This window comes from Sphingobacterium sp. MYb382, from assembly GCF_037572665.1.
In the GTDB taxonomy this organism is placed as follows: Bacteria; Bacteroidota; Bacteroidia; order Sphingobacteriales; family Sphingobacteriaceae; genus Sphingobacterium.
Map to the genome: position 1 here is coordinate 115,343 of NZ_JBBGZT010000029.1, position 230,686 is coordinate 346,028.

General features: G+C 40.7%; 186 protein-coding genes, 1 tRNA gene and 3 pseudogenes (2 of these 190 cut by a window edge). 97 read left to right on the forward strand and 93 right to left on the reverse strand.

What is annotated here, in order from left to right; translation table 11 throughout:
• A protein-coding gene (gene smc, locus WH223_RS18270) for a chromosome segregation protein SMC (RefSeq protein WP_340049301.1) crosses the window boundary here: on the forward strand, positions 1–1,014 show its 3' end. The gene continues 2,532 nt to the left of window position 1, outside the view; only the last 1,014 of its 3,546 coding nucleotides appear in the window; its start codon lies beyond the left edge, outside the window; its stop codon occupies positions 1,012–1,014.
• Between the two features lie 75 nt (positions 1,015–1,089).
• Here smc and WH223_RS18275 read toward each other — a convergent pair whose 3' ends face one another.
• The 3 genes from WH223_RS18275 to folB form a co-directional block, all read right to left on the reverse strand.
• Positions 1,090–1,671 (reverse strand): hypothetical protein, encoded by a 582-nt coding sequence (locus tag WH223_RS18275; protein ID WP_340049302.1) that lies wholly within the window; start codon positions 1,669–1,671, stop codon positions 1,090–1,092.
• Positions 1,672–1,781: 110 nt separating this feature from the next.
• Positions 1,782–2,225, reverse strand: a complete 444-nt coding sequence (locus WH223_RS18280) for an Hsp20/alpha crystallin family protein (protein WP_340049303.1) — start codon at positions 2,223–2,225, stop codon at positions 1,782–1,784.
• 141 nt (positions 2,226–2,366) lie between these two features.
• Positions 2,367–2,732 (reverse strand): dihydroneopterin aldolase, encoded by a 366-nt coding sequence (gene folB / locus WH223_RS18285; protein ID WP_340049304.1) that lies wholly within the window; start codon positions 2,730–2,732, stop codon positions 2,367–2,369.
• Between the two features lie 139 nt (positions 2,733–2,871).
• On the opposite strand from folB, the gene WH223_RS18290 reads away from it, so the two are divergent.
• Entirely contained in the window at positions 2,872–5,052 is a 2,181-nt protein-coding gene (locus WH223_RS18290; RefSeq protein WP_340049305.1) for a S9 family peptidase, read from the forward strand.
• A 76-nt stretch (positions 5,053–5,128) separates the two neighbouring features.
• Here the strand turns inward: WH223_RS18290 and asnB are convergent, their stop codons facing one another.
• Both asnB and WH223_RS18300 read right to left on the reverse strand, forming a co-directional pair.
• On the reverse strand, positions 5,129–6,811 hold the full coding sequence (gene asnB, locus WH223_RS18295; RefSeq protein WP_340049306.1) for an asparagine synthase B: 1,683 nt from the start codon (positions 6,809–6,811) through the stop codon (positions 5,129–5,131).
• A gap of 225 nt (positions 6,812–7,036) precedes the next feature.
• Positions 7,037–8,875 (reverse strand): UbiD family decarboxylase, encoded by a 1,839-nt coding sequence (locus WH223_RS18300; RefSeq protein ID WP_340049307.1) that lies wholly within the window; start codon positions 8,873–8,875, stop codon positions 7,037–7,039.
• A 269-nt stretch (positions 8,876–9,144) separates the two neighbouring features.
• Here WH223_RS18300 and WH223_RS18305 point away from each other — a divergent pair, with 269 nt between their 5' ends.
• The 3 genes from WH223_RS18305 (at position 9,145) to odhB (ending at position 14,565) form a co-directional block, all read left to right on the forward strand.
• Positions 9,145–10,395 carry a deoxyribodipyrimidine photo-lyase gene (locus WH223_RS18305; RefSeq protein WP_340049308.1) on the forward strand — a complete coding sequence of 417 codons (1,251 nt, stop codon included), beginning with the start codon at positions 9,145–9,147 and terminating at the stop codon, positions 10,393–10,395.
• 162 nt (positions 10,396–10,557) lie between these two features.
• A complete protein-coding gene (locus WH223_RS18310) occupies positions 10,558–13,284 on the forward strand; it encodes a 2-oxoglutarate dehydrogenase E1 component (RefSeq protein ID WP_340049309.1) in 2,727 nt (908 codons plus the stop codon).
• Positions 13,285–13,332: 48 nt separating this feature from the next.
• Positions 13,333–14,565 (forward strand): 2-oxoglutarate dehydrogenase complex dihydrolipoyllysine-residue succinyltransferase, encoded by a 1,233-nt coding sequence (gene odhB / locus WH223_RS18315; RefSeq protein WP_340049310.1) that lies wholly within the window; start codon positions 13,333–13,335, stop codon positions 14,563–14,565.
• 185 nt (positions 14,566–14,750) lie between these two features.
• Here odhB and WH223_RS18320 read toward each other — a convergent pair whose 3' ends face one another.
• The 6 genes from WH223_RS18320 to WH223_RS18345 form a co-directional block, all read right to left on the reverse strand.
• Positions 14,751–14,957: a hypothetical protein gene (locus tag WH223_RS18320; RefSeq protein ID WP_340049311.1), complete on the reverse strand. Its 207-nt coding sequence runs from the start codon at positions 14,955–14,957 to the stop codon at positions 14,751–14,753.
• Between the two features lie 349 nt (positions 14,958–15,306).
• Positions 15,307–16,539: an IS256 family transposase gene (locus WH223_RS18325; protein WP_340049312.1), complete on the reverse strand. Its 1,233-nt coding sequence runs from the start codon at positions 16,537–16,539 to the stop codon at positions 15,307–15,309.
• A gap of 74 nt (positions 16,540–16,613) precedes the next feature.
• On the reverse strand, positions 16,614–17,153 hold the full coding sequence (locus WH223_RS18330; RefSeq protein ID WP_340049313.1) for a hypothetical protein: 540 nt from the start codon (positions 17,151–17,153) through the stop codon (positions 16,614–16,616).
• Positions 17,144–21,871 carry an RHS repeat-associated core domain-containing protein gene (locus WH223_RS18335; protein WP_340049314.1) on the reverse strand — a complete coding sequence of 1,576 codons (4,728 nt, stop codon included), beginning with the start codon at positions 21,869–21,871 and terminating at the stop codon, positions 17,144–17,146. Before WH223_RS18335 ends, WH223_RS18330 begins: the two co-directional genes overlap by 10 nt.
• 19 nt (positions 21,872–21,890) lie before the next feature.
• Positions 21,891–23,159 carry a hypothetical protein gene (locus WH223_RS18340; protein WP_340049315.1) on the reverse strand — a complete coding sequence of 423 codons (1,269 nt, stop codon included), beginning with the start codon at positions 23,157–23,159 and terminating at the stop codon, positions 21,891–21,893.
• Positions 23,160–23,161: 2 nt separating this feature from the next.
• Positions 23,162–24,547 carry a phage baseplate assembly protein V gene (locus WH223_RS18345; RefSeq protein WP_340049316.1) on the reverse strand — a complete coding sequence of 462 codons (1,386 nt, stop codon included), beginning with the start codon at positions 24,545–24,547 and terminating at the stop codon, positions 23,162–23,164.
• Between the two features lie 339 nt (positions 24,548–24,886).
• Here WH223_RS18345 and WH223_RS18350 point away from each other — a divergent pair, with 339 nt between their 5' ends.
• Positions 24,887–25,126, forward strand: a complete 240-nt coding sequence (locus tag WH223_RS18350) for a hypothetical protein (RefSeq protein ID WP_340049318.1) — start codon at positions 24,887–24,889, stop codon at positions 25,124–25,126.
• Positions 25,127–25,252: 126 nt separating this feature from the next.
• Here the strand turns inward: WH223_RS18350 and tssD are convergent.
• A pseudogene (gene tssD / locus WH223_RS18355) lies at positions 25,253–25,576 on the reverse strand (type VI secretion system tube protein TssD); the annotation flags it as partial.
• A 624-nt stretch (positions 25,577–26,200) separates the two neighbouring features.
• Positions 26,201–26,779, reverse strand: a complete 579-nt coding sequence (locus WH223_RS18360) for an HdeD family acid-resistance protein (protein WP_340049319.1) — start codon at positions 26,777–26,779, stop codon at positions 26,201–26,203.
• 193 nt (positions 26,780–26,972) lie between these two features.
• Between WH223_RS18360 and WH223_RS18365 the strand changes: the two genes are divergently transcribed.
• Together WH223_RS18365 and WH223_RS18370 are read left to right on the forward strand one after the other, a co-directional pair.
• Positions 26,973–27,998, forward strand: a complete 1,026-nt coding sequence (locus tag WH223_RS18365; protein WP_340049320.1) for a hypothetical protein — start codon at positions 26,973–26,975, stop codon at positions 27,996–27,998.
• Between the two features lie 63 nt (positions 27,999–28,061).
• Positions 28,062–28,550, forward strand: a complete 489-nt coding sequence (locus WH223_RS18370) for a YdcF family protein (protein ID WP_340049321.1) — start codon at positions 28,062–28,064, stop codon at positions 28,548–28,550.
• An 89-nt stretch (positions 28,551–28,639) separates the two neighbouring features.
• Here WH223_RS18370 and WH223_RS18375 read toward each other — a convergent pair whose 3' ends face one another.
• Both WH223_RS18375 and WH223_RS18380 read right to left on the reverse strand, forming a co-directional pair.
• Positions 28,640–30,574: an LTA synthase family protein gene (locus tag WH223_RS18375; RefSeq protein ID WP_340049322.1), complete on the reverse strand. Its 1,935-nt coding sequence runs from the start codon at positions 30,572–30,574 to the stop codon at positions 28,640–28,642.
• A gap of 3 nt (positions 30,575–30,577) precedes the next feature.
• Positions 30,578–32,452, reverse strand: coding sequence for an LTA synthase family protein (locus WH223_RS18380; protein WP_340049323.1), 1,875 nt, complete (start codon positions 32,450–32,452; stop codon positions 30,578–30,580).
• A 168-nt stretch (positions 32,453–32,620) separates the two neighbouring features.
• Here WH223_RS18380 and WH223_RS18385 point away from each other — a divergent pair, with 168 nt between their 5' ends.
• Complete coding sequence (locus WH223_RS18385; RefSeq protein ID WP_340049324.1) at positions 32,621–35,236, forward strand: valine--tRNA ligase; 2,616 nt, start codon at positions 32,621–32,623, stop codon at positions 35,234–35,236.
• A 121-nt stretch (positions 35,237–35,357) separates the two neighbouring features.
• Here WH223_RS18385 and WH223_RS18390 read toward each other — a convergent pair whose 3' ends face one another.
• Positions 35,358–36,185 carry a mechanosensitive ion channel family protein gene (locus WH223_RS18390; protein WP_340049325.1) on the reverse strand — a complete coding sequence of 276 codons (828 nt, stop codon included), beginning with the start codon at positions 36,183–36,185 and terminating at the stop codon, positions 35,358–35,360.
• 79 nt (positions 36,186–36,264) lie between these two features.
• Here WH223_RS18390 and WH223_RS18395 point away from each other — a divergent pair, with 79 nt between their 5' ends.
• Complete coding sequence (locus WH223_RS18395) at positions 36,265–37,434, forward strand: cysteine desulfurase family protein (protein WP_340049326.1); 1,170 nt, start codon at positions 36,265–36,267, stop codon at positions 37,432–37,434.
• Between the two features lie 7 nt (positions 37,435–37,441).
• Here WH223_RS18395 and trxA read toward each other — a convergent pair whose 3' ends face one another.
• The 3 genes from trxA to WH223_RS18410 all read right to left on the reverse strand — a co-directional run bounded on the left by trxA (position 37,442) and on the right by WH223_RS18410 (position 40,102).
• Positions 37,442–37,741: a thioredoxin gene (gene trxA / locus WH223_RS18400; RefSeq protein ID WP_340049327.1), complete on the reverse strand. Its 300-nt coding sequence runs from the start codon at positions 37,739–37,741 to the stop codon at positions 37,442–37,444.
• 176 nt (positions 37,742–37,917) lie between these two features.
• Positions 37,918–38,769 carry a glycoside hydrolase family 25 protein gene (locus tag WH223_RS18405; protein WP_340049328.1) on the reverse strand — a complete coding sequence of 284 codons (852 nt, stop codon included), beginning with the start codon at positions 38,767–38,769 and terminating at the stop codon, positions 37,918–37,920.
• 31 nt (positions 38,770–38,800) lie between these two features.
• A complete protein-coding gene (locus WH223_RS18410) occupies positions 38,801–40,102 on the reverse strand; it encodes an NfeD family protein (protein WP_340049329.1) in 1,302 nt (433 codons plus the stop codon).
• A gap of 84 nt (positions 40,103–40,186) precedes the next feature.
• On the opposite strand from WH223_RS18410, the gene WH223_RS18415 reads away from it, so the two are divergent.
• The 16 genes from WH223_RS18415 (at position 40,187) to WH223_RS18490 (ending at position 58,557) form a co-directional block, all read left to right on the forward strand.
• Positions 40,187–40,936, forward strand: coding sequence for a hypothetical protein (locus tag WH223_RS18415; protein WP_340049330.1), 750 nt, complete (start codon positions 40,187–40,189; stop codon positions 40,934–40,936).
• Between the two features lie 10 nt (positions 40,937–40,946).
• A complete protein-coding gene (locus WH223_RS18420) occupies positions 40,947–41,987 on the forward strand; it encodes a LysM peptidoglycan-binding domain-containing protein (protein ID WP_340049331.1) in 1,041 nt (346 codons plus the stop codon).
• Positions 41,988–41,999: 12 nt separating this feature from the next.
• Positions 42,000–42,647, forward strand: a complete 648-nt coding sequence (locus WH223_RS18425) for a uridine kinase family protein (RefSeq protein WP_340049332.1) — start codon at positions 42,000–42,002, stop codon at positions 42,645–42,647.
• Between the two features lie 303 nt (positions 42,648–42,950).
• Positions 42,951–43,460 carry a DUF4442 domain-containing protein gene (locus tag WH223_RS18430; protein ID WP_340049333.1) on the forward strand — a complete coding sequence of 170 codons (510 nt, stop codon included), beginning with the start codon at positions 42,951–42,953 and terminating at the stop codon, positions 43,458–43,460.
• A 5-nt stretch (positions 43,461–43,465) separates the two neighbouring features.
• Positions 43,466–43,906, forward strand: a complete 441-nt coding sequence (locus WH223_RS18435; protein WP_340049334.1) for a transposase — start codon at positions 43,466–43,468, stop codon at positions 43,904–43,906.
• Positions 43,907–43,908: 2 nt separating this feature from the next.
• A complete protein-coding gene (locus tag WH223_RS18440; RefSeq protein WP_340049335.1) occupies positions 43,909–44,559 on the forward strand; it encodes an SCO family protein in 651 nt (216 codons plus the stop codon).
• A 3-nt stretch (positions 44,560–44,562) separates the two neighbouring features.
• Positions 44,563–44,997: a c-type cytochrome gene (locus WH223_RS18445; protein WP_340049336.1), complete on the forward strand. Its 435-nt coding sequence runs from the start codon at positions 44,563–44,565 to the stop codon at positions 44,995–44,997.
• A gap of 102 nt (positions 44,998–45,099) precedes the next feature.
• Positions 45,100–45,513: a hypothetical protein gene (locus WH223_RS18450; protein WP_340049337.1), complete on the forward strand. Its 414-nt coding sequence runs from the start codon at positions 45,100–45,102 to the stop codon at positions 45,511–45,513.
• 105 nt (positions 45,514–45,618) lie between these two features.
• Positions 45,619–46,992: a TolC family protein gene (locus WH223_RS18455; RefSeq protein ID WP_340049338.1), complete on the forward strand. Its 1,374-nt coding sequence runs from the start codon at positions 45,619–45,621 to the stop codon at positions 46,990–46,992.
• Positions 46,993–47,003: 11 nt separating this feature from the next.
• Complete coding sequence (locus WH223_RS18460; RefSeq protein ID WP_340049339.1) at positions 47,004–50,168, forward strand: efflux RND transporter permease subunit; 3,165 nt, start codon at positions 47,004–47,006, stop codon at positions 50,166–50,168.
• 17 nt (positions 50,169–50,185) lie between these two features.
• A complete protein-coding gene (locus WH223_RS18465; protein WP_340049340.1) occupies positions 50,186–51,289 on the forward strand; it encodes an efflux RND transporter periplasmic adaptor subunit in 1,104 nt (367 codons plus the stop codon).
• Between the two features lie 18 nt (positions 51,290–51,307).
• Positions 51,308–51,865 carry a TlpA family protein disulfide reductase gene (locus WH223_RS18470; RefSeq protein ID WP_340049341.1) on the forward strand — a complete coding sequence of 186 codons (558 nt, stop codon included), beginning with the start codon at positions 51,308–51,310 and terminating at the stop codon, positions 51,863–51,865.
• 301 nt (positions 51,866–52,166) lie between these two features.
• Positions 52,167–52,820, forward strand: coding sequence for a TetR/AcrR family transcriptional regulator (locus tag WH223_RS18475; RefSeq protein WP_340049342.1), 654 nt, complete (start codon positions 52,167–52,169; stop codon positions 52,818–52,820).
• Position 52,821: 1 nt separating this feature from the next.
• On the forward strand, positions 52,822–54,156 hold the full coding sequence (locus WH223_RS18480) for a TolC family protein (protein ID WP_340049343.1): 1,335 nt from the start codon (positions 52,822–52,824) through the stop codon (positions 54,154–54,156).
• Between the two features lie 38 nt (positions 54,157–54,194).
• Positions 54,195–55,352 (forward strand): efflux RND transporter periplasmic adaptor subunit, encoded by a 1,158-nt coding sequence (locus WH223_RS18485; protein ID WP_340049344.1) that lies wholly within the window; start codon positions 54,195–54,197, stop codon positions 55,350–55,352.
• A 31-nt stretch (positions 55,353–55,383) separates the two neighbouring features.
• Positions 55,384–58,557 (forward strand): efflux RND transporter permease subunit, encoded by a 3,174-nt coding sequence (locus tag WH223_RS18490; protein ID WP_340049345.1) that lies wholly within the window; start codon positions 55,384–55,386, stop codon positions 58,555–58,557.
• 69 nt (positions 58,558–58,626) lie between these two features.
• Here the strand turns inward: WH223_RS18490 and WH223_RS18495 are convergent, their stop codons facing one another.
• Complete coding sequence (locus WH223_RS18495) at positions 58,627–59,337, reverse strand: class I SAM-dependent methyltransferase (protein WP_340049346.1); 711 nt, start codon at positions 59,335–59,337, stop codon at positions 58,627–58,629.
• Between the two features lie 82 nt (positions 59,338–59,419).
• On the opposite strand from WH223_RS18495, the gene WH223_RS18500 reads away from it, so the two are divergent.
• Together WH223_RS18500 and WH223_RS18505 are read left to right on the forward strand one after the other, a co-directional pair.
• The gene (locus tag WH223_RS18500; protein WP_340049347.1) at positions 59,420–60,295 is read left to right on the forward strand and encodes a LysR family transcriptional regulator; all 876 of its coding nucleotides are present in this window, start codon (positions 59,420–59,422) and stop codon (positions 60,293–60,295) included.
• Positions 60,292–61,125: an MBL fold metallo-hydrolase gene (locus tag WH223_RS18505; protein WP_340049348.1), complete on the forward strand. Its 834-nt coding sequence runs from the start codon at positions 60,292–60,294 to the stop codon at positions 61,123–61,125. Before WH223_RS18500 ends, WH223_RS18505 begins: the two co-directional genes overlap by 4 nt.
• 85 nt (positions 61,126–61,210) lie before the next feature.
• On the opposite strand, the gene WH223_RS18510 is transcribed toward WH223_RS18505, so the two are convergent.
• The 7 genes from WH223_RS18510 to WH223_RS18540 all read right to left on the reverse strand — a co-directional run bounded on the left by WH223_RS18510 (position 61,211) and on the right by WH223_RS18540 (position 67,734).
• Positions 61,211–61,633 (reverse strand): SH3 domain-containing protein, encoded by a 423-nt coding sequence (locus WH223_RS18510; RefSeq protein ID WP_340049349.1) that lies wholly within the window; start codon positions 61,631–61,633, stop codon positions 61,211–61,213.
• Between the two features lie 6 nt (positions 61,634–61,639).
• Positions 61,640–62,131, reverse strand: a complete 492-nt coding sequence (locus WH223_RS18515) for a BON domain-containing protein (protein ID WP_340049350.1) — start codon at positions 62,129–62,131, stop codon at positions 61,640–61,642.
• A 92-nt stretch (positions 62,132–62,223) separates the two neighbouring features.
• Complete coding sequence (locus WH223_RS18520; RefSeq protein ID WP_340049351.1) at positions 62,224–62,676, reverse strand: hypothetical protein; 453 nt, start codon at positions 62,674–62,676, stop codon at positions 62,224–62,226.
• A 72-nt stretch (positions 62,677–62,748) separates the two neighbouring features.
• Positions 62,749–63,252: a hypothetical protein gene (locus WH223_RS18525; protein WP_340049352.1), complete on the reverse strand. Its 504-nt coding sequence runs from the start codon at positions 63,250–63,252 to the stop codon at positions 62,749–62,751.
• A gap of 285 nt (positions 63,253–63,537) precedes the next feature.
• Complete coding sequence (locus WH223_RS18530; protein ID WP_340049353.1) at positions 63,538–64,425, reverse strand: bifunctional 5,10-methylenetetrahydrofolate dehydrogenase/5,10-methenyltetrahydrofolate cyclohydrolase; 888 nt, start codon at positions 64,423–64,425, stop codon at positions 63,538–63,540.
• A 41-nt stretch (positions 64,426–64,466) separates the two neighbouring features.
• Positions 64,467–66,257, reverse strand: coding sequence for a translation elongation factor 4 (gene lepA / locus WH223_RS18535; RefSeq protein WP_340049354.1), 1,791 nt, complete (start codon positions 66,255–66,257; stop codon positions 64,467–64,469).
• 199 nt (positions 66,258–66,456) lie between these two features.
• A complete protein-coding gene (locus WH223_RS18540) occupies positions 66,457–67,734 on the reverse strand; it encodes an ammonium transporter (protein ID WP_340049355.1) in 1,278 nt (425 codons plus the stop codon).
• A gap of 738 nt (positions 67,735–68,472) precedes the next feature.
• Between WH223_RS18540 and nirK the strand changes: the two genes are divergently transcribed.
• The 3 genes from nirK to WH223_RS18555 all read left to right on the forward strand — a co-directional run bounded on the left by nirK (position 68,473) and on the right by WH223_RS18555 (position 71,413).
• On the forward strand, positions 68,473–69,948 hold the full coding sequence (gene nirK / locus WH223_RS18545) for a copper-containing nitrite reductase (protein ID WP_340049356.1): 1,476 nt from the start codon (positions 68,473–68,475) through the stop codon (positions 69,946–69,948).
• A 4-nt stretch (positions 69,949–69,952) separates the two neighbouring features.
• Positions 69,953–70,738, forward strand: coding sequence for a formylglycine-generating enzyme family protein (locus WH223_RS18550; RefSeq protein WP_340049357.1), 786 nt, complete (start codon positions 69,953–69,955; stop codon positions 70,736–70,738).
• A 69-nt stretch (positions 70,739–70,807) separates the two neighbouring features.
• Positions 70,808–71,413 (forward strand): SCO family protein, encoded by a 606-nt coding sequence (locus tag WH223_RS18555; protein ID WP_340049358.1) that lies wholly within the window; start codon positions 70,808–70,810, stop codon positions 71,411–71,413.
• Positions 71,414–71,509: 96 nt separating this feature from the next.
• Here WH223_RS18555 and WH223_RS18560 read toward each other — a convergent pair whose 3' ends face one another.
• The 5 genes from WH223_RS18560 to WH223_RS18580 all read right to left on the reverse strand — a co-directional run bounded on the left by WH223_RS18560 (position 71,510) and on the right by WH223_RS18580 (position 75,147).
• Positions 71,510–71,953, reverse strand: a complete 444-nt coding sequence (locus WH223_RS18560) for a CopD family protein (protein WP_340049359.1) — start codon at positions 71,951–71,953, stop codon at positions 71,510–71,512.
• Between the two features lie 4 nt (positions 71,954–71,957).
• Positions 71,958–73,166, reverse strand: a complete 1,209-nt coding sequence (locus tag WH223_RS18565; RefSeq protein ID WP_340049360.1) for a hypothetical protein — start codon at positions 73,164–73,166, stop codon at positions 71,958–71,960.
• Positions 73,167–73,232: 66 nt separating this feature from the next.
• Positions 73,233–73,955: an iron-sulfur cluster repair di-iron protein gene (gene ric, locus WH223_RS18570; protein WP_340049361.1), complete on the reverse strand. Its 723-nt coding sequence runs from the start codon at positions 73,953–73,955 to the stop codon at positions 73,233–73,235.
• A 113-nt stretch (positions 73,956–74,068) separates the two neighbouring features.
• Positions 74,069–74,587: an azurin gene (gene azu, locus WH223_RS18575; RefSeq protein ID WP_340049362.1), complete on the reverse strand. Its 519-nt coding sequence runs from the start codon at positions 74,585–74,587 to the stop codon at positions 74,069–74,071.
• A 125-nt stretch (positions 74,588–74,712) separates the two neighbouring features.
• Positions 74,713–75,147 (reverse strand): RrF2 family transcriptional regulator, encoded by a 435-nt coding sequence (locus WH223_RS18580; RefSeq protein WP_340049363.1) that lies wholly within the window; start codon positions 75,145–75,147, stop codon positions 74,713–74,715.
• Positions 75,148–75,407: 260 nt separating this feature from the next.
• Here WH223_RS18580 and WH223_RS18585 point away from each other — a divergent pair, with 260 nt between their 5' ends.
• Positions 75,408–76,385 carry a 2-hydroxyacid dehydrogenase gene (locus WH223_RS18585; RefSeq protein WP_340049364.1) on the forward strand — a complete coding sequence of 326 codons (978 nt, stop codon included), beginning with the start codon at positions 75,408–75,410 and terminating at the stop codon, positions 76,383–76,385.
• Positions 76,386–76,455: 70 nt separating this feature from the next.
• On the opposite strand, the gene WH223_RS18590 is transcribed toward WH223_RS18585, so the two are convergent.
• From WH223_RS18590 to dnaB, 5 genes are all read right to left on the reverse strand, one after another.
• The gene (locus WH223_RS18590) at positions 76,456–77,085 is read right to left on the reverse strand and encodes a YceI family protein (protein ID WP_340049366.1); all 630 of its coding nucleotides are present in this window, start codon (positions 77,083–77,085) and stop codon (positions 76,456–76,458) included.
• Positions 77,086–77,197: 112 nt separating this feature from the next.
• Positions 77,198–78,523, reverse strand: coding sequence for a UDP-N-acetylglucosamine 1-carboxyvinyltransferase (gene murA / locus WH223_RS18595; RefSeq protein ID WP_340049367.1), 1,326 nt, complete (start codon positions 78,521–78,523; stop codon positions 77,198–77,200).
• A 114-nt stretch (positions 78,524–78,637) separates the two neighbouring features.
• The gene (locus tag WH223_RS18600; RefSeq protein WP_340049368.1) at positions 78,638–79,348 is read right to left on the reverse strand and encodes a DUF4290 domain-containing protein; all 711 of its coding nucleotides are present in this window, start codon (positions 79,346–79,348) and stop codon (positions 78,638–78,640) included.
• Positions 79,349–79,409: 61 nt separating this feature from the next.
• Complete coding sequence (locus WH223_RS18605) at positions 79,410–81,683, reverse strand: ATP-dependent helicase (RefSeq protein ID WP_340049369.1); 2,274 nt, start codon at positions 81,681–81,683, stop codon at positions 79,410–79,412.
• A gap of 198 nt (positions 81,684–81,881) precedes the next feature.
• Positions 81,882–83,480: a replicative DNA helicase gene (dnaB, locus tag WH223_RS18610; protein WP_340049370.1), complete on the reverse strand. Its 1,599-nt coding sequence runs from the start codon at positions 83,478–83,480 to the stop codon at positions 81,882–81,884.
• A gap of 418 nt (positions 83,481–83,898) precedes the next feature.
• On the opposite strand from dnaB, the gene ubiE reads away from it, so the two are divergent.
• The 4 genes from ubiE to WH223_RS18630 are packed head-to-tail and all read left to right on the forward strand — an operon-like array spanning position 83,899 to position 86,804.
• Positions 83,899–84,639: a bifunctional demethylmenaquinone methyltransferase/2-methoxy-6-polyprenyl-1,4-benzoquinol methylase UbiE gene (gene ubiE, locus WH223_RS18615; protein WP_340049371.1), complete on the forward strand. Its 741-nt coding sequence runs from the start codon at positions 83,899–83,901 to the stop codon at positions 84,637–84,639.
• A complete protein-coding gene (locus WH223_RS18620) occupies positions 84,636–85,535 on the forward strand; it encodes a PorT (RefSeq protein WP_340049372.1) in 900 nt (299 codons plus the stop codon). The genes ubiE and WH223_RS18620 overlap by 4 nt, the downstream gene beginning before the upstream one ends.
• A complete protein-coding gene (locus WH223_RS18625) occupies positions 85,535–86,299 on the forward strand; it encodes an SDR family NAD(P)-dependent oxidoreductase (protein ID WP_340049373.1) in 765 nt (254 codons plus the stop codon). Before WH223_RS18620 ends, WH223_RS18625 begins: the two co-directional genes overlap by 1 nt.
• Positions 86,300–86,357: 58 nt before the next feature.
• Positions 86,358–86,804, forward strand: coding sequence for a GatB/YqeY domain-containing protein (locus WH223_RS18630; RefSeq protein WP_340049374.1), 447 nt, complete (start codon positions 86,358–86,360; stop codon positions 86,802–86,804).
• An 80-nt stretch (positions 86,805–86,884) separates the two neighbouring features.
• Here the strand turns inward: WH223_RS18630 and WH223_RS18635 are convergent, their stop codons facing one another.
• Positions 86,885–87,841, reverse strand: coding sequence for a GNAT family N-acetyltransferase (locus WH223_RS18635; protein WP_340049375.1), 957 nt, complete (start codon positions 87,839–87,841; stop codon positions 86,885–86,887).
• A gap of 3 nt (positions 87,842–87,844) precedes the next feature.
• On the reverse strand, positions 87,845–88,675 hold the full coding sequence (locus WH223_RS18640) for a 1-acyl-sn-glycerol-3-phosphate acyltransferase (protein WP_340049376.1): 831 nt from the start codon (positions 88,673–88,675) through the stop codon (positions 87,845–87,847).
• A gap of 259 nt (positions 88,676–88,934) precedes the next feature.
• Between WH223_RS18640 and WH223_RS18645 the strand changes: the two genes are divergently transcribed.
• The 7 genes from WH223_RS18645 to WH223_RS18675 all read left to right on the forward strand — a co-directional run bounded on the left by WH223_RS18645 (position 88,935) and on the right by WH223_RS18675 (position 96,193).
• Complete coding sequence (locus WH223_RS18645; protein ID WP_340049377.1) at positions 88,935–89,597, forward strand: CBS domain-containing protein; 663 nt, start codon at positions 88,935–88,937, stop codon at positions 89,595–89,597.
• Between the two features lie 55 nt (positions 89,598–89,652).
• The gene (locus WH223_RS18650; protein WP_340049378.1) at positions 89,653–90,546 is read left to right on the forward strand and encodes an NAD kinase; all 894 of its coding nucleotides are present in this window, start codon (positions 89,653–89,655) and stop codon (positions 90,544–90,546) included.
• Positions 90,547–90,626: 80 nt separating this feature from the next.
• Positions 90,627–91,472, forward strand: a complete 846-nt coding sequence (gene porG, locus WH223_RS18655) for a type IX secretion system protein PorG (protein ID WP_340049379.1) — start codon at positions 90,627–90,629, stop codon at positions 91,470–91,472.
• A 24-nt stretch (positions 91,473–91,496) separates the two neighbouring features.
• Positions 91,497–92,234, forward strand: coding sequence for an isoprenyl transferase (locus tag WH223_RS18660; protein ID WP_340049380.1), 738 nt, complete (start codon positions 91,497–91,499; stop codon positions 92,232–92,234).
• A 120-nt stretch (positions 92,235–92,354) separates the two neighbouring features.
• Positions 92,355–94,934 (forward strand): outer membrane protein assembly factor BamA, encoded by a 2,580-nt coding sequence (bamA, locus tag WH223_RS18665; protein WP_340049381.1) that lies wholly within the window; start codon positions 92,355–92,357, stop codon positions 94,932–94,934.
• A gap of 83 nt (positions 94,935–95,017) precedes the next feature.
• Entirely contained in the window at positions 95,018–95,551 is a 534-nt protein-coding gene (locus WH223_RS18670; protein ID WP_340049382.1) for an OmpH family outer membrane protein, read from the forward strand.
• A gap of 108 nt (positions 95,552–95,659) precedes the next feature.
• Positions 95,660–96,193 (forward strand): OmpH family outer membrane protein, encoded by a 534-nt coding sequence (locus tag WH223_RS18675; protein WP_340049383.1) that lies wholly within the window; start codon positions 95,660–95,662, stop codon positions 96,191–96,193.
• A 1,053-nt stretch (positions 96,194–97,246) separates the two neighbouring features.
• On the opposite strand, the gene WH223_RS18680 is transcribed toward WH223_RS18675, so the two are convergent.
• From WH223_RS18680 to WH223_RS18690, 3 genes are all read right to left on the reverse strand, one after another.
• A complete protein-coding gene (locus WH223_RS18680) occupies positions 97,247–97,912 on the reverse strand; it encodes a response regulator (RefSeq protein ID WP_340049384.1) in 666 nt (221 codons plus the stop codon).
• A gap of 13 nt (positions 97,913–97,925) precedes the next feature.
• Positions 97,926–99,611 carry a tetratricopeptide repeat-containing sensor histidine kinase gene (locus WH223_RS18685; protein WP_340049385.1) on the reverse strand — a complete coding sequence of 562 codons (1,686 nt, stop codon included), beginning with the start codon at positions 99,609–99,611 and terminating at the stop codon, positions 97,926–97,928.
• 103 nt (positions 99,612–99,714) lie between these two features.
• Entirely contained in the window at positions 99,715–99,870 is a 156-nt protein-coding gene (locus WH223_RS18690; protein WP_340049386.1) for a hypothetical protein, read from the reverse strand.
• Positions 99,871–100,269: 399 nt separating this feature from the next.
• Here WH223_RS18690 and WH223_RS18695 point away from each other — a divergent pair, with 399 nt between their 5' ends.
• The 7 genes and pseudogenes from WH223_RS18695 to WH223_RS18725 all read left to right on the forward strand — a co-directional run bounded on the left by WH223_RS18695 (position 100,270) and on the right by WH223_RS18725 (position 111,203).
• Complete coding sequence (locus WH223_RS18695) at positions 100,270–100,908, forward strand: hypothetical protein (RefSeq protein ID WP_340049387.1); 639 nt, start codon at positions 100,270–100,272, stop codon at positions 100,906–100,908.
• Between the two features lie 270 nt (positions 100,909–101,178).
• On the forward strand, positions 101,179–101,883 hold the full coding sequence (locus WH223_RS18700) for an MgtC/SapB family protein (protein ID WP_340049388.1): 705 nt from the start codon (positions 101,179–101,181) through the stop codon (positions 101,881–101,883).
• A gap of 200 nt (positions 101,884–102,083) precedes the next feature.
• Positions 102,084–104,663: pseudogene (mgtA, locus tag WH223_RS18705) on the forward strand (magnesium-translocating P-type ATPase).
• 209 nt (positions 104,664–104,872) lie between these two features.
• Positions 104,873–106,012 carry an efflux RND transporter periplasmic adaptor subunit gene (locus tag WH223_RS18710; RefSeq protein WP_340049389.1) on the forward strand — a complete coding sequence of 380 codons (1,140 nt, stop codon included), beginning with the start codon at positions 104,873–104,875 and terminating at the stop codon, positions 106,010–106,012.
• 31 nt (positions 106,013–106,043) lie between these two features.
• A complete protein-coding gene (locus WH223_RS18715) occupies positions 106,044–109,145 on the forward strand; it encodes an efflux RND transporter permease subunit (RefSeq protein ID WP_340049390.1) in 3,102 nt (1,033 codons plus the stop codon).
• A 10-nt stretch (positions 109,146–109,155) separates the two neighbouring features.
• Positions 109,156–110,439, forward strand: coding sequence for a TolC family protein (locus WH223_RS18720; protein WP_340049391.1), 1,284 nt, complete (start codon positions 109,156–109,158; stop codon positions 110,437–110,439).
• A gap of 11 nt (positions 110,440–110,450) precedes the next feature.
• Positions 110,451–111,203, forward strand: a complete 753-nt coding sequence (locus tag WH223_RS18725; protein WP_340049392.1) for a porin family protein — start codon at positions 110,451–110,453, stop codon at positions 111,201–111,203.
• Between the two features lie 73 nt (positions 111,204–111,276).
• Here WH223_RS18725 and WH223_RS18730 read toward each other — a convergent pair whose 3' ends face one another.
• Positions 111,277–111,924 carry a hypothetical protein gene (locus WH223_RS18730; RefSeq protein ID WP_340049393.1) on the reverse strand — a complete coding sequence of 216 codons (648 nt, stop codon included), beginning with the start codon at positions 111,922–111,924 and terminating at the stop codon, positions 111,277–111,279.
• A gap of 255 nt (positions 111,925–112,179) precedes the next feature.
• Here WH223_RS18730 and WH223_RS18735 point away from each other — a divergent pair, with 255 nt between their 5' ends.
• Positions 112,180–112,605, forward strand: a complete 426-nt coding sequence (locus WH223_RS18735; protein WP_340049394.1) for a nuclear transport factor 2 family protein — start codon at positions 112,180–112,182, stop codon at positions 112,603–112,605.
• A gap of 160 nt (positions 112,606–112,765) precedes the next feature.
• Entirely contained in the window at positions 112,766–113,488 is a 723-nt protein-coding gene (locus WH223_RS18740; RefSeq protein ID WP_340049395.1) for a 3-ketoacyl-ACP reductase, read from the forward strand.
• Positions 113,489–113,550: 62 nt separating this feature from the next.
• Here WH223_RS18740 and WH223_RS18745 read toward each other — a convergent pair whose 3' ends face one another.
• Positions 113,551–114,438 (reverse strand): class I SAM-dependent methyltransferase, encoded by an 888-nt coding sequence (locus WH223_RS18745; RefSeq protein WP_340049396.1) that lies wholly within the window; start codon positions 114,436–114,438, stop codon positions 113,551–113,553.
• 138 nt (positions 114,439–114,576) lie between these two features.
• Here WH223_RS18745 and WH223_RS18750 point away from each other — a divergent pair, with 138 nt between their 5' ends.
• Positions 114,577–114,930: a winged helix-turn-helix transcriptional regulator gene (locus tag WH223_RS18750; RefSeq protein ID WP_340049397.1), complete on the forward strand. Its 354-nt coding sequence runs from the start codon at positions 114,577–114,579 to the stop codon at positions 114,928–114,930.
• Positions 114,931–114,998: 68 nt separating this feature from the next.
• Here the strand turns inward: WH223_RS18750 and WH223_RS18755 are convergent, their stop codons facing one another.
• Positions 114,999–115,901 carry an NAD(P)/FAD-dependent oxidoreductase gene (locus WH223_RS18755; RefSeq protein ID WP_340049398.1) on the reverse strand — a complete coding sequence of 301 codons (903 nt, stop codon included), beginning with the start codon at positions 115,899–115,901 and terminating at the stop codon, positions 114,999–115,001.
• A 308-nt stretch (positions 115,902–116,209) separates the two neighbouring features.
• Positions 116,210–117,169, reverse strand: coding sequence for a bifunctional helix-turn-helix transcriptional regulator/GNAT family N-acetyltransferase (locus WH223_RS18760; RefSeq protein WP_340049399.1), 960 nt, complete (start codon positions 117,167–117,169; stop codon positions 116,210–116,212).
• 198 nt (positions 117,170–117,367) lie between these two features.
• Here WH223_RS18760 and WH223_RS18765 point away from each other — a divergent pair, with 198 nt between their 5' ends.
• The gene (locus WH223_RS18765) at positions 117,368–118,525 is read left to right on the forward strand and encodes a TIGR03862 family flavoprotein (protein WP_340049400.1); all 1,158 of its coding nucleotides are present in this window, start codon (positions 117,368–117,370) and stop codon (positions 118,523–118,525) included.
• A gap of 3 nt (positions 118,526–118,528) precedes the next feature.
• Here the strand turns inward: WH223_RS18765 and WH223_RS18770 are convergent, their stop codons facing one another.
• Positions 118,529–119,830 carry a cryptochrome/photolyase family protein gene (locus tag WH223_RS18770; protein ID WP_340049401.1) on the reverse strand — a complete coding sequence of 434 codons (1,302 nt, stop codon included), beginning with the start codon at positions 119,828–119,830 and terminating at the stop codon, positions 118,529–118,531.
• Positions 119,820–120,377, reverse strand: coding sequence for a lipocalin family protein (locus WH223_RS18775; protein WP_340049402.1), 558 nt, complete (start codon positions 120,375–120,377; stop codon positions 119,820–119,822). The genes WH223_RS18770 and WH223_RS18775 overlap by 11 nt, the downstream gene beginning before the upstream one ends.
• 327 nt (positions 120,378–120,704) lie before the next feature.
• Between WH223_RS18775 and WH223_RS18780 the strand changes: the two genes are divergently transcribed.
• From WH223_RS18780 to WH223_RS18790, 3 genes are read left to right on the forward strand one after another with little or no spacing between them, the layout of a single operon-like run.
• On the forward strand, positions 120,705–121,388 hold the full coding sequence (locus WH223_RS18780) for a hypothetical protein (protein ID WP_340049403.1): 684 nt from the start codon (positions 120,705–120,707) through the stop codon (positions 121,386–121,388).
• Positions 121,389–121,398: 10 nt separating this feature from the next.
• Positions 121,399–123,408, forward strand: coding sequence for a hypothetical protein (locus WH223_RS18785; protein WP_340049404.1), 2,010 nt, complete (start codon positions 121,399–121,401; stop codon positions 123,406–123,408).
• Positions 123,409–124,683 (forward strand): hypothetical protein, encoded by a 1,275-nt coding sequence (locus WH223_RS18790; protein ID WP_340049405.1) that lies wholly within the window; start codon positions 123,409–123,411, stop codon positions 124,681–124,683.
• A gap of 71 nt (positions 124,684–124,754) precedes the next feature.
• Here WH223_RS18790 and hpf read toward each other — a convergent pair whose 3' ends face one another.
• The 10 genes from hpf to WH223_RS18840 all read right to left on the reverse strand — a co-directional run bounded on the left by hpf (position 124,755) and on the right by WH223_RS18840 (position 139,314).
• Positions 124,755–125,099 (reverse strand): ribosome hibernation-promoting factor, HPF/YfiA family, encoded by a 345-nt coding sequence (gene hpf, locus WH223_RS18795; protein WP_340049406.1) that lies wholly within the window; start codon positions 125,097–125,099, stop codon positions 124,755–124,757.
• A 13-nt stretch (positions 125,100–125,112) separates the two neighbouring features.
• Complete coding sequence (locus WH223_RS18800) at positions 125,113–125,994, reverse strand: tyrosine-type recombinase/integrase (RefSeq protein ID WP_340049407.1); 882 nt, start codon at positions 125,992–125,994, stop codon at positions 125,113–125,115.
• 218 nt (positions 125,995–126,212) lie between these two features.
• Complete coding sequence (locus WH223_RS18805) at positions 126,213–127,688, reverse strand: calcineurin-like phosphoesterase C-terminal domain-containing protein (protein WP_340049408.1); 1,476 nt, start codon at positions 127,686–127,688, stop codon at positions 126,213–126,215.
• 69 nt (positions 127,689–127,757) lie between these two features.
• Positions 127,758–129,533 (reverse strand): hypothetical protein, encoded by a 1,776-nt coding sequence (locus WH223_RS18810; protein ID WP_340049409.1) that lies wholly within the window; start codon positions 129,531–129,533, stop codon positions 127,758–127,760.
• Between the two features lie 3 nt (positions 129,534–129,536).
• Positions 129,537–132,335 carry a M16 family metallopeptidase gene (locus WH223_RS18815; RefSeq protein WP_340049410.1) on the reverse strand — a complete coding sequence of 933 codons (2,799 nt, stop codon included), beginning with the start codon at positions 132,333–132,335 and terminating at the stop codon, positions 129,537–129,539.
• Between the two features lie 14 nt (positions 132,336–132,349).
• Positions 132,350–132,808, reverse strand: coding sequence for a hypothetical protein (locus tag WH223_RS18820; protein ID WP_340049411.1), 459 nt, complete (start codon positions 132,806–132,808; stop codon positions 132,350–132,352).
• A gap of 4 nt (positions 132,809–132,812) precedes the next feature.
• Complete coding sequence (locus WH223_RS18825) at positions 132,813–134,261, reverse strand: RagB/SusD family nutrient uptake outer membrane protein (RefSeq protein WP_340049412.1); 1,449 nt, start codon at positions 134,259–134,261, stop codon at positions 132,813–132,815.
• 8 nt (positions 134,262–134,269) lie between these two features.
• The gene (locus WH223_RS18830) at positions 134,270–137,590 is read right to left on the reverse strand and encodes a SusC/RagA family TonB-linked outer membrane protein (protein WP_340049413.1); all 3,321 of its coding nucleotides are present in this window, start codon (positions 137,588–137,590) and stop codon (positions 134,270–134,272) included.
• 10 nt (positions 137,591–137,600) lie between these two features.
• The gene (locus WH223_RS18835) at positions 137,601–138,677 is read right to left on the reverse strand and encodes a FecR family protein (RefSeq protein WP_340049414.1); all 1,077 of its coding nucleotides are present in this window, start codon (positions 138,675–138,677) and stop codon (positions 137,601–137,603) included.
• Positions 138,678–138,732: 55 nt separating this feature from the next.
• Entirely contained in the window at positions 138,733–139,314 is a 582-nt protein-coding gene (locus WH223_RS18840; protein ID WP_340049415.1) for an RNA polymerase sigma-70 factor, read from the reverse strand.
• A gap of 282 nt (positions 139,315–139,596) precedes the next feature.
• On the opposite strand from WH223_RS18840, the gene WH223_RS18845 reads away from it, so the two are divergent.
• The 4 genes from WH223_RS18845 (at position 139,597) to WH223_RS18860 (ending at position 143,701) form a co-directional block, all read left to right on the forward strand.
• Entirely contained in the window at positions 139,597–140,475 is an 879-nt protein-coding gene (locus tag WH223_RS18845) for a TraB/GumN family protein (RefSeq protein WP_340049416.1), read from the forward strand.
• A gap of 14 nt (positions 140,476–140,489) precedes the next feature.
• On the forward strand, positions 140,490–140,990 hold the full coding sequence (locus tag WH223_RS18850; RefSeq protein ID WP_340049417.1) for an RNA polymerase sigma factor: 501 nt from the start codon (positions 140,490–140,492) through the stop codon (positions 140,988–140,990).
• Entirely contained in the window at positions 140,980–141,582 is a 603-nt protein-coding gene (locus tag WH223_RS18855; protein WP_340049418.1) for a hypothetical protein, read from the forward strand. Before WH223_RS18850 ends, WH223_RS18855 begins: the two co-directional genes overlap by 11 nt.
• A gap of 112 nt (positions 141,583–141,694) precedes the next feature.
• Entirely contained in the window at positions 141,695–143,701 is a 2,007-nt protein-coding gene (locus WH223_RS18860) for an FUSC family membrane protein (protein WP_340049419.1), read from the forward strand.
• 95 nt (positions 143,702–143,796) lie between these two features.
• Here WH223_RS18860 and WH223_RS18865 read toward each other — a convergent pair whose 3' ends face one another.
• Genes WH223_RS18865 through WH223_RS18875 form a run of 3 tightly spaced genes read right to left on the reverse strand, consistent with a single transcriptional unit; the run spans position 143,797 to position 163,271 of the window.
• Complete coding sequence (locus WH223_RS18865) at positions 143,797–145,758, reverse strand: OmpA family protein (protein WP_340049420.1); 1,962 nt, start codon at positions 145,756–145,758, stop codon at positions 143,797–143,799.
• Between the two features lie 10 nt (positions 145,759–145,768).
• Positions 145,769–146,782, reverse strand: coding sequence for a PorP/SprF family type IX secretion system membrane protein (locus WH223_RS18870; protein ID WP_340049421.1), 1,014 nt, complete (start codon positions 146,780–146,782; stop codon positions 145,769–145,771).
• 31 nt (positions 146,783–146,813) lie between these two features.
• Positions 146,814–163,271: a DUF7507 domain-containing protein gene (locus tag WH223_RS18875; protein WP_340049422.1), complete on the reverse strand. Its 16,458-nt coding sequence runs from the start codon at positions 163,269–163,271 to the stop codon at positions 146,814–146,816.
• A 446-nt stretch (positions 163,272–163,717) separates the two neighbouring features.
• Here WH223_RS18875 and WH223_RS18880 point away from each other — a divergent pair, with 446 nt between their 5' ends.
• On the forward strand, positions 163,718–164,122 hold the full coding sequence (locus tag WH223_RS18880) for a putative signal transducing protein (RefSeq protein ID WP_340049423.1): 405 nt from the start codon (positions 163,718–163,720) through the stop codon (positions 164,120–164,122).
• 21 nt (positions 164,123–164,143) lie between these two features.
• Here the strand turns inward: WH223_RS18880 and radC are convergent, their stop codons facing one another.
• Positions 164,144–164,833, reverse strand: a complete 690-nt coding sequence (gene radC / locus WH223_RS18885; RefSeq protein WP_340049424.1) for a RadC family protein — start codon at positions 164,831–164,833, stop codon at positions 164,144–164,146.
• Positions 164,834–164,997: 164 nt separating this feature from the next.
• Here radC and WH223_RS18890 point away from each other — a divergent pair, with 164 nt between their 5' ends.
• From WH223_RS18890 to asnA, 4 genes are all read left to right on the forward strand, one after another.
• Entirely contained in the window at positions 164,998–165,456 is a 459-nt protein-coding gene (locus tag WH223_RS18890; protein ID WP_340049425.1) for a peptidylprolyl isomerase, read from the forward strand.
• Positions 165,457–165,496: 40 nt separating this feature from the next.
• Positions 165,497–165,901 (forward strand): DUF5606 family protein, encoded by a 405-nt coding sequence (locus WH223_RS18895; RefSeq protein WP_340049426.1) that lies wholly within the window; start codon positions 165,497–165,499, stop codon positions 165,899–165,901.
• Positions 165,902–166,058: 157 nt separating this feature from the next.
• Positions 166,059–166,385, forward strand: a complete 327-nt coding sequence (locus tag WH223_RS18900) for a HesB/IscA family protein (protein ID WP_340049427.1) — start codon at positions 166,059–166,061, stop codon at positions 166,383–166,385.
• 172 nt (positions 166,386–166,557) lie between these two features.
• On the forward strand, positions 166,558–167,562 hold the full coding sequence (asnA, locus tag WH223_RS18905; RefSeq protein ID WP_340049428.1) for an aspartate--ammonia ligase: 1,005 nt from the start codon (positions 166,558–166,560) through the stop codon (positions 167,560–167,562).
• 73 nt (positions 167,563–167,635) lie between these two features.
• Here the strand turns inward: asnA and WH223_RS18910 are convergent, their stop codons facing one another.
• The 6 genes from WH223_RS18910 to WH223_RS18935 all read right to left on the reverse strand — a co-directional run bounded on the left by WH223_RS18910 (position 167,636) and on the right by WH223_RS18935 (position 174,098).
• Positions 167,636–167,842 (reverse strand): YwbE family protein, encoded by a 207-nt coding sequence (locus WH223_RS18910; protein WP_340049429.1) that lies wholly within the window; start codon positions 167,840–167,842, stop codon positions 167,636–167,638.
• A 10-nt stretch (positions 167,843–167,852) separates the two neighbouring features.
• Positions 167,853–169,172: an RIP metalloprotease RseP gene (gene rseP, locus WH223_RS18915; RefSeq protein ID WP_340049430.1), complete on the reverse strand. Its 1,320-nt coding sequence runs from the start codon at positions 169,170–169,172 to the stop codon at positions 167,853–167,855.
• 89 nt (positions 169,173–169,261) lie between these two features.
• A complete protein-coding gene (locus tag WH223_RS18920; protein ID WP_340049431.1) occupies positions 169,262–170,422 on the reverse strand; it encodes a 1-deoxy-D-xylulose-5-phosphate reductoisomerase in 1,161 nt (386 codons plus the stop codon).
• 7 nt (positions 170,423–170,429) lie between these two features.
• Positions 170,430–171,224: a hypothetical protein gene (locus tag WH223_RS18925; protein ID WP_340049432.1), complete on the reverse strand. Its 795-nt coding sequence runs from the start codon at positions 171,222–171,224 to the stop codon at positions 170,430–170,432.
• 151 nt (positions 171,225–171,375) lie between these two features.
• Positions 171,376–173,496, reverse strand: coding sequence for a S9 family peptidase (locus tag WH223_RS18930; RefSeq protein WP_340049433.1), 2,121 nt, complete (start codon positions 173,494–173,496; stop codon positions 171,376–171,378).
• Positions 173,497–173,762: 266 nt separating this feature from the next.
• Entirely contained in the window at positions 173,763–174,098 is a 336-nt protein-coding gene (locus WH223_RS18935; RefSeq protein WP_340049434.1) for a DUF3276 family protein, read from the reverse strand.
• A gap of 275 nt (positions 174,099–174,373) precedes the next feature.
• On the opposite strand from WH223_RS18935, the gene WH223_RS18940 reads away from it, so the two are divergent.
• Genes WH223_RS18940 through WH223_RS18955 form a run of 4 tightly spaced genes read left to right on the forward strand, consistent with a single transcriptional unit; the run spans position 174,374 to position 178,511 of the window.
• Positions 174,374–175,282 (forward strand): LiaF transmembrane domain-containing protein, encoded by a 909-nt coding sequence (locus tag WH223_RS18940; RefSeq protein ID WP_340049435.1) that lies wholly within the window; start codon positions 174,374–174,376, stop codon positions 175,280–175,282.
• A 6-nt stretch (positions 175,283–175,288) separates the two neighbouring features.
• The gene (locus WH223_RS18945; RefSeq protein ID WP_340049436.1) at positions 175,289–176,326 is read left to right on the forward strand and encodes a sensor histidine kinase; all 1,038 of its coding nucleotides are present in this window, start codon (positions 175,289–175,291) and stop codon (positions 176,324–176,326) included.
• The gene (locus tag WH223_RS18950) at positions 176,319–177,056 is read left to right on the forward strand and encodes a LytR/AlgR family response regulator transcription factor (protein ID WP_340049437.1); all 738 of its coding nucleotides are present in this window, start codon (positions 176,319–176,321) and stop codon (positions 177,054–177,056) included. Before WH223_RS18945 ends, WH223_RS18950 begins: the two co-directional genes overlap by 8 nt.
• Before the next feature lie 24 nt (positions 177,057–177,080).
• A complete protein-coding gene (locus tag WH223_RS18955) occupies positions 177,081–178,511 on the forward strand; it encodes a serine hydrolase domain-containing protein (protein ID WP_340049438.1) in 1,431 nt (476 codons plus the stop codon).
• On the opposite strand, the gene WH223_RS18960 is transcribed toward WH223_RS18955, so the two are convergent.
• Complete coding sequence (locus WH223_RS18960; RefSeq protein WP_340049439.1) at positions 178,508–179,002, reverse strand: TlpA family protein disulfide reductase; 495 nt, start codon at positions 179,000–179,002, stop codon at positions 178,508–178,510. The genes WH223_RS18955 and WH223_RS18960 overlap by 4 nt on opposite strands.
• Before the next feature lie 105 nt (positions 179,003–179,107).
• On the opposite strand from WH223_RS18960, the gene purN reads away from it, so the two are divergent.
• Together purN and purH are read left to right on the forward strand one after the other, a co-directional pair.
• The gene (gene purN / locus WH223_RS18965; RefSeq protein ID WP_340049440.1) at positions 179,108–179,683 is read left to right on the forward strand and encodes a phosphoribosylglycinamide formyltransferase; all 576 of its coding nucleotides are present in this window, start codon (positions 179,108–179,110) and stop codon (positions 179,681–179,683) included.
• A gap of 114 nt (positions 179,684–179,797) precedes the next feature.
• Positions 179,798–181,324: a bifunctional phosphoribosylaminoimidazolecarboxamide formyltransferase/IMP cyclohydrolase gene (purH, locus tag WH223_RS18970; RefSeq protein WP_340049441.1), complete on the forward strand. Its 1,527-nt coding sequence runs from the start codon at positions 179,798–179,800 to the stop codon at positions 181,322–181,324.
• Between the two features lie 210 nt (positions 181,325–181,534).
• On the opposite strand, the gene WH223_RS18975 is transcribed toward purH, so the two are convergent.
• The 7 genes from WH223_RS18975 to WH223_RS19005 all read right to left on the reverse strand — a co-directional run bounded on the left by WH223_RS18975 (position 181,535) and on the right by WH223_RS19005 (position 187,262).
• The gene (locus WH223_RS18975) at positions 181,535–182,506 is read right to left on the reverse strand and encodes an MBL fold metallo-hydrolase RNA specificity domain-containing protein (RefSeq protein ID WP_340049442.1); all 972 of its coding nucleotides are present in this window, start codon (positions 182,504–182,506) and stop codon (positions 181,535–181,537) included.
• Positions 182,503–183,099 carry a dephospho-CoA kinase gene (coaE, locus tag WH223_RS18980; RefSeq protein WP_340049443.1) on the reverse strand — a complete coding sequence of 199 codons (597 nt, stop codon included), beginning with the start codon at positions 183,097–183,099 and terminating at the stop codon, positions 182,503–182,505. The genes WH223_RS18975 and coaE overlap by 4 nt, the downstream gene beginning before the upstream one ends.
• Positions 183,100–183,996: a CdaR family protein gene (locus WH223_RS18985; RefSeq protein ID WP_340049444.1), complete on the reverse strand. Its 897-nt coding sequence runs from the start codon at positions 183,994–183,996 to the stop codon at positions 183,100–183,102.
• A gap of 185 nt (positions 183,997–184,181) precedes the next feature.
• Positions 184,182–184,505, reverse strand: a complete 324-nt coding sequence (gene yajC / locus WH223_RS18990) for a preprotein translocase subunit YajC (RefSeq protein WP_340049445.1) — start codon at positions 184,503–184,505, stop codon at positions 184,182–184,184.
• A gap of 65 nt (positions 184,506–184,570) precedes the next feature.
• On the reverse strand, positions 184,571–184,993 hold the full coding sequence (locus WH223_RS18995) for a DUF1573 domain-containing protein (RefSeq protein ID WP_340049446.1): 423 nt from the start codon (positions 184,991–184,993) through the stop codon (positions 184,571–184,573).
• Positions 184,994–185,110: 117 nt separating this feature from the next.
• Positions 185,111–186,058, reverse strand: coding sequence for a transcription antitermination factor NusB (nusB, locus tag WH223_RS19000; RefSeq protein WP_340049447.1), 948 nt, complete (start codon positions 186,056–186,058; stop codon positions 185,111–185,113).
• 130 nt (positions 186,059–186,188) lie between these two features.
• On the reverse strand, positions 186,189–187,262 hold the full coding sequence (locus tag WH223_RS19005; RefSeq protein ID WP_340049448.1) for a Leu/Phe/Val dehydrogenase: 1,074 nt from the start codon (positions 187,260–187,262) through the stop codon (positions 186,189–186,191).
• A gap of 172 nt (positions 187,263–187,434) precedes the next feature.
• On the opposite strand from WH223_RS19005, the gene WH223_RS19010 reads away from it, so the two are divergent.
• The gene (locus WH223_RS19010; protein ID WP_340049450.1) at positions 187,435–189,210 is read left to right on the forward strand and encodes an ABC transporter ATP-binding protein; all 1,776 of its coding nucleotides are present in this window, start codon (positions 187,435–187,437) and stop codon (positions 189,208–189,210) included.
• A 2-nt stretch (positions 189,211–189,212) separates the two neighbouring features.
• Here WH223_RS19010 and WH223_RS19015 read toward each other — a convergent pair whose 3' ends face one another.
• From WH223_RS19015 to WH223_RS19030, 4 genes are all read right to left on the reverse strand, one after another.
• Positions 189,213–190,049 (reverse strand): helix-turn-helix transcriptional regulator, encoded by an 837-nt coding sequence (locus WH223_RS19015; protein ID WP_340049452.1) that lies wholly within the window; start codon positions 190,047–190,049, stop codon positions 189,213–189,215.
• Between the two features lie 3 nt (positions 190,050–190,052).
• Positions 190,053–190,208 (reverse strand): hypothetical protein, encoded by a 156-nt coding sequence (locus WH223_RS19020; protein ID WP_340049453.1) that lies wholly within the window; start codon positions 190,206–190,208, stop codon positions 190,053–190,055.
• 293 nt (positions 190,209–190,501) lie between these two features.
• Entirely contained in the window at positions 190,502–191,101 is a 600-nt protein-coding gene (locus WH223_RS19025; protein ID WP_340049454.1) for a hypothetical protein, read from the reverse strand.
• Between the two features lie 145 nt (positions 191,102–191,246).
• Complete coding sequence (locus WH223_RS19030) at positions 191,247–192,239, reverse strand: helix-turn-helix transcriptional regulator (protein ID WP_340049455.1); 993 nt, start codon at positions 192,237–192,239, stop codon at positions 191,247–191,249.
• A 489-nt stretch (positions 192,240–192,728) separates the two neighbouring features.
• On the opposite strand from WH223_RS19030, the gene WH223_RS19035 reads away from it, so the two are divergent.
• The gene (locus WH223_RS19035; protein WP_340049456.1) at positions 192,729–193,922 is read left to right on the forward strand and encodes a class I SAM-dependent methyltransferase; all 1,194 of its coding nucleotides are present in this window, start codon (positions 192,729–192,731) and stop codon (positions 193,920–193,922) included.
• A gap of 63 nt (positions 193,923–193,985) precedes the next feature.
• Here WH223_RS19035 and WH223_RS19040 read toward each other — a convergent pair whose 3' ends face one another.
• Positions 193,986–195,230 carry an acyloxyacyl hydrolase gene (locus WH223_RS19040; RefSeq protein WP_340049457.1) on the reverse strand — a complete coding sequence of 415 codons (1,245 nt, stop codon included), beginning with the start codon at positions 195,228–195,230 and terminating at the stop codon, positions 193,986–193,988.
• Between the two features lie 326 nt (positions 195,231–195,556).
• On the opposite strand from WH223_RS19040, the gene WH223_RS19045 reads away from it, so the two are divergent.
• The 4 genes from WH223_RS19045 to WH223_RS19060 all read left to right on the forward strand — a co-directional run bounded on the left by WH223_RS19045 (position 195,557) and on the right by WH223_RS19060 (position 198,128).
• Positions 195,557–196,576: an acyltransferase gene (locus tag WH223_RS19045; protein WP_340049458.1), complete on the forward strand. Its 1,020-nt coding sequence runs from the start codon at positions 195,557–195,559 to the stop codon at positions 196,574–196,576.
• 132 nt (positions 196,577–196,708) lie between these two features.
• On the forward strand, positions 196,709–196,987 hold the full coding sequence (locus WH223_RS19050; protein ID WP_340049459.1) for a hypothetical protein: 279 nt from the start codon (positions 196,709–196,711) through the stop codon (positions 196,985–196,987).
• A gap of 12 nt (positions 196,988–196,999) precedes the next feature.
• A complete protein-coding gene (locus WH223_RS19055) occupies positions 197,000–197,182 on the forward strand; it encodes a YqaE/Pmp3 family membrane protein (protein WP_340049460.1) in 183 nt (60 codons plus the stop codon).
• 73 nt (positions 197,183–197,255) lie between these two features.
• Entirely contained in the window at positions 197,256–198,128 is an 873-nt protein-coding gene (locus WH223_RS19060; RefSeq protein ID WP_340049461.1) for a hypothetical protein, read from the forward strand.
• A 121-nt stretch (positions 198,129–198,249) separates the two neighbouring features.
• Here WH223_RS19060 and WH223_RS19065 read toward each other — a convergent pair whose 3' ends face one another.
• Entirely contained in the window at positions 198,250–198,705 is a 456-nt protein-coding gene (locus WH223_RS19065) for a PepSY-like domain-containing protein (RefSeq protein WP_340049462.1), read from the reverse strand.
• 430 nt (positions 198,706–199,135) lie between these two features.
• Between WH223_RS19065 and WH223_RS19070 the strand changes: the two genes are divergently transcribed.
• The 4 genes from WH223_RS19070 (at position 199,136) to WH223_RS19085 (ending at position 208,309) form a co-directional block, all read left to right on the forward strand.
• Complete coding sequence (locus tag WH223_RS19070; protein ID WP_340049464.1) at positions 199,136–204,388, forward strand: translocation/assembly module TamB domain-containing protein; 5,253 nt, start codon at positions 199,136–199,138, stop codon at positions 204,386–204,388.
• Positions 204,378–206,684, forward strand: a complete 2,307-nt coding sequence (gene tamL, locus WH223_RS19075) for a translocation and assembly module lipoprotein TamL (protein ID WP_340049465.1) — start codon at positions 204,378–204,380, stop codon at positions 206,682–206,684. Before WH223_RS19070 ends, tamL begins: the two co-directional genes overlap by 11 nt.
• Positions 206,685–206,778: 94 nt before the next feature.
• Complete coding sequence (mdh, locus tag WH223_RS19080) at positions 206,779–207,717, forward strand: malate dehydrogenase (protein ID WP_340049466.1); 939 nt, start codon at positions 206,779–206,781, stop codon at positions 207,715–207,717.
• A 148-nt stretch (positions 207,718–207,865) separates the two neighbouring features.
• The gene (locus WH223_RS19085) at positions 207,866–208,309 is read left to right on the forward strand and encodes a retropepsin-like aspartic protease family protein (protein WP_340049467.1); all 444 of its coding nucleotides are present in this window, start codon (positions 207,866–207,868) and stop codon (positions 208,307–208,309) included.
• On the opposite strand, the gene WH223_RS19090 is transcribed toward WH223_RS19085, so the two are convergent.
• Positions 208,295–209,515, reverse strand: a complete 1,221-nt coding sequence (locus tag WH223_RS19090; RefSeq protein WP_340049468.1) for an MFS transporter — start codon at positions 209,513–209,515, stop codon at positions 208,295–208,297. The genes WH223_RS19085 and WH223_RS19090 overlap by 15 nt on opposite strands.
• 124 nt (positions 209,516–209,639) lie before the next feature.
• Between WH223_RS19090 and fsa the strand changes: the two genes are divergently transcribed.
• The 6 genes and pseudogenes from fsa (at position 209,640) to WH223_RS19120 (ending at position 217,305) form a co-directional block, all read left to right on the forward strand.
• The gene (gene fsa, locus WH223_RS19095; RefSeq protein ID WP_340049469.1) at positions 209,640–210,299 is read left to right on the forward strand and encodes a fructose-6-phosphate aldolase; all 660 of its coding nucleotides are present in this window, start codon (positions 209,640–209,642) and stop codon (positions 210,297–210,299) included.
• A 2,011-nt stretch (positions 210,300–212,310) separates the two neighbouring features.
• A complete protein-coding gene (locus WH223_RS19100) occupies positions 212,311–212,760 on the forward strand; it encodes a Fur family transcriptional regulator (protein WP_340049470.1) in 450 nt (149 codons plus the stop codon).
• Between the two features lie 545 nt (positions 212,761–213,305).
• Positions 213,306–215,435, forward strand: a pseudogene (gene rnr / locus WH223_RS19105) (ribonuclease R).
• A 167-nt stretch (positions 215,436–215,602) separates the two neighbouring features.
• Positions 215,603–216,484, forward strand: a complete 882-nt coding sequence (locus tag WH223_RS19110) for a pirin family protein (protein ID WP_340049471.1) — start codon at positions 215,603–215,605, stop codon at positions 216,482–216,484.
• 50 nt (positions 216,485–216,534) lie between these two features.
• On the forward strand, positions 216,535–216,813 hold the full coding sequence (locus WH223_RS19115) for a GNAT family N-acetyltransferase (RefSeq protein ID WP_340049472.1): 279 nt from the start codon (positions 216,535–216,537) through the stop codon (positions 216,811–216,813).
• A 54-nt stretch (positions 216,814–216,867) separates the two neighbouring features.
• Positions 216,868–217,305 (forward strand): GNAT family N-acetyltransferase, encoded by a 438-nt coding sequence (locus WH223_RS19120; RefSeq protein WP_340049473.1) that lies wholly within the window; start codon positions 216,868–216,870, stop codon positions 217,303–217,305.
• Between the two features lie 37 nt (positions 217,306–217,342).
• Here WH223_RS19120 and WH223_RS19125 read toward each other — a convergent pair whose 3' ends face one another.
• Positions 217,343–217,915, reverse strand: coding sequence for a Crp/Fnr family transcriptional regulator (locus WH223_RS19125; protein WP_340049474.1), 573 nt, complete (start codon positions 217,913–217,915; stop codon positions 217,343–217,345).
• The gene (locus WH223_RS19130) at positions 217,908–218,339 is read right to left on the reverse strand and encodes an N-acetyltransferase (protein WP_340049475.1); all 432 of its coding nucleotides are present in this window, start codon (positions 218,337–218,339) and stop codon (positions 217,908–217,910) included. Before WH223_RS19130 ends, WH223_RS19125 begins: the two co-directional genes overlap by 8 nt.
• A 138-nt stretch (positions 218,340–218,477) precedes the next feature.
• Here WH223_RS19130 and WH223_RS19135 point away from each other — a divergent pair, with 138 nt between their 5' ends.
• Together WH223_RS19135 and WH223_RS19140 are read left to right on the forward strand one after the other, a co-directional pair.
• A complete protein-coding gene (locus WH223_RS19135) occupies positions 218,478–218,843 on the forward strand; it encodes a hypothetical protein (protein WP_340049476.1) in 366 nt (121 codons plus the stop codon).
• Positions 218,844–219,102: 259 nt separating this feature from the next.
• Positions 219,103–220,251 (forward strand): calcium:proton antiporter, encoded by a 1,149-nt coding sequence (locus WH223_RS19140; RefSeq protein ID WP_340049477.1) that lies wholly within the window; start codon positions 219,103–219,105, stop codon positions 220,249–220,251.
• Between the two features lie 117 nt (positions 220,252–220,368).
• Here the strand turns inward: WH223_RS19140 and WH223_RS19145 are convergent, their stop codons facing one another.
• Entirely contained in the window at positions 220,369–220,908 is a 540-nt protein-coding gene (locus WH223_RS19145) for a DinB family protein (RefSeq protein WP_340049478.1), read from the reverse strand.
• 163 nt (positions 220,909–221,071) lie between these two features.
• On the opposite strand from WH223_RS19145, the gene rpsL reads away from it, so the two are divergent.
• The 4 genes from rpsL (at position 221,072) to rpsJ (ending at position 224,614) form a co-directional block, all read left to right on the forward strand.
• Positions 221,072–221,485 carry a 30S ribosomal protein S12 gene (gene rpsL, locus WH223_RS19150; protein ID WP_002993550.1) on the forward strand — a complete coding sequence of 138 codons (414 nt, stop codon included), beginning with the start codon at positions 221,072–221,074 and terminating at the stop codon, positions 221,483–221,485.
• A 19-nt stretch (positions 221,486–221,504) separates the two neighbouring features.
• Complete coding sequence (gene rpsG / locus WH223_RS19155) at positions 221,505–221,972, forward strand: 30S ribosomal protein S7 (RefSeq protein ID WP_340049479.1); 468 nt, start codon at positions 221,505–221,507, stop codon at positions 221,970–221,972.
• 134 nt (positions 221,973–222,106) lie between these two features.
• Positions 222,107–224,230, forward strand: a complete 2,124-nt coding sequence (gene fusA / locus WH223_RS19160; RefSeq protein ID WP_340049480.1) for an elongation factor G — start codon at positions 222,107–222,109, stop codon at positions 224,228–224,230.
• Positions 224,231–224,308: 78 nt separating this feature from the next.
• Positions 224,309–224,614: a 30S ribosomal protein S10 gene (gene rpsJ / locus WH223_RS19165; protein WP_002993539.1), complete on the forward strand. Its 306-nt coding sequence runs from the start codon at positions 224,309–224,311 to the stop codon at positions 224,612–224,614.
• An 81-nt stretch (positions 224,615–224,695) separates the two neighbouring features.
• Here the strand turns inward: rpsJ and WH223_RS19170 are convergent, their stop codons facing one another.
• The 5 genes from WH223_RS19170 to WH223_RS19190 all read right to left on the reverse strand — a co-directional run bounded on the left by WH223_RS19170 (position 224,696) and on the right by WH223_RS19190 (position 228,629).
• Complete coding sequence (locus tag WH223_RS19170; RefSeq protein ID WP_340049481.1) at positions 224,696–225,322, reverse strand: porin family protein; 627 nt, start codon at positions 225,320–225,322, stop codon at positions 224,696–224,698.
• 187 nt (positions 225,323–225,509) lie between these two features.
• Positions 225,510–226,160, reverse strand: coding sequence for a porin family protein (locus WH223_RS19175; protein ID WP_340049482.1), 651 nt, complete (start codon positions 226,158–226,160; stop codon positions 225,510–225,512).
• Positions 226,161–226,331: 171 nt separating this feature from the next.
• Positions 226,332–226,958 carry a porin family protein gene (locus WH223_RS19180; RefSeq protein WP_340049483.1) on the reverse strand — a complete coding sequence of 209 codons (627 nt, stop codon included), beginning with the start codon at positions 226,956–226,958 and terminating at the stop codon, positions 226,332–226,334.
• Positions 226,959–227,129: 171 nt separating this feature from the next.
• Positions 227,130–227,753 (reverse strand): porin family protein, encoded by a 624-nt coding sequence (locus WH223_RS19185; protein WP_340049484.1) that lies wholly within the window; start codon positions 227,751–227,753, stop codon positions 227,130–227,132.
• Positions 227,754–227,981: 228 nt separating this feature from the next.
• Positions 227,982–228,629, reverse strand: a complete 648-nt coding sequence (locus WH223_RS19190; protein WP_340049485.1) for a porin family protein — start codon at positions 228,627–228,629, stop codon at positions 227,982–227,984.
• A gap of 233 nt (positions 228,630–228,862) precedes the next feature.
• On the opposite strand from WH223_RS19190, the gene WH223_RS19195 reads away from it, so the two are divergent.
• Together WH223_RS19195 and WH223_RS19200 are read left to right on the forward strand one after the other, a co-directional pair.
• Positions 228,863–228,933 (forward strand) — tRNA-Cys (locus WH223_RS19195).
• Positions 228,934–228,962: 29 nt separating this feature from the next.
• Positions 228,963–229,145, forward strand: coding sequence for a spore protein (locus tag WH223_RS19200; protein ID WP_340049487.1), 183 nt, complete (start codon positions 228,963–228,965; stop codon positions 229,143–229,145).
• A gap of 45 nt (positions 229,146–229,190) precedes the next feature.
• On the opposite strand, the gene WH223_RS19205 is transcribed toward WH223_RS19200, so the two are convergent.
• Positions 229,191–229,943: a copper homeostasis protein CutC gene (locus WH223_RS19205; protein WP_340049488.1), complete on the reverse strand. Its 753-nt coding sequence runs from the start codon at positions 229,941–229,943 to the stop codon at positions 229,191–229,193.
• A 161-nt stretch (positions 229,944–230,104) separates the two neighbouring features.
• Between WH223_RS19205 and WH223_RS19210 the strand changes: the two genes are divergently transcribed.
• Positions 230,105–230,509 (forward strand): hypothetical protein, encoded by a 405-nt coding sequence (locus WH223_RS19210; protein ID WP_340049489.1) that lies wholly within the window; start codon positions 230,105–230,107, stop codon positions 230,507–230,509.
• 10 nt (positions 230,510–230,519) lie between these two features.
• Here the strand turns inward: WH223_RS19210 and tsaD are convergent, their stop codons facing one another.
• Positions 230,520–230,686, reverse strand: partial view of a tRNA (adenosine(37)-N6)-threonylcarbamoyltransferase complex transferase subunit TsaD gene (tsaD, locus tag WH223_RS19215; RefSeq protein ID WP_340049490.1) — the 3' end only. 835 nt of this gene lie beyond the right edge of the window; 167 of the gene's 1,002 nt are visible here — the last part of the coding sequence; the start codon falls outside the window, past its right edge — the gene reads right to left on this strand; the stop codon is at positions 230,520–230,522.

Below are 230,686 nucleotides of genomic sequence, written 5' to 3' on the forward strand. Positions count from 1 at the left end.
TCTCTGGAGTATGAGCAGGTAAAGGTGGAAATGAAAGATGCGATACAGTTTGTTGATCACAACGACACGGATCTTATCGCGATGTACACCGAAAAAGAAACCCTAGAAAAAGGACTTCAAGAGATTGAAGAAGACTTTTACAACTCGCGCAAGCTGATCAACGACTTGGAAGAAGAGATTACGCAATTGCGCCGTAATAAAGACCAAAACGACTTCCTACTATCGGAGTTGAAAGATAAGAAAACAGCTCTACAGATTGACTTAAGCAGCCTTAAGGAACGTCTATCGGTAGAATTCAACATCGATATCAACGAATTGCTAGAGGGTGAAATGCCTGAAATTGCAACCTCCTTTGAGGAGCTTGTTTCCACCTGCGATAGTCTTAAAAAACAATTGGACAGCTATGGTACCATCAACCCGATGGCGAAGGAAGCTTACGATGAAATGGAGGAGCGTAGCAACTTTATCACCAAAGAAAAAGATGACCTTTTGGAGGCTAAAGCTTCATTAATGGCTACTATTGGTGAAATCGACCTAACGGCCAACGAGAAGTTCATGTTTGCTTTCAACAGTGTACGCGACAACTTCATTCAGGTATTCCGTTCCTTATTTAATGAGGAAGACTCCTGTGACATGGTATTAACAGACCCTGATAATCCACTAGAATCGGATATTGATATCATCGCTAGACCGAAAGGAAAGCGTCCTTTATCCATCAATCAGCTTTCAGGAGGTGAGAAAACACTAACAGCAACAGCGTTACTATTCTCTTTATACCTATTGAAGCCTGCACCATTCTGTATCTTTGATGAGGTGGATGCTCCATTGGATGATACCAACATTGATAAGTTCAACAATATCATACGCGACTTCTCCAAAAACTCACAGTTTATTGTGGTATCCCATAATAAACGTACCATTGCGAGTACCGATATTATATACGGGGTGACCATGGTTGAGCAGGGTGTATCTCGAGTTGTAGCCGTTGATTTACGTGATGTAGCGGTAGCTTAAAAGCTAGAAATAATAAAAAAGCCTGTGCAATAATTTATTGCACAGGCTTTTTTATTAGTGATATACCAACTAAAATTAAGGTACCCAAACAATCTGAAAGCCCAGTGGATTAGTTACCGTCTGTATCTCATCTTCCTCGGCATCATAAGAAGATTCATAAAATACCAAATAGAGGTTTTTCTTAACATTCTTAATCGGCACCATACGATAAGGATCCAATAAAGCTAGATTCTCAATCGTTCTTGTGCCTAAATAACGACCATTGCTTTCCTTAGGATCATGATCAAAACGATGCTGTTCTTTGGAGGTATAGAACCAATAGCTGGGTGCCTCATCAGACATCATTAATGATTTATCATCATTAAACATATCATCAGCCATACCTGTATTTGAAAACCACATCACTTCCAAATCAGCATCCCCCATCGCCGAGCGATACAAGTCTTTATCGAAAGTAGCGCCTATCAATACTCCCTCATCAAGGATATGAGATAGCTGAATCTGAAAAGGCTTCTTCTTCAGGTTTACGGTATTGTTCTCCGCTAGGGGCACCTTTTGTCCATCCTGAATAAATCGTACCGAAAACAAACGCTCTTGAGCCTCGGCACTCAAAAAGAAGCCCATTAAACACAGGCTAAGTACAAATAACTGTTTCATTCTCTATTTTTTCAATTATAGGGCAAGATAAACAAAGACTTGAAAACAAAAAACAGCCCTCACAAAAATATATGAGGACTGTTTTCAACCTTAAAAACCTACACTTTTATCTATTTCACGTCTAATACGCGTTTTGCTATCTTAGATTCTTCTTTTTTACCTACTGTTACAACCAAAACACCGTCAGTATATACGGCATCAATATTATTATAATCTACAGATTCTGGTAAAGTAAAGGAGCGATTGAACGCGCTAAAATTAAATTCTCTTTTACTAAAATGCTTAACTACTGCCGCCTCTTCCTCTTTCTTCTCTACGGAAATAGTTAATAAATCTTTGTCCACTTGAATATTGAAATCAGATTTCTGCAAACCTGGAGCTGCTAACTCAATAAGATAAGCGGCATCATTCTCTGAAATATTAACCGCAGGTACTGCTGAAGTAAAACGATCTTTCACGAAAGAATCATCAAAGAAACTATCAAAAAAATTGTTTGCATTAGGGTTTACGCGGTGCGTATGAATTGATCTGTTTGGAAATGTTACGAATGCCATGTTTATGTTCTCCTATATCTTTTTTTAAATATTTATTTACAGAGAACATATCAAAGCCTATACCACCGCACAAAAACACAAAATTTAAATGACTTTTTGTCTTGTTAAAACAAAATAGAATGACTTTTTGTCTTAATCACACTATTTCTCATAGCATAAAGACACTTCCGAGCGTAGGTTATCCCAACCAAAAGGAGGCGTAGTTTTCCGAATAAGCACATAAACTTTGGTAACGAAGTCGTACTTCTCACACACTTGCGTCAACATTTCTTCGGCCGCCGACTCCAACAATTTACGTTTAGGCTGCATCACGGTAGTCATAATTTTAAAAAGCTCCTCATAGTTCACCGTATGCTGTAAGTCTTCACTATCCAATCCTCGAAAAGGAAAGGTAACCACCACATCTACATAAAACTCATTACCCAGCAACTGCTCTTCTTCATAATAACCGATCGGCGAAAAGAAACGCATATCTCTTAACGCCACTTCTTGAGTGATTTTAGCCATACGACAAACTTAGAAAAAAAACAGAAGCTTGAACGAAATAATAAACAAGGAAACGGCCCAATCGCTAAGAAACCTACAAAGAATAGGCGCTGAATTACAATCAATTTTCTATTTTAGCATTCTCATAAATTAAGCAGAAATGAAAAAGTTACTCGTACTGTTTTTGTTGGGCTCTTCCGTTGCGTATGGACAAAGAAGCTTCAACATCAACGAAACTGTTTTTGGCCCTCGTCAATACGCTCCAAAAGCCATTGTACTTCCTCAATGGGTTCCCAATAAAGATGCTTTCACTCATTTTGATGATAGCTATCAAAATTTAATAATTCGCGAAGCGAAAAGCAACTGGCAAGCGACGCCATTACTTCAAGCGGAGCAGATCAAACAGGCGCTACAATCGTTGCTAGCCGGTAAAGAAGAAGTAAAGCTAAGCACCTTCCCTACCGACTACCAATGGAACAGCGCCAATGAGCTTGACTTCACCCTCAACACGAGTAACAGCAAATATCTTATTCGCTATAACCTAGCTGATAAAAAAGCTTCTGTACGTGCTGCGCTACCTATAGCGGCTGCCAACGAAGAGTATACAACTGACCTTTCGAAGATAGCCTACTTGGTTGACAACAATATCGTCATTCAAGACCAACAGGGACAGAAAACAGCGGTAACAAACGACAGCAATCCTGCCATCGTTAATGGTAGCGACTATACCCACCGTCAAGAATTTGGTATTAAGAAAGGTATGTGGTGGAATACACAAAACGACAAGTTGCTATACTACCGTAAGGATGAAAGCATGGTCAGCAAATACCCTTTAATCCAATGGGGCGAGCGTGTAGCGTCTGTAAAAGATATCTACTACCCTATGGCGGGCATGAAAAGCGAAGAGGTAACGCTTGTTATCTACAACAGCAGCAATGGCCAGAAAGTAACGTTACAAACGGGAGATTCTAAAGAAGAGCAGTACTTAACCATCTGTACTTGGGATCCTACGGGCAAATTTGTATATGTAGGCGTATTGAATCGTGGCCAAAACCACTTGAAACTTAACAAATACGACGCTACAACAGGGGCATTTGTACAAACCTTATTTGAAGAACAATCAAGCAGCTGGGTAGAACCACTTCAGGCCTTGACATTCTTACCTAACAACCCTAATCAATTCTTGTATCAAACGGATAAAGACGGATTCAACCAACTGTACCTTTACAATACAGAAGGTAAACTTATCCGCTCATTGGGCTACCAAGATGTTATTGTCGAGAAGATACAAAACTTCAATAGCAAAGGAGACCGCATCATGTATACGGGCATCACCAACAAAGGCTTAGACCGTCAGCTTTTCGAAGTGCAGCTGTCTACCGGAAAAACAACACAGCTAACGAGTGAGTCGGGCTTCCACAATGCATCGGTTAGCAGCGATGGAAAATACGTTTACGACCAGTTCTCTAATATCAGCACGCCAAACAAAGTGGAGGTAAAAGAACTAAACAAAGACAAAAAGCAAAACATCCTAACGGCAGAAAATCCATTCGCAGGAAAAATCGACCTTCCAAAGATTGAAGCTGTATCCTTAACTTCTGCAGATGGCACCACGCCCTTAAATGGACGTATCATCTACCCGAACAATTTCGACCCGAGTAAAAAATACCCTGTAATGGTGTATCTATATGGAGGATCACATGCGCAGCTTGTACAAAATAAATGGCTCTATGGCGCTGGTTACTTCGATATGTACATGGCGCAGCAAGGCTATATTGTTTTCACCTTAGACAACAGAGGATCTGACGCACGCGGTAGAGACTTCACACGTGTTACACACCGTCAACTAGGGCAAGCGGAGATGGCCGATCAACTACAGGGTGTAGCCTACCTAAAAGACAAGCCTTTTGTTGATGCTTCGCGTATGGGAATATTCGGATGGAGCTTCGGCGGATTTATGACGACTTCCATGATGACGCATCACCCAGACATCTTCAACACAGCAGTAGCCGGTGGCCCTGTAATGGATTGGAAATTCTACGAAATCATGTATGGTGAGCGCTATATGGATACACCACAAGAAAATCCTGAAGGCTACAAATTAACGTCGCTGTTAACAAAAGCAGACCAGTTAAAAGGTAACCTTTTAATTATTCATGGAGCACAAGACCCTGTTGTGGTACAACAACACAGCATGGAGTTTATTGAAGCCTGCATCAAAGCGGGTAAACAAGTAGACTACTTCTTGTACCCTACGCATGAACATAATGTACAAGGTAAAGACCGTGTTCATATGTATGAAAAAATTGCTAAATACTTCGATATACACTTGAAAAAGTAAATATCATACGCATAAAACAAGAAGGGATAGCATCAATAAAGATGCTAGCCCTTTCTATATACAGGTAGTTGATTTCTTAAACAAGATCCTTTTCATAAGCTTCTTGGTGCACCGTTGCTACAGCACGACCTGAAGGGTCATTCATGTTCTGGAATGAAGCATCCCAAGCCAAGGCCTCCGGGGTGCTACACGCTACCGACTTCACCGATGGTACCGTCTGTGCTGCCGCTTCAGAAGGAAAATGTCCCTCAAAAATAGTACGGTATAAAAACTCTTCTTTATTTTTAGGCGTATTGATTGGGTAGCGTGCCGCCGCATCCGCAAACTCAGCATCACTAACCTGCTCTTCGGCTTGGATTTTCAAGGTATCGATCCAGCTGTAGCCTACGCCGTCTGAAAACTGCTCTTTTTGACGCCAAGCAATACTTTCTGGCAGATAGTCTTCAAAAGCCTTACGCAACATCCACTTTTCCATTCTTCCTTCACGAATCATTTTATCCGCTGGGTTCTGCGTCATCGCCACATCCATAAATTCTTTGTCCAAGAAAGGAACACGTCCTTCAATACCCCAAGCGGCCAACGATTTATTCGCACGCAGACAGTCGTACAAATACAATTTATTCAATTTACGCACCGTCTCTTCATGAAAAGCCTGTGCATCTGGTGCTTTATGGAAATATAAATAGCCACCGAACAACTCGTCCGAGCCTTCTCCAGAGAGAATCATTTTTATACCCATTGATTTAATCACCCGTGCCAATAAATACATAGGTGTTGAAGCACGCACGGTCGTCACATCATAGGTTTCTAGATGATAAATAACATCACGAATAGCATCCAATCCTTCCTGAATCGTGAAGTTTACCTCATGGTGAATAGTACCAATATGTTGAGCCGCAATTTGTGCAGCCTTTAAATCGGGAGCATCCTTTAAACCTACAGCAAAAGAATGTAATTGAGGATACCAAGCTTCCTCGGCACCACCAGTCTCTATACGTCGAGCCGCAAACTTTTTGGCAACCGCCGCCACGATAGATGAATCCAATCCGCCGGAAAGTAAAACACCATAAGGCACGTCCGACATCAGCTGTCGCTGCACGGCAGCCTCCAAGCTTTCACGTAAAGCCTGAATATCCGTTTCCGCATCTTTCACCGTTGCATAGCTATCCCAATCACGGGTATACCAGCGCTGTGGCGCCTCCGTCTCGGCACTATACCAATAACTGCCTGGAGGAAACTGATCAATCGTCACGCAGAAACCTTCGAGCGATTTTAACTCCGAAGCTACAAAAAGCTGACCTTCCGCATCACGACCATAATATAAAGGGATAATTCCCATCTGATCACGCGCCACTAAAAAACTATCATTGCGCGCATCATAAAGTGCAAAACCAAAAATACCGTTTAAACGCTCAATAAAATCAGGACCATGTGCTAAATACAAAGCAAGGATAACTTCAGAATCAGATTGTGTAGCGAAATCATAATTCGGCAGACTAGCGCGTAACTCTTGGTGATTATAAATCTCACCATTTACAGCCAACACAACTTGCCCATCAGGGCTATAAAGAGGTTGACTACCAGATTTAGGATCGACAATGGCCAAACGTTCGTGACTTAAGATAGCCCGTTCATGCGCATAAATTCCTGACCAATCAGGTCCGCGGTGTCGAATACGTTTAGACATTTCTAATACTTGACTACGTAGTTTTTTCGAAGACGACGACTTCAATTCAAAAGCTCCAACAATTCCACACATGTGATTATAATTTTATTAACGTTTCTACTGTTTTGTTTAAAATACTACACAAAGTAAAACAATAAAAAACAAATGTCATAATGTTTTTAAAAAAATGTTACAAATAATTTAAAACAAAACTACAATCATTGAAAATTTCATAACCAAAAGCGATATTCACTATGAAAACAAAAAAAACCTAGTCTTTAGGACTAGGTTTTTTAATTTATCTATAAAAAATATTTTTTAAATAATTCCGTGCAAAGAGCCACCTCTTTCTCCTAAACGATCAACACGACGCTCTACAGCTTCATCTTTAATTAAGGCTGGTGCATGATGGGGTTTATTACGTGCATCGATAATTAAAGGCCCCGTACAACCCCAATGCTTAAATTGCGTAAAGCTACCTACACCATACATATCATACGCAGGGTTGCTTCGTGTAAATGCTACCCATACAAAGTTGTTTAGGTTCTCCGCAACAAAGCCCGCATCGTCAGCCAGAATAAGCAAAGGAATACCTTCCCAAGCCAAATTTTTTGCAGCTTCACACCAATCGGCAAGTATCTTAGCTTCTTCCGCATAGCTTGTGAAAGCTGCCCCCTCAATAGCGAGCACACCCGGCATCACCATCTTAGCCTTATTAAAAGGTCTAGGCAAGTCTAGTCCCGCAGGCAACTCATGTAGCAGCGTGCGCTTCTTCGCGCCAACAGCAGCGAAGGTTACTTTAGACCCCGCGTTTAAACCATCGCCCGAATAATCGAGAGTATCAATAGTGGTGTTGGTTTGAAAATGCACATCACGTGTCAAATCGATACGTTCCAAGATATGCTGGAAAAATCCAGAAACGTCATGAATATCCAACGCTGGATTATCCGCATGAGCGGAAATAAATAAGTATTTAGCTAAGCTAAGCTGATTGGTACCAAATATCTGATTCGCAATTGTCAACAACTCTTGCGGACGATCTACCTCTTGGTAAGGTGTATAACGCTCACTACCGATAGCAAACAATAAAGGATGCACACCTGCAGCATCTACCGCATGTACAGCATGCAAACCATTAATTTGCTGCGGAATAGCATTCCCTGTAATCTCATGAATCAAAGCACCGAAGCTCGTATCCTCCTGTGGCGGTCTCCCCACAACTGTAAAAGACCAAATAGGATTTTGACGATGATATACTTTATGCACACGCATCAACGGGAAAGGGTGTGTTAAACTATAATAACCAATATGGTCTCCAAAAGGGCCTTCAGGCTTATTCTCCTGCGGATATACCGTTCCGGTGATAACAAAATCCGCATCCGAGGAAATACAAAAACCTTCGTCATCATAAAAATAACGGAAGCGACGGTTACCTAAAGCTCCAGCAAAGATCATTTCAGAGAGCCCTTCGGGCAATGGCATTACCGCCGACAATGGATGTGAAGGAGGTCCACCAACAAAAATACTAACCTTTAGGGGACGCCCCAAAGCATTGGCTTTTGTTTGATGCACACCAATACCACGATGCAGCTGATAGTGCAGGCCTATCTCTTCATTTGGTATATAATCGTTTCCAGAAAGCTGAATACGGTACATCCCTAAATTGGCCTTCATTATACCCGGCTGCGTTACATCCTCTGTATACACTTGAGGCATGGTCACAAAAGCACCACCATCCATCGGCCAATTTACAATCTGTGGAAGCTCTGAAATCTGCGTGCGCCCATAAAGAATAGGAGCACCAGCTCTTCTTTTCCATGGCAAAGCACCAAGAGCCACCATAGATGAGCCTACATAGTCAAAAGGTTTCTTAAGCACCATGGTAGGATCCATCTTCACGTCTACCAATTTCTTAACATGATCCAAGGTGTCACGAAACATAAACTTCGAGCGATCCAAGGTTCCAAAAAGGTTAGATACGGCAGGGAACTTACTTCCTTTAACATGTTCAAAATATAAAGCAGGACCTTCAGCATCAAAAACACGCATGTGAATAGCGGCCATCTCCAAATGTGGATCCACCTCCTCTTTTATCCGAATTAAATGACCGTGTTTCTCTAAATCATCGACGCATGCTCTTAAACTATTATATCCCATTGCTTATATATAATTGTGAAAAACAAAAATAACATTTTCTGATAAACCCTCCCCCTCCAACCCTGCTTTATTCCATAATCTAGTTATTCCAAAACGAAAGCAGTCACTCACTCACCAAAGGAATAGGCAAAAGAGGACAAAAAGCAATTTACTTTGTCTCTACTTTGTAAAAAGAGGCTCTTTCCTTAAAACGATTCTAAATAAATGGCTTCTTTAGCCTATATTCGTGGGTTGTTGTATTAGGTATTTTATTGACACCCCCTCTTTGTATGGCGAAAAAAGTAATTTTATTATGGTTTAGAAACGATCTGCGCATTCTTGATAATGAGATTTTGTTTGAAGCTGCTAATAAAAGTGACATCGTAATTCCTGTTTATTTTTTCGACCCACGCTATTTCAGTGCAAACAATTTCGGATTTCGTAATACCGGTATTCAACGTGCTCGCTTCTTGTTGGAGTCTGTTCAGCATTTCAAAGCGTCTTTACAACAAATAGGTGCCGACCTGCTTGTTTTCCAGGGTAAGCCGGAAGACCTCATCGGTACGCTATGTGCTAAATATGATATCACAGAAGTATATCATCACCGGGAGGTAGCGACCCGCGAAACGCTTATCTCCGAAAAAGTAGAGGCCGTTTTATGGAAACAGCAAATCAACCTTAAGCATTTTATCGGGCACACCCTTTACCATAAAGAAGACCTACCGATTCCAATTAAGGATATTCCTGATGGCTTCAGTCAATTTAAGAAAAAGGTAGAGAAAGAAAGCTTTGTTCGTCCTATTTTGCCAGCCGTAGAACATATCGTTACGCATCCACATTTGGAAGAAACCAATGTACCTAGCTTAGCGGAACTTGGCTTTGAAGAACACGAAATCACAGCAATACAGGCACAAACGTCCCTGCTGCAAGGTGGTGAGCAAGCGGCCTTGGCGGTTTTAAAAGAAACATTAGCCTCCGACTATAACGAGATCGATGACTACAATTTGATATCGCCTCATATCGCACACGGAACTATATCGCCAGCCTACTATTATCATCATATTAAAGAGGCACAGCAAGCATTCAAGAAGAAAAAATATGAAAAGCTAATTTTACGCTTACTCTGGAGAGACTACTTCCGATTCATGTTTAAGAAATACCCCAACATTTTCTTTAAGGATTTCAAAGACAAAAAGGGAATTGAAGCATCCATCACAGCGCTAAAAGAACTACTAGAAAATAACACGGCACAAGAGCCTATTCATAGCTTTATCCAAGAGCTGCAAACGGAGGGAAACTTAGCCTACGAAAAAAGACAAATTGTAGCCACTTACCTCCTGCAAGAGCTCGACATTAACCACCTCGTGGGAGCCCGTTTTTTTGAGGAGTTTTTTCTGGATTATGCACCAGCCAGCAACTACGGATACTGGCTTCACTATGCCGCGCATGGCACCAGCAGCAAAGATAATAGCACCCTTCCTTGGAGTGAATTGCTAAAAAAAACACCCGAGCTAAAGTCCTTGAAAGATAAGACCATCTAAATAAACAAGCCCCTTCTGCGGGCTTTTTTTTCAAACTTATGTCACATAAGTTGTTTTTCGAAAAAAATAGCGTTTTTACAGGCTTTTTTGTTCCTTTTAAGGGTGATTAAATGTGTAATAATGCTTAACTTTGGGCAAATTTTTATACGTAAGATATCCTCTATGGACAAATTAACATATTTGAGCAATGCTGATTCGGGTTATATCGACTCGCTTTATCAAGCTTATAAAGAAGACCCTAGCTCAGTAGATGTAAGTTGGCAAAAGTTTTTCGAAGGTTTTGAATTTGGTCAATCTGGCCCTGCAGCAGTGGCTGTAGAAACACCAGAACAAGCCATTAAAGAAATCAATGTTTTGAACATGATTAACGGTTACCGTGAACGTGGTCATTTGTTTACCGAAACCAATCCGGTGCGTGAGCGCCGTAAATATTTCCCAGGCAAAGAGCTTGAGACTTTTGGTCTTTCGGATGCCGATTTAGACACAACATTCAATGCAGGCGTTGAAGTTGGCTTAGGTCCAGCAAAGTTGAAAGATATCCGCCAACTGATTGAGGACACTTACTGTCGTTCTATCGGTGCTCAATTTCGTTATATCCGTAATCCAGAGAAAATCAAATTCTTACAAGATAAAATGGAAGCAGAAAGAAACACCCCTTCTTTCACCATAGACACTAAAAAACTTATTTTAAATAAATTAAACGAGGCTGTAGTTTTCGAGAGCTTCTTAGGCACTAAATTCTTAGGCCAAAAGAGATTCTCTCTTGAAGGTGGTGAATCTTTGATTCCTGCATTAGACTCTGTTATCCAAAAAGGATCTTCATTAGGTATCGAAGAATTTGTTATCGGTATGGCACACCGTGGTCGCTTGAACGTATTGAGCAACATCATGGGTAAAGCTTACGAAACAATCTTCTCTGAGTTTGAAGGTAAAATGTATGAAGCAGAACCAGATGTTCCTTTCGGTGGTGACGTAAAATACCACTTAGGTTTTTCTTCTGATATCAATAGCCAAGATGGCAAAAATATTCACCTTAGCTTAGCCCCTAACCCTTCTCACTTAGAAACGGTAGATGGTGTAGCAGAAGGTATGGTACGCTCAAAAATCGATTTAAAATATAACGGTGACTCTTCGAAAATCGCTCCTATTTTAATTCACGGTGACGCGGCTATCGCAGGTCAAGGTATCGTTTATGAGACCATCCAGATGTCTAAATTAGACGGCTACAAAACTGGTGGTACCATCCACATCGTTATCAACAACCAAGTAGGCTTCACTACAAACTATAAAGACGCACGTACATCTACTTACTGTACAGACGTTGCTAAAGTTACTTTGTCGCCAGTTTTCCACGTTAATGGAGATGATGTTGAGGCATTAGTATACGCTATTAATTTAGCGGTAGAATACCGTCAAAAATATAAAACCGATGTTTTCATTGACCTTTTAGGTTACAGAAGATACGGTCATAACGAAGCTGATGAGCCTAAGTTCACGCAGCCTTCGTTGTACAAGCTTATCGAGAAACATCCCAACACCTTAGCGATTTACGTTAAGAAATTGGTTGAGCAAGGATCTATTGATGCTGATTATGCTAAAACAGAAGAGAAAAGCTTCCGTGGCATACTTCAATCACGTTTGGACGAAGCTAAATCTGTTGAAAAATTAAGCGAAGCTAGACCGATGTTTGCTGGTGCTTGGAAAGGATTACATCCAGCAAAAGCGTCTGATATCAGTACGCCTGTTGAGACTAAAGTTTCTACAGACACCTTCTTAGCTTTAGCGACAGCAATGAACACCCTTCCTGCGGACAAGAAATTCTTCCGTAAGATTACTAAAGTATTTGAAGATCGCTTGAACATGATCAAGTCTGACAAATACGACTGGGCAATGGGTGAATTAATGGCCTATGCTACCTTATTGAACGAAGACTACCGTGTACGTATCTCGGGTCAAGATGTTCAACGTGGTACCTTCTCACACCGTCATGCTGTAGCAACATTAGAAGATTCAGATGAGACATACACGCCGTTAGCACAGCTAAAAGGTGGTGACAAATTCAGTATCTACAACTCTTTGCTTTCCGAATATGCGGTTTTAGCTTTTGAGTATGGTTACTCTTCCGTTAACCCGAATGCATTGACAATCTGGGAAGCACAATTTGGTGATTTCGCCAATGGTGCTCAAATTGTATTTGACCAATATATCGCTGCAGGCGAAGTAAAATGGAAACGTTCGAATGGATTAGTTGTTCTTCTTCCGCACGGAATGGAAGGCCAAGGTCCAGAGCACTCTTCAGCACGTATTGAGCGCTTCTTAGAGCTTTCAGCGAACAACAATATGGTTGTAGCTAACATTACATCACCAGCTAACTACTTCCACTTGTTACGTCGTCAGCTACACTGGGATTTCCGTAAACCTTTAATCGTGGCAACACCAAAAAGTTTATTACGCCACCCTAAAGCAGTTTCGCAGCTTACAGACTTCACGGAGAAAGCTTTCCAAGAGATCATCGACGATGCAAACGTAACAGCGAAAAAAGTGAAACGTGTTGTTCTTTGTTCGGGTAAAATCTACTACGACTTGTTGGAGAAACAAGAAACAGAGAAACGTCATGATGTAGCTTTAGTACGTGTAGAGCAACTTTTCCCTATCGCCTACAATCAGATCGAAGCTTTACAGAAAAAATATGCTGGAGCAGAATTTGTATGGGTACAAGAAGAAAACGAAAACATGGGTGCATGGCCGTTCTATAGCCGTAAGTTCCGCGGATCAAGCTTAGACTTGCAAGTAATTGCGCGTCCAGAGAGTGCTTCGCCAGCTACAGGTTATATGAAGCAGCACGTTGCACAACAAACAGAAATTTTAAATAAAGCATTTACATTGTAAAACATATTCCAAGGTCTTCGGACCTTGGAGTCGTATAGAAAGAAGAATATGAGCTTAGAAATTAAAGTACCAGCGGTTGGTGAATCGATCACGGAAGTAACCTTAGCACAATGGTTAAAACAAGATGGCGACTTCGTTGAGATGGACGAAAACATCGCTGAATTGGAATCTGATAAAGCTACATTTGAATTACCAGCTGAAAAAGCAGGTATCTTACGTATTATTGCGCAAGAAGGTGACACTTTAGAGATTGGTGCTACAGTTTGTACAATCGAAGAAGGTGATGCACCAGCAGGCGCTCCAGCGGCAGCAAAAGAAACAGCAGCTCCAGCAGCAGCGGCATCAAGCCCAGCGCAAGCGGCCGACGACTCTGAAAACCCAGATTCGTACGCAGCAGGAACAGCATCTCCAGCGGCAGCTAAAATCCTTAGAGAAAAAGGTATCGACGCTTCTACTGTTAAAGGAACAGGTAAAGATGGTCGTATCACGAAAGAAGATGCAGAGAAAGCTCAAGTAGTAGCTAAGCCAGCAGCGAAACCTGCGGCAGCGGCACCAGCAGCAGCTCCTGTAGTAGCTGGCGCACGTAATGAGCGTCGTGAGAAAATGACTTCTTTACGTAAAACAATTGCTAAACGTCTAGTAAGCGTGAAAAATGAAACGGCTATGTTGACTACCTTCAACGAGGTAAACATGCAACCGATCATGGACTTACGTGCTAAATATAAAGATGTATTCAAAGAGAAACATGGTGTAGGCTTAGGCTTCATGTCTTTCTTCACCAAAGCCGTTACAACAGCCTTGAAAGAATGGCCTGCTGTAAATGCACGCATCGAAGAAAACGAATTGGTATACTCTGATTTCTGTGATGTTTCTATCGCCGTATCAGCACCTAAAGGATTAGTAGTTCCGGTTATCCGTAACGCTGAATCGTTAAGCTTACAACAAATCGAGAAAGAAATCATCGCTTTAGCAACTAAAGCGCGTGATAACAAATTAACGATCGATGAGATGACTGGTGGTACCTTCACGATTACAAATGGTGGTGTATTTGGTTCGATGATGTCGACACCAATTATCAACGCTCCACAATCGGCAATCTTAGGTATGCACAACATCGTTCAACGCCCTATCGCGGAGAATGGTCAAGTGGTTATCCGTCCGATGATGTACATCGCTTTATCTTATGACCACCGTATTATCGACGGTCGTGAGTCTGTAAGCTTCTTAGTACGCGTTAAACAGCTTCTTGAAGATCCAGCTAGATTATTATTAGAAATCTAATCCAAGCGGATTATACATAAAAAGGGCCAATCATAATAATGATTGGCCCTTTTGCTTCTCTATGGTAGAATTACACACTTTATGTGTTTTCCGTTTGTTTCTCCTTCTATTAATATCTCTCCATTCTCTTTCATGAATATTGTTTTTATTATTCATATACTAATTCTATTATTGACCAATCGCAGCTACATGAAAATATTTTTTTTCTGTCTCGTTATTTTATCTATAGTAATACTATCAATTTCCTTAAAATATTTACCTTCTAATCTAAAGTACAATTCATGAAAATGATAATCATTCACTTTCTGCTCTATTATTTTAAATCCATGAACTAAAACAATCTTAATTAATACTGCCATTGCTTCAAAAACCTCAACGCTATCTATTTTCATATTAAAATAAGTTAATCGGATTATCTACTGGTTTTAAAACACTTATAAAAGTATCTACAAAATATTGTACAACGCCGCCTTTTCCTAGATGAGGGTTAGCACTAACTAACAAAAGAACACCAGAACGTATTGAAGCGCTCGAACAGCTTGTAGAAAACAAAAAACAAACTCTATATGATCTCATTGATACCTATACCAGAGAGGCAAAAACTAGAAAAGCGTATGCTTAGTAATACAGATTGGAAATATTAAATAACAAAAAAACCAACTCTGAAAAAGTTGGCTGTAAGCTTCTTATAAAATATAGGGAGTGTAACACGAACTGTGTCATTGGATAATTAACCTAAACCTAAAATCCTTTATCGAGTTTGAGCCTATCACCAAATTTAATATAAAGTTGGGATATGGTCAAGCCCCAGTTATGCATCGGCATTGTCCACTTTTTAGCGATATCCTGAATTATCAGAAACATTAACTTCATAAGAGCTTGCTCCGAAGTGAATGCACCTTTAGACTTCGTGATTTTACGGACCTGACGGTGGATTCCTTCGATAGGATTAGTGGTGTAAATAATCCTGCGTACTTGCTCATCATACTCGAAAAATGTGGAGAGGTTAGTCCAATTCTCTAGCCAAGATTTAGCCGAAATTGGATATTTCTTGCCCCATTTCTCCTCAAAGGTAAGTAAGTTTTCGTAGCCCACCTCTTCGTTAACAGCTTTGTAAATAGGTTTTAAGTCTTCAATAACGGCTTTTTTATCCTTTTCGGTAACATAGCGCATACTTGATCTGATTTGGTGAACGATACATAGCTGAACTTTGGTTTTTGGAAAAATAGCCTCTATTGCTTCAGGAAAACCTTTCAAACCGTCGATGCAAGCAATTAGAATATCTTCGACACCACGCTGTTTTAGGTCTGTGAGAACAGATAACCAAAATTTTGCACCTTCGTTTTCTGAACTATAAAGTCCTATCAGATCTTTACGGCCATCCATTCCTATTCCCAATATATTATAAATAGCCCTAGATTCAACTGTACCATTTTGACGTACTTTATAATGCATGCAATCTAGGAAAACAAAGGGGTAAACAGCTTCCAAAGGACGAGTTCGCCACTCATTAACAGCTGGCATGACACTTTCTGTGATACGGGATATTTCGGTAGCAGAAATGTCCATAGCGTATATCTCACGAATAAAATCGCTTATAGCACGTGTACTCATACCTTTGGCATACATACTTAGCACATGACCTTCTAATTGTTCCGTAATAATGAGCTGACGCTTAGGAACTACTTTAGGTTCGAATGTCCCAGATCGATCCCGTCCAGATTCAAGTTCGAAAGTACCTGTGTTTAGACCTCGAACTGTTTTCTTTGTCTTGCCATTGCGACGATTAAGGGCTCCTGATGCCTTATCTTCTTGTAGATGGTTCCCTAACTCACCATCCATCATGGACTCCAGTAAATGTTTCATTAAGGGCGCTAAAACGCCGTCATTGGGAGATAAACTCTTCCCTTCGTAAAGACCTTGCATAGCTTCCTCTTTGAAGCGCTCAAAGTCGAATGGGGTCTTGTCTTTCATGACCATGTCGTTTGAATAATTAAATATAAATAATCTTATTAAATTATTCCACTGACACAGTTCACGTTACAGTCTCAAAATATAGGATTATTATTTTTATCAAATAATTGAGGCCTCATCCCTTTTGCCTTACAAATAATCATAACTCTTTTTATTATACTATCCTGTTCTTCTTTTGAAACAATAGTATCATCGGAAAGTCTTATAATATCATCTGAATAAATAGCGTAACCATATTCGGACGTATCTCCAACCATTTCCGAACTTACAAAATAAGCTCCTCCTAATCCATCAAAATAATTTAAGCCCGCACGACCAGTGATCACAACTCGTTCAGAATGATTATTATCAACAAACGATTCGGACGTTACCCCTGCATTTTTACAGAATGTATGTACTCTTTCTAATACCTGAGCTTTTTCCGTTCCTGAAACAACGCCAGCATCCGAAAACCTTATCATAATTTGACGAGATTTAGGCATCAAACCATCTTCTAAACCTAAAGCCAATTGCGGTGAGACTAAATACATTTCTCCAGAAGCATTATAATACTTCAATCCAGAACCACCCATTAGCTCAATTCTCTCTAAATTATTGTTCTTTTCTAATGACATTTTAGTTTAGTTTTAACATTCACATCAATTACTTCTGTGGTAATTCCCTTTTTCTTAAGAATAGGCTGTTCGGAAAGTTCCCAAACGCTTTCTGCACCACGATATCTTTCAGAGTCTATAAATACAATAGCGTGTTTTTGACTTTTAGGAACTGAACCCGCAAAATCTTGGGAAGTTTTTTTCCATAACGGCTCAGCTTGAGTTTTCCAGTCCATATTTTCAGTAAATTTTTGAAGTTTCTCTCCATGGGCAGTCATTTCTAATGTAGTTCCGCCTGTTTTTTTTGCATATGTTTCGGCAGCTGACCTTGCTTTTGGTCCACCAGACCAAAAAACTTTGTATAAACCACTTAACCCAAAAACATCGACCCAACTATTACTATCCCTCACATAAGCGTAAAGCGTCGGGTTGTTTCCCGCCAGTCCAATTGGATCTTTACTGATGTAAAGCCCACTCTCAGAGTCGTAATAGCGGTACCTGTTATAGTAAAGACCTTCTAACTCTTCATCCTCATACTGACCTAACTGCCTAAAGGGTATAAAGGTTTTATCTCCCCGTAGATTTTTAGGTTTTCCGTAGATATCATAATCTGTTTGCCAGATCAGCTTGCCCAGTTTATCATAAGCCTGTATAGGCCTGTCGATATAATCGCTAACAATACTGTAACTATCCGCTCCGACAATCTTGCCACAAGGAACCAAACTTCCTGCTTTATACACCCAAGTAACCAGATTTTCAATAGGTTCTTCTCGGTCGTATTGGAGGAGGCTATTTTCTCCCAAAACAAGCTTAGGACGCAAGTTAAGTTTATATTTCCACTCGTGCAAAAGCCTGTTGCCATCCCAAAGATAGCGCGTAATCTCTTCTTGGAAAATCTTTGCCGTACGCCTTCCCAAAGCATCGTATTCCATACTGACCTTGTAACCATCCGGGCGCATCACGCTTTTTAGCATGCCATTGGCATACCAAGCGTACTTCCAGTCTCCTCTCTCCCATTGGGCCGGACTTGGAGGTCCATGTTTATCGGCATCGGGGAGGTTGGCTTCCTGCCAGTTTTCCTCGATATTCCAGTCCTTTGAAGTATTCCGAAGGTAAGATTCATAAAAAGATTCTTCCGTTGGCTTTTCGGCAACAAGGCCTATGATATTTCGCTTGCTCTTAAGGATTAAGTTGCCTTGATTATCATAGCGGTAATACCATTTCTTATCCTTTAGCAGCCTTCCGCCCTGATCATAGATACGGTCTTTGCGGCTTTTGCTTTCGTAGAGGTTGCCGATTTCATCCGGACTCTTATAATCCATACTGCCGTCTGCATATCGCGCTCGGCTAAGGCTTCCATAGAGATCATACTTATACTGGGTACCGCGCTCATGGAGCAAATCTTCCACATAATGGAGGCGATTGCCGGCCGACCAATAGTATTTTTTATGTAGACTGGTATGTCGGTGATGGGTAACCTTCTGGCTAATAGGCATGCCCGTAGGATCGTATTCAAAACTACTCTCCACGCCACCACTCATCTGCTGTTGTTGCAATTGCCCTTGTGAAGTATATTGCAATAGCGATTCCCAAGTATTGTCCTGACCTTGCTGGGTATTATAAGCTTGAATATGGGTCAATTGTCCCAAACTGTCGTAGTCGTGAACGACTTCTGCCCCGAGGCTACTGCTTAGTCTTGTCAGCTGACCTTGCTTGTTATAGGTATATTCTATATAATGCTCTCCCTGACGCTCTTGGGTAATAAGCCCCATGGCGTTTCGGGCAAAGTCTACACGGCTATTTTCGTTATCCGCACGTATCAATAAACCCGAAGAGTCATAGTGATAAACCTCCCAACTGCCATCTTGGTAGTCGGTATGCACCAGCCTTCCGGCCAAATCGTATTGGTAGTAGATGGATTGGTCTTCTCCAAAAATACTCTGGGTTACCAAACCGTCTTTGTTGCGCAGGTATTTCTTAACGATTCCATCAAAGCCTGTCTCTTGGATGATTTCATTGTTTTTATTGTGCACAAAGCGATAGACTTCTTCTTTTTCATTGGTAATGGACAATAGATTTTCATATACGTCATAGAAGAAGCTAAGAACCTGAGTCTGCTTCTTGCTGATCCGATCTCGTCTCTCCTGCCGCTTAAGGCTTCCCATCGGGGTATACTCCATCAACCATTCGCGCTGACCATCGCTCACGCTGATCGGAAGATCATAGGCGTCATATGCAATCTCCAAATCCGGAACACCGGTCTGGCTAAGCTGAGTCACTCTTCCCATTTTGTCGCGATGCCAGTGTAGCTGCATGCTGGTTTGGGGATTAAAGATCTGCAGCTTTCCATAATCGTCATAACGCCAATGCTGCTCGGTGCCCAGGATATTACTCAGGTAGATTAACTGCATTTGCTCGTTATACCGATACTGGGTATTTATGCCCCAAGCATCGGTACTACTGCTGGGCAGCTTCATCTCGCCCTCGTATTCATACTGGGTGAGCTCACCGAGTTTATTGATATAGCTCAGCAGCCTCTGCTGGTCGTCATAAACCCAAATTTCCGAAGCTCCCGATGGCGAAAAGCGTGCCGTAAGCTGACCATGCAGGTTATGGGTATACTTGTATTCCTCCCCATCAGGGGTATGATAGGTAATTATATTTCCCCATTCGTCATAGGTATATGCCCTCGTGCGCCCCTCAGGAGAGGCACTCATGCGCTTCTCTTTATGGGGAGTATAGTCGTGCCAGGTTTCTCCCCCTTCGCCATTTCTTTCTTTATAGATTAAGTTGTTCTCATCGTAGTAGTATGTTTCTGTTTTTTTGTCTTGAAAGGGATAGGTAACACGGTTGTAGCCCAATTCAGGGTGGTAGCTAATGGTACCTACTTGAACGCTCTTAAGCCCGGTCGTATAGATCACCCTTCCTTGATTGTCGTATCTCCAGGTATATTGCATTTTATTGCGATTAATCCTTTTGACAATACGATTGTGCTCGTCATATTCAAAATATATGGCCTTGTCGTACTGATCCCATACGCAGGTTAGGTTTCCTCGCTCGTCATATTGATAGCGTACCTGTAGCTCTCTAAGTGCTCCACTCACGTAATATACTTCGGCAATACGGGTATTTTCTTTATTAGGTAAGGTTTCTATACGTCGGCCACTCTGATCTTTAATACTTTGCAGCAATAGCGCTCTACCGGTATAAGCAAAATCCAAATGGGTTCCGTCGTGATAATCGATATGGGATATCTTATAGACTTCCTCTCCATCAATATGTACAAAATGCTTGTAGGTATACGTATTTAAGCCCTTACGAATAATCCAAGTTTGTTCATCGGGTCTAGATTGCCATACTTGCTGGGTTCGGAAATATGCTTCTTCAGTTCCTAGATCTGGGATAGGAAGCGGCAAGGGTTGATATTCATCGGGATGAATCCAAGCGGCTACCTCCAACGCGTAATCGGGGATAATATAAAGGTCATAGTTATTAAAGACCCCCGTTCCCATTTGATTTCTATCATAAAGCTGATCGCTAAGCCAAGCATTTTTCCAACTTAAAGGAGTATTCCCTCCAATCTCGAAATCATCCCATTCAAAATTCATGGCTCCGGTAACAAAGTTTACAGGGTCTAATCCAAGCCTACATAATTTTCTGGAAAGGGCTTGCGCCATTTTGAATTTACTCAAGGGACCCTTCTTGAGCAGGCTGTTATTCATCTTGGTTAAGCCTACTTTGGCTCCTTTTCCTAAGGCTTTACTCAGCTTCTTCATTAAAAACATCCCTGCAAAACGCATGGCCATCTCTCCTAAGGTATATACATGGGGAACAAAAGCCCCCCCAACCAATACAGGGTTCCCCGTATTGATCTGCACATACATACTGGCAAAATTGTTGTAAAAAGCAAAATAAGCCAATGGATTTTTCTTGGGCTTGGCAGGCATGGCCGGAAGCATGGTCATCCCAAAGGGAAGTCCCATACAGGTTAACACTTGCTGAGGCTTGTCTCCACTCATCTTAGATCCCTGACCTAATACCGTCTCCGAGCCATAATAAACTTCTCCTTCATGGGGCGCCTCTACCGGAGAAGGAATGGTATAAGCCGGAATTAAGGAGCTCACATGTTTAAAAGGGATAGCGACTCCCATAACGCTGGTCGTTGTAGTCGCCTTGTGCCTTCCATGTACATAGATAGACCCGCCCATTGGTATGCTTTCGGGTAAACTGCTAAAGACCTTACGTACAAAACTCGGAACAGGAATCGTGAATTTTATGTAATCCATAACATCAAAAATTAATCCGATAAATGGATGTGGTAAGGGATAAATGCCAAAAGGGGTCAGTGTCCAGTGGATATCTATACCCAAGACAATATCAAAATGCTTACCTGTATGCTGGCTCGCCGTAGGATGAACCGAAGGTTTGCTCACTTGGATTAAGTGGACAAGGCTCTTGGTAACTTTTGGACTATCGGAATTCGATTCTGCCGATCCTGCAGCTGCGGATTCTGCTCCCTGCTGCGGCTCTGATTTCCCCAAACTATTGGTGGAAGAAAATGGATTGAAAGACTGAAGGTTGTTCTTCATAGACTGCTTCAAGCCTTGAACGTTATCTTTACTAAAGCCATCGATATTCCCTTTAACATCAACTTTAGACCAACGATCTATACCCATATCCGGCTTATCAACCGCTATAAGTTTTATGTTAACTTTTTTATTCTCGTTCTGTTGCGACATAATTGAATCCCCTTAGTAATTAAATAATAGACGGGGCCTTTGGCCGTTTTGTAGAAACTTTCCAAGCGTCTCCAAAATAAGAATGCATCTCTTGTTCCAAATCCCAGTATTGTTTTCCACTATACTTTTCTGATAATACAGAACCTATGTATCTCAGACTGCTCTCCTGGCGCTGCTGTGAGCTCATTAACCGGCCCATCTCGAGACTTTGCTGATACATTTCTAGCATTCGAGACCTTGACAGCAGGCTATCATAGAGGATGCCCACCGTTCTGTAACACTCCAAGGCGATGGCATAATCGCCCCTTGCCTTGGCTAAATCCGCTGCTTGTAAAAAACTTCCCTCGGCCTTGCCCTTGTGTCCTTCGCCTAATAGAAAGCCTCCATAGTTCATGTACATTTGGATTTCCAAAGCACTTCCTTTTTCTACTTCTCGAAAAATCTTTTGATAAACGTCTTCGGCTTTGTCTTTCTTTCGCTGTGCCACATGGGCTTGCGCCAACAGGGAATAGGCAGCAATGCCGGCTTCTTTATTGTTGAGTTCCGAGCTGAGCTTGATCGCCTTGCCTAAGGAAAGCTCCGCTTCTCTAAAACGCTTTTTACTCAAATGATTACTCGCCGAGAGTATCTGCTGCTGAAAGTCCGTATCTACACTATTCTTGGTTCTATTGGTATGGGCTGCCGTATTTTCCATAAGCTCGTGGACATCGATAGCTAATCTAAAGCTGTGTGCAAAAGACGTTGAAGGTAGGGTCTTGAAGTTATGATGCTCCGACCATACTAATTTGATATGCTCGATCTCGAGTTTTTTGCATAAATGACACCAATCGTCAACCCACTGTGCCAGCTCCGAGAGATCACTGATTCTTAAAGGGGCGATATAAAGGAAGATATATGATGCTTGAAGCTCGGGAAAATGCTCTTGTAAGTGTATTAACGGGAGTAGTGCCTTGTAAGCATCCGTGGCATAAACCTCTTCTTTCTTTAGCGCCCAGTTGGGCAGGGTAAACTCAGACTGCTGATCTTCTTTAAAAGCCTGGTATACCTGGCTCCACTCTTCCCATAAATGTTCCCCAAATGAGTTTTTCCCTTCAAAATTCTGGTAGTGGATCAGGTAAATATCCTCATCTTCATTTTCTTCGGACATACGAGACTTCATAAAACCGTCAAAAATGTCGGTTTCATGTTTCTCGCCCCGACATATAATCATAGGGGAAGACTGGCTCTGGAGAAGCTCTTTCTTCCACCTATATTTTAATTTTACCAGTTCTAACTCTACAGGATTCATAACTAATTTAATTTAATCGTACCACTGGAGATATTAGTTTCTGTGCCTCCGCCAATATTAATTTTAGCGCCGCCAAGATTTGATTCTGAAAAACCCTCCATCGTTAGTATTTCCGTTCCTATATTTAGTTCTGTAGGGTTTATTCCTATGCCTGAAGTAGGAGTTCCCTCTTCGGGACCTACCCCCACGCCGACAGTCGCAGATCCTGAAACACCTATATTTTCACCCAGCGTAACTATATTTTTCCCTTTGATCACGATATCGCCGTCTTTATTAATATATATGGAACTCGCCCCGCAGCTAATCGTTATGGAATCCTGGGTGGTCAAATCTGCATTGCCTGCTCCGTCTAGGATTAAGAAATTCTGCCCCTTATCCATTACCGTTATCCCCCCTGCGTCATTAAGTTCTACTGTGTGTCCGCTTTTTGAGCTGAGGCTTTTGACATTGTTGCCGCTACCTCCACCTGCAGCGACTTGACCATGGAATAAGCCGCCCATCACATAGGGGCGGTCGGGATTGCCGTGCACAAAGCCCACCATCACCTGATCGCCAACCTCTGGAATAGCCATGAAGCCTCGGTTCTTACTTACCTTTTCGCTACTTCCAGCATCGGGGCTCAGCACCCGCATCCAATCGCTCTGCTCCGCCTGACCTTGCCAGTCGAAGCGCACCTGCACACGCCCTTTCTCATCTTTGTTGTCGATGACGGTTGCAAACTGCGGTTCTGCTTTAGGCTGCTTATAGTCCACCGCTGGCAGGTAGCCTGTACCATGACCCACCGCTTCAAAATGACCAGTATAGTTTCCCAATTTATCGACATGATGCTCCACGCCGACAATCATCAACCGTGTAAAGTAGCTCGCCTTTTTGGTGCCGGGCCTAATCATTTCCATCTCTACCAGGCAGCTCGGGTATAAAAAGGGAACCGTGCTACGTCCGCTGGTCACGAAGGTGTCTACCGAGCGGCTTCCCGCAGCGCTATTTTGTGCAGCATCGAGATCCTTGGAGGTATGCGCCCGCAAAGGGGCAACCTGCAAAGCATGTGTCGTAAATGTGTTTTGGGATATTTTATAGGCTGACTGCCCTAAAGAGGATTCGTGCTTTATCTGACTGGCTCCGGTATACAGCGGCTGATGCCTATTGCTGTTGTAGCCATAGTAGCTGGGCTTCACATGCAGGGCTTTCATCTGTATATCTACCTGATCGACATTCCGGCCGAAGGTGAGCTGTATCGCTTTCTCAGGAAAAGGAAAACGGCCAAAGCGGAGCGTATCGCCATCGTAATAAAACTGCTCGCCATGGGTCGTAGCCAAACGAACCAGGTAGTTGTAGTGCGTCTCCTCGTACTGGCAGCTATACGTCACATGGCCAAACTCGGACGCCACGGCCACCTGATATTTCTGCGTACCCAAGCCTTGTTTAATCACTTCTTGGGCGATAGTACCCAGTGAGATTGTAGCGTCTCCGCCAAAGCTTTGCATGTTTGTGGCTCCATCGAGCAGTATCGTGGGGCTGTAGCCCGACAAGACAATGTTGCCATGGTTCTTATGCTCCCGACTTAAACCAACTTGGGTTATCACCCCAATAAAGTCTCGTTCCGGACTTTCTATAAGGTTGCGATAACGGAAGGTCACCAAGATGCGCTTGCCCAGCAACTGCTGCGCCTGCTCCATATGATGGTCTTCAATCGCACCCAAAGAGTCGTGATCTAACACTAAGGTAAAATGATGGTGCCCGCCCGTGTGTTGGGACAACCGAAAATCTTTGTAACTCGTAATCAAACGGCCCTCCACAACAATGGTGAGCTTAACCAAATGGGATACCCCCATCAGTTCGTTGGCCGTAATAAGAACGGAGTTACTGGGCCTGCTGCTGCCTGCTGTCATAAGTTCATCGTTTTAGTACTCGATAAGGATGATGACAAACGGACGCCTTCGAGGCTTCAGCTTGTCATATTTTTATAGTAATCTTTTTGCTGGGCGCGCAAAAAGAGTTTATTATCGTTTCTATATACGTATGGTTAGCATACGTAATAAAGTAGATTGCCAGGCTATCCTTCCGGGCGAAAAGGTGGCCCCGCAATCTAAGAATTAAGCGCTAGGCCAGATGCCTTCATAAGCACCGCCGCCATAGTTGATTTTCTCAGCGCTGATCACAAAACTGATAAGCATACTGTTTGAATCTATTGCATCAAAATCTACCGAATGTTGGATTACGTATCCGTTTTCCCAGTTCAAGGTGATCAAGGTGCCTTCTTCATGTGATTTGTTGAAGGTAACTTCTCCTGCTGTAGGTTTGTACTTCCCGTTCAACAAACTCTCCAGAATGTCCGACTTATCGGTAGCCTCTACGGTAACCTTGATAATTGCATTGGAGGGATCCGATGATACGCGGCCGGATACATCGAATGCACGGCCGACATTGTACTATAGTTTTAATACTTTTTGCGCTTCGCCGCCGTTGAATTTCAACACGGATATTGAATTGTCCTTTGCCATGGTTAACTGTTTTAAATAATTAATATGTAACTGTTACCAAACCTAACAAAGCCTTTTCCCTTTTCCTAGTAATCATACGTTTATCTGGAAAGTGTAGTAAAACTACTGCTTCTTAAAACGAAATTATTCATCACTAAACATATAGTAAGAACCCCATCTCCTTATACCAAAACAGCCTTCAAAGCTCCAAAAAAGCGAAAATAAGTACTTATGGGAAAAGCGAATTCGCGAACTAACCAAAAGAGTAGTTTTGGTGGCCTTCACCTATTTTAGGTTGAAATTCCCGAAAATCGTAACAATGACTTTTAAGTTTGGTAACCAAAAGGTATTATCTCCACAGCATTTGATCCTGTGGTAGGTTCCTAAAAGAGTGAAAAATTAAAAAAGTCCGACAGTAATTAAAAACTGTCATTACGAAGCAGAAATAAAATTCGAAACTCTTTACAAGAACGTAAAAAACAAAAAGGACCAAACTCATTAAGAATTTGGTCCTTTTACATTCCAAGAAATGCAAAAAGTTTATTTTCTGTTACACGTCACTTACGATAAGTGTTCTTTAACACGTTTATTGATTTTACGTAAATGTAAAGACATGCTAATACTTACAATCCCCGAGAGGATAATAGCGAAGCTCAATACATAAACGATGTACAGGCCTGTTAGTGCAGGGTTAAAGATTAGGATTAACGAAAACAAAAGACCTAAAACTGCCCATGTCAACATCCATCCCCAGTTTTTTGCGCCATACTGTTTAAATTCTATTGCCGTAGCTACCCCAAAAATGGATTGAAAAAAGGTATAAAAGGCAACGACGAAGGGTAACGTTAACATGGTGATTCCTGGATTTACAACAATATACAAGCCGAGCAAGGTGTAAATAATACCCGCAGCAAGCTGCCAGCCCCAACCATCAATATCATCCTTATTGCTGATGGCGAATACCAATTGCAAAACACCCGAAAAGAGGAAAGCAACACTGATGAAAATACTAATAGCAATATAGGTTGCCAAGGGTGTCCCTATGGATATAAAACCTAAAAGAACTAATAATATACCAATAATTAGGGGTACGTACCAATGTTTAAGCGTACTTTTAAATTTATGAATTGCTGATGCCATGATTATTTATTTTAATTGATTAATACAGTTCATTACTAATAATAAAACCTCGGGCCAGCTTTATTGTTTTACAGAAAATAGACAAAACAGAAAAATGGCTTTAAAAGGACCATTCATCTATTTTAAATATACGTAATTATTGTGCTTTTCGCAATAAGCTTCCTATTTTTGGTAAACAACAAATCAGTAAACTATGATAGTTAGATTGCTTTCCGTTCGCCCCTTTCTTATTCTTTCTCTGCTCCTTATCCTATCGGGCAAAATGATGGCGCAGCAACGTGCAGGAATGGAAATTGATTTCTTTGGTTATATCGACAACCGTGAATATAAATCTACGTACACAAAAGATAAAACCATCCTCGGGACGATTGTATCGCCCAAGCTTTACTTTGCTATCGACAGCAATAACCGCATCGTAACCGGAATTCACTACAACCAAGACTTCGGTAAGAATAAAGACAATAAAGATATCGTAAAACCAATAGCCTACTATAGCTACGAAAGTCAGAAATTCTCCTTCGCTTTAGGTCACATGCCGCGCTATGAACGTCTTAATGATGTGCCTCGTTTAGTGATGGCAGATACGTTTATGTATGACCGACCAAATATTGAAGGTATCTATTTCGCCTACCACAACAAAGGGTTTAAACAACATATCTTCGTAGACTGGCTCAGCAAACAGAGCTACACGCAGCGCGAACGCTTTATGGTGGGAACATCAGGAAAATTTAGAAAAGGTAACCTATACCTAGCAAATGATATTACCCTTTATCATAATGCGCTAACGAGCAACGACAGTATTGTTCAACATATCCAAGATAACGGAATCGCATTGGTTCGTTTGGGTGCCGACTTAACCAACAAGACTGCCCTAGACTCCCTAAGTATTGAAGCGGGATTTGCCTTTGGTTTTGACCGTGTGCGTACAGAGTATGAAATGCGCTTTGCAAAAGGCTTTTTAGCGCAATTTTACCTAGGCTATAAGAAGTTTTTCGTCGGCAATACCCTATACCTCGGTCAAGCCCAAAATCTTCCCTTAGGTGACTCTTTTTACCACCATAACCGCTACAACAGGTTAGACTTCGGCTGGACGCCTTTCAAAAAAGGAAACCTGGATGGCCGATTCACCGCTTCCCTACATTGGACACCCGATGGTGCCAGTAACCAGCAGGCCTTCACACTGAGGTATCGTTTTGGTAAGACTCTCTGGAAAAACTAAGAAATAAAAAAGCAGACTCATAACGAAGGTATAAAGATTCATCTTTCAAGTACTCGCAAAATAATGAGCATGACAAATATTATATTAATTCTAGGAGCTCCAAATGACGATCAGGGCACTCTGTCTACAATGGCAAAAGATAGATTAATTTGTGCATATCATTTTATAAGGGCCAATTCAGGATTTGAGATTATCTGTACAGGAGGTTTTGGAGAGCATTTCAACCGCACTTCAAAACCACATAGTTTCTACGCCAAGCAATTCTTACTTGAAAGAGGAATTCAGGAAACAGATTTTCTAGAATCGCCCCTTTCGATAAATACGATAACGGATTTTCTAACGACAAAAGATATCATACAGCTCAAAAAGCCTAATATTCTCGTAATCGTTACTTCAGATTTTCACATGCAAAGAGTCAAAATCTTGTATAAGAAACACCTCAACTACCCTAAAGTAATCTTTCTGCCAGCCACTTCATCACTCACAGAAATGGAGTTAGTGCCCTTGATTAAGCATGAAAAAGAAGCTATACAAAGGCTAAACCAACAGTAATAAAACAAACGCGTCTGCCTACCCTATTGGGCGACAGACGCGTTGAATTGAATATATACATATCGTTTTTAGCTAATCCGTAGACAACCTTACTCGCCAGCTATCAATTTATTATGAATCATACTGTAATTATAGCGCTGTATAAAAGCTTTAAGCTTATCATCCAACAGCTGCAAGGTATCTTTTTGTGTTTCTAAAAGATTGTGCTGCTGCAAGCGGTCTGTCTTCAAATTAAATAAAGAAACGGGCTTTTTACCATCATGCGTCATGAAATAATCGCCTTCAAAAAAGTTAAAAGTACCACCGATATTATTCACTAAGAAGTTGTTTTTCTGCGGAGCAAAAGCATCAAACCCAAAAGAGAAATAAGGCTTATCATACCCCAAATAATTCAATACCGTCGGCATGATATCAATCTGCTGCACCAATTTATCAGACATCCCTTTCAAGTTTTTTCCAGGTGCATAAAAAAGAATAGGGATCGCAAAGCCCTGCGCCGTGGTGCTATATTCAGGGAAATAGCTTGTCGTCGAGTGGTCAGCACACAGCACAAAAAGGGTATTATCAAACCACGGCATTTTAGAAGCCGTAGCGAAAAACTCCTTCAACGCATGGTCTGAGTAGCCCATAGGCTCATGCACGGGCAATGGCCCTTTAGGAAATACACCGGCATATTTTGCGGGTACTTTAAATGGATGGTGCGACGATAGGGAGAAGAAACCAGCGAAGAATGGCTGCGGCATAGCATCAAGCTTGTTCGCCATAAACTGCATAAAAGGCTCATCCCAAATTCCCCAAATACCATCAAAGTCGGCATCATTATTATATTCGTTCTTTCCGTAGTAGTGTTTCACACCTGCCAACTGCATGTAGGCAGAGAAGCCCATACTTCCATTGGGAGCACCGTGGAAAAAAGCAGTTTCATACCCTTCATTTCCCAAAAGACGGGCAATGCTCGTCGTTTTATTGCCGGAGTAAATCGATAAAACAAAAGGCTCTCCTACCGAAGGAATCCCCGTCATCACCGATGGCAAAGCATCGATTGATTTACGACCGTTGGCAAAGCTATGTTCAAATGTGTATGACTGTCCAATCAAGGAATCCAAGAACGGTGTATACCCTTTGTACTTACAACCGTCAAGGTCATGGTTATAAGCACCGATATATTCCTTAGCGAAGCTCTCCATAATCAAGAAAACGACATTCATCTTCTTAAAATTACCTGTAGCCTGCGGCTGATGAATAACAGGGTATATCTTGTCCAGCTCGGCATCCGAATAGTAATGCACCTCTTTTAGCTGTACTGCTTTTAGCGTCTTCAACATGCTAAAAGGCGTATTGAGCACGATATTCATTTCTTCGGCATTTTTCACATAATCACCGGCATTACTCAGTGTAATCGGTCGCGTACTATGTGCCCAACCGCCACGAACACCACCGATGAAAAGAAAAGCTACCACAAGGAATAACCCCGTCTGCCCAACATAGCCAAGCCACCCGAAAGGTTTAGGCTTCTGCAGCTGCAAAACATCGTACAGTTTAACCAATACAAAGACAAACAAGGCAAAGACCAGCAGCAAATACCAGTAGTCAACCAAGAAGTCTACAAACAGCTTACCTAGGTTAGATTCGTTAGAAAACTGTCCAAAAACAGTACCTGTAGTACGTTTCAGCGTAAATGGATAATAAGCATAATCCATCAGATTAAGCGCAATACCAATACTATTTGTCACGATGAAAATCCACTTTGCAACCTGCTGATAAATCCGATTATAGGTAAAAGGAAAAGGCAGTGATAACAATACGATGTACAAGATGTTTAGGTAAAGTAGCGCTACGATATCAAAACGCAGCCCTCCCCATGACATCCCTAGCAGCTCCTTCGCTCCCACCATCGGGAATAAAGACTGATTGTAAAGGAAAAAGCCTACACGCAACAAGGCATACAAAAAGAGTAAGCCGATAAAGCGGAGTGCGATAACTAAAAATTTGTTATAAAAACCTTGAAACTGGATAGATTTCATAGCCTAATACTTTAAAAAATCTTTAAAAACAGTTTGATAATAAGCCTTAGCGATTGGCAGTAAATGTTCTTTCTGCTCCTCTGTTGTGCCAGGTGCTGTATATGAAACTTTACGCCCTTGCAAGTCAAAACCTACGGCAGCATCATTCGTTACCACCCCATAGGTGCTATTCGAATTGTAAAATGCAATATGCTTTCTTTTCGTATCAAACAAATTAGTCGAATACTTAAAGCGGTTGCTCTTGTCACCAACAAAACTAGCCAACGTAGCTACCACATCCGTTTGACTCACCACATCGTTAACCTTCATACCTCTATATTCTGGCTTAATAGCACCACCAAACATAAACAAAGGTACATGAAAACGCTCCGGCATATCCATCCCATATTTCTCGGTAGGATACATATGTCCGTGGTCAGGCACGACAATAAATACCGTCTCGTCATACCACGATTGTTGCTTCGCCTTTTCTACAAAATTATAAAGCATGCTATCGGTATAAAAACAAGTACTACGGTACGCATTAGCTTTGGTGTCATTACCAAATTTGTATTCTGTATCTAAATGGAAAGGCTCATGATTCACCAACGTATAGAACACGCTAAAGAAAGGTTTCTTATCTTTCTCCACATCTTGCAATAATCTATTAGCAATAACGTGGTCATAAACACCCCAAGAGTTACGACGCACACCTAAAGGGAAATTCTGGTTATCGACCACTCGGTTGATACCGTGGGTATACATATACGATTTGAAGTTGTAAAACTCACTCTCTCCACCATGGTAGAAGGAAGTGCTATAGCCTAAAGAATCAAAAACTTGACCAATACCGGCTAATTTCTCATGCTTAGGAATGTAGCTGATAATACTTTCTGGCCCTTGTGCAGGAAATCCACTCATCACAGCAATCATCCCTTTATCGGAGCGATCTGCCGCTGCATAGGCGCGCTGAAAAGAGATACCGCCATCCATCAACTTCTTCATCTGTGGCGTCACATTTTTCTCGCCTCCTAAATTTTCGAAAACCTGCGCAACGACGCCTTCCAAAATAACAAGCACGACATTTGGTCGTTTCGTATTTAAAACCTGTAGTACAGAATCAGAAGGTGAAGGTAAGACACCCGTCAACAACGCTTTCGCATCGGCATCATCCATATATTGGTAAGGGTTTTTCTTTGCACTCTTCGTCATATCCTTTAAGAAAGCCCAATAGGTATTTACGGCAACATGGTTGGCAACATTACTATCCGAAAAATAAACCGAGCTAGGATTTAAGGTAGCGCGGCCGTAGCCTCCACGGATAAAAGAGAAAGACACCACGGCAGCAATTAAAAAGCTTATTAAGACCGTGCCTATCGGCTGAGAGCGATATTTAGCAAAACGAACGACTACTAAATGGTAGAAAAAATGAGCACATGTAAAATAGATAACCAGCACAAAAGCCGCTTGCGCAAGCATGCCGATATCTACCGAACTGGATACCCCACCCATTGTGTCTATCCCTAGCGTTATTGCGCGACGGCTGATTTTCTCTCCCCAAGCTTCATAAAGCGGTAGGTTGCTAATCGTGATAGCCGCAAAAAGTAAAGTAGGGAAAAAGCAATACAGCCTTAACACCCATTTCGAAACCGCCTTTTTTAAGATAAGCGACTGGAAAAGAAAGAAAAATATCGGGATAATCAATAGATAGGCACTCAGCGACACGTCCATTTTCAAGCCATAACCGAAGGCATAAAGTGCATCTGAAGAGTCTTTAACCTTACGGAAATTACTCGCGTAAAAAGCAATCCGATCCAGTACGGAAAGGAGTGTCCAATATAAAAATAGAGACACAAAAAAGGAGATATTAGATCGCCAAGCGGATTGTTTATGTATCATAGAAACCGTACTAACTTATTATCAATGTATAATGCGGTGCAAAAGTACATATTATTCAACAAGATTATGAATAGCCGATGTAACATCTACACGATTTTTATTCCCTTATATATGCCTTAAACTCTGTAAAATTCAGTATTTTTGCTTGTTGAATTCCCAAATAAAAAAATGAGCATAGCAAAAACTTACAATCCGAAAGAAGCAGAAGAGAAGTGGTATTCCTATTGGATGGAGAACGGTTTTTTCCGTTCCACACCTGATGAACGCGAGCCTTACACCATCGTCATGCCTCCACCAAACGTCACTGGAGTCTTGCACATGGGGCACATGCTGAACAACACGATTCAAGATGTATTGATTCGTCGTGCACGTATGTTAGGAAAGAATGCATGTTGGGTACCTGGTACCGATCACGCATCCATTGCAACTGAAACAAAAGTCGTCGCTTTGCTTAAAGAAAAAGGTATCGACAAGAAAGATCTTTCACGTGAGGATTTCTTAACACATGCCTGGGAGTGGAAAGAAAAATACGGAGGCATCATCTTAAAGCAATTAGAAAAACTAGGTGCTTCATGTGATTGGGAGCGTACGAAATTTACAATGGACCCTGACTTGTCGGAGGCCGTTATCGACACGTTCATCCGTTTCTACAAAGAAGGATATATCTACAGAGGGGTACGTATGGTAAACTGGGATCCGCAAGGAAAAACAGCCCTATCTGATGAAGAGGTAATCCGTAAAGAAGTAAATCAAAAGTTATACTACATCCGCTATAAGATTTCTGGTAGCGATGAATATATTATTATTGCCACTACACGTCCCGAGACCATCATGGCCGATTCAGCCATCTGTATCAACCCTAATGATCCTCGCTACACGCACTTAAAAGGTAAGAAAGTATTGGTTCCTTTGATTGACCGTGAGATTCCGATTATTGAAGACGAGTATGTAGATATTGAATTTGGTACAGGTTGTTTAAAAGTAACACCAGCACACGATTTAAATGACTACGAGCTAGGTCAAAAACATAATCTAGAGATTCTTGACATCTTAAATGATGACGGTACTTTAAATGAAAAGGCACAAATTCTTATCGGTGAAGATCGTTTCATCGCCCGTAAGAAGATAGCTAAATTACTAGAAGAAGTAGAGCAGATTGAAAAAATCGAAGACTACAAATCGCAAGTAGGTTTCTCTGAGCGTACTGACGCTGTAATTGAGCCTAAGCTTTCTATGCAGTGGTTCTGTAAGATGGAAACATTAGCAAAACCAGCTTTAGAATACGTAGAGAATGGTACCATCAAGTTGATTCCAGAAAAGTTCTTCGCTTCCTACAAACACTGGATGGAGAATGTGAAAGACTGGTGTATCTCTCGTCAGTTGTGGTGGGGACAACGTATTCCTGCTTGGTATAATGAGAAAAACGAATGGGTTGTTGCCAAAACAGAAGAAGAGGCTCGTGCTACCTTCTTAGCGGAAGGTAAATCGGCGGCAGGTCTTCGTCAAGAAGATGATGTACTCGACACCTGGTTTTCTTCAGGTTTATGGCCTATGTCAGTGTTTGATGGCGTGCGTAACCCAGAGAACGAAGAATTTAAATACTACTACCCTACGAATGACTTAGTGACGGCACCAGAGATTTTGTTCTTCTGGATTGCCCGCATGATCATCATGGGACATGACTATACCCAAAAACCTCCTTTCAAAAATGTATACCTAACAGGTATCGTTAGAGATAAGCTAGGTCGTAAAATGTCTAAATCGTTAGGTAACTCTCCTGATCCAATCGACTTGATGGAGCAGTATGGTACTGATGGTGTGCGTGTAGGTATGCTTCTATCCTCTCCGGCAGGAAACGACTTGATGTTTGACGTTTCTTACTGTGAGCAAGGACGTAACTTTGCCAACAAAATCTGGAATGCTTTCCGTTTGGTAAAAGGATGGGAAACAACGGACAGCCCTGCTACAGAAGCACAGAAAAATGCAGCAACGTGGTTTGATAATCGCTTTAATCAAGCATTAGTAGAAATCAATGAGCACTTCGACAACTACCGCTTGTCGGATGCCTTAATGACGACCTACAAATTGATTTGGGATGATTTCTGTGCATGGTACCTAGAGCTTGTTAAACCAGCTTATCAAGCACCTATCGAAAAAGAAACATTAGATACCGTTGCTGGTTTCTTCCAAAAAATATTAAAGCTTGCTCATCCATTTATGCCGTTCTTAACGGAAGAATTATGGCATGACGAGATCTTCGGTGAGCGCGATGCCAAAGACTGTGTAATCGTTGCCGAATACCCTAGTGTAGCTCCTTTTGATGAGAAAATTATTAAAGAGTTTGATAGCGTAAAACAGATTATCTCAGAGGTGCGTAGCATCCGTAATAGCAAGGGTATCTCACCTAAGATTGAACTTCCGTTAGCGATTAGCACATCGGATATTAACTTCGCTAAGTACCAAGACAGCATTGTGAAGTTGGCTAACATCTCGGATTTATCGTTTGTACAAGACAAAATTCAAGGCGCTGTTTCTTTCCTAGCGGGAAAAACAGAATGTTATGTTCAGTTAGAAAACAATGTTGATGCGGAAGCGGAACACGAGCGTATCAGTAAAGAGATTGAATACTTAAAAGGCTTCTTAATTTCTGTAGATAAGAAATTAGCGAACGAACGTTTTGTTCAAAATGCAAAACCTGAAGTCGTAGCTAACGAGCAAAATAAAAAGGCTGACGCCGAAGCTAAGATTAAAATTTTAGAAGAAAGCTTAAGCAACTTAGGCTAAGCCATCGCTTGACCGATAAAAAAAGGTTTCTTGTCGAAGTGAATACGTTCACCTAGGCAAGAAACCTTTTTCATTTATGAACAAACCCTTCCTCAACGAGCAAAGGAATAATGCAGGCTAATTAATCAACCGTAATCACCTTGATACTAGTCTTTGCAAAGGCTACTTTTCGTTTTTCGAATATTAGCTTCAGCTTCTCAGCCATTTCATAGCGTGTAGCGCCAAAAAGCTTGCTTGCAGTCCACGCATTAATGATAAGCTGCACACCCGAATCGGTAAGATCCCCCACAACACAGATAGGCTCTGGCTTATCCAATATCTTTTCTTCCTGTTGAAACAGCGCAAGCACCTCATCCCTTACCTCCTTAATATTGGTATCATAAGTTACGTGCACTGTAAACTGCATACGTCGATTGCCGTGCTTAGAGAAGTTACGGATAACAGAGTTGGCCAAGCTACCGTTTGGACTAAAAACTTTAACACCTGTACCATCATTCAACGTCGTATACAGCAAGTCAATATTGTTTACCGTACCCGAAGAACCGTTAGCACTCTCAATCTCATCGCCCACCTCAAAAGGACGAAACAACAAAATAAGTACACCTCCGGCGAAATTGGATAAGCTCCCTTGCAAGGCCAAGCCTACGGCTAAACCAAAAGCAGAAAGAATAGCAATAAAGGAAGTCGTTGGGATACCTATTGTATTAGCCACCGTTAAAAAGAGCAAAATGTACAGCACAATGCGTACTAAGCTCTCCATAAAACTGCGAATCGATAGACTCACATGCCGGCGTTCAAAACGCTTTGCCAATACGCCAATAAAAAAGCGAATAAAATAGATACCTACCAGCAAGATAACCAGCCCTACGGCGATACTCGGCAGCTTCATAACTACCATATTAATAAGCTTTTCGAGGGTTCCTTCTAAGTGTGTTAAATTTTTCTCCATACACAAGAAATGTTTTATTAAATATAAGAAATACTTAATTCAAAACAATTATGTATATAATTTTCGATATCTTTAATATATGGGATTGATTTACTTGGATAATAACGCCACAACACGCATTGATGAACAGGTACTCAACAGCATGCTCCCTTTCCTTCGGGATAACTATGGCAATGCCTCTAGCCTGCAACATCGCATGGGAAGAGAAGCCAATAACGCCGTAGAGCATGCCCGCAGACAGGTGGCCAGTAGGCTTCATGTGCGCGAGAATGAAATCATCTTCACCAGTGGTGCGACGGAAGGCATTAACATGGCTTTACGTGGTATTGCCAAGGCTTATGTGGGGCAAGGGAAACATATCATCACCTGTACCACGGAGCATCGCGCTGTTTTAAGCACCTGCCAAAACCTAGAAAAGCAAGGCTTCATCGTTACCTATCTTCCTGTTGACGAAGCAGGAAATATCGACCTAGACGTACTCCGCGCTAGTATCACGCCAGAAACTATATTGGTAAGCTTAATGGCTGCCAACAATGAAACGGGCGTACTGCACCCGCTTGAATCCATTGCGCAAATATGTCAAGAGAAAGATGTTTTGTTTTTCTGTGATGCAACGCAGCTAGTAGGTAAGAAAGAAATTGACTTACAAAGAATACCGATTGATATCCTTGCCCTCAGTGCCCATAAAATACATGGACCCAAAGGTGTAGGCGCCTTATTTATTCGTCGCAAGAGCAAACCAATACAAATACCAGCTTTAATAAGTGGAGGCAGTCAAGAAAAAGGACTCCGTGGAGGAACACTGAATGTCCCTAGTATTGTAGGGCTAGGCAAGGCTATAGAAACAGCTTACCTACCAAGCAATATTCAAGAGTACCGAGATTATATAGAGGAGCAAGTAGCGCTACGTGTTCCTGAGATACAAGTGCATAGTAAAGAGGTGCCGAGACTAGGAAATACCAGTAATATTGCCTTTCGCCATATAAAATCGGCGGAAATAATGAGTGAACTACCCGATATCGTACTATCGGCAGGCTCTGCCTGCGCTTCAGGGCTTCTAGACCCTTCTCATGTGCTCAAAGCAATGCACTTAAGTGATGCCGATGCTTTTAGTAGTATCCGCATTGGCCTAAGCCGTTACACCGAGCGTAAAGAAATAGAGCAAGCTACCGAGATGCTCATACAGGCGGTAGAAACTATCCGCGCACGTTCGCCTATCTGGCAGCTTTACCTAGATGGAAGCCTCTAACCGCTTTCTATTTACGGTGAGAATCAATCACGGCGGTCAGCTGTGCTAACTGTAGAACACCACTTTGACGCCATACCTGCACGCCATCTTTAAAGAGAATAAGCGTCGGTACACCTTGCACCTTATAGTTTGCCGCTAGCGCATTGTTTTTATCTACATCAATCTTAACAATAGAAAGGGCCTCTTCATAGTGCGCTTTCACGTCCTTTAAAATTGGGGCCAATACCTGACAAGGGCCACACCAGCTCGCCGTAAAATCTACCAATACTAAAGGGTGTTGTTTTATAATATCATTAAATGTTGCCATAGCGTATATAGTCGTTGTTTTGTCTTTACTTTTAATAGGCTTAAAAATACAGTAATTATTGAATCAATGACGTCTTCCTCCTGTCAGATTTTCTTTAGAATTTAAAACGATATAGCTTTCAACAATAGATTTATCACGATTTCGACAGCTATATATTCCCCGCAGGGGATTCAGCATTAATAGGAGATTGTTAATTTCTCAAGGTCTTCAATATTACCTTTAAACATATTCAAATCTACATTCCCTTTAATACCTTTGACATTCCCCTTTTCAGAAAACTGCCAAAAATGCCAATGCTTCTTCGGCTTATTCACCCAGAAATTATAGTTGGCAATCCAAAGGACATGGTCTGAAAATTCCTTTTCCAGAAAATCAGTGAAGTAACTATCGCCCGAATACAGAATAGGCTTAACACCGTAGTGTCGTTCCACTTCGTCCAACCAGCGCTTCAGCCCCGTCTTTAGGGAATCCATAGACTGCCTACGCGGACGCTCTTCAATATCGAGTACAGGAGGTAAATCGCCAGGTTTCAGCTTCACCTGCTTAATAAAATTCTTAGCTTGTTTAACGGAATTTTCGTTAGGTCGAAAATAATGGTAGGCGCCGCGCAGTTTGGTACGCCCAGCAATAGCATTCCAATTTTCCTTAAAGCGCTTATCGACTGCCGACTCCCCCATGGAGGCACGTACAAATACAAAGTCGACAGGCGCTTTTTCATGAATGGTATTCACTTCGTCCCAGCGAATACGCCCTTGATATTCGGAGATATCAATGCCAAACACCTTATCATCATGCTCACGCATCAAGGCTATATTGCGAACATCATGCTCGAGCGCGCTATGGCTATCCGTTTGCTCCTCTCCATACCACCATCGCTTAAGCATATAGGAGAGGTTCGTTTGCGAAATTAAAACCGCTAACAGCACAAAAATTCCGCAGGGAATCAGAATGCTATACAATAGATAACGCTTCCTATCCATCGCCTTAATAGGCTCCTTTTTCTTAATCACTCGCTTGGTACGTGCCATCAAGAGGTGAAATTAGGAGATTTATTTGAGACTAAACAGTTTTATCAACTATTTTACGAACGAAAAGATTGTAATTTTCATGTTTCTCCACAAAGATGGTTTCGCCAGCGTCGATGAATCCATCTAAGGCTACCGCATCATACCATACACCGTCGATTTCTATTTTGCCCGAAGGGCGCAAAACAGTACGTGCTATTCCCGTTTTTTGAAGTAGGTCGACCTTCTGCTGGGAGGAAGTGTAGCCCACATCAGCACGCTGCTCATCTTCCAAAACCAATCTTCTGAACATAGAAGAATTCATTATATTTTTGCCCATCAAGAACATCAATAGGACGGCGCCAAACATGGCTCCTATTACAATTAAAAAGGAAGTCATTAATACACCTGGTTTTGTAAAGGTAAAGTCTAAAAAGTCATTATCTACCATGGATAAAGCCAAGCCACAAAGAACGAAAATTATCCCTAAAATACCGGCAATTCCAAAACCAGGAATAACAAATATTTCCAAAGCCAGCAGGATAACACCGAGAATAACGAGACCTATTTCCCAGTTTTCAGCAAGCCCTTGCAGGTAGAGGGGAGCAAAAAACAATGCCCCACAGATAACAGCTACCACCAAAGCAAAGCCTATACCTGGCGACTGCATCTCAAAGTAAATACCGCCAATAATTCCCAATATTAAAAATCCACTTACCGCAGGAAGAATCAGGAAAGCGATAATACGGTCCATCCACGTTATTTTATGCTGACTAACCGTCGTAGCCTTAATGCCTGCTTGCTGATACAGTTCTTCAATAGAGCGCACCTCAGCTTTGGCTATCCCAGCCTTAACGGCTTCCGTGGCGGTGAGGGTAAGCAACTTTCCATCGGGCTTCAATGCTGGAATGGAAATCTCCGGATCCACAAAGGCTTCCGCAATATGAACATCCCTGCCTTTGGCTTCCGCCGTAGCACGCATCAATCCACGCATATACGATTGGTACTTCTCAGGCATCAGCTCTCCATTGGCATTTACAACACTCGCCGCTCCGAGGCTTCCCCCTTTATGCATATAGATTTCATCCGCCGCAAGGCTTATCAAAGCACCTGCAGAAGCGGCATTATTATTGACATATACAATCGTCTTTAATGAAGAACTTAACAAGCAGCTACGGATAGAATCTGCAAAATTCACAGCTCCACCGAAAGTGTTCAGCTCTATTAAAAAAATATCAGCCTTTGTGCTCACCGCTTTTTTATAAGCTAAATTTACTGTACGCCAAGCATTAGGGCCGATTTCATCTTTGATATCTACCTTGTATACTTGTTGTGCAAAGCTTAATTGAATTAACATAAAGAATGTTAAACCAAAAGCAAGAAAGCTTTTTGTAAATTTGTTCATATAAATTGCGGTTATTAACTGTTTCATTCGTCTGTAATGACTAAATATACGTTTTCTAAACTATTTTCTCAAGATTTTCCGTTCATAATATGGAAAATCGTAGCCGATCCGCTATCAGCGATGCTCGGCATTGAACTTCGACATCCCGAAAGTACACTACCTATACTATATAGCCTCGATTTCAAAGGGAATATTCACCATAAAGCCCTTGAGCTTTCCCCAAAAGAATGGACGCTCGATGCGATACGCAAAGACAAACTCATCCTTAAAAAAGTGGGCGACTACCAACCTGTGAAAGAAGGCGTACAGATTATTGATGGGCATGGCCATGCGGTATTCACCTCGGAGGAGCATGTACTGCTTCATAGTGACCAGCACTACCTACAGCTACGACACCGTAGCTTCCAGTCGGGATTTGAACACTATGTAAACCTCGACGACTATAGCGTCAGCCAGCAGGCTCCTACGCCCAAAGCTGCAGCAGTCCCAATACTTGAAATTCCCCAGTTCTATAGCGGCCCTAAGCCGGCGTACCTCCAAACTGTTACAATGGCGGATGGCCTATGGTTAAGCCGCTGGGAAGACAAGTTTTTATGGACTTATCATCGTCAAGAAAAAGATAAGTACCAGTTAATCCTCTGCATTGCAGACGAGTCTAATCTACTACATACGGAAATTATGATGGAGGATATGCCTAAGATGATTCCTCAACCATATTTTCAAATAGGCAATCAATTATTTTTATTGTCCTATAATAAACAAGAAATTGTTTCGTATTTATTATAATTGTAATTGTATGAAAAAAATTGATGCGTATTCAACTGCCTTAAAGTTGAGTTTTATTGGATTGTTCTGTGGACCATTTTTTACATTAACAAAAGCGAACACCCTTCTTCCTTCGGAAGCACACTATATAGCGAGACCCGATTCTATCGGAACAGAAATCATTAATGATCAACTATTTGTTATCCACCGTGTAGAACCTAAAGACACGTATTATGGATTAAGTAGACGCTATAAAGCACCGGTAAACGCTATTATTGATGCTAATAATAAAAAGAACTTAAAGCCTGGTGATACCGTAAAGGTACCTACCGGAAGAAAAGCCGTAGCAACAACAGCACCGAGCCAGCCGACAACGACGCAGACTCCTGCCACGCAACCAGCAACGACACAATCGCCAACAGGTAGAGCACCGAAGCCGGTAGAACCAAAAGGTAGAGTGGCAGAAACAAAGCCGGAAACAACCGTTAATACTGTAGCTCCAGCAAATGATGTGTTGACGAGCTACAAAGTAGGTAAATCGGAAACCCTATACGCTATTTCTCGAAGATTCAACACGACGGTTGATGAGATTAAAAAATTGAACAACCTAACGAGTAACTCTATTGGTGAAGGATTGCTTTTGAAAATCCCGAATTCCGTTGCTGTTCCTCCTGTTGTGGAGACGCCCGCTATAGAACTACCTGTAGTCGTTGACACCCCAGAGGTAGATGAGCCTACAGGCTCAGGCCGCGAACTTAATTTCGAGCCTAGCCGTTACGGTATTCGTGAGAAGAAAGAAAAAGGAATTGCGGTATGGATGGACAACTTAGAGACGAAGGAAAAAAGCAACTTGGCTCTTCATAAAACGGCTCCAATAGGTACAATTCTTAAAATAACGAACCCTATGACCAAAAGCGTTACGTATGCTAAGGTAGTTGGAAAATTTAATGATAACGCTGACAATCAGGACGCTATCGTGATTTTATCGAAGTCCGCAGCATCTTATATTGGAGCTTTAGACAGAAGATTTTTGATAGAAATTGCATATGGTGTACCTTTGCAAGAACAATAGATAATTTTTGCATTGATGAACAAACCATATGTTATTGGTATAGCAGGGAGCAGTGGGTCCGGAAAAACCTTTTTCTTAAAGAGTTTTTTAAATCATTTTAAGAGCGATCAAGTTACTTTGATCTCCCAAGATGATTATTACATACCGGCAAATACAAAAACGAGAGAAGAGAATCGTCTCTACAATTTTGATATCCCGACCTCCATCAACCGAGCTGATTTTTATAAAGATATCAAGCAGCTTTTTGAAGGACAAACAGTTTTTAGAGAAGAATACACATTCAATAATCCGGATTTAAAACCACAAATGTTGGAGATAAAACCGGCACCTATTCTTATTGTAGAAGGTCTTTTCATCTTTCACTATACGGAAGTTAATGAACTGCTAGATTACCGTATCTTTTTAGATGCCGATGAGTCTGTAGCGCTAGACAGAAGACTTCGTCGTGATTTGATTGAGCGTGGATATGATGAAGAGGATGTGATGTACAAATGGACGAACCATGTTGTACCATCCTACCAAGAGTATTTACTTCCACACAAAGAAGAGTGTGACTTAGTGATTATCAATAATACGGACGACCCGAAAGTTATTGATGAAGCGGCCAACAAAATATCCGTAGAACTACATGAGAAAAATTCTACGCTGAATATTATTTAAAATTAATCTAAATAACTATCTTTGCATCGACGATGGATTTGACAGTTAACATTTTAGAAGAGAATAAACTGGAGAATCCCTTTTTGGCAGACGTCAAAAAGGGATTTGACTTTCAGGCAGATACTGATTTTTGTATTTTCAAAACATGTTGTAAGAAATACAAAAAGGGGAAACGCTGCAAGAAATGTCCTGGTAGATAACTTTATTCTCCGCAGCATGCACACAACCGTGTGCATTCAATTTTTACACGAATAATACAGACATTATTCCCTTAATGACAACAAAGAGTCGTATTTTTGCTGGATGCAATTGTCAGCAAATTCTTTAAAATGGTTGTTAAGGGTGTACCCTCCTTTTCTTTTCCAACGCGTTTGGATTAAGAAGATTCATGCTGATTTTAAACAGGCTGATATTCGCATTTCGAAGAGCTTCTTAAATATGAATGGCAATAAGAGCATCTTTGGTGGAACGATTTTTTCATCTATAGATCCCATACATACCCTACTGCTCGATCAAATTTTAAAACAAAAAGGTATTCCTAAAACGGTAGCTTGGCTTAAGTCGGCCCAAATAAGCTACCTAAAACCAGCAAAGAAAAACCTTTCTTTTTCTATAAAGCTCCACGATGAAGATATCGATACAGCATTAGAAGAAGTAAAAAGCCAAGGGAAAGTGGTAAAGACATTTGCTATCGATATCATAGATACAGATGGTCTTTTGTGTGCGCAGTCAAAAAATGAAATTTATATCCGAGACTTGGACTTTGATTTTTCAACAATCAATGGACAAGCCCATCCAAACTACATAAAATAAAACGTATGAAAAAGTTCACCCTTTGCGCAATCGCTCTCGCAGCAGTCACAACCATCAGTGCTTGTAAACAAGCAACAAAAGGAACTCAAGATGACTCTAAAGCACTATCGGCACAAGCCATTGAGGTACACGACGAAATCATGCCGCAAGTTTCTGCATTTGATCAACACAGCGTACTCATCGACTCTTTATTAGGCAACTTAACAGCGGTTAAAACGGCAAACCCAGCAATTGACACGTTGAAGACACGTCAAGAATTGGCGACACTTAAAGATCAATTAGAGTCTGCAACAGACAAAATGATGAGCTGGATGTATGAGTACGTAACCGACAGTACGGACACCGACTACCAAAGAGCTGAGGTGAAACGTATCACGGCCTTAAAAGCGGAATTTGAAAAAGCAAATACCGATGCGTCACGTATATTAGAGCCTTTCAACAAATAGCTATGAAAAGATTCTTAAAATTAGCTTTAGCAGGACTTCTTTTCGCAAGTATTGCGGTAAGCTGTTCATCCAATAGCGAGCAAAAGCTTCCTTATATCGGAGAACCACATATCGAAGAGAAAACGGTAGACGGAAAAACGGTTAGTGACACTATTTACCACCGTATTCCTGATTTTTCTTTTCTAAATCAAGATAGCGTACTCATCAGTCAAAAGGATTTCGCCAACAAAGTATATGTTGCGAACTTCTTCTTCACCCACTGCCCGAGTATATGCCCAACGATGCAACGCAACCTGTTGAAGGTGTATGAAAAATATAAAGGCGATGAAAGAATAGCTTTCTTATCGCACAGTATCGACTTCAAATATGACTCACCGAGCATATTGAAAGGTTATGCTGAAAAACTAGGCGTCACCAACAACCAATGGCAATTTGTAAATGGCAGCAAAAAAGATATCTACGGCATCGCCGAACAGTATCTAGTGTATACCAAAGAAGACGCTACTGTACCCGGTGGTTATGATCACCAAGGTTATTTGGTTTTAATCGATAAAGATCGTCATATTCGTGGTGCTTACGACGGTACCAACGAAGAGCAGGTAGAGCAATTGTTCACCGACTTAGAGATTCTTTTAAAAGAACAGTTCAATTAAGCCATGCGGAAGTATATTCTTTCTTTAGCAGTCATAGGGATGCTCTTGATTACCGTAATGGGCATTCAATCCTGCTACTCTAATGTAAGCATGGAAACCGCACAATATGCGGTCAATGGACAAAAGCTGTATACCACGCATTGCCAAAACTGCCATGGTGCTAAAGGTGAGGGCTTGGGTAAACTATACCCACCACTTACAGACTCCACCTTTCTGAATAAGCAACGTGCACAGCTGGCTTGCATCGTCAAGCACGGCATACGTGGGCCACTCCAAGTTAACGGAAAAACATACGACGGCATCATGCCTGGCAATGCCAAACTTAATACGGTAGAGATTGCTTATATCTTGACCTACATTACCACCACCTTTGGCAATAGTACCAGTACCTACACACAGGAAGAGGTTGTAAAAAACCTTGAAAACTGTAAAAAATAAAACGAAAGGCGTAACCCAATAGATTAAAGGTTACGCCTTTTTTATGTAACAAAAACAGCACTTTATTGCCGCCCAATAAAAAAAATAGTATCATTGCATGACGTGCAAACAAGTAGAACATATCAAAAATCGTGTAGATGGACCTCCTTCTTGGCCATCCTTGCTATCTTTTGCATCCTACTATCCTCCTGCCCTATAAAATCAAGCATTAAAAATTTTATTGGCTCCGACTTTCCAGCTGCGCAGAAAGATAAGTCTTCAGCACAGAATGGAACCTCCTTTTTTTCGAATAGCACCACAGACTGTGCAGTACAGAATACCGTTAAGGAATCGACCTTTCAAAAGGGAGATAGCAGCCAACATGCACAGGTATCAGCTACACTCTTATTCAGCCTTGTTTTAGCCTTCATCTATGGTAATTTCACCCTAGACAAAAAACAAAAGCCACATCACAAAAATGTAGGCATCAAGGCAACTATTCCCATTTTCATTGCCTACCGCAAACTTCTAATTTAATACCAACATCCTGCGAAACCCTTTGTAGCCGTATACAAGGTCCACAAAGATTACTGCACGGCTACTTCAGCCTGCACACTCCTATTTGGTATTAATTTCAAAAAAATGATTAAAAATATAGTTCGCATCCTGCTTATCGCAGGATGGTATAGCTGTGCGCTACAGCCGCTGTATGCGCAGCAGGATTTAGCACGCCTATGGCTTGAAGTTCAACAGCAATATCCAGGCTTACAGCAGCGCCAGGTCCATATCGAAGCCGACCGACTGCGTGCCCAAGCCGTCAAAAGCGATGCCCTACCGCAAGCTAAAGTACAAGCACAAAACAATTATGGAACGCACCAAACTAGTCAAGGTAGCTTCTTTCCACAAGCAGGTTTTTTCAATGTGAATAGCCCTGCCGCAACCACGGGCGCATCGTATATGTCGAGCACTTTCGCTTCGACGATATTGGAATATGAGCTTTTCACCTTCGGCCGACAGCAGGCAGCGCAAGAAGCAGCCAACATGCGTACCTCCCAAAGTGAGGCCGAAAAAGAAGCCTATGCTTTACAACTGAAAAAAGAACTAACAAGCCGTTACGTCTACTATCGGTATACGGAGAGTAAACGTAATTGGGTACAACAGCATAGCCAACGCTTACAAGAGCTACACCGCATGGCGGCAGGTCTCTCTAAAGCCGGACTAAAGCCGGCGGCCGACAGCCTTTTGGCCTATGCTGCCTATGAGCAAGCTTTAGCAAACAAAGACCTGTGGACAGGAAATAAAGCTTTAGCTATAGCAAGTCTCCAGGAAATTTACGGTCCAAAAGACCTAAGCCTCAGCCGGGAAAACAAGCTCTTTAATGACCGCAGCCTCCAAGCCGAAGGCATGATTACAGAAAATATTGATGAGCATCCGCTCCTTACTGTTTTTAGTAAGGCCGCTACCTATCATCAACTGGTAGCCCAGGAACAAAACAAAGCTAGCCGTCCGAGCATCAAACTGATGGCGGGTTACGCTTTCCGCGGCTCCGGCATCTCCCCGCAGGGGAATGTATCGGGCAGCTGGGTAGATGGTTTCTCAAATCACGCTAACAATGGCTTGGTAGGCATCGGCCTCACCTGGAATGTGACGAGCAGCTATAGCAACAAGCTCCGAAGCCAAGCATGGAAGCAAGAGTCCGAAAAAAGCAGACTACAGCAGGTAGAAAATAGACAAGCAATACATGCCAATCTGCAAGGGGTAAAAGGAAAGCTCCAAGAACAAGAGAAACAAATCGGCAGGACGCGATTAGCCTTGCAGCATAGCCAAGATGCCTATGTAATGTATAAAGCACGCTACAAAAGTGGTCTACTCAGTATGACGGAGCTGTTGCAGACCAGCCTACTGCTCGAGCAAGCCGAAAACAACCACATAGAAGCACTACATAGCTATTGGCAGCAGAAGACTGAAGAGGCTTGGCTAAGCCATGATTTTGACTTTTTGTTTAACAACTTATAAGCTAAACCGACATGAATATTATACGTTTTGCATTAAGAAAACCTATAGCCATCATGGTTATCTTGATGGCTATAGGCATCTTTGCCTACTCGACCTTACAGAAAATTAAAGTCGATATCTTCCCCGAGGTGGAGCTTCCCGCCATGTATGTAGCCATGCCTTATGGAGGCTTATCGCCGTCCTATATGGATGGATTTATGGCCAACGAATTTCAAAAAGTACTGCTCTTCGTCAACGGCGTAAAAAATATAGACTTCAAAAGTGTGCAGGGGCTGACCATGATGAAGCTTACCTTCTACCCGGGCACGGATATGTCTCAAGCAGCGGGCGAGTTGGCAACACAGGTAAACCGTGCTATGGGCTTTCTCCCTACCGGTGCCGTCCCTCCTATGGTTGTTCGCTTTGATGGAAACTCCCTTCCCGTTGGTCAGCTCGTCTTTGAAAGTGCGACGCGCTCTATTACCGAGCTGCAAACACTAGCTATCACGAAAATAAGGCCTCTATTTGTCGAAATACCAGGAATCACGGCACCAGCTCCTTTTGGAGGAAATGTACGCACGATACTAATTAACATCGACCCGCAAGCCATGCAGGCCTACCATTTAAGCCCTGAAGAGATAACCCTAGCGATTACAAAAAACAGCCATCCTTCACCGGCAGGAAACCTACGCATAGGTGATCAGAATCTGATGGCTCCCATCAACTCCATCGCCCGCGATCCGCTGGAATTTTTAAATACGCCAATTAAAAATACAGATGGACACACGGTATACATCCGCGATGTAGCGCAAGTGCAAGATGGTGCCGACCAAACGGTAGGTTATGCCTTGGTCAATGGCAAGAGATCCGTCTACCTACCGATTATCAAAAAAACAGATGCTTCAACCCTTACGGCGGTAGAAAACTTAAAAGCTTCCCTGCCCATGCTGAAGGATCAACTTCCAGAAGATGTAGCGGTACGCTACGAATTTGACCAATCTAAATACATCAGTAGAGCGCTATCCAATCTAATCCATGAAGGACTTCTTGGGGCCTTATTTACTGGGTTAATGATTTTACTTTTTCTAGGCGATAGCCGTGGTGCTTTGATTGTGGTGCTCACCATACCAATAGCCATTTTGGCTGCTGTGAGTATGCTGCACCTACTGGGCTACACCATCAATATGATGACACTAAGTGGTCTAGCACTATCTATAGGCATCTTAGTCGATGAGGCAACGGTCACCATCGAGAATATCCATCAACATTTGGAAGCAGGAAAGCCCAAGCAACGTGCCATCCTAGATGCCCTTTTAGAAATTTCGATTCCTAAGCTATTGATTTTACTGTGTATCCTCGCCGTATTGACGCCGGCCTTCATCATGACAGGCATCCCAAAAGATATGTTCCTACCGCTTTCGCTCGCTGTAGCCTTTGCGATGGTTGCTTCCTTCCTAGCCTCACAAACTTTCGTGCCTATCTTGGCCAACTGGCTTATGAAAAATAAACAGAGCTATCCGAAAAGAGATAGAAAGAAAAACTTCTTCCATAAATTCCAGTCTCGCTATACGCAGCGTTTGAGAAGCTGGTCGGGAAGAAGTAAAACACTCTTCGCTCTCTATGTTAGCTTTTCTGTAATCAGTGTAGCCGTATTACTGCGTGTTATAGGGATGGACGTCATGCCCATCTCCAATAGCGGAGATTTCCAAATCCGCATTATTGCCCCACAAGGAAGTAGACTCGAGAAAACGGAAAACATCGTTCGACAAATTACCGAAGATATCAAAGCAGAGTTGCCTACCGATGCACTAGCGATAAGCTCAGCCTTCGTCGGAACGCATCCATCGGCAAGTCCCATAAATCCGATTTTCCTGTTTACCACAGCCTCCCATGAAGCCGTCCTTCAGCTTGCTATAGACCAAAAGATATATAAAGGGTCTATCGAAAAGCTGAAAGAAGAAATACGTATCATGATTGCGCAGAAGCACCCATCCGTGCGCATCAACTTTGAAGCCATGGAGCTTACAGAGAAAATAATGAGTCAGGGCGCCATGACGCCGATTGAGGTAAAAGTTGGTGCAGGTCAATTAAAAGTAGCCGAGCAGCATGCTTTGAAAATTAAAGAAAAACTGCTTGCTATTCCCTATCTACGGGACATCCGCATTGCGGAACCTCTAGCGGCCCCAGCCTTAAAGATTGAGGTAGACCGTAACTTGGCGGCCCAGTTTGGGCTGACGATGCAGGATGTGACACGTAGCCTGGTAACGGCGACTTCCTCAACACGCTATACCGACAAAAATTTGTGGATAGACCCCAAATCAGGGCTTGTCTTCCAAACACAGGTTCAAATACCGGAAGCACGCATGAGCAGCACCGAAATGCTACGTAACTTACCCTTAAAAAAAGGAAGTCCAAGGCCTATCTTAGAAGATGTAGCCACTATTCAGCAGGCTACAGAACCGGCACAAGTGAACCGTAAAGGGCCTAATCGCTACGTGACGGTATTGGCAAACATCTACGACAAAGATTTAGGAACAGCAAGTGCCGCCGTAAAAGAAGCTATTGCTGCTGCTGGCAAACCACCAAAAGGTACGCAGGTATGGACAGAAGGAATGCTTCAGCTCCTCAGCGACACTCTAGGGAGCTTGCTCGTGGGCTTAGGCGTTGCCGTCATTGCCATCTTCCTGATGCTCTCGGCCTATTACCAATCGTTTAAAGTACCCTTAATTATCCTGTCGGTAGTTCCCGCAGTAATCAGCGGGAGTCTTATCCTTCTTTTTTGCACAGGAAGCACGCTCAACCTACAGTCATACATGGGTATCATCATGTCTATAGGGGTATCGGTATCCAACGCTGTTCTGCTCGTCAACCAAGCAGAGCACTACCGTAAAGATTTAAAGCTTGCACCAATTTTCGCTGCGCGAATGGCGGCCAGCTCTCGCCTGCGTCCCATCCTGATGACCGCTGCTGCCATGTTTGCAGGTATGCTGCCGATGGCTGTAGGCATTGGCGACGGAGCGGAACAAATTGCCCCATTAGGGAGAGCTGTAATCGGTGGGTTGTTAGCATCCACGGTGACCATCCTCTTGCTTATACCCCACTTTTATAGCGGCGTTATGGCCCGATCCGTCAACAGCAGTCCATCATTGGACCCTGATGATCCACAAAGCAGGTATTACCAAACAGAAAAAGCATAAAATAGCGCATACAAGACATGAAAAATATAAAATATAGCCTGATCTATTCTTTCTTAGGATTCAGCACCTTAAATTTACTTATGGCCTGCGGAAGTCCAAAAGAGGAGAAAAAGATTGTTCAAGAAACAAAACAAACACCCACTTTAGCGACAGACAGCATACGTTGGATGCAACCTAGCTATACACTTTCGCTGCCTGGAGAATTGAAACCCTACGAAGAGGTGCAAGTGTATGCGAAGGTCAATGGTTTTGTACAAAAGCTGCACGTAGACCGTGGAGCCTACGTGCATAAAAATCAGCTATTGGCGGTATTAGAAGCACCGGAGATGGGGCAGCAATATGTAGCTGATAAAGCGGCACAAGAGAAGATGCACAGCGACTACCGCTTTGCGGAGCAGGCCTATGCACGACTAAAGGAGGCATCAGCCACCGAAGGTGCAGTATCGCCCATTGAACTAGAGCGTGCACAAAGCCTTCTTTTACGAGCAAAGTCGGCTTATGAGGCTTCCAAAGCAGGAACAGGCCGCAGTGCACAGATGCAGCAGTACCTACAGATTGTCGCTCCCTTTGAGGGGCGCATCAGCCAGCGTAATGTATCAGTGGGCGCCTTAGTAGGTCCCGGAGGTTCCAATATGGCACTCTTTCATATCCGCCAAGACCATAAGCTACGGTTAACGCTATCCATTCCCGAGAAGCATGCAGCCTCCATTCCTGACGACTTAGCGGCAAGCTTCACCGTAAGTTCTCTTCCCGGCGAAACCTTCACCGCAAAACTATCGAGAAGTGCTGGAGGTATAGATAGAGACCATCGCTCATTGACCTTGGAATTTGACGTCAACAATAGTCAGTATAAACTACAAGGAGGTGAGTATGCACAAGTGAATCTACAGCTGAAGCGTAAAACAGGCTCCTTTTGGGTTCCCTTATCGAGTGTGGTGCGCGCACCCTCAGGCAACTTCATTATGCAGCTAGAAGATCAAAGCTTACAGCGCATTCCTATTCGAGAAGGCATTCAGCTAGACAGCCTTGTCGAAGTATTCGGCAATGTGCAAAAGGATATGCAGATTCTACGTAAAGCATCAGAAGAAATAAAAGAAGGAAAATTAAACAACAACGAATAACGAACAAAAGATAGAAACATGAAAACAACGTTTAAAGGTATCAGCATCGGATTATGCTGCTTAGGGTTAACCATCAGTGCTTGCACCCAAGCGCATAGTGAAAAAAATAATTCCCCTGCAGGGGATAAAAAACAAGAACTCGCCATTCTGGAGGACCAGCCCCAGGAAGAGGTCTTTATGGTTAAAGATGAACAAGGGAACACCATTAAGCTATCCGACCTAAAAGGTAAAGTGGTATTTATAAATTTCTGGGCTACTTGGTGTCCGCCATGTATCGCAGAAATGCCCTCCATCGCGTCCTTAAAGAAAACCTTTAAAGATGATAAAGACTTGGTGTTCCTAATGGTTGATGTAGACAACAATATCAAGAAATCGACAAAATTTATGGCGAAGGAAAAATTAGATCTACCCGTTCATGTTCCGGCGAGTCAAATTCCAGCAACCCTGCTGGGTTCTTCTATTCCGACAACGGTAATCATTGATAAAAAGGGAGAAATTGTTGTTCGCGCCGAGGGTGGTCGTGATTATACAAATCCCAAAATAATAGCCGCGGTGAAAGATTTATTGGCCGAGTAGGCCAAAAACAAAGTTTAGTGCATAAAAAAAGGTTTCCAGTCGGGGAGAATGGAAACCTTTAACTAACCAATTATAAACCTAAATTATGATGATACAAATATACAGTGCTTACCTATACTTTTCAACACCCTAAGCAAAACTTAACAAAGATTTAACATAGCCACCGAAACAAGAATCTTTGAAATACCCATAAGGTTGTAGCGACAAATTTTTATAACAAACTTTTGACATATTCTCTCTAGTTATTTTCATACATTTGCTACCGAATGAACGTTCAGTTACTAAATAAAAACTAACTACATTGCTTACTAAAGAGATTAAAGACGAAGAAATTGACTTCGTCGAAACGAAAAAAAAGGCCAGCCCGCCGACTCCGGAAATAGCGACCAGTCAAAAAAAAGAAGCTATTTTCCTAAGTACATTAAAACTTATTCATGAATATGGCTTCCATGGAACGCCTATGAGCCAAATTGCTTTGCAAGCAAATGTGGCAACAGGCACCATCTACCATTACTTCACCTCCAAGGACGAATTAATTTTAGAGCTATTTAAATACTGTCGAGAGAAAACAAATGAGCACATTTTTCAGTTTGATGAAGAAGCGAGCTACAAAGAGCGCTTTGCATCGGTTTGGAAACGCTTAGTTCACTATTACGTGGAGAATAAAGAAATTTTCAGATTTATAGAACAGTTTTACTCTTCTCCGTATTATGAACTTATGCAGCAACGTAAAGACCCTAGTTACTATGGTGTTGACCGCATGCGCTTGTTCTTTAAAGAAGGTATTGATGCAGGAATCATTAGAGATGTCAATTTTTTCACGTTGGTATCTATTTTTATAGGACCTGCCACCTCTATCATTAAACATTATAAGTTTAATCAATTTTGTAAAATAACGGATCAAGATCGCGATGATCTTATCGAAATCATTTGGAATGGTATTAAAAATCAATAATATGAAATTCAAGAGAGCTACCTTACTTTTATGTATAGCTTCTTGCTTTATGGGCTCTGCACAGGCGCAAAGCAATAATCAGGCAGGAAAATTAATTGGAGATGTCACCCTAAGTGAGCTGATCGACTATGCCTTGCACAATAAAATAGAAGTCAAGCAGGCCGATATTGACAAAGCTATAGGCGAGCGTGAGATTGCCTCTGCCCTATCAGGATGGCTTCCACAAATCAACGCGACAGGGAATATCGTACACAGTATGCAATTGCCTACCATGTTTATCAATGGAGCAAACATTCCTTTAGGACAGCGTAATACTTCTGCATTAACTTTCCAAGCCGACCAAGCGATTATCAGTCCACAGCTATTCCAAGCATCACGAGCGGCTAAATTCGTACGTCAACAAAACGACTTGAACATCGAGAGCGTACGTATTAATACCGTTGTCGATGTGAGTAAAGCTTACTACGACATTTTAACTTCGGAAGAATCACTAAAGATTATCAACGAGAATATTATCCGTTTGAAGCGTCAACAAATGGAGGCTAGCTCCCGTTATGAGGTGGGTTTAGTCGACAAGATTGATGCTAAACGTGCACAAATTTCATTAAACAATGCTTTTGCACAGTTGAAATCAACAAAAGAAAGCCGCGATTACAAATATGATTATTTAAAGATGCTTTTAGGCATGAATACCAAAGAGGGCTTGAGTCTTTCTTTTGCTAATCAAACCTTAGAGCAGAATATCCTTCTCGATACAACAGAAATTTTGAACTTCGCTAATCGTGTTGAATTTAAACAGACACAAACATTAAAAGATATTCAAAAGCTAAACACACAGTATCAGAAGTGGAACTTTCTACCAAAATTAGGTGCATACGCTAACTATGCATTGAACTACCGTAATGACAGCTTTGGAAAACTTTATAACGATAACATCCCGAGCTCCGTTGTCGGTCTTTCGTTAAGCTTACCAATCTTCACCGGAACGAAACGTATCCAAGAGATTCGTAAGTCTGAATTGCAAGAAGAAAGAATAGCTTGGGATCTTAAAAACCTAGAGAATAAAATTAGCACGGAATATGCAGGAGCTATGGCGAGCTACCGTGCCAATATGAATGAATGGCGCAACTCAAAAGAGAATATGCAGCTATCCGAAGAGGTTTATAATACCATCAAATTGCAATATGATGCAGGTGTGAAAACATACCTAGAGCTGATGACCGCAGAGACCGACTTAAAGACAAGTCAATTAAACTATCTGAATGCACTATATGCTGTTTTATCGAGTAAGCTAGATATTCAAAAAGCACTAGGCTCTGTAAATACAACGAATTAATAACAACCCTGATTACCCTTTAGAAATATACGAGAAACATGAATAAGAAGTATTTATTTTCAGCATTAGTTTTAGGTTCAGCACTGGTTTGGCAGTCTTGTGGATCTAAAGACGGTTCAAAGCAACAGGCTGCCGGTGCAGCAGCGCAAGGTGAAATGGCTATTCCTGTTTCTTTTGGAACAGTAAGCCAAGAAATTGTAGCTGGTTTGAAAAGCTACCCGGCTAGCGTAGTTCCGCTTCAAGAAACCGAAATCCGCGCAGAGGTAAGCGGATATATTACTAATATTTTTGTGAGCGATGGAGCGTCAGTATCCAAAGGTCAAGCGCTTTATGAAGTTGACCGCATCCGCTACCAAGCAGCTGTAGATCAAGCTAAAGCTAGTGTAGAGATCGCTAAGTCTACCCTTCAACGTGTAGAAAAAGATTTAGCACGTTACCAAACTTTGGCAGACAAAGACGCGATTGCAAAGCAAACGTTAGACAATGCGCTAACCGATGTTAGCACACAACGTTCGCAAGTACAAGCAGCACAAGCGGCTTTAGTAACGGCACAAACAAACTTACAGCGCTCCACTATCCGTGCGCCATACAGTGGTGTTTTAGGTATCTCGCAAGTACGTAATGGTGCTTTAGTAAGCCCTGGAACAACGCTTTTAAATACGCTAAGTTCTATTGACCCTGTAGCGGTAGAATTCCAAATTTCAGAAAAAGAAATCGCTGAGTTCTCCGCATACCAATCGGGCCGTTCATCAACGGAGATTACTGTAGCATTGCCTGATGGTACATCTTATGCAGGACAAGGTCGTATATCGCTTATTGACCGTGCTGTTAGTTCTTCTACAGGAACGATCAGCGTTCGTGCTACCTTCAATAACGCACAGAATATCTTACGTGCAGGTATGAATGTAACGATGAATGTGACGAGCAACTCTACTGTAGAACAAATGATTATTCCTTTCAAAGCGGTTCAAGATCAGTTGGGTGTTTACAACGTGTATGTTGTGAATGACAGTAGCAGAGCAGAACAACGACCTGTGGAATTAGGCACTAAAATCGGTGATAAAATCGTCGTAAACAAAGGCCTTAACATAGGTGAGAAAATTGTTGTCGAAGGAATTATGAACGTAAAAACAGGCGCTAAAGTTGTAGAAAATGCAGCTCCAGCACCAGCTGCTGCCGCTGCACCGAAAAAATAGAGGCTATCACTGTGATTAGAAAAATTAGAATATGATATCAGAAGTTTTTATAAAAAGGCCCATCACCGCAATCGTTATCTCGATCTTAATCATGATCATTGGTACGATTTCGATTATGACGCTGCCTATCAGTCAATATCCATCGATTGCTCCACCTACAGTTACCGTTACGGCCAACTATACGGGAGCCGATGCACAGACCGTTGAACAAACGGTAACCACGCCTATTGAGAGTCAGATTAACGGTACGCCAGGGATGATGTATATGTCGTCCAATAGTACGTCAAACGGACAATCAGCTATCACTGTAACCTTTGAAGTAGGCACAGACATCGATGTCGCAACACTGGATGTACAAAACCGTGTAGGTATCGCTGAGCCCTCACTTCCGGAGGCAGTTCGCCGTTTAGGGGTGACTACGCGTAAGGCGAATACAGATATCTTGATGTTGGTATCCTTAACTTCACCGAAAGGAACACGTGATGATAAATTCTTGGCCAACTACGCCAATTTATACATCAAAGATGCGATTATGCGTGTTAAAGGTGTGGGGGATGTAACGACCTTCGGTCAACCATTCTCTATGCGTATATGGCTAGATGCTAACAAATTGACGGCGTTAAACCTAACGCCTGCCGACGTATCAACAGCTATTAATGAGCAAAACTTACGTATGCCTGGTGGTTCTGTTGGTGCCCCACCGCAGTACAACTCACAGGTTTTCGAATATCCTGTTATTACAGACTCGGATCTTTCTAGCGTTCAAGATTTTGAAGATATCATCATCAAGTCGAACCCTAATGATGGTTCTATCGTTTTCTTAAAAGATGTAGCCCGTGTTGAACTCGGACAATTTAGCTACTCGTTAACGACTAAAACCGATGGTATTCGCTCTACAGGTATGATGGTAGCACAAACACCAGGTGGTAACGCTGTAGAAACAGCAGATGGTATTTATAAAGCTTTAGCGCTCTTAAAGAAATCCTTCCCTGATGACGTTGACTATGTTGTAGGTTACGAGACTATTTCTGTTGTTAACGCTTCTATTGAGTCTGTTATCCACACGTTAGTTGAAGCCTTATTCTTGGTAACCTTGGTTGTATTCTTCTTCTTACAGTCGTGGCGTGCAACGTTGATTCCAGTATTAGCTATTCCAGTTTCCATTGTGGGTACATTTATATTCTTTACTCTATTTGGTTTCTCGATCAACAACTTAACTTTATTAGCCTTCGTACTTGCCATCGGTATCGTGGTGGATGATGCCATCGTTGTGGTGGAGGCCGTCCAGCATTATATTGACCACTACCAGATGAGTGCGCGCGAAGCGACCATGCGTGCGATGAAAGATATCACCGCTCCGGTTATTGCTATTGCGTTAATCTTATCTGCGGTATTCGTTCCGGTAGGTTTCATTCCAGGGATGGTAGGTCAGTTGTATCAACAGTTCGCCATAACCATTGCCGTTTCGGTAATGATTTCGGCCTTCATTGCGCTGTCCCTAACGCCAGCCTTATGTTCGCTATTATTAAAGCCTACATCGGTAAATAAAGACGCACGTGGATTGAATAAATTTTTCTTCTTATTCAACCGTTGGTTTGAGCGTGTAACACATAAGTATTCTATTGGTGTGCGTAATGTTATTCGCAAAGCACCTTTAGCTATTATTATTCTAATCTGTATTTTAGTAGGTACCGGCTTTATGTTTAAAACGAAGCCTACAGGTTTTATACCTACAGAAGATAATGGTGCTTTCTTTGCCGGTGTTAGTTTACCAGAAGGAGCATCAGCAGCACGAACAGAAGCGGTATTAAATCAGTTGGAAAGAGAATTCCGTGCAGATTTCCCAGAGATTGAACACGTAACGTTGATTTCGGGTATTAACATCTTGAACAGATCATTCAAATCCAATGCAGCGACACTTTTCATCTCTTTGAAGCCATGGCATGAGCGTAAACGTACATCAGCACAGATTACGGGCGCTATCATGGGTAAATATCGTGCGTTCGACAAAGCGCGTGTATTAGCCGTTACACCTCCAGCAATTCCAGGCTTGGGTACTTCCGGTGGTTTCTCGCTACAGATTCAGGATCATGAGACCGTTGATATCAAAGAATTTGAAGGTGTTATTGGTAAGTTCTTAGCAGCCGCAAATGCGCGCCCTGAGATTGGTATGGCCTATACCCTTTTCAGCTCGAACTCACCGAACTTCAAACTATCGGTAAACCGTGAGCAAGCGAAGAAAATGGGCGTTCCGCTATCATCTATTTATACAACAATCTCTGCGTACTTAGGTTCTGCCTATATCAATGACTTCACACGCTACGGGCGTAACTTCCGCGTGGTAACACAAGCGGATCAAGAGTTCCGTATGAATATTGAAGACATCAATAAGCTATATACTAAAAATGTAAATGGCGCTTCGGTACCACTAGCGGGATTAGTAAACTGGGAATTGGTACAAAACCCTTCCATCATCAACCACTACAACATCTTCCGTAGTATTGAGGTTAGTGGTTCTGCTGCTCCTGGTTACAGTTCGGGTGATGCTTTGAAAGCATTAGAGGAAGTAGCTGCACAGACATTGCCTAGAGGCTATGGTTACGATTTCTCTGGTCTATCGCTACAAGAGAAACAATCCGGAAACATGACGGTAATGATCTTCGCATTATGTATTGTCTTTGTATTCTTACTATTAGCGTCGTTATACGAAAGCTGGTCGGTACCATTCTCTATCTTACTATCCGTTCCTATCGGTATCTTCGGTGCCATCTTGACGCTATTGTTTATCCCAACGTTGGATAACAACATCTATGCGCAGATTGGTTTGATCACTATTATTGGTCTTGCCGCGAAGAATGCGATTCTGATTGTAGAGTTTGCCAAAGAACGTGTAGATATCGGTATGCCATTGATGGATGCGACACTAGACGCTGTAAAACTTCGTTTACGACCAATTATTATGACTTCCTTCGCATTCATCTTAGGTATTATTCCTTTGATGCTATCGACAGGAGCTGGTGCATTCTCTCGTCAAACAATTGGATGGACCGTATTTGGTGGTATGCTTGCAGCAACTTTAATGGGTATCTTTATTATCCCAGTATTGTTCTACGTGATCACGAAAATGGCTTATGGAAAGAAAAAATTAGCAGAATTAGAAGCTAATTTTGATGAAGAAAAAGCTAAAAACTTAACAGCTCACTAAGCAGCTAAGTAACACATAAAAAAAGAGGGATTGAAAAATCCCTCTTTTTTTATGCTTAATGCGCCGACTCTATTTCAACCCTACATAAGAGGCAAAACATAAATTCTTATGGAGAATATCAACTTGACTAAACCCTACTTTTGTCAATAAATTCAACTGATACATCAAACTTCTCGGCGAGTCCTCTTTCTCGATATACGTAAATACGGCATCCCGATATTCCGCATCCTTTAAGCCTACCAAATAGTCCCCATACAACTCTTCATATACGAGAGTTTGTAAAGTCGGCGTCTGCTGTTGTATCAAGTCAAAAATCCAAATGCTTCCACCAGGATTCAATAAATCATATAGATTTTTGAAGCTACCCTCCCAATCAGCATCATCACGTAAGTGGTGTAAAACGGCTGTTGCGATAATTACATCGTAGGTACCTTCCGTTGCACTCAAATTTCTAAAATCTCCTTTTTTCAAACGTATAGAACCATCATGCACCTCTTTTACGCGCTCCAGCGCTTTGTCCAACATTGGCTGACTTAAATCTGATAGCGTCAAATCTAGCTCCTTCTTTTTCTGCAAGAGCTTGAGCACGTAGTTACCTGCGCCGCAGCCGATATCCAACACTCTGATTGTCTTATGGGGATAATGCTTCGCAATGGCACTTGTCATAAGGTCCATATTAAAAGCGGCATCCAAAGTCGTTTGTTGCCCCGTTTCTAAATTGGAAAAACGGATTACATCGTTATCAAAACGCGCTTCAATTTCTGCTAATGTTGATTTCATCTCTTCTATTTTTTAGTAAAAATAAAGGCTTTAACAATACCTTAAAAATACTATATTTAGCATATATCAATACCTTTTAAGTATGGAAATACGCCATCTCCATTATTTCTTAGTGCTAGCTGAAGAACTTCATTTTGGTCGCGCGGCAAAAAGACTGTTTATCTCACAGCCTCCTTTAAGTCGACAAATAAAACAATTGGAACACGAGCTAGGGGCAGTTTTATTCTTACGCGAGCACAAGAGAGTCAGCCTTACTCCTGCTGGACAATACCTGCAAGATGCAGGCCAAACACTCATCGATCAGATAGCCGTCATTAAAACCCGTACCTTCGATATTGGAAGGTCTATTGCTGGCGAAGTAAAGATTGGTTATATCAGTGCCGTAGATAAGCTTAAGCTAGGTTTATTTATCCAAGATATGCAGCAGGATTTCCCGCATGTACAGAGTAAGCTGTTTGAGCTCTCCACAGAGCGCCAAATTGAAGCGCTACAAAATGGTCAACTAGATTTAGCTATCGTGCGTGCCCCTATCCACAGCCCACACATCCTGCTTGAAAAGCTCTATCAAGAGTCTTTCTGTATGGCCTACTCGGCCGATTTTGAGCTACCGGATAACTTGTCGGCCCTCCAAGATAAGGCCTTCATCACCTACAATGCTGACGATGCACCTATCTACCATAGCAATGCACTATCCTTTTGTGCTGCACTGGGCTTCTCGCCCACAATCAGGCACGAGTGTAACACCATTTCGTCTATACTTGAACTCGTACATCTCAACATTGGCATCAGTATTGTCCCACAATCTGTAAAGGAACAATACCAACACTTAGCTATAAAATATTTAGATTTGAAAAACAAAGATATCAACACGACCACCCTCTTGGCTTATCGCCAAGAAGGTATGGACCAGGCCTTAGATAACTTGCGTAAATTGATTATAAAAAACTTCAAAGGATGAAACTACACAGCATAGATACGGGATTTTTTAAACTTGATGGAGGCTCCATGTTTGGCGTAGTTCCTAAATCGATATGGCAACGAACAAACCCTGCCGACGAGCGCAACCTATGCACATGGGCCAACAGACTTCTTTTAATCGAAGATGGTAAGCGTCTTACTTTAGTTGATACTGGTATCGGCGACAAGCAAGATGATAAATTCTTTAGCCATTATTTCCTACATGGAGACGATACGCTGGATAAATCGTTACATGCTAAAGGTTTTCACCGCGATGATATCACGGATATATTTTTGACTCATCTACATTTTGACCATTGTGGTGGTGCGATTAAAAGAGAAGGTGAGAAATTAGTACCAGCCTTTAAAAATGCACATTACTGGAGTAATGAACAACACTGGAACTGGGCCACAAACCCGAACCCGCGCGAGAAGGCATCTTTCCTAAAAGAGAACATCATGCCTATTCAGGAAAGTGGCCAATTGCAATTTATAAAAGAAGGAACGCCCTATGCCGATAAAGTCGATGTACGCTATGCATATGGGCATACCGAAGCCATGATGCTTCCGCAGGTACAATACAAAGGAAAGACGCTATTGTATATGGCAGATTTGCTTCCTTCTGTTGGCCATATTCCCATCCCTTACGTGATGAGTTATGATGTGAGGCCGTTAACGACAATGGACGAAAGACAGTCTTATTGGGAAGAAATTGTAGACAATGAATACATCCTCTTTTTAGAGCATGACCCTGAAAATGCATGCTGCACATTGCAACGTACAGAAAAAGGAATCCGTGTGAAAGATGTATTCCGATTGGATGAAATATAGAAAGCTAGGTTTTCCCCTAGCTTTCTCTCGTAAAAAAGTATAATTTACCGCTTAGCAGTCAAATTGGAGGGTTAAGCGCCATGCGCTAACCAATAGGCTCAAGGTACTGCGCATAGCAATATCCTTCTTCCCCATTTTTCAAGCGTACCAACCACCATTGGCTATTTGCACGACTTAAAAGGGTAATAACCTCTCCTTTAGCTACTTTACCAACTATCGGCTGATCTGTTCCTGGTCCTTTTCTAACATTAAGATTTCCATCTTGCGTTATAACACGAACCTCACTACCAGCAATAGCCGAGGAAACATCAATATTCATAACCACATCGCCCGACAAAAAATTAGGATCTATCTGATTATAAATATCCCATAGCTTGTTCTTTACATCTGCATTTGGCGCCGTTCCTCTAATTTGTAAAACACCATCTTGCTCTACATATTGCAAATCGGGTATACCAGAAGCCCCTGCTGTATCCAGCAACACTTTATATTTATCTTGTAATGCCATAGCTTGTTATTTAATAGTTATACCTTTAAGATCTACTTTTTTAGGATTTAAGGCATCCAAAGCGATTTTTAACGGCTGAATACGACTTTGCTCCAAAGTACCAGTAACCGTGATTACACCATCCTTAACATCAGCTTTAACGGTAGGATAATCTTTAACAGCATCGGTTACCTTTTGTACTAAATCAGCATCGTTCGTATTAACCTCAATAACAACAGGCTTTTCAATAGTAACGTCGTTTACGATCGATTGAATTTGCTTCGAATCGACACCTTTCACCGCTTCTGCTAAGGCAGTTTTTTCCTCTTCAGAGGCTACCGTTCCAGAAAGTGTAACAACCCTATCTTTAACGCTCGCCGTCACATGGGGATGTGAAGCGGTTACCGATTCAACCTTAGCCTTCAAATCGGCGTCTGAAATCTTGGACTTACAAGCGTTCATGCTTAAGGCCATAGCTCCTGCTACAGCCAAAACTAAAATTCTATTTCTTATGCTCATAAAAATTTATTTATTCTTAACGTGTTAGAGAACTATTTATGAGCTTAACAAGAGATAGAAAGAAATTGTTTTAAGAATTGCTAAAATTAAAACTAAACGATAGACAAAATCTGCTGGGCGGCACCATTAAAATTAATGGAATCACCAACGACTTTCCCCTTGAACAATTGACCAATCGGTGAACTAACTGAAATAACCATGAAATCAGTACCATCAATAGGCACTCTCCCCAAACTAATGGCAATAAAATAGCGAGCACGATCATTTATAATTAAAGAACCCACGACGATATGTGGCACCTCTTGCTTAAGGCTCAGCTGCTGCAACGCATTCAAATCGTTCTTAGCCTGCAATAGCTGCCCCTGGTAGCGTGTTAAATCTTGTTGAATCATCTCTCTGGATGTCTCATACTTATCTCCCGCACTACTTTTGGTATCGCTAACGAGCGATTCCTGTGCTTGATCCATCCCCAACACAATCTCTTGTATACGCTGTTCTGTGTGCGTAGTACAATAGTCCTTCAGCTTTTCTTTGATATCTTGCATAATGATTTTTTGAGCAAAAAAAAGCGCCAAACTATTCGCATGGCGCTTTCCTACAATATTGCAAAAATAAACCTATTTTTTCAAGGATTCTTTTAAATCTTTGGCTTTATCTTTAGCCCCTTCGCTCAATTCTTTGGCTTTTTCACCAACTTCTTTAGCTTTCTCCGCAGTTTTCTCCGCTGCATGGTCTAAGGCATTACCTGTAGATTTAGCCGCATCTTTTGTTGCATCAATTGCTTTATCAACGCCGTGCTCTACTTTTTCGCCAGCCTCTTTAATGGCTACTTTTGCTTTATCCAATGCGGAATTAGCCTCATCTAGGGCTTTCTGTGCTTCTTCTTGTGCTTTTTTATCACCCTTTTTTGCGGCAGCATCTAAATCAGCTTTAGCTTTAGTTGCGGCAGCTTCAGCAGCAGCGACACCATGGTCAACGGCAGCTCCAGCGTGATCCTCCGCAGTTGCGTGGTCATGACCAGCATGCTCATCTGTTGCTACTTCTGTTTTTTCTGTTTTTGCGTTGTTTGTACAAGCCAACAAAGTGAAGGCCGTAAACGCTACTAATGCAATTTTTCTCATTTTAAGTATGTGTTTAAGGTAATTCTAATGTAGTTAATTTTTTAACGATAAAATTTGTTCTCTACCCCTCCTCATAACGTAAAAAACAACCTTTTTCAAGGCTCTCCGAATAGCTGTAACAATAATCTTACCAAACTACTATTTTTTATACCCATCGACTTTAAAAAGGTGAGTTTTAAAATTCCGACCAAAAAAGTAGACGCTTAGTCAGCAAAAACAGACTATAGGGCACAAAAAAAGCGAGGAAAATTTCCTCGCTTTTGTATTTTATAAGGAGCGTAATGCTTACGAACGCCCGTAGATTGTTCCTTTTGCTGCTTCTAATGTATTTTTCAATAAGCCGACAATAGTCATCAAGCCTACGCCTCCCGGTACAGGAGTGATCCATGAAGCCTTCTGAGAAACAGCCTCAAAGTCAACATCACCATAAAGCTTAAAGCCCGATTTAGTAGCTGGCGAATCTTCTCTATTAATACCTACATCAATCACAATAGCACCTGGTTTCACCATATCTGCTGTAACGAAGTTCTTCTTCCCGATAGCAGCAACAACGATATCGCCTTGCAGCACTTCTTCTTGCAAATTGTGTGTACGGCTGTGGGTCAAGGTTACCGTGCAGTTTCCTGGATTGGTGTTGCGCGCCAAAAGAATGCTCATTGGCGAACCAACGATGTTACTACGGCCAACAACAACAGCCTTTTTGCCTGCTGTATCGATACCATAATGATCCAACATCAATAGAATACCATACGGCGTAGCCGGAATAAAGCAAGGTAAGTTACGCTGCATACGTCCTAAATTAATAGGGTGAAAACCATCCACATCTTTACGGTAGTCAATAGCTTCCGTAATCGTATCCGGGTTAATATGCTTTGGAAGTGGTAACTGTACAATTAATCCATCAATGGTAGGATCAGCGTTGATTTCTTGAATCTTAGCAATCAATTCTGCTTCGCTGATGGTTACATCATAGCGTATATTCGTTGATTCAAAGCCGACAAGCTCACAGTTGCGCATTTTACTAGCTACATAGGTTTCGCTACCACCATCATTGCCCACTAAAATAGCGACCAAATGAGGCTTACGTCCTGTTTCTGCCGTAAAAGCAGCTGCTTCTTGCTTGATGTCTTCTTTTATCTTCGCTGATACCAGCTTTCCATCTAATAAATTCATGTTTAGTGTTGAGTAGTAAGTATATTCTTTAATAAAAAGGATTAATCTAACTTTAATACCGCCATAAATGCAGATTGTGGAATTTCTACGTTTCCAACTTGACGCATACGTTTTTTTCCTTTTTTCTGTTTTTCAAGGAGCTTACGTTTACGAGAAATATCACCACCGTAACATTTCGCCGTTACATCTTTACGTAACGCGGAAATGGTCTCACGCGCAATAATCTTAGCACCGATAGAAGCCTGAATACGGATTTCAAATTGTTGTCTTGGTAAAAGCTCTTTCAATTTTTCACATATTTTCTTTCCAAAATCATACGCATTACTGCGGTGAATTAAGGAAGAAAGGGCATCGACAGGCTCATCGTTCAAACGGATATCCAATTTCACCAAATCAGACTGTCTGTAACCTATTTGATGGTAGTCAAAGGATGCATATCCTTTAGAGATTGTTTTTAATTTATCATAGAAATCAAATACAATCTCGCCCATTGGCATCTCAAAAACCAACTCCACACGATCCGAAGTCAAATAGTTTTGGTTGATAATAGCACCACGTTTCTGAATACATAGTGACATAACAGGACCAACAAACTCCGATTTCGTGATGATATTAGCTTTAATATATGGTTCTTCAATAGCATCCAATTTACTTGGATCAGGTAAATCTGAAGGGTTGTGTACCGCAATTTCTTCTTTATCTTTCGTTAAGAAAGCTTTGTAAGAAACATTGGGAACCGTTGTTATAACGGTCATGTTGAATTCACGTTCCAGACGTTCCTGAATGATCTCCATGTGTAGCATTCCTAAGAAACCACAACGGAAACCAAAGCCTACGGCTGCCGACGACTCTGGTTCGAATACCAAAGAAGCGTCATTAAGCTGCAAACGGTGCATAGACTCACGTAATTCCTCGTAATCCTCGGTATCTACCGGATAAATACCCGCGAATACCATAGGCTTCACCTCTTCGAAACCGTTGATAGCCTCTGTACAAGGACGGTCACGCTGCGTGATGGTATCACCTACTTTCACTTCGCGAGCTTCCTTAATACCAGAGATGATATAACCTACATCGCCTGTTTTAATAACATCTTTAGCGACTTGGTTTAGCTTCAATGTACCGATTTCATCGGCAAAATATTCTTTACCTGTTGCTACGAACTTAACTTTATCGCCTTTACGGATTTCACCATTTTCAACTTTAAAGTAAGCCATGATACCACGGAAAGAGTTGAATACAGAGTCAAAAATTAAGGCCTGCAAAGGTCCTTCAGGGTCACCAACAGGTGCTGGAACACGCGCCACAATAGCACGCAGGATATCAGGAATTCCAAGACCTGTTTTACCAGATGCAGGGATGATATCTTCACGTTTACCACCTATTAATTCAACAATTTGATCTTTCACCTCCTCCGGCATAGCGCCAGGAAGGTCCATTTTATTCAAAATAGGGATGATTTCTAAGTCATGCTCCAAGGCCAAGTATAAATTGGAGATGGTTTGCGCTTGAATACCTTGAGAGGCATCAACAATCAACAAAGCACCTTCACAGGCAGCAATGGAACGTGACACTTCATAAGAAAAGTCAACGTGCCCTGGTGTATCAATTAAGTTCAAGATATACGTTTGTCCATCTTGGGTATACTCCATTTGGATAGCATGCGATTTTATGGTAATCCCTCTTTCTCTTTCCAAATCCATGTTGTCCAACAATTGCGCTTGCGCTTCTCGTTTCGAAATGGTGTTTGTATACTCTAATAATCTATCAGCCAGGGTACTTTTACCATGGTCAATATGTGCGATGATACAAAAATTACGTATATGCTTCATACAGGTTGTTATCCAATAATTCTAATTTGCAAATATAATTTTTTTAACGCAGATTTCAGGGAACTATTTGTTGCCCTGTGCAAAAGATTTTAAGGAGACCGCAGGAACAAGAGTGCTCCTTAAAAAAGTAGAACCTCCTCAATGCAAGAAAGCCGTCTTTCCAGACGACTTTCTCACAGTAGAAAGGTTTCCCCCTTTTTTACAACTTCTCACCATGCTGAGAGAGATCAAGCCCCAACTCCTCCTCAGCTTCATCCACACGTAAAGGGGTTATCCAGTCGGTAATTTTTAAAAGCAAAAAGGCCATTAGTAAAATAAAAATACTGGCACCTATCAAACCAAGTAGGTGGGCCAAAAACAGACTATACTCCCCGTAATACAATCCATTGCTCTCTACCGCTGGATTTATAGCAGCATGCGCGAACACCCCTGTCAACAACATACCAATCATACCTCCTACTCCATGACTTGGAAAAACATCTAATGTATCATCGATATTTGATTTTGTACGCCATTCAATTAATAAACAACAAGCAACAGCCGCTACAGCTCCGATAACAATAGCATGCGGAATGGTAACAAACCCAGCCGCAGGTGTAATAGCGACCAAACCAACCACGACGCCTATACAGGTACCCATCGCCGATGGCTTTTTACCTCGTGCTGCTTCAAAAAGTATATACATTACAGCGGCGGCTCCTGATGCTGCCGTTGTGGTCGCCATAGCCGTTGCCGCTAAAGCATTAGCACCAAAGGCTGAACCCGCATTAAAGCCAAACCAACCAAACCATAAAAGGCCTGTACCTAGTAAAACATAGGTAACGCGCGCAGGCTCGTGCGTCTTAAATTGTTTACCTTGCTTCAAGTAAATCGCTGAAGCCAATGCTGTCAATCCTGCCGACATGTGCACCACCGTACCGCCAGCAAAGTCTAGAACCCCCATTTTAAAAAGGATGCCATCGGGATGCCAAGTGGCATGTGCCAATGGCGTGTAGATAAACACAAAAAATAAACAGATAAATAATATATACGAAGTAAACCGAATACGCTCCGCAAAGGCACCAGTAATTAATGCCGGTGTGATAATTGCAAATTTCAGCTGATACATAGCGAACAACACAAAAGGAATAGTCGGCGCACCCGCCCAAGGCGCATGATCCATCACCCCATTAAACATAAAAAAGCTTTTTGGCGAACCAATGATACCTCCTACGGAATCTCCAAACACTAAACTAAAGCCAAACACCACCCAAAGTACCGCAACAACAGCCATACAGACGAAACTTTGCAGCATCGTGGAAATAACATTCTTCTTTTTCACCATACCCCCATAAAAAAAAGCCAATCCTGGTGTCATTATTAAAACTAAGGCCGTTGAAGACAACATCCAAGCTACATCGGCAGCATTATATTCGAAATTATGCTCTTTCAAAGGCAATGACGGATTGAAAAACGCCAAAACAACAATAAGAGACATGATTAAAAAGGGGATGATTGATTTTTTTTGATACGAGGACATATTTTAACTTATTTAACAATACAATATTATAACATATCAACAATAAAAACAACAAAAAATCATTAAAATTTCACAAAAACAACAAATAAATTAAAAATAAAAGAAATACAAAGCCAAATAATACACACAAAACCAAAACAAACACTAAAAAACAACAACAAAACTAAATACAAGAACCAAAAAGATTAATTATAGCAAAAAACAAACTACAAAAACTATACATAAACTAAAATATACCCTACCTAATCCGTTAATACGGTAAAAAAGCCACATCCATTACCGAAAAACAATAAAAACAAGCATCCACCACATTAAAAACACCTTACTTAAACGTCCATAAACCTATATTCATCATTAAACGGTGGTCATACGAGTCTAAGAACTACTTTTACAGGTATACCTTAATTAGTAGGAATAAAGATTAGCACAACGCTGAGTTTCACGACATGGAATACAGCAACAAAATATGCGATACATAGCATTTAGCCTAAAACATTATAAATTAACACCCTTGCTATCCCCACGTACTGAATTTGCTTTTAACCCCTTTTAAAAGCGATTTTTCTTTTAGTCATTTAGAAAACAAACAATTGTATGACAAAAATCATAAAATATATGCTGATTAATCATATTAAAAGACCCAAAGCTCCTTTATTATTGTGATAATAAACAAACCTTACAGTTAATTCAATTATCATGAAATCAGAAAGGAAAAATTACACATTAAGAAACTGGGGCATGGCCATCATGGGCATGTTGCTACTTATGAGTTATACTTCTTGTAAAGATGCATCGTCCAAAAAGCAAGCTTTTGCAAATGGCGAGCATATGCAAACAGCAGGTGAACCGGTCGTAGCAGAACTCACAGCCCCTCCTTTTGTTCCAGCTCCCGTTGGCAATAGAAAACCAATGAAGCTGGTTGTCAATATGGAAATTATTGAAAAGGAAAGCGAAATGGTGGATGGTGTAAAATACGTTTATTGGACCTTTGGCGGTACAGTACCAGGCAGTTTCATTCGCACAAGAGTTGGTGATGAGGTAGAATTCCACCTCAAGAACCATCCCGACAACAAACTGCCCCATAACATAGACCTCCATGCGGTAACAGGACCTGGTGGTGGCGCCGAATCCTCATTGGTAGCACCAGGTCATGAAAAAACTTTCTCATTCAAAACATTAAATCCAGGACTCTATGTTTACCACTGTGCTACAGCACCCGTGGGAATGCATATCGCAAACGGCATGTATGGGTTAATTTTGGTGGAACCTGAAGGAGGCCTTCCTCCTGTGGACAAAGAATATTACCTGATGCAGGGTGATTTTTATACCGCTGGCGCCTATGGTGAACGTGGAACGCAGCCGTTTGACATGACCAAAGCGATTAATGAAAACCCCGACTATGTCGTATTTAATGGCAAGGTAGGTGCGTTGACAGGCGACAATGCTTTAACAGCGAATGTCGGTGAAACAGTTCGTTTATTTGTCGGCAACGGTGGACCAAATCTGGTTTCCTCCTTTCACTTGATTGGAGAAATATTTGACCGAGTACATATAGAGGGCGGTAGCGTCATTAACGAAAATATACAAACAACACTTATACCTGCAGGTGGGGCTGCCATTGTAGATTTCAAGGTCGATGTTCCTGGTAGTTTTGTACTCGTTGACCACTCTATTTTCAGAGCCTTCAATAAAGGAGCATTAGGAATTCTAAAAGTAACAGGCGACAAAAATGAAAAAATCTATTCTGGAACAATACAGGAAGGAATTTACTTACCTGAAGGTGGTACCATCCAAAATTTACCTGTAGCCACGAAGAGCGATAAGCCTACAGCGCCAAAATCAGTTGACGAGCAGCTCCTTGAAGGGAAAACCATCTATATGCGCACTTGTTTTGCGTGCCACCAAAGTGAAGGACAAGGAATAAAAAGTGCCTTCCCTCCGCTAGCGAAGTCAGACTACCTAAATAAAGATGTGAACAGAGCTATCAGCACCGTAATTCATGGCCTTACCGGAGAAATCATGGTTAATGGCGAAACATATAATAGCGTCATGACTAGCCAAAATTTGAGCGATGAAGAAATAGCCGATGTTTTGACCTATGTCTATAACAACTGGGGAAACAACAAAAGTAAGGTAAGCCCCGCCATGGTTAAAGCTGTCAGAAAAAAATAAAACAATGAAATTAGCATTTAGCCTATTCAAGGCCTGTTTTTTCCTACTAACAATAAGCATCGTTGCAGCAGCACATGCCCAAGAAACAAAAATGGCAACCGTAAAGGGAGGGACATATATCCCTCTTTACGGTGCCGATGTGGATGGCGCACGCCTGAAAGTAGCCAGCTTTCAACTCGATATCTACCCTGTTACTAACGCGCAATTTCTGACATTTCTAAAGGCTAACCCGGAATGGCGCCGTTCGACGGTAAAAAGACTATTTGCCGACGAGCGCTACCTGATTGACTGGGAAGGTGATTTAAATTTCGGAAAGACGAACTTACCCGCCGCCCCTATCACCAATGTATCGTGGTTTGCTGCAAAAAAATATTGCGAATGCCAGGGGAAAAGATTAGCAACGATGGACGAGTGGGAATATGCTGCGATGGCCGATGAAAAGCTGACCGATGCACGCACTAAAACCCAATTTAACAGCTTTATCTTATCGTGGTATGAGAAAGCTAAAACAGATAACAATCCGGTAGGAAGCACCTTTAAAAACTATTGGGGAATCTATGACCTCCATGGTTTAGTTTGGGAATGGACATCCGACTTCAATTCAGTCTTTATAGCTGGAGAATCTCGCAAAGCGATGCTTGGCGACGCTAACCTTTTTTGCGGCAGCAGTGCTGTGGGGGCATCGGACTTAATGAACTATGCAGCTTTTATGCGCTACGCCTTTAGAGGAAGCATCAAAGCGAGCTACAGCACTAAAAACTTAGGCTTTCGCTGCGCGAAAAGCCTATAAAAAAGCATCTAGCGACTGACGGTGACTAATACAGCAGTTTAATAACAATGAAATACAAATCATTTACATATGAAAAAGTACATAACAATAGGATTAGGTTTATTACTTACCCTACAGGCATGTAACAACCAAAAGCAAGAACAGCAAACCGAAAAGACAAACAAAGAGCAGGTCATTTCTGAACTTTCAATCTACAACCTTCCATCGCAGTGGACCAACCAAAATGGCAAAAACCTAGAGCTAAAAGAGCTACAGGGCGATATTTTAGTAATGTCCATGATTTACACTTCCTGCAAGGCAGCGTGCCCTAGGTTGGTCGCAGACATGAGACATATTGAACAACAGCTGAGTGAAAAAACAAAGGCGAAGGTTAAATTTGTATTCGTCAGTATAGACCCTGAAGTTGATACGCCTGAACGATTTAAAGCCTTTGCAATTGAAAATAAAATGGATAGCGACCAATGGATTTTCTTGCGTTCGACAGCGGAAAACACACGTGAGTTTGCCGCGGTCCTTGCTGTAAACTACAAAAAGATATCACCCATGGATTTTTCACATTCAAACATCATCAGTGTTTTTAATGCCAAAGGAGAGCTTTATTTCCAGCAGGAAGGACTTGGCGTCGACTATGCGGAGACGGTAGGAAAAATTAACACCGCAGCCGAGATGATTTAAGCGTTCTTTTTACGGAAGATAAAATAAAGGCAAAAGCAAATCTACAAAACACGTGAATATAGAAGGGATTCCACCGAACATACACATCGAGCATGATTAGAGGCCTCCGAAGCGTACGCTAGCACCTAGCACCAGCATAGCAACACCAATAGCTGTGATGAGCAAAATATGGAAGGCCATAGGAACGATATTTTGGGGACTTAGCTTTGGAATAATAAACAATCGCGCATGGAGCGCTAAAGCTAGCGTAACAAAGAGCAACACTAATTTGATGGACACAATTTTTTCAATAGGATTGGAAAAGGAAAACCACAGCTGCATATCGACACCATATGTATAAGCCATAAGCAACCCTGTGATAACGAGCAGCAACAAGGCGGGCAGCCCTAGTGGCTCAAACTTTTTTTCAAAATTAGAAATGACCTGGGTATCTTTATGTTTTAGTGCTGTGGGCAAATACCGAATGGCAAGCAACAGGTGCCCTCCTACCCAAATGGTAGCACTAAGCAAGTGAATGATTAGTATAATTTGATGTTTCATAGACTTATTTTTTATAGGAGATGCTTACAATCATTAAAAGCAAACCTAAGGGTAAACCCAAACTTATGCTGAAGAGAAGGCTATAATATCCCGGAATCATCGCTATTCCCCTATAGAAAAAAGCCCCCTGGATAAACAGCAACAACTCGGTTATCACAAAGCAAATCCCAAATAGAGATAGACCAACCTTCGTTGTATTAGCCTGTATATAGAAATACTTTAATTCACTACTAAAGGCCATTAAGAAACCTGTAACCAGCCCCAACATAGAAAGGTGAACGAAGCCGATAGTAAAATTCCGAATACTATGGGGCAACAGGGCAATCTCAGGAAAGAAAGCCATAGACTGCATACCTGTTTTTAGCAGCAAAACAAAGAAGCCAAGCTGATAAAGAAACCTAGTAAATGGCTGAAGCGATTTCATGAAACCTTTGAAGAGAGGCACAATAAGTTTAAAAAAGGCAACAGCACTAATTAACTGCATCAAAAGGCCTACCTGATTAATACGTTGCAGTATCGGCAAAGGAATATACCAGCTCACAGGAAGGGCAAACGTTAAGAGAGTAGCTATTATAAAGCTGTAGTAAAACCAGTTAAAGACGCGCCTGTTGCATAAGATACCTATCCCTCCTCCCATCCGCTGAAATAAAAGAGCGAGAATACCAAATACAAACCATCCATTAAATTGAAAATGAATAAAAAACTGAATGGCGACCTGATAGATAGCGGAGCTTTTACCACCCATTGCCATTATCGGCCCTAAACACCAAACACCGATGGTAGAAAACAGCATAAAGAGAAGAGCTGTACACAACATCCTTCGGGCTATAGGGTGCTGAATTTCTTTATCTCTCCATACGCTATAGCAGAAATAATAGCTGCAAAAGATATGTAAAGTCGAGAAAAACAGGGATAACAGGGCATAGCCTTGCAGCGGAAAGCTGATGAGCATACCGACGATAGACAGTTCTGTCACCCAAAATAAGCGGTTATATTTTTGCTTTAAAGCCGTCCTTTTGGGGATGAAGTAGTGAAAAATAAAAGAGTATAACATTAAATACACCCATCCTAACATCGCTGTATGGGAATGCCCATGTAAGACATAAGCATAATTGACAGCCACAGGGTGTATATAGACATAACGCAACAGAGTACCCATACTTGCCGCAAAGCAAAAATTGATAAGGCACGTTACTAACCAGCTTTTTCTCATGAGCTTTTATGGTTTACGACTATGTATAATGTTATACTCTCTAACATTAAAATAAACACTATTGTCTTATCCTACCATCTTTTCTAGTTCTACCGCTTTCGGAAATAAAATATTATTCTCCAGATGGATATGCTTATGCAGGTCGCTTTCAAACTCCTGCAACATGGCGTAGGTAATTTTATAGGTAGTACATGCATCCGCCGGAGGCGTATAATTATCGGTGATAGCGGCTATTTTTCTAAAACGCTCTCCTTCGTTATCATGCTCTTCCATCATCATGGCTACAGGATTTTTCACCGTCCCGAAATGTGGCTGCTCAACTTGCGTAGCCCCTATTTGTGCACTCGTCATTTTACGCACAAACGGAAATAAGATAAGCTCTTCTTTCTTGAGATGCATTGCTAAATCTTCCGCCGACAAGGCGAACAGCTCTTTCACCTCAAACAGCTCAGGGTGATTATCGCCATGTACATTACATAGCTTATCAAGAAACTGCAACAACACAGGAGTCTTCTCCTCGATGTAACGATGATGCGTCTTCTCTACATAATCAGCCAATAAATCTAAAGGCCATGTTTTGTAGTCTATAGTCGAATTATCTTTTTGTTCAATTACAGCATCTAGCGCTGCTAGCAATTCCGATGAAGAAATACCTTCCTTCAAACAAACTTCGCTAATGCTTCGGTGACCTCTGCAACAGAAGTCAATACCGTATTTTGAAAATGTTGCAGCAGTTCTATAATCATGTGCTACAATTTCTCCGATTGTCATATTTTCAGCTGTTTTCATAGTTTTAATTTTTGATACCTTACCAATTTACGTTTTTCATTTCAATAAAGGATAAAAACATCCTTTATTATTTTAAAAGAATAGGCATCCAATTATGCCTCTATCAATTTTATTTACTCTGCAATCAATTTACCCTTCATCAAAGCCGCATGTGCTGGAAAGCTACATAAGAAATCGTAGGTTCCTTGCGCTGGAACAGTAAATTTGACACTCGTTGTCTCCCCTCCTCCAATGACTTTGGTATGTGCAAGTACATTACTTGTTTCGTCCGCAGGAATGTAGTCATGGTCTTTAGCAAGGGCTGCTTTTTGCGTAAAGGCAGCAAGGTCAACACCTTTCTTAAGAAGGACGAAATTATGCCCCATTATACTTTTATCCATTTTCCCCGTATGCTTGAAGACTAACGTAACCTCTTCGCCCGCTTTAACTTTGATTTCTTGCATATTAAACTGCATTTGGTCGTTTGCCTCAAGCTGAATAGCATTTTCATCCACAGCCTCACTGTTTGCTACGCCAGGTTCCACCGTATTATCAACCGCAGTAGCTTTGTTTTCATTTTGTCCACCGCTACACGAGCCTAGTACGCATACTACGGCAAGCGCTAAAGCAGTAATGTTTAATGATTTTCTCATGATTTTTAAATTAATTGTTATAAAATATTTATACATAGACTGATGAAAATAGAAGGTTTCATCAAAAGACTATACACGTCATTAATAACATCAGGAGCTACAAAACCGTAATTACATCGATTTATTTATAGCCTCAAATGCGTACTTCCCGATTTTATACCAGAGGCCAGCTCCGCTAAACTGGTGCTGCAAAGCATCAGTTTCAAGTCTTCACGAATTGATTTAAAACTATTGTGGACTGGGCAAGGCTGTATTTCAGAGCATTCTTTTAAGCCTAATGCACAACCATTAAAAACAGAATCCCCATCTATAGCAGATACAATTTGTGACAGATAAATCGTAGTCATTGCTGATTTTGGGATATCAAATCCTCCCGTTGGACCTTTACTTGAATTGATAATATCATTCTTAACCAAAACTTGCAATATTTTAGCTGTGAATGCCTCCGGAGAATCAATCTTTACTGCGATATCCTTAAGACCAACGCGCTTATCCTTATAGGACTCTGATGCAATAAAAATAACTGCTCGAATAGCATACTCACAAGTTTTTGAAAACATGACTCTTTAGATTTAATAATACAAATATACAGTAGATTTTTAATATAGGATATTTTTATCCGAATATATTTATCAACAACTAAAACCCCTAATTTTTACAGGGGAATCTAAACACCAAAGCATCATTTAAGTGCACAAAAAACATAAGTTTTTCTAGTAAGCTATCCAATGAAAAGACGAGTTTGCCACAGCTCAGTGCGCAACAGTTTATCGACATTTTCCAAAAGGATACGTATCTTAGTTCAACTAAAAAGAAAGCTATGAAAGTTTATATATCGAGAAATATCCCTACAGAAGCAATAAACCTATTGAAAGAGCAAGGCCTATCTGTAACTGTAAATGAAAACAGCACCTTATTAAGTAAAAATGAGCTTATCGATGCCTGTCAAGGAGTAGATTTATTACTCAATGTAGCTCATGCCGATTTGGATGCTGCTTTTTTAGAAGCCTGCCCAAGCCTTAAAGGTATTGCGTTGGCCAGCGTAGGCTATGACCATATCGATTTAACAGCGGCAAGCAAACATAATATCGCCGTCAGCAATACCCCTGATGTATTAAGCGAAGCTACTGCTGATACAGCATTCTTGTTGATGCTTGCGGTATCCCGCAAGGCATTCCATCGCGCCAACCAAGTACGTTTAGGACAGTGGAAAGATTTTGAGTTTATGCAAGATCTAGGCATCGAGCTTTATGGAAAGACCTTGGGAATTTATGGATTAGGACGCATCGGTATTGCCTTAGCTCGCAAAGCGCAGGCAGCATACAACATGAACATCATTTACCACAATAGGTCTAGAAATTTGGAAGCCGAGAAGTTGCTACAGGCACGCTACGTGAGTTTCGACGACCTGCTTACGCAGAGTGATGTCATCTCTGCACACAGCTTCTTAAGCCCGGAGACCACCTACCGTTTCAATGCTGATGCATTCAAGCGTATGAAATCGTCGGCAATCTTTATTAATACAGCACGTGGAAAGATACACCAAGAAGCAGACTTAACTGCGGCATTGCAAAATGGAGAGATTTGGGGAGCTGGGCTTGACGTGACCGATCCGGAGCCTATGTTAGCCAACAATCCATTGCTTGACTTACCAAATGTTTGTGTACTTCCTCATATTGGATCGGCAACGATAGAAACAAGAACACAAATGGCCTTATTAGCGGCGAGTAACTTGATTGCCGTAAAAAATGGAGTACCAATGCCGCAAATATTAAATCCAGAAATTTATAAGGGTTAACGGCGGTAGCTATCACGACAAAAAAAGGGGCTATCTTTTCAGACAGCCCCTTTTCTATGGGTAAAAAATATTATTTCTTAGCAACAACAGATACTTTGAAGTTGATTTCTTTAGAAATCAAATCATCAGCTTTACCTGTATAAGATACACCCCAGTCTTCACGAGCGATGTTAAAGTCTGCCGTTACATGTACCGATGCATCTGTAGACTCAGCAACCTTAGCGTCAAAAGAGATATTTTTACTAACTCCTTTGATTGTTAAGTTACCTGAAACCTTAACATCACCTTCTGTAGCACCTGGAGCAACGCTTGTAATATCAAACTTCGCTTCTGGGAATTTAGCAACATCAAAGAAATCTTCATTTTTCAAATGGCCATCTAGCTTCTCTTTCCACTCGCCTTCAAGATCTGTAGAGCCAATGCTGTTCATATCTAAAACGAATGAACCACCTACAACTTTACCTTGATCAACAGTGAAACTGCCTGAAGAAATTGTGATTAAACCTTCGTGTGCGCCTGTTACTTTCGTACCTGTCCATTTTACTTTAGAAGCCGCAGCATCTACCGTATAGGTTGCTCCTGTTGTCGCAACAGCAGTTTCTACAGAATCTTTAGTTTCTGCCTTTTTACCTTCTGGATTTCCAGCACAAGAAGCAAGCACCAAAGCCGCTCCGATTGCCAATAATGAGATTTTTTTCATGATTGTTTGATTTATCTAATAAATATATGTTACAACGTATTTCCTTCAAAAATAAGATAGTTTCTTATAATCTATAGAACCAATCGACATTTTAACATTCAAAAGACAATTACTAGTGCCCTTGTTGCTGACCTTCGATACGACGAATATCTGCTCCTAAAGCTTTTAAGCGTTCTTCGATATCTTGATAACCTCTTTCAATCTGCTCGATGTTATAAATAACAGATTTTCCTTGAGCCGATAATGCAGCGATCAATAAAGATACACCAGCACGAATATCTGGAGAAGTCATCTCGATACCACGTAATTTTGTTTGCTTATTCAAACCAATAACCGTTGCACGGTGTGGATCACACAATATAATTTGCGCGCCCATATCGATCAACTTATCAACAAAGAATAAACGACTTTCGAACATTTTCTGATGAATCAATACATTTCCTTTAGCTTGGATAGCTGTCACCAATACAATACTCAACAAATCTGGAGTAAAACCAGGCCATGGAGCATCAGCAACAGTTAAAATAGAGCCATCAATGAAAGTATCAATCTCATACGATTCCTGTGCAGGAATAAAGATGTCATCTCCTATAAGCTCAAACTTGATGCCGAGTTTTGCAAAAATCGTAGGAATGATACCTAATTCTTTAAAACATACGTCTTTAATGGTAATCTCAGAACCCGTCATCGCAGCCAAACCGATGAAAGAACCGATCTCAATCATATCTGGCAACATACGGTGACTTGTACCACCTAATTTCTCTACCCCTTCGATAGTCAACAAATTAGAACCAATGCCGGAAATCTTAGCGCCCATACGGTTCAACATTTTACATAGCTGTTGTAAGTAAGGCTCACAAGCAGCATTGTATAAAGTAGTCACCCCTTTAGCCAAAACAGCAGCCATTACCACGTTTGCCGTACCGGTTACCGAAGCTTCGTCTAGAAGGATATAGGTTCCTTGCAATGCTGTAGCATCTACATTGAAGAAGTTATTCTCGCTATCATATACAAACTTAGCACCCAATTTCTCGAAACCTAAGAAGTGCGTATCTAAGCGTCTTCTACCAATTTTATCACCTCCTGGTTTAGGAATTGCGGCCTTTCCAAAACGCGCCAATAAAGGACCAACAATCATAATCGACCCACGAAGGCTTCCTCCTTTTTGTTTGAACTCCTCGGATTGGAAATAGTCGATATTAATATCTTTAGCTTCAAACTCGTACGTATCTTTATTCACACGATTAACCGTAACACCCAAAGCAGCCAATAAATCGATCAATTTATTGACATCTTTAATGTCAGGAATATTGCTAATCGTCATCTTCTCCGATGTCAACAATACAGCGGATAGAATCTGAAGCGCCTCATTTTTTGCTCCCTGAGGAACAATCTCCCCCTTCAATTTCTTACCACCAATAATTTCAAATGCGTTCATATTTTAATCTAATACGTTTACTAATTATAAAAGGAAATAAATCCCGTAAAAAAAGAGCAATTGGATAACGTCCCGCGCCTCACAATTGCTCTCTAAAACCCTACATGGATCTGCTTAGCGCTTAAATCCACCCTTTTTAGGGACGAAGCTCTTCTTCGGTGTAAAAGTTTTTTTATTGTTGTTATTATTATTACTTGGACCGTTATTATAGGTCTTCTGATTGCTACCACCTGTTGTTCCTTGTGTTTTCACACGGCTACCTGGAGGCGGCGTTTTGAAATCTACTTTCGTCAATACCGTATCTAATGGTAATGATAACTTACCTGCCGACAGCTCAATTAAGTCGTGGATAATATGATCATCCTGCACGCTATCTTTATTCCAAGTCATATAAGCCATCTTCATAAAGTTAGCTATCGCTAGCGCCATCTTATGCTGTGTCTCTTCTGTTGGAGCTGTCTTCGCCTTCTCAATCATGCGCTCCACAGTGAAGCCATAATGCTTAAAGCGAATACGGTGTTGTGGGTATTCTAATAAATCAGGCTTATGATGAATCTCCTCGCGATTAGGCACTGGATATGGAGAATCTACATCAATTTTAAAGTCAGATATGATATGTAAATGATCCCAAAGCTTATGCTTGAAATCGGATACATCACGTAAATGCGGGTTTAACACCCCCATCATGTCGATTACGACCTGTGCGTATCTATTGCGCTCTTCTTTGGTTGGAAGTGTACAAATATAGTCAACCATATTCTGCACGTTTCTTCCATATTCAGCCAAAATTAAATTTGGTCTTGTACTGTTGTAATCGAACTCCATATGTATTATTTATAACATCTAAAAGCACAAAACTTTGATGTGTATGTATTAATTTTTACGCTTAAACAATTCTAAGCTTCGCAAATTTAAGCAACAATTGTTTCTGTCCCAACTCTTTGAAAAAAATAGTTGCTTTTATATCACCTTTATTTCCTTCTAGATTCACGACTTTACCGAAACCGAAACGTTCATGCTCAACTTCCATACCAACTTGCAAGCCACTCGTATCTGAGGGAGCAAAGCCTTCCGTCGGCACATGGGCCTTCGGCAAAATCGAAGTTGTCTTCATTGTTTTAGGCTTAGGCTTCGAGAAACTATCGGTTTCTTTCTGCTTCCATGCAACACGCTCTGATTGAAAACCACCATCTCCACCGGTAGCGACAGAGCGAGGTTTGAAGTCCAATTCCAAACATGCAGGATTCAACTCGTCAAGGAAACGGCTAGGCTCACAATTGTTCAAGTTACCCCAGCGGTAGCGGGAGGTAGCATAAGACAGGTGCAAATTCTTTTCGGCACGCGTCACCGCTACATAAAACAAACGTCGCTCCTCTTCCAACTCCGACCGTGAATTTAAAGACAATTGAGATGGGAAAAGGTTCTCTTCTAAACCAACAATAAAGACAAAAGGAAATTCCAATCCTTTGGACGAGTGAATCGTCATTAACGATACGGTATCCGCATTAGGGTCTTTATCCTTATCATCATTTGTTAGTAAGGCAATATCCTGCATAAATACATCCAAGCCTTTCTCTGCAATATCTTCACGCTCAGAGAACTCTTTGATACCATTCAGAAGCTCTTGAATATTTTCATAACGCGCCAATCCTTCAACAGACTTGTCTTCATACAAATCTTTAAGGATACCACAATGCTGTGCAATGTGCATTGCTACATCAAAGGCAGATCCTGTTTGGGCCAAAGCCTGAAAACTTTGAATCATCAGCCCGAAATTACCAACAGAAGTAGCCGATCGTCCATCTAAGAACATCTGCGCATTAACAACCACATCCCAAATACGATATTGGTTTTGGTGCGCTGACACCATAATTTTATCCAATGTTGTATCACCGATACCACGACGTGGATAGTTTATAACACGCTTTAGTGCTTCCTCATCGTTCGGATTGAAGGTTAATCGAAAGTAAGCAATTAAATCCTTAATCTCCTTACGTTGATAGAAGGACGTTCCTCCATACAATTTATAAGGAACCCCCAACTTACGTAAGGCTTCCTCCATGGCACGTGACTGTGCATTGGTACGGTAAAGGATGGCAAAATCCTTAAACTTCATGTTATTTTGCGATTGTGCCATGGCAATAGCGTCGGCTACAATCTTACCTTCCTCATTATCCGAGAAAGCACGCACTACTTTAATCTTCTCTCCTTCTTCATTCTCGGAGAAAACATTCTTCTCTAGCTGGTTTGTATTTTTTTCAATTACGCTATTTGCCGCATTCACAATCATCTGCGTAGAGCGGTAATTTTGTTCCAACTTGAAAACCTTCACATCAGGATAATCCTTCTGGAAGTTTAATATATTTTGAATATTCGCTCCACGGAACGCATAGATACTTTGCGCATCATCACCTACCACACAGATATTCTCGCTAACGGCTGCTAGACGTTTAACGATTAAATATTGCGAAAAGTTGGTATCTTGATACTCATCCACCATCAAGTACTTAAACTGATGTTGGTATTTATGTAAAACATCGGGATGCTTATTCAGCAATACGTTTGTTTTAAACAACAAATCGTCAAAGTCCATCGCCCCAGCACGGTAACAGCGCTGCGCATAGGTCATATACAATTGACCAATCTGCCCACGTCCGTTAGCAATATCTTCCGCCATAACGGCTTCATTTTTATTGTATTCCTGTGGAGATATCAGATTATTCTTCGCCGAGGAGATACGTCCATAAACATGGTTTACATTGTATAGCTTATCATCAAGGTTCATTTCTTTGATGATAGCACGCAGCAAACTTTTAGTATCGTCCGTATCGTATATCGTGAAATTTTTAGGATAACCAATAAGCTCCGCTTCAACACGTAGAATACGTGCAAACACAGAGTGAAAAGTACCCATCCAAATATTCTTGGCTTCCGGTCCTACAACCGACATAATACGCTCGCGCATCTCTTTGGCCGCCTTATTGGTAAAGGTCAACACCAAAATATTAAAAGGATCAACTCCTTGACGAATTAAATGGGCAACACGAAAGGTAATCACTCTTGTCTTTCCGGAACCCGCACCAGCAACAATCATCACTGGTCCTTTTATCTGCTCTACAGCCCCTCGTTGGGAGGGATTCAATCCAGCTAAATAATCCAAATCTTTATTCTAAATTTTTATGAATGGCAGCCTTACAGCCTGCCGTAAATATAATAAAAAAAACCTTATTTTGTAGTTCGACTTCCCTCCATAGGCAGAGGTCTAGACCGTCAAACAGGCCCTAAGCTTTAGAAACAAAGCTTATAGACCATAGGAACATACGCAAATATACAGAAAATTAACATAACCGTGATATGCCTAAAAAGGCGCATCATCAGGCATGTCATTCATACGTGAAGGCATCGTGATTCCACTACCACCGCCAGCATCAAACCCACCAAAAGAATCCGACGGATTAATAGCCGAACTAAAGGAGTCCATACCACCACCACCACCGAAAGAATCGCCCGCAGGGCCACCAAAATCTTCTTCTAAATCGACGAACTTCACATATTTACCTACGAATTTCAAAGGTACAATTCCCGTCTCACCGTTACGGTGTTTCGCAATAATAACCTCACCAACACCAGCTGTAGGACGTCCCTCCTCATCTTCCGTCATACCGTAGTATTCTGGACGATACAAGAACAACACCATATCCGCATCCTGCTCAATAGATCCAGATTCACGTAAATCCGATAACATCGGACGCTTACTATTACCTGGTCTAGATTCCACGGCACGACTCAACTGCGATAGTGCGAGCACCGGAATATTCAACTCTTTAGCCACCGACTTCAAAGCACGCGAAATACTACCAATCTCCTGCTCGCGGTTACCACCACCTTTACCTTCGGCTTTACCATGCATTAGCTGCAAGTAGTCGACAATCACCATCTGGATATCGTGCTGCGCCTTAAGACGACGACATTTAGCACGGAATTCAAAAACGTTTAAGGCAGGCGTATCATCAATAATCAATGGCGCTTCTGTCAGTCTACCAATACGGGAATGCAACTGTTGCCATTCATGATCCGCAAGATTTCCTTTCTTAAGCTTCTCTTGTTCGATTTCTGTTTCACCAGCAATCAAACGATTCACCAACTGAACAGAGGACATCTCTAGGGAGAACACGGCAACAGGCTTATCGTGATCTACAGCGGCATTACGCGCTACAGAAAGTACGAAGGCCGTTTTTCCCATCGCAGGACGTGCCGCGATGATTACTAAATCGGAAGGCTGCCATCCGGAAGTCATACGATCCAAAGCCGTTAAGCCTGAAGGAACCCCAGTCAATCCATCGGTACGATCGCGCAACAATTCTAAGTTATTAATTGCCTCACGCATAATATCGTCCATCTTACGGGAGTCACGACGCAAGTTGTTTTGTGCAATATCAAACAAAGACTTCTCGGCATGATCTAGCAAATCGAAAATATCTGCTGTCTCATCGTAAGAGCTATTAATAATTTCCGAAGAAACCTGGATAAGCTCACGCTGAATATATTTTTGTGAAATAATACGTGCATGATACTCAATGTTTGCGGCAGACACTACCCTATCCGTCAACTGTGTGATGTAGTAAGCACCACCAGCCATCTCTAAAGCGCCCATTTTACGCAATTCGGACGTTACCGTCAACAAATCGATAGGTGATGTTTGCTGGAAGAGGTTAAAAATAGCCTCATAAATTTTCTTATGCGATTCCTTATAGAAAGATTCAGGCTTAAGGATATCGATGATTTCACTTAACGCGTTTTTCTCCAACATCAAGGCACCCAACACAGCCTCCTCAAGATCTAGCGCCTGAGGTGGTATCTTCCCTAGGCCACTAACCATATTATTCAGATTCGTGCGCTTCTTTCCAAAATTCGACTTCCCTGTTTGGTTGTTCGAAAAATCTGTTTCTGATGCCATATTGATGGGGGGTTAACAAGTGTAAATCAAGATCCCAAAATGGGATATGCTCCGGATTGGGATAACAAAATTATAAAAAATAACCAGCATCGGTTTAACTATTTGTAAACATACCTAAAAAGTTGTGCAAACAAGTATGCGGATGCCAGCGAAAAGGACGAACAAACAGCCTTTTGCTTTTCCACAAACAATGTGCATAACCTGTTGATAACAAAAATACACAACTATAATTCAAATACTTACAAAAATGTTAACAACTTAACACTTTGTGGAAAACAAAAAATTAAAATACCTTTTTAAGCCCCGAAAAGGGCTTTTTAGCCCTACCCTCTCATAGCCAAATAGTTACCTGTTTTTAGCGAAAAATAAATACGAAAACGGGTCTGTTTTGATAGGTCACATTTTGTATCTTTGTGATATGGCAAATGATACTTCAACAATAAAACCCTACAAAACGCAAGCTGGTGGCAAGAAGGAACAAGTCACTGACATGTTCAATAATATCTCGTCAACATACGATGTATTAAATCGTATGATGACCATGGGTATTGATACCATTTGGCGCAAAAAAGCCATACGCTCTTTGGAGAGTATCGCTCCGCAACTTATTCTTGATGTAGCAACAGGAACAGGCGACTTCGCTTTAGAGTCTCTACGCATACTGAAGCCTAAGAAAATTATCGGTGTCGACATTTCCTCGGGCATGCTGAAAGTAGCTGAAGAGAAAATTAGAAAAAAAGGACTTGAAGATCGTTTTGAAGTTCAACTTGGCGATTCGGAAAAGTTACAATTTGAAGATAGCACCTTCGATGCTGTTACCGTTGCTTTCGGTGTTCGTAACTTTGAAAACCTAGAACAAGGCCTATCCGACATCCACCGTGTATTAAAATCGGGCGGTAAAGCAATCATTCTAGAGCTATCAAACCCGACAGCTTTCCCAATAAAACAATTTAATCATTTTTATTTTCATAAATTAACCCCAGCTTTAGGTCGCCTTATCTCTAAGGATAAAAACGCATACAGCTACCTTCCAGAATCTGTTGCTAATTTTCCGGATGGTGCGCGCTTTGCAGCGATCACACAAAAAGTTGGTTTTAAAGAAACACGCGTTAAACCGCAATTTTTCGGCTTCGCCACCATTTACGAATGTACAAAATGAGAAAACAGTATTTCTACCTCTTAGTTAGTCTATTCTTGCTTACGGCTCCTGCGCAAGCGCAGCGGGGGATTTCATTACCCTTCTCTAGTCATTACGACGAGAATGCTTGGCTTTCTTTGGGTTTACAATACAGTTATGTCAACTCTACCTACCGCATTGGTTTGAAAGATGGCTGGCAAAAAATGGGAATTAACAAATTCCCTGGAAATCCAAGACCGGAAACCAACGAGCTTTATATTCGTGAGTTCGGAGCAATACAAACATCAGAGAGCAATGGTATGTCGGTAAGTATTCCCGTGGAACTTCGTTTGACGGACAACCTATCGACTACTTTTCAGCCTAGTTTTCTTTTCATCAATAACGGTGGTATCAAGTATTATGACACCGCTATTCCGCAGGATCCAAATGCTGCACCGCAAGACCAGCTCAAACAGGGGCAATATGTCGATCAGCCACTCCTACGGAGGATGCGCCATGTAGGTTATGACCCTGAGGGAACCAACTTCAATGCGTTTGATTTCCCCTTAAATATTAAATTTCGATCGGACGAAAAGTCTTTGAAAAACAAATTTTACCGCTATCGCGGATATATGACGGGTGGAGCACGCTATAGCCGTTGGATTGGCATCCAGAAGGAATATAATGGATGGATGGGCGTTGAAGAAGCGGACCGTGCGCAGCCATTAGTATTAAAGCCGGGCTACCTATCTTGGGAGTTTGGTATTGGTGCTGAGATATTTTTCCCTTATTTCCGGATGTCTCCGGAGATTAAATTTATTCAAAGTTTTGGCGATGTCTTAGACCGTAACCATGGTTTATCTAAGAACAACCAGTTTATGGCGCCACTAGAAAAAACACTAATTCGTAATATTCAATTCAGTTTAATATTTCAATAATGAGAACCGTATTCATCACAGGAGCGAGTTCAGGTATAGGCGCGGCCTGTGCTGAAGTACTCGCTAGCGAAGGTAAATATCGCCTACTACTTTGCGCAAGAAGAACAGATAAGCTGCAAGAGCTACAGGAAAGTATTCACGCGAAATATCCGACCTGTGCTATTCACCATTTTGAGCTTGACGTACGCAATCAAGAGGATGTGGCGACAAGCCTAGCAAACCTACCTGCGGACTGGAAAAACATAGATATCCTTATTAATAATGCGGGCTTAAGCCAAGGTTTAGATCTTTTCCAAGATGCCGACATCGCAGATTGGGATCGCATGATTGACACCAACGTTAAAGGGCTACTCTACGTGACTAAACACAGCATTCCTTTAATGGAACAAAGTGAAGCCCCACATATCATCAACCTAGGTTCTATTGCCGGTAAAGAAGTTTATCCGCAGGGCAATGTATATTGCGCGACGAAGCATGCCGTTGATGCGTTAACGAAAGCGATGCGCATAGACTTACTCAATAAAGGTATCAAGGTGACATCTGTTGACCCAGGAATGGTAGAGACGGAATTTTCGGAGGTACGCTTCAAAGGCGATAAAGAACGAGCAAAAAATGTGTACAACGGCTTAACTCCACTTTCAGGAAAAGACATTGCCGAGATTATCGCCTTCGTCTTGTCTAGACCTGCACACGTCAACATTAACGACCTCTTAGTCATGCCAACAGCACAAGCATCAGGAACGATTGTTAGACGCGACAATTAAGGGCTTGGCCCAGGATTAAACAATTTATTGCTATTTTTGACATTTCAAGATTACCATTATGACATTAGAAGAAAAAATCAATCAAGATATTAAAGCAGCCATGATCGCTAAAGATCAAGGTAAGCTTCGTGGTTTACGTGCTGTAAAAGCAGCAATCCTTTTAGCTAAAACAGAAAAAGGACACACCGAAGAGTTAAGCCAAGATGCGGAGATTAAAGTTTTACAAAAACTAGTTAAACAACGTAAAGAATCAGGCGAGATCTACAAAACGCAAAATAGAGAAGATCTTTTCCTTATCGAACAAGAAGAACAATTAGTTATTGAGAGCTACCTTCCTCAGCAGTTAGACAGAGAAGCTGTAGAAGCAATCATCAAAGATATTATCACTAGTATAGGTGCTACTTCGGTAAAAGATATGGGTAAAGTTATGGCTGCTGCCAATCAAAAATTAGCTGGACAGGCTGATGGAAAAACCATCTCAGAGGTTGTAAAATCTTTACTATAACTTTAATCAGGCAAAGGTTACCTTTGCTAAAAAGCATAAAAAAACTCCTATTTAACAATAGGAGTTTTTTTTATTTCTACTTATTTCTTAGGCTCACCATACGTGCGGTCACGCTCAAAGGTTTGCATATGTCTCTCTTTCTTCGCTGGATAAACGTCATCAAGCTTAATCATGATTCCCGTCTCTTCCACCTCGCCAAATTCATCATTCATCGCCGTACCGAAAACACGCATCGTCGGTGATAAGTTCATGTAGGTATTAATTAATGGCGGGATATTTTCGCCTAGCTCACGAACTTTAGTATTCAATACTTTATAGCCTGCTTTATAATCTAAGCCATCGAAGATGCCAATAAACTCCGTGATATCTGTTTTATAGCCAACTTTCAATCGTTCAAACGGCGTCACCAGGCCTTCTTTATCTGGGAAGTAGTATTCCATAAAGTAGATAAGAAGATCTCTAGCTACGGCATTATATTGAGGATACATCGTTACTTTCCCGAAAAGGTACTTCACATCAGGATTAATCACCACTAAAGCGCCTAATCCATCCCACAGGTTATCCAAAGAGAACAATCCTTTACGGTTATCGATAGACGGCTGAAAACGCGGCTGCACCCAAGAACGGCCTAACTCTAAAGTATAAGGTAGGTAATCCTTCTTAAAGGTATCTGAAAAGTCAAAGTAATGAGCCGTTGAAAGGTGAACCTCTCCCTGCTCATCTACAGCATCCACGCACTTTATTACGCGATAGCCAGCAATGATTTCTTCTTCTTCCGAATTCCAAGCGATTAACTGATCATAATTATGTGCACAGGTATCGTTTTCATCAATATCTAACTCCAAACCTGTTCCACCGCCCGCTCCACGGAAAGTAATCTCCCGTAAGCGACCAATTTCACGCATAATATTTGGTGCACTATGATAGTTCACGAGGTAAACCTCGTTATTCCCATTATTCGTGTAACGGACAAAAGCCTCTTTAGTAAGCTCTGCCTTTATTAACTCTCTATCTACTGGTGCAATTACTTCTTGCATAAATTATTTTTTATCCCCCATACTATAAACAATCGCCCGCACTTCCTTTGCCCAATCTTTCTCACTCTTCGAAGTATCAAATTCCGTATAAGAAATACGCTTACCAATGCGAATCGTTACGCGTTGATTGCGTTGTGAAAACATTTCATCAGGCAAATATAGCATCTCTAAATTAACCTTTAAACCTAGCTTTTCACGAAGTCTAGCTAAATTATAGAAAAAATTGGAATTTCTGCCCTCAATGTAAACCGGAACGATGTCTCTTTTATACTTTTTAGCTTTTGTAATAAAGCTTTTTTTCCACTCTAGGTCTTCAATTTTACCCTTTATTTTGCGAGACACTAAGCCAGCAGGAAATATCAACAAAGCATTGTCTGACGCATATGCCTGATCAATAGCTACAATCCCACTTTTAGCCTGATTTCCAACCTTATTAACCGGTATAAACAAAGGTTCTAAATTCCCTATGTTTAGCAAAATATCATTCACAAAAAATTTCACATCACGACGGTAGCGACCGATAGCCTGCATGATAGCAATACCATCCAAACCTCCTAGTGGATGATTTGACGCAAAGATTACACTATCGTCTAAAGGAATATCTTCTCCGCCTTCCAAAACAACATGGACACCAAGTTCCTCAATTAAGGCATCTACAAAGTCTAGCCCATATAGGGATTTAAACTTCGTCATGATATAATTGATTTCTTTTTCGTGAATGATACGCTCTAAATAACTAATAAGCGGTTTAGGAATCCATTTCGCCAGCTTCGGACTTTTTTTATGGATCACATTCCGGACCTCAATAAATCTTACCTGCTCCTCTTCACTCATTTTTATGCGTCTGTAGTTTTTGATGATGAGCCGTAAAATTAAGTAAAAATATATTTTAATGCGGTAAAAAGTTGTTTACACTATAAAAATAGTTGAATTCATTGATTATTCATACATTAGCAGTACTAAACACAAAAAGCGTTTTTTTTACAAGCCCTCTAAAAGAGGCAAAACACGAAAAATACTTCTCATATCATTCCTTTCGTTAAACGTTTTCTTTTTTTTTGTGTTTAATATAATAGACAAAAGGAGGTTATTTATGTACATCGAACAGGCAAATACACAAATTGAACACGAGGTAAAACCCAGTGACAGTATAGCTTATGCTTTGCACAAAATGAGTGATCTACATAGTAGTCAGCTCGCTGTTGTGGACAACCAATCTTTCATCGGACTAATTAGTGAAGACCAGCTCTTAAATCAGAGCGATGTTGATCAAGAGGTAGGACAACTCAATAGCTTATTGAAGTTTGTATACCTATTCAATGACCAGCACCCTTTGGATGCTTTACAATATATGAGTGCCCATCAACTATCGGTATTACCGATTTTAGATAAAGAGCATAAGTATACGGGCAGCATCACTGCAAAAGAGCTGCTTAATGAGCTCAACGATATCCTAGGCAATAATGAGCCTGGAGCTATTATTGTATTGGAGCTAGGCAAGGCGGATGTATCATTATCGCACATCACACACCTTATTGAGTCCGAAAATGTACACATCAGAAGTCTTGCTATACGTGAGATTCCTGACAGCACAAAAGTGGAAATGACCATCAAAGTGGATAAGCAAAATATTGCTCCACTAGTTGCCTCGCTATGGCGATTTGACTACACGGTAAAAGCAACATTCAATGATGGCAGCCCTGATTCGGATATTAATGACCGCTATGGCATCCTGATGAATTATTTAAATTTATAGAGAATAGCCTATTTTTTATCATCTTTGCAAGAAGTAGTTGGAAAAACACAGGCTTATGCAAGAAAAAACCATCGCCATATATGGAAGAGAATTTAATGCTTCCGTTCTACCCTATGTAGAACAACTGTTCGCCTATTTGAAGGAAAACAAGGTGCAGGTTTATATACATTCCGATTTTTACAATTTCCTGAAAAAGCAAATAAACTGCCCAAGCGGCTGGCTACTTTATTATAGCCATGTTGATTTGCCGACCAATATTCAGTTTTTACTGAGTCTTGGTGGGGATGGGACCATGCTTTCTGCGGTATCGCAAGTGAGAGACTCCGGTATCCCTATTGCGGGTATCAACTTCGGGCGTCTAGGCTTCTTAGCCGCCATCCACAAGACGCAGATGATTGAAGCCTTGGATGCCATTTTTGCGGGACGCTACCAATTGCAACATCGGGAGCTACTTGAGGTGACCGGTAGTGATCAAAAGATATTCGGCGAAGAAAATTTCGCTTTGAATGATATTACGGTATTCCGCCACGACACCTCTTCCATGATTACGGTAAACGCTGTTTTAAATGGTGAGCTCCTTAACGCCTATTGGGCGGATGGAATCATCATTGCTACGCCAACAGGCTCTACGGCATATTCATTAAGCTGTGGTGGCCCTATTATGATGCCAGGAAGTGGAAACTTCGTCATCACGCCTATTGCGCCACACAACCTCAATGTCCGTCCGATTATCATATCCGCGGATAGCGAGCTGGAGCTAGAAATAGAAAGTCGTACCGAAAAATATATCCTTAGCTGTGACTCGAAGAGTGACACGCTATCCACGACCACGAAATTAAAAATTAGAAGAGCTCCATTCCGAGTGAATCTAATTCGCTTAGAAAAAGATAGTTATTTCAGCACTTTACGCGAGAAACTGCTATGGGGATTGGATGTAAGAAATTACTAATCGTCATATTTAACAGAATTTAATACAAGGTAATTAGCCTAAATCTTTTATCTTTACACAAGAAAAAAACGTACCATATCTTGAAACGCCTCTTTTACTCCATCCTCACTTTAAGCACGTTGCTATGGGGCAATGCCTATGCACAGCAATGGGAAGTTGGCGTGCATGGAGGTGCTACAGGCTTTATGGGCGATGTAAATCCAGACAACCCATTTTACTTGAAAAATGCAGGTGGAGGTTTCTTCGTAAAACGAAACCTAAACTCTACCTGGGGTGTACAACTGGGCTACAGCTACCTTCGCCTACATGCGAATGATAAAGACGATAGCGACCCTTACCGCAATGCACGTGGTCATTTCTTCTACAATAATGTACATGAACTTGCCGCAAGAGCGGACTTCAATTTCTTCCGTTTTATACCAGGACAGTCTATTAATCGCTACACGCCCTACTTATTTGCGGGGCTAGCTGTTATCAAACATAACCCTTATGTTAATTTCAAGGATGCTAAGAAAATAAACTTAGATGACTTACAATTACAGGTAGACGATGCTGGAGACCCTATAAAAACGAAGAAAATAGCCATAGCCTTACCTATTGGTGCTGGTTTTAAATACAACATTAGCGGCCCTTGGTCGGTAGGTGTAGAAATTGGCTATAGAACAGCTTTTAACAATAACATAGACAATATATCGGGGAACTATCCCCTATCTGCTGAAGTTCCTAAAGGATTGCCGGCAGACTTTTACCCTTCAACAGAACGACCAGTAAACCAGCTGTGGCAAAATATAGCTTTTCCGAATGGTGATTTTGACACCTACAAGGGAAAAGCAAAAGGTCATGGACGGAAAAGAGATGGCTACATGACCGCTGGATTCACCCTTACGTACACGTTTATTGATAAGCGTTGTTACTGGTGGAAATAGCAAATCGTAATCGTAATAAAAAAAATGAATTTCAAGGACAAACTCAGTAAGGATAAACTTCCGAAACATATTGCTATCATTATGGATGGCAACGGTAGATGGGCTAAAGGATTAGGAAAATTACGCATTTTTGGACACCAATCGGGTGTTGGCGCCGTACGCGAAGCCATGGAAGGAGCAGTAGATGTGGGTGTTAAATACCTCACCCTTTATGCTTTTTCATCAGAGAACTGGAACCGTCCTAAATTGGAAGTTAAAGCCTTAATGGAGCTTTTAGTAAACACCTTGGCCAAAGAGACCAAGACATTTATGGCCAATGGAATCCGTTTAAATACTATAGGAGATCTTTCTGCCCTGCCTAAGCATTGCCAAAAGACCTTACAAGACGCCATTGCAGAGACGCAACACAACAGCAACTGCGTGCTAACGCTAGCATTAAGCTATGGCTCACGAGCTGAGTTAGTGGACGCCACGAAAGCCATTGTCCGCAAAATTCAAGAAGGATTGTTACAGTTGGAAGACCTTAATGAGCAAACGATAAGTGAGCATTTATATACCGCAAATATCCCAGATCCAGACTTACTAATTCGTACAGGTGGAGAGCAACGCATAAGCAACTACTTACTGTATCAAATGGCCTATACAGAGTTATATTTTCTCGACAAAATGTGGCCTGAATTCAACAGAGAAGATCTATTTCAAGCCATCTATCAGTATCAGCAAAGGGAAAGAAGATTCGGCAAAACGAGTGAACAATTATAATATTTATTTACCTTTGCCACAGCCAATATCTGCCTAACACTTAGTTGTATGGCAATTATTTTCTGTTTAACAAAAATTAACAACAGATTGGTGTACTTTAGCACCGAGAAACTAGAATAAATGAAGCACATATTATTTTTAATAACGTTTACATTGCTTTTGGGGGGACAAAATGCTTCTGCTCAAATTCGCGGAAGAGGTCCAGTTAACCTTAACGACCCTCATGAGGTAAGTTATCTAAATCCCCAAAATTATACTATCGCTGGCATTCGTGTTACAGGTACTCAATACTTGGATAGCGAAGTATTAATTACAGTATCCCGATTGGTCGTTGGGCAATATATTGAAGTCCCTAGTGAGGCGACGTCCAATGTTATCAAAACCTTAATGTCACAAAATCTATTCGATGATGTGCAGCTTTATGCAGAAAAAATTGAAGACGACAATATCTTCTTGGAAATTCGCGTACAAGAGCGTCCGCGCTTAACGCGAATTGACATCAACGGTCTTAAAAAAGCTGAAACAGAAGAGATTCGCAAACGTCTGAATACAAACACGGGGAAAATTGTCAACGAAAACTTGATTAAAACAACCCAAGCTACGATTCAGAAGTTCTTGCGTGAGAAGTCATACCTCTACCCAGATATTAAAATTACAACAGCTAAAGACACGACACAAACTAACTACGAAATCTTGTTAGTGAATGTTGAAAAGAATAAAAAAATAAAAGTTAACAAGGTTTTATTTGAAGGTGAAGAAGCTTTCTCTGCAGGACAACTTAGCGGCTACTTAAAAGGCGTGAAACCACGTAAATGGTACCGTATTTTTGGCCCAGGGAAATTCAAAGACGACAAATACAAAGAAGCTAAACAAAAGTTAACAGCTAAACTACAGGATAAAGGATACCGCGATGCGGAGATTCTAGTAGATAGCGTTGTTCGTCACAACAACAAATCTGTTGACGTTCATATCAAGTTACACGAAGGACCACGTTACTACGTAGGGAACATTGAATGGTCTGGAAACTCGAAATACACGGATTCTGTATTAAACCTAATTTTAGGTATTGAGAAAGGTGATATCTACAGTGAAGAGAAATTAACGACGAAACTTCAAGGTCCAACAAGAAACTCGGATGACATCAGTGCATTATACCAAAATGATGGTTATTTAACCTTTGGTATTCACCCAATCATCAAACGTATTCATGAAGACAACACGATAGATTTAGAAATCGTCGTAAGTGAGGGTAAGCAATTCACCATCAATAATGTAATCGTAAAAGGAAACGATGTAACGAACGATAAAGTTGTTTTACGTTCTATCTACACAAAACCAGGACAGAAGTTCTCTAGAGAGCTCTTAATGCGTAGTGTGCGTGAGATTTCACAGTTAGGTATGTTTGATGAGCAGAAGATTAACCCTACTCCAACAAACTTAAACTACGAAGAAGGAACGACGGATTTAGAATATACAGTTTCTGAGAAACCATCCGATCAGGTAGAACTTTCAGGAGGTTACGGTGCAGGACAAATTATCGGTACATTAGGTTTAACGTTCAATAACTTCTCAACAAGCAACATGTTTACAAAAGATGCTTGGAAGCCACTTCCTCGTGGAGATGGACAGAAGTTAAGCGTTCGTGGACAGACATCAGGTAAACGTTACCAATCGTACAGTTTCTCTTTCTCTGAGCCTTGGTTGGGTGGTAAAAAACCTATCTATTTCGGATTGAGTGCATATACATCAAGCTCTTCATATGGTGGTTTTAACTACTACACAGGACAGCAAATGGTGAAAGATAAAGACTTAAACAGAATTTGGATGACAGGTGTTACGGCTACTTTAGGTAAGCGTCTACAATGGCCAGACAACTATTTCCAAATCAATACATCGTTATCATTCCAGCGTTATAAATTGCAGAACTACGGAAACTACTTCCTTTTCTCTGATGGTACAGCTTACAACGTTAACATCACGCAGGAAATTAGCCGTAACTCTGTTGATGCGCCAATCTATCCTACTTCAGGATCGCACTTCAAATTTTCGGTACAGTTGACTCCTCCATATTCGAAATGGAACAATATCAACTACCAAACAGCTGCTGATAACGTTAAATACAAATGGACAGAATACCACAAATGGAAATTCGATAGTCAATGGTACACTAAAATCGCAGGTAAATTGGTGTTAAAAGCACAAGCACAATTCGGTTACTTGGGTAGCTACGGTTCTAAAACTCCTACCTCAACGTTTGAGCGTTTCAAATTGGGTGGTGACGGTATGCAAGGATTTGACTTCCTTCAAGGATCGGAGATTATCGCTATGCGTGGTTATGCTAACGGTACTCTTATTCCAGAGTCTACAGGTAACAACCAAGAGCGTATTGCGATTAACTCGGGTAGCCCTATCTATACAAAATACCAAATGGAGTTAAGACACCCAGTGATGTTAAATGAGCAAGCTACAGTATTCGTTTTAGCGTTTGCTGAGGCAGGTAACACATGGAATAAGTTCAGTGAGGTAAATCCATTAAAAATGCGTAGATCAGCAGGTGTTGGTGCACGTATCTTCTTACCTATCTTTGGTATGCTAGGTATCGATTATGGACATGCCTTCGACCCTATCCCAGGTTTACGTTCTAGTGAGTGGAAACAAAACTTCACTTTCAGTATTATGCAAAATATGGGTGGATTTTAAACTTTTTGGAACTATAATTGTCCTAAAGAGAAGAAAACAAAAATTAATTAAAAAAGTTAAAGCTTAACATAAAATTTATACGGATGAAAAGAATATTATTTATAATTGCTTTCGTAGCTTTTTCAACAACGGCATCCTTTGCACAGCGTTTTGCTTATGTAGATTCAGATTATATTTTAAAGCATATTCCGGAATATGTTTCGGCGCAAAAACTTTTGGATGACCAAGCGAGCAACTGGCAAGAGGAAGTCGATAAGCGCTACGGTGAAATCGAGAAACTATACAAAGCGTATCAGAACGACCAGGTATTGTTAAATGACGACATGCGTCGCCGTCGCGAGGATGAAATCGTAAACAAAGAAAAACAAGTTAAAGAATTCCAACGCCAAAAATTTGGTTACGAAGGGGACCTTTACAAAGAGCGTATCCGCTTAGTAAAACCTATTCAAGACCGCGTTGCTAAAGCGATTCAAGATATCGCAAACAACCAAGGTTTAGATTTAATTTTGGATAAAGGAAGTGAAGTAACTTTCCTCTTTGCAAACCCTAAACTGGATAAAAGCAGCGATGTTATTACAAAATTAGGCTTTAAACCAGATTCAACCTTGTCGAATTAATTTTTTTGTTTATTATTGTAGTACAACACGAAATTAATTATTAACGTTATACAAAAGTGCCGTATTGGGTTTTTCAAAAACTAAATACAAAAGATTAAAATGGAAAGAATGAAAAATTTATTTAGAAGTGCAGCGCTAGCGGCGGTGATGTTTTTAGGCACTCAATACGCAAGTGCACAGCAAAAAATTGGTCACATCAATTTTGGTGAGATTATTTCTTCGACTACTGAGTTTAAAACGGCTCAAGATCAACTTAAAGTGTTGCAAGACACAAAAACTAAAGAGTTGCAAGGTATGTACGAGGAGTTTCAAAAGAAACAAAATGAAGCTAATGACAAATTGAGAAACCGTAGCGAAGCTAATAAAGAATCGGTAGATCAACAGTTGCACGCTTTAGAAACTGAACTTCAAACAATACAACAACGCATTCAAGACGTTCAACGTGTAGCGCAAGAAGATTTGTCGAAAAAAGAAGAAGAGCTTTTCCAACCAATCCAAAAGAAAGTTATTGATGCAATCACTATCGTTTCTAAAGAAAAAGGTTATGCTTATGTTTTAGACGTATCAAACGGTAGCATCCCTTACTTCGCTGGTGGTGATGACTTAACAAAAGATATTAAAACTAAATTAGGCGTAAAGTAAGCGTCGCTATTTAGCAAAAAAAAGGGAGTTTCATGTTTGAAACTCCCTTTTTTTTGTAGTGACCACGTACTACCTAAACCGCTTAACTGTACTTCGAAAAAACAAATCAGCATACTCACCCCACTCAACCCACAAATAAAAATAAATACTACTTCAAACGACCGTAGCAAAGCTAACTTTAATAGCTATTAAGGATACTAGGCTTAGCAGCTTGTTAAGCCAAATTAAGGGAGAGGTATAGGAGACTCCATCTAGGCATCCCCATCTTTAATAACGAGTAAGGCGATAAACTACAGCATTAACTATATATGATTACTTGTTTAGCCTTAAGAGATAGGAGCTGCTTATAGCTCGTTTATGAAGTTATTAAAGCTTGGCAAGGTAGTAGAACAATATTGTTCACGCAAAGGCTATGAGACACACTTTAAGAGATACTCCAACAACTAATCTAGGAAACCTACCCTAATACCGCTAAACGACGCCTAAGAGCAGCTATAACAAAGCTAACAGCCCTTCACCTATTTTCTAGCATATTGTTCAGCACAGCGCGCTAAATTCACGAAAAATAAAGAAGCATTGCATAGGAATATGCAATTGTTTAAATGGTCGTATAAAATTTAATAAAAGATATCACAGCAGCTTTTAGTCTCAAAACAGCGATACCATACCTATGCGGAAAGTTGATAAAAAGAAAGAAGATTACCGAGATGGTAATCTTCTAAACAAGTATAATTGGATAATATAAGTTCTGATAAAGGATACTCTAACGTGTGTGACATTCACGACAACACATTTTACAACCATTTGCTAAAGTATACAGGAGCTTCGCCTGCTTTGTTGCCTCTTGGCATGTTTGAAAATAACCCAAATATTTTCTATTTAACTCAGTCGGCAAGTAAATACAATATTCTTGATGTACTTCATGATCACCGTTTAATTGGGCATTTATATTAACATAATATTTCACTAATATTCTTCTACTTTCATTTCCTTTATAAAGGTATTTAAGAAAATCAAACCAATATTACGGGAATCCGTAAACGATAAAAAAAACTACAGTAAACCTATATCTTTACAGTAAGCGACAAGTTGCTCATTCTTGGAAAAATCTAACACATCACGCATTAAATTCAATCTCTTTTCAATGCTACTCAATCCCGAAGGCTTAACGCCACGTTCCTGAAGATGAAAAGGAATATTTTTTTGAGAGACTCCTTTGGATAATAAGGATACAATATGAATATCTAAACCCGAAAACTCGTGTGTGTTGCGTTCCTCTATGCTACGCTTGGTCTCTGGAGATTGATAGGTTTTATTACTAAACGTAGCATGCAATGCCTCTTTGAGATATTGCCCATCACGGCGTGCTTTACGAACATAGCCATCAACCGTTCCATCCGCAAACAAATCATCGATTACGTTACTACGACTTTCGGCGGAAAGAATAATAATCTTAATATCTGGCTGAACTTCCTTCACCGCCTTTATTAGATCAATGCCATTATTAATTTTTTGAGGCATTTCATCGTCCTCAAAAATTAAATCTGTAAGGAGCAAATCGTAAGGTTCTCCATCCTGCACGGCTCTTTTCACCCAACTCAATGCATCATCACAGTAGTATACATATTTAGTACCTTGAATTCCTAGATCAAACAAGGTCTTCTGCACGGAAATATTAGCAATCTCGTGGTCCTCAGCTATGAGTACTTTTTTAAACATCGATTTTTAGTTTTTAAGGTAGTGGTAAAAAGACTTCTATGCGAAGCCCTTTTTCCGGTTTATTCACAAAGTTAATTTTCCCGAATAAACTTTCAATACGGTTTCCCGTACTTTTCAAACCATTACCTTCCGTCCATCCATCTGCCAAACCAAGTCCATTATCCCGATAGTGAATCCACAACCCATCCCCTGCCCTTTCAAAACGAATAACAACCTGATCAGCGTGACTATGCTTACGCATGTTAACCATTAATTCTTGTAGGATAGCAAATATTTCTTTTTTCTTAGCCTCCGCTACCCCATTCCATAGTGCCTTTTCATTTCCAGCAATAAGGATCCTACAGCTCTGCGTAGCAAAAGACTTTAATAAACTAGCCATCCGCATATGGTAAGCAGGAGTAGGCTTGGTACCATCTTCAGCTTCATAGGAAATATCTCTTGATTGGTTATACATATCCTCCAACCGGTCTAGTACGCCATCACGATCCAGAGACTCTTTATGTTCAATTTCCGTCATCACGCGATAAATACCATTAGCGACCACATCATGTACCTTACGTGATATCCGGAGCTGCTCAGCTTTTATCTTAAACTGACTTTCGCGTTCATTGCGTTCTTTTCTTTTCTTGTACCATAGCATAGCAAAAGAAAAACCTATCAAAGTAAATCCACTAATTGAAAACGTCCATATACGTTGCCAAGTTAGGCGGTAAGCCTTCTCCGCATTATCACGCTGTAATACTAAATTGTCGGCTTTATTTTTTTCGACTTCATAGCGTATTAATGCGAACTGATTCTTGGCGGCGGCTCGAGATTCTTGAATACTATCGTTAAGTATTTTATAGGTCTCAAAATATCCCTTCATATCATCTGCCGGGGACAAACGCATTAGACGCTGTAACCCATTAATCTGATCGTCAGCACTATTTAACGACTTTGCAATCTGGTATTGTAACTTCGCATAAAATAAGGCCGAATCAGGTTTACTCAATTTATAGTAATCAGCTAATTGTCCATAACTAGAATTTTGTCCCCAATTGTCATTCTCATGTTTTCTAATCCCTAAAGCTTCCAAAAACTCCGGAACAGGATTGTAGGTCTTGTCCATCTGCCAACGCGTCTTAGCTTTATTCGTTAGAAAACGGGCATACTGTATAGATTTTTCCGTAGATTCTGCAAGTATACGCTCATAAATCGCTAAAGCCTGATCATACTGACCTAAACTTTGATGACTTAAAGCAATATTGTTATAATAAACCTGTTTATGTGTAGAGTCTGTTGAAAATTTAATGGCCAACTTATAAAAAGCAATCGCTTGTTCATAGTCTTTCAATTTATCAGTAGCGATTGCTAAAATATTATAATTGCTGCTCAGGTAAGCATGATGCTCAGGTTCATCCAACTTAAGATACCCCTCAGCCAGCAAAGCACTCTCTTGGGCACCATAAAAATCACTTTGACCACGTTGAATAATAGCCATATTAATTAAAGACCTAGCCACACCAAGGCTATCATTTCGCTCTATATAAAGCTGCTTTCCCTTGTCGAAATACAAAAATGCACTATCGAGCTTTCCTTCCTCCATGTAAACGTATGCTGTGTCTAAAAGCAAGTTACCATCGATAACCTCCTCCGTCACCACCTTTCGTCCACAGCCAAAAAGAGCAAGGAAAAGGCAACAAATAATAAAATATTTCAATACGGGCTAATTTTTTCCGAATTTATTGAAATTTAAATACTTATACAAGCTAAAAAAAGGAATAGAGAGCAGGCGGGCCTACTCTCTATTTAACGGTTATATTTTATTTTTTTGGCGGAGGAATAACACCTTCATTCCCACCATCTCCAGGAGTGCCCGGAACGTCTGTTGGCGGCGGTGGAGGTGGCGGTGGAGGACCACCTGCTGAATTAGTTGTTGTCGGTTGACCAAAAAATAAGGCTAAAATTAAATACCACATTGTACTAAAAATTAAAAGTCAAAAACTAGGTAGGCCCGCCTGCTCCATGCAGGGGATTGCTACAAAAGTTTCAGAAGGCCTTCTGAATTATTTAGGGAAGTGGTTGCCTTGATCGTACGGATTTAAACTGCTTCCCGAGCCAGTTCGAACCCAATACGATTCTTGCAGATAACGAAACCGAAAAGCAATAATATCTCACTTGAGGCAATAGCTTTTGCTGATTTCGTAAACAAATGTAGTGTGTGAAAAAAGGTAAAGAATTAAGAAAATCCGACAATTCCGATTATTCCGAAAATACCGGTGAATAATCAATTAAAGGCCTTAATTAGCCCTTTAACGACCTTTTTGTTTTACGGGAACCCGTAAAATTTCAGCTATAGGTGGGTTTATTTTGTTTGAATGTTCACATTCATCCTATTTAGAAAAGCGGTAAAAATCGCTTACTACGAAAAAAAAATAAATGAAGATTTGCACGCTAAAATGGCAAATCCATCACCTGCGAATTTGCGCGATTATTGTTTGATCCGGCTGGCACAAGGCATACCAATAGCCGATCGGCTGGTTTTTGAAGATTACTACAATCCTACCTGCAAATACCCGAGTTTGGAAAAGGCTATTCTACATGCAGAACTCGGTCGGCTCAAATCATTACAACATTTTATCCTTGGAAAAACAAAAGATCCCGATGAGACCATTGTTAAATTACTTGCCATACTTATTAATTTTGAGCCTCGCCCCTACAGTGCTCGTGATTGGCAAGTAGCGCCGATGAATCCTTACAAACAGGATCTACCTCCTAAAAAAGATAGTCCTAGACTACGCCAACAGCCTGAGGATACCCCCCAAAGCGGACATAGACGAGATAGCTACGCTACAATTGCCGAAGCGGAAGAAAATAAAAATACGACGCAGGCGCGCAAATCTTATGTACTCGGTGCTACAGGACTAATTCTATTGTTCGCTTTAGCGCAGTATATGCTTCACCTCCGAAAGCAATCATCGCATAAACACAAAAAAAACAACAACCAACAAGTATAAAAGATTCTTGTTTCTTCCTTTTTGATTTCCCAAGCCAACCTATTCATCGAGGGATTACAAAATCCTAAGGTTATCAAGTCATCCTAAAACCGTTCAATCAAAAGTTCTCAAAAGTCTTTTAAGGCGTATCTATCGAAATCCACGGCATTACCACCGATTTCTAATAATACCGCTCTAATAAAATTCTAATTTTTTTCTATTTATCCTCTAACTACGATTCAATAACATGTTTCTCACATTTGTGCATCATAAAGAAAGGAGGACATAGCCATGGGAATATTAGATTTTACTTTACGCCTTTTTGCTGCCCAACTATTGGGTGCTGCGATTGGATTGGAAAGACATTGGCGACAGAAAAATGCAGGGCTACGTACCAATACACTGGTTTCCTTGGGTGCTACGGCCTTTATCTTACTTGCTATAGAAATTGGTGGTGACGCTACAGGGCGTATCGCTTCTTACATCGTCAGTGGGATTGGCTTTTTGGGTGCGGGAGTCATTATGAAAGATGGTCTAAATGTACAGGGTTTAAATACAGCGGCAACAATTTGGTGTTCGGCGGCTGTTGGTGCTCTTTGCGGATTAGGTTTATTTCCGCAAGCAGCAGTGGTCACCGTTACCATTATGCTTACACACATTATTTTAAGACCTATTGGTATTCAGATTAATAAAATAAGCTTTGTCAAAACAGCGAGTGTGCAAACGGGTTACCTATTTACGATAACCTGCAAAATGGAGGTGGAAAATCATATCCGCATATTACTGATGAAGATGTTAGAAAACGAAGAAAAAACGCTTTTAAAGTCTTTAAGTAGCGATGACCACGGAAGCCCTTCTAATGCGATTATCACTGCCGAAATAAGGGCACTATCGCAGCAAGACAGCTTGATGGAACGTGTGGCCAGTAGGCTAACCATTGAAGATAAGGTTAAGAAAGTTAGTTGGGAAATTGTAGCAACAGAGTCCGAACTATAGAGAAATGACAGTCCGCTAGACAGCTAGTTATAGACCCCGCGGAATGGGTACAACAATGATTAAAAACTGATAGTATGATCAGACTAACAAATAAAATTAAAAATGCATTCCAATCTTCCAGCACAGCAGGAAGCATGAATGCAAACACCATTATTAGACTACAAAACGCATCTAAACAAGATGAGAAATTTGTATTCGCTATGCTGGAAACAAGTGAAGAAGGCATCACTGCAGCTACAGCTGACGACCGTCGCTTGAAATTTGGACCCAATGCTGTTCAACATCAACGAGCACCACGCTGGTATGCACAGCTGCTAAAGGCTTTTGCCAACCCTTTTATTTACATCCTATTGATTATAGCTGGCGTTTCCTATGTGATTGACGTTTGGTTGGCTGCGCCAGAAGATAAAGATTACAAAACGGTCATCGTTGTTTCTATCATGGTATTGTTAAGCGTACTGCTACGTTTTGTTCAAGAATTTCGCAGTAACGCTGCGGCAGAAAAATTAAAAAGCATGGTTAAAACCACTGCTACGGTACAGCGCAAATTCAATCCGCGCGAAGAAATACCTATTGCCGAACTCGTACCTGGTGATATTATATTTCTTTCTGCAGGCGACATGATTCCTGCCGATTGCCGTATCATTACCAGTAAAGATTTATTCATCGGTGAGAGTATGCTAACTGGTGAAGCGCTGCCAGTAGAAAAAAATCATCTACCAATTCGTGATGCCGACAAGAAACAAGCGCTCGAGCTCAATAATCTTTGCTTCATGGGGACCACCGTGGTTAGTGGTTCCGCGAAAGCCGTAATTGTAGCCACCGGAGCCTATACCTACTTTGGCAGTATCAGCAAATCGATTACTGGTGAGCGTCCAGAAACAAGCTTTGATAAAGGCATTAACAAAGTAAGCATGTTGCTGATTCGCTTTATGCTTGTGATGGTTCCTATCATTTTTTTGGTCAATGGTTTTCTTAAAAACGATTGGTGGGAAGCTCTTCTCTTTGCGGTAGCGGTAGCTGTCGGATTGACACCAGAGATGCTCCCTATGATTGTTACCGCGAACCTAGCTAAAGGTGCTGTCAACATGAGTAAAAGAAAAGTAATTGTCAAACGCTTAAATTCCATCCAAAATATTGGAGCCATGGATATTCTATGTACCGACAAAACAGGAACATTAACGCTCGACAAAATTGTGCTAGAGAAACACCTGAATGTATATGGCGTAGAAGATGATGAGGTTTTAAAATGGGCATACTTGAATAGCTATCACCAAACGGGACTTAAAAACCTAATGGACAAAGCAGTTTTAGAACATGTCGATCTGCACGATTACCTACGTGTGGAAGAGCAATATGTGAAAATTGATGAAATACCTTTTGATTTTGAGCGTCGTCGTATGTCGGTCATTTTGAAAGAGCACCAAGGCAAGCACCTGCTTATTTGCAAAGGAGCAGTAGAAGAAATGTTGTAATTATGTACACATACTTTCGATCCTGGAGACGACCGCAGCCTACATATTGAAAAAGATAATGCCGTACCAATGGATGATTCTATGCGTAAAATCGTGTTAGAAACCTCACGGAAGATGAATGCCGATGGCCTTCGCGTGCTACTTGTAGCCATTCGGGAGTTTGATGCTTCGCATCCACTCACCTATTCGTTGGCCGATGAAAACAAACTTACACTGACTGGATTTATTGGCTTTTTAGATCCTGCAAAACCATCAGCGCAGCCTGCAATTGAGGCCTTATTAAAATTGGGAATCAGCATCAAAGTATTGACAGGCGACAATGAAACCGTCACACAAAAGATATGTAACGATGTAGGAATCCCTGTTCAAGAGATTATAAATGGCAGCACGTTGGAAACCATGTCGGAAGAAATGCTACTAGAAAAGATGCATAGTGTTTCTGTTTTCGCGAAACTAAATCCATTACAGAAAGTACGTGTAGTTCAAGCATTACGTAGCCAAGGACATACAGTAGGTTTTATGGGCGATGGTATTAACGATGCCGCTGCACTTAAAGAATCAGATGTAGGTATCAGTGTGGATACTGCCGTAGATATAGCTAAAGAAAGCGCGGATATCATCCTACTGGAAAAAGACCTAATGGTTTTACGCAAAGGCGTTATCTATGGACGTAGAACATTTGGAAATATCATAAAATATATCAAAATGACGACGTCAAGCAATTTCGGTAATATGTTTAGTATGCTTGGTGCTAGTGCCTTTCTACCTTTCTTACCGATGTTGCCTATCCATTTGTTGATTCAGAATTTGCTGTATGATGTATCCCAAATATCTATACCTTGGGATAGCATGGACGAAGAATTTTTAAAGAAACCACAAAAATGGGATGCCGGCAATGTATCTAAGTTTATGGTCTATATCGGTCCTATAAGTTCAATTTTTGACTTCGCCACCTTTGCTGTGCTCTACTTCGTGTTCAAAGCAAATTCTGTCGAACATCAAGCGTTATTTCAGTCTGGTTGGTTTGTAGAAGGACTACTATCACAAACTTTAATTATCCATATGATTCGTACACGTAAGATTCCATTTATCCAAAGTTGGGCTACCGCACCTGTTGTTGCTTTGACCACTTTGATTATGGCTATAGGCATTTTTCTTCCATTCTCCTCTTTAGCGCCAGCATTGAAGATGGTCCCCCTTCCTATGGCTTATTTCCCATGGTTGATTGGCATTTTAATCGCTTACTGTTTACTGACTCAATTCGTTAAAAATTGGTTTATCAAGAAGTTCGATAGCTGGCTATAGCCCAACTACTATTAGACGCAACAGAAAAGGCTGGTATTTTAAAATATCCAGCCTTTTTTATGCGATATAACCTTCTAATAAAATTCTAATTTTTTTCTATTTACCCTCTAACGACCTTCTCCATGGATCGTAACGACCTTTGTTCTATATCAAAAAAAGGTCTACTAACACGTCAATTCCTGATAAGAAAAATAAAAATAGTGAATACAATGATGATCAAAATGGGAAAATTCAGAAACCATGGCCAGGCTTTATGGTTTCTTGCCGCCATTTCTTTGGTGGTTTATGCCTGTGGCAATACTAAAGAGGAACAACAAACAGGAGAACAACCCTTCACCGTGAAAGGAGATACCATAACCTTAACGGAAAACTCCAATCTACATACGCGTCTCCATAGTTCGACCATCGAAGAACAACCTTTTAAAGAGGAATGGATGACGACAGGTATCGTAAAGACAATCCCTAACAATTATGCAGAGATTGCTCCGCCTTTTGCGGGGCGTGTTTTACGGTCCTTCATCAAATTGGGACAAAAAGTAACCGCAGGCACCCCTTTATTTGAAATTAGCTCATCCGACTTTTTCAGTGCACAAAAAGATTACTTCGATGCCCAACAGGAATTTCATCAAGCGGAGCTTCGCTTAAAGCGTCAAAAAGACTTGCTCAAGCATGGTGTTGGCATACAACGGGAGCTCGAAGAAGCAGAGACAGAATATGAAATAAAAAAAACAGGATTACTCAATGCGAACTCGGCACTTAAGATCTTCCATGTAGACCCGGCAAAGCTACAACTCGGCAAACCTCTTGTCGTCTACTCCCCTATTGCAGGAGAAATAATCAGCAATTCCATTGTCATGGGACAATACCTTAAAGAGGATACAGAGCCAATCGCTATCGTTGCTGAGCTTTCCAAAGTTTGGATTGCGGCACAGGTTAAAGAAAAAGATATTCCCCACTTGGGGAAAATGGATGAGGTATCTGTACAGATTGCAGCAATACCTGGCAGGTCGGTCATTGGAAAGATTTACCATATCGGTGAGCTAGTAAACGATGAAACACGCAGCGTGGAAGTGTTGGTTGCTTGTGACAATATAGATCGCATTTTCAGGCCGGGCATGTATGCTAATCTACGCTTTAAAGATGCACCTCATCCACGAATTCTAGTACCCGCTAAATCAGTACTTCAACAAGAGAACACGCAATTTGTATTTGTGAAAATTGATAAAAATCGATACGAAAAAAGAGCGGTGCAAACAGCAGGATCTTCCGATGGGCAAGTAATCATCAGTGAGGGACTAGCTCATGGAGAAACAATAGTCGACGAAGGTGGCGTTTTGTTTTTACGTTAATTCTATCTCTTTCATTAAAAAACTACAAACAATGAACAACCTTATAGAAATCAGCATAACGAAGCGCTGGGTAATGGTTGCCCTTTTTACCTTGATGGCTTTCTTTGGCTATTACTCCTGGAAACAGCTATCTGTTGAGGCTTATCCTGATATTGCCGACGTAACATCGCAAGTCGTGACGCAAGTGAACGGACTTGCAGCAGAAGAAGTAGAACAGCAAATTACCATCCCCTTAGAGCGTAGCCTCAATGGGTTACCCGGCATGCATGTTATGCGTAGCAAGAGTACCTTTGGCCTATCCATCATCACCATGGTATTTGAAGATGGTGTAGACGACTATTGGGCGCGCATGCGTATCCAAGAGCGTCTCAATGAGGTAGAGCTACCCTACGAAGCTGTACCTGGTTTGGACCCTTTGACATCGCCTATCGGCGAAATCTACCGATATATCATCGAAACTGATGGTAATCATGATTTACGAGAGCTCACAGACTTGCAGAACTTCACTATCATGCCGCGCATAAAGCAGGTTTCTGGCGTGGCCGATGTGACCAACTTTGGTGGTATCACAACGCAGTTTCAACTGGAAGTCGACCCCATGAAGATGGAGCAGTATAAGCTGTCGTTAAGTGAGGTTATCGAGACTATTGAAAAAAATAATGCCAATACCGGCGGTAGCGTATTACCACGAGGCGATTTAGGCTATGTGGTGCGCGGAATAGGCTTAGTCAAGGACCTGAAAGACCTCGGAAAAATAGTCGTTAAAAGTGAAAATGGCATGCCTATTTTACTAAGCGATATTGGTGAGCTCAAATATGGTACACTAGAGCGCAAAGGTGTATTAGGTTTCACCGATCGTGAGCGTAATTACGATGAAAGTCTAGAAGGTATTGTTCTATTATTACGCGGACAAAATCCTTCACTTGTATTGGAAGGCATCCAGACCGCCGTTAAGGAATTAAACGAAGGAGGCCTACCCCATGGCGTAAAGATTCATACGTTTTTAGACCGTACAGATTTAGTCAATACGACGCTACAAACGGTGTCGCATACGCTCCTAGAAGGGATGACACTGGTGATTATTGTTCTTATCGTCTTCCTAGGCAGCTGGAGGGGGGCTTTGCTCGTAGCGATTACTATTCCATTATCGCTATTGATAGCCTTTATCCTCATGCACTTTACGAATATTCCGGCCAATCTACTTTCCTTAGGGGCTATAGATTTCGGTATCATCGTCGATGGGGCCATCGTGATGCTGGAGACGATTTTGAAAAAACGTGAAGAAGATCCGAAAGCACCATTGCTACAGAAAACGATTATTCAACACGCTGCAGAAGTAGCTAAGCCGGTCTTTTTTGCGACCATCATTATCATTACGGCCTATCTTCCACTATTCGCTTTTGAACGTGTAGAAAAGAAGCTTTTCACACCTATGGCCTTCACGGTAGGCTATGCGCTCGTGGGCGCCTTGGCTGTAGCATTATTGATAATCCCTGGGATAGCTTACATCCTCTATCGAAAGCCTCAAAAGGTGCGTCATAACAGATGGTTAGAAAAATTGGGACAAGCTTACCACGCTGGGGTGCAAAAGATAATGATACGCCCTAAAATCGTATTTATCCCTTTAAGTATAATCCTAATTGCAACATCATTACTTACATGGCGTGTAGGGAAAGACTTCTTACCTCCTTTAGATGAAGGATCCATTTGGCTACAAGTGCAACTTCCGCCAGGTTTGTCGGTAGAGAAGTCCAAGGCCATGAGTGATAGCCTTCGTGCACACACCATGAAACATGACGAAATAACCTACGTCATGGTGCAGGCAGGGCGTAACGATGATGGAACCGATCCATGGACAGCATCTCACTTTGAGGTATCTATAGGCATCAAGCCTTATAAAGAATGGCCAAAAGGAAAGACGAAATATGACTTAATTGAAGAGTTAGCAAAAGAATATGAAGGCATGCCTGGCTTTACAGTTGGCTTTTCACAGCCGATGATTGACGGGGTGATGGATAAAATTTCAGGCGCTCATAGCGAGCTGGTGATTAAAATCTTTGGTGAAGACTTCAAGGAAACACGCCGCATTGCAGATGAGGTATTGGAAACTTTAAAAACAGTACCTGGAGCGGTAGATTTGGCCATTGACCAAGAACCGCCACTCCCACAGCTACAAATTCATGCCGACCGGGACAAGATGGCACAGTATGGTGTGAACGTAGCTGATGTAGCCGAACTAATTGAAGTCGCCGTCGGCGGAAAGGCTGTATCACAGTTGTTCATTGGACATAAAGTCTATGATATCATCTGCCGTTACAAAGAATCTAGCCGTAATACGCCTGAAAAAATTGCCAGTCTTATGCTCACTTCTCAATCGGGAAGTAAGATACCTCTATCGCAGGTAGCCGATATTTCACTGAGCACAGGAGAGAGCACCATTACGCGAGAGATGAACAATAGACACCTAACGGTGAAACTAAACGTACGTAACCGCGATTTGAAATCATTACTAGAGGAAGCACAAGCGAGCATAGAAAAAAATATTAGCTATGACCATACACAATATCAAGTAAAATGGGGCGGGCAGTTTGAAAATCAAAACCGTGCTTACTCACGTTTATCGGTCATTGTGCCGCTAGCGCTAGGCATCATGTTTATCCTGCTCTATGGAGCATTCAACTCTTTCCGCCAGGCAGGATTACTGATGAGTATTGTGCCTTTAGCACTCTTTGGGGGAATGCTAGCCTTAAATGTCCGCGGCATGACGCTCAATGTATCATCGTCGGTAGGCTTTATTGCCCTCTTTGGTGTAGCCATTCAGAATGGCGTGATTATGATTTCCCATATCAATGCTTTACGGAAACAAGGGTTTGATTTGCTCCATGCTGTCATTGAAGGAGCTCAACATCGCTTCCGCCCTGTATTGATGACGGCAACAGTGGCTATACTTGGCCTATTGCCCGCTTCTATCGCTACCGGTATCGGGTCGGATGTGCAACGACCACTAGCAACTGTCATTGTATATGGTTTATTATTCTCGACCATCATTACCCTTTTTGTACTACCGGCCCTATACTACCTTATTGAAAAAAAATGGGGAGCTAATTATACAACTCCGAAAGATAAAAATTAAAAAGGAAACCATGAGAAAGCTAACTTTACTCCTATTCGTTCTCTGCATAACTGGTTACAGAACGAATGCACAAACGACCGACTCGAAGCTGAATCGGGCCCCACTTGACTATAGCAATTATATCAGTCAAGTGGGTAAAGGAAACATGGCCTATGCCGCCGAGCGGTTCAATCTAAACATTGCAGAGACAGAAGCACAAAGCGCAGCCGTATTTCCGGATCCAGAACTAAATTTCAACTGGTCAGACAATGGCCAACGCCGCATGGACATGGGCTATGGTTTTGGCTCGGAGCTCAGCTGGACTTGGGAGCTTGGCGGAAAACGAAAAGCACGTATAAACTTGGCAAAGAACCAAGTTCAACTGACGCGTCTACTGCTAGCGAACTATTTCCAGAACCTACGTAGCGATGCAACCCTATCCTTCTTGGCGAGTATACAAAACAAACTACTACTACAGGTGCAAGAAGAGGCCTACCAAAGTGTAAAACAGCTGGCCACCTCAGATAGCATCCGCCATAAATTGGGGAGCATCTCCGCTATTGATGCTCGTCAAAGTCAACTAGAAGCTTTACGCATGCGTAATGAAGTATATGCTGCCGAAGCAGAATGGCAAAATGCCTTGGCCGATTTATCGTTATGGATGGGCACATCGGCATCGACGGAACTACTCGACCCACAGGGAAAGCTCACCAACTTCGACCGTCAGTTTTCAGTACAAGAACTGATAACGACAGCCCTCAACAACCGAGCAGATATGCAGGCAGCGCTACAAAACAAAGAGGTGGCACAAAGCATGATCAAGCTTGCTAAGGCTGACCGCGCCATAGACTTAGGCCTCTCTATCGGTATGGGCTATGCTTCCTATGTGCGCAACGTGATTGCGCCAACGCCCTCTACCGCCACCGTCAATGCAGGCATCAGCATTCCGCTAAAATTTTCAAACCGACGCTCGGGCGATTTACGTGGAGCACAGTATGGAGCTTTACAAGCCGAACAGGAATACAAACAGACCGAGCAGGAAATACAAACAGAAGTAAAACAACGCTATCAACACTATATGGCAACACAAAAACAGGTACGCCAATATGAAAAAGGCCTACTCATCGAGGCTAAAGCCATACTCGATGGAAAAATATATAGCTACAAAAGAGGAGAAACATCTTTATTGGAAGTATTGGATGCACAGCGTACACACAACGAAACGCAGCAAGGCTACTATCAAACGTTATACAACTATGCTTCTTCTCTCGTTGAGCTTGAACGTGCTGCCGGAATATGGGATATAAACTTCTAAACTGGAAAAACATGAAAAAAAGATATATACTCGCAATTATAGTGTTGCTCTCCATCCAAGTGCAGGCACAGCAGCATGACACAAGTCCATTAGTCATGGAGCATGAAAATCATCCGATAGAAGAAGATGTAAACCCTAAAGATGACCTCCGCTGGGGGATTAAAGCAGGAACAAACTATTACAATTTATATGGTAAAGAGATAGACTTTATCTTCGCCAACCAACAGACATCCTACAAAGCGAGCTTTCATGTAGGTATATTTGTCGATACCCGATTGAGCAATAAATTTGGGTTGAAGCACGAGCTTTTATTCAACCAGCGTAAGGTAGGCGTATCGCTAGCAGACGATACAGAAAATATATACGAATCGACCATGACGCGCAATTACCTCGACCTGATGCCTGCCAGCATTACCTTTCAACAAGGAGGCCTACAGCTGTTTGCTGGCCCTTACATAAGTGCACTTTTAGGAGCCAACGTAAAGCGAAAAGATGAAGATGGCAAATGGTATGCTGATAAAGACATTTATGGCGATGGTGCTAATGATGAAAGTAAAACTCGTTACCTCCAAAAGTTGGACTTCGGACTAAATCTAGGGATGGAATATTACTTTAAAAACAACCTCTCATTAGGTGCTCGCTATTTGCATGGCTTCACCGATTTATTTCAATATGCCAATAGCTATACACAAGAAAGTAGCAAAACAGATGCTATAAAAATATATAATCGCGGATGGATGTTATCCTGTGGATATCGTTTTTAAACGTTAAGTGGTTACTACAAAAAAAGCTTCCATTGGTACACGTGCCAATGGAAGCTTTTTCTATATACTTATCTTAATAAAAATACTCATCAACGATAGATAGAAAGACATCTTCTGTACTCCGGTATCGTCTCATCAATTGATTCCATGTTTTTCTAGCAAACTCAAACCTATTACCCAAGCTATCCTCATAGGTCCAGTTACCTCGATTATCTTTTCGTAAAGAAGCTGTTTCACGACCATCACGTATACTTAGATTTCCAAAAGCGTCTTTTTTAACCTTTGCATATTTTCCAGGGTTGTTTCCTCCCTGATTTTGCTCCTGTCGCACAAAGATATCAAGGTCTTGTTCCAAACGATACCCTCGATTATCTTCGATAAGCACCTTATCGAAAATTGTCACGCTATACTTAGCTATATACTTTTGATTATCAATATTTTCGCGAATAAGCCCCATCAGCATATCCGTTTTCCGCTGTTTATCGCCTAAAATACCAGAAAACTTAATATCAATAAATTTCTTCTCGTAGGTGATACTATTCTGTTTACTATCGGTGAATATCAAGGCATCAAAAATATCCTTTTTCAAAGTAGCCTTATACTTTAGATCATCATCACTATACTGTAAATCTCCAAAAATATCCGTCGTAACAGATATACGTTGAGCCAGCAACACATTTAAGCTTAACAAACATACCAAGAGTGTAATAATCTTCTTCATAATAAGGCGCTTTATTTCTGTATAGATAGCAAGCGGACAAGATTGGTTTAACAGCTCGAAAAATATATTTATCGAGTAACGATTTTCTAGCAGCTAAAGTACTAATCATAATTAGTAAGCATTTTTCACCGAAAAATTCCCCAGCTTCACCGAGAAAAGAGAGCTAATCATCTAAAACAACTATATATCAACAACATACACAACTACCTTTGGAGTATCAAATAACAGAAACTAACAAATTAAAATAATATTGTCATGAAAAGAATCCTATCAACCCTCGCTATCGTCTTCGTTATGATGACAAGTTTTACCGCTTTCGCAAGCTCAAAAGCATTGCCGTCGAAAGCTATGGAAAGTACTAAAACAGTAAAAAACTATTTAGACTTTGTCAGCACTGCAGATCTTAAACTACACAAGAATCTCTTTACATCGGATTTTGAATATTTAAACAAAGCCAACGGCGTGAGCTGCAACAAAAGAGAGTTCATTAAATTTGTCAATGAGAACAAAGCCTTAAACTACAATTGCACCACAAAATATGAAGTACTAGACGAATGCGCACAGACAGCAGTAGCAAAAATCACAATGGACTTCGGTCATTTCACACGTGTTGACCACGTCGCTTTAACCAAAGAAAAAAATGATTGGAAAATAAGTAAAATAACGACCGACTACCAATAAGCACCAGTCACTTATACAGAAGAAGCCCAAACGATGTTGGGCTTTTTTTATGGCTTCATGCCTCTAAAAAGGCGTATATTTCATCTTTCTAGCGTCATGATTACGCTTTGTCTTGCTATTCTCGGGCATAAATATGACTTTTGAATATAAATTTTTTACTATGCAAGCATTAAATGGAAAAACGGCACTTATAACGGGTGGCGGAAAAGGATTAGGCAGAGCCATGGCAATAGCATTGGCTGCCGAAGGGGTGAATCTATTACTAATTAGTCGCACCTTATCTGACATTGAGAAAGTAGCGGCTGAGGCTAAAACCATCAACCCTGCTATACGCGTTGAAGTAGCAGCAGCCGACGTATCAAATTTAGAAGAGGTGCAAACAGCACTTCAACACTTGACGGCAGAAAGCAAGCGTGTAGACATCTTAATCAATAACGCTGGAATCCTAAAAACTGGTGGTTTTCTAGATCTTCCAATTAGCGACTGGGAGAAAGTTATTCAAGTCAATGTGTTTGGTACACTATACTTAGTACATGAAATATTGCCGCTTATGATTGAACAAGGCGCTGGCGATATCATCAATATTGCTTCAACAGCAGGATTAAAAGGTGCAGCCAATTTAAGTGCTTATGGTGCTTCCAAAGCCGCTGTTATCAACTTGACGGAGTCCTTGATGCAAGAGGTACGCAAAAAAGGTATTCGCGTGACGACGGTAAATCCTAGCACTATCGCTACCGACATGACGCTAGACGCTAATTTTACCGATGGAAATCCAGAACGCGTGCTACAGCCGGAAGACTTAGCCTTCTTAGTGGTTAATAATTTAAAACTTCCTAACCGTGCATTTGTGAAGGAAGTAGGCCTTTGGTCGACCAATCCATAATTCATATTATCGTTTCCACAAGCTCTTGTGCAGCTTGTGGAAACGTTTACCTAAGAACACCCTTATAACGGCTTCTTGCAGGTGATAAGCCAAAATTTAAAAGCCGCTTGATTGGACTGCGGATTCGTTTGCTCTCCAATTTCGGTATAATATACCAATCCATAAGGAGCAAATTCTAAACGTACGGCCTCCTCATCATAGAAAAACAGTTGAGCCCCTTGTCCGATCTCAAAAGTATCGACGTCTATTTTTTTACCTTTCCCATAATTTGGTGAATATTTAGAAAGCACAGAAAAAACTAACGTCCCACCTGGTACTAATTGCTGGAAACAGTCTTTCAAAAACTTTTTGCGCTGTCGCGGATTTAGGAGGTACAATAAGCCATAACAAAAAACAGCGTCATAAACTTCCTGATCAAAAGGCATATCCGTTACGGAACCTTGGTATATTTTAAGTTCCTTGCCATAGTGCTTCTCTGCGATAGCAATTGCCTGTTCAGAAATTTCAATGCCAGATACCCGCATGCCCGCGGCACTAAAAACTTGTGCATTTCGCCCATAGCCAATTCCTGGAACAAGCACAGTCCTTACCCCTTCTTTCACAAAATAATCCTTGGCCATACGTGCTGATACGGTAGGCTCAAATCCCCACATCGCCTGATGTTCATTGAAACTCATATCCCAAAAGCGTTCCATATCAGCAGCTGTATTTGTAGGTTCCTCACACATTTTATCGGGTAAAACCTTACACGTAAAACCTGAATTTTCTACCAAACGGATCACCACTGCGGTGTCCAAATCACTATTTTCTAAACGCAATATTTTATCACAATCCTCCACATCAATATGTATCAATGCTTGCGGCATCATAGCTACTAAAGAAGCCTTTAGCTGTGCTGCTTGTTCGCGATTTTCTACATTCGTTTTAAACAAATCTATCCGTTTCATCATTTTTTAATACATCTACTTTTTTATAAACCGTCGATCTTTCTACCACTTTCTATGCGCTACAAAATTAAGTATATTTGTTATCCAAAAGATCGTACTTTCCTATTGGATAGCACTATCCAACAGGAAAGCGAATAGACTATGCAAAATAAAGAACCCGAAAGAGACTGCTCTAAAGCAACCCTCGCTATCAAAGATGCGGTAGAGGCTATTGAAGGACGATGGAAGCTACTTATCCTCTACGCGCTGTGCAGTGGACCGAAGCGTTTCAAGGAGCTTTCAAGAGCAGTGCCAGGCATCACCGATAAAAGCCTTTCAAAGGAATTAAAGGATATGCAGGAACATAAGCTTATTCGTAGAGAAGTAGAAGAAAATACGCCCGCTATCATAGCCTATAGCATGACCGAACATGGAATGTCGCTACGGAAGTTATTATTTGAACTTTGGGACTGGGGATTGATACATCGTAGAGAGGTTTTGGAGACCAAAAAGTAAATCGAAAAGATATGGTATTATCCATTTCCTAAAGATACTGTAACACCTTTAGGAAATGGATAAACTGCTTAGAAATTTTCAGTAACCAATTCCATATTGACCATGGCGCCACAAAAAGTTCCTGTCGATACGGCATTGGAGACTGAACGCATCGGACTACAGTTATCGCCACAAGCATATACACCTGCAACAGAGGTTTTCTGTGATCCATCTACTTGAATAAAGCCTTGCTCCGTAAAGGTACAGCCTAAATCTTCAACGATAGTACAATGTTGTGTGAACGGTAGCGGAGCATAAACTGCTTTAAAGTCCATTGTGGTGCCATCCACAAAAACAACAGATTGTACATACCCTTCCTCATGTATAATTTCACTGATTTCCTTTTCCACGACAGCAATATTGTGTTTTATGAATTTCGCTTCCTGCTCTGCCGTAAAATTGGCCTTACCTGCCGTTAGAATCGTCAGTTTATCCGTTAAGTTGTGAATTAAAGAAGCCATATGTGCCGCCTTATCCCCATTCGCGATGAGACCTGTGTTTGCACCACGAACTTCATAGCCGTGACAATATGGGCAGTGGATAACAGAGATACCCCAACAGTCTGCAAATCCTTTGATGGCTGGCATTGTATCGGCAATACCGGTTGCAAAGATTAATTTCTTCCCTGTAAACTGCTTGCCATTATCTACTGTAATGGTAAATCCATCGACAAGCGGCTCTCCTTTAATTGCTCTCCCCTCATGAAAAGAAACTGAAGGATATTGTGCTACTTGGTGCTTACCAAGCTTAGCAATTTCTTGAGGTACACTTCCATCTTGTGTCAAAAAATTATGCGAATGCGGCGTTTGTCGGTTACAAGGTAAGCCGCTATCAATAATCAATACATTACGTAAAGAGCGCCCTAAAGATAACGCTGCAGATAGCCCAGCATAGCTGCCGCCAACAATAATAACATCAAAATAAGATTCCATATGTACCTGTTTAGTTTTTGTAAATGCTCGAATGGAAGTGGAAAATAGCTCTGTTGCTATCGCTAAACAACTCCGTTTTATAAAATCCTTTCTTCCTATTTTCCAAATAGACATCCCTTCTTATGAAAGCAAATGTATTATTAAAAAACATAAACGCAACAACATTGCAACAAAAGAATTAATCGCAGTATATCTTATGACAATAAACTGAAAAAGGCTGTAAATAGAAATGCGCCCTAGATGATACCTCTTCAATCTAGAACGCAAAACAAATAACATCCGGCGAAGCCGAAACTATAAATCAACACCTAATAGGTACTCAAATCCAATTCCATCTGAATATTACAGCGTTCATAGGCCGAAATATGACCAACAATCTTTTGATAGCCCAGTTTGTAATATAGGTTAATCGCAGGTTTTAACACGGTATTACTTTCCAAATAAATCTTTGAAGCACCCAATTCCTTGGCGCGTCGTGCAGCTTCCCTGCCGAGCAAGTAACCGATGTTTTTACCTTGTGCTTTGGGCGACACGGCCATTTTCGCTAATTCATAGCCATATATAGGGTCGTCCATCTTGATAAGCGCACAAACACCAAGAGGCTCCCCTTGATAAAGGGCGACAAAAATTTCTCCTCCACGGTCTAAAATATACTCTTGAGGATGGTCTAAAGCTTTGAAATCACCTTCCTCCATCGTGAAGTAGGTGGAAATCCACGCTTCATTTAAATCTTTAAAAGCCGCCTTATATTCCGCTTTAAAAGGTACAATATCTACTTCTTTACTCTCGCGTATCTTTTTCTGCTCGACGACTCTTCTATATAAAGATTTCTGCTCTAATAGAAAGTCCCATTCAGCTATAGCCTCCCATAAATTATGACGTGCTTCTACCATTAAATCCTCAATAGCAGCATCGACATCAAGGTATTGACCTTGTATTTTCGCATTTATAGCTATCCCTTTTTCCGTTAGGGAAACTAGATTTTGTCTCTTATCTTCAGCTTTTCGATTTTCTTCAACTAACCCTGCTGCGGTCATCTCGCGAATGATCTTACTGACCGAAGGCTGCGAATGACTTATGTCGGCAGCAATTTCTGTAATGGTCTTCTCCTCCTCTTCCGTCAATACGAAAAACACAGGAAACCATTTTGGTGATAGTTCTACACCATACAGCGCATACAACTGAGAAGCATCTTCTGTTACTTTAGCCGTTAAAAGTCGTAGACGACTTCCCAATGCCATTTTTCCTGTTTTTGAAAATAAATCCATCTTTAAATAATCAATTACATAACTAATTATACAAATGTGATTATTTATTTTTTATCCTGCAAGAGAATCCTAAAAAAGACCTTAAACGGTTGAAGCTAGGCCTTGAAAATTAACGAATAACCTTTTCTACGGGCCCTAAGCGGATAGCAGCTCACGCTATTTTACGGTCCATTAGCAGAAAAAAGCTAGCTTTGTAAAGTGAATACACCTTCTATACTCATTATTGGTGCTGGTCCAGCCAGCTTAATGGCAGCCGAACAGCTGGCAAAAAAAGGCTATAAAGTACAGGTTTATGAGCAAAATAAAGCTGCTGCTCGTAAGTTTCTCGTTGCTGGACATGGAGGCTTCAACCTCACCCATAATGAGGATATAGACCGTTTCGTTCTAAAGTATGATCATCCGCGCATCGCGGAAATGGTACGCTATTTTGATAACCAAGCAACCTGTAGCTGGTTAGCATCTTTAGGAATTTCTACCTATGTGGGAAGTTCCGGAAAAATCTTCCCAACCAAAGAAATCAAGCCTATTATGGTGCTAAATGCGTGGCTCGACAAGCTTCAATCCTTGGGTGTGGAATTTTTCTACAACCATCGGTTTATTGATTTTACAGAGAAAGAGGTTACCCTAGAATTTCAAGGACAACAGCTAAAAAGAAGCTACGATAAACTTATTTTAGGACTTGGTGGAGGCTCCTGGGCCAAAACAGGATCGACCGCAGCATGGGTACCGCTGTTTCAAGAAAAAGGAATCGAAGTGATGCCTTTGCAATCAGCAAACTCAGGCTTTAACAGCCCCATAGCACGTAAAGAACTGGAAGGTCAGTTTCTAAAAAATATCGTGGTACACTACGGTTCTGAAGCTAAAAAGGGAGAATTAGTGTTTACAAGCTACGGTATTGAAGGAAGTCCGATTTACTACATGAATCGCTTTGTGCGTAAGCATGGGGTTCCAAATCAACTTTTCATCGACCTAAAGCCAGAAATGGAACAGGCGCAAATTGAAAAAACCCTGGCGAGTCCGGGAAAAGTGACGGAGCATCTCAAGAAAAAAATACGCCTACAAGCGGCAGCTATCAACTTATTGAAAGGATTGGATAAGGCTATTTTTCTTTCGCCCGCGCATCTAGCGCAACATATTAAGCGCTTCCCTATTGCTATAGAGAGTTTCCGACCAATAGACGAAGTTATATCCACCGCAGGAGGTGTTTCTTTTGAGGCTTTGAACAACAACTTATCGCTCAAAGCCTTCCCTAACATATATTGTGTAGGAGAAATGCTCGACTGGGAGGCTCCTACTGGTGGCTACCTACTACAAGCATGCTTTAGCGCTGGGCGCTGGGCTGCCGACAAGCTTTAGGCGCTATTCCGCTTTCAAGGCACGACCGTAGGTTGCCAAGGCACGTTCGCGTGCATAGGCATGCTCAACCATTGGCTGAGGGTAATCAAATGTGTCCAACTCAGGCACCCATTTCCGAACGTAAGCGAGATCTTTGTCAAACTTCACCGTCTGTAAAGTAGGGTTAAATACCCGAAAATAAGGAGCGGCATCACAGCCCGAACCTGCTGCCCACTGCCAGTTACCATTATTCGCCGACAGGTCATAATCGTCGAGCTTAGCCGCAAAATAAGCTTCGCCCCACCGCCAATCAATAAGCAGGTGCTTACACAAAAAGCTAGCAACAATCATGCGTACACGGTTGTGCATAAAACCAGTCGTATTGAGCTGTCGCATGCCGGCATCCACAATCGGGTAGCCCGTATTACCGTCGCACCAACGTTGAAAATCGGCTTCATCATTTCTCCACACAATAGCATCATATTTCACCTTGAAAGACTGCTGCACGACCTGTGGAAAATGATAAAGTATCTGCATAAAAAACTCACGCCAAATTAATTCCGATAGCCAGGTTTGATTATGCTGCTGCGCAAAAGTGACACATTTACGGACACTAATGGTCCCAAAGCGCAAGGCAATCCCCAACTCCGTTGTTTTCTCCATAGCTGGAAAATCACGATGCTTGTCGTAGTCAGCAATTTTCCCTAGGTCTAACGTTGGCTTGCTAAAACGTATAGCGGTCTTTTCAAAACCAAGACTTTCTAAAGTCGGTATTTCCACAAATGACAAAGGTAGTAGCTGCGTAAAATCAGGCTCTGCCGCCTTCAAATCACTAGGCTGCAAATTTTCTTTCCATCGGCGTGCATAAGGCGTATACACCGTATAGGGCTTGCCGTCAGCTTTGACGATAGACGATTTATCAAAAATAACCTGATCTTTAAAAGCCTTAAAAGGGATTTCCTTAGTCTTGAAAAAATTGAAAGCTAGTGTATCACGCTGAATAGCCGTAGGTTCATAATCACGATTACAATAAACAGCTTGCACATCATATTGCTCGCACAACGCTTCAAAAACCACCGATGGGCTATCGTGGAAAAAGCTTATCGCCGAGCCATGCGCTTTAAGCGCATCATTCATCAGGCTTAGTGCTTGATGTATATAATCCACACGACGGTCTTTCTTATCCTCCAATTGGTGAAGGATATCTGTATCAAATATAAATAACGGAAGAACTGGAAAACCGGATTGTAGCGCCTGTTGTAGCCCCACATTATCTTCCAACCGTAAGTCTCGACGAAACCAAAATAACGTAACCTTACTTTTCATTAACAAATGGATTTTCTTGATTTTGGTTTACCCAAATAAATTTTGAAACATCATAGCCAATAGCTTTAGCTTGTGCTAAGTAGGCAGTTTTCACCGTATCAGGAATATTTTTCTCGCGCGATAAAATCCATAGATAATCCAAATTTTTACCTGCTACAAGTGCATATTGATAACTGCTATCTAGTGCCACGACATTATAACCAGAATAAAAAGGCCCGAAAAAGCTTACTTTTAATGCTGCTTCGGTACGGTCACCGCGGAATTTTGCTAGTCCATCGGCCGATTTCCACTCTTTACGCACGGTATCATAACCGCTATTACGAACGATTACATCGCCTTTTTCATTCAATTTATACTGTGCAATAACATTATCCATGTCCTTTTCGAAGCGATGATCTAAACGAGCAATTTCATACCAAGTTCCCAAATAACGATTCGCATCAAAATTGCTAACCACCGTTGCTTTTTCAGGTACATAAACGCAAGCTTGCATGCATACAATCAATACAAGGGAAAGCCCTATTAGTCCTGTTATCTTATTTTTCATAATTATCCTATTAAATAAATAATGAATTTGCGTCAATCCTTATGCCATAACCAGCAGACATAGGAAAAAGAATATACAGGCAAAGATACGCACAAACCTGTATTTGAACGTTGCTCTTTTGCACTTACTTTTCATTAAACAATCGATTTAATAGCCTATCAAACCTACTTATTGACAGCAACAGACAGCACTTCAGGAGGCCCTATAATCATCATAAACCGTCTTTTTAAAGCATCCACGCTACAAATGGCACGTGCTTTGCTTCGTTGACTCCGTTAAGTCATCATTTTTAAGTATCTTGTCCTTTTTATGCACAAACCATTTGTTATGCGCAAAAACAGAAATGTATTCACGTTGTTTTTACTGCTATTAAGCTGTTGTCTATTCACCAGCTGTTTCGACCTTGTCGAAGAAATAGACCTTAAGAATGATGGTACCGGTCGTATAAAAGCGACATTGAACCTCAGTAAAAGTGGTAGCAAAGTGGCTTCATTGATGAAGTTAAAAAGTGTCAGTGGTATTACTATTCCGACAGAGGCTAGCATTCGCGAACAGACGGAAACCATCGCTAAGATTTTGCGTGCTACGCCAGGCATCCGTCAGGTACAATACAATTTGGACTTCAAAACCTATATTGCTACGCTATCTTGTCAATTTGACAATGTGGAAGCGCTGAATCGTTTCACAGAAACATTAGCCAAACATTTTAAAAGCCCATTAGGTAAAAACAATAGCTATACATATAACAAAAATACACGAACGTTAACGCGTAGTTACCAATATACCCCCGAACTAAACAAGGAATTTTCAAAGCTGTCAACAAATGACCGTTCCCTATTTGATGATGCTTTTTACACCAATATCATTCGTTTCGACGATGTCGTAAAAAGCCAGAGCCATCAGGCTGGTAAAATTTCAGGCACTAAAAAAGCCGTATTACTTAAATTAAAAGCAACCGATTTGATTCTTGGTAAGGCCACCCTTGCCAACAGTATCACCCTTTCTCAATAAAAATTATAACATGCAAATTAAAAAGTATCTATTAGCTTCTATCCTAGCTTATGCGAGTAGTCATGTCGCACAAGCACAAGACCTTATCCAACAGGTGCCTGCGGAGGCTCAATTTGTTGGTGTAATCAACAATAGAGCTATTGTTAATCACCGTTCATTCGACAAAATCAATAGCCTACTGACGCAATTAGGTGCTTTTGAAGAACTAAACAAGGACAGAGCAACTCCGTTAAACAGCATTTCGGATTTAGATATAGACTTTAAGCGCAATGCTTACGTTTATCGTACAACAACGGATAGCACCCAATATGTAGGAATCCTTGTTCCATTAAAAAATGGTCTACAAAATGTAGAAGACCTATTTAAAAACTTTAAAACCCTGCCTGATTTAGATGGCTACCATCGTCTCGCTTCGGAGAACTTAAAAACTCAAGCTGCCTGGAATAACAAGTCACTGTTCTTCCTCATAGGCGATGTACAAAATAGTTATTTTGAGGATACCGAAGTTGCAGAGCGCTATGGTATAGAGCTTCCTGCTGCAATGGCATATGATGATGGTGATTGGGAAGCCGTTACGGAACTAGAAGATTTAATTGGTGAGGAAGCCGATGATTATTATTACACGGAAGAAGCTGAAGAAGCAGAGGCCGCTGAAGAAGCAGAAGGATACGAAGAAGCTGAAGAATATATCGCTGCCGACTCTACATCTGTTCTAAGTATAGATATCGAAGATACCGATTGGGATGACGAATCCTATGACGAAGAGAATTCTTTGTACACAGATTCTGCTTATCAAGCAGAGCTTGCGCGAAGCATCAGAAATCAAGAAATTAAGGATAGTTTATTAGCAAACTGGATAGATGTTGATTTTTTGCACCTTCTAAAGCCTGCAAAAGCTATAGCGAACCAGAAAGAAATCTTAAATTTTGATGCTAACAAAACGTTAGCACGCGTTTGGGTTAACAAATTCGGTGAGCTTTATGCGAATAGCATTCCGTATGACATGATGCGCTATACATATGGTGTTAAAATCGCGCCGTTCAACTTCGGTTATGAAGAAGCTTCTATTGATTTAATTCAAGACAAGAACACGTTAAAAATAGCGACAACGATTGGCCTAGATAAAGATTTAGCAAGTAATCTTGCTCCGGTATATAATGGAAAGTTAAACAAGAAGTTTGCGAATTATATACCTGCTGACCATATTGGTTACCTATCATTAAACATAAGTACCGAAGCTTACTTACAACAAGTGCCCAACTTGATGGAGCGTTGGTATGCACCATTCTTAGGTGAGTATGGTGATATTGCTAATATCGTAGCTACAGCGTTCTCTATCGCATTGGATGAGAAAGCTATTGCCAAAACATTCCAAGGAGACCAAGTTCTCGTGTTAAACGGCTTACAAAAGAAAGAACGTGAATATATAGATTACGAGTTTGATGAAGATGGTGATTATACAGAGGTAACGAAAACAAAACAAGATTACGAACCTAGTTTCTTGTGGATGTTTACAGCGCAGGATCAACGTCTATATAAAAAGTCACTAGCACTTGCACAGAAATTAGAATATGCTCAGGAGTTAGGCAACAACTTCTACCGCATACAAGAAAAAGTGAAAAACCTTTCTTTCTACGCATATTTGAAAGATGATATGGTATTAATCAGTAACGATAGCACCTTGATGCATTCCATCCAACAGAATCAATTTAAAGGATTCAAAGATGCCCAATTGGCAAAGGACTTACAGAAAAACACATTCAACGGTGTTATTCGTACCAAATCTATGATCAAAGCTATTGATGATATGGATATACCTTTGTTAGCTACTTGGCAGAAGACATTGGACGAAATGAGCAACTACGGTGATTTGCACATCTCTGCGGAAAAGATGAAGAAAAACAAAGTACGTGGTGAGGTTTCAATCTCCTTCCCGAATGCAAAGGAAGATGCATTAAGTTATTTACTAGATCAAGCTTTAGATAAGTTTGATACCAACAAACGCGTAATTCTTGACTAAATGAAAAAAATAGCTGTACTCCTTCTATCCATCCTATTGCTTCTAATCATAGGCCTGATAAGCACCTTTTATTGGCGTAAGCATCAGGCAAAAAAGCAATACGTAAGTAGACAGAGTACAGCTGTTCTTGCTATAGGAATCGATGATTATGCTGTTGATAACCTATACGACCTACTTAAAAGCTCTGGAAAGCAGAAAACAAGTACGGATAAGGATAGGCTGAAGGCAAAAGACATTTTTTTCAAATCGGGCCTCAGCATTCCATCGCGGGTATTTTTATTTACGACGGATGCAGCACCCAATCAGCTATTTGGCCATCTGGCTGTCGACAACTATGAAAAGGCACTAACCTTTTTTCAACAGCACTTCAAAGAAAAAGTTACCCCTGCCGAATCGACGGACGCACCTGTTGCTATACGTTTCAATGCGCATACCGTAGCCTTGCTCACAAAGAAAGACTTTGTAATCTTGCTCTCTCAAGCGACAAACCCATCAACGGATGCTTTGCAAGCACTATTAGTGGACAAAGAGGCATTGGTGGAAGTACAATCGTTTACCCAGGCTAACCCAGCCATCTTCAAGGCACACCTAGCTTTCAGTAGCTTGACACAAGATTTCAGCCTATCGGCCATGGTGAAGCAGAACCAGCTTTTCCTGGATGGTGAATGGGAATTAGAACAAGCGTTGGCAGGCCCGCTAAAAGCTAGACAGACCGATAGTACGCAGGCGGTATTAACTTTTTGGAATAACCTTCCCTTAGCGGAAGTTCCCCTACTCGCTAAATTGCTCACGAGCTACACGGGTCTGGATGAGCAGAGCTTAGCGACACATTATGCCAATTATATAGATTTAGAAGTCCTCGACCAGCAGACGCAGCAAACGGATACCATCATTACGTATAGCTACGATGATGACTTCAATGCAAAAGAAGAGCATGAAGTTCGCCAACTAAGCGTTCCACAAATTACGCAAGTATGGAACAATGAAAAAGGCATATCTTCATTTTTGCCGGACCGCATGTTCTACAATTTTTATCAAAAAGAAGAAAACGGTATTATCATTAACTCGACATTTACAACTGGACACGCTCCACTCGTTATGGTGCCGACAGAAGTGCCCTTATCTTTAACCGTAAATTTTCAAAAATGGCCTTCGGCATGGGCTATAGGTTTATTTAAAGAACTCAAAGAATCGACTTGTAAAGTACAGCTACAAGCGGTGAAACATAGCGACAAAAAGCTTATCTGGAAAGGGCAAGCTACTTGGAACCCATAAAATAATAGCCTAAAAAAGCCTCGCAAATTTATCATTTGCGAGGCTTCATTTTTATACAACTTTAATAAAGACTAGTATTCGTCTTCTTCGCTGTTAAGAATCTCCTTATGGTTACTCACGTTATTCTTAACCTTCGTTTTATATTTATTAATCTGTCTACGTATCGATTCTATAGCGACGTCGGTTGCCTCCTCAAAGGTTTTGGCCTGTGCTTTAGCGAACAACTGACTGCCAGGAATATTTAATTTTAACTCCACGACCTTATTGGCCTCATCTTCTACATTTTCCAATCGCAAATAGCAAAAACCTTCGATAATATTGTCAAGGAATAAGCCTAGCTTAGCTGCTTTTTTCTTAATGAAGTCAACCAACTTCTGATCTGCATCAAACTTGATAGATTGCACTGTAATGTTCATTTTTCCTCCTTTTTTAAGCTTTTGGATGAGCTTGTTTATAAATCGATTTCAATCTTTCCACTGAATTATGCGTATACACCTGCGTTGCTGCTAGTCCTGCATGCCCCAACAATTCCTTGATGGCGTTGAGGTCTGCACCATTATTAAGCAAGCTGGTTGCAAACGTATGCCGCAATACGTGCGGGCTTTTTTTCTGTTGTGTCGTGATCGCTGCCAATCCTTTATTAACAATTCGGTAGATTAAAGCTGGATAAGCTGTCTTTCCTTCATTAGTAACGATTAATGCACCTGAATTGTTTTTAAAAGGTTCTTCGTACTTGAGCTTCATGTATTTCTTGATTGCCTGTATCAAAGTAGGATGAATAGGTACAAAACGTTGTTTATTACGTTTTCCAAAAATCAGAATCTTCTGGTTGTACATATCCAGGTCTTTTTCCTGAATACCTAACAATTCGGCCAAACGAATTCCTGTACCAAAAAGTAACTCCATCACCACGAAACTACGTAGCTCTTGAAAACTCTCCGCCTCCGCTTCCTGCCGTTCCAACAACCCTACTAATTTTTCAGGCTCGACGACAACAGGCAACTTTTTGGGTGTCTTCAACACCTTAATCAAAGTCATCGGATTTTCTGTGCGTAGCTGCTCACGAATTAAAAATTTATAAAAAGAACGTAATGAAGAGATAATCCGGTTGATGCTGCTTGCTGCTTTTCCTTCCTCTTTCAGTATGGCTAGGTACTGCCGTACGACACGGTAATCTACCGCATCATGGTTTAGTTTTTCTGTAGCCAAGAAAGCGTCGAAAGCATCGAGGTCATTTTTGTAGGCCAGTAAGGTATGCGCCGAAAAACGCTTCTCAAACTGAATGTAACTTAAAAACCGCTGCTTCTCCATGTTAATCTCTGCTTCGCTTAAAGTTAATGATTAAATTGACATGAACAAATGATTTGCTGTATTTGTTACCCGAAAGCTACAATTAGCAGACGTTTATTGAAGCCGGTATATTTTACAAATAGTTTTACATAAAAAAAAGCTCGAAGTAATATGTATACATACGACTTCGAGCCTTTCTCATTGCTACCTTACATTAAAAATGCAGCATACTTAAAAGGTTAAAATATAAATTCCTCTGTAATATTCAATCCGTAACAATCGGAAGCTACCAAAGTCACTTTACGAATTTTATTCGACGGCTCTTTAGGCAAAGGCAATTCCCAAATATGAGTCGACGCTCGTTTCGTAACGGGATTCATACTGTTGCCTAAGGTTGGATATACTTTACTTTTATTTTTCTCAACCACGGTCAGAATATAAGGATCAACCCTTTTCGTTTGCGTCATCGTTTGCCACTCCCCTTCATCAATCTTCAGTTTCACCTCTGTACTATCGCTACCAGCATATACATTGGCAACCAATTTATCATCTTCCTGTACCAGCGATGCCTGCTTGTGGGCGTCTAACCCCACAGCTTTATATTGAATAGCATAGTTATTTTCCGTAAAATGAATCGTAAAATAGCCTCTTGGCGTACCACACTGCATAACAGCCTCGGGAATGCCATCACTATTTTTCTCTCCACGCCACCACGTTCCGCAAGTAGCACCAACTCCTATTTCTTGAATATGTGTATTAGCAAAGAAATAACGGTTGACGGTATGCGTATGCCCTGTGAGGATCAACACCCGTTCATAGCCAGCCAATAGGTTGAAGATTTCGTCACGATTGCGCGTATGCGCCATCGGAATATGCTGACTGATGACAATAGTCGTTTGTTTAGGCACATGCTTCAAATCGTTTTTCAGAAAAAGTAGCTGTTCTTCATCTACGCGACCTTCATAGCTATTTTTGCCCGTAGCATACACATTGTTGAGCACAACAAAATGTACAGCACCCTGATTGAAGGCGTACCGATCGGCTCCGAATGTTTGGTTGAAAACATCATTCATAAACATCGGGTTTTCGACATGTCGATCATGATTGCCAACCAACGTCCAGGACGCTTGCGGGAGGTACTCCATCAATTCTTTGACATCAGCTAGCAACTCCATCTTATTATTCACCAAATCGCCCAACATCAAGTTTAACGTTAAATCGTTGCGCTGCGCCAATTCTTTGAAGATGCTTTTGGCGGCAAAAGTGACTTCCTCTTCACTATCGACTTGTATATCGCCAATGGCACCAATAGTAAAAGGAGCTTTATTCGCTAAAACTTTCGTTAAAGAGACAGCATAATTTACGGTATCCGTAAAGTTCTGATTTGGGTTAAGGTATAAAAAATTGGCATTGCTCACCTTGGAGGTAACGTTTGTTTTTTTATAGGCCGAAGGCAAAATGGGAAAAATAGATTGTCCCTTTTTGGCGGACAAAACAAACTTTCCTTTTTTATCGGAAGATACGATATCAACTCCATTGGATAGCAAGATATCTTTTAGAGCATGTTCTCCTTTATCTTGAAGACCATTCCCATTTTTATCTTCAAAAACGACACCTTTCACCACAATATCAACACCTGCCGTTTGGGCCTGTATAGCTAACCCACTTTGCAAAAAGAGCCAGCAGCTAATTCCTAATTTCAATTTATTTACCATACAAAAACTATGTATTTATCGCAATGTATATAAAAGCGTATCACTCTAGAGCGACACGCTTTTATTTAACTATAATCCAGGAATATCGTATTTAAACAAAGTAGCCTTACTATCAATATTTGTTAATAAATAAGGAATACCTTCTTTAGATATTTTCAACTCAAATTTATCACTATTCTGTGTAGACACCTGTGTCGATGGGTTCCAGTTGCCCGTTGTTTTATTATAGGTTGTTACTTTAACCCCATTGTTTAAATCGCCATAAACTAGGAAAACTCGTCCATCTGGATGTACTTTAATCGCTACGTTATCCCGATTTGCTGTAGAACTCGTCGTTTGAGCAAAGCCATCACCCAACTGTCTCCACGTTGTACCATCCCAGTGCATCACATAAGTAACATACGACGGCGAGTTGGATTGATAGACCATATAAATCTGTCCATCTTCAGTAACATCTAAATCAATACCTTGATTACCCGAGTTAGAATTTGAAGGGCCCACATTTGTCGTTCCGACTAAAGACCACGTACCTTTATCGAGCTTATAGATGGATGGCTTACGTACCGCTGTGCCTTTAGCAAGGTCCATCGTCGCGTAGTACAATTTATTATCACGTCCTTTAAACATTTTCGAAGAGAAACCTGTTGACGATTGCGGGAAAGTTTGTCCTGACCAAGCACCATTTTTGAAAGACTCTACATAGGTACCACGGTTTGGATAAGGTGCTGCGGCACGCCCAAAGATGTAACCAATATACGGTACATCTGTAGCATCTACTTGCATACTTAAGTAGGTCACGCGCTCATACGAACCAAACTGTCCACCGACATAAGACCAAGCGCCATTTTCAAATTTCTGTAGCGAGGCATTTTGTGTTTTTGCGCCTGCTCCATAATCTTTGTAAGCGGCATAAATAGTTCCTTTACTATCAAAAGCCATCGTCACGACATCTACTCGGGTTTCAGAGAAACCATCTTCAGCACCTACAGGAAACCATTGCTTCGTTTGCGCGTCATAACCAATCATGGCTGCCTTACGTAAGTTATCCGTAGCTCCTGATAGCTGAACGAGCACATACGGCTGGTTGGTATTTGGATGAAAATCTAAGGCAAAAGATGAAATCTTAGACTCTTCAAAGAAGCTTGACAACGGAATTTTCGTCCATTGTGGAGCCGTCAATCGACCTACGGTAACGACAAAATGCTCAGGTGTATCACTTTCCGGATCGCTAAGTTCCAATGTTCTTGGTTGTGTATAATCGAGTTCTGTCTTTCCACTCACAAAAGAACCGCCATTAACTTTAATGGTTGCCCCAGCGCTTGTCGTGATGCGCGCCACCAATTTAGTCACGTCTGCATCAATAGGCAAGTCAATCTGAATAGCCGTCTTCGTAATCTTCGCTTGATAATCTTTAAACAAGAAATCTTTGTTATCCGCTGCATAGAAGCCAAAAGTCAAGATAGAAGCATTTTTCAAGGCATGCACCGTAAATTGTGACATAGCACGTGGCGACTGAAAACGGTAGACCGTGGCTTTACTTAAATTGATTGGCGTTATACCCGACTCCTGCACTTGACTACCAACATAGGTGACAAAAGGATCACTATTTGTTGTAAACGAAGGAACAGACTGCGTAATATCAATAGCATTAGGCACCCGGATGTAAATGTTATTCCCTTCAATGACCGCATTGATAGGATGTTGAAGCCCCACATTGGAAGCTGGCTCGAAACTGAACGAAGTCAGCTCTATATTATCGGCATAAATCTCTTGTTGCTTGCTACAACCCGTAAAGAGAAGAGCCGCGCATACAAGAACTGCACTTATACTTAATATCTTTTTCATAGTTTATTTTTTAAAACGTTCGGGCATCAGCACTGCTTTCACCTGCGTTGCCTTGTTGACTTTTTCCTGTGTCCACTTACTGATATCAGCCGTACTTATCGCCTGCACCATCTTTTTGTAATCTGTAAAATAATTCCAGTTCGCAAATTGGAAATAGATATGATTGCGCAATTCGGCGCTCCAAAAAGTTTCTTTGTTATACTGATTATCGTAGGTCTGTATCATTTGCGTTTTTGCATTTTCCAACTCTTCCGTAAAGTAATTTGGATCTTTAGCGATATGTGCCAATTCTACAAAAACTTGGTCTATCAAAAAATCCTTACGTGAAGGCTCGCAAGAGAAATTAATCTGCGTACGAATCAAATTAGCGGGTTCAGAAGTTGCATTAACTTTAACACTTACGCCATAGACACCAGAATGTTCTTCCCGCAAATTCTTGCGTAGCTTCACTTTAAGCACATTCTCCATCAACTCATTAAACAAGATTGCTGGATAGTCATATTGAACATCCGTCGTCTGAAAGAATAGATTAACGGTCGCTTTATCGGCCTCCCCCGCATATAGCAATATATCTTGATTCACATTTTGCGAATACGAAGGTTTACGTTGCGCTTTCGTGTATGCACCTGCCGGCAAAGCACCAATATATTGCTCAATGTAAGGCTGTAAAGTATCGACATCAAAATCACCAATCAGCACGAAATCAAAATCACTAGCCGACTGGAAACGTTCCTTAAATACGGGAACAATACGATCTAACTGTAAGTCTTTGGCAATACGATCAGCTGAAATTTCATTACTTTCATTATCATCTGCCCCCACGGCTTTTCCAATCGCTTGGTAATAGGCCGTCGTCATATTGTATACTTTTTCTTTCGCCGCGTCTAGAGTCCTTTTCTTAAAATTGGCAAACACAGTAGCATCTACACGTGGATGTGTCCACTTCAAGTACAAAAGCTCAAACATGGTTTTCATATCTTTCATACTTGCTGACGCGGATAATCCCTCGCGGTGTTGCGAAAGCACAAATACCGATGATGCCGAATTGCCATTCAAATACTTCGTCAACGCCTGTCGGCTGAAATCACCAGCACCACTCGCACCAATAATATCTTTCGCATAAATACCATTGATATAGTCGGCCGAATCTAAAGCCAACACACCTCCTTTACGGAAAGCCGTTAGCTGTATATGCTCTTTACGTCCTGCACTTTTTTTCAAGTATACTTTAGCACCATTTGATAATGTCCATGTATGCAAATCAATCGCTTCGTTGAAGCTTTTACTGACCACTTGTCCAGCTGTTGGGAGTTTCGGTAGAAGCTGTTCTGGAATTTCAACCTGATCCTTCCAGGGCGATACTTTTGCATGAGCAGCCTCCGTAAACAAGGCAGATAAATGTTCTTGCGTAGGTAATGCTTGTGCTAAGCGTGTTGGTCCAGATAGGATGACAACGGTATTGCCAGGCTTAAAATAGCCGTTTAAATGCTGCTGAAGGCTTACAGAATCTATCTTATCCAATAGCGATAAAGTCAACACACGGCTATACTCTTTATCCAACAACAACTCGCCGGTGAAAAAACTATTCTTCAAACTGGCTAGCATTAAGCCTGCATGCACTTCTTTTTCAGGTTGTGCGCGTTCCAGCTGCGCTTGATATTGTTTTTTGTAATCGTCAATCTCCTGTTTTGTAAAGCCGTAACGTACTAACCGTTCTTTCTCGAGCAGAAATTTACGAATGCCCGATTCGATATGGTCTTCATACAATACGGATCCACCAATGGAAAGACCATTGTGTAACAATAAATCAGCAAAAGACATCGATGCACTTTTGTATTCGTTATCAAGCTGCGCTAATCGATCAAAACGTTTCTTTAACAGGCTATTCACCACCCGATGCTGCATACTCGTCAAGAAATCCGCCTTCGTATTGACCGCATTGGATGCAGGCAACTTGGTGATGTAACTAAAATCAATACTGTTCGCTTCTTTATCGGTATACACTTTAAACAAGGTATCCTGATGTTCTTTCAGCGTATAAACCTCTCGTCGTGGCGCTTGCTTTTTATCTTTGGCTTTGCCAAAAAGATTCTTAATTAACTTTTCAGTTTCTTTTACATCTTGATTGGTCACAATAGCTAAACCCAACAGAGACGGTCGATACCATGACTGGTAAAAATCAACAATCGTTGGACGCTGAAAATGATGCAAAATATCTAAAATACCGATAGGCTGACGTTCCGCATAGCGCGAATTATAAAAAATCAACGGCAAAGTCTGATCACTCATGCGCGCATCAACGCCTTGTTTAGTACGCCATTCTTCGATAATTACACCACGCTCTTTTTCTATCTCTAGAGAATCAAAACTCAAATTGAATGACCAATCGTAAACAATAGCCAACGCTTTAGCCAGGTTAGCCTTCTCTTTGCTATCGATCGTTATTTTATACACGGTCTCATCAAAAGAAGTATGTGCATTAAGATCGGCACCAAATTTAACTCCTAGCGACTCCAAGAAGGTGATGACTTCATTCTTCGGGTAGTTCTTACTTCCGTTGAAAGCCATATGCTCCACAAAGTGAGCTAAGCCACGTTGATCATCACGCTCTTGCAAAGATCCAGCATTGACAAATAGCTGTATAGCCGTTTGTTGGCTTCCCGATGTGTTGGGATAAATGTAATAATGAAAACCATTTTTCAGCACCCCCGCCACAAGCTTGGGGTCTTGTGGTAAGACCTGCGCACGTACGGCCAAAAGCGAAAGCAATAGCGCAACGAACAAAAAGCAACTTTTTTTCATTCGATTAAACATCATTAGATCTTAATAATTTTTAATTCCGACTGATTGGCATCAGGACCTGGCAAGCCAATAGTAATTTGCTTATCGTTCTTCAGCAACTTAATGCGAATCGTATTGTCTTTAGCTGGATCTACAGCATGCGAAATCCAACGAATACGGATAGGCATTTCCACAAAACCAGGTTTAAAAACTAAGGAAGTTCCTGTATTTAACAACTCGAAGTCTACGCCTGCTTTCAGCCCGTCGCCCACAATGACCTCATAGTCTAAGGTGATTGCTTCATACTGTTGCTTGGTACTAAAATATACGGGATACTCGACCGTTTCATTTCTTGCCGTCTGCACCTGTACTTCAGATGCTTTCTTAACGTGGATATAAAAGAATGGGTGATCGTAAGGCGTAGCCAGCTCCTTATTGCAAGAAGCAAATAGCAGGCTTAACAGCATCCCCAAACCGAATACAATATTTTTCATGGTACTATTTATTTACGGTAGGATTAGGTAAAATTGATTTATTAACATCGAGCTCTGCCCTCGGAATCGGCAGGATAAACAAATCATTTGGATAAGTTAAACTACATACGGAAGAAGTACAACCCGTTCCTCTATTCAGATTTGATTTGTAACGCATAATGTCATAGATACGTTGTCCTTCAAAAGCTAATTCTTTACGTCTTTCATTTTTAATTAATGTCAAAAGCTCCGCTGGAGATCCATAAGTCAAAGTCACCGCAGCAGGCGCAATACCTTTTGCACGACCGACAATCACCTTTAAATCAGCTTCCGCCAAATTATATTTCTGTTGCTGGAAGTAGGCTTCTGCACGGTTAAGGTACACCTCGGCTAAACGAATGACTTTCGAATTAATCGGCCAGTTGAGGTCAATAACGTCGGGTTTGCGTGCATTTTTAAGCGACATGTATCGTTCTGAAGTTGGATTATACAAGAACATCGTTTTGCGCACATCATCCGTATCGAATAGTCCCATAAATGCATCTGTTGGTCCCGCTAAAAACGAAGTTCTGTTGGAATAGAAGTCAGACAAACTACCTAATGATTTCACGTTTAATGTAAATTGCCAGATAACCTCCGGTGCAACTTGCCAAGTTAATTGATCATTAGCCATAAACATTTCACTGTAATTTGCCGCTGACGACAGCGTGAACTTTTTGCTATCAATTAATTTTGAACTCTGCTCAATAACCTGATCATACCGTTCCATATAAAGGTAAACACGTGACAACAAGGCTTCAGCAGCTTCTTTAGAAGCATAAATTTTACTCTTCCCAGCGTTGTTCCCTAAAAGTTGTGCTCCAGCTTCGAAGTCGGCGATAATCTGTGCATAGGTATCCTTCATACTTGCACGCGGAACCCGCTCATTAGGCAAAGGGGTAACCAAAGGAATCGGAATGCCTAAATGTGAAGCATCAGCCGTATAGGTATAATGTTGACTATACACATTCGCTAAAGCTAAAAACGTAAGTCCCCGTAAAATACGCGCTTGTCCAACGATAGCGTCAATATCGGCAGCTTGACTTGGTACAGCCTTTTTTATATTATCAGCTGAGTTCAAGATGTTATTGATATTATTGACAGACTCATAACCAGAGAACCAAATACTCAAAGTTGACCCTATTTGATCATCTTCATTATAGGTATAATTATAATCTGTTAACATATAATTTTGCGTTCCCCCATTAAAACGGACCACATCATCGGCACGCAAGTCGCCATAAATACCATATTCCGACTGGAAGAATTTTCCGGCTAGACCGTAACTCCCGACCAAGGCACTACGCAAGCCACTTAAATCGGTGAACAATTGATCTTTTCCCAACTGTCCGATGGGTTCAACCTCCAAAAAAGAAGATCCGCAAGAACTTGTGAATAAGACACAAGCTAAAGCTGTATATTTTAATAACTTCATTTTAAAACTTAAAATCCAATGTTTATACTTAGCGAATAACTACTTAACCGTTCTCCTTCAGGCAAGATATTTCCGTAACCATTCGTAACATTGCCATGGTTAAGATTATTTGCTTGTGTCAAGAACGCATATTGATTAACAGATCCTTTTTTGGTGCTGTATGGTGTCCAGAAGGCTACTTTATTGGCCATCGCAGCAACGGTCACATTTGCTAATTTTAACTGCTTTACCCAACCATCTCGAAATGTATAACTTGCGCTGATATTCTCTAAAGACAGATAGCTACGATCTAGTAAGAAACGTGTTGAGTTTAAAGTAGACTCTGTTGTTACATTCGATAGACGGGGATTGGTCGCTAGCTGTCCTGGATAACGCCATGCATTCAACATATTGACAGATTGATTACCATTTAAAATATTCAATCCATCCAAACCAATACGACGTTCTACATCATTAAACATCAATCCTCCTTGACTATACTTAAAGAAGATAGAAAAATTGAAATTTCCGTAGCTAAAATTATTTGTCATACCACCATAAAAGTTTGGCGTACTGTTACCTACAATAACCCGGTTTGCTGAATTAAAGACCTTGGTAACATTATCGTTCGCATCTAACCACATCGGATCACCTGTAGATGGGTCTACCCCTGCCCAACGAACCAGATAGAAAGAATTTGAATTATAGCCTTCCCGCATGATTTTTGTGCCTACAGAACGATCGGTACCATCCGACATCTGCAAAACTTTATTCCTGTTGAAGGAAAGTATAAAGGTGCTGCTCCAGTTAAAATTATCTTTCTTAATATTATCAGAATTAACAGCCAACTCAAATCCTGTATTTTGAATTTTACCAACATTCTCATAGACTCTACGGAACCCTGTAAGCATGGATGCATAGGTATTGTCGATCAAATCATTCGTAACGTTTTTGTAATACTCGGCAGCCACCGTTACACGATCAAAAAGTCTGAAATCTAAACCACCATTAAACATATTGGTACTTTCCCATTTCAGCCCTTCATTGATTCCACGTGTCATTACGGCACCAGACTCACCACCGTAGCTGTTCACGGTATTAAAATTATAAATACCTTTCGCATAAGCACCAGAGAACCTTGAATTACCGTTATTTCCGTAGGAAGCCTTAAACTTTAAGAAATCAACGATATCATTCTTTGGCCAGAAAGCTTCGTTACTTACCGTCCATGCTGCTCCAATGGAATTGAAAATACCCCACTTTACATCTTTACCAAAGTTGGAACTACCATCTTTACGATAGGTGTAGTTAAGGGCATACCGTTTATCGTAGACATAACCTGCGCGACCAAGGTAGGAAAGCAAGGTTTCTTTCGCTCGACTTGTTGTACCTATTCTATTTACAACCGCCACAAAACCTACCTCACGGATATAATCATTTGGAAAATTACTACCAGTCGCTGACACCGAATGGCGTTCCATTATCCGTGCTTCTGTACCGACTAAAATATCTAAATCACCTTTTCCAATTTTACGCTCATAGGTCATCATGTTGTTGCTAATCGCGTTCATCACCTGAGACTCTCCACGATAAGCCTTTCCTTTAGCCTCTACCCCTGTATAATTATTCATCGAATTATACTGATCTTCAACACCTGAGCTAAAATCAAGACCATTCCTATTGATAAATTTTAAGCCTTCAAAAAGGTTAACGGTAAAGCCTATATTCCCTATTACATTAAAAGACTGTTGCTTATTATCATTTTGGTCACGTAATCCTGGCATATTCTGTAAAAGATTACCATTCGGATCCCGTTCAATATATTCTCCATTTGGCCCAAAAGGATTAATCAAAGCACTATACTGAAAATAAGAATCGCCAGGATTGAACAGCTTATTCTTGCTAAAGGCTGCGTACAATCCACTTTGCACAGTGATATGCTTACCTATATTTCCATTTATGTTAGACCGTACAGCATAACGTTTGGTCGTATTTCCAATTACAATGGAGCGATCATCATACATATTAGCGGAAAGAAAGTAATTCACGGCTGTAGTCGATCCACTGAGATTAAGGGTATGCATAAGATTCTGCCCACGTTGAAAATACAGATCCCCCCATTGCGTATTCACGGTGGTATCTAGTTTACCGAGTTTATCTACAAGTCCCATTTGCTTAATTAGATCTAAGTATTGAGGTCCATCTAATAAGTTTAGGCGTAAATTAGGACGACTTTGGGTACCATAACGTAGCGAATAGGTTAGTTTAGGATCACCTTTACCCTTTTTTGTCGTGATGAGGATCACCCCGTTTGAGCCATTCGCACCGTAAATAGTTGTTGCACTAGCATCTTTCAATACCGTTACACTTTCAATGTCGTTGACATCCAAATAGGTTAATGGACTGATACTAACTTGCATACCTGGAATCATGTTTGTGGTTCCACCGGTATATAAAGGAACACCATCCACAACCCATAAAGGCTCGTTTGATGTCGCTCCACCTGTTGTGGAAGCATCTCCACGAATACGTGTACTATAACGCGTACGTGCAGAGCTGTTTGACCCAGCATCCTGCGAGTTGAACTCTACACCTGGAACAATACCTTCCAGCAAGGCATCCAGACGTAAAGCAGGTTTGTTGGCCAAATCTTTGGCCGTCACCACATAGGCCGATCCTGTTTGATTTTCACGCGACTCTTTGGTACCGTAAGCTGTTACGATAACCTCATCAATGTAGTCCATACTTTTTTGCAACACAATATTTGTATTGCTTTGCAAAGTACTTACGGCTACTTCTTGCTTTTTGTAGCCTAAGTAAGACACCTCTAAAGTACTATTTGCAGGTACTTCTAGTGTGTACTCCCCCCGGTTATTCGTTGTGGTTCCCCGACCATAATTTTTAACCAACACACTAATACCGGCATTCGGATAAGCCGACTTACCATCAAGGTCGTTCAATAAAACGGTACCCGAAAGCTTAATCGTTGCTTGCAGCTTTTTTAATGGCGTCAACGTAATTGTTTTGTTAACAATCGTATACTCCACATTAAGTTGCTTAGCAAGCTTGTTCAAGGCTATGCTAAGCTCATCATCGGATAGATATAGGGTTAACAACTTGTTGTTAGACAAGATACTCGCATCATAAATAAAGGAATATCCCGACTGTTTTTCAATCTGATTAAGGACAGATTCTACCTGTTGGTTTTTGGCTTCCAAGCGAATGCTCTGTGCAAATCCTTGGGCTGAAGCAAAAGCAACCAAGCCTAAGGTTAGCAGCGTGGAGACTTTTGGTTTCACTAAATCAGCCTTTAGAAAGGATAAACACTTTCCAAAACATTTTTGATTCATATAGTATGGGTTAATTATTTTTAAATTTCACATAGAGCTTATCCGCCTTAAGGCGATAAGTTCCTTGTGTTAGGTTAGTAAGAATAAGTTGTAAATCTTTTAAATCAGTTCCGCGACTAATTTTTCCAGAGATGAGTTGATTCGGAACCTTGGACTCCAACACAAGATCTAGCTTATACCAACGTGCTAGCTCTTGGAGTACATCTTCCATGCGTTCTTTATCAAATTCAAAGTTTAGCTGGCGCCAACCGAAACTTGCTGTCGACGTATTTTGCTCGATTGCAATTTTTCCATTCGTATTTATAGCCTGCTGCTTTGGAGCCAGCACATGCATTTCAAGTCCGTCGGCCAAAGCAATCTTCCCTTCGTACAAAGTGGTCTTTATAGCCGATTGGTTTGGATAAGCTTTCACATTAAACTTTGTTCCTAATACGCGTACCTCTTGGCTTTTAGCTTTCACCACAAAAGAGCGATGCGGAATTGTCGTCACTTCAAAATAAGCTTCCCCTTCCAATTCCACTGTACGCTGGCTTGAAGCCGCAAAGTCTGGTGAAAGGCGCAACGTTGTTCCTACGTTTAAGGATACTTTAGTACCATCCGGAAGAATAACTTTTGAAAACTGCCCCTTCCCGGTATACACCTCCTTAATCATAGCATCCGGACTAATCTTAGCGAGATCAACATAGTAATTGGAGTCCAAAAAATCACTTACCGTCTCTGTAATTTCTTGCACTGGCGCATGTACACCTTCATTCAACACGTATAAACCACTCTGAAAAACAGTCGATTCATCAGGACGATTGCTCTTCTGCTGAAAAAAGAAAATGCCACTACCAATAAATAACAGCATTGCAGCAGCTACCGTCATATATTTTTTCCAAAGCACTTTAGGCTTCGCCGTATGTTTTCCGATTTCTTTCCAAATTTCCTCTTGTAGTAATTCGGTATCTAGATTGTCCTCCACTTTCGTGTGACTATCATCAAAACTAGTATACCACTCTTGAAAGCGCGCCTTTTCTTCTACAGAGGCACGTCCTTCATTTATCTTGATTAAGATTGCTCTTATCTCTTCATTTATTTGCGTCATTTCTCCTGGTTATACTATACATGTACAACAAGTCGCAACCTACGCACGGAAAAATTTAAAAAATGATAAAAGTTTTTATTGTTCTTAAGAAAATTCGCAACTGCTTAAGGGCATAGCTGATTTGATTTTCAACAGTACGGTGGGAAATATGGAGCTTTTCAGCAATCTCTTTACTGTTTAAATGCTCCTTACGGGAATAATTAAAGATGATTTGTGTCTTCAAAGGAAGCCTTTCTACCTCCTGAAAAATCAACTCTTGCAAAAATTTGGAGTCTAGCGCCTCATCCAGGTTGACCTCCTCGACACGATCGAGTATACCAATTACCGAATGGTCAACATTGGTGTAGCGATTTGATTTATGAAAGTGCTTGATAATGGAAAACTTCGTCGCCTGGTAAAGATAGGCTTCGAGATTTTCAATAGACGACAGGTCCGCATGTGTCCACAGCGACAAAAAGATATCCTGCACAAGATCTTGCGCAACATCCATATGCTGAACCCGGTTATTACAAATGACAAAAACTTTATCCCAATAGCGATCATAAATCGCTCTAAAGGCTTCTTCATTTTTATGATGTACTAACTTTTGTAAGGCAGGAGTAGGTAGTAAACTATATTCTTCGGAAAGACGACTCAACTAGTATAGTAGATTTCATAAATAAATACGGTCGCAAACTTACAATATTAAAGTAAAGAAAGCCAAAGCCTTTTTGTCATCTTTTACAATATGACAAATGCACAGAAAGCAACATTTAATAACACGTTTCACCACTTAAAAGTGCTACGGCAGAAAAAGAGTATACACGATTGTTACAACTTTTTTAAAAAAGTTGTAACGAATGGCCAACTGCCAGTACTTACTCCTTAAAGAAAATCAAAAACTAACAAAAACGCCTTATCAGCGTATAAAACTAAAAATATGAAACTATTAAAAAAATTAACGATTTTGGCTTTTGCAATTTTACTAACCATCAATTGCCATGCACAACAGAAAAAAGAAAGCTTATTATGGAAAGTCTCAGGTAATGGCCTTAGCAAACCGTCCTACATAGCGGCTACTTTCCACACCTTATGTGCCGAGCATTTTATAATAAAGGATAAAGTTAAAGAGGCTATCGAATCGGCCGATCAATTTATACTAGAGATAAACTATTTGGATCCAAAGGAAGTAGAAACATTACAGCGTATGGTTACTGCAGAAAAACCGTTAGGCGAACAATTATCTGCAGCAGAGGCAACACGGCTGGATAGCATCCTTAGAAAAAGTTACAACAGCAACTTCGAGGCGGTAAAAAAATACACTCCGCAGGCTTTGTATGCTTTAATCTCTCAAAAATCAATAGACTGTAGTGCTGAAGATGTGCGCTACTACGATGCTGAATTGTTGAAACTTGCTGCGAGTAAAAATAAAAAATTTGGAGGCCTAGAGTCTGCACAAGCACAGTTAGACTATATCGGCAAAGCCTATAACCTGCAGCAGATAATTGATCAGCTTGCACAAGGCGACGAATATGCACGTATTGCGAAAAAGATGATTCAAGCGTTCAATAATGAAGAAACAGATAATTTATATCAATTAAGCACAGACAAACGATTTATGAGTACAGAACAAAAAAAGTGGGTACTTGATCAACGCAACAAGGATTGGGCTACCGTAAGTATGCCGCAAATAATGCAACAAGGCACCGCTTTATTTGCCATGGGCGGAGCACATCTATCGGGAGAAAATGGAGTTATTGAACTACTCCGTAAACAAGGATATACCTTAAGCCCTGTAAACGAAATTAGCGACCTTTAAGTCTGAATATAGAAATGGTAGAAAAAGAATTTACCACACGCATACAACAACACAAAGGAATCTTGTACAAGGTGGTACGGCTCTATGCCGACCATCCGGAAGACCGAGAAGACTTACAGCAGGAGATTATGATACAGCTCTGGAAATCCTATCCTTTCTTTAAAGGAGAAAGTGCCTTTTCATCGTGGATGTACCGTGTAGCACTAAACACAGCCTTAACCTTCTTCAAAAAGGAAAAAAGAAGAAGTGACAGCTTCAGTACGAGTGAAACAACACCAGAGCCCGTACATGAAGAGTATAGCGACACACAAGATCAACAATTACAGATTTTCTACCGCGCTTTGCATGAAGTCAACCCGATTGAAAAAGCCTTGATGCTCTACTTTATGGAAGGATTGTCACACCGTGAAATAGGCATTCAACTGGGCATATCTGAAGGAAATGCACGTGTAAAACTAAACAGAACAAAAGAAAAATTACAACAGATCATAAAAAAATACAACTATGAATTTTGACGAACTGAAAAAAAATTGGAACAACATCGAAGAACCAGATTTGGATATCCAAATTCCGAATAATAACCAAAGCAAGCATCCCTTAGAAAAGCTACAACGTAGCATGAAGCAAGAGGGGATACTACAAGTCTTAAGCATAATTTTCTTAGGCTTCGTCCCCCCAATCATGGGCATCGCGAAAGATTTTTACATGCTTTATTACATTGCGTATGCCATGTTGTTCATTATCTCAAGCTACTACCTTTCCACATTCTATCGTTTCTACAAACAGGTAAACCTCTTTAGCAACGCTACTAAAGGAAGCCTTCTACGCATCTATTATGAATTGCGACTGGCTATGGAGCGTTATCAATCTTTTGGATTCCTGCTCTTACCTTTTGTCTTCGTTTGGCTTGGTATTTATCTTCAAGATCGCCTATTGCAAAAAGGTAAATCTATTATAAGTTTATCTCAAGAAACGCAGGTTTATATGGGTATAGGAATAGGCATAACCACCTTACTAACTATATTTTCAATTGTTATTTGGGTTAAAAAAATATACGGCCGATATGCCAAAGAGTTAGAACGTATAATCGATAATTTGGAAGAATAACCAGTTGCGCGAAGTTTATGCCTAGTTTTAATGTCATAAACTTCGCACTTTGCATACAATAATTCATAATACTAGAATTATTATTTACTTTTGCAGAAAATACAGGGCAAATATGCCGATAAAGCAAAAGACCACAAAATATGATACGGCGTTCCGACGCCTCTTAAAATTTCTGACAGGTGAACATAGTGGCGATGCCTTGCGCAATAGCCTTACCGCCCTTGTCCCCGCATTGTTGCTTTACTATTTTGTAGACCTACATAGTGCTATAAGTATTGGTGTCGGCATCTTAATGGCTGCCTTAACCGACCTCCCTGGCAATCGTACAGACAAGTGGATTTCAGCCAAATGGTGTATTAGCATTTTTGCTATAGCCAGCCTACTGACTTCTTACAGCTTGAAAACGCCTTATCTGCTACTATGCTTCCTTACTATTTCTGCGTTTTTAGGAACCATGCTTGCCGTATATGGTTCGCGTGCCGCAGCAGTAGGCTCACTAGCCCTGATTCTAATCAGCTTTATCATGGGCTTGCCACCAACAGACCCAATCGGACTTACGGTTGATATTTGCTTAGGCGCTGGGCTGTATTACCTCGTCAGCATACTGCAAACCTATATCACGCCCTACCGATCGCTACGTCATGCTATGGCCGGAGGCTTCCAGAATTTAGCAGTCTTGATACGTAGCAAATCAGAATGCTACAATCCACAAATTCCTATAGAAAAAACCTACAAAAAATTAAGCAAAGTTCATGTGCAGGTAAGCGAAAGCCAAGAAGTAATAAGGCTATTGCTCCTACGCGAAAAACAATTACTTACCTCCAACAGCAATGGAAGCTGGCTTAACCGAATTTATGGCCTTATAGATTTACACGAGTTATTGACAGCGCTAGACTACGATTACGATGCTATTCGTGAAACACTAGAGCCTACGCAAAGTCTACCACTGATTCAACAATTAATTATCGCATTGGCAGATGAAGTTGAAAAAATTGGACATATGCAGCAGCTAAAGCTACGTTCCAATCTCAGCATCCAAGAAAATACAAAGATCAAAAATCTATTAGCCCAAATTGAGTTAATCCGTGAAGAAGCCCCCTTTAAAGCTGCAAACGTGCTAAAAGGAACGCTTCATAATATAAAATCCATCATCCATTTGATTCAGGCTATTCAGTGTAATGATGAGGCCTACTTCACATCGCGTAAAGCACTCAACATAAATGAATATCAAAACTTCATCCCACAAGCCAACAAAAGTTGGGCTAATATTAAAAAACTTTTAACATTTGATTCCGCTTTATTCACTTTTGCCTTTCGTCTAGCTATTCTTTTTGGCTTGGGTGGTGCGGTAGGTTTATTCATGCCTGAGTCTGGCTATGCCTATTGGGTACTGTTAACGTTAGCCATCGTAGCAAGACCTAGTTTACGAAATACCAAACTACGCAATACGCAAAGGATCATTGGAACCCTATCGGGAATGTTAATAGCGATGGTACTTCTTTATTTTATCAACGATATAAAAACAGCACTATCATTAGCGGCAATTGGTCTATTTGGCTTTTTCTTTTTCAACAGACCGAACTATATGGTCAGCGTAATTTTTATTACCATTGCCGTACTTCTAGCTTTAAATAGTTATCACGGAAATCTAACACAGCTTCTAGGTAGTCGATTATTTTTCACGTTTACGGGAACTTTATTAGCAATCGTAGGTTGTTATTTTTTGCCGCTACGTCAAAAACAAGGAATGTCGGCATTGGCTAAAGAAGTCGTACGACATAGCCGTTCTTATTTTCAAATGGTCGCAGCACAGCTCCACGAGCATAGCCATGACAACGTAGCCGTACGCATGGCGAGAAAGAACACACAGACTATTTTGGCTACTTTCTCAGATACTATACACCAGTTGCAAACAGAGCCTGGACATAAAAAACAAGACTGGACAAGTCCAAATACTTTCCACAGCCTTGCCTACCGGATTAATGCCTTAACTATTGGTCTTGCTGTAAACACGGGCAATTTACAAGTAGATAATAATAATTTGACTCAACTACTTGAACGCTCCTCGGATATCGATGAGCTGTTAACGGATTTAACTTTACTCGCTGAAAGCGTATAAAAAATCACCAAGTAAATAAAATCCACAACGCGCTAAAAACAAAGCCTCCAATACTGTTTAGCAATATTGGAGGCTTTGTTTTAATGGACTAACCGTTAATAATCGATAACGGTGACTTCCGTACGTCTATTCGCTTGGTGTTCTTCCTCAGAACATTTCACTCCTTTTGCACAACGATTCAACAGCTTGGTATCACCGTAGCCTTTAGAAACCAATCGGTCTTTAGCAATCCCTCGTCCAACAATGTAGTTGACGGCCGATTGAGCACGACGCTCTGATAGTTTCAAATTGTAGGCTGAAGAACCCCGACTATCGGAATGACTAGACAACTCTATTTTCAACGTTGGATTTTCTTGCAATACCTCTACGAGTTTATTAAGTACAATAGCCGCATCCGAACGAATATCGGCGTTATCATAATCATAGTAAATGTTAGGCAACACGAAATTTATCCCCTTCTTGTTGACAGGCTGCAAATGAAAACGAGCAATTACAGTTGTATCCTTTTTCGGGCTTAGCCCATTTAAGAGTAAGGAGTCAGACATAAACCCTTCCTTAGAAACAACTACTTTATAAGCGGTATTTTCATCTAATCCATGATTAAAAAACAAACCGTCAGCAACAGTACTCGCCAACAACACGCCGGAACGATCACTTATTTTTACTCGATAATCACGAATCGCCTCTGAACTAACCTTATCAAAAACTTGTGTTTCAAATTTTATATGAACTTCTTTTCGAGGTTTTGTATAAATGAAAGTGTAAATATCGTCCGAACCTGCTCCTCCAGTTCTATTGGACGACAAATAGCCAAATTGGCGTTCATCATCATCCGCACTAACCACAAAAGCAAAATCATCTGTCGAAGAATTTATTGGATATTTAAGGTTTTCTCTTTGCTTGAAATTAGACTTATGCCCAACTGCTTTAAAAATATCCAAGCCCCCCATTCCAGCAAAACTATCGCTCGAGAAATACAAGGTATCAGCAAAGACTGAAGGAAATAGTTCATCGCCCACACCATTTATAACAGAGCCTGCATTTTGAGGCGATCCCCAACTGCCATCCGTATTTCTTTCGCTATACCAAATATCAACACCACCTTGCCCTCCCGGCATATCGGAAGCATAATATAATACGTTCTCATCAGAACTCAATGTAGCATGGCCCAAGGAGTATTTTTCAACGTTATTGTAAGGGAAGGACTCTGCCACCCAACTTGAACCTTGTTTTTTGTAAATAACGAGTTCTAAGTTATACTTCTTAAAACGCATACCATCCCGCTTGACTTTCTCGATATCCTTTCCGCCATAGGTTCTAGTCACAAACAACAAATCTTGTGCTGCATTGGACGATACCGGGCCTACGTGGTAAGCAGCATCGTTATAAATAGCATCCATCAAAACTGGATACTTTAAGGAGATACCATCATCATCACGACTTGCCGAGAATATTTTCTGATAAGCCTCCCCCGTCATCCCGCTAACGCGTGCAGAACTAACCGCAGGCTGTGCCGTGTAAAGCACGCCATTACTCAACGGAAAAACAGCAAACTCCGCTAGACTTGTATTAACATCCTTCTCATTCTTTACAGCATACGTTGTTGGATGAGCCGTCCATAGCAAAGCGGAGTCACAGCCTGCCAAGGCAACAGATACATCTTTCCCTTGTGGAAAACGATCTCTGTACTGTAGGAAACTAGCTTTAGCAGCTTCATATTTTCCATTTGCCTTCAACACCTGTGCATAATTCAATGCTACATCCGCCTGATCCGGAGAAATAACCGTCAGCTTTTGAAACCACTGTTCCGCTTGTGTGTATGCATTAATCTGATAGTATGCATCAGCCAACGCGGCAACCTCTTTATTTGTGAGTTCCTTACGCTGCTGCACACGTCCGTATATATCAATTGCTTTTGCATATTCACCGGCCAAGTAAAACTGATAAGCACGATCACTCAGTGACGCCTGCTCTTGTGCAATAACTGGAAAGGCGGTAAGCATAGATAATATCCATACCGTCGCTATACTTATTTTTCTTAACGCATTCATCATCATTTCATTTAGCTTAAAAGAATCGTGGATTTAAATACTGCTTCGCTCCTTGTCTACCAAATGTCACACCCAAGGTAACCTCATGTGTTCCTCCTTGATTACCACTCATTTTATTTAACATCACATCATAGGAATATCCAATACGGAACCTATCGGTCGCATAAACTTGAACGATTCCCGTAATAGCATTCGTAGAACTCAACTTATTTACAGAATTTGATTGGTACTCGCGATTAAACAACTTTGCTCGTGTACGGTAACCTGCCCCTATCCAAAATTTCCTATTGAATACAAACATGGCATTAACATCTAAAGCAGTAGGTCCTTTAAAATCTTCTTTAACGAGCAAACTTGGTCTTAAATGTAAACCCTCTTGAAGCTCAAAAACAGCCCCTGCAATAAAATAACTATGAATTGTACGGTATAGACTTTCCGTAATATTCTGATTGAAACGATAATCAGAACCCGAATTCGACCCACTGAAAAGATCCTGTACAGATACACCGGCATACCATTTCGGTGTATAATAATATACCCCTAGACGAACATCAGGTACAAAGTCAGAAATCATCCCTTCAGGAAGAACCTGATCATTACCATCGTTAGTTACGATTTTATTTCCATCTAAGCTATACTGCGTAAATCCCCCAGCGATACCCAAGCTTAAACGCTTCGTATCGTCATCATCTAGCTGTAGACGAAGGGCATAATTAGCATAAAAGGAGGTCGCAGACTGCACACCGAGCTTATCTGCCGTAATATTTAAACCCACACCATGTCGCTTCGAATAAGGATCTACCACCCCATCGATGGAAACAGTCCCTGTTTTAGGGGCCCCTTCCCACCCTGTCCATTGACTACGAAGACCTGCTTGTGCAAACCATTCCTCTTTGTATCCAGCATAAGCTGGATTTACACTCACAGAATTAAACATATATTGTGTGAACTGGATGCTTTGCTGGGCCTTAACTTTCGTTAAGCCCAAGCATCCTGCTACGATAAAAACTGCATATTTCGCGTATTTCATACTTTTCATTTTTTAAATACTACGTTTCCTTTTAGTTTCTCTTAATCAAAACTGATCCTTTAAACACTTCTTTTTGTCCGCCTCTTGTCGCTTCGATATAGTAGTAATATGTACCCGCATTCAGACCCGCACCATCCCATTCGTTCTTGTAATGCTCATTACGATAAACCTCATTACCCCATCTATTCATAATGCGCACGTTAATCTGATCATAAGCCTCAAGCCCAGCGATGATAAACCTATCATTAACGTTATCATTATTCGGAGAGAAAGCATTTGGTATTCTTAATGGATTATCCAAAATGTTCAACTTAATCGTTCCCGTATTACTCCATCGACCTCTAACATCTTTCACACGATAGCTACATAAGTCGACTCCTGAAGCATTTTTGTCCGCTGTATAGCTCAATGTTCCATCGCGATTGACTGCTACTGTTCCTTGTTTTGCTTGCATAACAAGCGAAACCGTCGCTGGGTCAACAGCTGCCACTGTAGGTACAACGCTTGCCAAAATATCAATAACAACCGTGTTACCAGCTTTCACATTAGCCTCAATATCCTTCGCTAAAGCTGTTAATAGATCAACAGGGATTGGATCCGTATCGTCTTTACCGTCTTCAGGATCTACACCTGAATCTTTACCTGGCAACCAAATCGAAACGCCATTGGTAATAGTCTCTGGAGCATCAGCATCAATAGCTGCATTTACTTTCAAGACAATTACGCCGCCGACAGCGATATCTGCAGTGGTTGTTACGATGGCTAAATTACCCGTCGCTGTTACACCCGCATTGCTACTTACTGCCGAGAATCCTGTTATTTTCACGCCTACTCCTGGACGCTCTTGCACTGGAATCACGATGCCTTTGGCAATGACTGCTGGGCCTTCATTTTTAATCGTTAAGGTAAACGTTGTCGTTGTTCCTGCTTTAACACGTGCCTGATCAGCAGTTTTCTTGATGCTTAACCCTGAACTATGTACGACAGGTACTTCTGGAGTTTTTACCTCATCATCTGGATCTTCCGTTACCGGTCTATCTGGTCCCCAAACTTTGATACCATTGCTAACCGTTGCTGGTGCATCAGCCGCAACTGCTGCTGTTACTTTTACAACGATTGCTGCTCCCGGTGCTACTGCTCCAGTCGTTGTAATCGTAGCACTATTGCCTGTTCCAACTACCGTGGCACTGCCTCCACTAATGGTGTAACCCGTGATGCTTAAGCCTGCACTTGGCAATTCTGCTAAACGAATCACTTTACCTGTAGGGATAGTTGATGGTCCATTATTAGTAACCGTCACCGTGAAGCTCGTTGGTGTACCCGCTTTAACAGCTGGTTCATCCGCTACTTTAGTGATACGCAATGTGTAGATACCACCAACAGGTACTTCTGGAGTTTTCACCTCATCGTCTGGATCTTCCGTTACTGGTTTATCTGGTCCCCAAACTTTGATACCGTTGCTAACCGTTGCTGGTGCATCAGCCGCTACTGCCGCTGCTATTTTAACAACAATTGTTGCGCCCGGTGCTACTGCGTCAGTCGTTGTAACCGTAGCACTATTGCCTGTTCCAACTACCGTTGCACTGCCTCCACTTATGGTGTAACCCGTGATGCTTAAGCCTGCACTTGGCAACTCAGCCAACGTAATCGTTTTGCCTGTAGGAATAGTCGACGGACCATTGTTTGTGATCGTAACCGTGAAGCTGGTATTTGTACCCGCTTTAACTGTTGCCTGATCCGCTACTTTAGCTAAACTTAAACTGTACTCTTTAACAACCGGAACTTCTGGTGTTTCTTCTTTATCATCCTCTGGATCCGTGATTGGTTTATCTGGTCCCCAAACTTTGATACCATTGCTAACCGTTGCTGGTGCATCAGTTGCTACTGCTGCAGCTACTTTAACAACAATTGTTGCGCCCGGTACTACTGCGTAAGTCGTTGTGATCGTAGCACTATTGCCTGTTCCAACTACCGTTGCACTGCCTCCACTTATGGTGTAACCCGTGATGCTTAAGCCTGCACTTGGCAACTCAGCCAACGTAATCGTTTTGCCTGTAGGAATAGTCGACGGACCATTGTTTGTGATAGTAACCGTGAAGCTGGTATTTGTACCCGCTTTAACCGTTGCCTGATCCGCTACTTTAGCTAAACTTAAACTGTACTCTTTAACAACTGGAACCTCTGGTGTTTCTTCTTTATCATCCTCTGGATCCGTGATTGGTTTATCTGGTCCCCAAACTTTGATACCATTGCTAACCGTTGCTGGTGCATCAGCCGCTACTGCCGCTGCTACTTTAACAACAATTGTTGCGCCCGGTGCTACTGCGTCAGTCGTTGTAACCGTAGCACTATTGCCTGTTCCAACTACCGTTGCACTGCCTCCACTTATGGTGTAACTCGTGATGCTTAAGCCTGCACTTGGCAACTCAGCCAACGTAATCGTTTTGCCTGTAGGGATAGTCGACGGACCATCATTCGTAATCGTAACCGTGAAAGTGGTATTTGTACCCGCTTTAACCGTTGCCTGATCCGCTACTTTAGCTAAACTTAAACTGTATTCTTTAACAACCGGAACTTCTGGTGTTTCTTCTTTATCATCCTCTGGATCCGTGATTGGTTTATCTGGTCCCCAAACTTTGATACCGTTGCTAATCGTTGCTGGTGCGTCAGCCGCTACTGCCGCTGCTACTTTAACAACAATTGTTGCGCCCGGTGCTACTGCGTCAGTCGTTGTAACCGTAGCACTATTGCCTGTTCCAACTACCGTTGCACTGCCTCCACTTATGGTGTAACCCGTGATGCTTAAACCTGTACTTGGCAACTCCGCCAATTGGATAGTTTTGCCTGTAGGGATAGTCGACGGACCATTGTTTGTAATCGTAACCGTGAAGCTGGTATTTGTACCCGCTTTAACCGTTGCCTGATCCGCTACCTTAGCTAAACTTAAACTATACTCTTTAACAACTGGAACCTCTGGTGTTTCTTCTTCATCATCCTCTGGATCCGTGATTGGTTTATCTGGTCCCCAAACTTTGATACCGTTGCTAATCGTTGCTGGTGCATCAGCCGCTACTGCCGCTGCTACTTTAACAACAATTGTTGCGCCCGGTGCTACTGCGTCAGTCGTTGTAACCGTAGCACTATTGCCTGTTCCAACTACCGTTGCACTGCCTCCACTTATGGTGTAACCCGTGATGCTTAAACCTGTACTTGGCAACTCCGCCAATTGGATAGTTTTGCCTGTAGGGATAGTCGACGGACCATTGTTTGTAATCGTAACCGTGAAGCTGGTATTTGTACCCGCTTTAACCGTTGCCTGATCCGCTACCTTAGCTAAACTTAAACTATACTCTTTAACAACTGGAACCTCTGGTGTTTCTTCTTCATCATCCTCTGGATCCGTGATTGGTTTATCTGGTCCCCAAACTTTGATACCGTTGCTAATCGTTGCTGGTGCATCAGCCGCTACTGCCGCTGCTACTTTAACAACAATTGTTGCGCCCGGTGCTACTGCGTCAGTCGTTGTAACCGTAGCACTATTGCCTGTTCCAACTACCGTTGCACTGCCTCCACTTATGGTGTAACCTGTGATGCTTAAACCTGCACTTGGCAACTCGGCCAACTGGATAGTTTTGCCCGTAGGGATAGTCGACGGACCATCATTCGTAATCGTAACCGTGAAAGTGGTATTTGTACCTGCTTTAACCGTTGCCTCATCCGCTACTTTAGCTAAACTTAAACTGTATTCTTTAACAACTGGAACATCCACAGTCTCTACTTCATCATCCTCTGGATCCGTGATTGGTTTATCTGGCCCCCAAACTTTGATACCGTTTTTAACTGTTGCTGGTGCATCAGCTGCTACTGCTGCCGTTACCTTAACAACCACCGTTGCTCCTGGTGCTACTGCGTCAGTCGTTGTAACCGTAGCTGTTGTACCGCTACCATCAATTGTAGCTGCCCCAGAACTAATCGCATAGCTAACGATGCTTAAGCCTGCACTTGGCAACTCGGCCAATTGGATAGTTTTGCCCGTAGGGATAGTCGACGGACCATCATTCGTAATCGTAACCGTGAAAGTGGTATTTGTACCTGCTTTAACCGTTGTCTCATCCGCTACTTTAGCTAAACTTAAACTATATTCTTTAACAACTGGAACATCCACAGTCTCTACTTCATCATCCTCTGGATCCGTGATTGGTTTATCTGGCCCCCAAACTTTGATACCTTTTTTAACTGTTGCTGGTGCATCAGCTGCTACTGCTGCCGTTACCTTAACAACCACCATTGCTCCTGGTGCTACTGCGTCAGTCGTTGTAACCGTAGCTGTTGTACCGCTACCATCAATTGTAGCTGACCCAGAACTAATCGCATAGCTAACGATGCTTAAGCCTGCACTTGGCAACTCGGCCAACTGGATAGTTTTGCCCGTAGGAATAGTCGACGGACCATCATTCGTAATCGTAACCGTGAAAGTGGTATTTGTACCTGCTTTAACCGTTGCCTCATCCGCTACTTTAGCTAAACTTAAACTATATTCTTTAACAACTGGAACATCCACAGTCTCTACTTCATCATCCTCTGGATCCGTGATTGGTTTATCTGGTCCCCAAACTTTGATACCATTTTTAACCGTAGCTGTTGTACCGCTACCATCAATTGTAGCTGACCCAGAACTAATCGCATAGCTAACGATGCTTAAGCCTGCACTTGGCAACTCGGCCAACTGGATAGTTTTGCCCGTAGGAATAGTCGACGGACCATCATTCGTAATCGTAACCGTGAAAGTGGTATTTGTACCTGCTTTAACCGTTGTCTCATCCGCTACTTTAGCTAAACTTAAACTATATTCTTTAACAACTGGAACATCCACAGTCTCTACTTCATCATCCTCTGGATCCGTGATTGGTTTATCTGGTCCCCAAACTTTGATACCATTTTTAACTGTTGCTGGTGCATCAGCTGCTACTGCTGCCGTTACCTTAACAACCACCATTGCTCCTGGTGCTACTGCGTCAGTCGTTGTAACCGTAGCTGTTGTACCGCTACCATCAATTGTAGCTGACCCAGAACTAATCGCATAGCTAACGATGCTTAAGCCTGCACTTGGCAACTCGGCCAACTGGATAGTTTTGCCCGTAGGAATAGTCGACGGACCATCATTCGTAATCGTAACCGTGAAAGTGGTATTTGTACCTGCTTTAACCGTTGTCTCATCCGCTACTTTAGCTAAACTTAAACTATATTCTTTAACAACTGGAACATCCACAGTCTCTACTTCATCATCCTCTGGATCCGTGATTGGTTTATCTGGTCCCCAAACTTTGATACCATTTTTAACTGTTGCTGGTGCATCAGCTGCTACTGCTGCCGTTACCTTAACAACCACCATTGCTCCTGGTGCTACTGCGTCAGTCGTTGTAACCGTAGCTGTTGTACCGCTACCATCAATTGTAGCTGACCCAGAACTAATCGCATAGCTAACGATGCTTAAGCCTGCACTTGGCAACTCGGCCAACTGGATAGTTTTGCCCGTAGGAATAGTCGACGGACCATCATTCGTAATCGTAACCGTGAAAGTGGTATTTGTACCTGCTTTAACCGTTGCCTCATCCGCTACTTTAGCTAAACTTAAACTATATTCTTTAACAACTGGAACATCCACAGTCTCTACTTCATCATCCTCTGGATCCGTGATTGGTTTATCTGGTCCCCAAACTTTGATACCATTTTTAACTGTTGCTGGTGCATCAGCTGCTACTGCTGCCGTTACCTTAACAACCACCATTGCTCCTGGTGCTACTGCGTCAGTCGTTGTAACCGTAGCTGTTGTACCGCTACCATCAATTGTAGCTGACCCAGAACTAATCGCATAGCTAACGATGCTTAAGCCTGCACTTGGCAACTCGGCCAACTGGATAGTTTTGCCCGTAGGAATAGTCGACGGACCATCATTCGTAATCGTAACCGTGAAAGTTGTATTTGTACCTGCTTTAACCGTTGACTCATCCGCTACTTTAGCTAAACTTAAACTATATTCTTTAACAACTGGAACATCCACAGTCTCTACTTCATCATCCTCTGGATCCGTGATTGGTTTATCTGGTCCCCAAACTTTGATACCATTTTTAACTGTTGCTGGTGCATCAGCTGCTACTGCTGCCGTTACCTTAACAACCACCATTGCTCCTGGTGCTACTGCGTCAGTCGTTGTAACCGTAGCTGTTGTACCGCTACCATCAATTGTAGCTGACCCAGAACTAATCGCATAGCTAACGATGCTTAAGCCTGCACTTGGCAACTCGGCCAACTGGATAGTTTTGCCCGTAGGGATAGTCGACGGACCATCATTCGTAATCGTAACCGTGAAAGTGGTATTTGTACCTGCTTTAACCGTTGTCTCATCCGCTACTTTAGCTAAACTTAAACTATATTCTTTAACAACTGGAACATCCACAGTCTCTACTTCATCATCCTCTGGATCCGTGATTGGTTTATCTGGTCCCCAAACTTTGATACCATTTTTAACTGTTGCTGGTGCATCAGCTGCTACTGCTGCCGTTACCTTAACAACCACCATTGCTCCTGGTGCTACTGCGTCAGTCGTTGTAACCGTAGCTGTTGTACCGCTACCATCAATTGTAGCTGACCCAGAACTAATCGCATAGCTAACGATGCTTAAGCCTGCACTTGGCAACTCGGCCAACTGGATAGTTTTGCCCGTAGGAATAGTCGACGGACCATCATTCGTAATCGTAACCGTGAAAGTGGTATTTGTACCTGCTTTAACCGTTGCCTCATCCGCTACTTTAGCTAAACTTAAACTGTATTCTTTAACAACTGGAATATCCGCAGTCTCTACTTCATCATCCTCTGGATCCGTGATTGGTTTATCTGGCCCCCAAACTTTGATACCGTTTTTAACTGTTGCTGATGCATCAGCTGCTACTGCTCCCGTTACCTTAACAACCACCGTTGCTCCTGGTGCTACTGCGTCAGTCGTTGTAACCGTAGCTGTTGTACCGCTACCATCAATTGTAGCTGATCCAGAACTAATCACATAGCTAACGATGCTTAAACCTGTACTTGGCAACTCGGCCAATTGGATAGTTTTGCCCGTAGGGATAGTCGACGGACCATCATTCGTAATCGTAACCGTGAAAGTAGTATTTGTACCTGCTTTAACCGTTGTCTCATCCGCTACTTTAGCTAAACTTAAACTGTATTCTTTAACAACTGGAACATCCACAGTCTCTACTTCATCGTCCTCTGGATCCGTGATTGGTTTATCTGGTCCCCAAACTTTGATGCCGTTTTTAACTGTTGCTGGTGCATCCGCTGCTACTGCTGCCGTCACTTTAACAACTATCGTTGCGCCTGGTGCTACTGCGTCAGTCGTTGTAACCGTAGCTGTTGTACCGCTACCATCAATTGTAGCCGATCCGGAACTAACCGCATAGCTAACGATGCTTAAGCCTGTACTTGGTAACTCGGCCAATTGGATAGTTTTGCCCGTAGGGATAGTCGACGGACCATCATTCGTAATCGTAACCGTGAAAGTGGTATTTGTACCTGCTTTAACCGTTGTCTCATCCGCTACTTTAGCTAAACTTAAACTGTATTCTTTAACAACTGGAACATCCACAGTCTCTACTTCATCGTCCTCTGGATCCGTGATTGGTTTATCTGGTCCCCAAACTTTGATGCCGTTTTTAACTGTTGCTGGTGCATCAGCTGCTACTGCTGCCGTCACTTTAACAACCACCGTTGCGCCCGGTGCTACTGCGTCAGTCGTTGTAACCGTAGCTGTTGTACCGCTACCATCAATTGTAGCCGATCCGGAACTAACCGCATAGCTAACGATGCTTAAGCCTGCACTTGGCAACTCGGCCAACTGGATAGTTTTGCCCGTAGGGATAGTCGACGGACCATCATTCGTAATCGTAACCGTGAAAGTGGTATTTGTACCTGCTTTAACCGTTGTCTCATCCGCTACTTTAGCTAAACTTAAACTATATTCTTTAACAACTGGAATATTAGCAGTAACTGCCTGCCCTTCAGGCGTACTGAAGTCTCCAGCAGGATCTGTACTCCAAATTTTAATTCTATTATTAATAATATCATCCGCAACTATGGCTGCTACTGAAACATTAACTGTTAATGTTATGCTTTCATCAGGAGCTACACCACTAGCAACCGTCAAATCGAATGATCCGTCAGTAGCAATCGTTCCAAGATGGCCATTACTTGTCGTAATGCTATTTAAAGTTTGTCCTGTGCTAAGTACATCTTGCAAATAAAGCTTCACTCCTGGCAAGATAGTCGAACTTCCTTTGTTTGTTAACACCACATTATAACTATAAGCAGCACCTGCTGTAGCCGTTGCTTGGTTACCCGCCTTAACAACCGCATCTGCCCCTCCCCAGTTGTAGTCACGTTTAACCGTGATATCTGGTGTTGCCGATTGTCCATCTGCCGGTGGTAAGTTAGCAACATCAGTACCTGGGTCATTTTGCCAAATGTAGATGGTGTTTTTAATAGTAGCTGGAGATGCCGCATCCACATCTACATTCACATCGAAACTGAAAACTTGACCTGGCAAGACATCATTTGCTAATGCAATACTGAATAAACCATCAGCCGCTGCACTCACGACACCACCATTGTAAACAATCGTATTCAACGCTTGTCCAGTACTCCATACATCACGGAAGTAAATCGGTGTTCCTGTGGTAATTGTTGATGGACCATTATTATCCACTGTTACCGTATAGCTATATGGCTGACCGGCAACAGCTGCTTCGTTTGTATTCTGCCCTACTTTACGAATAGCATTATTGTCAAAACCATAGTTTTTACCAACACCTAACGAGGCAACAGTAGATACTACCGTACAACCACCAGTCGTTGATGTCACTAAAACACGGTATCTTCCAAGAATACCAGTCGCTGTTGTGCTGGCAGGAACAGCACGAAGGAATGTTGCAGCAGTCGCGCCAGCAACATCTGTCCAAGTAACTTCATTATCTGTTGAAACCTGCCACTGATACGTAACCGCTTGCGCAGCATTTGCTAAGGCTACACTAAACGTTGCATCTACGCCAGCATTTACCGTAATATTCTGCGGTTGCGTTGTAATTCTAGGCAACTCATTAATGTTAACCGTAATCTCTTGACGAGCACCTACAGCACATCCTTGACGAACCGCTTGAACATAATATTTATTTAGTCCGAGCAATGTATTTGCAGGAATAGCAAAGTTCAATTTATCTGTTGAGGTCAGCAGTTTACCTGCAGCGTCATACACCTCATAAAGTGTACAGTCATCTTGTTTTGTTAGGGTTATATTTCCGCCCTGACATACCTGTAGCACTTGATCTGCTGGTGCACCAAAATCTATTTTAGGTTTTATACTAACGTCATATACATTCGTTTGCTCACCTAAAATGCCTAACACGTTCGAATAACTGATATCTACGCGATCATACGCTTGCGCTAATGGAGGAAGTACAACCGATAGTTTACGACTACCGTCACCCAAAAGGCCAAGTAATCTTAAATCTAACAAGGTACTTGTCGCATCTAATGGAGCGCCAACTTTCGCTGTTCCTAAATAACGCTGAATACTGTATCCTTTTATTAAATCAAGACTCAAAACAGAATTACTAGGGACGCTAGTTACCAATTTCAAGGAATCCGTAGGCATACTTTGATTTTTGAGAACCACCGTCAAGAAGGTTTGTTTCAATACCGAAACGCCATTACGAAGTTCTGCATATGTGTCTGGATCATTATCAACCGCATTCCATGGATTAGCAACGGTTGAGGTCGCTGTTAATGCGCCCACACCAATATCACGTACCCCATGCAATACATCACGTACATTTGAATTTGTAACTTGATCAATCGGGCTACAATCAGCCTGTCCCTGTTCGGTATAGTATGCACCATACACGCGTGTTTGTTGCGCCAAACTAAGCAGCGCGCCTTGTACAATACGTACACCATCGAAATCTACTGGTTGGCCTAAACCATTTGTAGGAACAAAGGTGAATTCAAAAACATTCTCGGCAGTCAATAGATTAATCAATCCACCAGCAACATTTTTCAATGTGCCGACATCAATAGGATTACCATTTACATCTTTCTTCGTACCGACCACAGACAGATGACTTAACACGCCTGCTCCCGTCAATTCTTTACCTAATTTTATCGTTACTGGTGTTCCTTTGGTTAAAACTTTAGTAAACCCTAATGTTTGTGTCGCCGGAGCTAATCCCAGTAAATCCAACTCTGTTCTTAACGTCGAGAATGTTTTCACATTACCATCAACCGCTTGAGCAGCGTTAAGCACGCGACCTGGTGTACTTGAACCGTGGTCCGTAGCATACTTACGTAGTAACTGCGGTGGACAACTGCTAGCATCATAAATATTGATTAATACAGTACCTGTAACCGTACATCCAGATTGGCTATTAGTTGCCACAACGGTATATACAAATAAACCCGGTGTTGCGAAACTTGCTGTTGGTCCAACAGATCCGACAGAAACTTCAGCCCCATTGTTATCGTACCATTTATAATTAACGCCTGTTTCCGAAACCACCGATGGCAACATAATCGATGCGCCCACGATTCCAGCGACAGCGTTTGTTCCTCCCACAAAGTTCACCTGTGGTAGCGGGTTAACAGCTATCGTCACAATATCTGACACTAAACTTGCACATCCAGAAACCGGATTTGTAATAATTAAAGTATAATCACCAGACTGCTCTACAATAAGATTCGCACTATTTGCTCCCTGAATAGCTTGTCCGCCTCTATACCATTGGTAAGTGCCCAAGTTAGCGACAGCACTCAAGGTTACAGCTGTACCTTGACAAACAACACCTGTTGGATTAGAAGATTGAACAACAGGTTTCGCCGGACGTGGATTTATCGTTACAGTTACCGCAGCCGATGCAGCGCTTGAACAGTCTGAGCTATTTAAAGCTCTCACCGTATAAGCACCAACTTCAGCAACATTTCCGGATAAAGTTAATGTTGCACCTGTTTCATTTGGAACAAGTACACCATTGCGGAACCATGAATATTTAGTAGCAGTAGTACTTCCTGTTGCTGTCAACGTAATGCTTTCCCCTTCGCAACTAACCGATGTACTAGGCGTAATCGTCGGTATAGCCGGAATTGGGTTGATGGTCACCGTTACCATTTTAGCTGGTGTTTCGAAACATGCCTCTCCACCTTCTATCGTTACATAGAAAGTCGTCGTTGCCGTCAAGATTGGTGAATACGTAGCACCCTCATGAACAACAGCCCCCGTTTCACTACCTGCTCTCCACAATATTTTTGCGCCTGCAGGAATAGCAGGCAAATTAGTATCTGGAACAAAGGCTGCTTCTAAAGTAGCTGCATCACCTGAACAAATCGTCACATCATCCGTTAAATCAATGTTATCATCTCTTACAACAGAACAACTCGCAAGTAAACTTTCAGACGCTTCCACGTCAATCGTTGCACCAGCAGCATTTGTAAACGTCGCTACCGCTGTATTGACCAATGGCGCATCATTAGCTGGTAAACTTACAACCTCTACTTTGAAGGTAATAGTTACCTTATTGGTTTCACCAACAGACAAAGTAGATATAGGAAGGTTAATATTTAAATCATTACTGGCAAACCCATTAACTTCGATCAAACTGACATCAGAAGAAAGATTATCCTTTAAACTAACATTTGTCAACGCCTTATTACCGGTATTTTGTACGGTTAATGTATAGGTAATAATATCGCCAACTTTTGCTGATTTCAGATTATCTTGATTAATCCCTGATTTAGCAAAAGAAACACTGTGTACAGCAATCACTGGAATTTCTGTTCCGGTACCCGGACCTGCTCCTGGCTCCGTAGGATCGGTAGCATTTGGTGGTAGACTGGCTACTGGTGTTGTGATTTCATTACTAACGACAGAAGCAACATTACGGATAGCAGTAATACCTGTTAAGTCAGCGTTTACCTTTACCTTAAAGCTATAAGCCGAAGAAGTTGCTCCCGCAGCCAAAGTCGGAATAGTAATCGATGTATTCCCAGAAAGTAGTGTAACCCCAGCTGGTAAAGCATCGGTGATTTGTATATTGGTTAAGTTTTTATTCCCCGTGTTGCGCACGTAAAGGGTATACACAACGTCTTCCCCTCCTTTTACATCTTTGATTCCGGCATCTTCATTAACTACGAATGACTCCCAGGCAATCAATGAATATTTGTCGGTCACCGGAATAAGAAGTGGATCGCCCGGAGCTTTAGTAAGATCTGGTCCTGTTGTCGGACTCGCGGGATCTGCTGGACGTGTTAAAACGGTACTCGTGCCCGCTGTAACAGTCGCTACATTACTGATATTCGTTAATCCTGTAAGGTTTTGCTTCACCTTAACTTTAAAGGTTACCGAAGCAGTTTGTCCTATAGGCACACTCATACCTGGGAAAACAACAGTACCATTCGTTAATGTACCTCCTGAAACGTAGATAGTTCCCGCAGGCAATACGTTACTAATATTAATTGCCGCTAAATCTTGGTTTCCATTATTTTTAACATAAATGGTATAATCTATCTCTTCATCTCCTGATACACTAGTAACAGCTCCGCCATTCAATGTCGGGGTAGCAACCATCCAAGTCAACACATTCGTTACGTTATCTACTGGAATAACCGTTCCTGAACCGCCGCCTGTAGCTGGATTATTAGGATCTGTCGGCGAAGGAGGTAGTGTTGGTGTACCTGCATCAGCAGCATCTTTCTTCACTAAAGCTACGTTGTTAATCGATGTAACACCTGTTAAATTTTCATCGACTTTAACTTTGAAACTAACCGTAGCTGTACCACCAACCGGTACGTCAATATTTTCAAAACGGATTACATTTCCAACAAGCTGACCATTGTTTGTTGCCGAAACAAACGTAGTATGTGCCGGTAATTCATCGGTAACGATAAATTGCTCCAAAGCAATCATTCCGGTGTTACGCACATGAATCGTATATTCTATTTCCTCTCCTCCTTTTACAGTTTTAAGAGAAGCGTCATTATTAATTTTGAATGATTCCCAAGCGATGTGTGACGCTTCAGCAGTGCCAAAACAACGTGTCACTGAATATAAGCGAACCGGAGGAAATACAGAAGCTTGTACCAACGTATGGATACCTACCGTAATACGGTCATACGGTTTTCCTGGTGCAAAAGGAACATCTACAATCTGTCCATTGCTCAGTAAGCCCAGAACATTAATACCATTGATAATACCATTTTGCCAATTCAACTTAGCAACTTCCGTATTACCTAAATAAGCTTTAATTTCTAAACCACCCAATAGGTCTAAATCTATAGCACCAGCACCTGTCTGCAATTTCAGGTTAACAACATCGTTTGCCGCAGCAACAGAGTTGAAGAAAATCCATTGTTTCGTAGATGCACCAGCAGCTAATGTACCATTACTAATTTCTGAATAATGATTACTATTATCATTATTAATAGCGTAATGTGGGTTTGTAACCCCCGCACCAGAAAGACCTACGACAGAGGCCGATAAGCCATTAAACTCGTAAGAAGTAGCAAAAGCTGGTGAACATAAATCAGGGCTAATATCATAACACATACCATATACATTCATGGTATTTGGCTGCGCCAATAAACCTAAAAGACTATTCGTCTTATCCGCTATGCGAACAACATTATAAGCCTCTGTTGGCGTTATCGCAATATAATAACGGCCTTGCTTATCTTGAACAACACGAATTGCCGCGTTACCGCCCGAACTAGCTTGCGCACTTGAGCCACTAAGTACGGTCGTACTATTCGTGATACCTCCTTGCCCATTATATGTATTTCGCTTAACCTGAACGTCAAAGAAATGATCGCCTAATACAATGCCATTCAGCAATCCGTTAGCGATATTACCTAAGGTACCACCGATTAAAGCTTTTAGAATCCCCGGATCAAAGTCAATACGTACGTATGAAGTTTTTCCAGCAGGCACCATACTACTGTAGCCCATCTCTACAAAACCTTCATACTTATTGCCCAAACCAAATAAGGTTCCAGCACCTGATTTCAAGGTAGCGAAGCTATCGAAATCATCGGACAACACATTCTGTGCATCGTCGACGTTGCTAGATTCCAACACGCGATCCGCACACACCGCTTGACCAAAAGGCTTAGGTGTAATTAGCTCAGGACAAGCATCGCCGAAGCGTTTTACACTATACACACGCATCGGTGCTGACGTATTTACAGATAGTATCGATTCAATACCAATATCGACCCTATCGAAAGGTCCTACTGGTGTATACTTCAAATTGATAACACCGCCCGAATTGAACAAACTCAATAAGTCAACATTATTCAATAATCCTTGCTGCAATGTCAAATCATCACCTACCTGATTCCCCCCATTATAAAACTTAATTTTATAGGCACCCAACACATCCAAACTCAATAATGATGATGGATTTAATGCTAAACGGATTTTCACGTAATCGTTTGCCTTAGAAGCTTGATTGAAATAAATCGTTTGGTATACAGTGGCAGCAACTCCTGCTACCCCCAAACTTATTGTTGAATATTCGGAAGAGTTGTCACTAATCGCACGGAAAGGATCAGAAACTCCTGCTCGTGAAATATTCCCAACACTTAAACCTAAGCCCCCACCTTTATAAGAAGTGAAGTTCGCTGGAAAACAGCTATCGTCGCCCAATTCAAAACATGCATTGTAAACATCAAGCGTAGCTTTCTTACCCAATGGCAGCAGCGCCACAAGGTGGTTGCTCACTCGAACACGGTTGTAAGCTTTATTTGGCGTCACTGCAATATAGTAACGACCAACTTTATCTTGCACTAAACTTACGCGTCCATCGGCACTACCCTCAAAAGCATTAGAACTGTTTTCATTCAAAACAGAAGTCGTCCCCATCTTGGCCTGAACGGAAAAATATTGATTTCCTAATACCAAGTTATTGGCTAAATCAGCAACCAATTTACCCAGACTACCACCCAGCAATCGATCCATCACATCTTTATCGTAATTAATACGGATGTATGTCGTTTGATTAGGCAGCATATTGCGTCCCAAATCCATCTCCACATAACCAACAGTAGGTCCTTGCACTAACAATCCGCCTGCATCAGCAAAAAGCGTCGCATAGGTCTCATTATTACCATCAACTACTTTGTTCGCAAAATCTACATTAGCAAAACTTACCAACGTTGAAGCACAAGAAGGCGTTTTAAATGGCCCTTGCGTTGGTGATGGAACTGGTGGAAGCTGTGGATTCAAACAAGAAATAGTACCGCTATAGCGCTGTACATCGTAAATACGTACGCCATTGCCCAATACATTCAACCCTACAGATGAATTTAAGCGTACCTCAATACGATCAAAAACCTGACTTGGAGCAAACGTTAAAGTTGTAGGACTCCCCGACTGCAGTAAGTTTAAAATATCGGTATTATTTAAAAGTCCGCTTTGAAGCGATCGACGATCGACCACAGTCGTTCCGTCCCAGAAGACAACTTCAATACCGCCAAGCAAATCGGCATTTAGCACGCCACCAGACCCCAAGGCCAGCCTAATATTAACCGTATGATTAATCGTTGATTTCGTTGGAAAATAGAAAAACTGTGAAAATGAACGAGCTATACTTAAATCAAGCGCTGAGGAAGACTTCAATAAAGAAAATGTATTCAAATCACCATCGATAGCACGGTTCAAGTTTTGATTATTAAAATCTAACACCGACAAAGAAAGCCCTGTAGTACTACCGTCAAAAGAGGTAAAGTTAGGACGACCACAGTCTCCTCCAGTTCCTGCATAACTAAAAACGGAGAAAACATCCAGTTTATATTCTGCCCCAAGTCCAGCCAAAGCAGTAGCCCGATTGGTTATACGAATACGGTCATAGGCAGCACCAGGCTTAATAGCAACATAATTATTACCCTGCGCATCCATAACTAGGCGTACCCGATCCGTCGTGAACCCATCCGAATTCTTTCGAGCCAACACGGAATTTCCACCGTTTCGAGCATCAACTTCAAACTCTTGGTTTCCCAATAGCACCCCGCCAAGGACAGTACCAAGTGTGTTACCTAATGACCCACCTAACAAAGCACGCAATAAAGTAACGTCAGCATTAATACGCACAAAACTCCATTGATCGGCTGCTAAAGTGCTCGGAAACTTGAGTTCGATAAAGCTGCTGTAACCCCCAAGGCCTACCACTAAACCTGTAGATGCTTTTAAAGTCGCATAACTATTGTCATCAACTTTTGCGTTATCAGCATTTAACAGATGTGACGTATTACTAGTCTTATCGCTGACCTCGCCTGCAATAATCTTCGTTTGACCATACCCTAGATGAACGGAAACCGTTGTAAGGAATAAAATAAGCAATAGGCCACGCCAAATTAGAGTTGGCCAAGCTTTGGAATCAGCTTGTGTATTCATAAACATATTTTTTTTCTTTTAACGCAATTACAGAAAGCCACCACCTTTCCCTAGAAAGTAAATCTCTAGATAAAAAACAACGTGACTGTTAAAAAATTAAAAACAATAAGTTAAAAAAACTTGATTAGTTACTTTCTTTTTAATTCAAAACAAAAATATAAACATATTTCAGAATAAAAAATATCGTGAAATACACCAATATAATATTTTAGTTAATTAACACCCGAATCCCACACGTAAAAACAATTGTTAACCAACGATATAGACAACAACTAAAAAATGATATTGTTTAATCATTAAGAAATAAAAGCAATAAAAAAAATGAATTTGGTCACAATTCTGACAAGAAGGCTTAAAATATATTACGTTTCGATAAAGAATTAAATTTGCACGAAGAAAAACAGTATATTAGTGTTGAGACATTCTTCATCTAAAAAGCATAAATAATGGTAACGATTAAAACTTTTGACAACCCTATTGATGCGCATTTACTTAAAACTAAGCTTGAAAGTGAAGGCATTTTCTGTTATCTAGCTGATGAAAACATTGTGGGTATAAACCCTTTGCTAAGCAATGCTGTGGGAGGCATCAAACTAAATGTCGATAAAGAAGATGTAGACGATGCTATACGTATCATCAAAGAAATGGAAGGAATACCCATTACGGACGTTGAAAATCAGACAATAAGCTGTCCGAACTGTGGGTCTACACAGGTATTAAACAATATAAATAACCAAAAAGGGCTATTCGCGAAGCTAGCGACAGTACTTTCTTTTCTTACGTCAAGCCTGCCTATTTATGCAAAAAAAAGCTACCTCTGCAAGGATTGTAACACTATTTTTGACCAGTAATTTAGCTAAAGTAAAATTGGGCTACTTTAACAACCCTTCGTCTCGAAAGCTATAATAAGCCGTATCTGTAAAGATAATATGGTCATTAACGAAAATATCCATAATTTTTGCTGAATCGACAATCTTGCGAGTCAGCTCAATATCTGCGGCACTAGCTCGCAAAGTTCCTGACGGATGATTATGCATAAGCAACATGGTCTTTGCCTTCAGCTGCAAAGCATAGCGTAAAATAACACGTACATCAACCGGTGTAAAATCGGTCCCTCCTCGACTAATCAAATGCTTATCCAATACTTTGGAGGCTGTATTTAGGTAAATAACCCAAAATTCTTCATGTGGAAGATCTTGAAACTGATGCTTGAAGTATTCATAAACACGAAAACTATTATTTAAAATTGGTTTTTCCACTTGCACCTCTTCCTTACGTCGACGACCAAGCTCCAAGGCGGCAATAATGCTAATAGCCTTCGCATCGCCAATTCCTTTATAACGGCACAAATCAGTGACTTCAAGCTTCGATAAAGTATCTAGATTATTATTATAATCTAGGAGCAAACGACGGCACAAAGAAACTGCTGATTCTTCTGTAGATCCTGATCCAATAATAATAGCCAATAACTCGGCATTAGAAAGTGCACGCCTTCCTAAATCCATTAATCTTTCCCGCGGACGATCGGCCTCAGACCAATCACGAATAACAAGCTTATCCATATTTTTTAGGTTTATCAATCGGGCTACTTAAATATATAAAAAAAAGATGACTATTCAAACACAAATAACTAAAAACAAACAGGTTAACATTTCTTCCTTTTTTCAAAACGTCCTTTTCAATTATAAACTTTATCTTTGCACTTTCATATAATAAGATTTTTACGATGAGCAAAGCAATTATCAAAACAGAAAAGGGCGATATGACTGTGCAATTTTACACAGCTGACGCTCCTAATACCGTCGCAAATTTTATCAAATTAGCTAAATCTGGATACTACGATGGATTAACTTTCCACCGTGTTCTACCTGACTTCGTCATCCAAGGCGGTTGTCCTAATACGCGCGAAGGTGCTTCTGGCATGCCAGGTACAGGTGGCCCTGGTTATAAAATCGACTGTGAATTAACAGGTGAGAATCAACACCATGAACGTGGCGTGTTGTCAATGGCACATGCTGGACGTAATACAGGTGGTTCTCAATTTTTTATCTGTCACAGCCGTAACAATACAGCACACTTAGACAGAAACCATACTTGTTTTGGAAAAGTGATTGAAAATGTAGATATCGTTGATGATATCCGTCAAGGCGATCGCATTTTAACAATCGAGGTAATCGAAGACTAATTAAAAGAATCGAGCGTCAACAACGCTAAAAAAGAACGTTATGAACTTAAGAGCTTTAGTATCGGTTACAGGGAAACCTGGTTTATTCAAACTAATCGGTCAAAATAAAGGCGGTTTTATCTTAGAATCGCTAGACGAAAAAAAGGTTAAAAATATCGTTAACCTTTCGACAACCAAAATGGCAACCCTAGAGGATATCACCATTTATGGAGAAGAAGAAGAAATTCGTCTTTTAGATGTTTTCCAAACTATCAAAGACAAAGGATTGAGCACTCCGGATGTAAAAGCAGATGGCAATAGCCTACGTGACTTCTTCCGCGAAGTAGCGCCAGGTCATGATGAGTCGCGCGTATACTCTTCGGACATCAAAAAAATCATTTCTTGGTACAACACCATCAAGGAATTACCTTTATTTGAAGAAGAAGCGCCAGCGCCAATTCAATAAAAAACTAAAGCCGTCTTTTTCAGACGGCTTTTTTGTTGCTTCACAGCCCCTAAAGCAACACGTATATTCCATCCTTATATTTTGACATTTATCCTACCGACCAACTTTGTAATTAAAAAAAAGATTGTCGTACTTTGTACTATATAGCAATTACGACATGGTCACAATCACAGATAAAGCAAAAGAACGCATTGATAATATCATGCGCGAAGAAAACTACGATCAGAATTACTTTGTGCGCGTAGCCGTGGAAAGTGGTGGATGCTCAGGTTTGTCTTACAAATTAGACTTCGATAATGAAGAGAAAAAAGGAGATCAATTCTGCGAAGATAAAGGCATTAAAATCTGTTTGGATATAAAATCCTATTTATACCTAGCCGGAACGGAATTAGATTATTCTGATGGCTTAACGGGAAAAGGATTTGAGTTTCATAACCCTAACGCCAGCAGAACTTGCGCTTGTGGTGAAAGCTTCTCAGTATAAGCACTTTCTATTCAAAAAATATAAAGCTTACTTCGGTAAGCTTTTTTTATGTATTATTTTTACAATATAAGCCGTTTGATTAATAAAATGATTAGTTTTGTATTTATACATTAACGAAATATCAAAACACCCTAAAGGTTTAGCTAAATATCTATAGGGTCATTTTTTTTATATGGGACGCAATTTATTAAAAACCGAACAAGCGATTACCTTTGTCAAGGAAACCTTTTCACGCAAATTAATGCTGGCATTAAACCTAATTCCAGTATCTTCCCCTTTAATTGTCTTGGATGGTACAGGTATTAATGATGACCTTAATGGCATCGAAAGACCCGTTAGCTTTCCTATAAAAGCACTTAACGAACAAAAAGCTGTCGTTGTACACTCGCTAGCTAAATGGAAAAGAGTGCGTTTAAAAGAGCTTGAAATTGAAGCTGGAGAAGGCATTCTAACAGACATGCGCGCCTTAAGACCCGATGAAGACTATACACCTATACATTCCATCTATGTAGATCAATGGGATTGGGAAAAATGTATCGCTACAACAGATCGTAATTTTGCATTCTTAAAAGAAAGCGTTTTAAAGATATATAATGCCCTTTGGGAAACTGAAAATGAAGTCGCACAAAGATATCCGGAGAAGGTAGCGATACTACCGAAGGATATTTTCTTTATATCATCAGAGGAGTTGCTAAATCGTTATCCTGACCACACACCTAAACAACGTGAAAATGCCATAGCACAAGCTTATGGAGCAGTTTTCATCTACGGAATTGGTGGTGAGTTAAGCAATGGACAAGCACATGATGGTCGTGCGGCAGATTATGACGACTGGAGTACGGATAATGAAGCGGGCTACAAAGGGCTTAATGGTGATATCCTCGTATGGAATCCTTCCTTGAACACAGCCTTTGAATTATCATCTATGGGAATTCGTGTAGACAAAAAGGCATTACTGCAACAACTGGAGATACGCCAAAGCATGGATCGTACCAAGCTATCATTCCACGCTATGTTGCTGAACGACGAACTACCAGAATCGATTGGCGGTGGTATCGGTCAATCGCGTGTGTGCATGTTCATGTTGAAAAAATCACATATAGGTGAAGTTCAAGTAAGTATTTGGGATGAACAACAACGTACTACCCTAGCGCTACAACAAGTACACTTACTTTAATTAGTAATGTTATATTATAAAAAAAGGAGAAACTATAGTTTCTCCTTTTTTTATAATATGTAATCTACCTGACTTAAAAATCTTCATCTGGCAAGACCTCTTGAACGCGTCCAATCTGCCCATCCGTCAAACGTACTTTAATTCCACGATGATGAACAGGTGCTGAAGTCAATAGATCCTTCACAATACCTTCTGTCAGCGCTCCTGAACGTTGATCTTTCTTCAACACGATATTAACCAACATACCTGGTTTTATATTCGCTCTTGTTTTACCGTCCATAACTACCGAATTACCACTTTAGAATATCATTACCGAAGGTGAAAATCATCAAAGCAATCAAAATAAAGAAACCTACCATTTGCGCACGCTCCAATACTTTATCACTCAAAGGCTTTCCTTGAACCATTTCTACTAATAAGAATACAACATGGCCACCATCTAAGGCAGGAATAGGCAATAAGTTCATAAAGGCTAAAGCCATCGATAGCATACCTACGAGATTCCAAAACTTAAACCAGTCTACATGCTCACCAAACAACTTAGCAATACCAATAGGTCCAGAAAGTGCTTTGTCTGCACGAACCTCCCCTTTAAATATTTTACTGAAACCTTTAATATTATCTGTTATAACAGTAAAAGCTTTTTTAGCACCGATAGGTAAAGACTCCGCGAAACCGAATTCACGCACATGAACAGGCAATTGCTCTTGACTAAGCGCAAAGCCTAACGTAGCTGTTGAATCAACTTTACCCGTTAAGTTCACCATCTCCCCTTTACGGTCAACCGCAACTTGAATGGCTTGGTTTTTATATTTCGTCATGGCATCCTTGAAGTCATCAAAGAATACAATAGCTCCACCATTGACAGAAACAATTTTATCCCCTTTTTGGAAATTCATTCGCTCGGCCTCAGATCCCTTCACAATCTCACCTACGGTATCTAATTTAAAACGAGGCTGAACAAATTCATTTTTCTTATGATCAGCAACTTCATTTAAAATTGTGGAAGGAACTTTAATCTGCTGCTCCTGTCCTTGACGGTCAATAGTCAATACCGCATCACCCATCAACACTTCCATGCTCAATACATCAGCTAAAAAGTTAACAGCAGGTTTACCATTAACAGCTAATATCTTATCACCTTTCTCAATACCAATCTGCTTCCCAATAATACCTGGAGCAACACCGTAAGTCATCTTCGTATTATCAAAATCAGACTCCCCATACTTGAAAGTCAACATCCAAAAGATGAAAATACCTAATAGTACATTCACGATAATACCGCCCAACATAACGATAAGACGCTGCCAAGCTGGTTTAGAACGAAATTCCCATGGTTTCGGCTCTTCTTTCATTTGCTCGGTATCCATAGACTCATCAATCATACCGGCAATCTTCACATAGCCCCCTAAAGGCAACCACCCTATACCATACTCACAGCCTTTATAGTTAAACTTAAAAAGCTTCACACCCCAAGCATCGAAAAATAAATAGAACTTCTCTACTTTAATCCCAAAAGCACGTGCCGCGAGAAAATGGCCGAGCTCATGTAATATTATCAAAATCGACAAGCCTAATACCACTTGCCCAATCATTACTAATGTTCCCATCAAATCGTTTTAAATTAATTGTATAGTAAAAACTAAAAAACTACGCTTTTATATGCCGCCTCTTATACAGGAGGCACAACAATATTATATTATAACTTACCTATTAAATCACGAGCAACCAAACGCGTTTCCAAATCAATAGCAAGGTAGTCTGCCAAAGTTGGATGCGCTACATATGCCTGCTTCGCCAACGTAGCCTCTATTAAATCGCTCATCCCTAAGAATGAAATTTCTTCACGCAAAAAAGCGTCTACAGCAACCTCATTGGCCGCATTCAACACACATGGACGGTCGCCCCCCTCCTTCAATACGGAATAAGCCAATTCTAAATTACGAAAAGTTTCCATATCAGCAGGCTCAAAACTAAGCGTTGGATAATTTAAAAAATTAAAACGCTCAAAGCTATTTTGCTTACGATACGGATAAGTTAATGCATTTTGTATAGGTAGCTTCATATCAGGCACCCCCATCTGTGCTTTCATCGAGCCATCTTCAAATTGTACAATAGAATGCACAATAGACTGTGGATGAACAATCACATCGATTTGATCAACTGCCAAATCAAATAACCACTTGGCCTCAATTACCTCCAAGCCCTTATTCATCAAAGAAGCAGAGTCAATAGTAATCTTAGCGCCCATCACCCAATTAGGATGTTTCAAGGCTTGTGCTTTGGTAACGTCCGCTAGAAAGCCACGATCTTTACCGCGAAAAGGGCCGCCAGAGGCCGTCAGGTAAATTTTCTCAATAGGGTTATGATCTTCGCCCACCAAACATTGAAAAATAGCAGAATGCTCCGAATCGACAGGTAAAATACGAACCTGATTTTCAGTAGCTAGCCCCATGATTAACTCTCCTGCCACGACCAATGTCTCTTTATTAGCTAAGGCAATATCTTTACCATGCTTAATAGCGACAACTGTAGGCTTTAATCCCGCAGCACCAACAATAGCGTTCAGCACGACATCAATCTCAGGAAGCTCCATGGTTTCGGCTAATGCTTCTACACCAGAAAGTACACGAATATCAAGGTCAGACAACGACTCTTTAAGCTGGCCATAGACCGACTCATTAGTTATAATAACTGCTGTAGGCTTAAACTCGCGTGCCTGCGCAATTAACAAATCCACATTTGATCCCGCCGTCAACACCGAAACCTGCAACAAATCAGGGAAAGCTCTAACCACATCCAAGGCCTGTGTACCCACACTTCCCGTAGAGCCTAATATGGCAATATTTCTTTTATTCAAAATTAGATTATATTATACTTTTTAGAAATTCAGGATTCTCCTCCCCTTTATATTCACGAATCATATCTGAATAAACGATAGATAACACCAAACTTACAGATGGAATAATAACGAAAGAATTCACAATACTCAATACACGCGCGATAATACTATATCCTAAATATTCTGTACCCATTTGCAATAAGAAAGTGAGTGAAACAATCAGTAACACCAAAATCAAACGAAATACATTTCCGCGTGTCATCGCTAAACTAAAACGGTATGACTTAAAGACTGAGAAATTTTTATCCAAGATGAAAAATGGAAAAAACATCGTACGTAGGATAATATAAACCGAGATAATACCGGTCAACAAAGGGTGAATTTCAAACATGACACGCTCCATGGAAAATAGGTCTAAATATACCAATGGAAAGCACAAGACATATACCAAACAAGCGACAATAACAGAGATAATAATGGCGGTCAGTAAGCCCACAATAAAAGATATAAACTGCTTCGTTGTCGGAATATAATCTACAAAAGCAAGCTTAGCATGATGAGTAACCAAACTCAAGGCGCGTTTGATAAGCACCAACTGTAGACTAAAGAATATCGTTAGAAAAACCAATAACAACAGCACTTTAACACCAGAAGTAGCACTATCTTTAAGATACATCGCCAAAAATGACGATAAATTATTGGTTATAAACAGCAAAAAGCATAAGCCTGCGATGGAGAAATAATGGCTTTTTAAAACCTTTACTGCACGTAAAAACACATCGTTAGCCTTAAATGTACTCTCCTTAAGATATTGTATCATGATTTATAAATAATAGTGCAAATATCGTATTATTTTTAATCTGCATCAATTGAAATCAAGGGATTTAAGTTTTTTTTACAAGAAAGAGGATAAACTAAGCCTTTTAAAAAAAACAAGCGCAGCTTTTTGGGCTACGCTTGTTCTCTATTTCTTAGTTAAATGCCTTAGGTACGGGTTTCTCCAGTAGATACTGGTAATAGAAACGTACACGCTCTTTAAAGTCATAAGCTGATTTTGAACGATCAAACCCATGTCTACTGCCTGGATAAATCATCAGTTCAAAAGGAACATTACGATCAGTCAACGCATCAACCAACTGCGTCGTGTTTTGTAAATGCACATTATCATCTAAATCACCATGCATAATACGTAATACCCCTTTATATTGATTCGCATAAGTTAATACCGACCCTGCCTTATAGCCTTCAGGATTATCCTGCGGTGTATCCATCCATCTTTCGGTATAATGCGTATCATAAAGCTCCCAGCTTGTTACTGGCGCTCCAGCAATACCAAAATCAAAATAATCAGCTCCTTTTGTCAAAGCTAAACAGGTCATATAACCACCATAGCTATGCCCCGTGATCAGCAATTTATGCGGAGCTACCCATGATTTTGCCTTCAACCACTTTACAACGGTGATATAATCGATAAGCTCCCAATGACCTAAATTGCGGTGCATCAAAGCAACCCCTTGCTTACCAAAATGGCCTGAAGCACGGTGATCACAACTTACCTGAATTACCCCTTCTTGTGCCCAAAATTGATTAGCAGTACCTTTCCACGTATTCTTCACGGTACCCGCATCAGGGCCTCCGTAGATACTCATCACGACAGGATACACTTTATTTACATCGAAATCTACTGGATACGTAATAATAACAGGCAAGTCGAACTTACCATCGTCAGATTTAATAGTGAAATATTCCGTTTTGCCGATTTTATAATCCGCAAAGTCAGTTGCACGACTGTCGGACAACTCTTTAACGATTTTACCATCTTGATCCAATAAAGCAACTTTATTTGGCGTAGAAACATTAGAATAATTCGTAATGAAATACTTGCCATCAGGAGATACTTGCACATTATGCGTGTAGTCACCAAAAGTAAGACGTTTGAAGTTCTTACCCGTATAGTCTACACGGTATAAATCTACAGTAGCCGAATTTTCCTTTCTAGCAGTAAAATAAACCACTTTATTTTTCTCATCGATATACTGTAACGACTGTACTTGCCAATCGCCCGTTGTAATTGGGTTTACCAACGTTCCTGATAGCGTGTATAAATAATAGTGTGCCCACCCCGATTTGTCAGACTTTAAGATATAATGCTTATTGTCGGCAAGGTATGTGATCCGTTCATCATGATCTAAATTAATCCAGCTCGGTTGCTGCTCATCATAAATCTCGCTCTTTTGACCACTAATAGGATTTACGGTGTAAAACTTCAAATTGTTCTGGTCACGGTTCATCCATTGAACCATAATAGACTTACTATCAAAGCTCCAATATGGTTGACCAAAATATTGATCCATTTTTTCATTAAAATCAGCCCATACAACAGGTGAACCTTCCGCCTTTACAAAACCTACCTTAACTTCCGGATTCGCATCTCCAGCTTTTGGGTAGCGTGTTTCTTCTAAATAGCCATGCTGGCCCTTAGATACATAAATGGGGAACATAGGCACTTTGGTATCATCAAAACGCATGAAAGCCAACTGCTTGCTATCTGGAGACCACCAAAAAGCCTTATAATTAGTAGGTCGTCCTAAAATTTCTTCGAAATAAACCCATGACGACCAACCGTTGTAGATTACATCCGTACCATCATTCGTATAGCGCACTTCTTTGCCATCAGCAACATGCACGGCATACAAATCATTTTGACGTGTAAAGGCAACATAGCTACCATCGGGTGATAAAGTCGGGTTTTTCTCCTCCACCTCAGGTGAATTTGTTAAACGCTTAGCATCTCCCTTACCATATTGAATGAAAATATCTTTATCCTTAACGAACACCCCTACGTCAGCCTTAGCAGCCGGTGTATACAAAGCACGCTGGCCTGTTTTTACATGAACACTATAGTCTCGTCCATCTTTAGCATCCGATTCAATATAATGATTGGCATCAGCCCATCCTTTGATTCGATTGATTGGTTTCGTAACGGAATATTCTCTCCCCCATGCTTGAGGAAAGCTTAAAGATTTCGTCTGCCCTTGTGCTGTAGAAAGCAATAACAAGCCAAAGAGCGAACTCAGTATAATTTTACGCATAACTAGACGATTGATTTTTCACGAAAATAACAATATTCAGTCAATTCAACCTACTATAACTGTAACATAATTGCAGGCAAGACAATCAAATATCGCTATGAACTTTATAAAGAATTGACTGACCTGTCGAGCACACTTTATTTTTGAATCTATTATTACACCGCATTAATTTACCGATGCTGCGAACAGGTGGATGCAAAAGGAAAAAGCCTAAATAAAAAAAAGCCACCGAGAGGTGACTTTAAATGTCTTTATGTGTCGTTTGCTTAGAACGTAAAATTGTCCTTTGGAGCATACTCACCATTTTCATAAGTTGGATCATCTAAGTTCGGTTCGTAGCGTTTTTCCACCACCTCTTGGTTACCTTTGATGTATTCAACAACCTCTGTCAATCCTTCAGCAAACTTCTCAAAGTCCTCTTTGTACAAGAAGATTTTGTGTTTGATAAATTGCCCATCTTCGAAACGTTTTTTGCTTTCGGTAATGGTTACATAATAGTCGTTAGAACGAGTAGCCTTTACATCAAAAAAATAAGTACGCTTTCCCGCCCTCACCTTTTTTGAAAATACTTCCTCACGCTCTTTGTTTTCAAAATCTCCCATTAATAGTTAAGTATTTAAGTTTAAATCCTCTTTTCAGTTATAAATATATAATAAATACTTTCAAACAACCAAATTTTATTGAAATAAAAAAAAGTTTTTTTTTAGGACATCGCAACACGCTGCGCCTAAAGGACCTAGTTTGTTTCATTGTGTCAAGAAATTTCACCGAAAAAAAGCAGGTATTCACCGAATAAATGCTATGAATTGCCTATTTTGGCTAACAGATTTATAGGCATTACAATACCTTTGAATCAAATATTAAAGAACAGACAGCAATGGAAAGAGAATATAATACAACGCCACCGGTAAAACCACCTAAAAATAGCAAAAGCGCCACAATAGTAGGTTTCGTCATTGTATTTTTTGGCGTTTCCCTCTTAATGAAAAGCTTAGACTTAGGCTATTGGTTTCCACGTTGGGTCTTCGGGTGGGAGATGATTTTAATCATTATAGGTTTAGTCATTGGCGTAAACTCCAGATTTGAAAAAAAATCGTCTATTATCCTTATTTCTATAGGTGGTTTATTTTTACTGAAAAACATATTTTTTCTTCCTTTCGGTAAAGTAATCCTACCAATCGGAGCTATAATCATCGGATTATTCCTGATTATGCGCAATCGCAGCCAGTCGACGCCTCCTTTTACGCCGCCGACACCTCCACCAACACCAGCACCAACGGACAGACCTCCACATGATGCGGGAGAGTTTGACTGGGACAAACGCGTCGTTAATGATGAAGCTGAAGAAACACCGTTTCAATCTCCGTTTCAACAACAAGCGGAGCCAAATCAGCAGGACTATCAGCAGCAACAACAACAAACACCTCCGCAGTTCAATCTGCATGGGGAGAATTATATCAAAGTAGACTCCATCTTTGGCAACGCCAAAAAAAGAGTGTTCACCAAGAACTTCTTGGGGGGTAATGTAACGAACGTATTTGGAAGCACAGAGATCAACTTCTTGCAAGCTGATATACAGCAACCTGTGGCGCTTGATGTATTTCAACTCTTTGGGAGCACAAAAATTATTGTACCTCCCCACTGGGTAATTGCCACCTCGGTTTCATCAATATTAGGGGAGAACGACGACCGAAGAGTCATACTCGCTTATGCCGTAGATCAAAACAAGTGCCTATACATTACAGGCACTTCGATACTGGGAAATATTACAATTAAAAATAGTTAAGGACGCATGATTTTTAAATTAACTTCAAAGAATCGTCTCGTCCATGCCAGCTCATGGACAATTTGCGTTTTATACTTTTTGCTATCTTATTTTTTACTCTGGTGGGATCACCGGCCAAAGCCGGTGACACCCTATGAGCCAATCATCGGAGCCTTATCCATAACTATTTGTTGCTATCTTATCTATAGCACCTTACAATATTACTTACCAAGAAAAAATCAATACCTAAAAATAACCTTAATCTGTTTCATATTAACTGCCGTTAGTATCGGTTTATGCTTATTTTTCTTAAAACAATTTTTTGATGACATCTCACTAAACCACTTCTTTGAAGTGCTGCCTTATCGTTTCATCATCAACTTCCTTTTACTACTTTGTGTCATTATCATCAATATATTCTGGAACATACAGGAAGAATATGAAGAAAATAAAAAACGTAAAGAAGAATCGGAGCGCATTCTGCGCGATGCGGAGCTCTACAATTTAAGACAACAATTGCAGCCCCACTTTTTGTTCAACAGCTTAAACTCCATCATTGCGCTTATTGGCATTAAACCTGATGAAGCGCGCAACATGACTTTCCAATTGTCGGATTTTCTGCGCGGCACCATGCGTAAAGATGATAAACAGCTGATTCCACTAAACGATGAAATAAGTCACCTACGTCTATACTTGGATATTGAAAAAGTACGCTTCGGACATCGATTAAGCACCACCTTCAACCTACAAGAAGAAGCGCAGTCGGCACGTGTACCTTCTATGATTGTACAGCCTCTTATGGAAAATGCAATCAAATTTGGCCTTTACAATGTTATCGGTCATGTAGAAATAACCATGGATATACGCCTGGACAATCATATGCTCTACATCACCATAACCAACCCTTTTGATAACGATCAGTTTGAAACAAAAAAAGGAACAGGCTTCGGGCTATCCAGCATACAAAGACGTTTGTTCTTACTGTATGGAAGAACCGACCTCCTCGATGTCACTATCAAGAACAATATATTTATCTCTACCCTAAAAATCCCTCAATATGATTAAGACCATTATTATCGATGATGAACCGCTAGCACGCCTAATTATCATGGAATATCTAAAACAGTATGATGATATTCAAATTGTAGCCGAATGTGGTGATGGATTCGAGGGAGCCAAAGCTATTCAGCAGTTTCAACCAGACCTTGTATTTTTAGATATACAAATGCCGAAGCTTACCGGGTTTGAAATGCTAGAAATTCTAGACGAAATTCCGAATGTCATCTTCACCACAGCCTTTGATGAATATGCGATTAAGGCATTCGAAAAAAATGCTATCGACTATATGCTGAAACCGATAAGCAAAGACCGCTTTGAACAAGGACTATCCAAATTCAGACTTTCTTTTGCGCAGCAAAGTAAGCCTAATACCATCGAGAAGGTTAGCGCCATTACCGAGGAGGAATCGTTAGAACGTATCGTTGTTAAAAACGGAACTCAAATTAAGATTATCCCTGTACAACAAGTGATATTTTTAGAAGCGTATGATGACTACGTAAAAATACATACTAAGGATGGCCTCTTCTTGAAGAATAAAACCATGAGTTCTTTTGAAAAGCAACTTGACCCAAAACAGTTTGTACGCGTACATCGCTCCTTCATTGTAAAGGTCGATCAACTGGCTAAAATAGAGCCGCTGGAGAAAGAAAGCTATATCGCTACCCTCCTTAACGGTGAAAAAGTAAATATCAGTAAATCTGGGTATGCGCGTTTAAAACAAATTATTGGCTTATAAACAATAGTTTGTAATTTTGCAGCTATGAAGTATATTCTTAGCATAGCATTGATTGCAAGCAGCATTTTTTTTGTTAAAGGTCAAAGTAAAGAAGAACAAATTAATAGAGCTCTTTTCAACAAAATAGAGTTCTTTATCAACTCCCAAAAAACGGACTCTGTCTATAATTTAGCGGCAGACAATTTTAAAGAAGCGATAAGCGGGGATAAATTCGCCTTTACACTCCAAGGTTTTTACCAGTTGGGAAGAATTAAGGATGCGCAGCTTTTGGAATTTAAAGATGGTAAAGGAATTTATCTACTCGAATTCCCGAACAACTTTATTCAATTAACGCTCAGTGTTAACGATGAAAACAAGTTTGATGGACTGCTCCTAGCACCCGGAAAACGCCCTACAGTTCAAGTAGAAAAAACAGTAATAAGTCAAGTAGAGAAAATATCTCCACTTGACTTCTATATCGATTCCGTAGCCAATACCTACGCTAAGCAGCAAAATACCCAATCTTTAGCGATAGGCGTTTTTCATAACAACAGCTACAAATCCTATTTCTATGGTGCTACACATAAAGGAGGCACTACGCTACCTACGGAAAATACAATCTACGAAATAGGGTCTATCACCAAAGTATTCACCTCCGTGCTATTGGCCGACTTGGTGACAAAAAATCAAATTCAACTGGATGACCCTATCATCAAGTACCTTCCAGACTCCCTAGCGGGAAACCCCGACTTGCGTAAGATAACCTTTAAAGAACTGGCCAACCATAGCGCTGGATTGCCACGCCTACCGGCCAACTTGGATAAAGTACCGGGCTTCAACATGAACGACCCTTATGCATCATATGATCGCAAAGCGCTATTCAGCTTCTTAAAAAGCTATAAAGCCAAGCCTGAAGAGATAGGTCAATATGCGTACAGCAACTTGGGCACGGCACTTTTAGGAGAACTAGTAGCAATTATTAGTAAAAAGACGTACATGCAGTGTGTGAAAGACGTTATCCTGACACCGCTACAAATGACAAGCACAACAGACAAACCGGATGCTAAAAATGTAAACTTTATTCCTGTATATAATGAAAAGGGTGAAGCAGTGCCTGCATGGAATTTCCTAGCGATGGCACCTGCTGGCGGTCTGAAATCAAGCCTTAGAGATATGATGCTATTCGCCGTAGAGCAATTTAAGATGCCTCTTAATGGGCTTCAAAATGCGATGGCCTTAACACGTGAGTTTACCATGGCTACGCCGCATAATATTGATTTAGGCCTCGCTTGGCATATGAGTATGGCCGATCAAGGCGTATACTTCTGGCATAATGGTGGAACCGGAGGAAGCCGTTCATTCATAGGGCTATCTCCGGATACCAAGACCGCTATTGTTGCTCTTTCCAACTCGGCAGAATCCGTAGATGAAATTAGCATAGCGATATTAGAAAAACTAATGGAAACTAAAGATTAACGCAGAAAAGGAACAATCTTTTTCGCGTCATTCTCTCCTTGAAAATCTTTGATTAAGTTCTTGCTCGCAGCATCAAAAACATACGTTGCTGGATAGCTGCTGGGCATGAACTTTTCCATAAACTCTACCCCTGGATCCTGCCAAAAGGATACATTCTTTTTATCTTTCAAACCTTTAGCATATTTACTGATATACGTATCCACATACGTCTTCTCATTCATCGTAATAAAAAAGATCTGGGCAGCACCAAAAGATGCATACTCCTTAGAAATACTAACTCCCAATTCCTGACAGTGACCACAGCCAGGATCATAAAAAACAAAAACTATCTTGCCTTTCGCAGGTAATGATTGCTGCAAAATCTTACTGGAATTATCAATACTATGAATAGTGCCTATTGCAGGGAGCTTCTTCACGCTTTGCGCAAAGCTAAATAAGGGTACACATAGAAAAAGTAGGAAAAGTCGCTTCACTGTCATGATTTGTTTCATTTTTCAAGAGTTAGAGTTCAATACACCTATAAACACGCGGTATTCTCCGAAAAATACTATATATTTGATTACGAATCAATATTTACAGAACAAAATTTCATTATCGTGAAAAAACGCATAGCTATTTTTGCTTCAGGCTCAGGTTCAAATGCTCAAAAAATTATGGAGCATTTTAAATATTCTAACCTTGTCGAAGTGACCTTAGTCTTAAGCAACAACCCTGATGCTTACGTACTACAACGCGCAGATAATTTTGAAATCCCGTCTCACGTATTCGATAGAAAAACATTCTACGAAACAGACGAAATTGTAGAACTATTGAAGCGTTTGGAAATTGACCTTGTTGTTCTTGCAGGCTTCCTATGGCTTGTGCCGGGCAACCTACTAAAAGGCTTTCCGAATAAGATAATAAACATCCACCCTTCCCTATTACCAAAATTCGGCGGCAAAGGTATGTATGGCGACAAAGTGCATAAAGCCGTTTTAGAAGCTGGCGAAGAAGAACATGGAATCACCATTCACTTTGTGAACGAGAACTTTGATGAAGGTGAAGTTATTCAACAAGCGAAATTCAAAGTTGAGCCTGGTGACACGCTAGAGATTCTGAAATTTAAAGGACAGCAGCTAGAGCATCAATACTTCCCAAAAGTAATCGAAAATCTTACTAAAAAATACAATTAGCCATCCGCGAAGCGGTGATTGATTGTAAAACAGGTAAAGAGGGGCCGTTTTAATTGAAAATAAAGCAAATAATATCCGCTTTATTCTTATCTTTGCGGCTCCAAATAGATAACAATGAATCATCCTGTTAAGATTAAAAATGCTTTGGTGTCCGTGTATTACAAAGACAACTTAGCGCCTCTAATTCAACTACTAAACAAGTACGGAGTTACTTTCTACTCTACAGGCGGTACGGAAGCTTTTATCCGCGAGCAAGGTGTTGATGTAGTCCCTGTTGAAGATTTAACAAGTTACCCTTCGATCCTTGGTGGTCGTGTAAAAACGTTACACCCAAAAGTGTTCGGTGGTATCTTGGCTAGACGTCCGCTAGAAAGCGACCAACAACAATTAGCCCAATATGAAATTCCAGAAATCGACCTTGTTATTGTCGACTTGTACCCTTTCGAAGAAACGGTAGCTTCTGGTGCAGCGGCTCAAGATATTATTGAGAAAATCGATATCGGTGGTATCTCTTTAATTCGTGCTGCAGCAAAGAACTTCAATGATGTCGTAATCATCTCTTCAAAAAATGATTATACCGAATTAGAAGAAATCTTAGCGAATCAAGAAGGTGCAACAACAGTAGAGCAACGTAGAGAATTTGCTAAACGTGCGTTCAACACATCATCGCACTACGACACGGCAATTTTCAACTACTTCAACCAAGAAAACCCGCTACCTGTTTTCAAACAATCAATTCAAGACGCACAAACGTTACGTTACGGAGAAAACCCACACCAAAAAGGAGTATTCTACGGCGACTTAGATGCGATGTTTACAAAACTAAACGGTAAAGAGCTTTCTTATAACAACCTAGTTGATGTAGATGCTGCTGTAGCTATCATCGATGAGTTCGAAGAGCCTACATTTGCTATCTTAAAGCATACAAACGCTTGTGGCGTAGCTTCACGTGCATCCGTAAACGAGGCATGGACAGCAGCTTTAGCTTGCGATCCAGTATCTGCTTTCGGTGGTGTATTAATTACCAACGGTGAAGTAAATAAAGAAACAGCAGAAGATATAAATAACCTTTTCTTTGAAGTATTGATCGCTCCTTCTTATTCAGAAGATGCATTAGCAATCCTTACCGCTAAGAAAAACCGTATCATCTTACAGCGTAAAGCAGTAGAGTTACCAACATCTACCTTCAAAACCTTATTGAATGGCGTTATCCTTCAAGATAAAGACAACGTTATCGAAGGCCCTGAAGCCATGACAGCAGTAACGACAACAGCACCTACAGAAGCTCAATTGAAAGACCTACACTTCGCTAACAAAATTGTGAAGCACACAAAATCAAATACGATTGTGTTTGCTAAAGATGGTACATTAATCGCTTCTGGCGTTGGACAAACATCTAGAGTAGATGCATTAAAACAAGCTATTGAGAAAGCACTTTCTTTTGGATTTGAAGTTAAAGGTAGCGTAATGGCTTCCGATGCTTTCTTCCCATTCCCTGACTGTGTGGAAATTGCTGCTGATGCTGGCGTAACTGCCGTATTACAACCTGGAGGTTCAATCAAAGACCAGTTATCTATCGATAAGTCTAACGAAAAAGGCTTAGCTATGGTAACAACAGGCGTGAGACACTTTAAACACTAATCGCCGAAAAGCGATCTGCATAAAAAAGGGCTATCCAATACTATGGATAGCCCTTTTTCGTAGGTTACGCTTGGCCTTACAAAAAGCCCAGCAACCAATACACAATAACAAAGCCTAGTAGAAAAAATAAACATCCTTTCACCACTTGCTTCGGTGGACGATTGCCAATCAAATCTCTAAAAAATCTATTCATCGACTTATCTTAATTACCTAAATAAAAATACCTGCTTGCTCCTTGAGGATATCACGAACAAGTAATTTCCCTTCAAAATATGCTTTTAACTCACGACCATCACCATGGATAGTCCAAATCTGCTTAGGTTTCACTGCATCAATATAATGAAGGATATCGCTCCAATCCACATGGTCAGAGATATATAAAGATATATCATTCTGCTGCTGTAAACGCTCCCAGCCTGAGGCAAAAGCACGCAACACACCCTTAGCCCTAAAGTAACTATTAAAAGTCAAAGGTGGCACCAAATAGATCTTATTCTGCTTGCCGTCTTTCATAGCCTTACGATTGTAAAGGCTATACTTGAGTTTTATAGGCCCTAGCTCATCATAAAGCTGATGTACCGCATGCATCTTATGATGTACCAATACTTCGCGCTCCGGAAGGTAACGATTAATCAATTCAGTCAAGCGCTGTGCTTTCCCAAGCACATAACAGCCCAGCATAATATTGCTTGGCTTATCTTTTAACTTTAAAATCTCTTGTTCCGGATCAGGATGCTGAACGGATGGATTTGCAAAGGTAGACTCCGTAATCAACACGTCAGCCGTTACCATCGTAAGCGGCTCGCATGTAGGGTCAGCCTGCAACTTATAATCGCCCGTATACAGGTAACGAACACCTTTATATACCATCAATATCTGCGCAGACCCTAATATATGACCGGCCGTAACAAAGGTTATAGCAACCTCCTCTAACGTAAACGTATCATTGAAAGAAACCGTATTCACGCTTGCTTCAGGCAGTTTACCAAACTTATTACGCATAAAAGCGAACGTCGCCACCGTAGCCCATAGCTGCTTGTGCCCCATCGTAGCATGATCACCATGCGCATGTGATATCAGATTGCGCTGTACAGGTGAAAGGGCATCAATATAAAAATTGCCATAACGGCAATAATAACCAAACTCGGTTTTAACTAAAAAGTCTTCTAAAATTTCACTCATTTTTTATATTCCTCCAGGAATCGATAATGCAAGTTTAATACCTGCTCCAACAAAGGTTCATGTTCATCATTCACAATGATGAAATCTGCCATTGTCTTTTTTTCCTGATCTGTTTTTTGCTTTTTAATACGATCTATTACTTGTTCTCGGCTGACTTGATCTCTAGACATAACACGCGCTATACGTAAATCCTCAGGAGCAACAACCAAGATGGTATAGTCTAATTTTTTGTAGGAGCCACTTTCAAAGAGCAAGGCTGCTTCTTTCAAGGAGTACGGCCCTCGCTGCTTAGCACTCCATTCTTCGCCATCCTTAATAACCGCAGGATGGACAATCCCATTCAAGATATCAAGCTTCGCTTGATCACGAAATACAACCGATGAAAGATAAGGACGATCTAGATGACCATCCGGCAGATAAACCTGTTTGCCAAAGGCCGCAATCAAATCGGCACGAACGGCATCACTTTCCTCCATAATGTTGCGCGCTACGCGATCAGCATCATAAAAGGGCACACCCAGCGCCTTGAATATCTTGGCTACATAGCTCTTTCCGGAGCCAATACCGCCAGTAATACCTATCTTTAAGCCCATTTACTTTCTAACAAAAAAATCTATATTCTGTGGTTCAATACTTATCAACTCGCAATAAGGAGGTATTTTCGTTAACAACACAGGAAGTGTCTTCACTTGGTTTTTCTCCCAACTTTCCATATCAACGATAGCTTCGAAATCACGAGCCGTCCATTTATTATAGTCTTTCAAAGAAACCAAAAAGGTAACCTTCACCTTCGATGGAATCGTACGTACAGACGTATAACGCTCCCCATTCTCAACCCGAAGAGGTATTTCGATTATTTTCTCCGTAATCTCTCCAATCGGTACGGTCACCTCCGAGAAAGTTGGATAGATGGTAATATTATTCTTTTGATGCTTATTCAGATAAGCAATAGTACGCACATCAGCGCCTACAGACGTTCCACGAATCGTATCCGTTTCTAGAAAGTCAATATTAGCAACATCCTCCAAAGGGCCCGTCACGGTTACATACTCCGGATTAACACGCGTATCACCAATAATACCATACTGCTTCTTAAACTGTAAGCTATAGACAGGTTTCACTGGAACCTTACGTTGTGTTTGTTTAGAAAAATCGAAAAATAACGTATCGGGACTTACAGATACAACCTGATTGTCGGTAGGAAACTGTCGGTTAATATACCCTAGCTGGTTGGTGAATACAATAAAACTACGGGTACGCAAGCCGCTCAAGTCTACTTGCACCTGCGGCGTATCGGGATAAAGCTTCTTTAGAAAGATTTTCCAGCCACTCATCTTCATATGCACACTTACCGTATCGGATTGTAGTGGGTGAAAAGCTTTTTGCTCCGGGATATTCACATACGATATACCCGCTTTAATGGTATAGGTCTGCTCACTGGAAATAGCAATCAATAACCAAGCAAGAAAAGATATAACAATGCATCGCAAAAAAATTGCAATTTTTCGTTGTCTTACCTTAGCTCTTCTTGGTTGCGCCATATTAGCAAAGGTAACACTTCAACTCAGTAAACACAACGGCTGTATAAGATATATCCGTAAGGGTACGCAGCTCATAAAAAAAACAAAAGAGCCATTCCCAAAAGGAATGGCTCTTTGTTATACTGTGTTTTAAATTACTTCTTTTCAGTATCGTTGTTTGCTGCTTTTGAAGCGTCTAAAGCAATCGCCGATTTATCAAAACGTAATTTCACGCCAGAACCTACATCTACTAAAAAAGTCGTTTCGCTAACCTCAACGATACGACCGTGGATACCAGCTGTAGTAACCACTTTAGAGTTTACACCAAGTTCTTGGATATATTTTTTGTGATCTTTCTGTTTTTTCATTTGCGGTCTGATCATGAAAAAGTAAAATACCACAACGATTAAAACCATTGGTAAAAAACTCATCAATCCGCCTCCCGCTGGCGCTGCTTGCAATAAAAATGTTGTCATCATTTAATATAAATAAAAGTATTAAAAGCTAAAAGTAAAGATTTAAACGTTAAAATACAAGATTCTTTCTATTTAGCAAGCACTTCTCCTTTTAACTGTACCGTTGTTACACCTGGCGTAGCATTCGAAACAACCGTTACAATTTTCTGTTGTTTACCAACCTGACCATTACTATCAAAGCTCACTTTAATCTCTCCTTTTTTGCCTGGCAACACGGGTGTTTGTGTAAACGAAGGTGTAGTACACCCGCAAGAAGCAGAAACCTGTGATAAAATAATAGGCGCTTTACCTTCATTCACAAAAGAATAAGTATGCTCTACGATAGCTCCTTCTTTTATCGTACCAAAGTCATAAGCATTTTCTTCAAAGACTATTTTCCCTGTATCGGCAGCATTAACTACTGCTGTTGTACCTGTAGAATCCGAAGCACCCGCTTCTTTTTGTGAATTTGTATTTCCGCAGGCCACAAAGCTCACTGCTGCGAAAGCCATAAGGCTAAGTTTTAGTATGTTATTCATTGATATATGTGTGTTAAATATGTTTTTCAATCCAATAAAACGTAATCCAATAAATCGCTATATCCCTTGCCCGACCTACAGCAGTTACTTTTAGTCTTTCAACCCGCGTCCTGATTTTTGGATTCTTCCTTGTTCGTTCAACTCCGCTAATATTTTATCTAAGATACCGTTGATAAACGTATTACTCTTCGATGTACTGAACGCTTTAGAAAGCTCAATATACTCATTAATAGTAACTTTAACAGGAATAGAAGCGAAATTAATCAACTCCGAAATCGCCATACGCATCAATAAATTATCAATTAAAGCGATACGATCCGACTCCCAGTTTTTTGTTTTCAAGGAAATCATCTCTTGATATTCACTCTCATAGCGAACCGTTGATTTCAACAAGTCACTAACGAACGTGCTATCCTCATCCCAGTTAGGTGTTAAATCTGCTAATTTATTAAGAGCAGGATTTTCACTACTAAAGTTTTTAAATGTTTTAGCAATCATCGCTTGCAACACTTCTTTATCAACTGGCCAGTTGATAAAACGTGATTCCAATGCTTGCTCAATATCTGTTGATTTTAAGATGATCTTTTTAAAGATAAACTTAATAATATCTTTTTCTACAGCAATAGAACGGTCCTCTTGTTTCAAATAAGCAAGATACTCTTCTGTTTCCTTTAACTGTGAATAAATAGAACGCGCAATCTCAGGGTCGAATGACCAAGAAACATCGTATCTTTTCACACACTCCAAATAGTTTCTATTTTGGCGTAAGGATTCAATAAAACTGTTGTTGTTTAATTTGGTCGTGTAGACCTTATCTTTTTCAGTAGGAAGGAACTTGTTTGCTCTTCCCTCGGCATCAATCAAAACATACTCAGCAACCTCATCAAGTAGATTTAAGGTCCAGATGTACATTTGATTTACTTCATCAACACTGGTAAACAGTGCCTTTTCAAAATCTTTAACCTGCTTATCTTCCGATAAACTGTACGCATAAAGCGTTTGCATGACTTTCACCCGTAGGTGTCTTCTATTAAGCATAATTTAATTTAAAGAACGATTGTATATAAATAAGAACGTATTATACTTGTTTTTAATATTTTATTCCGCAGCCCAACCAAGCAAATAGCTTGCTATCGGCTAATCAGGCTGCGAAAGTACTAAATATGAATTATCTTTTCAATTTTTTAATGTCAAAAATTCGTTGCTCAGCCAATTGCTTAGCCGCATCAAAGGTTGTAATGTTATCCTCTCTAGACTTTTGAATAACGTGTCGAGTGGCATTATAAATATTTTTCACTAAGGTTTCCGTACGGTCATTGCCATGCCCCTCCAACTCCGAATAGCAGCTAATCAAGGCACCAGCATTAATTAGAAAATCAGGCGTATACAAGATATCGTGCTCTTTCAACAGCTTGTTGGTAAGCTCTTCATCTTTCAACTGATTGTTGGCCGAGCCCGCTATAATCTTACAACGCATGCGTGGCACCGTCTCCGGATTTACCGTTCCTCCTAAAGCACATGGCGCGTATACATCCGCATCCAATTCAAAGCTCGTAGAATACGTGATAGGCTCCGCTTTATACTTAGCAGCTATTTTCAGCTTACGCTCCTCCGTCATATCAGAAACATAAACTCGTGCATTTTCAGCACGCAGCATACTCACCAACTGCTCGCCGATGCTCCCTAAACCTTGAACGGCAACTTTACGTCCCGCTAGGCTATCATCGCCATAAAGCTCTTTAATAGCCGCTTTAATACCGTAGAAAACTCCGCGTGCCGCGAATACAGAATTGTCTCCTCCCCCATTTAACGAAGCCGGTAAACCAGCTACATAATTGGTTTCCGACAGCATGTATTCCAAATCCTTCTGTGTCGTACCAATATCCGTGGAAGCAATAAAATTGCCATTTAATCCCTCCACAAACTGCGCAAAACGACGCATCAACAACTCAGACTTATCCGTACGGTGGTTACCAATAATAATCGCACTTCCTCCGCCCAAATTCAGTCCCGCTAAAGACGCTTTGTAGGTTATGGCATGTGACAAGCGTAAAGCGTCATCAACAGCGTCACCGATTGTTTCATACGGCAACATACGAACGCCACCAATAGCTGGCCCTAAAGTTGTATCATGGATAGCAACGATGGCTTGCAAACCGATGGATTCATCTTGACAAAAATAAAGATTTTGATGGCCAGAAAGGCTCATCTGCTCAAAAACTGAAGGATGTTTTATCTCCATAACACTTTGAAATGCTAATATTTATAAATACTACAACAAAAGTAGGAAATATTTTGCGGACCACTTTACGAGACGTAATATTTAGTACAATTGAAAAGCATTGTCATTTTTGATACATTTTTGATATGGAGATAGCACATCGTTTAAAATTTTACCCTTACATTTGTTTGCGATGAAAGAATTAGCGTATCTGAATAAATACTTTTACAAATACCGTTGGCAAGTTATTCCGGGAATTTTGTTTGTTATCATATCAAATTACTTTGGAATACTACCCGCAAAAGTTATTCGTGAAGCATTCGATTTAGTCAAAGAAAATATTGACTTATACCGACTTTACGATGGTTTTGAACGTCAAGATTTGGTATACCAAGTTTTTGGTAGCAGCCTTTTATTTTTTGGTGCTGTCGTTTTTATCCTTTCATTACTACGTGGGATATTTCTATTTTTAATGCGTCAAACGCTGATCCTTACCTCTCGCCGTATTGAGTACGATTTAAAAAACGAAATCTATGAACATTACCAGGCCTTAGATTTCTCCTTCTTCCGTAAGAATAATACGGGAGATATGATGAATCGTGCTACCGAAGATGTGAATCAGGTACGTAACTACCTCGGACCAGCAATTATGTATGCGGTCAATACGGTGGTCCTTTCCATTATGATTATCTACGCCATGTATGATGTCAATGCGAAACTAGCGACCTATGCACTTCTTCCAATTCCGGTTTTATCGGTTGTTATTCTGTATGTTAATAAGATGATCAACCTGAGAAGCGAGCGTATCCAAAGGCAGCTATCTACGTTGTCTTCTTTCGTACAGGAAACATTCTCTGGTATCCGTGTTATTAAATCATATAGCCGTGAGGAAGAGAAAATGAAGGTCTTTGCTGATGAAAGTAACACCTACAATAAGGTATCGCTAGACCTAGTACGCATTCAGGCTGTCTTTTTCCCTTTAATTATCTTTTTAGTAGGCTTCAGTACAATTATAACTGTTTACGTTGGTGGTATCGAAGTTAATAACGGTAGCATAACTGCCGGAAATATTGCAGAGTTTATTATCTACGTAAACCAACTGACATTCCCAGCGATGTCATTGGCGTGGGTAACCTCCCTATTTCAGCGTGCCGCGGCTTCACAAAAGCGTATTAACGAGTTTTTAAAGACTGAACCTGAAATTATTGATGGCCAGTTAGCAAAACCGCTGACAGGAGAAATTAAAGTAGAAAATTTAAACTTTACCTATCCAGAGACAGGCATAAAAGCCATAGTTAATGTATCCTTCTCCATTGAAAAGGGTAAAACATTAGCGATTATTGGACGCACAGGTTCTGGAAAATCAACCTTAGCGAACTTACTCCTTCGCATGTATGATGCTGATTCAGGAAATATACAGTATGACGCAACAGATTTAAAAACATTAAAAATCGAAAACTTAAGAGCACAAATTGGTTTTGTACCGCAACAAGTTTTCTTATTCTCAGATACCATAGCACGCAATATTGCATTTGGGCTTGATGAGCTTGATATGCCACGCGTGGAGCAGGCTGCTAAAGATGCGGCGGTTTACGAAAATATTATAGGCTTCGATGAAGGCTTTGAAACGGCTATCGGTGAACGTGGAATTATGCTTTCCGGCGGACAGAAACAGCGTGTATCTATTGCTCGTGCATTGGTGAAAGACCCACAAATTCTAATATTTGACGACTGTTTGTCTGCAGTGGATACCAAGACCGAAGAAGAAATTCTATCAAACTTGAGTCGTATTATGAAAAATAAAACAACAATTTTCATTGCGCACCGTGTATCGACCATTAAAAATGCAGATCATATTCTAGTACTTGATCAAGGTCAGATTATAGAACAGGGAACACATGCTCAATTGATGGCTAAAGGTGGGGAATATTTCGAGTTGCACGAAAAACAACTCTTAGAGGCAGAATAAAACTATTTCAACTGGTTAATATATTCCTTAGGGGTTATATTGTATACCGCTTTAAATAGCTCACTGAAATGAGTTGTATTTGAAAAGCCATACTCACTAGCGACCTCCGTAATATTGATACCTCCATTTTCCAGCATTTCTTTAGCTGACGCTAATTTGTTCTGCAAAAAGAAGCTGTTTGGACTTTGAGAGGTAACTTTCTTAAATAAATGCTTAAACTTAGTTGCTGACATATGCGCCCGATCAGCTAACAAATCAATTCCAGGAAAGGAACCTTTCAATATGGTAAGCAGGTGCATCTGTGATTCAAAAATAGACTCAAGATCTTCCGTAGTAGCTTTATCTATCTGAATTTTATCGCTCTCCTTTATTTGCTGCATGTATTCAGCCATAAGCTGATATACAGTGCCTGTAGCAAAATGACTATAGAGCTCTCCATACACAGGAAGCTTGCGTAGCTCATTGATTAACCACCAACTGCGGTTCGTCATGCGGTCACTACGAATAACAAGATTTGAACCCGGATGAAAAATCAACTCCAAGATATGCTGGTAATCATCTATTTTCTTCAAGTAGTTTAAGTAGACCGATTTCTTTATAAAAATCGACACCACGAAGGTCCTTGTTCCCTTTTTCACAATGTAATCGCCATTGATGGAGCTATCCAGAATGGACAGATTATGAACACGACGACCAATCAATGACTTTTCACCATCGAGAAAATACATCCCCACATCTTCAGAAAGATTATAATGGATTTCTAAAAAGTCAGACTGCTTATTACGTAGCTTAAAATGAACATCCTCCTTATAAACAGAGTCGTTAATTATATAACTCATGCATTAATCAATTTGATGAACAAAACGAGTCCCCTCAGAAAATAAACCACCAACGAGCAGTCCTTTTCCTTGCATAGTAGCTCCAATAGCCCGAGTATACTCGGGCAGCCAATCTAATTCAACACCAAAACCAATCGTAACCTGTCTGATGTTACTCATCAACTTTTATTTAATAATTCTAATACAAAAGAAAACATAGCGATATTTTGTTTTTTATTTTTCAAAAAAAACAATAAAAATACCCATAGATACAATACATAGAACCATTAAAAGACTCAAGACATTTATTAAATACTCTTTTGAACGCACAACAATCTCCTTATATTTATTAACTAATTATTAACAATTTTAATTAACATATGTTTTAAATATGTTTTAACTTGGCTTAAGACCACTCCTTTTGCGGTCTTGGTTGGAGGAAGGAAACTTAACCTAAGGGACAGATTTTCTCCTTAATCATCGGTTGGCATCACCCATTGATTACCGATACGTATAAGCCGTAGTCCGCGACTACCTTTTGGTCGAGATAATGTTTGAACTTTAGGACGATTCTTTAACTCGTCCATCAATAAAGCAAACATGACTTGAACATCCTTTATTTTTAATTTGATACAGGTGCTGAATGAATTACGCGATAAGCAACGTTGATGTATCCATTCGCCCAAAAATTGGATGTACGGAAACGTATTCCCTTTGCGACTATCTACGGTACAGAATAAGACAAAATCATTTATAGAAGGGGATGACTCTTGACTATAATCAAAGCCTAAGTCCGAAGAAAAAACATGCGCATAGAACTCATCGTTAATCTCAGAAACTCGAATACCGTAGTAAAAAAGATTCTTCAACCGTGCTTCCACCTTTAAAAGAGCAGGGTCATGCACATTTTTAAAGGTCAGCATATAGTCCATCGCATTTAACTGACGAAACAATACCCTCCCTTGTTTTTTTCGGGCATACAACCCTTCGCCAAAAACATTAGCATCTGATTGAGTGATATGAAATGCATGTTTCTCTAAGGCATGCATTAGGTTGGAATACAATACATTCATAAGTCTGTTATCTTTTCCAAAGATACCGGACGAAGAAAAACGGTAAGGCCAAGAAAAGACAATAAACTAACGGAATAAGACCGAAATTCGATAAATTAACCGATGTATCTATTAATAGGTATAGGGCAAAGGAGATTTACCCACATTAGTTGCGCTTACGAATAAAAACATCGCTCGGCTTACTCTCAAAAAAACGCTTAAATAAATAGGCAAAGTGCCCAGGTTTATTGTACCCCAACTCATAAGCGACCTCATTAACATTACGGTAGCTACCGCTCAGCAACATAGATTCGGCCAAACGCAACTTCTCCTTAACGAAGTACTGATTGGGAGAACAGCCTAAAGCTTGTTTAAATAAGGTCTTAAATTTAGAAACCGACATACTAGTCAAGCTGGCTAGATGATCGACTCCGGGAAAAGGGTTTAATAGATGTGTTAATAGATAATTGACGGTTGTCTCAATTTCTTTAGCATCATTGCTCGACATTTTATGTAATAAAGAGTTGAAATCTTTACCGCGATCAATTAGTCGATACAATAGGTGTAAGGCAATACCTTTCAACAAAAATTCAAAAGAAGCATCACGCATATCATTACGACGTAAATCATTAATGAGTAAGGTGCTCTTGCTATCCATGTGCCCATAGTAATAAATAGATTGTCCGGCACCCAAAACCCAATTAGCGACCTCCGTACCTCCAGCTTCCTCCGTCAAACTGACTAACAAGCTTTTTGAAATTAATAAACGCATACCAAACATACGGGCCCCTCTTTGCGTAATCATCTCCCCACCCTCACTCGCATCCATTAAAGCCATATTCAATTTTGCATGATACCCCATTTTATTGGATACACCCGCAACGACATAGGTAGATAGCTCATCGCTAAGATCGAAATAAACCAAATACATGTCATCCGTTTCTACAGGTCTTCGATCAATAACAAGGGACTTCTGAAAAGAGACATCCAGAAGCATAACAGACAAACCGGGCATAACTTCGGCAAAATAACTACCACCCTCCCCTAATTCTTCGGGAAGAAGAATCAGCCGATTATCAATAAGTTCTACTCCTATTTGCGTGGCAAGTTCATACTGCCATTCAGGGCCAAAGGTATATGTATGACTAATTTTTATCATTTATTAATTTTGTTTTAGCATCTCAGGCTACATTCTTTTTTGGTAAAAAGAAAAATCCGAAAAACAATAACATGAAAGACAGTAATTTAACCTTTTTTATCGACAAATTGTTTTATAAAAAATATCACAAAAAAACTATTTATAAATCACTATCTTTCTTTGCACCAATCGGCATTGGGCAGGAAAAATTAAAAACTCGGCATAGATGAATATAGAGAGATTGTAACAAGAAATAAAGAAGAAGAGAGGTTGCGATCACACATCGCCCGAAATAGCCATCGCAAGCCTGCTCTTCTTCAATGGTGTAAAGTTAATGGTCAAAAAAAATGGAGAAAGCCAAATAAAGCCAAAATACTAACAAGAAAAGCCCATAAGAACAAAATGATGGTAAAACATTAACAATCGAGTAGGCTAAAACACCTTATGCCCCTGTAGAGACAAGTATAGAAATGATTTTAAATCCCTACCTTTGCACTTTAATTACAACATATGGATTCCCTTATTTCCTTTCATCATCAACTTGAGCAACATCTACAACAAGAAACCTTTGTAAAACTTGCACTCGGCCATTATAAAGGAGTTGATAAAGACTTAAAAAACATATATATAAAAGTAGCGCTGATTAAAAAACAGCCGATGCTATCCTTTACCTATCGCTTTAAGACACGTGATATCGTTAAAAACTTCACAATATCCGAAGGATTAACAGCTATAGAAAAAGAACTTGCTGAGCATGGTTTCCGCATGGCAACCTTATTCAGTACGGTTGAGAACCTCATCATTGAGCAAAACAAGAAAGGTGAATGGCGCCTGCGTAAAGAGAAAGCAACCCAACTAGCGGTTGCCGATTTAGCCCATGATCGTGCTAAAGAGCGTAAACTACAAAATCCAGATAAGCCCTATCTACAAGCGCTACGCCTGACTGATGCCTCAGGTAAGGTATTCAAAAATGCACAAGATAAATGGAAGCAGATTAATCACTACGTAGACATTCTAAGTAGTATGCTGAATGACTTGCCTACAGATAAACCTATCCATGTGGTTGACATGGGAGCTGGTAAAGGCTATTTAACCTTCGCTCTCTATGACTATCTACGTAATGTAATGCAGCGCGATGCTTCGGTCGTGGGCGTTGAGTATCGTCAAGACCTCGTAGACCTCTGCAATGGTATAGCCCAAGAGACACAATTCGATCAGCTATCCTTTAAACAGGGCACTATTGAGGATTATCAATCGGAGAAACCAATAAATGTACTTATTGCTCTCCACGCCTGCGACACTGCAACAGATGATGCCATTTACCAAGGATTACAACAAAAGGCAGACCTTATTGTTGTTGCTCCATGTTGTCATAAACAGGTACGCCGCGAAATGGAAGCTGGTAAAGCAAAGAATGAATTGGATTTCCTACTGCAACACGGCATTTTCTTAGAGCGCCAAGCAGAAATGTTAACGGATGGCTTACGTGCCTTAATTATGGAGTACCACGGCTACCAAACGAAAGTTTTTCAATTTATAGCAGATGCGCACACGCCGAAAAATGTATTGGTGGTAGGTGTGAGAAAAGAAGTAAACGCCAAAAGACAAGCGGAGATTTTACAAAAAATTAAATCGAGTAAAGCCTTCTTTGGTATTCAGCAGCAGCACCTTGAGACATTGACAGGGCTATCTGCAGCAGTATAAAAGATATGACCATCAGAAGACCAGTTGCTATTTCTTCGTAGACATAGCAACTGGAATATATACTTACCTATACCAAGAAGGTCTTTGATTATTCAATCGGAAGCCTAAGCCAAGCATCAAGAAGTTGGGATCATGAAAATCCTTTAAGTTATAACCTATATGTAGGAAGCTACTTGGTGTAACACCAATTTTAAGAGCGAAAGTTTGATAGGTACCTTTAAAGTCTCCTCCGCCGTGGATTGCATTAGCACCAATACCGACACCAATAGAAAATAAAGGCATCACATATTCACCGCGTGCGGAAAAGCCCATAGCAAGCTGCCTACTCGCCGGTGGTTTAAAAAACTCCTGTTTTGACCCTATAATGTAGTCCTTCGTATATACATTGGCACTACCGTCATATAGACCATCGACGGAAAGACCCGCTCTAAATCGATAGCTAAAGTTATACATAGGTGCAAAATAAGCCCCCAATACAGGGTAAGTTACTGGTGAAGGAACAAGCTTATCAAAAAACTGAACACCTTTACTGCGCCAAGCACCGAAAAATACCATATCGTAACTAATATGCTGAGGAAAAGGAGGAACATCACGCAAGGATACTTTTTGTCCGATTACTTCAGGATTCAGGTGATATAGCAGCCCTAGCTTAGCGCCTACCATATTAAGGCCTGCATTTGGATATACCGTATTTCCATTTGAAAAATGGGTGACATCAGCGCCCAAGGTCATATCTAGGTGTGAGTTCATCTGCATACGCATCAAAAGTCCAATATTAATATAGGCATTCATCTTAGACCCCATCCCTACATTATAAGGATTCGTTTCAAAGCTATGTGCCTTCCATCCTGTCGAAAGCCCGAAATTCCACTCATAATCCAATGACAAACGATCACGTAGCTGTGCAATGCGCGCACCTTGAAAAAGATATAAAGCAAGTGGTGCCCCTAATTCTTGAGCATTACCAAAATCAAATTTAGCCAATCCAATCCCTTGGTACGTATCGGCGTAAATTTGACGCTCTACGGATCCTGCAGGTAAACGGAAAGAATATTTTAAATGACCTGAGAAAACATTATCGATAGGCTTTAGAGCCATATTATCGCCTTCATAGAAAGGTAAATTGGGAAGAACCCTGCTGTAACGGCCTTCCACAGTGAGCGAATGCACATAATGTGAAGAAGCCGACGATGACTGCTTTTCTTGTTCTTCTTCCTGCGTCTGAGCAACAAGCTGACAACTAATCATAAGAAACGGCAACAGCATAAACTTAGGAAAGCTCCATTGCTTCCTCCAGCACTTAATCATTAAAAATAGAATTAGGTTAACACTATTGATTTCACATCTTCGAAAAAAGACAAACAAACTTTTTTAACAACACCAGGGATTCAACCTATCAAATGAATAGCACAAAGTAAAAGAAGTTGTATTCACTCGATAATTACAAACCAAAATAGTAATCAATAGCTAGTTTCTTTCTAAAGATAGAAAAAAATGAAGATTTCAGCAATCATCTTTACTATTGTATATAAGATTATTAAAGACGACTGATGGTACACAAATTGTCTACCTATAATTTCCAATTGAAATATCCGTAAATGAAAACAAACTCTTTCTATATTTGCACCTAGTAAATGAAACCACAACAAAAAAACAGAGATTTTTCCATCGATACCTTACGCTGTATCGGTCTATTTTGTATAATCCTAGCCCATGTTGCACCACCAAACTGGCTTTTTCAAATTCGTAACTTCGATGTCCCCCTCATGGTGTTCATCTCAGGCTACTTGTACCGTGGAAAGCAGGATAACCTTTCAACTATTACCGAACAACTTGCCTACCTAGGAAAACGCTTTGTACGATTGGTTATCCCTGTATGGGCATTCCTTACATTCTTTTACCTTATACAGCTTTACTTCCCTTCGTTATTCACAATTAATTATACCCTATATCCTAGCATTATGCTTTCGAGCTACCTCTTGATGGATGGCTTTGGCTATGTGTGGATCATTAGAATTTTCCTACTCATGGCCCTTTTAGGACCGCTATGCATGAAATTTTTCAAAAAACCCATCAACCTACTCTATTACTATATAGGTTATGAGTTGTTTTATTACCTCCTTAAAAATAAAATCAATAGCCCGAGTACCAATTTATTCAACGAAATTGTAGGCTATACAGCAGGGTTCCTTGTATTCTTCATTCTAGGAAGTTTATACAATAAACTTTCCCGAGGACAGATAAAAGCTATTTTCGCAGTAAGCACCATCATTACTATCGGCGCTGCCCTCTACTTTATAGGTTACAAAAACGAACCTTTCAACATCGGTGATTATAAATATCCACCGCGTCTTTTCTATACGCAATATGCAATAGTTATCTGCTTTCTTCTTTTTTATGCTAAATCATACCTCGGTAATTTCCGTAGCAATTTGGTCGCTTTTATAGGTTCTTCCAGCATCTGGATCTACCTGTGGCATATTATGTTCCTATTCCTCATACCTAAAATACATTGGGGTCCACGCTTCATCCTTGTATTCAGCTTGGCGATGCTCATCAGCTATCTGCAGCAGCAGCTTGTTAATTTCCTTATCCGCATTAGCGGATGTTCTGAAGCATGGAGCAAGCAAATTCGAATTATTTTCTGTAGCTAGCTTTTTTCACCGAGCAAAACTTTCCTTTCACCGAAAACGTTCCTTAACTCGCCTAAACATACTGGTGCTGCCTTGTTATGCACGCTATATTTGTATCATACAAACGAAGCAAAACATTAAAAACTAAACATCATGAAAACAAAAACAACATTTACACTAGACAACAAAAACTTGACAAACGGATTTCAACGCATCTTCGACTGGATTCAAGAATCAAAGCTTTCGGTTACATCACCAAAGGGAAAAGAATACATTAAAATGCCATTTGTATTCGCATTGGTTATCGCAATTGTCTTTCCTTTCATCACCGTTGCTGCTGTTATCTTAAGCTTAAGCAACATCATTAAAATCAGTATTGAACGTGAAGTTCAAGTTAATGAGATCAAAGAACTAAGTGCACACATTGATTAATACAGACATAGCATGATACTTATTGCAGTACTCTTCCCTTGGTTATCATTCTTTTTAAGGGGAAGACTTTTACGAGGCATTATCTGTTTAATTCTACAGATCACACTTATCGGCTGGCTACCCGCAGCAATCTGGGCAGTAGCCTCCCTCATCGATACTCGAAACAAACGGCGCATACAGGACATGCGCCGTTAGTTTTACCTATTTCTTCCTAAATTATATAACACAAAATTTTAATTCTTGCCAGTTTTTCCATTACTTCGCAAGTATGGTGAGAAATATAATCTTAATTTTCTTGTGCCTTGGCAGCATGGCTCTTCATGCACAAGCACAACCTGCGGCCTATGCCCTTGCCGATGAATACAATTTATGGGGCAAAAGTGTAGGCGACGAAGCCCATGTATTTGCTGACATTGCCTATATCCGTGACAGCCCAACCCTAAATGGAAAAGTACTAGACTCCTTAACGGTGGGTACGCCTGTTACAATTCGTAGTGTAGGCTACAATGAAATGCTTATTAAGGATTTTTATGCACCTTGGCATAAAGTGGAGTATTCTGCTAATGGAAAGTTAAAACAAGGTTTTATTTGGTTAGGCTTAATCGCCTTAAAAGAAAACCGTGATAAAGATGGCCAGCTATGGCTCTACGGTTTCAACAAATATCCGAATCGTTCTAAAGATGAAGACTACCTTAAACTCTGCGAAATAAAAATTTTAAATACCGAAAACCAGTGTATTGGTAAGACAAGTTTTCTGGTTACCCTAAACGAACAGTCGTTCACGGATGCTAAAGTATTGGGAAATATGGGCTTGGAAGGATTAAAATCCATCTACCGTATTGCCTTTATCGGTGAAGCCTGTGCTGTACCTAGCGATTATTATTATTTAGGATGGACAGGTAGCGACTTTATCCGACTACCGGGCAAAAGTACGGTTAGTGATGCAGGTGTTAACTACTATGAAGAGAAGCTATTATTCCCCTCAGAACACCAGTTGGGTCCTAACCTAATCATCAGAGATGCTATCCAAGGAGAGGTTATCGATGAGAATGCCGAGGAGCTGAAATATAAAGAGACAAAAACACGTGAAAAATTTATCTGGGATGGGAAGGAAGCGAAACAGCTTCTTATCTTGAAATAACAGCTAAAAAATACACCTAAAAAAGGGAAGATAGAGATGCTTAATTCATAAGCTACTTTATCTTCCCTTTTCTATTTAAGAAAGCATACCTTTCCTTAATGCCATAATTGGCGCTTATCGTTTAATCATCGATACGCAAAAATTGCCCTTGGTGGTTAAACTCTACTTCCAAACCATTCGTTAGCTCAACTTCAATTTTTCGTTGGGACTTTTTAATCTCTTTAATCGAAGATTCTGGAAAATTAGTTTTTATATACTCCGCTATAGGTGTAGGTATAATTTTTTCAGGAACAGCCTTTGTCTTCATCTTTACCTTCTCCCAATCGCCACTAGAAGTAAACTCTACTTTACTACCGTCTTTCATATACACGGTATATTCTTTTTTAGCAAAATACTTTGAAAATAGAATAACACTACCGACATCGGCTTGTGAAAAATGATCTTTATAGAAACGAAGCGCCTTAGCAGGTAGCTGTTCAAATGGAATTGGAGTTCCAACATCATGGCGAGAAGCACTCGCTGGAGTAGCTGCAAAAAATAGTAATGCAACCGCTAGAAACATAGATAATCTACGCATAATTAAATTTTTATAAATATTACTACTATCAAAACATCCTAAAAGTTAAACTGTTTGATTTTTAAGGGATGACATTCGTCACTTATTTATCCAATCAAGTCATATATGCTATTTTAAAGACTTTGACCTACAACATAGGCGTATATCTATTTTTTGTTACGCTATAAATTTCTTCTCGCAAAATGCTTACACCCGACCAAAACTATAGCTATATGGCTACTATAATTGAAAAACTTTGGGTTTTCAACAAAAAGTGTTATATTTTGGTTATATAATTTATGCTGAAAACTAGGTAAGTAACATCCAAACCTTATCTTTGTCATAACTTTGTAAGCGAGAATAAATAGTTTATCGTGTAAACATTTAGGACTATTTTACGTTGTAACGTTATACGATAAACTTATTGAATAACATATAAAAAAACCCTGCTTTGAATAGATACGGACGAATAGCATTAAAAACAATCCTTTGGTTCATTGGCACCGTAATAATACTCTTTCTTTTAATCGTTTTTCTTATCCGTATACCTTCTGTTCAAAATTATGTTGTTGGCAAAGTAACTAATTACGTAGAGCATAAAATTGGCACGCCGGTATCCATCGGATATATAAATATTACCTTTCCCACGAAGATTCTTTTAGAAAATGTATATCTAGAGGACCAATCCCGCGATACCCTATTGGCAGGAGAGAAAATTGCCGTTGATATCAGCATGTTTAAATTGCTGCAAAATACCGTGCAAATTCAATCTGTAGATTTAGAGGGCATAACGGCAAAAATAAGCCGCAGCCTTCCAGATAGCAGTTTTAACTTTGATTACATAACAAAGGCGTTCACCTCAGAAAAGCCATCAACTTCAAAAAGTGATACCACAGCAGCCCTCATCTTTGACTTGGGCGACATCAGTTTAAAGCGTATACGCTTTGTGTATAATGATTCCGTTATCGGTATGAAAGCCGACGTTAACCTCAGAGACTTACAAACGAAAATCAAGAAGTTCGACCTCACGAAGAACATGGCTTTTGCCCTTCCTAAAGTCGTTATTGACGGATTGCAAGCTGATATTCAACAAAGTCCGACTGAAAAAAACCAAACGCCAGCCGACAGTATAACATCCAATACAGTAGCGGCGGCGGTAAACAGCTTACTGCCTGATATTGATATTCAAGATATCGATTTACGAGATATTAAGGTTCGCTACGCGGATGCAGGATCGGCATTAGACAGCAAGTTTGAGGTACAGTCGCTGCAAGCAAATCTACATAAGATAGACCTCAACAAGGAGCTCGTTCAGCTGGGCACCGTAGACCTTACGGGGGCTGATGCTTCCGTTATATTTGGCAAAACACAGAAAAAGGATGCGAAAGCCGAACAAGGACCTTCTCAGCCGGTCAACTGGGTGGTAGGCGCCGAAAAAGTACGCATTAAGCAGACGGCAGTACAGTTTAGAGATGACAACCAAGCCCGTATGAAAGGTTTTGACTACGGAAATATTGTTATCAGCAACCTTGCGACAAGCCTAGACGACCTATACTATTCGAGTGATTCCATCTCGGGGTCGTTAAAATCTTTAATAGCAAAAGATCGCTCTGGCTTTGAAATAAAAAAGCTTCAAGGAGACTTTGTATACACAAATACAGGGGCTGAAATCAAATATTTGGTCGCACAGACACCACATACGCTGATTCGTGATTATATTAAAATAACATATCCATCGCTAGATGCTATAGCGAAAAACCCAGGACTCATCAGCATTGATGCGAAGATTAAGAAGTCAACGATTGATATGCGTGACATTCTTCTTTTTGCGCCAGACCTTACGCAAATTGATGCCGTAAAACCACTGGCTACACGCAACTTCTTCATCGACGGAAATGTCAAAGGACGTGTCGACAACCTTCATATTCCTCACCTAGAGTTTAAAACACTTGATAGAACACACTTAATTGCTAGTGCTGTCCTTAAAGGGCTTCCGGATGTAGAGCGTATGAATATCGACCTGCAACTTAAAAAATTAACGACAGGAAGAGCTGATATTGAGCGACTAATCGACAAATCAATGCTTCCAGACAATTTCGCTTTACCCAATGCGATAAGCTTGGTCGGAAAATTCAAAGGAGGCATGAAGGGCTTTGATGCCGACTTAAACCTAGTGACAGAAAAAGGAAATGCAGCCATACGCGGGAACTTTGATATGGGTAGAGACACGACCTATGACGCCTATGTTTCCATCGACAACTTCAATATAGGGAGCCTACTTGGTCAAGATTCTGTACTCGGCCTACTATCTGTTGAGGCCAATGTATCTGGAAAAGGAATTAATCCAAAAACCATGGAAAGCCATGTCGACGGCAAGCTGAATATGCTGGAAGCCAATGGCTATACCTACAGAAATATAGATCTTAATATCCACGCGAATACCGGAGATATCATCGGTAGCTTGGTAAGCCCTGATCCGAACTTAAAACTACAACTCGACTTTGCGGCTGATATGCGCAACCAATATCCGAAAGTACGTGCCGAAGTTATGGTCGACAGTGTGAACCTGAAGAATCTGAAACTTATGGATGAAGAGGTGCGCTATCATGGAAAGATATTGGCTGATTTCGAAACCGCAGACCCGAACTTCTTAAATGGGGCTATCCATATTACCAATTCGTCTATCGCCTACAATAATGACCGTTTCACGCTAGATTCGGTATCCCTTATTGCACGTGCAGACACCAATAGGAACACGCTAATCTTGCGTTCAGAATTCCTAAAAGCTCACTTAGTAGGTCGTTACCGACTAACGGAGCTAGGGGCTTCTGTTCAAGATATTATTCATACCTACTACAACCCGAAAGGAACACCGCCGATACCGCAACAATATGCGGCTCAAAACTTCGAGTTTAGTGCGACGCTTAGCAATACACGCTTTATACGCGACTTCTTCCCTAAGCTTCAAACCATGCAGGATATCACCCTCGATGGTAGCTTTAATAGTAAGGAACAAAGTTTGATGGCCAAGCTAATCGCGCCGAAGCTCCTATACGACGGTATGCTTGTTGAAAATGTGGGCGTCGAGCTTGCTACCTACGACAGCACACTCTACTATGCGGCATTAATACAGAAGATAAAGGTTAATAACATAGAGCTGAACAATACGGTATTTAGCGGTAGCGTGTTTGAAAACAACCTAGACTTTGGTCTTTGGGTAAAAGATAAAGCCGATAAAGAACGCTACCACTTAGGTGCTAAGATGCGTGTAACGGAGAGTAACTACATCTTCAGTCTTAACGAAGACGGCTTGATGCTAAACTACGACAACTGGGAAATAGACCCTGAAAATCAGCTTAGTTTCGGTACTGAAGGTATTTATGCCAACCATTTCCGTTTAAGCAGCAAAGGGCAAGAACTGGCTATTCAGTCGAAAGACAGCATCAGCAACTCTCCTATCGACTTAAATTTCAACAACTTCCGAATTGAAACGTTCACTAAGATTCTGGACTCGGAGTCGTTGAACTTAGGTGGTGGTATCAATGGTACGGCGACGATATCACGCTTAGATGCGAATCCTGTATTTGTATCTGATTTAACCGTCGATCGTTTCTATTTTGGTAAAGACACCATCGGTAATATTCTAGTTAAAGTAGACAATATTAAAGAAAATACGTTCTCTACGGACATCCGTGTTACGGAGAATGGTAATGATATTCAACTTATCGGTGAATATGTTCAGCCTCCAGAAGGAAAAGGAAGCTTAAATGCTACTTTATCCTTGAAACCAATGAAGCTAACAACGGTACAAGCATTTAGCTTAGGATATCTTGAAGACTGTGAAGGGGACTTACGTGGTGAGTTAAAAATCAGCGGCAATTTTGATGCGCCGAAAATTAACGGTAATGTAACGTTCCAACAGGCGAAATTAAATATTGCTATGCTGAATGCAGACCTTAAGATGGATAACCAAACGATTCATTTTAATGACCAAGGTATTCAATTCAAACAATTCCAGATTAAGGATTTAAGAGGTAATACTGCTAAGGTAAACGGAACCATAAAAACGACAACCTATACAGATTTCGTATTCAACTTAAACTTAAGTACGGACGATTTTGCTGCTGTAAACTCAACTAGAGAGGATAACGACCTTTTCTATGGTAAACTATACATAACATCCAACTTACGTATCACCGGTAATCTAGACAAGCCGCGTATTGATGGTAATGTAAAAGCAAACAGCAAAACGGACTTTGTCTTTATCGTGCCTAATGATGACCCTGGCGTATCACAGCGTGATGGTGTTGTTAAGTTTGTCAATAGACGAGACACGGCACGCACGAATGTATTTGCTCGTTTGGACTCCATGACGACAGCTACACGATTGGTGGGCTACGACATTGCGCTGAACTTGAGCACTGACCGTGACGCTAAATTCAAAGTGGTCCTAGATGAAGGCACAAAAGATGCCTTACTCATCCAAGGGGTAGCCGAGTTGAATACCACCATCGATGCGAGCAACAAGATTACCATGTCGGGAACATTCACCGTGGAAAAAGGACAGTATACCTTCTCCTTTGGCCCTATTGCGAAAGACTTTACCTTCCGTAAGGGAAGTACTATCACCTGGAATGGCGATCCGCTGGATGCCAAGATGGATATTACCGCGCAGTATGCAAATAAGTTCTCTACACTCGAGTTAGTGCAATCACAAATAGGTTCCGAGAACCAAAATTTATATAAACAGCGTGTACCGTTCTTTGTCAAGTTATTACTGACAGGCGAACTTTTCAAACCAAATATCGCTTTTGATATTGAGCTGGATGAGAATAATGCGATTGCATCACAAGATGTAATCAGTAAGGTAAATATTGCGCTTTCCAACTTACGTGAGGATCCCGCAGAACTAAACAAACAGGTATTCTCGATGATTGCTTTAGGGCGTTTCATGTCGGCCAATCCATTTGAAAGTTTATCCGGTGGAGGCACCGAATCGCTTGTTCGTAACACCGTAAGTTCCCTATTAAGTAGCCAGCTAAACAACTTGGCCTCAGATTTAATCACGGGAGTAGAGCTAGATTTCAACCTACGCTCGGAAGAAGACTACCTAACAGGAGCCGCAGAAACAAGAACAGATTTAAACCTCGGGGTTTCAAAAATGCTGTTTGATGACCGTTTGAAAATTACGATAGGCTCTAACTTTGAAGTAGAAGGAAATACACGCCCAGGGGAGAAAGCTAATAACATCGCCGGAGATATTGCGCTAGAATATCAGCTTTCTAAAGATGGCCGTTATTTTGCACGTGTATACCGTAAAAATCAATACCAAGCGACACTACAAGGTCAGTTTGTGGAGACCGGAATTGGTTTCATTATTAATATGAGCTACGATAAATTCCGTGAGTTATTTATGAGCTCTAAAGCTATTGAGCAATATTATAATACGGAAAGTAAAGGGTTTAGAAGAAGGTTTGATACCGAACGGATGGATACCGACTCGGTATACCGTGATAGTGTACGCCTTGTTATTAGAGATAGTTTGATGCTCCATAACCCATCGTACCGTAAGCGTCAGCAACAAAAGGAACAAGATACGATCAAGCAACAACAACAAGAAAAGCAGCCGATAAAAGGAAAGGTTGACACGACTAGCAAAGCGATAAGAAATGAAGAGGATGAAAGGAACAACAATGAAAATTAGAAACACACATTACTTTCTAGGTATATTTGCCGCCCTTTCCCTTTATTCTTGTAAAGGAACGAAGCACCTAGCCGAAGGAGAAATTCTTTACGACAAGGGTACCGTAACCATCCATAAAGATAGTATTCCTGCGGATCGTAGAGCTGTTTTCGAAACTTACATGGCGACCTTATTAACACCGAAGCCAAACAAGAAGCTTTTCGGTCAACGCTTTAAACTAGGCATGTATTACGCCGGTGGTGGTGCCGATACGAGTAAGAATTTCTTCCGCAATTTCCTAAAAAAACGCGGTGAAGCCCCTGTCCTTCTGAGCAGCGTAAACCGCGAATACAACGAGACCATCTTACGTGGTAGAATGGAAAACCTAGGTTTCTTCAACTCCTATGTTACTTCTGATACTACGGTGAATGGAAAAATAGGTGAAGTACATTATCATGCTTTCCCCGGCGATATCTATCGTATTGCAAAGCTAGAATTTGAGATTGACTCCCTATCACAGCTCGGAAAAGATGTCGCAGAGACAAAAGACCAATCTCTCCTTAAGGTTGGTACAAACTACAATCTTGACGTTATCATCAATGAAAGAGAACGTATTGACAACGAATTAAAAAATAGAGGTTATTATTATTTCTCGCCCGACAATTTACTCGTTGAGGTGGATAGCGCTATAGGCAACCATAAAGTAGATATGTTTGTAACCCTGAAGCCTGAAACTTCAGATAAGGCCAAGCATCCGCAGCGTATTGGTAATATCTTCATCTATCCGAACTACAAAGTGAATGCCGATGGTTATTCCACAGCAAATACAAAGAGGCTAACCCCTTTTCGCGATCAGCTTTATATCATCGATAGAGAAAACACCTATAGAAAAAAGGTGCTAGCGAACCATATATTCTTCAAGGATGGTGATACCTACAACCGTACAAACCACAACTTGACGATTAGTCATTTGGTGAATTTGAATGCTTTTAAATTTGTCAAAAACACCTTTATTGATAGTCCTGATTCGGCCAATACCATGGACGTCTATTACTACCTGACGCCTATGCCGAAGCGTTCGTTACGCTTTGAGGTACTCGCAAAAACGGCCTCTATCTATAATGGAACAGAAGCCAACGTCAACTGGACCGTTAGGAATGCTTTTAAAGGATTTGAGACCTTAAACCTTACTGTTTTTGGTGGATATGAAACACAAACTGGAGGTAATGTAAACCTTAATTCAAGCTATTTACGCTATGGAGCAGAGGTAAGCATCACTTGGCCACGTCTATTATCTTTGTACAAATGGGCCCCTTCGCGTCGTTTTATTCCAAAAACATATACCAAAGTGGGCTACGAGTTTTTAAATCGTAGAAACGCCTATACCTTGAATTCATTAACCATGAATTATGGGTATAACTGGAAGGAACATGAGAGTAAGCAACACGATTTAGCAGTATTAGAGATTATCTACGTGCAGCCACGTAACATTTCGGAAAGCTACCGTGCGCAAATGGATACGGTGCCTACCTTACGACATATCGTTGATCCACAGTTTTCTTTTGGACCTAATTATACGTACACCTTTACCAATACGATGGAAAATCGTAAACATACCTTCTACGCAAAAACAGGTATTAATACCTCCGGAAACGTGTTGGGACTTATCCAGGGAGCTAACTTCAAAACAGGAAATACAAAAACGCTTTTTGGAACGGTGTACTCACAATTCGTGAAGGTAGAAGCAGACTTCAGACATTATATGAAGCTTACAGCGAATTCCACATTGGCATCACGCGTGATGATAGGAACGAGTTATTCTTATGGCAACTCCTCATCGCTACCCTACTTAAAACAATATTACTCGGGTGGACCAAACGGGCTACGTGCTTTCCGCGCCCGCTCTGTAGGACCGGGAAGCTCTATGCCGGAGAACATCGGAAAAGAGAATTTCTTCGCCGATCAAACGGGTGATTTTAAACTAGAGCTGAACACAGAATACCGGGCAAAAATAGCAGGCATGGTACACTGGGCAGCATTTATTGATGCGGGTAACGTGTGGCTACAACGTGATGACAAAGAGAAAGTAGGCGGCAAGTTAAGCTCGAGCTTTATCCGTGAACTCGCTGTCGGAGCAGGGGCAGGTTTACGCTTAGACTTAGACTTTCTAATTATCCGTACCGATTTTGCGATTCCTGTACGTCTACCCTACCTTCCTTCGGGAGAACGTTGGGTATTTAAGGATATTGATTTTGGAAGCTCTACATGGCGTCGTAACAACCTCGTTTTCAACTTAGCTATTGGCTATCCTTTTTAAGGAATTATCCTAAAATATAGCGCTTTTCGGTCGTTTGTTCGTTTTCAAATCACTATATTTATAATGGTAATTTTACCACATAAAACGACGCGAAATGAAAATAACAGTTATTGGAGCGGGAGCTGTGGGAGCAACCACAGCTGACAATCTCGTAAGAAAAAACATTGCCGAGGAAATCGTCCTTCTCGACATCAAAGAAGGTGTTGCAGAAGGAAAAGCTCAAGATATGATGCAAACAGCAGCATTGCTTGGCTTTGATGCTAAAGTCACAGGAGTAACCAACGACTACAGCCGCACCGCAGGCTCTGCAGTGGCAGTAATCACTTCGGGCATTCCGCGCAAGCCAGGAATGACTAGAGAAGAACTCATTGGTACAAATGCAGGCATTGTAAAATCTGTCGTAGAAAACTTACTAAAACACTCCCCTGAGGTTATCATACTCATTGTCTCCAATCCGATGGATACGATGACTTACCTAGCGCTAAAATCAAGCGGTCTGCCTAAAAACAGAATTATCGGAATGGGAGGCGCTTTAGATTCAGCACGTTTTAAATACCAAATTTCAACGAAACTTAATGCTTCCGCCAACGACCTAAATGCGGTAGTTATTGGAGGTCACGGTGATACCACCATGATTCCGTTAATACAACATGCCACGTGGAACAGTGTTCCGGTGCGCGACTTCCTTACAGAAGAAGAGCAACAGGAGATTGTACAAAAAACAATGGTGGGCGGTGCGACCCTTACGGCACTAATTGGCACTTCGGCATGGTATGCTCCTGGTGCTGCTGCTGCAGCGATGGTGGAAAGTATCGTACGCGACCAAAACCGATTGTTTACAGCCTCTGTTTATCTAGAAGGTGAGTATGGTCAAAGCGACATCAACATTGGTGTTCCCGTAATTATCAACCGTAATGGCTGGGACCGTATCGTTCCATTGCAACTATCAGAAAAAGAACAAGCCTTGTTTAGTGCTTCCGCAGATGCTGTACGCACGATGAATAACGTTTTAAAAGAACAAGGTATTCTATAAGAAATGCTTTAAATATTAATAAATGAATCCCGAGTGGTTATACCTTCGGGATTTTTTTATGTAGTATACAAAACGATAAACACGATTTCTTCCTTCATCCATACGTTGAAAAATAGTGGAACATCTATTAAATACCTATATTTAAACCATGCAAAAAATTCCTTTAGAGATTCTCAATTTACAAGGCGATGGTTACCATATTTTAGTCGAAGCAACCCTATTCGACCAGTCATTCAAAATGGTCGTTGATACGGGGGCCTCCAAAACGGTACTAGACAAAACCATGCTACAGAAGGTAGGTATCTATGATGAGCACCTACAGAATACGGATATTATGTCGACCGGATTAGGCACCAACACGATGGAGAGCTACCAGTTTACTATCCCAGAATTAAGCCTAGAAGATTGGAAAGTAAAGAACTTTCCTGCTGCTGTACTAGACCTGACGGCAATTAATTATGCCTACGAACAGATGGAATTAACACCTGTTATTGGGATTATAGGTGGTGATATATTACGTCACTACGCAGCAAAAATAGACTATAAGAGTTTAACGCTAAGCCTACAGAAACGTCCTTTAAAATTTAAATAAAGGTCGATGAATATGTACACGCAAATAAACATAAAAGGATAAAGCAATCAGTACACCAGCGATTCCCATACCATATAAAGTAGGTTTCAACCCCGCATTTTCAGCTATAGCTCCAACCAAAAGTGTACCTATTGGGGCTATACCTTGAAAAGCCATTACATAATAAGATATCACACGCGCACGATACTGCGACATGGCATGCGTCTGAATATAGGTGTTGATGGATGAATTTTGCATCATCATCGCTGCTGAAACTAATCCTGTAAAGAACAATGCCGAAGGCAAGAAGTGAGCATAAGCCAATAAAAACAGAGAAATACCCATCAAAAAGGCGGCAAACATCACGCGATAGCGTAAGTTCTGACCCGACTTAATACGTGCCATATTGATGGCCCCAATCATAGCCCCGAAACCTGCAGCACTCTCAAACCATGAAAAGGTAGCCTCATTCCCTTTAAAAAGCTCCTTTGCAATAGCTGGCAGCAATGCCGTATATGGGATAACGAGTAGACTGGAAAAGGTTAATAGAATAATTAAAGACGATAGATGTGGTGAGCGTTTGAGGTAATTGAAGCCGCCAACTAGGCCTCTCCATGTACTCTCCTTTATCCTTTGGGGAACATTCTCCACGATATTCATCCGATGAAGACAAATTAAGACAGGAATAAAGCTGATGAAATTCAGAAGAAAACAGACAAACTCCCCATAACTAGTCAGCAAAATACCTCCTATTGCAGGGCCTAACATTCGGGCAGCATTGAACACGGAAGAGTTCAAGGCGATAGCATTGGGTAAATCGCGACGATTATCGACCAAATAAACGAGTAAAGATTGGCGCGCTAACACATCGAAAGCATTAATTACGCCTTGAATGAAGCCTAAAATAGACAGAATAAGAACCGTCTCGGCCTTCAACCCTACAACCAAAGAGAGCACACCAGCCTGTATCATCAGCCCTACTTGGGTGATGTAAACAATCTTATATTTCTTATGCTTATCAATGAAGGTACCTATAAAAGGCGAGAGAATTAACGATGGTAAGAGCGATATAAACTGAACAAAACCAAGCCAGAATACGGACCCCGTGAGTTCATACACCAACCAACTAATAGCAACACGTTGCATCCAGGTACCCAAAAGAGAAATCGCTTGTCCAATAATATGGAGGCGATAATTTGGATAGGCCAGCGATCTAAATATATCCATTGACTATGGGATAAGGTTTTAAAGCAAACTTATACAGGATTTGTGAATAATATAGCTATTTTTGTACCATAAATAACAAAGCGGTTTTTAAAATCATTTAAATTACTATAAATCAACAATCAAAATGAAATTTTTTATTGATACAGCAAACTTAGCTCAAATCAAAGAAGCACAAGATTTAGGCGTGTTGGATGGGGTAACAACAAACCCTAGTTTAATGGCTAAAGAAGGCATCAGCGGTCAAGAAAACGTGTTGGCTCACTACCAAGCAATATGCGAAATTGTTGATGGTGATGTAAGTGCTGAAGTAATCGCTACAGACTATGATAACATCATCAAAGAAGGGGAAGCATTAGCTGCATTAAACCCTAAGATTGTTGTAAAAGTACCGATGATTAAAGACGGCGTGAAGGCTATCCGTTACTTCAGCAACAAAGGCATCAAAACAAACTGTACACTTGTATTTTCTGCTGGTCAAGCTCTTTTAGCAGCTAAAGCTGGTGCTACGTATGTATCTCCATTCATTGGTCGTTTGGATGATATCTCTGTAGATGGAATGGGCTTAATTGAAGAAATCCGTTTGATTTATGATAACTACGGCTTCCCTACACAAATTTTAGCGGCATCAGTACGCCACAGTGCTCACCTTTTAGGTTGTGCGAAAATTGGTGCAGACGTGATGACTGGTCCTTTATCTGTAATCACAGCGTTATTAAAACACCCTTTAACTGATAGCGGTTTAGCACAATTCTTAGCTGACCACGCTAAAGCTTCAGGCCAATAAGAATATAAAATATTAACGATAGAAGCCTGTTTGGATTAATCCAGACAGGCTTTTTTTATGTCAATGCATAGCCTAATTGATGTAGAAAACCAAAGTATAAACCTAAAATAATCCTATAGCTGTAGGCTGAACTATGCTCCTTTGAGCCGATATAAGGCCTATGATAGATGTATTCATGAGCTCCTAAAAGTAATTATAGCGCGCTCCTCCTACCTGTATAAGTTGCGATGTCCCTAGACCTTGCACATAAGTAAAAAAGTCTATAACAGGAGCAAAAGGTGACTAGAAATAGCACATAAAATCTACTTCGCAGACGGAATTTTGGCCACTAACATTCCGAAATCAATCCAAGAAAAGACATCCAAAAGCTCCAAATCCGAGTAGTAACTACCCTACAAATCACGCTATTTTGCATCATTTATCAGACAGCAAATAGATGATATTGCCCCTTTTCCTATGGTCAACTCACAAACCAAACAGTCCAAAAAAGCGAAGAATTGCCCTTGATTTTTCGGATTTAAGCAAGCTTAAAAGCTGTAACAAGAGCAAAAGGCGACAAGAAATAGCACATAAAATCTACTTCGCAGACGGAATTTTGGCCACTAACATTCCGAAATCAACCCAAGAAAAGTCATCCAAAAGCTCCAAATCGGAGTAGTAACTCTCCTACAAATCACGCTGTTTTGCATCATTTATCAGACATCAAATAGATGATATTGCCCCTTTTACGGAGGTCAACTTACAACCAAAACAGTCCAAAAAAGCGAAGAATTGCCCTTGATTTTACGGATTTAAGCAAGCTTAAAAAGCTGTAACAGGAGTAAAAGGCGACTAGAAATAGCACATAAAATCTACTTCGAAGACGGAATTTTGGCGATAAATATTCCGAAATCAATCCAAGAAAAGACATCCAAAAGCTCCAAATTCGAGTAGTAACCACAGCACGAATCACGCTATTTTGCATCATTTATTGGATACCAAATAGAGGATATCCTTCCTTTTCATGTGGTCAACTCACCAGCGAAACAATCCAAAAAAGCGAAAAATTGCCCTTGATTTTACGGATTTAAGCAAGCTTAAAAAGCTGTAACAGGAGCAAAAGACGACTAGAAATAGCACATAAAATTCACTTAGTCGAGGGGATTTTGGCGATAAATATTCCGAAATCAATCCAAGAAAAGACATCCAAAAGCTCCAAATCCGAGTAGTAACCACAGCACGAATCACGCTATTTTGCATCATTTATTGGATACCAAATAGAGGATATCCTTCCTTTTCATGTGGTCAACTCACCAGCGAAACAATCCAAAAAAGCGAAAAATTGCCCTTGATTTTACGGATTTAAGCAAGCTTAAAAAGCTGTAACAGGAGCAAAAGACGACTAGAAATAGCACATAAAATCTACTTCGCAGATGGAATTTTGGCTATAAATATTCCGAAATCAATCCAAGAAAAGACATCCAAAAGCTACAAATCCGAGTGTAACCACAGCACGAATCACGCTATTTCGCATCATTTATTGGATACCAAATAGAGGATATCCCTCCTTTTCCAGTGGTCAAATCACAAACCAAACAGTCCAAAAAAGCGAAGAATAGACCTTGATTTCATGGAATGAAGCAAGCTCAAAATTCTATAACAAGAGCAAAAGATGCCTAAAAAAACTCCAGAAAGCACACTTCTATAAGTAAATCTCATCTACATATATTCCAAAATTCAGGGATAATATCGGGCATATTTCAATACAATTTTCAGTAGCATCGCCGTGCTCGAAGGTCCAATATCATGGACAGCTCGAAGGCTAATCCAAGGATGATGACAAGTAATACATTTCTCATAGAGGGGCAATTTAGCCCCCTATCAAAGGGTAGATAATTTGAGTAAATTTCACATCTGCTTAGGTGTGGCGTGCATCCATAACAAGAGGAAAACAACAGCGTCTAAAAGCCGTACACCCTCCTTTCTCGAACGTTTTTTTTTACCCCAAATATTCCGTAATTTTACACATAAGATGATGGATAAAGAATTAGAAAAACAACAGGATTTCATGCGACTATTAAAACAAAATGGTCTAAAAGTAACTCCGCATAGACTGCGTGTTCTTGATGAAATCATGCATAAAGATGCAGCTATATCACAGCCTGATCTCGAAAAACTACTTGGTAAAGATATTGATCGCGTAACCTTATACCGCATATTAGCGAGCTTCGAAGAAAAGGGAATTGTACATAAAGTTTTCGATTTACATGGTACGGCGACTTACGCATCCTGCTCCGACGCTTGCTCTGGAGATCATCATCATGACCAACACGTACACTTCATGTGTTCCTCGTGCAACTCGGTTTATTGCTTGGAAGAAATCACCCTTCCTAAAATTCCGCTACCAGCAAACTTCACGATGGAATCACTTGCCATCAATGCTGTAGGACGCTGCGCTGATTGCTCAAAAAAAGAAGCATAAGACATAATAAACCGGTCAGCTAGCGGAAAATTAAGCTAGCTGACCAAACCATTCCTAAAGCCTAAACGCCCTCCCCAACCAAGGCTAAAAACAAAATAACATAAACAAAATTACTTTTAGCAAATACACCATAAACAGCTGTAATTAAAAATATTAATCAAACTAATATATATTAAAAATTAATTCAATATATTTTAGCAAAAATATTTAAAACACCTCGTTTCTCAATAAACCTTCCCCAATCACTCAGAATCAAAACAATAGAATCAGCGAGTTTTAGCAAAAACTAAACTAAAAACATACAAATCAACAAGTTAAAAAAGCTAAACTAAACAAAAGAAACACAAAAACCTTCACAACAGCATCGGAAGAGAACAAATAGCATTACATAAGATTCCTTTCGCTATTTTTTTGTAACTTAGAAAATAGGAAATCGCCATACCAGCCGAGCTGCGGGTTACTGAAGTACACAACTTCAAAACATAACACATTGCCCCTACCCCACCGACTGACAAAAGGCGTCTCCCCAAACAAAAGAGAGACAAATGAAACAAAGAAAAGAAAACCCGTACAAAGAAGTCTTAACACAACTCATTGTCGATATTTTTGAAAAAAACAATAACACTGCCCTCAACTATAAACAAGTCGCATCGAAGCTTAACATAGTAGATACAGACTCCAAAGTTGCGATTGCAGACATCATTTCCGACGCCAGCAAATCCAGCAAGTTCTTGCAAACAGAAAGAGGCAAGTTCAAGCTTCGCCAACTTCAAGTATACGTTACCGGAAAGGTAGATATGACGGCCGACGGGTCTGCGTACATCGTACCGCAAGACGAGCTCGAAAACGACATCTATGTTGCCCCAAGAAAACTAAGACAAGCCCTCCATAATGACATCGTCAAAGTACACGTTTACGAACGTGGCCGTGGCAGAAAAAGAGAAGGTGAAGTCATCGAAATAATACAGCGTGCGAAGACCGATTTCACCGGCACCATTAGCATCAGCGACGCTTATGCGTTCTTCATTCCTGACGACAGAAAAATGCTTCACGACATCTTCGTTCCCTTGGATAGTCTCAACGGAGCAAAGGCTGGAGAGAAGGTAGTCGTCTCTATTGTGGAGTGGCCAAAAAGTGCTAAGAATCCAATCGGCCGTGTGAAAGAAGTTTTAGGAAAAAAAGGAGAAAACAATACGGAGATGAATGCCATCCTTGCCGACTATGGTTTTCCGTTATCTTTCCCTAAAGCAGTAGAGGCAGAAGCGAACGAAATTCCAGTGACGATCTCCGCGGAGGAGATTGCTAAACGTCGCGACTTCCGAGACACACTAACTTTCACCATCGACCCTTTTGACGCTAAAGATTTTGATGACGCGATATCGTTCAAAAAACTAGACAATGGGAATTACGAAATCGGCGTACACATCGCCGACGTGTCACACTACGTCATCCCGAATACCGAACTTGACAAAGAAGCGTTCGAGCGCGGCACTTCGGTCTACTTGGTAGACCGCGTTATACCGATGCTTCCCGAGCGCCTATCAAATGGCGTATGCTCCCTTCGTCCCAATGAAGAGAAGTTATGCTTCTCGGCAGTTTTCGAAATGGACGACAAAGCAACCATCCATGACCAGTGGTTTGGACGCACGGTGATCAACTCCGACAGAAGGTTCACTTACGAAGAGGCTCAAGAGGTCATCTAAAATAAAGAAGGCGACCACGCGGAGGAAATTTTAAAACTCAACGAACTTGCCTACATCTTGCGCGAGCGCAAATTTAAAAATGGCGCCATCAGCTTTGAAAGTGAAGAAGTGAAATTCCACTTAGACGAAAATGGGAAGCCACTCGGCGTATACACCAAAGTGAGGAAAGATGCGCACAAGCTTATTGAAGACTTCATGCTCCTCGCCAACCGCAAGGTTGCTGAGTTTATCGGCAAGCAAGGTAAAGGAAAAAACAAATTGACTTTTGTGTACCGCTTTCACGACACCCCAAATCCGGAGACCTTAACGACCTTTTCACAGTTCGCTTCTCGCTTCGGGCACAAGCTTTCGATTAAGACCGACAAAGAAGCCGCCAGATCAATCAATAGTTTAATGATGAAGATTGAGGGTAGCAAGGAGCAAAACTTGCTTACATCGCTTGCTGTGCGCTCTATGGCGAAAGCTATTTACACAACAAAGAGCACGAGTCATTACGGACTAGCTTTCGATTATTATACACACTTCACTTCGCCTATCCGTCGTTACCCCGATGTGATGGTACACCGCCTGTTACAATTTTATCTTGACGGCGGCACGAAGATTAATGCGGAGCATTACGAAAAGATGTCGGAGCATGCTTCACAGATGGAGAAGAAAGCCGCAGAAGCGGAACGCGCATCCATCAAATACAAACAAGCAGAATTCCTACAAGACCAAATCGGTGTTGAATACACAGGTTTAGTATCAGGCGTTACAGAATGGGGTATGTATGTGGAGATCGAGGAGAACAAATGCGAAGGCATGGTTAGGCTCCGCGACATCAACGACGACTTCTACACACTCGATGAGAAAAACTACGCCATCATTGGTCAGCGTAAGAAGAAAAAATATCAGCTGGGCGACCAAGTGCAGATTAAGGTGAAAAAAGTAGACCTTGAAAAAAGACAAATCGACTTTACCCTACTCAGCTAATACAAAGGGCTAACTAGTTTTCAAAACTCCTTCACGCAAATTCAACACTGCCTGAAGGAGTTTTTTTATGCCACGAAAAACACGACTCGCATCATTTCCTATCATACATCAATGTGGAGCTCTCGGTTTAGCGCTATTTTTGTTTACATCAAAAGAAAGGAAATAGCATGACAACGAAAAAGAATATAGAAAGCATTATCGCGCCACGAGCAGCGCACTTTGTAGGCGATGGTTTTAGAGTACACAACTTTATACCAAGCGGCAATCAGATGGGGGCAAAAAGAATGGACCCTTTCATCATGCTAGACTACAATTCGAAATTCTACTTCCCGCCGAGCGATAAACCGCGTGGAGTAGACGTGCACCCTCACCGCGGCTTCGAAACCGTCACCATTGCCTACGAGGGTAGCGTAGCGCACCACGACAGCAGCGGCAATAGCGGTATTATCGCAAAAGGAGATGTGCAATGGATGACCGCAGCTTCAGGAATTTTACATAAAGAGTTTCACGAAGAAACATACAGCAAGGCTGGTGGCGACTTCCAAATGGTGCAGCTATGGGTAAACCTTCCTGCTCAGGATAAAATGTCGACACCAAAATACCAAGCGCTAGACAATGCTTCTATTCCGAAACATCCGCTTGATGACAAAGGAAACTTCCTTGAACTTATTGCAGGGAGCTACAAAACGGAGCAGGGAGCAGCGACCACATTCTCGCCTATCCACGTATTCAATGCGCACCTAAAAAAAGACGGGAAAGCGGACTTTGACTTCCCAGAGAATTACAATACAGCTTTGCTCGTTGTACAGGGCGAAATTACCGTCAACGGCGAAGCGCAGGTAAAGGGCGACCACTTTGCTTTATTTGAAAACAAAGGCACAGCCTTTACCGTTGAAGCTACAGCAGACAGTATTGTTTTAATCTTAAGCGGAGACCCATTGTTAGAACCTATTGTATCGCACGGTCCTTTTGTAATGAATACGCAGCAAGAAATCATAGAGGCTATTGAAGATTTTAACAATGGAAAGTTTGGCAATATCCCAAGCTAAAAGATATTTTAAAAGACTATTTTTATTCACAAACCGATAAAGAAAAAAATATGCAAGTAGAACAATTTAACCGAGAGAGCAAAGGATTTTTCAAAGCCTCGGAAGATGGAAAAGAAGCAGGACGCATGACGTACTCCTGGGCAGGTGAAGGCCGCATCATTATTGACCACACAGAGGTAAACCCAGACTTCAAGGGTAGAAATGTTGGCAAAACGATGCTGATGGAGGCCGTCAACTTCGCTAGAACGAACAACATTAAAATTCTTCCCTTATGTCCATTTGCAAAAAGTGTATTCGACAAGGTCGAAGAAATTAGAGATGTTTTGTAAACAACGTTTTAAAAGTTAAATTTTAATACCTTCGCCGACTAAAATAAAAGTTTTATGCACATAAGAGAAGCATATATAGCAGACTACCCGGCTCTTATGACCATTTGGGAAGGAGCAGTCTTGACGACTCATGACTTTTTAGCAACGGAGGATTTCGAACTTTTCAAAAGATTAATCCCTACGGAATTTCTGCCACAGCTTCGGGTATTTATCATAGAAGACAACAAGAATAAAGCGCAAGCATTCTTCAGTGTATCCGATGATAATTTAGAGATGCTGTTTGTTGCACCTACATGTAGAGGAAAAGGTTACGGAAAAACAGCTGTTGATTATGTAATACAGGAGCTTCAAGTCAGAAAAGTGGATGTTAACGAACAAAACGAGCAAGCCCTAGGCTTTTACCTCAAAGCAGGTTACAAACAAGTAGGACGATCGGAAAAAGATGGAATGGGCAAAAACTATCCGCTGATTCATCTAGAAATCCCCACATAATTTCAACATAAAGGATGCCCAGCGAGCTATGCATCCTTTATTTTATACGTGCACGAATCCGGCTTAATGATACAGGTGAAATACCCAAATAGGTAGCAATATTTTTTAAAGGAACCCTATGCAGCAAGGATGCATCGTTCTGTAGCAACTTTACATAACGTTCTTCCGGACTCAACAAAATATAATCCAGCCGTCGCTCCTCGGCAGCCATCGCCTCCACCTCTGTAATAACACGCGCCCAATTACAAATCTCAATATTTACGAGAAACAATTGCTGTATGCAATCCAAATCAATCTTCAGCAACTGAGCATCCTCCAACAAATGAAAATTTTCATAACCTTTTGTTTTCGAGAAGTATCCTGCATTAGCATTGATAATATGTCCTTCACGCGCAAATCCAAAGGTAATCTCACCCGCTGCAGTACTGATATAGGCACGCGCAATCCCCACATACAATAGATAGGCGTTACGCTCAACACGTGTATCTTGTATCAGTAAAGTATTTTTAGGCAGCTCCATAACGGTCAAACAAGGCTGCAACAAAGCGACTGCATCATCCGACAACAAATGTGCTTGTGGCAACAGGGAACGCAAAACCTCTCTATCCATTGTTATACGTCATTAGCGTTTCCATTTCTTTTGTATGCGGCTCTTCTTGCTCACCTACGATAACAAATCCTTGTTTGTGATAAAAATCAATAGATCTCTCATTTTTCGAATAAACACTAAGCGCTAAAGATGCATACCTACTTTTAACATAGTCCATGAGCTGTGTACCAACACCTCGTCCTTGTGTTTGCGGATTAACAAATAAAGCCGCAATATAATTATCCACCAAAGAAAGAAAACCAACAAGATTACCATCGCTATTTTCAAACACAAAGGTTGTGCTTGCGGGCAGATAGACGGACCGCATATCTTTAACCTTACCTTCCCAATAGGCAGCTGCCACAAAATCATGTCCGGCTATCGAAGCTTCTAACCAAATTGTCAATACCGGCTCTAAATCTGCTGAATTAAATGCTCTAATCATGTTACTATATTTAATGCTACAAAACTATCCTTTATGCAACGAAAGACACTTTACAAAAGCTAATTAATACGTTTGAATCTTGTATTTTACACAAAAAATCAATATCTTCCATAAAACACAACTAACAAATTATCTGATATGAATGTGAAATTATTTATCACTGTAGTTATTACAGCTCTTTTAGTGATCATCGGTTTAATGTTTGGATTACCACGCTACACAGTTTGGCAACAAGAGATGGCTGGAAAGGCACGCCTTGCTGAAGCAACGCAATCTAGACAGATCTTAATCGAACAAGCACGAGCTGAAAAAGACGCCGCCGTATTACAAGCCGAAGCGATTAAAATTATGGGCGAAGCAGCGCAGAAATATCCAGAATATAGAAAGCAGGAATTTATCGGTGCTTTTGGCGAAGCCTTGAAAGCAGGAAAGATCAACCAAATCATCTACGTCCCTACAGAAGCTAACATTCCTATCTTGGAAGCTTCCAAAAGACCTGAGTAAAAAATAACATGTCGTCACACGACTCATGAACGCGTCTATCTTACAGTAGACGCGTTTTTGTTTTACAGCATATCTAGCAGGCTCTTTTTTAACATTTGTAAAAATATTTCACACCCTTTATCAAGACCTTTGTTAACATTAATAAAGAATATTTCATCCGCCGACAGGCGATAGAATAAAACAAAAAAAACAAAGGTGTTCTTGCTACAAAACAAGAGGTACATTACAAATCTAGGGCAAGTTTAAAAAAATCAAACACATGAAAAATATTGTTACGAAAAGCACAAGCATCCGATTAGCGTTGGTATGGATGGTCGTTCTGGCCTTTATTTTCTTTGGTGAAGCTATAGATATGAACAATCTGCAACCTACGACAGCAGCCTTATACTTCACCATCCTGCTAGGCACAATTATTCTAGCTTCCTTCGGTGTTGTTAAAGAAGCGGACGCACTAGCACATAAATTGGGAGAGCCCTACGGCACCCTAATCTTAACGCTTTCGATTGTCTTGATTGAAGTCGTTTTAATTTCTGCTGTCATGCTAGGTCCTGCGGAGTCGGCTACTATAGGTAAAGATTCCATATTTGCCGTGATGATGATTATTATGAACCTCGTTGTCGGTCTATCCATTCTAATGGGAGGATTAAAATATGGCGAGCAGGCCTATAATGCACAAGGAACATTAACCTATCTATCCATGATTGTGGTATTAGGCGGATTAGCGCTACTACTACCCAACAGCATTATTGGCGCGGGCGGAGGTGCATTTTCTACCACGCAAGCTGTAAGCATCGCGACACTAACCTTGGTTTTATATGTATGTTTCTTAGCTTATCAAATAAAAGGCTATAAGCACCTGTACATGCAACCGGCCGCAGGCGCCGTGAGTATTCCTTTTCAAGAAAGGGCTAAAGCAGCAACCACGCCAGAAACGACACATACAAAAACGGCTTCTAACGAAATCCTTATACGCTCCATTGTGTTGGTTGCGATGGTACTTCCTATTGTGTTGTTATCACACAACATGGCCACAGTAGTTGACTATGGAATTTCAGCAGCACAGCTTCCAAAAGAGCTCGGCGGCATCTTAATTGCGATTATCGTGTTTACACCAGAATCAATCACAGCAATTAAAGCCGCGATGAACAACGAATTTCAGCGGGCTATCAATTTATGCCATGGCGCCTTTGTGTCTACCGTTGGGCTTACGGTTCCTGCGGTGTTGATTATCGGACTACTAACCGGTAAGCAAGTATTGTTTGGCTTAACAAGCACAGAAACCTTACTATTCAGCCTGACGCTCCTACTTAGCTTTATCAGCTTCGCTGGAAAAAAGACAACACCAATATTAGGTATTATACACCTGGTTTTATTTGCGATGTTCGTGCTTTTGGTATTCAGTCCTTAACGGCATGTACATTTCATAAACAAAGAAGGCTATCTCCTTATGCAGGACGATAGCCTTCTTTATATAAAAACAGCTTACACACAAAGATGATAGTAAGCAAACTATAAATTTTAAAACCTACGCTTTTGCGTCCCCTTTATGGGTATCAAACATCTGCTGATTAAAAGCCTTAGATTGTCCACGAGGGATTGATAAACTCTCCCAATCTTTACCTTTGATAATTTTACCGATAAAAACAATCTGCCCCATATGGGACGCATAATGCGCTACCTGTCGATTAATAGCTTGAGTAACGGTATGCCCTTCCCCACGTATATATATAGTACGTTCGAGATCAGCTTCAGTAAGTGGCTCTAGGTTTTCCAAGAGAATGGCCCATGATTTCTCCCATGCAGCAAGCAGATCGGCTTTACTCAAATCAGCTTCTTCAAACTCGGCATCGCGATTCCGCCAGCTTTTCTCACCATCGCTCGTCAGAAAGTCGGTAAATCGAGACCTTATATTCTCTGTTACATGTCTTACAATAATTGAAATACTATTTGTCCCTTCGGCTGGCGACCAATTTAGCATATCTTCATCGATAGCGTCGATTGTTTTTTCAACAAGCACTTTGCTATGCTTCAACTCTTTTAAGGCACTTTTTAAATAACTACTCATAGCTTAATATCCCTATAATAAAGAGGCAAGTTAATTATTAAATAGGAGGCATAAAAAAGTATTCAAAAAAAATTAACACACAGGACTTTATAGTCTGAGATACTTTGATTATCTTTGCAGACTTAAAAATTAATTTTTACAAATTAAAACACAAAACAGGTAAATGCCTACTATTCAACAATTAGTTAGAAAAGGTAGAGTAGCTCTGGTTGATAAGAGTAAGTCACCAGCGTTGGACTCATGTCCACAGCGAAGAGGTGTGTGTACGCGTGTATACACTACTACCCCTAAAAAACCAAACTCAGCAATGCGTAAAGTAGCTCGTGTACGTTTAACAAACGGTAAAGAGGTTAACGCATACATCCCAGGTGAAGGTCACAACTTACAAGAGCACTCGATCGTTTTGATTCGTGGTGGTCGTGTTAAAGATTTACCGGGTGTTCGTTACCACATTATCCGTGGTGCATTAGATACATCAGGTGTAGCAGGTCGTAACCAACGTCGTTCTAAATACGGAACGAAACGTCCTAAACCAGGACAGGCGGCAGCAGCTCCAGCAAAAGGCAAAAAGAAATAATTAAACGGAGGAAAAGAAAATGAGAAAATCAAAACCAAAAAAGAGAATCATTTTACCTGACCCGAAGTTTAACGACACTCAGGTAACGCGTTTTGTAAACAATATGATGTTAGACGGTAAAAAATCTACCGCTTACGCTATTTTTTATGATGCTGTAGAATTAGTAGAACAAAAAACACAGGAAAGTGGTTTAGAAGCTTGGAAAAAAGCTTTAAACAACGTTATGCCTGCTGTTGAAGTTAAGTCTCGCCGTGTAGGTGGTGCTAACTTCCAAGTTCCTATGGAAGTTCGTCCAGAGCGTAAAATCGCTTTAGGTATGAAATGGTTAATTTCTTACGCACGTAAACGCGGAGAAAAAACAATGTTCGAAAAATTAGCAGGAGAAATCATTTCAGCTTCTAAAGGTGAAGGTGCTGCTGTTAAGAAGAAAGAAGATACGCACAAAATGGCGGAAGCTAACAAAGCGTTCTCACACTTCAGATTCTAATTTTGAAGACAACAAAGCAAATATGATTACACCGACCTATGTTAATCGATTTATCGTTTATCAGGGTCGGTGTACTTATTTAAACTGTGCAATTAAAACAAATAAGCCATCAAGGCTAGTTGCTTAAAAATATTATGGCAAGAGATTTAAAATTCACTAGAAATATTGGTATCGCTGCTCACATCGATGCTGGTAAAACTACAACGACTGAGCGTATTCTTTACTACTCAGGTGTAAATCATAAAATTGGTGAAGTTCACGAAGGTGCTTCAACAATGGACTGGATGGAGCAAGAAGCTGAGCGTGGTATCACGATTACTTCAGCAGCTACAACTGTATTCTGGCACTACCGTAACAATAAATACCAAGTAAACGTAATCGATACTCCTGGACACGTGGATTTCACGGTTGAGGTAAACCGTTCGTTACGTGTATTAGACGGATTAGTATTCTTGTTTTCAGCGGTTGATGGTGTTGAGCCTCAATCAGAAACTAACTGGCGTTTAGCTGACGGGTACAAAGTACCTCGCATTGGTTTCGTTAACAAAATGGACCGTTCTGGAGCTGACTTCTTGAAAGTTGTTAAACAAGTAAAAGAAATGTTAGGTTCTGACGCTGTAGCGTTACAATTACCTATCGGTGCTGAAGAAACTTTCAAAGGTGTTGTTGACTTAATCAACAACCGTGGTATCGTTTGGAATGAGCATGATAAAGGTATGACCTTTACAGAAGTTCCTATTCCTGAGGATATGTTGGAAGAAGTTGCTGAGTACCGTGAGAAATTATTGGAAGCAGTAGCTGGTTATGATGAGACTTTGATGGAGAAATTCTTCGAAGATCCAGATTCTTTAACTGAGCGTGAAATCTTAAATGCATTACGTGCAGCAGTTTTAGATAACTCTATCGTTCCTATGGTTTGTGGTTCATCTTTCAAAAACAAAGGTGTTCAAACAATGTTGGATTTGGTAATGGAATTATTGCCTTCTCCACTAGATCAAGAAGCTGTTAAGGGTACAAACCCTGATACAGGTGAAGAGATCAGCCGTAAACCATCTGTTGATGAGCCTTTCGCAGCTTTAGGTTTTAAAATTGCGACTGACCCATTCGTAGGTCGTTTATGTTTCATCCGTGCATACTCTGGTAAATTAGAGGCTGGTTCTTATGTATTGAACACACGTTCAGGCAACAAAGAGCGTATCTCTCGTATCTTCCAAATGCACGCGAACAAGCAAAACCCAATTCCTTTTATCGAGGCTGGTGATATCGGTGCAGTAGTAGGTTTCAAAGACATCAAAACTGGTGATACACTATGTGATGAGAAAAACCCTATCGTATTAGAGTCAATGACTTTCCCTGAGCCAGTAATTGGTTTAGCAATTGAGCCTAAAACTCAAGCTGACGTTGATAAATTAGGTATTGGTCTTGGTAAATTAGCTGAGGAAGATCCTACATTCGTTGTTAAATCTGACGAAGAGACTGGTCAAACAGTTATCTCTGGTATGGGTGAGCTTCACTTAGAAATCTTGATCGACCGTTTGAAACGTGAATTCAAAGTAGAGGTTAACCAAGGAGCTCCACAAGTAGCTTACAAAGAGTCTATCAAAGGAACTACTGAGCACCGTGAGGTTTACAAAAAACAATCAGGTGGTCGTGGTAAATTTGCGGATATCAAAGTTGTTATCTCTCCTATTGACGAAGATTTCGATACAACAAAAACTGCTCTTCAATTCGTAAACGAAATCGTTGGTGGTGCTATTCCTAAAGAATACATTCCTTCGGTAGCAAAAGGATTCGAAGCTTCATTGAAAAACGGTATCCTTGCAGGATTCCCTCTTTCAGGTATGAAAGTTCGTTTGATTGATGGTTCATTCCACGCAGTCGATTCAGATGCTTTATCGTTCGAATTAGCAGCGAAAATGGCATACCGTGAAGGTTTACCTAAATGTTCTCCTGTGTTGATGGAGCCAATCATGAAAGTGGAGGTTTTAACACCAGAAGAAAACATGGGTGATGTAATGGGTGACTTAAACCGTCGTCGTGGTCAGATGCAAGGTCTTGATGCGCGTAATGGTGCTCAAGTTATCAAAGCGTTAGTTCCACTTTCTGAGATGTTCGGTTACGTAACACAATTACGTACAATCACTTCAGGTCGTGCTACTTCTACTATGGAATTTGACCACTACGCGGAAGCTCCTCGTAACGTTCAAGAAGACGTAGTATCAAAAGCAAAAGGTAAAGTTAAAGGTTCTATAGATTAATCAGATTCCTTTACATTAAAAATAAACCGAGCTCCTATTGCCAATCGCTCTAATAGGAGCTCATTTAAAACAAATAAAATGAGCCAAAGAATCAGAATCAAATTGAAATCTTACGATTACAACTTGGTAGACAAATCTGCTGAGAAAATCGTTAAAACAGTAAAACCTACAGGTGCAGTTGTTAGTGGTCCTATTCCATTACCTACTGAGAAAAAAATCTATACAGTTTTACGTTCACCACACGTTAACAAAAAAGCACGTGAGCAATTCCAATTGTGTGCTTACAAACGTTTGTTGGATATCTATTCATCAAACTCTAAAACGGTTGATGCCTTAATGAAACTTGAATTACCTTCAGGTGTTGAGGTTGAAATCAAAGTGTGATAGATTTCAGTGAAGAAAGAAAATGGCTATTGATGCAAATCAATAGCCATTTTTTATGTATTATAGCGTCGTTCTAGGAAACTAGAATTGAAAACCAATACCAAATGATAATACGCGGTTAGAAATCGTCTTATCCGCATTTGGTACCAAATTTACTAAACCTAAATTATAGCCGCTGTTGATCATAATACCATTCGCTAATTTATAGCCCAAAACAAAGTTTGCCCCTGCATCAAATAAGTTTAAGTCGCGATCGTCACCTGTAAAGGTTAAACTTTCTTTAGTTTCTATTGTCACATTACCCATTTTCTCTATCAATTTCTTCCGTCCTCCAACATTCATACCCACGTATGGACCTCCACCGACATACACTTTACCGCTACCTGCAGAAATGTAATATATCATATTTACCGGAAGTTCTATAGATAACACATGACGTGACAGTTGATAGTAGTTTTGCTTCTTACCTATTATTTTTTTATAACGAGTACCTTTTCCTTGTAAAGAAAGCCCCGGTTGAAAAGAAAATTGTTCCGATAATGCAATGTCTGCAAAACCAGTTACATGAAAAGAAGTGTGAAATTTTGCATCCTCGAGAACCGTAAATTTTCCAAGATTCAACCCCGACTTAATCCCCCAATGTGTTTGTGCTTGTGCTGCAGAAACGGTTAATAATGCAACGGAAATAGCTAGTAAAGTTTTTCTCATAATTACCTTTTTTATTGTGGCGCAATAATAACGCTATTTTGAAATAAAAAAATAAAAATATTTTAAAAAGAGAAAGACGTTTTTAAAACAAAGCCTATCCAAGCTATAAAACATAACAATAAAGAAAAATGGCTATTGATGCAAATCAATAGCCATTTTTTATGTATTATAGCGTCGTTCTAGAAAACTAGAACTGAAAACCGATACCAAATGATAATACGCGGTTGCTGATTTTCTCATCCGAATCAGCAGCTACATTTGCCAATCCTAAATTGTATCCTCCGTTAATAAGGAAACCATTTACAAATTTATAGCCCAACATAAAGTTTGCTCCAGCATCGATTACATTCATCTCTTTATTGTCCCCGGAAAATTTAACACTCACTTTATCATCGATAGATACGCCATTGACTTTACCTTTGACCTTGTCTTTTCCGCTCACATTAAAACCAATATAAGGGCCTGCACCAATAAAAACACTTCCTGAACCTGTAGGAATATAATAAACAGCATTTACAGGAACTTCAATAGACATAATGTTTCGATTAACTTTGGCATCACCTCGCAAATCAAGACCTGGTAAACTCATATCAAAATCACCTTCTAACTTAACACCTTTACCTTGTAAAGAAAGACCTGGTTGGATTGAAAACTGTGGAGATAAAGCAAAATCAGCAAAACCGGTTACATAAAATCCAGTATTATTTTTTGCTTCCTCTAGTTTGGTATACTTTGCTAAGTTAACACCTCCTTTTAATCCCCAACTTGTTTGTGTTTGCGCATTTAAGCCTGCAGTAGCCAATAAAGCTACAGCTACGGTAAGTAAAACTTTTTTCATAATTATTTTTTTATTGTGTCGCAATAATAACCTTATTTTTTAATAAAAAAAAAGGGGAAACCGTATTTAAAACAAAGCCTATCCAAGCTATAAAACATAACAATAAAGAAAAAGGGCTATTGATGCAAATCAATAGCCCTTTTTTATGCGATTTAATGTCATTCTAGCCGACTAGAATTGGAAACCAATACCAAATGATAAAACACGGTTAGAAACCTTGTCCGTAGCGTGAGGCACAAGGTTTGTCAACCCTAAGTTGTAACCTCCATTAATTAAAAGACCATTTTCTAATTTGTAACCAAGTAAAAAGTTTGCACCAGCATCAATTCGGTTCATATCTTTTTCGTCGCCAGAGAACTTAATATTATTTTTCTCATCAATAGAGATGCCGCCTTCTTGACCTTTAGTTTTAACTTTTCCACTCACATTGAAGCCAATATAAGGACCCGCACCGATGAAAACATTACCTGTACCGGCAGGAATGTAATATACCGCATTTACAGGAACCTCAATAGACATCACGTTTATCGTATTTTTAAAATTATCGTCAGCGTCCTTAAAATCAGACTTAGCGCCTTTACCTTGTAAAGAAAGACCTGGTTGGATTGAAAACTGCGGCGATAAAGCAAAATCAGCAAAACCGGTTACATAAAATCCAGTATTATTTTTTGCTTCCTGTAGTTTGGTATACTTTGCTAAGTTAACACCACCTTTTAATCCCCAACTTGTTTGTGTTTGTGCGTGAGCACCTGCCACAGTCATTAAAGCTACAGTAACAGTAAGTAAAATTTTTCTCATAATTATTTTTTTTTCGTGCCACAATAATAACGTTATTTTTTAATAAAAAAAAAGGGGAAACCGTATTTATAACAAAGCCTATCCAAGCTATAAAACATAACAATAAAGAAAGAGGGCTTTTGATTTATATCAAAAGCCCTTTTTTATGCAACTTAATATCGTTCTAGCCGACTAGAATTGGAAACCAATACCAAATGACCATACACGATTAGAAACTTTATCTGCAGCCTTAGGTACAAGGTTTGTCAACCCTAAGTTGTAACCTCCATTAATTAGAAGACCATTTTCTAATTTGTAACCCAACAAGAAGTTTGCACCAGCGTCAATTAGATTTAAATCTTTATTGTCGCCAGAGAATTTCAGTTTCTTATCTGTTTCATTAGAGCCGCTCCCTACAGTATTTTTATACTTATCCTTACCACTCACATTAAATCCGATATATGGACCAGCACCGATAAAGAAATCGCCCGATCCGGCAGGAATGTAATATACTGCGTTTACAGGAATCTCTACAGACATGACATTACGTGTAGTCTTAGAACTTGCTATGTCAGCTAATTTACTCTCAAATTTCATTCCTTTGCCTTGTAAGGAAACTCCAGGTTGGATAGAGAATTGCTCTGATAGCGGTAAATCCGCAAAACCTGTTACATGAAACGACGTATTATTACTAGCTCCATCGACGTTGCTATATTTACCTAAGTTAACTCCTCCTTTTAATCCCCAGCTTGTTTGTGCTTGTGCTCCCGCTACTGCTAAGAGTGCAACTGTCATTGTAAGTAAAACTTTTTTCATAACCATATTTGTTTGATGTACTATAATCTTTGCAAGATTTAGACCAAAAAATCAATCTTATAAAAAAAGATGAAGACAATTCAAATTTAACAGGTCTATTTATAACTCCAAAAGGCAGCCCAAACAGCAAGAAAAACGTCTTCAATACACTGAAAATAAATACATAAAGTAAAAAATAACTTTTAAAAACTGGTCAAAAGTGTTTTCAAAATTTTAACATATTTATCCTTAAAATTGAAATCCGATGCCGAAAGACAGCACCCGATTCGCAAATTTATCCGTTTCCTTAGCTAATAAATTTGTTAGTCCAAGATTATACCCACCATTTATAAGAAAACCGTTCACAAGTTTATAGCCGAGCAAAAAATTAGCTCCTGCATCGACCATATTAACAGTTTTGTCCCTTCCTGAGAATTTCAGATTCTGACTAATAGTCGTTCCAAAATCACTATCGTTACTTATAAAATGAGCCTTTGCACGTAGGTTTAATCCAATATAAGGACCAGCACCGACAAAGAATTCCCCCGTTCCAGCAGGAACATAATACACGAAATTCACAGGCAGCTCAAGGGATAAAAAGTTAATCTTACCCGTACCTTCACCTTGGCCAGATGTTCCATTCTCCCCCGAATAACTAATCTCCCCTTCCCCTTTAAACCCTTTCCCCTGCAAGGATAGCCCTGGTTGAATAGAAAATTGAGGGGCTAATGGGAAATCAGCAAAAGCAGTGACGTGAAAAGAAGTGTTCGTTTTTGAATCTTCAACATTGGATAGCTTGGCAAGATTCACTCCCGCTTTTACTCCTAAAGTTGATTGTCCTTGTACGCCAATTACAGCAAACAGTGCAATACACATTGCGAATAGTTCTTTTTTCATAGTTTTAGTTTTTAAATTCATTAATAATAGCCGCTTCATTCAAAATGAACAAGCCCTAAAACAAAGTACTATACAACAAGCGCTTACCCAAATAAAAACAAAATATAAGCCTACAAAAAGCAATCTACCTCTTAGGGAAAGCGCTTTTTTTTCGATTAAAACAAAAATCTTTTGCCAATAAGCTTTGTAATATCAAAAGTAAATTTTATTTTTGCATTCCCTTAAGGGGAAAAGGTCGGATGGCCGAGTGGCTAGGCTGAGGTCTGCAAAACCTCCTACAGCGGTTCGAATCCGCTTCCGACCTCGTTTTATTTACTAATAAAAAAGAAAACAATGGGAGTTACACGTTTAAAAAGAAAAGATAGAAGAAATAAAACTGTTTCACGTGTTGAGGTACAGTTTTTAAAATTAGGCCGTAATATCGAGCTTGGAACAAAAAGCCAAATGCCGAAACACAGCCAAGTCACTAAAAATGATTTAATCTTAAACAAATTAGCTGCTGAAGCTGCTAAATAATTGTTTATCTACAATATAAAAAAAGAGAGGCTAGCCTCTCTTTTTTTATATCTGCTCGATTCTACCGACCAACTCTTCAACAAGTAGTTTGGAAGTTTGCATCGTCGCTTCATTCATCCCCATCGATGGAAGTACGTCATACTGCATCGTAGAAGCTACCGTTACCTTTGCCGAGCTATGAATAGACTGTGCTCCTGTTTCTTTTAACAAGCCTACAATATTTCCTTCATTAACGCCAGAACCCGGCATAACCTCAATACGTCCTGCTGCTTTTTCTATAAGTGTTGTCAGCAGCTCTTTTCCAGCCTCTGCAGTCAACGCCAACCCTGAAGTAAGGATTCTATCAAAGCCTAAGCTAATAATGGTTTCTAGGCTCGCTAATGGATCTTTACACCGATCAAATGCACGATGGAAGACTGCGGTCAATGGTTTTGCCAGAGCAACCAATTCAGCACAGCGTTCTTTATCGACCGAGCCGTCTGAATGAAGCACCCCAATGACCACGCCATCGCAGCCTACTTCTTTACAGAAGCGTATATATTCTTTTATTTCTTCAAACTCTTCTGCTGTATACACAAAATCGCCAGCACGTGGGCGAATTAACACGTGTATACCAATATCCAACAGCTTACGAGTGCTGCGTATCTGTCCATAGGAAGGTGTCGTTCCCCCATTTTCTAAATTTTGACACAACTCCACCCGGCTAGCCCCACCAAGCTGTGCTTGCAAAGCTGAAAACGAAGAGTTTGAGCAAATCTCTAACGCATAGCCGTTAATCTTTCTTTCTGTTCCTAACATGTTCAAATTTGGTGAATTCTATAATTTATTTGTTAAAAAATAAGCTATTTTTTCGATAAACAACAATAAACACCCTATTTTCAACACTTTAACAAAACATTTAAAAGCAAATAAGCGTTATTATAAACACAAGTTATCAATCGCTTTTTAAGCCATACGTTATGACCATGATTTCTAAAGAGACCGCCATACAGGAGAAGCTATCCGCACTCTTTGATGAATTGCTGAGCAAAAAAGAAAATATTCGCGTGCAATTGATGGAAACACGAAACACCTATCAACAGATATGCGAGAAGCATATCTTATCGGGCTATCGCTTGGAAGGAGAATGGTTGGAGGTAAGTGATTTCCATCAGAACAAATTTGTCGAATACGACATGCACTGCTACTTGATAGATATTCTATCGGACTACCGCAACATCGAGGGGTTCTTTCCCGAGTATCAAGATATGATGGACACCCTCGACATGCTCATGCTTCGCTTTGCGGGCGAGGAGCGCTATGAGCTAGCAGCCATTATTAAAGCATGGCTTGTCCGGTTTAACGAAACAGTAGAGAAGAGCTAGTAAGCCCTTCCTACATTGGCATACGTGCTAAAGGAGCTACATCCTGCCCTACAAAATCTTGCTTCAAGAACTTATGATATCCTGCAATAGCAATCATTGCCGCATTGTCTGTACAATATTCAAACTTCGGGATAAATACATTCCAGCGATATGTCTTTCCCATAGCCAATAATTCTT

Excerpts from the sequence above, each read along its gene's own strand:
- WH223_RS18275 (WP_340049302.1), bottom strand. The coding sequence starts at position 1,671 with ATGAAACAGTTATTTGTACTTAGCCTGTGTTTAATGGGCTTCTTTTTG.
- WH223_RS18280 (WP_340049303.1), bottom strand. The coding sequence starts at position 2,225 with ATGGCATTCGTAACATTTCCAAACAGATCAATTCATACGCACCGCGTA.
- folB (WP_340049304.1), bottom strand. The coding sequence starts at position 2,732 with ATGGCTAAAATCACTCAAGAAGTGGCGTTAAGAGATATGCGTTTCTTT.
- WH223_RS18290 (WP_340049305.1), top strand. The coding sequence starts at position 2,872 with ATGAAAAAGTTACTCGTACTGTTTTTGTTGGGCTCTTCCGTTGCGTAT.
- asnB (WP_340049306.1), bottom strand. The coding sequence starts at position 6,811 with ATGTGTGGAATTGTTGGAGCTTTTGAATTGAAGTCGTCGTCTTCGAAA.
- WH223_RS18300 (WP_340049307.1), bottom strand. The coding sequence starts at position 8,875 with ATGGGATATAATAGTTTAAGAGCATGCGTCGATGATTTAGAGAAACAC.
- WH223_RS18305 (WP_340049308.1), top strand. The coding sequence starts at position 9,145 with ATGGCGAAAAAAGTAATTTTATTATGGTTTAGAAACGATCTGCGCATT.
- WH223_RS18310 (WP_340049309.1), top strand. The coding sequence starts at position 10,558 with ATGGACAAATTAACATATTTGAGCAATGCTGATTCGGGTTATATCGAC.
- odhB (WP_340049310.1), top strand. The coding sequence starts at position 13,333 with ATGAGCTTAGAAATTAAAGTACCAGCGGTTGGTGAATCGATCACGGAA.
- WH223_RS18320 (WP_340049311.1), bottom strand. The coding sequence starts at position 14,957 with ATGAAAATAGATAGCGTTGAGGTTTTTGAAGCAATGGCAGTATTAATT.
- WH223_RS18325 (WP_340049312.1), bottom strand. The coding sequence starts at position 16,539 with ATGAAAGACAAGACCCCATTCGACTTTGAGCGCTTCAAAGAGGAAGCT.
- WH223_RS18330 (WP_340049313.1), bottom strand. The coding sequence starts at position 17,153 with ATGTCATTAGAAAAGAACAATAATTTAGAGAGAATTGAGCTAATGGGT.
- WH223_RS18335 (WP_340049314.1), bottom strand. The coding sequence starts at position 21,871 with ATGTCGCAACAGAACGAGAATAAAAAAGTTAACATAAAACTTATAGCG.
- WH223_RS18340 (WP_340049315.1), bottom strand. The coding sequence starts at position 23,159 with ATGAATCCTGTAGAGTTAGAACTGGTAAAATTAAAATATAGGTGGAAG.
- WH223_RS18350 (WP_340049318.1), top strand. The coding sequence starts at position 24,887 with ATGATGGTGCCCGCCCGTGTGTTGGGACAACCGAAAATCTTTGTAACT.
- WH223_RS18360 (WP_340049319.1), bottom strand. The coding sequence starts at position 26,779 with ATGGCATCAGCAATTCATAAATTTAAAAGTACGCTTAAACATTGGTAC.
- WH223_RS18365 (WP_340049320.1), top strand. The coding sequence starts at position 26,973 with ATGATAGTTAGATTGCTTTCCGTTCGCCCCTTTCTTATTCTTTCTCTG.
- WH223_RS18370 (WP_340049321.1), top strand. The coding sequence starts at position 28,062 with ATGAGCATGACAAATATTATATTAATTCTAGGAGCTCCAAATGACGAT.
- WH223_RS18375 (WP_340049322.1), bottom strand. The coding sequence starts at position 30,574 with ATGAAATCTATCCAGTTTCAAGGTTTTTATAACAAATTTTTAGTTATC.
- WH223_RS18380 (WP_340049323.1), bottom strand. The coding sequence starts at position 32,452 with ATGATACATAAACAATCCGCTTGGCGATCTAATATCTCCTTTTTTGTG.
- WH223_RS18385 (WP_340049324.1), top strand. The coding sequence starts at position 32,621 with ATGAGCATAGCAAAAACTTACAATCCGAAAGAAGCAGAAGAGAAGTGG.
- WH223_RS18390 (WP_340049325.1), bottom strand. The coding sequence starts at position 36,185 with ATGGAGAAAAATTTAACACACTTAGAAGGAACCCTCGAAAAGCTTATT.
- WH223_RS18395 (WP_340049326.1), top strand. The coding sequence starts at position 36,265 with ATGGGATTGATTTACTTGGATAATAACGCCACAACACGCATTGATGAA.
- trxA (WP_340049327.1), bottom strand. The coding sequence starts at position 37,741 with ATGGCAACATTTAATGATATTATAAAACAACACCCTTTAGTATTGGTA.
- WH223_RS18405 (WP_340049328.1), bottom strand. The coding sequence starts at position 38,769 with ATGGCACGTACCAAGCGAGTGATTAAGAAAAAGGAGCCTATTAAGGCG.
- WH223_RS18410 (WP_340049329.1), bottom strand. The coding sequence starts at position 40,102 with ATGTTAATTCAATTAAGCTTTGCACAACAAGTATACAAGGTAGATATC.
- WH223_RS18415 (WP_340049330.1), top strand. The coding sequence starts at position 40,187 with ATGACTAAATATACGTTTTCTAAACTATTTTCTCAAGATTTTCCGTTC.
- WH223_RS18420 (WP_340049331.1), top strand. The coding sequence starts at position 40,947 with ATGAAAAAAATTGATGCGTATTCAACTGCCTTAAAGTTGAGTTTTATT.
- WH223_RS18430 (WP_340049333.1), top strand. The coding sequence starts at position 42,951 with ATGCAATTGTCAGCAAATTCTTTAAAATGGTTGTTAAGGGTGTACCCT.
- WH223_RS18435 (WP_340049334.1), top strand. The coding sequence starts at position 43,466 with ATGAAAAAGTTCACCCTTTGCGCAATCGCTCTCGCAGCAGTCACAACC.
- WH223_RS18440 (WP_340049335.1), top strand. The coding sequence starts at position 43,909 with ATGAAAAGATTCTTAAAATTAGCTTTAGCAGGACTTCTTTTCGCAAGT.
- WH223_RS18445 (WP_340049336.1), top strand. The coding sequence starts at position 44,563 with ATGCGGAAGTATATTCTTTCTTTAGCAGTCATAGGGATGCTCTTGATT.
- WH223_RS18455 (WP_340049338.1), top strand. The coding sequence starts at position 45,619 with ATGATTAAAAATATAGTTCGCATCCTGCTTATCGCAGGATGGTATAGC.
- WH223_RS18460 (WP_340049339.1), top strand. The coding sequence starts at position 47,004 with ATGAATATTATACGTTTTGCATTAAGAAAACCTATAGCCATCATGGTT.
- WH223_RS18465 (WP_340049340.1), top strand. The coding sequence starts at position 50,186 with ATGAAAAATATAAAATATAGCCTGATCTATTCTTTCTTAGGATTCAGC.
- WH223_RS18470 (WP_340049341.1), top strand. The coding sequence starts at position 51,308 with ATGAAAACAACGTTTAAAGGTATCAGCATCGGATTATGCTGCTTAGGG.
- WH223_RS18480 (WP_340049343.1), top strand. The coding sequence starts at position 52,822 with ATGAAATTCAAGAGAGCTACCTTACTTTTATGTATAGCTTCTTGCTTT.
- WH223_RS18485 (WP_340049344.1), top strand. The coding sequence starts at position 54,195 with ATGAATAAGAAGTATTTATTTTCAGCATTAGTTTTAGGTTCAGCACTG.
- WH223_RS18490 (WP_340049345.1), top strand. The coding sequence starts at position 55,384 with ATGATATCAGAAGTTTTTATAAAAAGGCCCATCACCGCAATCGTTATC.
- WH223_RS18495 (WP_340049346.1), bottom strand. The coding sequence starts at position 59,337 with ATGAAATCAACATTAGCAGAAATTGAAGCGCGTTTTGATAACGATGTA.
- WH223_RS18500 (WP_340049347.1), top strand. The coding sequence starts at position 59,420 with ATGGAAATACGCCATCTCCATTATTTCTTAGTGCTAGCTGAAGAACTT.
- WH223_RS18505 (WP_340049348.1), top strand. The coding sequence starts at position 60,292 with ATGAAACTACACAGCATAGATACGGGATTTTTTAAACTTGATGGAGGC.
- WH223_RS18510 (WP_340049349.1), bottom strand. The coding sequence starts at position 61,633 with ATGGCATTACAAGATAAATATAAAGTGTTGCTGGATACAGCAGGGGCT.
- WH223_RS18515 (WP_340049350.1), bottom strand. The coding sequence starts at position 62,131 with ATGAGCATAAGAAATAGAATTTTAGTTTTGGCTGTAGCAGGAGCTATG.
- WH223_RS18520 (WP_340049351.1), bottom strand. The coding sequence starts at position 62,676 with ATGCAAGATATCAAAGAAAAGCTGAAGGACTATTGTACTACGCACACA.
- WH223_RS18525 (WP_340049352.1), bottom strand. The coding sequence starts at position 63,252 with ATGAGAAAAATTGCATTAGTAGCGTTTACGGCCTTCACTTTGTTGGCT.
- WH223_RS18530 (WP_340049353.1), bottom strand. The coding sequence starts at position 64,425 with ATGAATTTATTAGATGGAAAGCTGGTATCAGCGAAGATAAAAGAAGAC.
- lepA (WP_340049354.1), bottom strand. The coding sequence starts at position 66,257 with ATGAAGCATATACGTAATTTTTGTATCATCGCACATATTGACCATGGT.
- WH223_RS18540 (WP_340049355.1), bottom strand. The coding sequence starts at position 67,734 with ATGTCTCTTATTGTTGTTTTGGCGTTTTTCAATCCGTCATTGCCTTTG.
- nirK (WP_340049356.1), top strand. The coding sequence starts at position 68,473 with ATGAAATCAGAAAGGAAAAATTACACATTAAGAAACTGGGGCATGGCC.
- WH223_RS18550 (WP_340049357.1), top strand. The coding sequence starts at position 69,953 with ATGAAATTAGCATTTAGCCTATTCAAGGCCTGTTTTTTCCTACTAACA.
- WH223_RS18555 (WP_340049358.1), top strand. The coding sequence starts at position 70,808 with ATGAAAAAGTACATAACAATAGGATTAGGTTTATTACTTACCCTACAG.
- WH223_RS18560 (WP_340049359.1), bottom strand. The coding sequence starts at position 71,953 with ATGAAACATCAAATTATACTAATCATTCACTTGCTTAGTGCTACCATT.
- WH223_RS18565 (WP_340049360.1), bottom strand. The coding sequence starts at position 73,166 with ATGAGAAAAAGCTGGTTAGTAACGTGCCTTATCAATTTTTGCTTTGCG.
- ric (WP_340049361.1), bottom strand. The coding sequence starts at position 73,955 with ATGAAAACAGCTGAAAATATGACAATCGGAGAAATTGTAGCACATGAT.
- azu (WP_340049362.1), bottom strand. The coding sequence starts at position 74,587 with ATGAGAAAATCATTAAACATTACTGCTTTAGCGCTTGCCGTAGTATGC.
- WH223_RS18580 (WP_340049363.1), bottom strand. The coding sequence starts at position 75,147 with ATGTTTTCAAAAACTTGTGAGTATGCTATTCGAGCAGTTATTTTTATT.
- WH223_RS18585 (WP_340049364.1), top strand. The coding sequence starts at position 75,408 with ATGAAAGTTTATATATCGAGAAATATCCCTACAGAAGCAATAAACCTA.
- WH223_RS18590 (WP_340049366.1), bottom strand. The coding sequence starts at position 77,085 with ATGAAAAAAATCTCATTATTGGCAATCGGAGCGGCTTTGGTGCTTGCT.
- murA (WP_340049367.1), bottom strand. The coding sequence starts at position 78,523 with ATGAACGCATTTGAAATTATTGGTGGTAAGAAATTGAAGGGGGAGATT.
- WH223_RS18600 (WP_340049368.1), bottom strand. The coding sequence starts at position 79,348 with ATGGAGTTCGATTACAACAGTACAAGACCAAATTTAATTTTGGCTGAA.
- dnaB (WP_340049370.1), bottom strand. The coding sequence starts at position 83,480 with ATGGCATCAGAAACAGATTTTTCGAACAACCAAACAGGGAAGTCGAAT.
- ubiE (WP_340049371.1), top strand. The coding sequence starts at position 83,899 with ATGGCAAATGATACTTCAACAATAAAACCCTACAAAACGCAAGCTGGT.
- WH223_RS18620 (WP_340049372.1), top strand. The coding sequence starts at position 84,636 with ATGAGAAAACAGTATTTCTACCTCTTAGTTAGTCTATTCTTGCTTACG.
- WH223_RS18625 (WP_340049373.1), top strand. The coding sequence starts at position 85,535 with ATGAGAACCGTATTCATCACAGGAGCGAGTTCAGGTATAGGCGCGGCC.
- WH223_RS18630 (WP_340049374.1), top strand. The coding sequence starts at position 86,358 with ATGACATTAGAAGAAAAAATCAATCAAGATATTAAAGCAGCCATGATC.
- WH223_RS18635 (WP_340049375.1), bottom strand. The coding sequence starts at position 87,841 with ATGCAAGAAGTAATTGCACCAGTAGATAGAGAGTTAATAAAGGCAGAG.
- WH223_RS18640 (WP_340049376.1), bottom strand. The coding sequence starts at position 88,675 with ATGAGTGAAGAGGAGCAGGTAAGATTTATTGAGGTCCGGAATGTGATC.
- WH223_RS18645 (WP_340049377.1), top strand. The coding sequence starts at position 88,935 with ATGTACATCGAACAGGCAAATACACAAATTGAACACGAGGTAAAACCC.
- WH223_RS18650 (WP_340049378.1), top strand. The coding sequence starts at position 89,653 with ATGCAAGAAAAAACCATCGCCATATATGGAAGAGAATTTAATGCTTCC.
- WH223_RS18660 (WP_340049380.1), top strand. The coding sequence starts at position 91,497 with ATGAATTTCAAGGACAAACTCAGTAAGGATAAACTTCCGAAACATATT.
- bamA (WP_340049381.1), top strand. The coding sequence starts at position 92,355 with ATGAAGCACATATTATTTTTAATAACGTTTACATTGCTTTTGGGGGGA.
- WH223_RS18670 (WP_340049382.1), top strand. The coding sequence starts at position 95,018 with ATGAAAAGAATATTATTTATAATTGCTTTCGTAGCTTTTTCAACAACG.
- WH223_RS18675 (WP_340049383.1), top strand. The coding sequence starts at position 95,660 with ATGAAAAATTTATTTAGAAGTGCAGCGCTAGCGGCGGTGATGTTTTTA.
- WH223_RS18680 (WP_340049384.1), bottom strand. The coding sequence starts at position 97,912 with ATGTTTAAAAAAGTACTCATAGCTGAGGACCACGAGATTGCTAATATT.
- WH223_RS18690 (WP_340049386.1), bottom strand. The coding sequence starts at position 99,870 with ATGTGGTATTTAATTTTAGCCTTATTTTTTGGTCAACCGACAACAACT.
- WH223_RS18695 (WP_340049387.1), top strand. The coding sequence starts at position 100,270 with ATGTTCACATTCATCCTATTTAGAAAAGCGGTAAAAATCGCTTACTAC.
- WH223_RS18700 (WP_340049388.1), top strand. The coding sequence starts at position 101,179 with ATGGGAATATTAGATTTTACTTTACGCCTTTTTGCTGCCCAACTATTG.
- WH223_RS18710 (WP_340049389.1), top strand. The coding sequence starts at position 104,873 with ATGATGATCAAAATGGGAAAATTCAGAAACCATGGCCAGGCTTTATGG.
- WH223_RS18715 (WP_340049390.1), top strand. The coding sequence starts at position 106,044 with ATGAACAACCTTATAGAAATCAGCATAACGAAGCGCTGGGTAATGGTT.
- WH223_RS18720 (WP_340049391.1), top strand. The coding sequence starts at position 109,156 with ATGAGAAAGCTAACTTTACTCCTATTCGTTCTCTGCATAACTGGTTAC.
- WH223_RS18725 (WP_340049392.1), top strand. The coding sequence starts at position 110,451 with ATGAAAAAAAGATATATACTCGCAATTATAGTGTTGCTCTCCATCCAA.
- WH223_RS18730 (WP_340049393.1), bottom strand. The coding sequence starts at position 111,924 with ATGAAGAAGATTATTACACTCTTGGTATGTTTGTTAAGCTTAAATGTG.
- WH223_RS18735 (WP_340049394.1), top strand. The coding sequence starts at position 112,180 with ATGAAAAGAATCCTATCAACCCTCGCTATCGTCTTCGTTATGATGACA.
- WH223_RS18740 (WP_340049395.1), top strand. The coding sequence starts at position 112,766 with ATGCAAGCATTAAATGGAAAAACGGCACTTATAACGGGTGGCGGAAAA.
- WH223_RS18745 (WP_340049396.1), bottom strand. The coding sequence starts at position 114,438 with ATGATGAAACGGATAGATTTGTTTAAAACGAATGTAGAAAATCGCGAA.
- WH223_RS18750 (WP_340049397.1), top strand. The coding sequence starts at position 114,577 with ATGCAAAATAAAGAACCCGAAAGAGACTGCTCTAAAGCAACCCTCGCT.
- WH223_RS18755 (WP_340049398.1), bottom strand. The coding sequence starts at position 115,901 with ATGGAATCTTATTTTGATGTTATTATTGTTGGCGGCAGCTATGCTGGG.
- WH223_RS18760 (WP_340049399.1), bottom strand. The coding sequence starts at position 117,169 with ATGGATTTATTTTCAAAAACAGGAAAAATGGCATTGGGAAGTCGTCTA.
- WH223_RS18770 (WP_340049401.1), bottom strand. The coding sequence starts at position 119,830 with ATGAAAAGTAAGGTTACGTTATTTTGGTTTCGTCGAGACTTACGGTTG.
- WH223_RS18775 (WP_340049402.1), bottom strand. The coding sequence starts at position 120,377 with ATGAAAAATAAGATAACAGGACTAATAGGGCTTTCCCTTGTATTGATT.
- WH223_RS18780 (WP_340049403.1), top strand. The coding sequence starts at position 120,705 with ATGCGCAAAAACAGAAATGTATTCACGTTGTTTTTACTGCTATTAAGC.
- WH223_RS18785 (WP_340049404.1), top strand. The coding sequence starts at position 121,399 with ATGCAAATTAAAAAGTATCTATTAGCTTCTATCCTAGCTTATGCGAGT.
- WH223_RS18790 (WP_340049405.1), top strand. The coding sequence starts at position 123,409 with ATGAAAAAAATAGCTGTACTCCTTCTATCCATCCTATTGCTTCTAATC.
- hpf (WP_340049406.1), bottom strand. The coding sequence starts at position 125,099 with ATGAACATTACAGTGCAATCTATCAAGTTTGATGCAGATCAGAAGTTG.
- WH223_RS18800 (WP_340049407.1), bottom strand. The coding sequence starts at position 125,994 with ATGGAGAAGCAGCGGTTTTTAAGTTACATTCAGTTTGAGAAGCGTTTT.
- WH223_RS18805 (WP_340049408.1), bottom strand. The coding sequence starts at position 127,688 with ATGGTAAATAAATTGAAATTAGGAATTAGCTGCTGGCTCTTTTTGCAA.
- WH223_RS18810 (WP_340049409.1), bottom strand. The coding sequence starts at position 129,533 with ATGAAAAAGATATTAAGTATAAGTGCAGTTCTTGTATGCGCGGCTCTT.
- WH223_RS18815 (WP_340049410.1), bottom strand. The coding sequence starts at position 132,335 with ATGAAAAAAAGTTGCTTTTTGTTCGTTGCGCTATTGCTTTCGCTTTTG.
- WH223_RS18820 (WP_340049411.1), bottom strand. The coding sequence starts at position 132,808 with ATGAAAAATATTGTATTCGGTTTGGGGATGCTGTTAAGCCTGCTATTT.
- WH223_RS18825 (WP_340049412.1), bottom strand. The coding sequence starts at position 134,261 with ATGAAGTTATTAAAATATACAGCTTTAGCTTGTGTCTTATTCACAAGT.
- WH223_RS18830 (WP_340049413.1), bottom strand. The coding sequence starts at position 137,590 with ATGAATCAAAAATGTTTTGGAAAGTGTTTATCCTTTCTAAAGGCTGAT.
- WH223_RS18835 (WP_340049414.1), bottom strand. The coding sequence starts at position 138,677 with ATGACGCAAATAAATGAAGAGATAAGAGCAATCTTAATCAAGATAAAT.
- WH223_RS18845 (WP_340049416.1), top strand. The coding sequence starts at position 139,597 with ATGAAACTATTAAAAAAATTAACGATTTTGGCTTTTGCAATTTTACTA.
- WH223_RS18850 (WP_340049417.1), top strand. The coding sequence starts at position 140,490 with ATGGTAGAAAAAGAATTTACCACACGCATACAACAACACAAAGGAATC.
- WH223_RS18855 (WP_340049418.1), top strand. The coding sequence starts at position 140,980 with ATGAATTTTGACGAACTGAAAAAAAATTGGAACAACATCGAAGAACCA.
- WH223_RS18860 (WP_340049419.1), top strand. The coding sequence starts at position 141,695 with ATGCCGATAAAGCAAAAGACCACAAAATATGATACGGCGTTCCGACGC.
- WH223_RS18865 (WP_340049420.1), bottom strand. The coding sequence starts at position 145,758 with ATGATGATGAATGCGTTAAGAAAAATAAGTATAGCGACGGTATGGATA.
- WH223_RS18870 (WP_340049421.1), bottom strand. The coding sequence starts at position 146,782 with ATGAAATACGCGAAATATGCAGTTTTTATCGTAGCAGGATGCTTGGGC.
- WH223_RS18875 (WP_340049422.1), bottom strand. The coding sequence starts at position 163,271 with ATGAATACACAAGCTGATTCCAAAGCTTGGCCAACTCTAATTTGGCGT.
- WH223_RS18880 (WP_340049423.1), top strand. The coding sequence starts at position 163,718 with ATGGTAACGATTAAAACTTTTGACAACCCTATTGATGCGCATTTACTT.
- radC (WP_340049424.1), bottom strand. The coding sequence starts at position 164,833 with ATGGATAAGCTTGTTATTCGTGATTGGTCTGAGGCCGATCGTCCGCGG.
- WH223_RS18890 (WP_340049425.1), top strand. The coding sequence starts at position 164,998 with ATGAGCAAAGCAATTATCAAAACAGAAAAGGGCGATATGACTGTGCAA.
- WH223_RS18895 (WP_340049426.1), top strand. The coding sequence starts at position 165,497 with ATGAACTTAAGAGCTTTAGTATCGGTTACAGGGAAACCTGGTTTATTC.
- WH223_RS18900 (WP_340049427.1), top strand. The coding sequence starts at position 166,059 with ATGGTCACAATCACAGATAAAGCAAAAGAACGCATTGATAATATCATG.
- asnA (WP_340049428.1), top strand. The coding sequence starts at position 166,558 with ATGGGACGCAATTTATTAAAAACCGAACAAGCGATTACCTTTGTCAAG.
- WH223_RS18910 (WP_340049429.1), bottom strand. The coding sequence starts at position 167,842 with ATGGACGGTAAAACAAGAGCGAATATAAAACCAGGTATGTTGGTTAAT.
- rseP (WP_340049430.1), bottom strand. The coding sequence starts at position 169,172 with ATGGGAACATTAGTAATGATTGGGCAAGTGGTATTAGGCTTGTCGATT.
- WH223_RS18925 (WP_340049432.1), bottom strand. The coding sequence starts at position 171,224 with ATGATACAATATCTTAAGGAGAGTACATTTAAGGCTAACGATGTGTTT.
- WH223_RS18930 (WP_340049433.1), bottom strand. The coding sequence starts at position 173,496 with ATGCGTAAAATTATACTGAGTTCGCTCTTTGGCTTGTTATTGCTTTCT.
- WH223_RS18935 (WP_340049434.1), bottom strand. The coding sequence starts at position 174,098 with ATGGGAGATTTTGAAAACAAAGAGCGTGAGGAAGTATTTTCAAAAAAG.
- WH223_RS18940 (WP_340049435.1), top strand. The coding sequence starts at position 174,374 with ATGGAAAGAGAATATAATACAACGCCACCGGTAAAACCACCTAAAAAT.
- WH223_RS18945 (WP_340049436.1), top strand. The coding sequence starts at position 175,289 with ATGATTTTTAAATTAACTTCAAAGAATCGTCTCGTCCATGCCAGCTCA.
- WH223_RS18950 (WP_340049437.1), top strand. The coding sequence starts at position 176,319 with ATGATTAAGACCATTATTATCGATGATGAACCGCTAGCACGCCTAATT.
- WH223_RS18955 (WP_340049438.1), top strand. The coding sequence starts at position 177,081 with ATGAAGTATATTCTTAGCATAGCATTGATTGCAAGCAGCATTTTTTTT.
- WH223_RS18960 (WP_340049439.1), bottom strand. The coding sequence starts at position 179,002 with ATGAAACAAATCATGACAGTGAAGCGACTTTTCCTACTTTTTCTATGT.
- purH (WP_340049441.1), top strand. The coding sequence starts at position 179,798 with ATGAATCATCCTGTTAAGATTAAAAATGCTTTGGTGTCCGTGTATTAC.
- WH223_RS18975 (WP_340049442.1), bottom strand. The coding sequence starts at position 182,506 with ATGAGTGAAATTTTAGAAGACTTTTTAGTTAAAACCGAGTTTGGTTAT.
- coaE (WP_340049443.1), bottom strand. The coding sequence starts at position 183,099 with ATGGGCTTAAAGATAGGTATTACTGGCGGTATTGGCTCCGGAAAGAGC.
- yajC (WP_340049445.1), bottom strand. The coding sequence starts at position 184,505 with ATGATGACAACATTTTTATTGCAAGCAGCGCCAGCGGGAGGCGGATTG.
- WH223_RS18995 (WP_340049446.1), bottom strand. The coding sequence starts at position 184,993 with ATGGCTTTCGCAGCAGTGAGCTTTGTGGCCTGCGGAAATACAAATTCA.
- nusB (WP_340049447.1), bottom strand. The coding sequence starts at position 186,058 with ATGCTTAATAGAAGACACCTACGGGTGAAAGTCATGCAAACGCTTTAT.
- WH223_RS19005 (WP_340049448.1), bottom strand. The coding sequence starts at position 187,262 with ATGGAGATAAAACATCCTTCAGTTTTTGAGCAGATGAGCCTTTCTGGC.
- WH223_RS19010 (WP_340049450.1), top strand. The coding sequence starts at position 187,435 with ATGAAAGAATTAGCGTATCTGAATAAATACTTTTACAAATACCGTTGG.
- WH223_RS19015 (WP_340049452.1), bottom strand. The coding sequence starts at position 190,049 with ATGAGTTATATAATTAACGACTCTGTTTATAAGGAGGATGTTCATTTT.
- WH223_RS19020 (WP_340049453.1), bottom strand. The coding sequence starts at position 190,208 with ATGAGTAACATCAGACAGGTTACGATTGGTTTTGGTGTTGAATTAGAT.
- WH223_RS19025 (WP_340049454.1), bottom strand. The coding sequence starts at position 191,101 with ATGAATGTATTGTATTCCAACCTAATGCATGCCTTAGAGAAACATGCA.
- WH223_RS19030 (WP_340049455.1), bottom strand. The coding sequence starts at position 192,239 with ATGATAAAAATTAGTCATACATATACCTTTGGCCCTGAATGGCAGTAT.
- WH223_RS19035 (WP_340049456.1), top strand. The coding sequence starts at position 192,729 with ATGGATTCCCTTATTTCCTTTCATCATCAACTTGAGCAACATCTACAA.
- WH223_RS19040 (WP_340049457.1), bottom strand. The coding sequence starts at position 195,230 with ATGATTAAGTGCTGGAGGAAGCAATGGAGCTTTCCTAAGTTTATGCTG.
- WH223_RS19045 (WP_340049458.1), top strand. The coding sequence starts at position 195,557 with ATGAAACCACAACAAAAAAACAGAGATTTTTCCATCGATACCTTACGC.
- WH223_RS19050 (WP_340049459.1), top strand. The coding sequence starts at position 196,709 with ATGAAAACAAAAACAACATTTACACTAGACAACAAAAACTTGACAAAC.
- WH223_RS19055 (WP_340049460.1), top strand. The coding sequence starts at position 197,000 with ATGATACTTATTGCAGTACTCTTCCCTTGGTTATCATTCTTTTTAAGG.
- WH223_RS19060 (WP_340049461.1), top strand. The coding sequence starts at position 197,256 with ATGGTGAGAAATATAATCTTAATTTTCTTGTGCCTTGGCAGCATGGCT.
- WH223_RS19065 (WP_340049462.1), bottom strand. The coding sequence starts at position 198,705 with ATGCGTAGATTATCTATGTTTCTAGCGGTTGCATTACTATTTTTTGCA.
- tamL (WP_340049465.1), top strand. The coding sequence starts at position 204,378 with ATGAAAATTAGAAACACACATTACTTTCTAGGTATATTTGCCGCCCTT.
- mdh (WP_340049466.1), top strand. The coding sequence starts at position 206,779 with ATGAAAATAACAGTTATTGGAGCGGGAGCTGTGGGAGCAACCACAGCT.
- WH223_RS19085 (WP_340049467.1), top strand. The coding sequence starts at position 207,866 with ATGCAAAAAATTCCTTTAGAGATTCTCAATTTACAAGGCGATGGTTAC.
- WH223_RS19090 (WP_340049468.1), bottom strand. The coding sequence starts at position 209,515 with ATGGATATATTTAGATCGCTGGCCTATCCAAATTATCGCCTCCATATT.
- fsa (WP_340049469.1), top strand. The coding sequence starts at position 209,640 with ATGAAATTTTTTATTGATACAGCAAACTTAGCTCAAATCAAAGAAGCA.
- WH223_RS19100 (WP_340049470.1), top strand. The coding sequence starts at position 212,311 with ATGATGGATAAAGAATTAGAAAAACAACAGGATTTCATGCGACTATTA.
- WH223_RS19110 (WP_340049471.1), top strand. The coding sequence starts at position 215,603 with ATGACAACGAAAAAGAATATAGAAAGCATTATCGCGCCACGAGCAGCG.
- WH223_RS19115 (WP_340049472.1), top strand. The coding sequence starts at position 216,535 with ATGCAAGTAGAACAATTTAACCGAGAGAGCAAAGGATTTTTCAAAGCC.
- WH223_RS19120 (WP_340049473.1), top strand. The coding sequence starts at position 216,868 with ATGCACATAAGAGAAGCATATATAGCAGACTACCCGGCTCTTATGACC.
- WH223_RS19125 (WP_340049474.1), bottom strand. The coding sequence starts at position 217,915 with ATGGATAGAGAGGTTTTGCGTTCCCTGTTGCCACAAGCACATTTGTTG.
- WH223_RS19130 (WP_340049475.1), bottom strand. The coding sequence starts at position 218,339 with ATGATTAGAGCATTTAATTCAGCAGATTTAGAGCCGGTATTGACAATT.
- WH223_RS19135 (WP_340049476.1), top strand. The coding sequence starts at position 218,478 with ATGAATGTGAAATTATTTATCACTGTAGTTATTACAGCTCTTTTAGTG.
- WH223_RS19140 (WP_340049477.1), top strand. The coding sequence starts at position 219,103 with ATGAAAAATATTGTTACGAAAAGCACAAGCATCCGATTAGCGTTGGTA.
- WH223_RS19145 (WP_340049478.1), bottom strand. The coding sequence starts at position 220,908 with ATGAGTAGTTATTTAAAAAGTGCCTTAAAAGAGTTGAAGCATAGCAAA.
- rpsL (WP_002993550.1), top strand. The coding sequence starts at position 221,072 with ATGCCTACTATTCAACAATTAGTTAGAAAAGGTAGAGTAGCTCTGGTT.
- rpsG (WP_340049479.1), top strand. The coding sequence starts at position 221,505 with ATGAGAAAATCAAAACCAAAAAAGAGAATCATTTTACCTGACCCGAAG.
- fusA (WP_340049480.1), top strand. The coding sequence starts at position 222,107 with ATGGCAAGAGATTTAAAATTCACTAGAAATATTGGTATCGCTGCTCAC.
- rpsJ (WP_002993539.1), top strand. The coding sequence starts at position 224,309 with ATGAGCCAAAGAATCAGAATCAAATTGAAATCTTACGATTACAACTTG.
- WH223_RS19170 (WP_340049481.1), bottom strand. The coding sequence starts at position 225,322 with ATGAGAAAAACTTTACTAGCTATTTCCGTTGCATTATTAACCGTTTCT.
- WH223_RS19175 (WP_340049482.1), bottom strand. The coding sequence starts at position 226,160 with ATGAAAAAAGTTTTACTTACCGTAGCTGTAGCTTTATTGGCTACTGCA.
- WH223_RS19180 (WP_340049483.1), bottom strand. The coding sequence starts at position 226,958 with ATGAGAAAAATTTTACTTACTGTTACTGTAGCTTTAATGACTGTGGCA.
- WH223_RS19185 (WP_340049484.1), bottom strand. The coding sequence starts at position 227,753 with ATGAAAAAAGTTTTACTTACAATGACAGTTGCACTCTTAGCAGTAGCG.
- WH223_RS19190 (WP_340049485.1), bottom strand. The coding sequence starts at position 228,629 with ATGAAAAAAGAACTATTCGCAATGTGTATTGCACTGTTTGCTGTAATT.
- WH223_RS19200 (WP_340049487.1), top strand. The coding sequence starts at position 228,963 with ATGGGAGTTACACGTTTAAAAAGAAAAGATAGAAGAAATAAAACTGTT.
- WH223_RS19205 (WP_340049488.1), bottom strand. The coding sequence starts at position 229,943 with ATGTTAGGAACAGAAAGAAAGATTAACGGCTATGCGTTAGAGATTTGC.
- WH223_RS19210 (WP_340049489.1), top strand. The coding sequence starts at position 230,105 with ATGACCATGATTTCTAAAGAGACCGCCATACAGGAGAAGCTATCCGCA.